General features: G+C 32.9%; 205 protein-coding genes, 1 rRNA gene, 1 other RNA gene and 3 pseudogenes (2 of these 210 only partly in view). 86 read left to right on the forward strand and 124 right to left on the reverse strand.

Annotation, left to right across the window (positions count from 1 at the left end; all coding sequences use genetic code 11):
* From AC3VI6_RS00025 to AC3VI6_RS00055, 7 genes and pseudogenes are all read right to left on the reverse strand, one after another.
* Positions 1-362 (reverse strand): 16S ribosomal RNA (locus tag AC3VI6_RS00025); it reaches 1,157 nt to the left of the window's first position.
* 760 nt (positions 363-1,122) lie between these two features.
* Positions 1,123-1,854, reverse strand: coding sequence for a DUF4294 domain-containing protein (locus tag AC3VI6_RS00030; protein WP_497704702.1), 732 nt, complete (start codon positions 1,852-1,854; stop codon positions 1,123-1,125).
* Between the two features lie 107 nt (positions 1,855-1,961).
* Positions 1,962-3,216: pseudogene (locus tag AC3VI6_RS00035) on the reverse strand (aminotransferase class I/II-fold pyridoxal phosphate-dependent enzyme).
* Between the two features lie 129 nt (positions 3,217-3,345).
* Positions 3,346-5,562, reverse strand: a complete 2,217-nt coding sequence (locus AC3VI6_RS00040; protein ID WP_497704703.1) for a xanthine dehydrogenase family protein molybdopterin-binding subunit — start codon at positions 5,560-5,562, stop codon at positions 3,346-3,348.
* 12 nt (positions 5,563-5,574) lie between these two features.
* Positions 5,575-6,036: a (2Fe-2S)-binding protein gene (locus AC3VI6_RS00045; RefSeq protein ID WP_497704704.1), complete on the reverse strand. Its 462-nt coding sequence runs from the start codon at positions 6,034-6,036 to the stop codon at positions 5,575-5,577.
* A gap of 103 nt (positions 6,037-6,139) precedes the next feature.
* Positions 6,140-7,090 carry a phosphoribosylaminoimidazolesuccinocarboxamide synthase gene (locus tag AC3VI6_RS00050; protein WP_497704705.1) on the reverse strand — a complete coding sequence of 317 codons (951 nt, stop codon included), beginning with the start codon at positions 7,088-7,090 and terminating at the stop codon, positions 6,140-6,142.
* A gap of 63 nt (positions 7,091-7,153) precedes the next feature.
* Positions 7,154-8,107 (reverse strand): PhoH family protein, encoded by a 954-nt coding sequence (locus AC3VI6_RS00055; protein ID WP_274634972.1) that lies wholly within the window; start codon positions 8,105-8,107, stop codon positions 7,154-7,156.
* Positions 8,108-8,226: 119 nt separating this feature from the next.
* Between AC3VI6_RS00055 and AC3VI6_RS00060 the strand changes: the two genes are divergently transcribed.
* From AC3VI6_RS00060 to gldG, 4 genes are read left to right on the forward strand one after another with little or no spacing between them, the layout of a single operon-like run.
* Entirely contained in the window at positions 8,227-9,087 is an 861-nt protein-coding gene (locus tag AC3VI6_RS00060) for an SAM hydrolase/SAM-dependent halogenase family protein (protein ID WP_497704706.1), read from the forward strand.
* 4 nt (positions 9,088-9,091) lie between these two features.
* On the forward strand, positions 9,092-9,388 hold the full coding sequence (locus tag AC3VI6_RS00065) for a putative quinol monooxygenase (RefSeq protein ID WP_299011617.1): 297 nt from the start codon (positions 9,092-9,094) through the stop codon (positions 9,386-9,388).
* 54 nt (positions 9,389-9,442) lie between these two features.
* Positions 9,443-10,162: a gliding motility-associated ABC transporter permease subunit GldF gene (gldF, locus tag AC3VI6_RS00070; RefSeq protein ID WP_497704707.1), complete on the forward strand. Its 720-nt coding sequence runs from the start codon at positions 9,443-9,445 to the stop codon at positions 10,160-10,162.
* Positions 10,155-11,795, forward strand: a complete 1,641-nt coding sequence (gene gldG / locus AC3VI6_RS00075) for a gliding motility-associated ABC transporter substrate-binding protein GldG (RefSeq protein WP_497704708.1) — start codon at positions 10,155-10,157, stop codon at positions 11,793-11,795. Before gldF ends, gldG begins: the two co-directional genes overlap by 8 nt.
* Before the next feature lie 40 nt (positions 11,796-11,835).
* Here gldG and AC3VI6_RS00080 read toward each other — a convergent pair whose 3' ends face one another.
* Positions 11,836-12,594 (reverse strand): NAD(P)-binding domain-containing protein, encoded by a 759-nt coding sequence (locus tag AC3VI6_RS00080; protein ID WP_497704709.1) that lies wholly within the window; start codon positions 12,592-12,594, stop codon positions 11,836-11,838.
* On the reverse strand, positions 12,581-13,246 hold the full coding sequence (locus tag AC3VI6_RS00085) for an MIP/aquaporin family protein (RefSeq protein WP_497704710.1): 666 nt from the start codon (positions 13,244-13,246) through the stop codon (positions 12,581-12,583). The genes AC3VI6_RS00080 and AC3VI6_RS00085 overlap by 14 nt, the downstream gene beginning before the upstream one ends.
* 112 nt (positions 13,247-13,358) lie before the next feature.
* On the opposite strand from AC3VI6_RS00085, the gene AC3VI6_RS00090 reads away from it, so the two are divergent.
* Complete coding sequence (locus tag AC3VI6_RS00090; protein ID WP_497704711.1) at positions 13,359-14,201, forward strand: DUF2911 domain-containing protein; 843 nt, start codon at positions 13,359-13,361, stop codon at positions 14,199-14,201.
* Between the two features lie 77 nt (positions 14,202-14,278).
* Here the strand turns inward: AC3VI6_RS00090 and AC3VI6_RS00095 are convergent, their stop codons facing one another.
* On the reverse strand, positions 14,279-15,241 hold the full coding sequence (locus AC3VI6_RS00095) for a succinylglutamate desuccinylase/aspartoacylase family protein (protein ID WP_497704712.1): 963 nt from the start codon (positions 15,239-15,241) through the stop codon (positions 14,279-14,281).
* An 11-nt stretch (positions 15,242-15,252) separates the two neighbouring features.
* Positions 15,253-16,686 carry an ATP-grasp domain-containing protein gene (locus AC3VI6_RS00100; protein ID WP_497704713.1) on the reverse strand — a complete coding sequence of 478 codons (1,434 nt, stop codon included), beginning with the start codon at positions 16,684-16,686 and terminating at the stop codon, positions 15,253-15,255.
* A 428-nt stretch (positions 16,687-17,114) separates the two neighbouring features.
* Between AC3VI6_RS00100 and AC3VI6_RS00105 the strand changes: the two genes are divergently transcribed.
* Both AC3VI6_RS00105 and AC3VI6_RS00110 read left to right on the forward strand, forming a co-directional pair.
* Positions 17,115-17,393: an integrase core domain-containing protein gene (locus AC3VI6_RS00105; RefSeq protein ID WP_497704714.1), complete on the forward strand. Its 279-nt coding sequence runs from the start codon at positions 17,115-17,117 to the stop codon at positions 17,391-17,393.
* Between the two features lie 337 nt (positions 17,394-17,730).
* Complete coding sequence (locus tag AC3VI6_RS00110; RefSeq protein WP_497704715.1) at positions 17,731-20,058, forward strand: type IA DNA topoisomerase; 2,328 nt, start codon at positions 17,731-17,733, stop codon at positions 20,056-20,058.
* Here the strand turns inward: AC3VI6_RS00110 and AC3VI6_RS00115 are convergent.
* The gene (locus AC3VI6_RS00115; protein ID WP_497704716.1) at positions 20,051-20,722 is read right to left on the reverse strand and encodes a TrmH family RNA methyltransferase; all 672 of its coding nucleotides are present in this window, start codon (positions 20,720-20,722) and stop codon (positions 20,051-20,053) included. The genes AC3VI6_RS00110 and AC3VI6_RS00115 overlap by 8 nt on opposite strands.
* A gap of 87 nt (positions 20,723-20,809) precedes the next feature.
* Here AC3VI6_RS00115 and AC3VI6_RS00120 point away from each other — a divergent pair, with 87 nt between their 5' ends.
* Positions 20,810-21,493, forward strand: coding sequence for an SIR2 family NAD-dependent protein deacylase (locus tag AC3VI6_RS00120; protein ID WP_497704717.1), 684 nt, complete (start codon positions 20,810-20,812; stop codon positions 21,491-21,493).
* 17 nt (positions 21,494-21,510) lie between these two features.
* On the opposite strand, the gene AC3VI6_RS00125 is transcribed toward AC3VI6_RS00120, so the two are convergent.
* The 10 genes and pseudogenes from AC3VI6_RS00125 to AC3VI6_RS00170 all read right to left on the reverse strand — a co-directional run bounded on the left by AC3VI6_RS00125 (position 21,511) and on the right by AC3VI6_RS00170 (position 35,128).
* Positions 21,511-21,984, reverse strand: a complete 474-nt coding sequence (locus tag AC3VI6_RS00125) for a DUF6495 family protein (RefSeq protein WP_497704718.1) — start codon at positions 21,982-21,984, stop codon at positions 21,511-21,513.
* 61 nt (positions 21,985-22,045) lie between these two features.
* Positions 22,046-22,756: a peptidoglycan DD-metalloendopeptidase family protein gene (locus AC3VI6_RS00130; RefSeq protein WP_497704719.1), complete on the reverse strand. Its 711-nt coding sequence runs from the start codon at positions 22,754-22,756 to the stop codon at positions 22,046-22,048.
* Between the two features lie 61 nt (positions 22,757-22,817).
* Positions 22,818-25,088 (reverse strand): annotated as a pseudogene (locus AC3VI6_RS00135) (aconitate hydratase).
* A 184-nt stretch (positions 25,089-25,272) separates the two neighbouring features.
* The gene (locus AC3VI6_RS00140; RefSeq protein WP_497704720.1) at positions 25,273-28,050 is read right to left on the reverse strand and encodes a bifunctional aconitate hydratase 2/2-methylisocitrate dehydratase; all 2,778 of its coding nucleotides are present in this window, start codon (positions 28,048-28,050) and stop codon (positions 25,273-25,275) included.
* Positions 28,051-28,418: 368 nt separating this feature from the next.
* Positions 28,419-28,729, reverse strand: an RNA gene (gene rnpB, locus AC3VI6_RS00145) — RNase P RNA component class A.
* Between the two features lie 175 nt (positions 28,730-28,904).
* Positions 28,905-30,029 carry a molecular chaperone DnaJ gene (gene dnaJ, locus AC3VI6_RS00150; protein ID WP_497704721.1) on the reverse strand — a complete coding sequence of 375 codons (1,125 nt, stop codon included), beginning with the start codon at positions 30,027-30,029 and terminating at the stop codon, positions 28,905-28,907.
* 90 nt (positions 30,030-30,119) lie between these two features.
* Complete coding sequence (locus tag AC3VI6_RS00155; RefSeq protein ID WP_497704722.1) at positions 30,120-30,680, reverse strand: nucleotide exchange factor GrpE; 561 nt, start codon at positions 30,678-30,680, stop codon at positions 30,120-30,122.
* 125 nt (positions 30,681-30,805) lie between these two features.
* Positions 30,806-32,119, reverse strand: coding sequence for a UDP-N-acetylglucosamine 1-carboxyvinyltransferase (gene murA, locus AC3VI6_RS00160; RefSeq protein WP_497704723.1), 1,314 nt, complete (start codon positions 32,117-32,119; stop codon positions 30,806-30,808).
* A complete protein-coding gene (locus AC3VI6_RS00165; protein WP_408035910.1) occupies positions 32,120-32,752 on the reverse strand; it encodes a DUF4290 domain-containing protein in 633 nt (210 codons plus the stop codon).
* Positions 32,753-32,800: 48 nt separating this feature from the next.
* Positions 32,801-35,128 (reverse strand): ATP-dependent helicase, encoded by a 2,328-nt coding sequence (locus AC3VI6_RS00170; RefSeq protein ID WP_497704724.1) that lies wholly within the window; start codon positions 35,126-35,128, stop codon positions 32,801-32,803.
* A 228-nt stretch (positions 35,129-35,356) separates the two neighbouring features.
* Here AC3VI6_RS00170 and AC3VI6_RS00175 point away from each other — a divergent pair, with 228 nt between their 5' ends.
* The 3 genes from AC3VI6_RS00175 to AC3VI6_RS00185 are packed head-to-tail and all read left to right on the forward strand — an operon-like array spanning position 35,357 to position 37,186.
* The gene (locus AC3VI6_RS00175) at positions 35,357-35,974 is read left to right on the forward strand and encodes a SatD family protein (protein WP_497704725.1); all 618 of its coding nucleotides are present in this window, start codon (positions 35,357-35,359) and stop codon (positions 35,972-35,974) included.
* Positions 35,971-36,684, forward strand: coding sequence for a DUF3307 domain-containing protein (locus AC3VI6_RS00180; RefSeq protein WP_497704726.1), 714 nt, complete (start codon positions 35,971-35,973; stop codon positions 36,682-36,684). The genes AC3VI6_RS00175 and AC3VI6_RS00180 overlap by 4 nt, the downstream gene beginning before the upstream one ends.
* Positions 36,674-37,186, forward strand: coding sequence for a DUF7935 family protein (locus tag AC3VI6_RS00185; RefSeq protein ID WP_497704727.1), 513 nt, complete (start codon positions 36,674-36,676; stop codon positions 37,184-37,186). Before AC3VI6_RS00180 ends, AC3VI6_RS00185 begins: the two co-directional genes overlap by 11 nt.
* Before the next feature lie 27 nt (positions 37,187-37,213).
* Here the strand turns inward: AC3VI6_RS00185 and AC3VI6_RS00190 are convergent, their stop codons facing one another.
* The 6 genes from AC3VI6_RS00190 to AC3VI6_RS00215 form a co-directional block, all read right to left on the reverse strand.
* Positions 37,214-37,444, reverse strand: a complete 231-nt coding sequence (locus AC3VI6_RS00190; RefSeq protein ID WP_497704728.1) for a hypothetical protein — start codon at positions 37,442-37,444, stop codon at positions 37,214-37,216.
* A 2-nt stretch (positions 37,445-37,446) separates the two neighbouring features.
* The gene (locus tag AC3VI6_RS00195; RefSeq protein ID WP_497704729.1) at positions 37,447-38,604 is read right to left on the reverse strand and encodes a peptidase MATCAP family protein; all 1,158 of its coding nucleotides are present in this window, start codon (positions 38,602-38,604) and stop codon (positions 37,447-37,449) included.
* Positions 38,605-38,629: 25 nt separating this feature from the next.
* A complete protein-coding gene (locus AC3VI6_RS00200) occupies positions 38,630-39,460 on the reverse strand; it encodes an N-formylglutamate amidohydrolase (protein ID WP_497706557.1) in 831 nt (276 codons plus the stop codon).
* Positions 39,461-39,467: 7 nt separating this feature from the next.
* Positions 39,468-40,307, reverse strand: coding sequence for a sulfurtransferase (locus AC3VI6_RS00205; protein WP_497704730.1), 840 nt, complete (start codon positions 40,305-40,307; stop codon positions 39,468-39,470).
* Complete coding sequence (gene gshB / locus AC3VI6_RS00210; protein ID WP_497704731.1) at positions 40,297-41,328, reverse strand: glutathione synthase; 1,032 nt, start codon at positions 41,326-41,328, stop codon at positions 40,297-40,299. The genes AC3VI6_RS00205 and gshB overlap by 11 nt, the downstream gene beginning before the upstream one ends.
* Positions 41,329-41,399: 71 nt before the next feature.
* Positions 41,400-42,725 carry a dicarboxylate/amino acid:cation symporter gene (locus AC3VI6_RS00215; RefSeq protein ID WP_497704732.1) on the reverse strand — a complete coding sequence of 442 codons (1,326 nt, stop codon included), beginning with the start codon at positions 42,723-42,725 and terminating at the stop codon, positions 41,400-41,402.
* A gap of 121 nt (positions 42,726-42,846) precedes the next feature.
* Between AC3VI6_RS00215 and AC3VI6_RS00220 the strand changes: the two genes are divergently transcribed.
* On the forward strand, positions 42,847-43,497 hold the full coding sequence (locus tag AC3VI6_RS00220) for a DUF937 domain-containing protein (RefSeq protein WP_435255049.1): 651 nt from the start codon (positions 42,847-42,849) through the stop codon (positions 43,495-43,497).
* An 83-nt stretch (positions 43,498-43,580) separates the two neighbouring features.
* On the forward strand, positions 43,581-43,892 hold the full coding sequence (locus tag AC3VI6_RS00225; protein ID WP_435255050.1) for a DUF6787 family protein: 312 nt from the start codon (positions 43,581-43,583) through the stop codon (positions 43,890-43,892).
* A 254-nt stretch (positions 43,893-44,146) separates the two neighbouring features.
* Here AC3VI6_RS00225 and AC3VI6_RS00230 read toward each other — a convergent pair whose 3' ends face one another.
* From AC3VI6_RS00230 to AC3VI6_RS00285, 12 genes are all read right to left on the reverse strand, one after another.
* The gene (locus AC3VI6_RS00230; RefSeq protein ID WP_497704733.1) at positions 44,147-45,013 is read right to left on the reverse strand and encodes a mechanosensitive ion channel family protein; all 867 of its coding nucleotides are present in this window, start codon (positions 45,011-45,013) and stop codon (positions 44,147-44,149) included.
* Complete coding sequence (locus tag AC3VI6_RS00235; RefSeq protein WP_497704734.1) at positions 45,013-47,724, reverse strand: DNA gyrase/topoisomerase IV subunit A; 2,712 nt, start codon at positions 47,722-47,724, stop codon at positions 45,013-45,015. The genes AC3VI6_RS00230 and AC3VI6_RS00235 overlap by 1 nt, the downstream gene beginning before the upstream one ends.
* 234 nt (positions 47,725-47,958) lie before the next feature.
* The gene (locus tag AC3VI6_RS00240; protein ID WP_497704735.1) at positions 47,959-48,162 is read right to left on the reverse strand and encodes a hypothetical protein; all 204 of its coding nucleotides are present in this window, start codon (positions 48,160-48,162) and stop codon (positions 47,959-47,961) included.
* Between the two features lie 168 nt (positions 48,163-48,330).
* A complete protein-coding gene (locus AC3VI6_RS00245; protein ID WP_497704736.1) occupies positions 48,331-48,528 on the reverse strand; it encodes a hypothetical protein in 198 nt (65 codons plus the stop codon).
* Between the two features lies 1 nt (position 48,529).
* A complete protein-coding gene (locus tag AC3VI6_RS00250; protein WP_497704737.1) occupies positions 48,530-50,386 on the reverse strand; it encodes a DNA topoisomerase IV subunit B in 1,857 nt (618 codons plus the stop codon).
* Between the two features lie 116 nt (positions 50,387-50,502).
* Complete coding sequence (gene guaB / locus AC3VI6_RS00255; protein WP_497704738.1) at positions 50,503-51,978, reverse strand: IMP dehydrogenase; 1,476 nt, start codon at positions 51,976-51,978, stop codon at positions 50,503-50,505.
* A gap of 77 nt (positions 51,979-52,055) precedes the next feature.
* Complete coding sequence (locus tag AC3VI6_RS00260; protein ID WP_274634145.1) at positions 52,056-52,550, reverse strand: Aq_1264-related membrane protein; 495 nt, start codon at positions 52,548-52,550, stop codon at positions 52,056-52,058.
* On the reverse strand, positions 52,551-53,087 hold the full coding sequence (locus AC3VI6_RS00265) for an FMN-binding protein (RefSeq protein ID WP_497704739.1): 537 nt from the start codon (positions 53,085-53,087) through the stop codon (positions 52,551-52,553).
* 97 nt (positions 53,088-53,184) lie between these two features.
* Complete coding sequence (locus tag AC3VI6_RS00270; protein WP_299011501.1) at positions 53,185-54,381, reverse strand: porin; 1,197 nt, start codon at positions 54,379-54,381, stop codon at positions 53,185-53,187.
* A gap of 143 nt (positions 54,382-54,524) precedes the next feature.
* The gene (locus tag AC3VI6_RS00275) at positions 54,525-56,078 is read right to left on the reverse strand and encodes a bifunctional metallophosphatase/5'-nucleotidase (protein WP_497704740.1); all 1,554 of its coding nucleotides are present in this window, start codon (positions 56,076-56,078) and stop codon (positions 54,525-54,527) included.
* A gap of 37 nt (positions 56,079-56,115) precedes the next feature.
* The gene (locus AC3VI6_RS00280) at positions 56,116-56,922 is read right to left on the reverse strand and encodes a hypothetical protein (RefSeq protein ID WP_435255059.1); all 807 of its coding nucleotides are present in this window, start codon (positions 56,920-56,922) and stop codon (positions 56,116-56,118) included.
* A 6-nt stretch (positions 56,923-56,928) separates the two neighbouring features.
* Positions 56,929-57,786, reverse strand: a complete 858-nt coding sequence (locus tag AC3VI6_RS00285) for a hydroxymethylglutaryl-CoA lyase (protein ID WP_028892520.1) — start codon at positions 57,784-57,786, stop codon at positions 56,929-56,931.
* A gap of 189 nt (positions 57,787-57,975) precedes the next feature.
* On the opposite strand from AC3VI6_RS00285, the gene AC3VI6_RS00290 reads away from it, so the two are divergent.
* The 4 genes from AC3VI6_RS00290 to AC3VI6_RS00305 are packed head-to-tail and all read left to right on the forward strand — an operon-like array spanning position 57,976 to position 60,881.
* Complete coding sequence (locus AC3VI6_RS00290; protein WP_497704741.1) at positions 57,976-58,551, forward strand: RNA polymerase sigma factor; 576 nt, start codon at positions 57,976-57,978, stop codon at positions 58,549-58,551.
* On the forward strand, positions 58,541-59,071 hold the full coding sequence (locus tag AC3VI6_RS00295) for a hypothetical protein (protein ID WP_497704742.1): 531 nt from the start codon (positions 58,541-58,543) through the stop codon (positions 59,069-59,071). Before AC3VI6_RS00290 ends, AC3VI6_RS00295 begins: the two co-directional genes overlap by 11 nt.
* Positions 59,058-60,131 carry a hypothetical protein gene (locus AC3VI6_RS00300; protein WP_497704743.1) on the forward strand — a complete coding sequence of 358 codons (1,074 nt, stop codon included), beginning with the start codon at positions 59,058-59,060 and terminating at the stop codon, positions 60,129-60,131. The genes AC3VI6_RS00295 and AC3VI6_RS00300 overlap by 14 nt, the downstream gene beginning before the upstream one ends.
* 21 nt (positions 60,132-60,152) lie before the next feature.
* The gene (locus tag AC3VI6_RS00305; protein WP_497704744.1) at positions 60,153-60,881 is read left to right on the forward strand and encodes a head GIN domain-containing protein; all 729 of its coding nucleotides are present in this window, start codon (positions 60,153-60,155) and stop codon (positions 60,879-60,881) included.
* 77 nt (positions 60,882-60,958) lie between these two features.
* Here the strand turns inward: AC3VI6_RS00305 and AC3VI6_RS00310 are convergent, their stop codons facing one another.
* Positions 60,959-63,598, reverse strand: coding sequence for a valine--tRNA ligase (locus AC3VI6_RS00310; RefSeq protein ID WP_497704745.1), 2,640 nt, complete (start codon positions 63,596-63,598; stop codon positions 60,959-60,961).
* A 187-nt stretch (positions 63,599-63,785) separates the two neighbouring features.
* Here AC3VI6_RS00310 and AC3VI6_RS00315 point away from each other — a divergent pair, with 187 nt between their 5' ends.
* Positions 63,786-64,190, forward strand: a complete 405-nt coding sequence (locus AC3VI6_RS00315) for a DUF1573 domain-containing protein (protein WP_435255065.1) — start codon at positions 63,786-63,788, stop codon at positions 64,188-64,190.
* 58 nt (positions 64,191-64,248) lie between these two features.
* Here the strand turns inward: AC3VI6_RS00315 and AC3VI6_RS00320 are convergent, their stop codons facing one another.
* The gene (locus tag AC3VI6_RS00320; RefSeq protein WP_497704746.1) at positions 64,249-65,589 is read right to left on the reverse strand and encodes a retropepsin-like aspartic protease; all 1,341 of its coding nucleotides are present in this window, start codon (positions 65,587-65,589) and stop codon (positions 64,249-64,251) included.
* Positions 65,590-65,746: 157 nt separating this feature from the next.
* Here AC3VI6_RS00320 and AC3VI6_RS00325 point away from each other — a divergent pair, with 157 nt between their 5' ends.
* From AC3VI6_RS00325 to lipA, 8 genes and pseudogenes are all read left to right on the forward strand, one after another.
* Positions 65,747-66,937, forward strand: a complete 1,191-nt coding sequence (locus AC3VI6_RS00325; RefSeq protein ID WP_497704747.1) for a pyridoxal phosphate-dependent aminotransferase — start codon at positions 65,747-65,749, stop codon at positions 66,935-66,937.
* Positions 66,938-67,948: a UDP-N-acetylmuramate dehydrogenase gene (gene murB, locus AC3VI6_RS00330; protein WP_497704748.1), complete on the forward strand. Its 1,011-nt coding sequence runs from the start codon at positions 66,938-66,940 to the stop codon at positions 67,946-67,948.
* Positions 67,949-68,141: 193 nt separating this feature from the next.
* Positions 68,142-68,345: a hypothetical protein gene (locus AC3VI6_RS00335; RefSeq protein ID WP_028892532.1), complete on the forward strand. Its 204-nt coding sequence runs from the start codon at positions 68,142-68,144 to the stop codon at positions 68,343-68,345.
* Positions 68,346-68,375: 30 nt separating this feature from the next.
* The gene (locus AC3VI6_RS00340; RefSeq protein ID WP_435255069.1) at positions 68,376-69,479 is read left to right on the forward strand and encodes a glycosyltransferase; all 1,104 of its coding nucleotides are present in this window, start codon (positions 68,376-68,378) and stop codon (positions 69,477-69,479) included.
* A complete protein-coding gene (locus AC3VI6_RS00345) occupies positions 69,470-70,033 on the forward strand; it encodes an RNA polymerase sigma factor (RefSeq protein WP_028892534.1) in 564 nt (187 codons plus the stop codon). The genes AC3VI6_RS00340 and AC3VI6_RS00345 overlap by 10 nt, the downstream gene beginning before the upstream one ends.
* 28 nt (positions 70,034-70,061) lie before the next feature.
* On the forward strand, positions 70,062-70,202 hold the full coding sequence (locus AC3VI6_RS00350) for a hypothetical protein (protein ID WP_408035974.1): 141 nt from the start codon (positions 70,062-70,064) through the stop codon (positions 70,200-70,202).
* Positions 70,203-70,217: 15 nt separating this feature from the next.
* Positions 70,218-71,436, forward strand: a pseudogene (locus AC3VI6_RS00355) (Nramp family divalent metal transporter).
* 39 nt (positions 71,437-71,475) lie between these two features.
* Entirely contained in the window at positions 71,476-72,345 is an 870-nt protein-coding gene (gene lipA / locus AC3VI6_RS00360) for a lipoyl synthase (protein WP_274634163.1), read from the forward strand.
* A gap of 233 nt (positions 72,346-72,578) precedes the next feature.
* Here lipA and AC3VI6_RS00365 read toward each other — a convergent pair whose 3' ends face one another.
* Positions 72,579-73,937 (reverse strand): pyridoxal-phosphate dependent enzyme, encoded by a 1,359-nt coding sequence (locus AC3VI6_RS00365; protein WP_497704749.1) that lies wholly within the window; start codon positions 73,935-73,937, stop codon positions 72,579-72,581.
* A gap of 23 nt (positions 73,938-73,960) precedes the next feature.
* Positions 73,961-75,196 carry an ABC transporter permease gene (locus tag AC3VI6_RS00370; protein ID WP_497704750.1) on the reverse strand — a complete coding sequence of 412 codons (1,236 nt, stop codon included), beginning with the start codon at positions 75,194-75,196 and terminating at the stop codon, positions 73,961-73,963.
* Between the two features lie 136 nt (positions 75,197-75,332).
* Between AC3VI6_RS00370 and AC3VI6_RS00375 the strand changes: the two genes are divergently transcribed.
* From AC3VI6_RS00375 to AC3VI6_RS00385, 3 genes are read left to right on the forward strand one after another with little or no spacing between them, the layout of a single operon-like run.
* Complete coding sequence (locus AC3VI6_RS00375; RefSeq protein ID WP_497704751.1) at positions 75,333-76,589, forward strand: exo-beta-N-acetylmuramidase NamZ family protein; 1,257 nt, start codon at positions 75,333-75,335, stop codon at positions 76,587-76,589.
* 36 nt (positions 76,590-76,625) lie between these two features.
* Positions 76,626-77,114, forward strand: coding sequence for a hypothetical protein (locus AC3VI6_RS00380; protein ID WP_497704752.1), 489 nt, complete (start codon positions 76,626-76,628; stop codon positions 77,112-77,114).
* 60 nt (positions 77,115-77,174) lie between these two features.
* A complete protein-coding gene (locus tag AC3VI6_RS00385; RefSeq protein WP_497704753.1) occupies positions 77,175-77,663 on the forward strand; it encodes a hypothetical protein in 489 nt (162 codons plus the stop codon).
* A 173-nt stretch (positions 77,664-77,836) separates the two neighbouring features.
* Here the strand turns inward: AC3VI6_RS00385 and capA are convergent, their stop codons facing one another.
* Both capA and AC3VI6_RS00395 read right to left on the reverse strand, forming a co-directional pair.
* Positions 77,837-78,832 carry a cysteate synthase gene (capA, locus tag AC3VI6_RS00390; protein ID WP_497704754.1) on the reverse strand — a complete coding sequence of 332 codons (996 nt, stop codon included), beginning with the start codon at positions 78,830-78,832 and terminating at the stop codon, positions 77,837-77,839.
* A 114-nt stretch (positions 78,833-78,946) separates the two neighbouring features.
* On the reverse strand, positions 78,947-81,043 hold the full coding sequence (locus AC3VI6_RS00395; RefSeq protein WP_497704755.1) for a S9 family peptidase: 2,097 nt from the start codon (positions 81,041-81,043) through the stop codon (positions 78,947-78,949).
* 139 nt (positions 81,044-81,182) lie between these two features.
* Here AC3VI6_RS00395 and AC3VI6_RS00400 point away from each other — a divergent pair, with 139 nt between their 5' ends.
* The 3 genes from AC3VI6_RS00400 to AC3VI6_RS00410 are packed head-to-tail and all read left to right on the forward strand — an operon-like array spanning position 81,183 to position 82,147.
* Positions 81,183-81,506 (forward strand): YbaB/EbfC family nucleoid-associated protein, encoded by a 324-nt coding sequence (locus AC3VI6_RS00400; RefSeq protein WP_120186985.1) that lies wholly within the window; start codon positions 81,183-81,185, stop codon positions 81,504-81,506.
* A 6-nt stretch (positions 81,507-81,512) separates the two neighbouring features.
* A complete protein-coding gene (locus AC3VI6_RS00405) occupies positions 81,513-81,806 on the forward strand; it encodes a DUF2752 domain-containing protein (RefSeq protein WP_497704756.1) in 294 nt (97 codons plus the stop codon).
* Between the two features lie 14 nt (positions 81,807-81,820).
* On the forward strand, positions 81,821-82,147 hold the full coding sequence (locus tag AC3VI6_RS00410; RefSeq protein WP_299011429.1) for a CCC motif membrane protein: 327 nt from the start codon (positions 81,821-81,823) through the stop codon (positions 82,145-82,147).
* 45 nt (positions 82,148-82,192) lie between these two features.
* Here AC3VI6_RS00410 and AC3VI6_RS00415 read toward each other — a convergent pair whose 3' ends face one another.
* The 6 genes from AC3VI6_RS00415 to AC3VI6_RS00440 form a co-directional block, all read right to left on the reverse strand.
* Positions 82,193-83,524, reverse strand: coding sequence for a DUF58 domain-containing protein (locus AC3VI6_RS00415; RefSeq protein WP_497706558.1), 1,332 nt, complete (start codon positions 83,522-83,524; stop codon positions 82,193-82,195).
* Between the two features lie 2 nt (positions 83,525-83,526).
* Positions 83,527-84,531, reverse strand: coding sequence for an AAA family ATPase (locus tag AC3VI6_RS00420; RefSeq protein WP_497704757.1), 1,005 nt, complete (start codon positions 84,529-84,531; stop codon positions 83,527-83,529).
* A gap of 1 nt (position 84,532) precedes the next feature.
* Positions 84,533-85,774 carry a DUF4350 domain-containing protein gene (locus AC3VI6_RS00425; protein ID WP_497704758.1) on the reverse strand — a complete coding sequence of 414 codons (1,242 nt, stop codon included), beginning with the start codon at positions 85,772-85,774 and terminating at the stop codon, positions 84,533-84,535.
* 1 nt (position 85,775) lies between these two features.
* Complete coding sequence (locus tag AC3VI6_RS00430; protein ID WP_497704759.1) at positions 85,776-86,438, reverse strand: DUF4129 domain-containing protein; 663 nt, start codon at positions 86,436-86,438, stop codon at positions 85,776-85,778.
* 76 nt (positions 86,439-86,514) lie between these two features.
* A complete protein-coding gene (locus tag AC3VI6_RS00435) occupies positions 86,515-87,366 on the reverse strand; it encodes a hypothetical protein (protein WP_497704760.1) in 852 nt (283 codons plus the stop codon).
* A complete protein-coding gene (locus tag AC3VI6_RS00440) occupies positions 87,359-88,324 on the reverse strand; it encodes a stage II sporulation protein M (RefSeq protein ID WP_497704761.1) in 966 nt (321 codons plus the stop codon). The genes AC3VI6_RS00435 and AC3VI6_RS00440 overlap by 8 nt, the downstream gene beginning before the upstream one ends.
* Before the next feature lie 118 nt (positions 88,325-88,442).
* Here AC3VI6_RS00440 and AC3VI6_RS00445 point away from each other — a divergent pair, with 118 nt between their 5' ends.
* Positions 88,443-89,159, forward strand: a complete 717-nt coding sequence (locus AC3VI6_RS00445; protein WP_497704762.1) for an RDD family protein — start codon at positions 88,443-88,445, stop codon at positions 89,157-89,159.
* Between the two features lie 160 nt (positions 89,160-89,319).
* Positions 89,320-92,301: a DEAD/DEAH box helicase gene (locus AC3VI6_RS00450; RefSeq protein ID WP_497704763.1), complete on the forward strand. Its 2,982-nt coding sequence runs from the start codon at positions 89,320-89,322 to the stop codon at positions 92,299-92,301.
* Between the two features lie 55 nt (positions 92,302-92,356).
* On the opposite strand, the gene rocD is transcribed toward AC3VI6_RS00450, so the two are convergent.
* Complete coding sequence (gene rocD / locus AC3VI6_RS00455) at positions 92,357-93,601, reverse strand: ornithine--oxo-acid transaminase (protein WP_497704764.1); 1,245 nt, start codon at positions 93,599-93,601, stop codon at positions 92,357-92,359.
* Positions 93,602-93,851: 250 nt separating this feature from the next.
* Here rocD and AC3VI6_RS00460 point away from each other — a divergent pair, with 250 nt between their 5' ends.
* The 11 genes from AC3VI6_RS00460 to AC3VI6_RS00510 all read left to right on the forward strand — a co-directional run bounded on the left by AC3VI6_RS00460 (position 93,852) and on the right by AC3VI6_RS00510 (position 102,269).
* Positions 93,852-94,328 carry a lipocalin family protein gene (locus tag AC3VI6_RS00460; protein WP_497704765.1) on the forward strand — a complete coding sequence of 159 codons (477 nt, stop codon included), beginning with the start codon at positions 93,852-93,854 and terminating at the stop codon, positions 94,326-94,328.
* A 15-nt stretch (positions 94,329-94,343) separates the two neighbouring features.
* Positions 94,344-95,039, forward strand: coding sequence for a YiaD family glycine zipper/OmpA-like lipoprotein (locus AC3VI6_RS00465; protein WP_435255085.1), 696 nt, complete (start codon positions 94,344-94,346; stop codon positions 95,037-95,039).
* A gap of 111 nt (positions 95,040-95,150) precedes the next feature.
* Complete coding sequence (rlmD, locus tag AC3VI6_RS00470) at positions 95,151-96,602, forward strand: 23S rRNA (uracil(1939)-C(5))-methyltransferase RlmD (RefSeq protein ID WP_497704766.1); 1,452 nt, start codon at positions 95,151-95,153, stop codon at positions 96,600-96,602.
* 6 nt (positions 96,603-96,608) lie between these two features.
* Positions 96,609-97,085, forward strand: coding sequence for a DUF6452 family protein (locus tag AC3VI6_RS00475; protein WP_435255087.1), 477 nt, complete (start codon positions 96,609-96,611; stop codon positions 97,083-97,085).
* Positions 97,066-97,791 carry a DUF6048 family protein gene (locus tag AC3VI6_RS00480; protein ID WP_497704767.1) on the forward strand — a complete coding sequence of 242 codons (726 nt, stop codon included), beginning with the start codon at positions 97,066-97,068 and terminating at the stop codon, positions 97,789-97,791. Before AC3VI6_RS00475 ends, AC3VI6_RS00480 begins: the two co-directional genes overlap by 20 nt.
* A gap of 60 nt (positions 97,792-97,851) precedes the next feature.
* A complete protein-coding gene (locus AC3VI6_RS00485; RefSeq protein ID WP_497704768.1) occupies positions 97,852-98,799 on the forward strand; it encodes an isopenicillin N synthase family dioxygenase in 948 nt (315 codons plus the stop codon).
* Positions 98,800-98,804: 5 nt separating this feature from the next.
* A complete protein-coding gene (locus AC3VI6_RS00490; RefSeq protein WP_274634323.1) occupies positions 98,805-99,128 on the forward strand; it encodes a translation initiation factor in 324 nt (107 codons plus the stop codon).
* Positions 99,129-99,277: 149 nt separating this feature from the next.
* Entirely contained in the window at positions 99,278-100,222 is a 945-nt protein-coding gene (locus AC3VI6_RS00495; protein ID WP_497704769.1) for a DUF1835 domain-containing protein, read from the forward strand.
* Complete coding sequence (locus AC3VI6_RS00500; protein ID WP_497704770.1) at positions 100,223-101,092, forward strand: nucleoside phosphorylase; 870 nt, start codon at positions 100,223-100,225, stop codon at positions 101,090-101,092.
* Entirely contained in the window at positions 101,093-101,953 is an 861-nt protein-coding gene (locus AC3VI6_RS00505; protein WP_497704771.1) for a substrate-binding domain-containing protein, read from the forward strand.
* Positions 101,954-102,098: 145 nt separating this feature from the next.
* Positions 102,099-102,269: a hypothetical protein gene (locus AC3VI6_RS00510; protein ID WP_299002999.1), complete on the forward strand. Its 171-nt coding sequence runs from the start codon at positions 102,099-102,101 to the stop codon at positions 102,267-102,269.
* Between the two features lie 57 nt (positions 102,270-102,326).
* Here the strand turns inward: AC3VI6_RS00510 and AC3VI6_RS00515 are convergent, their stop codons facing one another.
* A complete protein-coding gene (locus tag AC3VI6_RS00515; protein WP_497704772.1) occupies positions 102,327-102,968 on the reverse strand; it encodes a protein-L-isoaspartate(D-aspartate) O-methyltransferase in 642 nt (213 codons plus the stop codon).
* Between the two features lie 269 nt (positions 102,969-103,237).
* On the opposite strand from AC3VI6_RS00515, the gene AC3VI6_RS00520 reads away from it, so the two are divergent.
* On the forward strand, positions 103,238-104,197 hold the full coding sequence (locus tag AC3VI6_RS00520; protein ID WP_497704773.1) for a Gfo/Idh/MocA family protein: 960 nt from the start codon (positions 103,238-103,240) through the stop codon (positions 104,195-104,197).
* A 151-nt stretch (positions 104,198-104,348) separates the two neighbouring features.
* Positions 104,349-105,236, forward strand: a complete 888-nt coding sequence (locus AC3VI6_RS00525) for a 3-hydroxybutyryl-CoA dehydrogenase (protein WP_274634331.1) — start codon at positions 104,349-104,351, stop codon at positions 105,234-105,236.
* A 122-nt stretch (positions 105,237-105,358) separates the two neighbouring features.
* Here the strand turns inward: AC3VI6_RS00525 and AC3VI6_RS00530 are convergent, their stop codons facing one another.
* The 6 genes from AC3VI6_RS00530 to AC3VI6_RS00555 all read right to left on the reverse strand — a co-directional run bounded on the left by AC3VI6_RS00530 (position 105,359) and on the right by AC3VI6_RS00555 (position 110,950).
* Entirely contained in the window at positions 105,359-105,805 is a 447-nt protein-coding gene (locus AC3VI6_RS00530; RefSeq protein ID WP_497704774.1) for a YybH family protein, read from the reverse strand.
* Position 105,806: 1 nt separating this feature from the next.
* Positions 105,807-106,760: an AAA family ATPase gene (locus AC3VI6_RS00535; protein ID WP_497704775.1), complete on the reverse strand. Its 954-nt coding sequence runs from the start codon at positions 106,758-106,760 to the stop codon at positions 105,807-105,809.
* 100 nt (positions 106,761-106,860) lie between these two features.
* A complete protein-coding gene (locus AC3VI6_RS00540) occupies positions 106,861-108,234 on the reverse strand; it encodes a peptidylprolyl isomerase (RefSeq protein WP_497704776.1) in 1,374 nt (457 codons plus the stop codon).
* Positions 108,197-109,054: a hypothetical protein gene (locus AC3VI6_RS00545; protein ID WP_435255099.1), complete on the reverse strand. Its 858-nt coding sequence runs from the start codon at positions 109,052-109,054 to the stop codon at positions 108,197-108,199. The genes AC3VI6_RS00540 and AC3VI6_RS00545 overlap by 38 nt, the downstream gene beginning before the upstream one ends.
* A 6-nt stretch (positions 109,055-109,060) precedes the next feature.
* The gene (locus AC3VI6_RS00550; RefSeq protein WP_497704777.1) at positions 109,061-110,659 is read right to left on the reverse strand and encodes a peptidylprolyl isomerase; all 1,599 of its coding nucleotides are present in this window, start codon (positions 110,657-110,659) and stop codon (positions 109,061-109,063) included.
* A 9-nt stretch (positions 110,660-110,668) separates the two neighbouring features.
* A complete protein-coding gene (locus tag AC3VI6_RS00555) occupies positions 110,669-110,950 on the reverse strand; it encodes a DUF493 family protein (RefSeq protein WP_133534358.1) in 282 nt (93 codons plus the stop codon).
* Positions 110,951-111,066: 116 nt separating this feature from the next.
* On the opposite strand from AC3VI6_RS00555, the gene AC3VI6_RS00560 reads away from it, so the two are divergent.
* The 5 genes from AC3VI6_RS00560 to AC3VI6_RS00580 all read left to right on the forward strand — a co-directional run bounded on the left by AC3VI6_RS00560 (position 111,067) and on the right by AC3VI6_RS00580 (position 115,789).
* Positions 111,067-111,609: an AAA family ATPase gene (locus AC3VI6_RS00560; RefSeq protein WP_274634888.1), complete on the forward strand. Its 543-nt coding sequence runs from the start codon at positions 111,067-111,069 to the stop codon at positions 111,607-111,609.
* Positions 111,602-113,488, forward strand: a complete 1,887-nt coding sequence (locus tag AC3VI6_RS00565) for a RecQ family ATP-dependent DNA helicase (protein ID WP_497704778.1) — start codon at positions 111,602-111,604, stop codon at positions 113,486-113,488. The genes AC3VI6_RS00560 and AC3VI6_RS00565 overlap by 8 nt, the downstream gene beginning before the upstream one ends.
* The gene (fmt, locus tag AC3VI6_RS00570; RefSeq protein WP_497704779.1) at positions 113,489-114,433 is read left to right on the forward strand and encodes a methionyl-tRNA formyltransferase; all 945 of its coding nucleotides are present in this window, start codon (positions 113,489-113,491) and stop codon (positions 114,431-114,433) included.
* A gap of 191 nt (positions 114,434-114,624) precedes the next feature.
* The gene (locus tag AC3VI6_RS00575) at positions 114,625-114,897 is read left to right on the forward strand and encodes an HU family DNA-binding protein (RefSeq protein ID WP_028892582.1); all 273 of its coding nucleotides are present in this window, start codon (positions 114,625-114,627) and stop codon (positions 114,895-114,897) included.
* A gap of 121 nt (positions 114,898-115,018) precedes the next feature.
* Positions 115,019-115,789 carry a pentapeptide repeat-containing protein gene (locus AC3VI6_RS00580; RefSeq protein WP_497704780.1) on the forward strand — a complete coding sequence of 257 codons (771 nt, stop codon included), beginning with the start codon at positions 115,019-115,021 and terminating at the stop codon, positions 115,787-115,789.
* A gap of 63 nt (positions 115,790-115,852) precedes the next feature.
* On the opposite strand, the gene AC3VI6_RS00585 is transcribed toward AC3VI6_RS00580, so the two are convergent.
* Positions 115,853-117,034 (reverse strand): THUMP domain-containing class I SAM-dependent RNA methyltransferase, encoded by a 1,182-nt coding sequence (locus AC3VI6_RS00585; RefSeq protein WP_497704781.1) that lies wholly within the window; start codon positions 117,032-117,034, stop codon positions 115,853-115,855.
* A 112-nt stretch (positions 117,035-117,146) separates the two neighbouring features.
* On the opposite strand from AC3VI6_RS00585, the gene AC3VI6_RS00590 reads away from it, so the two are divergent.
* Positions 117,147-117,875, forward strand: a complete 729-nt coding sequence (locus AC3VI6_RS00590) for a class I SAM-dependent methyltransferase (protein ID WP_497704782.1) — start codon at positions 117,147-117,149, stop codon at positions 117,873-117,875.
* Complete coding sequence (locus AC3VI6_RS00595; protein ID WP_497704783.1) at positions 117,872-118,561, forward strand: ZIP family metal transporter; 690 nt, start codon at positions 117,872-117,874, stop codon at positions 118,559-118,561. Before AC3VI6_RS00590 ends, AC3VI6_RS00595 begins: the two co-directional genes overlap by 4 nt.
* On the opposite strand, the gene AC3VI6_RS00600 is transcribed toward AC3VI6_RS00595, so the two are convergent.
* From AC3VI6_RS00600 to AC3VI6_RS00615, 4 genes are all read right to left on the reverse strand, one after another.
* A complete protein-coding gene (locus tag AC3VI6_RS00600; RefSeq protein WP_497704784.1) occupies positions 118,529-118,897 on the reverse strand; it encodes a cupin domain-containing protein in 369 nt (122 codons plus the stop codon). The two genes, AC3VI6_RS00595 and AC3VI6_RS00600, sit on opposite strands and share 33 nt — an antisense overlap.
* A 6-nt stretch (positions 118,898-118,903) precedes the next feature.
* A complete protein-coding gene (locus AC3VI6_RS00605) occupies positions 118,904-119,446 on the reverse strand; it encodes a hypothetical protein (RefSeq protein ID WP_497704785.1) in 543 nt (180 codons plus the stop codon).
* 65 nt (positions 119,447-119,511) lie between these two features.
* Positions 119,512-120,072 carry a hypothetical protein gene (locus tag AC3VI6_RS00610; RefSeq protein WP_435255109.1) on the reverse strand — a complete coding sequence of 187 codons (561 nt, stop codon included), beginning with the start codon at positions 120,070-120,072 and terminating at the stop codon, positions 119,512-119,514.
* A gap of 41 nt (positions 120,073-120,113) precedes the next feature.
* The gene (locus tag AC3VI6_RS00615; RefSeq protein ID WP_497704786.1) at positions 120,114-121,634 is read right to left on the reverse strand and encodes a helicase HerA-like domain-containing protein; all 1,521 of its coding nucleotides are present in this window, start codon (positions 121,632-121,634) and stop codon (positions 120,114-120,116) included.
* Between the two features lie 87 nt (positions 121,635-121,721).
* Here AC3VI6_RS00615 and AC3VI6_RS00620 point away from each other — a divergent pair, with 87 nt between their 5' ends.
* Entirely contained in the window at positions 121,722-122,354 is a 633-nt protein-coding gene (locus AC3VI6_RS00620; RefSeq protein ID WP_497704787.1) for a 7-carboxy-7-deazaguanine synthase QueE, read from the forward strand.
* A 56-nt stretch (positions 122,355-122,410) separates the two neighbouring features.
* On the opposite strand, the gene AC3VI6_RS00625 is transcribed toward AC3VI6_RS00620, so the two are convergent.
* From AC3VI6_RS00625 to AC3VI6_RS00660, 8 genes are all read right to left on the reverse strand, one after another.
* Complete coding sequence (locus AC3VI6_RS00625; protein ID WP_497704788.1) at positions 122,411-123,016, reverse strand: hypothetical protein; 606 nt, start codon at positions 123,014-123,016, stop codon at positions 122,411-122,413.
* An 18-nt stretch (positions 123,017-123,034) separates the two neighbouring features.
* Positions 123,035-123,238: a hypothetical protein gene (locus AC3VI6_RS00630; RefSeq protein WP_274635185.1), complete on the reverse strand. Its 204-nt coding sequence runs from the start codon at positions 123,236-123,238 to the stop codon at positions 123,035-123,037.
* Between the two features lie 113 nt (positions 123,239-123,351).
* The gene (locus tag AC3VI6_RS00635; RefSeq protein ID WP_274635184.1) at positions 123,352-124,221 is read right to left on the reverse strand and encodes an OmpA family protein; all 870 of its coding nucleotides are present in this window, start codon (positions 124,219-124,221) and stop codon (positions 123,352-123,354) included.
* A gap of 136 nt (positions 124,222-124,357) precedes the next feature.
* The gene (locus AC3VI6_RS00640; protein WP_497704789.1) at positions 124,358-126,508 is read right to left on the reverse strand and encodes an OmpA family protein; all 2,151 of its coding nucleotides are present in this window, start codon (positions 126,506-126,508) and stop codon (positions 124,358-124,360) included.
* Between the two features lie 13 nt (positions 126,509-126,521).
* Positions 126,522-127,442, reverse strand: a complete 921-nt coding sequence (locus AC3VI6_RS00645) for a PorP/SprF family type IX secretion system membrane protein (RefSeq protein ID WP_497704790.1) — start codon at positions 127,440-127,442, stop codon at positions 126,522-126,524.
* Between the two features lie 49 nt (positions 127,443-127,491).
* On the reverse strand, positions 127,492-147,834 hold the full coding sequence (locus tag AC3VI6_RS00650; RefSeq protein ID WP_497704791.1) for an Ig-like domain-containing protein: 20,343 nt from the start codon (positions 147,832-147,834) through the stop codon (positions 127,492-127,494).
* Positions 147,835-148,214: 380 nt separating this feature from the next.
* Positions 148,215-149,348 carry a cysteine desulfurase family protein gene (locus AC3VI6_RS00655; RefSeq protein ID WP_497704792.1) on the reverse strand — a complete coding sequence of 378 codons (1,134 nt, stop codon included), beginning with the start codon at positions 149,346-149,348 and terminating at the stop codon, positions 148,215-148,217.
* Positions 149,349-149,524: 176 nt separating this feature from the next.
* Positions 149,525-150,067: a DUF8465 domain-containing protein gene (locus AC3VI6_RS00660; protein ID WP_497704793.1), complete on the reverse strand. Its 543-nt coding sequence runs from the start codon at positions 150,065-150,067 to the stop codon at positions 149,525-149,527.
* 85 nt (positions 150,068-150,152) lie between these two features.
* Between AC3VI6_RS00660 and AC3VI6_RS00665 the strand changes: the two genes are divergently transcribed.
* The gene (locus tag AC3VI6_RS00665; protein WP_497704794.1) at positions 150,153-150,800 is read left to right on the forward strand and encodes a low molecular weight phosphatase family protein; all 648 of its coding nucleotides are present in this window, start codon (positions 150,153-150,155) and stop codon (positions 150,798-150,800) included.
* On the opposite strand, the gene ppk2 (AC3VI6_RS00670) is transcribed toward AC3VI6_RS00665, so the two are convergent.
* A complete protein-coding gene (gene ppk2, locus AC3VI6_RS00670; protein WP_497704795.1) occupies positions 150,789-151,568 on the reverse strand; it encodes a polyphosphate kinase 2 in 780 nt (259 codons plus the stop codon). The two genes, AC3VI6_RS00665 and ppk2 (AC3VI6_RS00670), sit on opposite strands and share 12 nt — an antisense overlap.
* 2 nt (positions 151,569-151,570) lie before the next feature.
* Positions 151,571-152,428 carry a polyphosphate kinase 2 gene (gene ppk2 / locus AC3VI6_RS00675; RefSeq protein ID WP_497704796.1) on the reverse strand — a complete coding sequence of 286 codons (858 nt, stop codon included), beginning with the start codon at positions 152,426-152,428 and terminating at the stop codon, positions 151,571-151,573.
* A gap of 68 nt (positions 152,429-152,496) precedes the next feature.
* On the opposite strand from ppk2 (AC3VI6_RS00675), the gene AC3VI6_RS00680 reads away from it, so the two are divergent.
* From AC3VI6_RS00680 to AC3VI6_RS00725, 10 genes are all read left to right on the forward strand, one after another.
* Positions 152,497-153,441 (forward strand): lipid A deacylase LpxR family protein, encoded by a 945-nt coding sequence (locus AC3VI6_RS00680; RefSeq protein ID WP_497704797.1) that lies wholly within the window; start codon positions 152,497-152,499, stop codon positions 153,439-153,441.
* 85 nt (positions 153,442-153,526) lie between these two features.
* Positions 153,527-154,645 (forward strand): DNA polymerase III subunit beta, encoded by a 1,119-nt coding sequence (dnaN, locus tag AC3VI6_RS00685; protein ID WP_274635033.1) that lies wholly within the window; start codon positions 153,527-153,529, stop codon positions 154,643-154,645.
* Positions 154,646-154,777: 132 nt separating this feature from the next.
* A complete protein-coding gene (locus AC3VI6_RS00690; RefSeq protein ID WP_497704798.1) occupies positions 154,778-155,542 on the forward strand; it encodes a ParA family protein in 765 nt (254 codons plus the stop codon).
* A gap of 9 nt (positions 155,543-155,551) precedes the next feature.
* Positions 155,552-156,439, forward strand: a complete 888-nt coding sequence (locus AC3VI6_RS00695; protein WP_497704799.1) for a ParB/RepB/Spo0J family partition protein — start codon at positions 155,552-155,554, stop codon at positions 156,437-156,439.
* Positions 156,440-157,018, forward strand: a complete 579-nt coding sequence (locus AC3VI6_RS00700; protein WP_497704800.1) for a DUF5683 domain-containing protein — start codon at positions 156,440-156,442, stop codon at positions 157,016-157,018.
* 1 nt (position 157,019) lies between these two features.
* Complete coding sequence (gene dapB / locus AC3VI6_RS00705) at positions 157,020-157,721, forward strand: 4-hydroxy-tetrahydrodipicolinate reductase (protein ID WP_497704801.1); 702 nt, start codon at positions 157,020-157,022, stop codon at positions 157,719-157,721.
* 79 nt (positions 157,722-157,800) lie between these two features.
* Positions 157,801-159,384 carry a signal peptidase I gene (lepB, locus tag AC3VI6_RS00710; RefSeq protein WP_497704802.1) on the forward strand — a complete coding sequence of 528 codons (1,584 nt, stop codon included), beginning with the start codon at positions 157,801-157,803 and terminating at the stop codon, positions 159,382-159,384.
* A complete protein-coding gene (locus AC3VI6_RS00715; protein WP_497704803.1) occupies positions 159,384-160,004 on the forward strand; it encodes a WbqC family protein in 621 nt (206 codons plus the stop codon). Before lepB ends, AC3VI6_RS00715 begins: the two co-directional genes overlap by 1 nt.
* 21 nt (positions 160,005-160,025) lie before the next feature.
* Complete coding sequence (locus AC3VI6_RS00720) at positions 160,026-160,595, forward strand: Crp/Fnr family transcriptional regulator (RefSeq protein ID WP_497704804.1); 570 nt, start codon at positions 160,026-160,028, stop codon at positions 160,593-160,595.
* A gap of 177 nt (positions 160,596-160,772) precedes the next feature.
* Positions 160,773-161,360 carry a Crp/Fnr family transcriptional regulator gene (locus AC3VI6_RS00725; RefSeq protein WP_497704805.1) on the forward strand — a complete coding sequence of 196 codons (588 nt, stop codon included), beginning with the start codon at positions 160,773-160,775 and terminating at the stop codon, positions 161,358-161,360.
* A gap of 246 nt (positions 161,361-161,606) precedes the next feature.
* Here AC3VI6_RS00725 and AC3VI6_RS00730 read toward each other — a convergent pair whose 3' ends face one another.
* Genes AC3VI6_RS00730 through AC3VI6_RS00750 form a run of 5 tightly spaced genes read right to left on the reverse strand, consistent with a single transcriptional unit; the run spans position 161,607 to position 167,174 of the window.
* Entirely contained in the window at positions 161,607-163,112 is a 1,506-nt protein-coding gene (locus tag AC3VI6_RS00730) for a lipopolysaccharide biosynthesis protein (RefSeq protein ID WP_497704806.1), read from the reverse strand.
* A 4-nt stretch (positions 163,113-163,116) separates the two neighbouring features.
* Positions 163,117-164,199: a non-hydrolyzing UDP-N-acetylglucosamine 2-epimerase gene (gene wecB, locus AC3VI6_RS00735; RefSeq protein WP_497704807.1), complete on the reverse strand. Its 1,083-nt coding sequence runs from the start codon at positions 164,197-164,199 to the stop codon at positions 163,117-163,119.
* A complete protein-coding gene (locus tag AC3VI6_RS00740) occupies positions 164,196-165,476 on the reverse strand; it encodes a glycosyltransferase family 4 protein (RefSeq protein ID WP_497704808.1) in 1,281 nt (426 codons plus the stop codon). Before AC3VI6_RS00740 ends, wecB begins: the two co-directional genes overlap by 4 nt.
* 1 nt (position 165,477) lies before the next feature.
* A complete protein-coding gene (locus AC3VI6_RS00745) occupies positions 165,478-166,650 on the reverse strand; it encodes a glycosyltransferase family 4 protein (protein ID WP_497704809.1) in 1,173 nt (390 codons plus the stop codon).
* A complete protein-coding gene (locus AC3VI6_RS00750; RefSeq protein ID WP_497704810.1) occupies positions 166,647-167,174 on the reverse strand; it encodes a class I SAM-dependent methyltransferase in 528 nt (175 codons plus the stop codon). The genes AC3VI6_RS00745 and AC3VI6_RS00750 overlap by 4 nt, the downstream gene beginning before the upstream one ends.
* A gap of 307 nt (positions 167,175-167,481) precedes the next feature.
* Here AC3VI6_RS00750 and AC3VI6_RS00755 point away from each other — a divergent pair, with 307 nt between their 5' ends.
* Positions 167,482-169,170, forward strand: coding sequence for a helix-turn-helix domain-containing protein (locus AC3VI6_RS00755; RefSeq protein WP_497704811.1), 1,689 nt, complete (start codon positions 167,482-167,484; stop codon positions 169,168-169,170).
* A 6-nt stretch (positions 169,171-169,176) separates the two neighbouring features.
* Here the strand turns inward: AC3VI6_RS00755 and AC3VI6_RS00760 are convergent, their stop codons facing one another.
* Both AC3VI6_RS00760 and AC3VI6_RS00765 read right to left on the reverse strand, forming a co-directional pair.
* Positions 169,177-171,573 carry a YfhO family protein gene (locus AC3VI6_RS00760; RefSeq protein ID WP_497704812.1) on the reverse strand — a complete coding sequence of 799 codons (2,397 nt, stop codon included), beginning with the start codon at positions 171,571-171,573 and terminating at the stop codon, positions 169,177-169,179.
* A 1-nt stretch (position 171,574) separates the two neighbouring features.
* Positions 171,575-171,856, reverse strand: coding sequence for a DUF4834 family protein (locus AC3VI6_RS00765; RefSeq protein WP_497704813.1), 282 nt, complete (start codon positions 171,854-171,856; stop codon positions 171,575-171,577).
* Between the two features lie 140 nt (positions 171,857-171,996).
* Here AC3VI6_RS00765 and AC3VI6_RS00770 point away from each other — a divergent pair, with 140 nt between their 5' ends.
* The 7 genes from AC3VI6_RS00770 to AC3VI6_RS00800 all read left to right on the forward strand — a co-directional run bounded on the left by AC3VI6_RS00770 (position 171,997) and on the right by AC3VI6_RS00800 (position 179,532).
* A complete protein-coding gene (locus AC3VI6_RS00770) occupies positions 171,997-173,337 on the forward strand; it encodes a transporter (protein ID WP_497704814.1) in 1,341 nt (446 codons plus the stop codon).
* Positions 173,338-173,355: 18 nt separating this feature from the next.
* A complete protein-coding gene (locus AC3VI6_RS00775; RefSeq protein WP_497704815.1) occupies positions 173,356-174,474 on the forward strand; it encodes a GTP cyclohydrolase in 1,119 nt (372 codons plus the stop codon).
* Positions 174,474-175,184 carry a 16S rRNA (uracil(1498)-N(3))-methyltransferase gene (locus AC3VI6_RS00780; RefSeq protein ID WP_497704816.1) on the forward strand — a complete coding sequence of 237 codons (711 nt, stop codon included), beginning with the start codon at positions 174,474-174,476 and terminating at the stop codon, positions 175,182-175,184. Before AC3VI6_RS00775 ends, AC3VI6_RS00780 begins: the two co-directional genes overlap by 1 nt.
* 42 nt (positions 175,185-175,226) lie before the next feature.
* Complete coding sequence (locus tag AC3VI6_RS00785) at positions 175,227-176,405, forward strand: helix-turn-helix domain-containing protein (protein ID WP_497704817.1); 1,179 nt, start codon at positions 175,227-175,229, stop codon at positions 176,403-176,405.
* A 538-nt stretch (positions 176,406-176,943) separates the two neighbouring features.
* Positions 176,944-177,585 carry a DUF4159 domain-containing protein gene (locus AC3VI6_RS00790; RefSeq protein ID WP_497704818.1) on the forward strand — a complete coding sequence of 214 codons (642 nt, stop codon included), beginning with the start codon at positions 176,944-176,946 and terminating at the stop codon, positions 177,583-177,585.
* A complete protein-coding gene (locus AC3VI6_RS00795) occupies positions 177,569-178,480 on the forward strand; it encodes a bile acid:sodium symporter family protein (protein WP_497704819.1) in 912 nt (303 codons plus the stop codon). The genes AC3VI6_RS00790 and AC3VI6_RS00795 overlap by 17 nt, the downstream gene beginning before the upstream one ends.
* 2 nt (positions 178,481-178,482) lie before the next feature.
* Positions 178,483-179,532 (forward strand): lysophospholipid acyltransferase family protein, encoded by a 1,050-nt coding sequence (locus tag AC3VI6_RS00800; RefSeq protein ID WP_497704820.1) that lies wholly within the window; start codon positions 178,483-178,485, stop codon positions 179,530-179,532.
* Here the strand turns inward: AC3VI6_RS00800 and AC3VI6_RS00805 are convergent.
* From AC3VI6_RS00805 to AC3VI6_RS00820, 4 genes are all read right to left on the reverse strand, one after another.
* Positions 179,510-182,437, reverse strand: a complete 2,928-nt coding sequence (locus tag AC3VI6_RS00805) for a serine hydrolase domain-containing protein (RefSeq protein WP_497704821.1) — start codon at positions 182,435-182,437, stop codon at positions 179,510-179,512. The two genes, AC3VI6_RS00800 and AC3VI6_RS00805, sit on opposite strands and share 23 nt — an antisense overlap.
* Before the next feature lie 65 nt (positions 182,438-182,502).
* Positions 182,503-182,988 (reverse strand): ABC transporter ATPase, encoded by a 486-nt coding sequence (locus AC3VI6_RS00810; protein WP_497704822.1) that lies wholly within the window; start codon positions 182,986-182,988, stop codon positions 182,503-182,505.
* A 74-nt stretch (positions 182,989-183,062) separates the two neighbouring features.
* Positions 183,063-183,893 (reverse strand): exonuclease domain-containing protein, encoded by an 831-nt coding sequence (locus AC3VI6_RS00815; protein ID WP_497704823.1) that lies wholly within the window; start codon positions 183,891-183,893, stop codon positions 183,063-183,065.
* 70 nt (positions 183,894-183,963) lie between these two features.
* Positions 183,964-184,839 (reverse strand): PPK2 family polyphosphate kinase, encoded by an 876-nt coding sequence (locus AC3VI6_RS00820; RefSeq protein ID WP_497704824.1) that lies wholly within the window; start codon positions 184,837-184,839, stop codon positions 183,964-183,966.
* A gap of 124 nt (positions 184,840-184,963) precedes the next feature.
* On the opposite strand from AC3VI6_RS00820, the gene AC3VI6_RS00825 reads away from it, so the two are divergent.
* Positions 184,964-185,548, forward strand: coding sequence for a flavodoxin family protein (locus tag AC3VI6_RS00825; RefSeq protein ID WP_497704825.1), 585 nt, complete (start codon positions 184,964-184,966; stop codon positions 185,546-185,548).
* On the opposite strand, the gene AC3VI6_RS00830 is transcribed toward AC3VI6_RS00825, so the two are convergent.
* Genes AC3VI6_RS00830 through AC3VI6_RS00860 form a run of 7 tightly spaced genes read right to left on the reverse strand, consistent with a single transcriptional unit; the run spans position 185,468 to position 189,229 of the window.
* Positions 185,468-186,223: a LytR/AlgR family response regulator transcription factor gene (locus tag AC3VI6_RS00830; protein ID WP_497704826.1), complete on the reverse strand. Its 756-nt coding sequence runs from the start codon at positions 186,221-186,223 to the stop codon at positions 185,468-185,470. The two genes, AC3VI6_RS00825 and AC3VI6_RS00830, sit on opposite strands and share 81 nt — an antisense overlap.
* Before the next feature lie 17 nt (positions 186,224-186,240).
* On the reverse strand, positions 186,241-186,549 hold the full coding sequence (locus tag AC3VI6_RS00835) for a 2TM domain-containing protein (RefSeq protein WP_497704827.1): 309 nt from the start codon (positions 186,547-186,549) through the stop codon (positions 186,241-186,243).
* Positions 186,533-186,874, reverse strand: coding sequence for a 2TM domain-containing protein (locus AC3VI6_RS00840; RefSeq protein ID WP_274634423.1), 342 nt, complete (start codon positions 186,872-186,874; stop codon positions 186,533-186,535). Before AC3VI6_RS00840 ends, AC3VI6_RS00835 begins: the two co-directional genes overlap by 17 nt.
* A 1-nt stretch (position 186,875) precedes the next feature.
* The gene (locus tag AC3VI6_RS00845; RefSeq protein WP_274634424.1) at positions 186,876-187,163 is read right to left on the reverse strand and encodes a 2TM domain-containing protein; all 288 of its coding nucleotides are present in this window, start codon (positions 187,161-187,163) and stop codon (positions 186,876-186,878) included.
* Entirely contained in the window at positions 187,153-187,449 is a 297-nt protein-coding gene (locus AC3VI6_RS00850; RefSeq protein ID WP_497704828.1) for a 2TM domain-containing protein, read from the reverse strand. Before AC3VI6_RS00850 ends, AC3VI6_RS00845 begins: the two co-directional genes overlap by 11 nt.
* A 1-nt stretch (position 187,450) precedes the next feature.
* The gene (locus AC3VI6_RS00855; RefSeq protein ID WP_497704829.1) at positions 187,451-188,806 is read right to left on the reverse strand and encodes a 2TM domain-containing protein; all 1,356 of its coding nucleotides are present in this window, start codon (positions 188,804-188,806) and stop codon (positions 187,451-187,453) included.
* 6 nt (positions 188,807-188,812) lie between these two features.
* Positions 188,813-189,229, reverse strand: a complete 417-nt coding sequence (locus AC3VI6_RS00860) for a DUF2141 domain-containing protein (RefSeq protein WP_497704830.1) — start codon at positions 189,227-189,229, stop codon at positions 188,813-188,815.
* A 150-nt stretch (positions 189,230-189,379) separates the two neighbouring features.
* On the opposite strand from AC3VI6_RS00860, the gene AC3VI6_RS00865 reads away from it, so the two are divergent.
* Both AC3VI6_RS00865 and AC3VI6_RS00870 read left to right on the forward strand, forming a co-directional pair.
* Complete coding sequence (locus AC3VI6_RS00865; RefSeq protein WP_274634721.1) at positions 189,380-189,874, forward strand: RNA polymerase sigma factor; 495 nt, start codon at positions 189,380-189,382, stop codon at positions 189,872-189,874.
* Positions 189,875-189,878: 4 nt separating this feature from the next.
* The gene (locus AC3VI6_RS00870) at positions 189,879-190,487 is read left to right on the forward strand and encodes a DUF8845 family protein (protein WP_497704831.1); all 609 of its coding nucleotides are present in this window, start codon (positions 189,879-189,881) and stop codon (positions 190,485-190,487) included.
* Between the two features lie 35 nt (positions 190,488-190,522).
* On the opposite strand, the gene AC3VI6_RS00875 is transcribed toward AC3VI6_RS00870, so the two are convergent.
* Complete coding sequence (locus tag AC3VI6_RS00875; protein WP_497704832.1) at positions 190,523-191,542, reverse strand: threonine aldolase family protein; 1,020 nt, start codon at positions 191,540-191,542, stop codon at positions 190,523-190,525.
* A 36-nt stretch (positions 191,543-191,578) separates the two neighbouring features.
* Between AC3VI6_RS00875 and prfB the strand changes: the two genes are divergently transcribed.
* From prfB to AC3VI6_RS00890, 3 genes are all read left to right on the forward strand, one after another.
* Positions 191,579-192,673, forward strand: coding sequence for a peptide chain release factor 2 (gene prfB / locus AC3VI6_RS00880; protein WP_497704833.1), 1,095 nt, complete (start codon positions 191,579-191,581; stop codon positions 192,671-192,673).
* Positions 192,674-192,805: 132 nt separating this feature from the next.
* Positions 192,806-193,147, forward strand: a complete 342-nt coding sequence (gene arsC, locus AC3VI6_RS00885; protein ID WP_497704834.1) for an arsenate reductase (glutaredoxin) — start codon at positions 192,806-192,808, stop codon at positions 193,145-193,147.
* A 119-nt stretch (positions 193,148-193,266) separates the two neighbouring features.
* Positions 193,267-196,095, forward strand: a complete 2,829-nt coding sequence (locus AC3VI6_RS00890; protein WP_497704835.1) for a M16 family metallopeptidase — start codon at positions 193,267-193,269, stop codon at positions 196,093-196,095.
* Positions 196,096-196,144: 49 nt separating this feature from the next.
* Here AC3VI6_RS00890 and AC3VI6_RS00895 read toward each other — a convergent pair whose 3' ends face one another.
* From AC3VI6_RS00895 to AC3VI6_RS00995, 21 genes are all read right to left on the reverse strand, one after another.
* Positions 196,145-197,098 carry a glycosyltransferase family 2 protein gene (locus AC3VI6_RS00895; RefSeq protein WP_497704836.1) on the reverse strand — a complete coding sequence of 318 codons (954 nt, stop codon included), beginning with the start codon at positions 197,096-197,098 and terminating at the stop codon, positions 196,145-196,147.
* Positions 197,098-197,877 (reverse strand): DUF3050 domain-containing protein, encoded by a 780-nt coding sequence (locus AC3VI6_RS00900; RefSeq protein WP_497704837.1) that lies wholly within the window; start codon positions 197,875-197,877, stop codon positions 197,098-197,100. Before AC3VI6_RS00900 ends, AC3VI6_RS00895 begins: the two co-directional genes overlap by 1 nt.
* A gap of 95 nt (positions 197,878-197,972) precedes the next feature.
* Complete coding sequence (locus AC3VI6_RS00905; protein ID WP_497704838.1) at positions 197,973-198,785, reverse strand: enoyl-ACP reductase FabI; 813 nt, start codon at positions 198,783-198,785, stop codon at positions 197,973-197,975.
* 50 nt (positions 198,786-198,835) lie between these two features.
* Positions 198,836-200,488: a DNA repair protein RecN gene (recN, locus tag AC3VI6_RS00910; RefSeq protein ID WP_497704839.1), complete on the reverse strand. Its 1,653-nt coding sequence runs from the start codon at positions 200,486-200,488 to the stop codon at positions 198,836-198,838.
* Positions 200,489-200,590: 102 nt separating this feature from the next.
* Positions 200,591-201,481 carry a type IX secretion system protein PorD gene (porD, locus tag AC3VI6_RS00915; RefSeq protein ID WP_497704840.1) on the reverse strand — a complete coding sequence of 297 codons (891 nt, stop codon included), beginning with the start codon at positions 201,479-201,481 and terminating at the stop codon, positions 200,591-200,593.
* On the reverse strand, positions 201,474-202,685 hold the full coding sequence (coaBC, locus tag AC3VI6_RS00920; protein ID WP_497704841.1) for a bifunctional phosphopantothenoylcysteine decarboxylase/phosphopantothenate--cysteine ligase CoaBC: 1,212 nt from the start codon (positions 202,683-202,685) through the stop codon (positions 201,474-201,476). The genes porD and coaBC overlap by 8 nt, the downstream gene beginning before the upstream one ends.
* Position 202,686: 1 nt before the next feature.
* Positions 202,687-203,007 (reverse strand): DNA-directed RNA polymerase subunit omega, encoded by a 321-nt coding sequence (locus tag AC3VI6_RS00925; protein ID WP_497704842.1) that lies wholly within the window; start codon positions 203,005-203,007, stop codon positions 202,687-202,689.
* A gap of 3 nt (positions 203,008-203,010) precedes the next feature.
* On the reverse strand, positions 203,011-203,823 hold the full coding sequence (locus tag AC3VI6_RS00930; RefSeq protein ID WP_274634734.1) for an outer membrane protein assembly factor BamD: 813 nt from the start codon (positions 203,821-203,823) through the stop codon (positions 203,011-203,013).
* Between the two features lie 132 nt (positions 203,824-203,955).
* Positions 203,956-204,471 (reverse strand): ferritin, encoded by a 516-nt coding sequence (locus AC3VI6_RS00935; RefSeq protein ID WP_274634735.1) that lies wholly within the window; start codon positions 204,469-204,471, stop codon positions 203,956-203,958.
* A 106-nt stretch (positions 204,472-204,577) separates the two neighbouring features.
* Positions 204,578-205,453 (reverse strand): 4-hydroxy-tetrahydrodipicolinate synthase, encoded by an 876-nt coding sequence (gene dapA / locus AC3VI6_RS00940; protein WP_497704843.1) that lies wholly within the window; start codon positions 205,451-205,453, stop codon positions 204,578-204,580.
* A complete protein-coding gene (locus AC3VI6_RS00945) occupies positions 205,453-205,965 on the reverse strand; it encodes a DUF6913 domain-containing protein (RefSeq protein ID WP_435255165.1) in 513 nt (170 codons plus the stop codon). Before AC3VI6_RS00945 ends, dapA begins: the two co-directional genes overlap by 1 nt.
* A 116-nt stretch (positions 205,966-206,081) precedes the next feature.
* Complete coding sequence (locus tag AC3VI6_RS00950; protein WP_497704844.1) at positions 206,082-207,068, reverse strand: esterase-like activity of phytase family protein; 987 nt, start codon at positions 207,066-207,068, stop codon at positions 206,082-206,084.
* Positions 207,069-207,194: 126 nt separating this feature from the next.
* Positions 207,195-207,653 (reverse strand): GyrI-like domain-containing protein, encoded by a 459-nt coding sequence (locus AC3VI6_RS00955; protein ID WP_497704845.1) that lies wholly within the window; start codon positions 207,651-207,653, stop codon positions 207,195-207,197.
* A gap of 48 nt (positions 207,654-207,701) precedes the next feature.
* Positions 207,702-208,409: a helix-turn-helix transcriptional regulator gene (locus tag AC3VI6_RS00960; protein WP_497704846.1), complete on the reverse strand. Its 708-nt coding sequence runs from the start codon at positions 208,407-208,409 to the stop codon at positions 207,702-207,704.
* A 7-nt stretch (positions 208,410-208,416) separates the two neighbouring features.
* Positions 208,417-209,073, reverse strand: coding sequence for a lysoplasmalogenase (locus AC3VI6_RS00965; RefSeq protein ID WP_497704847.1), 657 nt, complete (start codon positions 209,071-209,073; stop codon positions 208,417-208,419).
* A gap of 25 nt (positions 209,074-209,098) precedes the next feature.
* The gene (locus AC3VI6_RS00970) at positions 209,099-209,632 is read right to left on the reverse strand and encodes a hypothetical protein (protein ID WP_497704848.1); all 534 of its coding nucleotides are present in this window, start codon (positions 209,630-209,632) and stop codon (positions 209,099-209,101) included.
* Positions 209,633-209,699: 67 nt separating this feature from the next.
* Positions 209,700-211,697 carry an NAD-dependent DNA ligase LigA gene (gene ligA / locus AC3VI6_RS00975; RefSeq protein WP_497704849.1) on the reverse strand — a complete coding sequence of 666 codons (1,998 nt, stop codon included), beginning with the start codon at positions 211,695-211,697 and terminating at the stop codon, positions 209,700-209,702.
* Between the two features lie 4 nt (positions 211,698-211,701).
* The gene (locus AC3VI6_RS00980) at positions 211,702-212,265 is read right to left on the reverse strand and encodes a DinB family protein (protein WP_497704850.1); all 564 of its coding nucleotides are present in this window, start codon (positions 212,263-212,265) and stop codon (positions 211,702-211,704) included.
* Positions 212,266-212,389: 124 nt separating this feature from the next.
* On the reverse strand, positions 212,390-212,761 hold the full coding sequence (locus AC3VI6_RS00985) for a lipocalin family protein (RefSeq protein WP_497704851.1): 372 nt from the start codon (positions 212,759-212,761) through the stop codon (positions 212,390-212,392).
* A 96-nt stretch (positions 212,762-212,857) separates the two neighbouring features.
* On the reverse strand, positions 212,858-214,300 hold the full coding sequence (locus AC3VI6_RS00990) for a glyceraldehyde-3-phosphate dehydrogenase (protein WP_497704852.1): 1,443 nt from the start codon (positions 214,298-214,300) through the stop codon (positions 212,858-212,860).
* 135 nt (positions 214,301-214,435) lie between these two features.
* Positions 214,436-215,824, reverse strand: coding sequence for a S1C family serine protease (locus AC3VI6_RS00995; RefSeq protein WP_497704853.1), 1,389 nt, complete (start codon positions 215,822-215,824; stop codon positions 214,436-214,438).
* A 137-nt stretch (positions 215,825-215,961) separates the two neighbouring features.
* Here AC3VI6_RS00995 and dapF point away from each other — a divergent pair, with 137 nt between their 5' ends.
* From dapF to AC3VI6_RS01015, 4 genes are all read left to right on the forward strand, one after another.
* Positions 215,962-216,738 (forward strand): diaminopimelate epimerase, encoded by a 777-nt coding sequence (gene dapF / locus AC3VI6_RS01000; protein ID WP_497704854.1) that lies wholly within the window; start codon positions 215,962-215,964, stop codon positions 216,736-216,738.
* Positions 216,738-217,262 (forward strand): GNAT family N-acetyltransferase, encoded by a 525-nt coding sequence (locus AC3VI6_RS01005; protein ID WP_497704855.1) that lies wholly within the window; start codon positions 216,738-216,740, stop codon positions 217,260-217,262. The genes dapF and AC3VI6_RS01005 overlap by 1 nt, the downstream gene beginning before the upstream one ends.
* Positions 217,255-218,283, forward strand: a complete 1,029-nt coding sequence (gene mltG, locus AC3VI6_RS01010; RefSeq protein WP_497704856.1) for an endolytic transglycosylase MltG — start codon at positions 217,255-217,257, stop codon at positions 218,281-218,283. Before AC3VI6_RS01005 ends, mltG begins: the two co-directional genes overlap by 8 nt.
* Before the next feature lie 318 nt (positions 218,284-218,601).
* Positions 218,602-219,069, forward strand: coding sequence for a peptidoglycan-binding protein LysM (locus tag AC3VI6_RS01015; protein ID WP_497704857.1), 468 nt, complete (start codon positions 218,602-218,604; stop codon positions 219,067-219,069).
* Positions 219,070-219,134: 65 nt separating this feature from the next.
* Here AC3VI6_RS01015 and AC3VI6_RS01020 read toward each other — a convergent pair whose 3' ends face one another.
* The 9 genes from AC3VI6_RS01020 to hemA form a co-directional block, all read right to left on the reverse strand.
* Entirely contained in the window at positions 219,135-220,445 is a 1,311-nt protein-coding gene (locus AC3VI6_RS01020; protein WP_497704858.1) for a dihydrolipoamide acetyltransferase family protein, read from the reverse strand.
* Between the two features lie 183 nt (positions 220,446-220,628).
* On the reverse strand, positions 220,629-221,531 hold the full coding sequence (gene hemF / locus AC3VI6_RS01025; protein WP_497704859.1) for an oxygen-dependent coproporphyrinogen oxidase: 903 nt from the start codon (positions 221,529-221,531) through the stop codon (positions 220,629-220,631).
* Between the two features lie 29 nt (positions 221,532-221,560).
* The gene (locus AC3VI6_RS01030) at positions 221,561-222,307 is read right to left on the reverse strand and encodes an EI24 domain-containing protein (RefSeq protein WP_497704860.1); all 747 of its coding nucleotides are present in this window, start codon (positions 222,305-222,307) and stop codon (positions 221,561-221,563) included.
* A 71-nt stretch (positions 222,308-222,378) separates the two neighbouring features.
* Entirely contained in the window at positions 222,379-222,981 is a 603-nt protein-coding gene (locus AC3VI6_RS01035; RefSeq protein WP_497704861.1) for a TlpA family protein disulfide reductase, read from the reverse strand.
* A gap of 20 nt (positions 222,982-223,001) precedes the next feature.
* Positions 223,002-224,033, reverse strand: coding sequence for a uroporphyrinogen decarboxylase (gene hemE / locus AC3VI6_RS01040; RefSeq protein WP_274633988.1), 1,032 nt, complete (start codon positions 224,031-224,033; stop codon positions 223,002-223,004).
* Positions 224,034-224,103: 70 nt separating this feature from the next.
* Positions 224,104-225,396 carry a glutamate-1-semialdehyde 2,1-aminomutase gene (hemL, locus tag AC3VI6_RS01045; protein ID WP_497706559.1) on the reverse strand — a complete coding sequence of 431 codons (1,293 nt, stop codon included), beginning with the start codon at positions 225,394-225,396 and terminating at the stop codon, positions 224,104-224,106.
* Positions 225,397-225,475: 79 nt separating this feature from the next.
* Positions 225,476-226,441: a porphobilinogen synthase gene (hemB, locus tag AC3VI6_RS01050; RefSeq protein WP_435255180.1), complete on the reverse strand. Its 966-nt coding sequence runs from the start codon at positions 226,439-226,441 to the stop codon at positions 225,476-225,478.
* Positions 226,442-226,444: 3 nt separating this feature from the next.
* Positions 226,445-228,031 carry a hydroxymethylbilane synthase gene (hemC, locus tag AC3VI6_RS01055; protein ID WP_497704862.1) on the reverse strand — a complete coding sequence of 529 codons (1,587 nt, stop codon included), beginning with the start codon at positions 228,029-228,031 and terminating at the stop codon, positions 226,445-226,447.
* On the reverse strand, positions 228,015-229,286 hold the full coding sequence (gene hemA, locus AC3VI6_RS01060; RefSeq protein ID WP_497706560.1) for a glutamyl-tRNA reductase: 1,272 nt from the start codon (positions 229,284-229,286) through the stop codon (positions 228,015-228,017). Before hemA ends, hemC begins: the two co-directional genes overlap by 17 nt.
* A 211-nt stretch (positions 229,287-229,497) precedes the next feature.
* Between hemA and AC3VI6_RS01065 the strand changes: the two genes are divergently transcribed.
* On the forward strand, positions 229,498-230,382 hold the full coding sequence (locus tag AC3VI6_RS01065; RefSeq protein ID WP_299008391.1) for a helix-turn-helix transcriptional regulator: 885 nt from the start codon (positions 229,498-229,500) through the stop codon (positions 230,380-230,382).
* 16 nt (positions 230,383-230,398) lie between these two features.
* Positions 230,399-230,686, forward strand: partial view of a TrmH family RNA methyltransferase gene (locus AC3VI6_RS01070; RefSeq protein ID WP_497704863.1) — the 5' portion only. 228 nt of this gene lie beyond the right edge of the window; only the first 288 of its 516 coding nucleotides appear in the window; the start codon lies at positions 230,399-230,401; its stop codon lies off the right edge, out of view.

Here is a 230,686-nt window from a genome sequence, read left to right on the forward strand (position 1 = left end):
CTCACTGCTGCCTCCCGTAGGAGTCTGGTCCGTGTCTCAGTACCAGTGTGGGGGATAATCCTCTCAGACCCCCTACCTATCGTTGCCATGGTAAGCCGTTACCTTACCATCTAGCTAATAGGACGCATAGTCATCTTGTACCGATAAATCTTTAATTTAAAAATGATGCCATCTCTAAACATTATGGAGTATTAATCTTCATTTCTAAAGGCTATCCTCCTGTACAAGGCAGATTCTATACGCGTTACGCACCCGTTCGCCGGTCGCCGACATCTAGCAAGCTAGATTCGCTGCCCCTCGACTTGCATGTGTTAAGCCTGCCGCTAGCGTTCATCCTGAGCCAGGATCAAACTCTTCATTGTATAATCTTTAATATTATAAATGTTAAGTTCCAAAAGAATTTTAACTTCGTAGAAGTTATGGTTATTCTACTCTTTGTTTTACGCTGTCAATTTCAATATTTTCAATGAACTTGTGGAGAGTCGCCAATGACAAGTTGTTACTTATCTTACCACTCATCCTCTTGTAGAAATACTAGACTCGAACTAGTAACTTAATCGTCTTCCAAAATTTCTGTGATCGTGTCGCTTTGTAAAAGCGGATGCAAAACTACAAACTGTTTTTAATTTGACAAAACTTTTTTTGAATTTTTTTTTCGTTTGCTTTGCTACACTATTTTAATGAACTGTTTCCCTAAAAATCGGACTGCAAAGATACTCACTTTATTTTTTAATAAACAAGAAAAAATTAAACTATTTTTTAACCTTTTCTTTAAATATCTTAAACCTATTTCTATGAACTTTACTAACTTCTAAAAACTTGCGTTTTTACCTTAGCGGGTGCAAATATAGATACCTTTTTCCATTTAACAACCTCTTTTCTCCCCTTTTTTTATAACTTATTTTTAATGCATTATTATATAATAAGTTACGTTCGGAAGTTTTTTATATTCTACCTTTCAATCACATCTCCTCTAAACACATTTTAAAAAAAAATCACTATTACTTTACTCGCCTAAATGATAGTTTTAGCAATATTTAAAATGTTGTTTTAATGTATTGATTTAAGGGTTGACAATAAATTTTGGAACAGAGAACTTAAAAAACTAAAGAATAACATCTCTTACCTCCTCTTTTTCTTCCGTTCTCGCTTCTTTCGCATCTTAGAAAACATCTCCTTATACTCCGATACGTCAACATAACCCCTACTTTTGGATACAATTACTAAATAGTTCTTTCTTAATTTTGGATCTTGATACTCTAACTTTTCATCAATATAGGCTCGTTGGAGAATATCTTCAACCAAATAATCTTCATTTTCTGTTTCTGGTTGGTATTCGGACTTCAATGACAACTTAAACATATTTGCTGTGGTATTGTACCAAAAGGCTTTCCATCCACTTCGGATTTCCTTTACATTATCAAAAGCTGTTTTTCCAGTTTGACGATGTATTAACTTCAATAATATTCTTCCTTCTGTTCTTGTTAGTTTTTTTAATGGTGCTGTTAATTCTTCTTCTAAATATTTTTGAACACGTTTTACATATTCTCTTTTTTTTCTTTTAGAATTTATTCTTTCCAAGCGAACATTAACACTATCTACTCTTTTCGCTGCTAAAATCGCATAAGGATATGCTTTGAATACTTTTTTTCGCAACCAATAATAATATAAGATATCGTTTTCCTCTTTAAACTTATGTTTTGGTAAGACGGTTACTTCATTTAACCTTATCATTAAACTGTCTCCTTCTTTAATAAGAATGTACTCATCGTTAAAGTTTGGCAGCGAATCTTTTATTTGTGCCTGTATTGCTACTGCAAATAATATTGTATATAGATAAAGGAGTTTTTTCATTTAATTTTTATGTACAAAAAGGATTCCAAATGTATCATTTCTGTTTTAAAACAAAAAAACTCATGAAATATTTCATGAGTTTTTTTGTTTTATTATTCAATTTTGGATTATTCAGCCATTATTGTTTCAGCTACTTTCTTATACGTTCCGTTTTCTAATTTTTCACGGATAGCTGTAAATGCTTCGATTGTTTCTGTAACATCATCCATTGTGTGACGTGCTGTAGGAATTAGTCTTAAAATAATCAATCCCTTTGGAATTACTGGATACACAACGATTGAACAGAAAACTCCATGGTTTTCTCTTAAATCATTTACCATTGCCATAGCTTCTGGGATATCTCCTTTTAAATATACAGGAGTTATACATGTTTGTGTAGTTCCTAAATCAAAACCTGCGTTACGTAAACCTGACTGTAAGGCATTGGTAACTTCCCACAACTTATCTTTCAATTCTGGTTGTGTACGGATTAAATCTAAACGTTTTAACGCTCCTTTTACCATTGGCATTGGTAAAGACTTCGCAAACATTTGAGATCTCATATTATACTGTAAGTACTGTACTACATCTTTATCTCCAGCAAAAAATGCTCCGATACCTGCCATAGATTTAGCAAAAGTAGCGAAATATACATCTATCCCATCTTGAACTCCTTGCTCGAACCCTGTTCCTCTTCCTCCTTCACCTAAAGTCCCAAATCCGTGTGCATCATCTACTAATAAACGGAAATTGTATTTTTCTTTTAAGGCTACAATTTCTTTCAATCTACCTTGTTCACCACGCATACCAAAAACTCCTTCAGAAACTAATAAAATTCCTCCACCTGTTTTTTCTGCCATTTTGGTAGCACGTTGTAAGTTTTTCTCACAACTTTCAATATCGTTATGACGGTAAACAAAACGTTTACCTGCATGTAAACGAACACCATCAATAATACATGCGTGTGTATCTACATCATATACAATAATATCGTCTTTAGAAACTAAAGCATCTATTGCTGATACCATACCTTGGTATCCAAAGTTTACTAAATAAGCAGCTTCCTTTCCAACAAATTCTGCACATTCATTTTCTAATTGCTCATGGTATTTTGTATGACCTGACATCATACGAGCCCCCATCGGGTATGCTAAACCATCTGCTGCTGCAGATTCTCCATCAGCTTTTAATACTTCTGGATGATTTGCTAATCCTAAATAATCATTGATGCTCCAAGTAATTACTTTTTTTCCATTGAAAGACATACGGTTAGAGATTGGCCCTTCTAATTTAGGAAACACATAATATCCTTCTGCTTTATCTGCCCATTTTCCTAAAGGTCACTTTATCTCCCTTAATTCTTTCAAATAAATCTTTAACCATTATTATTTTTGATTTTTATAGGTTGCGAAAATAGTGCTTTTTTAACAGATTTTCAAAAATTGTCTGCAGCATAATTAATATATAATGAAGAAAGGTGCCTAATTAAGCACCTTTTCTTCTTTTTTGTTTTTAACCTAAAACGTTTGATTTTAATTCTTCTATAAATGGTTGTCTATATAATCTCTTTCCTAAGGCTTTATGAATTGCATTCGCTACAGCACCACCTGCTGGCGGTAAACCTGGTTCACCTAAACCTGTTGGTGCTATTTCGTTTTCAACAAAATATACTTCAACTTTTGGAGTCTCATTCATTCGTATTAATCTATAACTATCAAAGTTTCTACTAGAAGGCTTTCCGTATTCAAAAGTTAAATTTCCATACATTGCATGTCCTATACCATCGATGACTCCACCAGCTACTTGATTGATCGCACCAGTAGGATTTACAACAATACCACAATCTACCGCTGCTATTACTTTTGTTACCACAGGGGTTCCATCTTTTACCTCTACCTCTGCTACTTCTGCTACATGTGAATTGTGACTATAATATGCAGAAAAACCTTGAAAAACTCCTTCTTTAGCTTTTCCCCAACTGCCTTTTTCCGCAGCCAATCGAATCGCATCTTGCATTCTCTTCCCTGAATATTCTATTCTTTTATCTTCAGTATCTTTTACATTTTCTAATAAGTCTAAACGTAACTGAACTGGATCTTGATTTAACTCAGTTGCTAATTCATCAAAAAATGATTGTTCAGCATATCCTAGGAAATTGGTATATGGTGCTCTCCAGGCACCTGTAGTAATATTACTCCTATAATTAGCTGTTGAAACTTTATAATTTGGAATACATCCTGCAGGGAAAAAATGTGGAATTAAATCATACATATTATCATTAATTGCTGCTTCTTTTAAATGATATCCTGTTATTTTCCCGTCTTTTATTGATGCTGCTATTCTATATTTAATTGCTGGTCGGTAAATACCACTTGTTATATCTTCTTCTCTTGTCGAAACCATTTTTATTGGTTTCTTAACTTTATCAGATATTTCGAGTGCTTCATATACAAAATCTCCATACAATCTTCTTCCAAAACCACCTCCCATTCTAGTCATTTCTACATGGACTTGTTCTAAATCTCTACCTAACATTTCTGATGCCACTTGAGCTGCGTACTCTGGAGTTTGCACAGGCCCTACCAAATGGATTTTATCAGGAGTTATATTCGCAAAGAAATTCATAGGTTCCATACAATTATGTGGTAAGAAAGGCGAATGATATGTACGTTCTATAACTTTATCAGCTTCTGAAAATGCCTTATTTACATCTCCTTCTTCTCTTCTTATATCAAATTTATTTCCATCTAGTAAACTTAGAAGTTTTTCATCATGAAGTTTTGTATCTTCAAGTTGAGATCCTGGTTTCCAATTAGCTTTAATCGCTTTTGCTCCTTTGATTGCTGCCCAAGTATTTTCTGCAAGCACAACTACCTTGTCTGATTTTGACAATTTGAAAGTCCAGTTATTTTTACCAGATTCAATAAAGTTTCTTGCTTTTTCTCCAATAGTAACAACATCGATAACTCCTGAAACTTTTTTAGCTTCAGACGCATCGAACGACTCTAGTTCTTCACCAAAAGAAGGAGGTCTTACAACCGCAGCATATACCATACCTTCTTCTTTGTAATCTAATCCAAATAATGGTTTACCTGTTACTATTTTTTCTAAGTCTACGTTTGTAGCGTTTTTACCTATAATGGTAAATTCTGAAGGATTTTTTAATGTTACATTTTCTGGAATTTCTATGACTGCAGCTTCTTTTACTACTTCTCCATATCCTAACTTATCTCCATTCGCATTGGTAATTACACCTTTTGATGCCGAACAAGTAGCTGCATCAACACCCCATTTTACGGCTGCTGCATTAATCAACATTTGCTTTGTTGTAGCTCCTGTTTGTCTCAAAGCCGTCCATCCATGACGAATAGACTGACTTCCTCCTGCCAATTGACGAGTATAATTTTTAGTATCTAATGGGGCTTGTACTACATGTACTTTATCCCATTCTACATCTAATTCTTCAGCAATAATCATCGGCATTGAAGTTTTTACCCCTTGCCCTATTTCTGGATTGGGAGAGTAAATAGTTACATAACCTTCATCAGAAATTCTAATAAACGCATTAAAGTCATTGAAGTTTAAATTTTCAACGTCAACAGATGGTTTTACATTAGGCTTACATGCTGTGAATAAATTAAATCCGATCATGATTCCTCCACTTGCTAGCGCAGAGGCTCTTAAAAAATTTCTTCTACTAAACGTTGCTTTGTTTTCTAGTGTACTCATGATTGAAAAATTTTAAGACATTTTTTCGGCAGCTAAAGCAACTGCTTTTTCTATTCTATTATAAGCTGCGCAACGACAAATATTTCCTTGCATTGCTTCTCTAATTTCTTCATTGGAAGGATTTGGGTTTTCTTTTAAAAAGGAAGCTGCTGTCATTATTTGTCCTGCTTGACAATAACCACATTGTGGAACGTCTACTTCTTTCCATGCTTCTTGAAGTGGATGATCTCCTTCCGTCGATAATCCTTCTATCGTAGTAATTTCTTCGTCTCCTAACATTGAAACTTGCAATTGGCAACTTCTCATTGCTGTTCCGTCTACATGAACAGTACAAGCTCCACATTGTGCTATTCCACAACCGAATTTAGTTCCTACCATATCGAGTTCATCACGTAAAACCCATAACAATGGTGTATCTGCATCTGCAATAAAGGATACCGATTTTCCGTTAATTTTTAATGTATAATTTGGCATTTTAAAGGTAGTTTTTAGAATTCGTAAAAGTTACGAAAAAAATAAATGCCACTTAGTTAATGAAGTTGTTTTAAACAAAAAAAGAGGCTTTCGCCTCTCTTCTTTATCTATTTTGTAAAAATGTAGTTACATTTTTTTCTATTCTTTCCAATACATTTTCTGTATTTGCTTTTATAAAGGGTTCTCCTGTAATTTGCTCGTACAATTCAATATATCTGTTAGAGATTTCATTGATTTTCTCATCAGACATTTCTGGGATTTGCTGCCCTTCTTTTCCTTGGAAACCGTTTTCAATTAACCATTGACGTACAAACTCTTTTGATAATTGCTTTTGCTTCTCTCCTTTTTCTTGACGCTCAGCATATCCATCTGCATAAAAATAACGAGAAGAATCTGGAGTATGGATTTCATCAATCAATACAATTTTACCATCCTTCGTTTTTCCAAACTCGTATTTGGTATCTACTAAAATCAATCCTCTTTTAGCAGCCAATTCGGTTCCTCTTTGAAATAACTTTCTTGTGTAGTCTTCTAAAACTAAATAATCTTCTTCTGAAACAATTCCTTTAGCTAAAATATCTTCACGAGAGATATCTTCATCATGCTCTCCATTGTCAGCTTTTGTTGAAGGTGTAATGATTGGCTGAGGGAACTTATCATTCTCTTTCATTCCTTCTGGCATTGCAACACCACAAAGTGTTCTTTTTCCTGCTGTGTATTCACGAGCTGCGTGACCCGACAAATATCCACGGATAACCATTTCTACTTTAAAAGGCTCACATAAATCACCTACTGCTACATTTTCATCAGGATTTGCTATTAACCAATTCGGAACAACATCTGCAGTGTCATTCATCATTTTGGTAGCAATTTGATTTAAAATTTGCCCTTTAAAAGGAATTTGACGTGGTAAAATCACATCAAATGCAGAAAGACGGTCTGAAGCAATCATAACCAATAAATCATTATTGATATTGTAAACTTCTCTTACTTTTCCTTTGTAAACTGTCTTTTGCCCTGGAAACTGAAAGTTAGTTTCGTTAATTGTATTCATTTTCTTGTTGTTGTGTTGTTGCCCGCAAATGTAAACTAATCGCAAAATACTGACAACTAAAAACTACTCGGTTTCTATACTTTTATAAGCTGTAATAATCTTTTTAACCAATCGGTGACGGATTACATCTTTATCATCTAAATACACCTGCGCTATTCCATCAATATCTTTTAGAGCTAACAACGATTCTTTTAGTCCTGATACTTGTCTGCGAGGTAAATCGATCTGACCAGGGTCACCTGTAATGATAAACTTAGCGTGCATTCCCATACGTGTTAAAAACATTTTCATTTGCGAATGCGTTGTATTTTGAGCTTCATCTAAAATTACGAAAGCATTATCTAATGTTCGTCCTCTCATAAAAGCTAGTGGTGCAATTTGAATTGTTCCGTTTTCAAGATATGCCTGTAGTTTTTCATGCGGAATCATATCTCTTAACGCATCGTACAAAGGTTGCATATACGGATCTAACTTTTCTTTTAAATCTCCTGGAAGAAACCCTAAGTTTTCACCCGATTCTACTGCGGGTCTTGTTAAAATAATACGTCTAACTTCTTTTTCTTTTAATGCTTTTACCGCTAATGCTACCGCTGTATATGTTTTTCCTGTTCCTGCTGGACCAACTGCAAATAACATATCATTTTTTTGCATTAACTCCACCATTTTGTGTTGATTAGCTGTTTGAGCTTTGATTAGCTTTCCGCTAACACCGTGTACTAAAACATCTTTTGAGTTTCCTGATCTGCGAATTTCTTCTTCTTTACCAGTTGATGTTAAAATACGTTCAATACTATTTTCATCAAGTTTATTATATCTATTGAAGTATTTGATAAGCATTTCTAAGCGCTTTTCAAACTCGTCTAATAATTCTGCTTCACCAAAAATCTTTAATTTGTTTCCTCTTGCTACAATTTTTACTTTAGGAAAGAAGGTTTTTAACTGAGTAATTGTGCTATTTTGAGCTCCAAAGAAATCATTTGGATTGATTTCTGTTAATTCAATTATGCGTTCGTTCAAATGACAAAAGTTTTAAGATTATTCACTCTAAAAATAATGATTATTTTTGTCGAAATGCGTAGTTTTGTTTAAAAATTCAGCATAATTTTTCACAAACTAATTAACAAACACCTAACTTAATGTCTCTTATCACATTAACTACTGATTTTGGAACTAAAGACCACTTTGTAGGGGCTGTAAAAGGGGCTATATACTCAGAATTACCTGATGCTAAGATCGTAGATATAACGCATCAAATCTCTCCTTTTAACATTACAGAAACGGCTTATATTTTAAAAAACGCCTACAAGAGTTTTCCTGATAAAACCATTCATGTAATTGGAGTTGATTCTGAATTAAGTATTCAAAATAAACACATTGCTTTAGAACTGGACAATCATTATTTTATTTGTCCTGATAACGGATTAATTTCTATGATTGCTTCAGAAATTAAACCTACTAAAATTTTTGAAATCAATATTCATAATCGTGTAGAAAGTAGTTTTCCTGTATTAGATGTGTTTGTACAAGTTGCTAGTCATATTGCTCGTGGCGGTAGTTTAAGTGTTATTGGTAGAGAAATTGATTCTTATAAACAGATTATTGAAATTCAGCCAAAAGTAAACGAACAAAAAACTAGTATTGCTGGCGGTGTTATTTACATTGATAACTACGGAAATGTAATTACTAATATTAGCCAAAAATTATTTAACACAGTTGGGAAAGGGCGTGATTTTAAAGTTACAGCCAGACGTTATGCCTTTACCAAAATTTTTAGTAGATATAATGAAATTGTCGATTATTCGATTGAAAACAATGGTCAGCATGACGGAGAAAAATTGGCTATTTTTAACTCTGCAGGTTTTTTAGAAATTGCCATCTATCGAAGTAATTTAGAAACTGTTGGAGGTGCTTCTACCTTACTTGGGTTAGAGTATCGTGATACTATTACTGTTGAATTTGAAAACCCAGTTACACCAGAATTTACACCTATAAATTAACGATATGTTTGTACGAATAGTAAAAATGAGCTTTCAACCAGAAAAGATTGAAGAATTTTTAAACAACTTCAATACTAAAAAAGAATTTATACGAAATTCACCGGGTTGTCGTTTATTAGAACTGTACAGAGATAAGACTAATCCAAACATTTTTTTTACTTACAGCTATTGGGATGCTGAACAAGATTTAGAAAATTATAGAAATTCTGATTTGTTTAAAGGTGTTTGGGCACAAACCAAAGTATTATTTAATGACAAACCCCTGGCTTGGAGTGTTGATAAAGTTGAATCGCTACCTTAGTCAATACCTATCTGAAAATAACTAAATATTATAAACAACTAAAATAGTTATACATTGTTACCACTACTAAAGAAAGAATTTAACTCATTTTTTGCCTCTCCCATTGCCTATTTGGTTATTGGGGTATTTTTACTTGTAAATGGCTTATTTTTATGGGTATTTAAAGACAATTTCAACATTTTAAATGCGGGGTTTGTCGATTTAAATAGCTTTTTTTATTTAGCTCCATGGTTGTTCTTATTCCTGATTCCTGCCATAACAATGAAAAGTTTTGCTGATGAATTTAATAGTGGAACTATTGAAATTCTAAAAACGAAACCGCTTACCGATTGGCAAATTGTACTGGGTAAGTTTTTCGCTTCTCTTTTGTTAGTTGTCATCGCCATATTACCAACATTAACCTATACGTATACTTTGTATCAATTAGGAAGTCCTGTTGGAAATTTAGATGTAGGTAGTACTATAGGTTCGTATTTAGGTTTATTATTTTTAGCAGCAACCTATACAGCTGTTGGATTGTTTACCTCTACCCTATCAAAAAATCAAATTGTGGCATTTATTTTAAGTGTATTTATCACTTTTGCTTTATTCTATGGTTTTGATGCTGTAGGTTCTTCTTTAGGAAATTCAGGATATACCTTACAACAATTTGGTATTAACGAACACTTTAAAAGTATTAGTCGTGGTGTAGTAGATACTCGTGATTTAATCTATTTCATCAGTGTTACCGTTTTCTTTTTATTCATCACTAAACAACAGTTAAAAAATGAATAAGAAATTACAACATATTGCATTAGCCCTTATCGGACTGTTAATTGTCAATTACATCGCTAATTCAGTTTACAAACGTTTCGATTTAACACAGGACAAACGTTATACCTTATCTGAAGTAAGTGAGAATCTTATTGATAAAATTGACGCTCCACTAACTATACATGTATATTTAGAAGGGGAATTTCCTGCGGAATTTAAGCGTTTGCAAATTGAAACTCGTCAGTTTTTAGAAGAGTTACAAGCTAAAAACACCAATATTCGTTTCCGTTTTATCAATCCTGATAATATTCGTGAACGTTTGGTAAAAAGAGGAATGATGCCTAGTCAGTTAACTGTAGAAGAAGATGGAAAGTTATCTGAAGCTATTATTTTTCCTTGGGCTGAAGTTTCTTATGGTAAAAAAACTGAATTGGTTTCGTTATTACCTAATACCATTGCAAAAACACAAGAAGCTCAATTACAAAACGCTGTTGAAAAGTTAGAATATTCATTTGCTAATGCTTTACATAACATTACCCAAAAAGAAAGACAAAAAATAGCTGTTTTAGCAGGTAATGGTGAGTTACAAGATATTTATCAATACAGTTTACTAAGTGAAGTTGGTAAAAAATACCGTTTAGCTAAGTTTACATTAGATAGTGTTGCTAGTAATCCGCAAAAGACATTAAAAGACTTAAGAGCATACGATTTAGCAATTATTGCAAAACCAACTGAACGATTTACCGAAGAAGAAAAATTCACAGTAGATCAGTTTATTACCAACGGAGGAAAAAGTCTGTGGATGATTGATAACAATTACGCTGATACCGATAGTTTATATAATGAAGGTAAAATGTTGGCTTTCCCTCGTGACTTAAACCTAACTGATTTATTATTTGGCTACCAAGTTCGTGTAAACAATAAATTGATTCAGGATTTATATGCTGCTAAAATTCCGCTAGCTACAGGAAATGTTGGAAACCAAACCCAATTTCAACATTTAAACTGGTTTTATCATCCATTGGTAAATGGAAATCCGTATCACCCAATCACCAAAAATGTATTACCTGTTCGTTTCCGATTTACAACACAAATAGATACCTTAAAAGGAAACTTAAAAAAGACTCCTTTATTAGTTACCTCGGTACTTACCAAGAAAGTTGGAACTCCTAACTTTGTAGAGCTACAAAGCATAGCTAAAGAACCACAAGAAAACGAATTTGCTGCTGGTCCGCAATTGTTAGCTGTATTATTAGAAGGAAACATTCCTTCTGCTTATAAAAACCGAATAAAGCCTTTTAACACTCCTGATTTTAAAGCTGAAAGTGGTGCCAATAAAATGATTGTAATTGCTGATGGTGATATAGGAAGTAACCAAATTTTAAAAGGAAAACCACACGATTTATCGTTAGATAAATGGACAGGAGAACAATTTGGAAACAAAGAGTTTTTAATTAATGCGATTGATTATTTATTGGACGATTCTGGATTAATTCAGCTTCGTAATAAAACTATTCAAATTAACTTGTTAGATAAACAACGTGCTTTTGCTGAAAAAAGTTACTGGCAGTTTATCAATATTGGTATTCCGTTAGTGTTGTTAGCGCTGTTTGGTTTCGGATTTAATTATTGGAGAAAAAAGAAGTATCAGTAATTGGCTATTGGCTATTGGCTATTGGCTATTGGCTAAAATGTTAAATACTCAATAAATCACTGTGTATAAACTGATAGTTCAATACTTTTTGAAGTTTTTCGCTACTGATTATTTTACACTCTAATGATTTTGAATCATCAAATTCAGGAATTGGTTTTCCAAGTGACTTTCTTGCATTAATATAAAAATCCTCTCTTGTTGGATGATGGTTTGCGCAAGCATTAAACACTTCTCCAAAAACATTTTGCGCTATAATTTGTTGTATGATTGCAATGCAATCCTCACGATGAATCATATTTACATACCCTTTTGGATGCGGAATTTTTCTATCAACAAACCAATTTCCTGGTTGTCTGTTCCCTCCAAACAACCCTGCAAAACGAAGTATCGTTGTTTGAAAATTTTCATTATTTCTAAACAAATTTTCTATTTCAACTAGAGGAGAATGTACAGTATCATCTTCCTCTGTCAATTCTTTATTTAAGCTTGGATATACTGAGGTTGAACTGATAAAAATAACATTGGTTACATTACTCTTTTCAATTTTAGAAATCACTCTTTTAAAGTCATCAATATTTTTAGATGTAATTGCTATTAGCAATACATCAGTATCTAAAAATTCCGTAATCTCAGTATCTTCAGAAATATTTACAAAAAAAGGGTGAATATGAACGGCTTTTAATTCGTCTAACTTCGCTACTGATGTTGTTGAACCTTTAACGGTATATCCATTCTTAATTAATTGTATTCCTAGTTCCTTTCCTAACCACCCACAACCTAATATGCTAACACTTTTCATCACAACAATTATCGTCTTTTACTAATTTACAAGAAACCACCGCTAACAAAGCACCCAAAATTGGAGCCAGTATATATAACCACAAATGCTCTAAGTGACCAGAAACCAATGCTGGTGCAATAGAACGAGCAGGATTCATAGACGCTTTTGTCATAGGACCAGCAAACATAGCCTCTAACAAAACCACTCCTCCAATGGCAATGCCTGCCATCACTCCTACTTCTTTACTTCCTGTTGACACATTAACAATGGTCAACATTAAAAAGAACGTCAAAAGTAACTCTAATATAAAAGCGCGCCACGGGTCTATAGACGGAATGGTTGCACCATAAAACTCACTTGTAGGAAACAACACCCAAAGCATTACACTTGCAAATAAAGCTCCTAATATTTGAGCTATAATATATTTAGGAACTTCTTTCCAAGAGAACTTTTTTGCATAGGCAAAAGCAACAGTTACTGCAGGGTTAAAATGTGCTCCTGAAGTTTCTCCAAAAGCATAAATCATCGCCATAACTATCAAACCCCACGTAATTGCCACTCCTGTATGCGTTAAATCTGCTCCGTTAGTAACCTCATTAACAGTCATCGCTCCTGTTCCGCAGAAAATAAGGGCAAAAGTTCCTATAAATTCAGAAATATATTTTTTCATGATTGTAAATATCAATTAAAACAAACCTACCGTATTTTAAGTTTTTGTTAACATTAATCCGAAGAATTCCTTGTAATTTTAACAAAACTAAATTTAAAACAAACCAATCATTATGAAAAAAATACTTTTGAGTTTGTTTGTTGTTGCCTTATCAACAAACATTACTGCCCAATTAAAAACACCAGCTCCGAGTCCTGCTTCTAAAATAGAGCAAAAAGTAGGTTTAACCGATGTTACTGTTGAATATTCAAGACCAAGCATGAAAGGAAGAGCCATTTTTGGTAATTTAGTTCCTTACGGTAAATTATGGAGAACAGGTGCTAACCAAAACACCAAAGTTACTTTTAGCGACGACGTTACTATCGACGGAAAAACATTGAAAAAAGGAACTTATGCTGTATACACGAAGCCTGGAAAAGATGCTTGGGAAGTATTATTTTACTCAGATGCTAATAATTGGGGAACTCCTCAAAAATGGGACGATGTAAAAGTAGCTGTGTCTACTTCTGCTAAGGTTGAGGCTATGCCAATGAAAATTGAAACGTTTACAGTGTCTATTGACGATTTAACAAACGATTCTGCTGTGTTAGGTATCTCATGGGAAAATGTTTACGTTGGTGTAAAATTCAATACTCCAACAGACAAAGCTGTTGAAGAAAGTATTGCACAAGTAATGGGTGGTCCTTCTGCTAACGATTATTTTTCTTCTGCTGTTTACTATTTACAAGAAGGAAAAGACATTAACAAAGCCAAAGAATGGATTAACAAAGCGGTAGACATGACTAAAGATCAACCTCGTTTTTGGTACTTACGTCAACAATCGTTAATCCTTGCTAAAGCTGGAGATAAAAAAGGAGCTATTAAAGCTGCTAAAGCTTCGTTAGCTGGTGCTGAAAAAGCTGGAAATGCTGATTACGTGAAAATGAACAAAGAGTTTATTGCTGAAATGAAGTAATTTTCAAGTATATAGTTTCATTAAATAAAAAAGACTGCTTCACCATTATTTATATGCTGAAGCAGTCTTTTTTACTTTTATCTCATAATTCCTAAGTGAATAATACGGCCTCCTGATTGATTTACAGGGTTAACACTTTTACCCACCACAATTCCTTTTTCTGGTGCGTAATATTTCTTAATTGTATTACCAAAAACATCTCTTAGAGTGGCAATATGATCTCCTTCTTCTACAATATCTCTCAAATCAACATGTACAGTTAGTAAACCTCCTTCTTGAGTGTACAACCAATACGATTTATTACAAACTACAGTATTCCTCTTTGAAGTTTCATATTCATCATCGGTAATTCCTAGATGAGTCAATACATTATGTACCCCTGCTAGCCCACTCTTTATAATTTTCTTTTGAAAACTATGCGGATTACCAACTTCAATCGTTATGGAAGGAATCCCTAATTCTTCAGCAGCTCCACGTAAAGTTCCGTCTGAAGGTGGTGTATGCACTATGATTTCTGCATCTTGTAATAAGGCTAATTTTTTAGTAACTTCATTGTTCATATCACTTCTGATATAAAACGAATTTACCCTACCAAAACTAGCAGTGTGAAGGTCTAACAAATAATCAAACTTTTTTACTACTAAATTCAAAAAACGATTGGCATATACTTCACTTGTATTTCCATCATGCTTCCCTGGCATAATTCTGTTAATATCTACTCCATCGCTAAAAACACGTGTTCCTCTAACAAAAGAAGGCACATTTACAATAGGAATTCCTACAATCGTTCCTTTTAAATTGTTTGTATCTAAATCTTTAAACAATCGCTGTATAACTGATATTCCATTTAATTCATTTCCATGAACCGCAGCTGTAAGCCCCAATACAATACCGTCTTCTTTTCCTCTTGCAACCATAATAGGAATACAAGTAGCAATTCCTATTGCATTTGAAGTTACTTTTAACCAGTAATTCTTAATAGAATTTTGTGGTGTTTGATTTACATCAAACTCTGTAATATAGTCAATTTGGTGTCCCATAAGTTTTGTAATTAGTACAACTCATTTAATAACGTACTGTCATTATTTAAAGATGTAAATAATTTCTTTTTAAACTTTTTATTAGCGTTGATTAAGCTAATGCACATTTTATCAATCGCAATAGTAGAAAGCACTGTTTGGATAAATGTTTCTATTAAATCATCAATTCCCAAACCTAATTTGTTATAATCTCTTCTATCCATAATTAACAAACGATTAGTATCAGATGTCCATTGATTTTCTCCTAATTTAACCGATAAATTAGTACCTAACATTTGCCAAGAATCCTTACTATCCTCTAAATCATTTACCAAAGGCAACAAGGCTCTTCTCGAATACATACACAAAGGTTTAATACCGTCTTTGGTGCTACTAATCATCATTCGAATATCAGATACATAGGTTTCTCCTTTAGCATTTGGCATCGTACCAACATGATAGTATTTCCCTTTAGTACTAACCGAACTCCAATTGTAATTACCAATTAAACTCTGAACAATAAAACGTTCGTATTCGATATCCTGCTTCATAAACTCCTCTAACTCCTCCTCGTTTACAATGGTATATACTCCTTGACCTGCATTACTATATGGAATTTTAATAACTGCTTGTCCGCCCATTTTCTTTACCCACAGTGGAATTTCATTCTTACTCACGTCCCAAATCGTATCAGGTATGTTAATTTTCATTCCGTGTTCTTCTAACTCCGTGTTATAAATATCATAGGCTTTAGCTGCAACCATTTTATTTCTTCCTCCTGCTAAACACGTAATAATCGGATTTAAAATCTTTGTTTTGCTATTTACAGGAAAACGATTCCATGGTTTTTGAGTTACATATCTAAAAATTCCTCGTAACGGAATCCATTCTTCGTCTTGTTTCAAATAAAAAATTTCATCCTCTATTTTAACATGTGTATTCTCTTCATTTGAAAAAAATGGAACCAAGAACACTTCTTCTTTAAAAACATCTGCAATTACAGCAGCGTATCCTGAAGTTTCCATGTAATTCTTATCGTAAAACACTGCTAACCTACCGTCTTTAACAAGCTTACGTTTTTTATCCAAAATAGGTTTGAATGTACGCTCTATAAGCAAACGATACGCTCCATCTTCTTTATTATCATCTAACAAAGGCATTGATTTTTGCCCTGACGGACATGAATTATTTTCAATAATAACCATGTTTTTGTCTCCATCTGCCGAAGTAGAATTGATTAAATCGGCACCACCCCACAAAAAATACTTACACTCATACGACAAAATTTCTCGTAACTTTTCTGCATTTACTTTAGGGTGTAAATGGCAATACCTAGCTATAATTCGTTCTTTATCTAAGTTTAAAAAGAAATTTACCATCGGGTGAATCGTGGCATTCAACGCTTTAGGATACCAGTGATTTTCGTTATTAAATGTGTTGGGTTGTATAAGCTCTACTGCTTTCATTTTTGGTTTGTCTATTTTATTTTTTGCTTACGTATACTTTCCTTGATAAATTAAAAATAGAAAAAAATACAACTAGAATATGCTTATCTATGTTAATTTATTTACCTCCTATTTGTTACTATATTTATAAAAACATGTATTTTAGAGGCTCTTAAAAATTGCAAATGAAAAAAGGCTATGAATTTCTCAACCCTAATTTCATATTTCTTTTAAGAACATAAAAAAGTAGTAGTATCCCTATCTTTTTTAGGGATAAAAAAACTTTTATTTTTTATATAACGAGTTGGCAAACATTTAGAACAAGATTAATGTAAAAATATTACTCTCAATTTTAACTCTATTAGGAATAAACACAGGAGGAAAAGCTCAAACAATGGAAAAGTTAGGTGTTGGCTTAGAAAAAACTATAGAATTGACCTCTAAAAAATTTGAAAGAAAAAACCACGCAAATTTTAAAGAGAAAAAACATCAAAATTAGTATGACAGAAGAAAATCATTGCTACGAAAATGCTATTGCGGAACGTGCAAACGGCATCCTAAAAGACGAATTCTATCTCGACCAGACCTTTGATAGCGTACAATACGCAAAAAGAGCAACAAAAAGTGCTATTAATCTATACGACCAAATTAGATTACAAGTATCTTTAGATTATAAAACACCAAATATGGTATATTTAAAACAGCGTAAATCAATTTTTAAACTGTAGCCATATTTCAGGACTAGACATAATTCAGTTTACTGGTTTTGTACTACTTAAAATTAATTTATAAGTTACAATCTTTATTAACATTACAAATCTATTATATAAACAAACTATTTATTAACTCTTAAAGTTTAATTAGTGCTCCTAAATGTTCAAAATATTTTGTTTATAATTCAAAACTTCTTTCTACTATCAACTTATAACATTCACAAATAATTTAGTAATTTCGGCCTTCTAAATTGTATTGTAAATACCCTTATTAATAATTACACATGTATAATGCTTTAAACTAATTTACAAGCATTTACACAATTATAATTGTCCACATGGACTCTGTTTTATGAAAGTTTGTATCGCCGAGAAACCTAGTGTAGCCCGTGAGATTGCTAATATCTTAGGAGCCAATACCAAACGAGATGGATATTTCGAAGGGAATGGCTATGCGGTTACCTATACTTTCGGTCATTTATGTACACTTTTAGAACCTAAAGACTACAAACCGCACTGGAAAAGCTGGGATTTAAACAACCTTCCTATGCTACCTGAGCGCTTCGATACTAAGGTTACCAACGATAGTGGTATTCAAAAACAGTTTAAAATTGTAAAATCTCTATTTGAAAAAGCTGATGTAGTGATTAACTGTGGGGATGCTGGACAAGAAGGAGAACTCATTCAGCGTTGGGTAATTAATCAAGCTAATTATAAAGGTAAAATTCAACGTTTATGGATTTCTTCTCTTACTGAAGAAGCCATTAAAGAAGGTTTTGACAACTTAAAAAACAACGACGATTACAATAACTTATACTACGCAGGATATTCTCGTGCAATTGGTGATTGGTTATTGGGTCTAAACGCTACACGCTTGTATACAGTAAAATTTGGAGGTTACAAACAAGTGCTATCAATTGGTAGAGTGCAAACTCCTACCCTAGCCATGTTGGTTGATCGCTATAAAGAAATTCAAAATTTTAAACCAGAACCTTATTGGGAACTACAAACCTTGTATCGCGATACACTTTTTAGTTGTGAAGAAGGTCGTTTTTTGAAAAAGGAAGAAGGACAAGCCTTTGCTGATAAAGTAAAAGAAAGTGATTTTGAAATCACTTCAGTTACTAAAAAGAAAGGAAAAGAATACGCTCCTAAATTATTCGATTTAACGGGTTTGCAAGTATATTGTAATAATAAGTTCGGATTTTCTGCGGACGAAACCTTAAAAATTGTTCAGAAACTCTATGAAATGAAAGTAGTTACCTACCCTAGGGTTGACACTACTTTTTTACCGAATGATATTTATCCAAAAGTTCCGAATATTTTAAAAGGGTTAAAGCAATACGCAACCTTAACACAACCTCTTTTAGGGAAAAAAATACGCAAATCGAGTAAAGTTTTTAATGACAAAAAAGTAACCGATCACCATGCGATTATTCCTACGGGAATAGAAATCAACTTGCAATACAATCAGCAGCAAGTGTATGACATTATTGTTCGTCGATTTATTGCCGTTTTTTATCCTGATAGTGATATTTCGAATACTGCTGTAATAGGTGAAGCTGATAAAGTTTCATTCAAAACCACAGGAAAAGAAATTTTGACCAAAGGTTGGCGTGAAGTATTTGAATACGGAAAAGAGCCTAAAAAAGATACCGAAAAAGACGTCTTACCAACTTTTACCAAAGGAGAAAAAGGTTCACATGAACCTTCTTTTTTAGAAAAAGAAACCAAACCTCCTCGTAATTATACCGAAGCTAGTTTGTTACGTGCTATGGAAACTGCAGGTAAACAGGTTGATGATGACGAAATGCGCGAACTAATGAAAGAGAATGGTATCGGTCGTCCATCTACACGTGCAAGTATTATTGAAACCTTATTCAGACGAAAATATATTGAGCGTCAAAAAAAATTAATCATTCCTACCAAAACAGGTATCGACTTAATTGATTTGATTGATAACGAACTCTTAAAATCTGCAGAATTAACTGGATTGTGGGAAAAACGTTTGAAAGAAATTGAACGTGGTGAATACAGTGCTGCGCATTTTATTAATGAAATGAAAAAAATGGTAGATCGTTTGGTATACGAAGTACGATCTAATACTAAATCTGTACGATTATCTGCCGAAAAAAGCACGGTTTCAAACACAACTAAAACCAAGAAAAAATCAACTTCTAAAAAGAAAGAAGTTGTTGGTAAAAGTTGTCCGAAGTGTAACAACGGACAATTATTAAAAGGTAGCACTGCATATGGTTGTTCTTCTTATAAAAACGGATGTGATTTTAAACTTCCATTTGATTTTATGGATAAAAAAATATCTGAAAGTCAATTAATCCGATTACTTGATAAGGGTTGTACTACCAATTTAAAAGGTTTCAAGCAAGGTTCAGAAAAAGTAGAAGGTCTAGTTCGTTTTGATGATGGTTTCAATTTAAAGTTTGAGCCCAAAAAAACAAGTTCAAATGTCAATTCTAGTGATAAGGATAAATCAATTTCAGATACCTTAACCTGCCCTAAATGTAACAAAGGAACCGTTTTAAAAGGGAAATCTGCCTACGGGTGCTCTGAATACAAAAATGGTTGTGATTTTGTATTTACGTTTGAAAACATCAAAAAAATTGCCAATGGAAAACCATTGACAAAAGAATTAGTCTATAATATTTTAACTTCTAAGTAAGCCCTTTATAATAGTGTTCTATTAATTTCTCTGGATTTTTAACCGTGTTTTTAATCCATTCAAAATACAACTCTTGTTTCTCTACATCCGATAATTTCCAATCAATTGGTAACTTCTTCATACGAGTAGTTACATCTTGTAAAATAATTGCTGCTGCTACCGAAATGTTCAAACTTTCAGTAAAACCTACCATAGGAATTTTTAAAAAACCGTCGGCTTCTTTTTTTATGTAATCAGAAATCCCTTCTTTTTCAGTTCCAAAAACAAAGGCTGATTTTTTAGTTACATCAAAATCGGACAAAACACAAGAATCAGTGTGCGGTGTAGTTCCTATAATCTGGTATCCTTTTTTTCTTAAATCATCTAAACAATCCTTAGTATTATCTCCATCCTCTTTATAACGGTTGATATTTAACCATTTCTGACTTCCTTTAGCAACGTGCTTTGACACTTTATTGGTAAAACTATTTTCAATAGCATATACATCCTGTACACCAAAAATATCGCAACTTCTTACCACTGCACTGGCATTATGCGGTTGGTAAATATCTTCTAAAACCACCGTAAAATGACGTGTTCGCTCGCTTAATACCTTTTCAAACGTTTCCTTCCTATTCTCAGTAATATATCCTTCCAAATAGGTTAATAATCCTTCATCAATCATACAACAAACATAGTAATTTTTCCTATTTTTAATCGCAAAGCGATAGCTAAGTATTTATTTTCTTAAACTTGCAACGAAATCTATATTATGAAAAAACGTTTGGTAGTATTAACAGGTGCTGGTATAAGTGCTGAAAGTGGTTTAAAAACTTTTAGAGATGCTGATGGTTTATGGGAAGGACATGATATTTATGAAGTAGCTTCTCCTCAAGGATTTCATGCAAACCCTGAATTAGTTTTAGATTTTTACAACCAACGTAGAAGACAACTTTTAGAAGTAACACCTAACAAAGCACATTTGAATTTAGCTGATTTAGAAAGCACTTTTGATGTTGATATCATTACTCAAAATGTAGATGATTTACACGAACGCGCTGGTAGTTCTAATGTATTGCACTTGCATGGTGAATTATTAAAAGTGCGCAGTACAAAAAATGAAAACTTGGTGTATCCTTGGAAAAAGGACATTCTTTTAGGTGATTTGTGTGAAGAAAATGCGCAGTTACGACCACATATTGTTTGGTTCGGTGAAGATGTTCCGCTACTAGAAAAAGCAGTTGAAATTACTTTACAAGCAGATATTTTGGTAATTATTGGTACCTCTATGCAAGTATATCCTGCTGCTAGTTTAGTAGATTATGTAACATCTAACACCCCTATTTACTTTATTGACCCCAACCCTGCTGTAAACAAAAACGCCTTTAATAATTTAACGATTATTAAAGACGTTGCCAGTACTGGTACTGATATATTACTCAATATGCTTCGATAAGCTCAGCATGATATTGACTAGGAATTAGAAGTTAATCGATCGAAATATTCGTATAATTCTCCTTTAGAAATAGTACTTCCTTTTTCAATCAAATCAAACAACTCTACATTACGTTCTTCTTGATACGGCTTTGATCCTCTTAAAAATTCTATGGCTTCATCTTGTGGATTATTTAATAACCACTCAAATCCTTCTTGTTCAAGTACGTTTACTTCTTTATCAATCGTTATTACAATACGATGAATTTCTTTTTCATCACACTTAAATAAGTTCACCACTTTTGGAGAAAAATGCTCTAGATAATTCGTTTTGGTCAATACATCGTCCCAAACGACATCGCTAAACACATTCATTTCATCTTCAGCAACATGAGGTTTCTCTTCTTTTAGCTCATCCCATTCTTTTTTATCGATGTTTTGTGAAGCTAAAAAACGTGCAAACTCTTCATGTAATCCTTCAAACTGCTCTTTTGTAAGTTGTCTATATTTCAAAAATTCAAATTTTAATAATTAACTAACCCTATTTTTTATTCATTCTCTTTAATTAGGGTCATTATCTTGTTTTACTTAATCCCTCAATGAGGGTTTCATTCGGCAATTTTAATAATAAATTAGGATTAGGGCAATTTTGCTTGTAAAAATCCAAGGTCTTTTTTGAAGATACTCCTGGGTAATCGCCATAATAATCTTCAATATCTATAATTAATTGAAAGTGTAAATGAGGCGCATAATCTCCATTGACAGAACTATCTCCTAAAGTTCCTATCCTTTCTCCCTGAATCACCTTGGTTCCAACTTCTAAGTTTTTTATGGACTCTAATGATAAATGACCATATAATGAGTAAAACTCATTTCCTTCAATTGAATGTTTAAGAATAATTGTTGGACCGTAATCTCCATAGTTTGTATTGTTTTTAAAACTATGGATTTCTCCATCTAGCACAGCTAATACTTCAGTACCTGCATCACACCACAAATCAATTCCTAAGTGAATATTTCGTTGGTTTTCTTCGTACAATTTATTGAAATGTTCACTTCTACTATAAATATCTCTTACTTCCAAATATCCCCCAAAAGCAACTGTTTTTTTATGTTTTGAAAAATAATTTTCCAAATAAGCCTCCCATTCTTTTGATGAAGAAACATCAAAGCTTAATTCTTTGTTTGATGCCGCTATTGAAATTGGAATATACTCATCAAAAGATATGTTGGTATCTATTACGTTCAATGGAATTTCAGAAATTTTACTTAAAAAGTCTGTCATAATTAAATATTAAAAAAGTGCAGTAATTACTGCACTTTTTATAAATAAACTAGTTTATATATTAAGCGTTCTGTTTCTTAATTAAATTTAGAGCAGAACCTTCTTTATACCATTCTATTTGTCCTTCGTTATAGGTATGATTAGCGATAATTCTATTTTTCGAACCATCAGCATGAACCACTTCAATAGTTAATGGTATGTTTGGAGCAAATTCATTCAAATCTAAGAAGTTAAACGTATCATCTTCTTGAATTAAATCGTAATCTGCTTCATTAGCAAATGTTAGCCCTAACATCCCTTGTTTTTTCAAGTTTGTTTCGTGAATACGCGCAAATGATTTTACCAAGACTGCGGCTACTCCTAAATGACGAGGCTCCATAGCTGCATGCTCGCGTGAAGACCCCTCTCCATAATTATGATCTCCCACAACAATTGTTTTGATTCCTTTTGCTTTATAATCACGCTGTACTTTAGGCACTGCATCGTACTCTCCTGTTAATTGATTTTTCACAAAGTTTGTTTTCATATTGAAAGCATTCACTGCTCCAATTAACATGTTGTTAGAAATATTATCTAAATGTCCGCGGTAACGTAACCAACTAACCTGCCATAGATATATGGTCAGTTGTACATTTTCCGAATGCTTTGATTAACAATTTAGCATCTTTAATCTCATTTCCAATTGGCTCAAATGGTGTTAACAATTCTAAACGCTCTGAATTTGGGTCTACCACTACTTCTATATGGCTTCCATCTGCTTCAGGTTCCAAATAACCATTATCATCAACTTCAAATCCTTTTGGAGGTAATTCCCAACCTGTTGGTTCATCTAACATTACCTCTTCTCCATTTTCATTGATTAGAGTATCTGTTAATGGATTAAAATCTAATCGCCCTGCAATAGCAATAGCAGCTGTTAATTCTGGTGAAGCTACAAAAGCATGTGTGTTTGGATTTCCATCGGCACGCTTTGCAAAATTTCTATTAAATGAGTGTACAATAGAGTTTTTTGGTGCGTTCTTCGGATCTTCATAACGTCCCCACTGACCAATACACGGTCCACATGCATTGGTAAATATTTTAGCATCTAAGTTTTCAAAAACTTGTAAAATACCATCTCTTTCAGCAGTAAAACGTACTTGTTCAGATCCTGGATTGATACCAAACTCAGCTTTCGTCTTCAACCCTTTATCGATTGCTTGCTGCGCAATAGAAGCTGCACGTGATAAATCTTCATAAGAAGAGTTTGTACAAGAACCTATAAGCCCCCATTCTACTTGCAATGGCCAATCATTTGCTTGCGCCTTTTCTGTCATTTCTTTTCCTACTGGGGTAGATAAATCTGGCGTGAAAGCTGCCCGTTTAATAAAGGTCCTAATTCTGATAAATTAATTTCTATTACTTGATCAAAATATTGCTCAGGATTTGCGTATACTTCAGGGTCTGCCGTTAAATATTCTTTAATCTCATTTGCTGCATCAGCTACATCATTTCTATCCGTAGCACGTAAATAACGTTCCATAGATTCATCGTAACCAAAAGTAGAGGTTGTAGCTCCAATTTCTGCTCCCATGTTACAAATAGTTCCTTTACCTGTACATGACATTGCCGTAGCTCCTGAACCAAAATATTCTACAATAGCACCTGTTCCTCCTTTTACGGTTAGAATTTCAGCTACTTTTAAAATTACATCTTTAGGTGCTGTCCAACCAGATAATTTTCCTGTTAATTTTACACCAATTAACTTAGGAAACTTTAATTCCCAAGGCATTCCTGCCATTACATCTACTGCATCAGCTCCACCTACTCCAATGGCCACCATTCCTAATCCTCCTGCATTCACCGTGTGAGAATCTGTACCAATCATCATTCCTCCCGGAAAAGCGTAATTTTCTAATACTACTTGGTGAATAATACCTGCACCTGGTTTCCAGAAACCAATTCCATATTTATTAGAAACCGATTCTAAGAAATTAAAGACTTCATTTGAATTATTTAATGCTGTTTGTAAATCTGTTGAAGCACCTACTTTTGCTTGAATTAAGTGATCGCAATGTACCGTTGTTGGTACTGCTACTTTACTTTTCCCTGCTTGCATAAACTGAAGCAGCGCCATTTGTGCTGTTGCATCTTGACAAGCTATACGGTCTGGAGCAAAATCAACATAATCCTTTCCTCTTTCGAAAGCTTTCGTTGGTGTTCCATCCCAAAGATGTGTATATAAAATTTTCTCTGCTAATGTTAAAGGTTTACCTGTAATTTTACGGGCAGCATCTACTCGCTCAACTACTTTATTGTATACCTCCTTTATCATATTAATATCAAAAGCCATATATGTAATTTTTTTGTTGCTGTACGAATTTACCAAAAAAAACAGTATAAAAGATGGAAGTAGCTATATAATTATAATAAGTTTACATAAGTTTTTTCTATAGTAGAGTTTAATCCAGAAATTAATTAATAACAACAAAGCCCGAGTTAAAACTCGGGCTTCTATTTATAAATAATGTTTGTGATTACATTACTAATTGCTTTTGAGATGGTTTAAATTTCGTTAATACGATTCCATCAACAGCTTTTTCGTATTCTTCCATGGTAGGAGTTCTTCCTAAAATAGTTGATAATACTACTACTGGAGTAGATGATAATAACGATTCTCCTTTTTTCTCACCAGAATCTTTTACAACTCTTCCTTGGAATAAACGTGTTGAAGTTGCCATTACCGTATCTCCTGGTTCTGCTTTTTCTTGGTTACCCATACATAAGTTACAACCTGGACGCTCTAAATATAACATGTTTTCATACTTCGTACGTGCTAATCCTTTAGGAGCATTATCGTCAAACTCAAATCCTGAATATTTTTGTAATACTTCCCAATCTCCTTCTGCTTTTAACTCATCTACAATGTTATAGGTTGGTGGCGCAACTACTAATGGAGCATTGAACTCTACTTTACCTTGTTGCGCTTCAATGTTCTTTAACATTTGAGCTAAGATTTTCATATCTCCTTTATGAACCATACAAGATCCTACAAATCCTAAGTCTACTTTTTTAGTTCCTCCGTAGAATGATAATGGGCGAATAGTATCGTGCGTATAACGTTTAGAAACGTCTTCGTTATTTACATCTGGATCAGCAATCATTGGCTCAGCGATTTCATCTAAATCAATCACAACTTCTGCATAATAGTTAGCATCCGCATCTGGTTTTAACGCTGGTTTGATACCTGTTTTAACCTCTTGAATTCTAGTATTCGCTTTATCAACTAAACCTTGTAATACTTGCTTTTCATTATCCATTCCTTTATCAATCATGATTTGGATACGGTCTCTGGCAATTTCTAGTGATTCAATTAATGTTTCATCTTCAGAAATACAGATAGAAGCTTTTGCTTTCATTTCCGCAGTCCAGTCAGTAAATGTAAAAGCTTGATCAGCTGTTAAGGTACCTATATGTACTTCAATAACTCTTCCTTGGAAAACGTTCTCTCCTCCAAATTGCTTTAACATTTGTTGTTGTGTAGCGTGCACTACATCACGGAAATCCATGAAACTTCTCATATCTCCCTTAAACGTCACTTTTACCGATTGTGGAATTGGCATTGTAGCTTCTCCAGTCGCTAAGGCTAAAGCAACTGTTCCTGAATCGGCACCAAAGGCAACACCTTTAGACATACGTGTATGAGAGTCACCTCCAATAATGATATCCCAATCACTTACTGTAATATCATTCAATACTTTATGAATTACATCCGTCATTGCGTGATATTGTCCTTTAGGATCACGACCAGTAATTAAACCGAAGTCGTTCATAAACTTCATTAATCTAGGAATGTTCGCTTTTGACTTATCATCCCAAACTGAAGCAGTATGACATCCTGATTGGTATCCTCCATCAACGATTGGAGAAATTACCGTAGCAGCCATCATTTCTAATTCTTGAGAAGTCATTAACCCTGTAGTATCTTGAGACCCTACAATGTTAACTTCTACACGAACATCAGAACCTGCATGTAATGTTTTTCCTGGAGTAGTTCCTACAGCATTTTTGTTGAAGATTTTTTCAACCGCTGTTAATCCTTGTCCTTCAACAGAAATTTCTTTAGACGCTGCATATACTTGTGGAGCTTCAATTCCTAAAACTTTGGCAGCAAATGTTTGTAATTTTTTACCAAAAACCACTGCATAAGAACCACCAGCTTTGATGAACTCCATTTTTTGTGGAGTTAAAGCATCAGAAATATCTTTTAATTCTTTATCGCCGTTATATAATTTCTTAGTTTTTGTGTTAATAGTTAACACAGTTCCTGTATCAACAGAATAAGTTTGTTCTAAAACTGGCTCTCCATCAGCATCTAATACTGTATTTCCTTCAGCATCTTTTTGTTTTACCCAGTTTTTAAGATCAATACCAATACCTCCAGTTACCCCAACAGTCGTTAAGAAAATTGGAGAAATTCCGTTAGTACCAGCAATTACTGGTGCTATATTTATGAATGGTACATAAGGGCTAGAAGAAATTCCTGTCCAAAGAGCAACGTTATTTACTCCTGACATTCTTGAAGATCCTACTCCCATCGTTCCTTTTTCAGCGATTAACATCACTCGTTTATCTGGATGTTGCTCTTTTAATGCTAACAATTCTTGTTGCATTTCTTTGTTGTGCTCAAAAATAGATTGTCCGTGTAACTCACGATCAGATCTAGAGTGTGCATCTGCACCTGGTGATAATAAATCTGTAGAAATATCACCTACACCAGCAACAAATGTTACTATTTGAATTTCTTCATCTACCTCAGGTAATTTTGTAAAAAATTCTGCTTGCGCATAACTCTCTATAATTTCTTTAGCTATTGCACTTCCAGCTTTCATAGCCTCTTCTAAACGCTCAGTATCTGCCTCATATAAAAACACTTGAGTTTTTAACACTTTAGCAGCTTCTTTAGCTATTGCTTCATCATTCCCTAAAGCTAAGTCTAATAAAGCCTTAATTGAAGGTCCACCTTTCATGTGAGATAACTGTTCAAAAGCAAAAGCTGGAGTAATTTCTTCTACTACAGATTCTCCTAAGATAATCTCTTTTAAGAAATCAGCTTTTACACCAGCAGCACTTGTTGTACCTGGTAAAACATTATAAATGAAGAAATTAAGAGACTCTTTACGGTGCTCGTTATTTTCATCTTTAATTTGTGAGATGATTTCAGTTAACAATTCACTTCCATCAATTGGCTTAGGGTGTAGACCTTGCCCTTTTCTTACTTCAATCTCCTTTAGGTAATCTGAGTATGTGTTCATAAAAGGTTTATTATTTAATATTTGAAAGAAACTCTAAAAACTAGGCTTTATTGAAGTTGATATACAACTATAAAAACTACTCTTATTATTTCTTGATTTATTTGTATCTAAACTGTTATATGTAAGCACATATATCAAGTTTACATACGAGTATATCTTGTTATTTTTTGCCTAGCAAAAGTACTATTTTAACCTCAATTTTAAAAATAAACAACAAAACAGCAGAAACAATGAATTTATTCAATTTGAAACAGCTGTTTTTAAAAATATACTAAAAAAACACTTAAAAATAGGCTTATTAATTATCAATTTGACAATTGAGATATTTTAAAGATAATACTGAAAAGACTATAATGATTCTAAATAGGAAAAAAAGCAGACCCATAAGCTGGATTCTGTCCCTCAAAAAATGAGGCTCTTATCATTTATCTAGTTCCGAAATTACTCTCGGAATCAATCTGCCTACCCCTTAGAATCGCGCGAGTAACGCTCAAGCTCTAATGTACATGGCATTGCACCGCATAGAGTTTACCTGGTTTCACTACAGCATTACCTGTACATACTTTCTGTTGCACTTGTCCTCGGTTCACACCGGACGGATGTTATCCGCTATGCTACTCTATGGTGTCCAGACTTTCCTACTTACATGTACTGCAAGTCGATAAGATAGGTCTGCTTAATATGTTTTTAGTTCACAACTTTATTCATAAAAAAAACCCACTCAAAAAATTGAGTGGGAAAATTGCTATGAAAAAGAAAAAGTGTCTAGAACGTCTCCTAGACACTGCAAATATATAAACGTTTTTTGTTTTAAAAAAATTTTAAATCAAAAAAAATCAAATTTTATATTTTTTTTAAGAAAACATGTCCTTAACCTTTTCGAAGAACGACTTGTCTGACTTTTGAGGGTTTGGACTAAAGTTCTCATCTTCTTGCATTTCCTCAAAAAACTTACGTTGATTCTTTGTTAATTCTTGTGGTGTCCACACATTTATATGAATTAAGAAATCTCCATGCCCGTAACGTTCAATACTCGGTAATCCTTTACCTTTTAATCGTAAAATCTTACCTGATTGCGTTCCTGCATCAACTTTAATCTTAACTTTTCCTGTAACTGTATCTATTTCTTTAGAAGTTCCTAAAACAGCTTCTGAGAAGTTTATGTATAAATCATAATGTATATTACTTCCTTCTCTCTTTAAAGTATCGTGTGGTACTTCTTCAATCAACACTAATAAGTCACCAGGAATTGAGTTCTTACCAGGAGCTTCGTTTCCTTTTCCTCCTACTTTTAATTGAACTCCTTCAGTAACTCCTTCAGGAATGTTAATAGAAACGGTTTCTTCTTTTACAATCATACCTTGAGCATCTGCTCCACTAGGTTTCTTGTCTAACATTTCTCCTGCTCCATGACAAGTACCACAAGTAGTCGCTGTTTGCATTCTACCTAAAATGGTATTGGTAACTCGCATTTGTTGTCCTGTACCATTACAGGTTGAACAAGTTTTATACGTTACTCCTTCAGCTTGAACTTTTCTACGAACTTTTACCTTCTTCTCTACTCCTTTGGCAATTTCTTCTAAGGTAAGTTTTACACGAATACGTAAGTTACTACCTTTAACTCGTGCTTGACGGTGACCACCGCCACCAAAACCTCCGAAACCACCACCGAAAGCTCCTCCAAAAATATCTCCAAATTGGCTGAAAATGTCATCCATATTCATTCCACCACCACCGAAGCCTCCATGACCTCCTTCAAAAGCAGCATGACCATACTGATCGTAACGAGCTTTCTTGTTCTCATCACTTAATATTTCATACGCTTCAGCAGCTAATTTGAATTTTTCTTCAGCATCTTTATCATCCGGATTTTTATCTGGATGATACTTAATAGCCATCTTTCGATATGCTTTTTTTATTTCAGCTTGCGATGCCGATTTTGATATTCCTAATATTTCGTAATAATCTTGTTTTGCCATTCTATTAGTTATTAGTCTTTAGTTATTAGTCTTTAGTTTTTTTACTAATAACTTAAATTAAACTATTATCAAACTGCTTATGATAACCGTTTACGCTTGCCCCATTACTACTTTAGGGTGACGAATAATTTTATCTCCTAGTTTGTATCCTTTCTCTACACAATCGATAATTTTTCCTTTTAAATCTTCTGTTGGAGCAGGTATTTGTGTAATTGCATCATGAATTTCAGCATCGAAATCATCTCCTGGCTTTACCTCTATCTCTACTAATCCTTTTTGTGTTAAAGTGCTTTTAAACTTGTTATTGATAAGCTCCATTCCTTTTAATAACTCAGAATCTTCAGACTTTTTAATTTCTGCCAAACCTCTATCAAAATCATCCATAATTGGCAGTAAAGCTGTCATTAATTCTTGACTTGCAGTTTTAAAAAGCTCGACACGTTCTTTAGAAGTACGTTTTTTATAGTTTTCAAACTCTGCAAACAAACGTAAGTATTTGTCTTTTTCTGCTTGAATTAACTCTTCAGCAGTAGGCACTTCTTTTGACTCAACCTCCTTATTTTCTTGAGTTTCTTCTTGATCTCCCCCTAATTCTCCACTTTTTACAGCGTCATTAATTTCGTCTTCTTTTGTATATTGATCTTTACTCATTGTAAATAGTTTCTTTTATTTTCTCTCTTTTGATTAACAAGAATGTTGCCAATAAAAAAATCGTGTCAACTTGACACGATTTTTAATCTATAATTTTACCTAATCCGCTAATTTACTAATTAGTGTTAATTTTCTATTCTTTCAATTTTTGCTCCGATAGATTTTAAACGAGCTTCAATATCTTCATAGCCTCTATCAATTTGTTCAATATTATCGATGATACTCGTTCCTTTAGCAGAAAGTGCTGCTATTAATAGTGAAATACCTGCACGAATATCTGGTGAAGTCATTTTTGTAGCCTTTAATTGCGATTTGAAATCGTGACCAATTACCGTAGCTCTATGTGGATCACATAAAATTACTTTTGCCCCCATATCAATTAATTTATCGACAAAGAACAAACGGCTTTCAAACATTTTTTGATGGATTAATACCGTTCCTTTTGCTTGAGTAGCTACTACTAAAACTATACTTAATAAATCTGGTGTAAACCCTGGCCAAGGTGCATCGGCAACGGTTAATACAGACCCGTCAATATAACTTTGAATTTCGTAACTATCTTGCTCAGGAATAAAAATATCATCTCCTCTTTTCTCTAGTTGAATTCCCAACTTTCTAAATACATTAGGAATTTGCCCTAAATCGTCCCAACTAACATCTTTAATAGTTAATTCAGACCGTGTCATAGCTGCCATACCTATCCAACTACCAATTTCAATCATGTCTGGTAAAATGGTATGCTCACAACCTCCTAAAGACTCAACTCCTTCAATCGTTAACAAGTTAGAACCTACACCTGAGATTTTTGCTCCCATTGAATTCAACATTTTGGATAATTGTTGAATATAAGGTTCACATGCAGCGTTATAAATCGTTGTGGTTCCCTTAGCCAAAACCGCAGCCATAATAATATTTGCAGTACCTGTTACAGAAGCTTCATCTAACAACATTTCTGCTCCTACCAATCCAGTTTCTGTTTCTACTCCGTAGAAATATTCTTCACGGTTATAACGGAATTTTGCTCCTAAATTGATGAAACCTTCGAAGTGTGTATCTAAACGACGACGACCAATTTTATCTCCTCCTGGGCGTGGAATATATCCTTTTCCAAAACGAGCTAATAACGGACCAACAATCATAATTGAACCTCTTAATGAGCTCCCATCTCTTTTAAAGTCTGCTGATTCTAGATATTTTAAATTGATATCATCTGCTTGAAAACTATACGAATTCTTAGAGAGTTTTTCAATCTTAACTCCCAATTCTCCTAAGATGAAAATCAACTTATTGACATCAATAATATCAGGAATGTTGTTTATTATTACTTTTTCTGAAGTTAATAACACCGCACAAATTACTTGTAATGCTTCGTTTTTTGCTCCTTGTGGTGTTATTGTTCCTTTTAATTTGTGACCTCCTTCAATTTTAAATGATGCCATTTATTTTTTTCTGTATTTAGTGTTTGCTTTTCCTTTTGATTTGTGCTGACCTTGCGTACTGCGTTTTCTTAACAAGCTTTTACTATCTGTTAAATCTTCTTCTATACTTCGAATGTCTATTTTTCCGTCTGATAATTCATACAAATGATCAAAAATTACATTATCATCAACCGTATCTTTATTCCAGTTTAGATAACATTTTTTCATATGATTTGCAATCGTAAAAACCAACGCTTCTTTCATATCACCATCTTCCCATGTTAAAGCAACATCAATCATTGTTTGAATGTTCGTTCCATAAAAACGATATTTTGAAGCTGATTTAGGGTATGCCATTCTTTCTGGAGCCTCTTGTAACTCTTCTTTAGAAGGAGTTTCATAAGGAGAATCTACATCTAATTTAAAATTAGACATGATATGTAACTGATCCCAAAGCTTATGCTTAAAATCAGGAACATCACGTAAATGTGGTTGTAAATTACCCATCACGTCTATAATCGCCTTAGCCATTGTATTACGCTCTTCTCTATCTTCTAGAGCAACACAATGATTTACGAGTTTTTGTATATGCCTTCCGTATTCAGGAATAATTAATTTCGATCTTTCTGAATTGTATTCTAAATCAAACGTCATTTCTCTATGTTTTTATCCATGCAAAATAGGTAATTATTTACGAATTAGCTATCCGACTACCTTCAATTTTGCAAATTGTAACAATAATTTCTTTTTACCTACAGTACTAAACTCTATTTCAGCTTTTTTATTGGGTCCTTTTCCTTCTAAAGCTATTACTCTTCCTGTTCCAAAGCGGTTGTGCTCTACCAAATTCCCTACAGTAATTTCTCCATCAAATAAATTCATTGTTGGATTCATTTCTGAAACCTTTTTCATTTTACTTTTTGGAGGAATCGTCATCGGTTTTTCTTTCTTCTCTAAAAACTCTTTTCTTTTCTTCTGAATAGGTTTTTGGAAACGAATTTGCTTCGGAGTATCATCAAACAAACTTGCATCAATAAACCTATTTGCTGATGGTTCAGGAACTTTAGGAGTTAAATACTCTAAATATTGTTCATCTATTTCTTCTAAGAATCTACTTGGTTCACCGTCCGTTAATTTACCCCAACGATAACGTGTTTGCGCATAGGTCAAATACGCTCCTTTTTCAGCTCTTGTTAAGGCTACATAAAATAAACGACGTTCTTCTTCTAGCTCACTACGGGTATTCATACTCATTGCCGAAGGGAATAAACTTTCTTCCAATCCTACAATGTATACATACGGAAATTCTAGACCTTTTGATAAGTGAATTGTCATTAACGAAACACGAGGTTCTTCATCTTGTTTATCAGAATCAAAATCGGTTGCCAATGCTACGTCTTCTAAAAATGATGTTAGCGAAGCATCTTCTCCTGTTTCTATTTTGTCGGTAATAAAGTCTTTTATTCCGTTTAATAATTCCTGAACGTTTTCAACCTTATTAACCCCTTCTGGAGTTCCGTCTTTCTGTAAATCTTTGACTAATTGTGTTTGTTTTACCACTAAATCTGCAATTTCAAATGCATTTTTAGTTTGCGCTTCTATTTGAAAACGCTGAATCATATTGACAAAGTTTTGCAACTTTGTTTTAGTTCCGGAATTAATACTTATATCAATCGTGCTGATATTCTTTAAAATATCAAACATCGATTTTTTATAATGATTTGCAGCAATTGTCAACTTATCTATCGTTGTAGCACCAATACCTCTTGCTGGATAATTGATAATACGCTTTAACGCTTCCTCATCATTCGGATTGATTAAAATTCGTAAATACGATAATAAATCTTTAATCTCTTTACGTTGATAGAAAGAGATTCCTCCGTAAATTTTATACTTGATATCTTTTTTACGCAATGCATCTTCTATCGCTCTCGATTGCGCATTGGTACGGTATAAAATAGCAAATTGATCGCTTGTTAACTGATGATTCATTTGGTTTTCCCAAATAGATTGAGCTACAAAACGTCCTTCTTCTCCATCAGAAATGGTACGCATTACCTTCACTCTATCTCCTGCATCGTTTGCCGTCCAAATTTCTTTATCTAACTTCGTTTTGTTCTTATCAATAACACTATTTGCTGCACGAACGATATTACTTGTAGAGCGGTAATTTTGCTCTAATTTGAATGTTTTCATGTCTGGATAATCCTTCTGGAAATTCAAAATATTTTGAATATTAGCTCCACGGAATCCATAAATACTTTGCGAATCATCTCCCACCACACAAATGTTCTGGAAACGATCTGCCAACGCACGTACAATTAAATATTGCGAATGGTTGGTATCTTGGTACTCATCTACCAAAATATAGCGAAAACGATCTTGATATTTTGCCAACACATCCGGAAAACGTGCTAATAATTCATTAGTACGTAGTAACAAATCATCAAAATCCATTGCTCCTGACTTAAAACATCTATCTACATATTCTTTATAAATATCTCCAGTTCTAGGTCTGCTTGCTTCTAAATCTGCTTGTTGTAAATCAGAATTATTAAAATACGCTCTTACCGTAATTAAACTGTTTTTAAAAGAAGATATTCTACTTAGAATTTGCTTTGGCTTGTATCTATCTTTATCCAAATTCATCTCCTTGATAATCGCAGTTATCAATCGAACTGAATCTTGTGTATCGTAAATTGTAAAGTTGGATGGATATCCTAATCGGTCAGCTTCCGAACGTAAAATACGTGCAAAAACCGAGTGAAACGTTCCCATCCATAAGTTTTTAGCTTCACTATAACCTACCACTTTACCAATACGGTCTTTCATTTCACGGGCAGCTTTGTTGGTAAAGGTAAGTGACAAAATGTTGAATGCATCTACTCCTTGCTCCATTAAATAAGCAATTCTGTAGGTTAATACACGTGTTTTACCCGATCCTGCTCCGGCAATAATAATCATTGGACCGTCTTTTTGTAAAACGGCAGCTCTCTGTGGCTCGTTAAGTTGCTCTAAATAAGTACTCAATGAAAAATAAATTGAAAGATTTTAAAAATGGAAAATTAACCATTCTTTTAGGTTTATTAAAGATTCTGAACCATTTTTTATTCACGAATTTTATTCTCAAAAAATTCGACACATTTACCGAATATTTTAAAATTCGTCTTTATAACCGAATAAACTCAAATTCGTTTTTAAACCCGAATTATTTTGTTTTATGATTATAAAAATCTATTTTTACTAAAATTTAGCGGTATGACAAGTGTAATAACAGGAGATATCATAAACTCTAGAGATGTGTTGACTGAAACATGGCTTCCAATTTTAAAGCAAAGCTTTAACAAAATTGGAAAAACTTCTAAAACATGGGAAATTTTTCGTGGTGATAGTTTTCAAATTGAAATTAAACATATTGCTAACGCTTTACTTTTTGCAATTGAATTAAAAGCTGCTATTAAAAAAATAAAAGATTTAGATATTCGTTTAGCTATTGGAATTGGCTCTAAAAATTTTGAGGCATCAAAAATTACAGAAGCTAATGGCGAAGCTTTTGTTAATTCAGGATATGCTTTTGATCATTTATTAAAAAAACAAAATTTAGCGCTAAAAACACCTTGGAAAGACATTAATGAAGAGTTTGAAGTTTCTTTAAGTTTAAGCTTGCTAATTATGGACAATTGGACTGTAAATTCAGCTGAGTTTGTAAACATGTATTTAGAGAATCCTAATAGCACTCAAAAAGTTATTGCTAAAAAATTAGCTATTTCAGAAAGTAGTGCTAGCGAACGAAGAAAACGTGCTGGTTTTGATGAAATCATGAAACTAGAAAAACGTTACAGAACTCTTATAAATAAGAAACTAACCAACTTATGATATTGTTTTTAAAACTTTTAGTTGCTCATTTATTGGGCGATTTTGTTTTTCAACCTAAAAACTGGGTAAAAGACAAAGAAAAGAAGAAAATTAAATCACCCAAACTGTACGCTCACATAGGAGTTCATGCGGTTTTGCTATTAATCTTATTACAGTTTAATTTACATTATTGGGGTATTTTCTTGTTGGTTATCATTTCTCATTTTATAGTTGACTTAGGCAAACTTTATCTTCAGAAAAAGAAAAACAAACGCTTATTTTTCTTTTTAGACCAAGCTTTTCATCTCCTTTTTTTAGGAATCGCCACTTATATTTTTCAACCTTTTGATATTACATTTTCAACAATAGTAAATGAACACAATTTACTTTTAGCTTGCTGCTTGCTTTTTGTTACGTTTACCTCTTCAATCATTATAAACACGTTAATTTCACGTTGGAATCCTGAGAAAAATAATAAATCAGAAGAACAATCGTTAGCTAATGCAGGAAAATATATTGGCTTTTTAGAACGTTTATTGGTTTTTGTGTTTATAGCAATTAATCAATGGGCAGGAGTTGGATTTTTACTCGCAGCAAAATCAATATTCAGGTTTGGAGATTTAACCGCATCAAAAGATAGAAAATTAACAGAGTATGTGCTTATCGGAACTTTATTAAGTTTTGGATTGGCAATTTTAACAGGACTCGTATATTCGCATTATGGAAGATAAAATTATAGAAGGATTAGCCTATGCCTTACCCGCTTTAGTAACTGGAGGTGTAGCTTATCTTATTTTAGGTCGTTTTATAGAACAAGACAATAAAGAAAAAACCTTCAACGCTTTGGTTGAAAAAAAGCGTGAAAGTTTACCTGTAAAACTACAAGCATACGAACGTATGTTATTGTTTTGTGAACGTATTAATCCATCAAAATTATTATTAAGGGTAAACCCTATCGGAGATGATCCTGACAACTATTTACAACTTTTAATAGGAAATATTGAGCAAGAATTTGAACATAACTTGGTTCAACAATTATATATTTCTGAAGATAGTTGGAAAGCAGTTTTAGCTGCTAAACTGGCGATTATTGCAAAGCTTCGATCTACAGCAGATAACGTAAGTACTGCAAAAGATTTGCGTGAAAATGTACTAATTGACTATTCCCGAGAAGAAAGTCCTGCAAATACAGCCGTTTCATTCCTTAAACAAGAGGTAAAAAAACTGATATAGTAAAAGCCTCCTAACGGAGGCTATTTTTTATGAATCTTCTCTTGTAAAAAAGTAATATATTACATACAGCCAACTTAACATTCCATGTATAATTGCTAATAATATCGATTTATTTCTATCCCAAGAAATTACCACTGCAATTACACTTCCTAAACCAATTCCGTTTTTAACTATCGTTTTATTCACTTCGGAATCATGCGCAAAAATATCTAGTGTTAAAAACAATAGGGTTATTAGTAGTATATTTTTCTTAATCATATTTATTTTAAATTATTTAGAATAAAATCAATTTTGGGATTGGTATTTGAATTCGCTACATAAGAATCCGTAATATATTTTGCATGCTCTGCATAGCCTCTATTAATCAAGTATTCAATATCATTAACATATTCTAATGAAACTTTTCCTGTTAACAATACACTTAAATCTTTACCCGAATGGAAATAATCATAGATTTTTTTCAATCCTGTTAAGTATAGATAATCTTTTGTAAATCCGCCTCCTCTATGAATACGTGTCGTGATATAAAACGCTTGCTCTCTTTCTAAGTCATAGTTATTATGTAATAACCTGAAGGTTTTAGAAAATGAAGATCCTTTTACCAAACTATTTACAGCAATTACACGATACGCCAATTCTTTTAAACGCTTAATAGTTAAATTACCCGACATATATTCACTAAAAACAGCTAATCCTTCTTGTGTCTCAACATTATTAGGAAAACCATGAGAAAATATTTTTAACGGATGCAACACACCATTCATCGTCGTCACCATATGTACTCCGATTTCATGATTAGTTAAAATACCCATTTCATTTTTTGAAAACGTATGATTACTGTTTAACACTAAGGTTTGCGTACTATTTAATACCATAGCAATCGCACCCATAGTATCAGACTCTTTTATATTGAACGAAAAATCATACCTACTTCCGTATTCTCTAAATAATTTTTCCGCTTCTTCTATAGAGTATTTTGGTTGAAATATTTCTTCGGAAGTATCTTCAGCATCAAAATGAAGAATGAATTTAGCATTCTCTACATCTTGTTCCGTAGGCTTACCGAAGGAACGCAAACTATTATAATAGAATTTTTTCCCTTCGCCTACAGTTTCAATACACTGTACAATTCCCGAGTAGTAATAAATAATCTCTTCATATAGATTACGAATTTTTTCATCCTCTATCAACTCCAACGGAAGTGTAAAAAACTCTCGATGTAATTTAAACTTGTCAAAATCTCTTTTTGGATATTCAAAAACAGGATCGGTTAAGTATTTCGACTCAAAAAAACGTTGCTTTTCTTCCTCTATATTAACAGGGTTTACGTAACGTAATAACTCTATTTTTTTAACGAGTTTGTCTATTCTTTTGTCTATATCAGCAATCGCTTCTGCAGTAGCATTAATTTCTTTCATTCTAATTTATTAAGCGGTTGCAAATTTACTTTTTATGCGTTTCATAAAATGATTGTGCATGCAATTTCAACTCCTTTTTTAAGTAATTTCCTACTGCACTAACTACTTCTGGATACGTAATTTGTGCTAACTCATCACAATATACTTTCGCTATTTCTGTTGCCAATACTAAAGTATTATTGAAGTTTTGCGTGATATACTTTAAGAAATATCCATTTCCTTGAAAAGTATCATTGATTTTAGACGTTGATTTGATATTATTTGGTAGTGGCATTTTTTCTAAAACACTTCTCCAAGCTTCAATTTCATTACCAAAACGATTGTTATCAACATTTGCTGTACCTAAATTCCAAGTTGGTACTTCTCTCTCCCAACGTTGCCAATTATACGAGTGCATATCATATACGATACAAGTACTAAACTTCTCCTCAATTTTTGAAATCAATGCATAAACAACCTTATAAAAATCAGCATGTTTAGCTAAACTTTTAGCTTTCATTTCTTCGGAAAGTGGCTCGTGCCACAACTGTTTACCCCAAGCGTCAGTATAAATTGCTGTTTCTGGAGCGCGATTTAAATCATACTCAAAACGAGAGTCCATCCCAGCAATAACAATTGGATGCGATTGCACCATCGTTTTGGTTTCAGGATCTTCTTCATACCAACGTTCGTATTCGGTATGTATACAATTATCCCACAATTCTTGTCTAAATTGATGCCCGTCGTGAACAGCTCCGCATACATACGGAACATACTCATCAATTTTTATGGTAAATGAATAATCGCTAGAAACGGCTTCAAAAATTTCTTCATTTTGAATCTTCTCTATAATTGCTGCTATTGAAAGCTTTTCCATCATACTACTATTTTTCAACAGGTAACTCTAACCTACTTGCCCACTCCGTCCAAGAACCATCGTACACGCTATACTTTGTATATCCTGACGTTTCTGCTCCTAAAGCTAAAACACAAGCTGTAATTCCTGAACCACAAGAAAAGGTCATGTGTTCATTTTTAGGGTTTATTTCAGAAAATAACTGTTGAAGTTCTTCTGTCGACTTCATTTTTCCATCAGACTGTAATTTCCCGTGAGGCAAACTTTTCGAATTTGGAATATGTCCTCCTCGCATATCAGCTCTTGGTTCTGGTTCAGTAGCATAAAAACGCCCTTGTGAACGCGCATCAACAATCAAATCTTTATTGTTTGAAGCTTCTAAAACCTGTTCCGTTACTCGTAACAACTCTTTTTGAAACTTTGCTGTAAAATCTCCTTCTGCTACTTCTTTTTTTGCTGGAAGTTCTACAGAATAACCTGCTGCTTCCCATGCAGGCAATCCTCCATTTAAAACAGTAATATTTGTAAATCCGAAAGCTTTAAACAGCCACCAAACTCTAGGTGATGAATACACACCTAAATCATCATAAACTACAATACAGCTATCGTTGTTTATGCCTATTTTTTGAGCTTCTTTTTCAAAGTGATTTTCCGAAGGAATTGTATTCGGATACTCTCCTTCAGCATCTAAAAAAACGTTCTTTAAATCAAAGAAAACAGCATTTTTGATTTGCTGTTTTTCTTTTATAACATCTTTTGTTGCTCCTACTTTAGGAATTGTAGCATCTAAAATAATTAGATTTTCTGCCTCTAAATTCTCTTGTAACCATTCAACTGAAACAAGAGGTGTCGTTACTTTAAGCATCATCTACTTTACGTTTTAAATCAGTCATTCTTCTGAATGCTGCATTTTTTTCTAAAATTTTACTTTCTAAAAAGTCAATTACCTTTTCTTGAATCTTAACTTTTGATACTTTATTAATGTACACAATTCCTCCTGGACTCATTACATTAACCTCTACCAATTTACCTCCAATAACATCAATTCCCACAAAATACAATCCGTCTTTTACTAACTTCGGACCTATTTTATCGCAAAGCAACTTCTCAGCTTTGGTTAATTTGTGCTTTTCTACTCTACCTCCAGCAGTAATGTTTGAACGATGATCTTTATCTCCAGGAATACGTCTCATTGCTCCAATAGGTAATCCGTTTAACAATAAAATACGCACATCACCTTGATCAGCTCCTTCAATATAATCTTGAAGAATCACATAATCGGAAGACCCATCACTTTTATTAATGTAAAAATCTAACAGAGAATTAACATTCCCCATTGCCGACTTTTCTATCAAAATTACACCAGAACCCCCGTACCCGTTCAACGGTTTTAGAATCATTTTATCTGACTCAGATTCTTCAATGATATTAATTAAATAATCTTTGTTTTTAGAAACATGTGTTACAGGAATTATCTCATTGTTTGGGTCTTCAAAAACAGCAGTATACAACTTGTTATTTGCTTCACGCATTCCTTGAACCGAGTTGATGATAAAAACATCATCCTTTACTGAATCTAAAAAATTCAACATTAGCGGATCTAACGGTGGATTTGCTCTCATGAAAATAGCATCAAATCCTGCTAAAGGTAGCATTTCCTCTCTTGTTGTTGCTTTTTTATAATACGACTTTATGCTAGCTGGTACTTTATCCATTCTTCCAACAATGGTACAAAACGCATTGGTTACACTATTTCGTATTGTTAAATTAGATGGTGTACAAATTGCTACTCCATGCCCTCGTTTTGCACACTCATGTATCAACGTTAACGTTGAATCTTTCTCAGGATTGATTTCTTCCCAAGGATACATTAAAAAACAAATATTCATTTAACCTGATTTGTTTATTCTTTCTTCTTTAATTACTATTATTCAATATATCTATAAGCAATGCTTCGCATTTACTTTACTTCATCATAATGATCATCCCAATTTTTAGGATGTGGTTTCCCTAATTTTCCTACAGATTTTGCCACCAAAGTAGATACTGTAGCATCTCCTGTAACATTAATTACTGTTCTACACATATCTAAAGGTCTATCTACAGCAAAAATTAACGCTAAACCAATTGCTAATTTATCTGCTGGAAAACCTACAGACTCTAATACAATAACTAGCATTACCATACCCGCTCCTGGTACTGCTGCAGAACCTATAGAAGCCAATAAAGCCGTTAGTATAATGGTTAATTGATCCCCAAAAGTTAAATCAAAGCTCAGTGCTTGAGCAATAAATACTGCAGCTACTGCTTGATATAAACTCGTTCCATCCATGTTAATAGTAGCTCCTACGGGTAATACAAAACTCGACACTTCTTTATCTACTCCCACATGTTCTTCAACACGCTCCATTGTTACTGGTAACGTTGCTGCACTTGAACTTGTAGAAAAAGCTAACAATTGCGCTGGACTAATTTGTTGTAAAAACCAAAATGGGTTCTTTTTTACAAATACACTTATTAAAATCATATAGAAAACAACAAGTAATAATAATCCTCCTACCACAGTTAATGCGTATTTTAATAATGCTAATAATAAATCTGGATCATTTGAAGAAACTACTACGTTAGCCAATAATGCAAACACTGCATAAGGAGCAGTTAACATAATTAAATCGACCATTTTTAGCACAACTTCATTTAAAGAATCGAAAAACTTCTTTAGTGGTTTAGATTTCTTCTCTCCAATTAACAACATTGATATTCCTAAGAAAATGGTAAAGAAAATTACTTGTAACATCGCTTTGTTGTTACTCATTGCCTGCATTGCATTATCAGGAACCATATCTACCACAAACTGTAAAGGCCCGCTTGCTTTTTGCTTGCTTGCTTCTGCTATTTTTGATTGTACTCCTCCGCTATTCGCATAAGTTTCTGTTAGTTTTGCTATGGTTTCTTCAGAAATTCCATTTCCAGGTTGTACAGCATTAACTAAAACTAGTCCTACAGTAATTGCTATTACCGTAGTACCTATATATATTAATATAGTGCGTAAACCTATATTTTTGAATTTAGAAATATCTTTTAAATCTGATATCCCTTTTACTAAAGACGCTATAATTAATGGAACTGCTATTAATTTTAATAATTTCACAAAAATAGTTCCTAAAGGCTTTATCCAGTCAGCTACAAATGACGCTCCTCCTTCAACGAAAGTCATCGCTAAGCCAAATAAAATTCCTAAAATCATTCCTATTAAAATTTGCCAGTGTAGTGCAAGTTTCCTCATGTAATCTGTTCGTTTTTTTGAGGCTGTAAGGTAAAAAGAAATATTTAAAAAAAAGTGACCTCAATTTTGTAACTTGTGTCTCTATAAATAAGAACTTAGTACTAACCTTATAAAATTAAAAATGGCAGGAATTTTAGACTTATTAAACAGCGACTTAGGAAAAACAATTGTTTCTGGTGTAGCAGGATCTACTGGTCAAGATACTGATAAAACAAACAGTGTATTAACAATGGCTTTGCCTGTTTTAATGAAAGCTATGCAACGTAATGCTTCTTCTTCTGAAGGTGCAGAAGGATTAATGAGCGCATTAAACAAGCATGATGGAGGAATTTTAGATAATCTTGGTGATTTATTTAACGGCGGTGTAAATTCAGACGTTTTACAGGATGGAAGTAAAATTTTAGGACATGTTTTAGGAAACAAACAACAAGGTGTTGAACAAGTAATTGGTCAAAAAGCAGGTATTGATGCTAACGCAGTAGCAGACATCTTAAAAACTGCGGCTCCGATCTTATTAGGCCTATTAGGAAAACAAAAACGCGAAACCAATGTAAATAACGCTGGTGACTTGGGAGGTTTGTTAGGTGGTTTGCTTGGAGGAAACTCTAACGAAAGAGAACAAAGCTTCTTAGAACAAATTTTAGATGCCGATGGTGACGGTAGTATTGTTGATGATGTAGCAGGAATGGTATTAGGAAATGCTAGCAGTAGTCAACAAAAATCAGGTGGTTTATTAGGCGGATTATTAGGTGGTGTTTTTGGAAAAAAATAAACTTTCTCTTTTAATGATGAATCAAAGGGCAAACATTTGTTTGCCCTTTTTCTTTTAATTACTTTTGCCACGATTATTACTGTATGGAAAAATTAAAACAACGTTGGGGAGTAGACAATAACTGGTCTTTGGCTGCAATTTTTATTGTATTTGCTATTAACGGTTCTTTTGCTGCTTGGGTAGCTAAACCTATTACTGGCTTACTTGGTTTATCACCAGAAACCATGTCTCCTTGGTTGTATTATCCTTTAAGAATTTTACTTATTTTTCCTATTTATCAAACTACTTTGCCTTTAGTAGGTTGGGTTTTTGGTCAATTTAATTTTTTCTGGGACTTTGAAAAGAAGTTTTTAAGTCGACTTGGATTAGGATTTCTTTTCAAGAAAAACAACTAAAAAAAACCTAATAATCAGTATTTTACCTTTATTTTTGTTTTTGTAATTTCTTACCCTCGTGCGTCGATTAGATTTGTAATAACTCATGTATTAGTTCCCTTTTCTTTAATAGAATCACTAACAAAACCTAATTTCGTATGAAAACTTTACAAAAAGCAATACTAGACAAAGGTATTTATGGTTTAATTTCTGAAATCCCAAAACTTCTGATAAAAAGCTTTTTATAACTTTTGAAATCTATTAACAAAGTAAACTTAGTCTACTTTGTTAATTATTTCATTTATATTGATTGGAATAGGCAAATCTACTCCTTCTTTTAAGAAACGCTTATGTACTGCTTCTTTTAGGTTACATTTTGTTTTAAATTCCTGAAAAGGCTCGTTTAACCATACGTAAGCACGTACATGTATGTGGTCTGAATGTATATCAATAACACGAACATCTACTTGATTTACATCTGCCATTACTTGCTCGGGCGTTCGATAATCTATTACCGTAGGCAATTTTACGGCTTCTTCTTGTATAATCTTTCGCGCTAAATCTATATCTGCTTTTAAGCCTAATTTAAAGTTATTAAAACTTAGAATATGAGAATCTTCTATCGTATGATTTAAAATAGAATCGGTACTAATTACAGAGTTTGGTATGATTAACCGTTTATTCTCAAAATTATTAATTACTGTATGACGTAGCGTAATATCTTCAACAATTCCAACACGAGTTTCATCTAACTTAATATAATCGCCTACTCGAAACGGACGGAAAATAACAATAAACGCTCCCGCTATTAAATTAGAGAGCGCTGCTTGTGCAGCAAAACCTATAATCGCCGCAATAATACCTGCTCCAGAAAAAATTAACGTTGCCTTGCTTCTAAAAGCAGGCACTGTCATAATAATATATATGACAGTTAAAAGCCCTATTACAAAGGTTACCGAATTACGTAAAAACTGAATACTAGTTCTACCAAAACGGTCTTCCTTTTTGAATTTAATTAATCGCCAAATAATTGCTCTAACCAACCTGGATATTAGCCAAGAAGTTAGAAAAACAACTATAATGTAACCTAAAACACCAAAAAAAGTATCTAAATTAAAACGATATGGTATTAATTCACTCATTAAAATAATGCGGTTTGACTTTCGTCGTCTTTACTTTTTTTCTTTTTTTGAAGCGCTCGTTCTAAAGCTTTTTTGGCCTTATCTTCTTTCGACTCTTCAAATTCTTTTTTAATCTCAGGAACATCTACATCTAGTACTAAAGACTCTTCAACTACTTCTTCCTCTTCGTTTACCTCAATATCTTCTACTTTCTCTTCTTCTGGTTCTTCATACGGAAGAGGTTCTAAGAGATTAACCGTTTTAATTTTTTCAGCAGTTAACTGATTTCCTAAAGCTTTAATCCCTTTAACCGCTATAAATTCTTCAAAATTCACCTCGACATTCTCTAAGCTACGCTTTGAGAAAATTACTTCAGCTACTGGTCGGTAATCCGTTGAAATGATTTGCAACTTTGATTTTTCATGATCTGAAATAAAAATTTCTTCTTTATCAAGAGCTTCTATTAAAAAACGTTTTACGAAATAACGTTCTTTATTTCCATCAAAATAAATTGCTGAAATCGGTTTGTTTGGTTTCCACTTTTCTAAAACAATCATATCATCTTCGAAATGCATTGCCAAATCTGGAGTTACCGCTTTTATTTTTCCTGATTGTGTTGCTATTAAAATTTTATCTTCTGCTTTAAATTCTCCTAATAACTCCCCTCTTCCATCTACATTTAAACGTTGAACTGTATCATCAAACCAAATTTTACGTGGTTTTAAAGTAGATACACCTGCTTCTTTAAATTCTACCTTTTTAATCGCGTATTTAGTTACTTGGTTACCACGAACACTACGACCTTTTATCGCTAAATCAGCAAAATCAATATCCCATTTCAGTTTTTTAATACTTCCAACAGCACGCAGTAAAATAGTTACTACTTCCGCTTCTCCATTAGGGTTTGCTGAGAAGTACAATACTTTCGATTTAGAATCGTCATTTGCTAAATTGTACTCTTTATCACGTGTAACCGAAGTTACATTGAAACGCTTCATAAAGGAAGCTCCCTTCGCTCCATCTCTATAAATCATATTATAAACAGTACGCTTGTCTTTCTTTTTGAAAATTGCAACGTGTATAATTCCTTTTCCTACGAAAGTCTTCGAATCAACCTTAGTTACAATCATCGACCCGTCTTCTCTAAACACAATCACATCATCAATATCAGCACAGTCGGTAACATATTCGTCTTTTTTCAACGATGTTCCAATAAATCCTTCCTCTCTGTTTACATATAACTTTGAGTTACGCATTACTACCTTAGTAGCTACGATGTCATCAAAAATTCGGATTTCAGTTTTACGTTCTTTTCCTTTACCGTATTTAGTTTTTAATTCTTTAAAGTAATCAATCGCAAAATCGATAAGGTTTGCCAAGTAATTCTTTACCTCTGCTATTTTTTCTTCTAAACTTTCAATAAATTGCTTCGCCTTGTCAATATCAAACTTAGAAATCTTTTTAATTCGGATTTCTGTTAAACGCACGATATCTTCTTCAGTTACTTCACGTTTTAAATGTTGGATGTGTGGCTGCAACCCTTTATCAATAGCTTCAATTACACCTTCCCAAGTTTCAACTTCTTCAATATCACGATAAATTCTATTTTCAATAAATATACGCTCTAACGAAGCAAAGTGCCATTGCTCTTCTAACTCATGTAACTGAATTTCTAACTCTCGTTTGAGTAATTCAACTGTAAAGTCTGTCGACTTTCTTAAAATCTCACTTACTCCTATAAAGATAGGTTTGTTGTCTTCAATAATACAACACAGTGGCGATATTGAGTTTTCACAACTGGTAAAAGCATATAATGCATCAATAGTTTTATCTGGAGATACATTAGGTGGAAGATGTACTAAGATTTCTACCTCAGCTGCAGTATTATCTTCTATCTTTTTAATCTTAATTTTCCCTTTCTCATTCGCTTTTAAGATGCTATCAATTAACGAAGAGGTAGTAGTTCCGAATGGAATTTCGGTAATTACCAGTGTTTTTTTATCTAGCGCTGATATTTTAGCACGTACTCTGATTTTTCCTCCTCTTTTTCCGTCTTTATAATCAGTTACATCAACAATACCTCCTGTTAAAAAATCAGGAACAATGGTAAAACTCCTTCCTTTTAAATATTTAACAGAAGCATCTATTAACTCGTTAAAGTTATGTGGAAGAATTTTAGTCGACAATCCAACTGCAATACCTTCTGCTCCCTGTGCTAATAACAATGGAAACTTTACAGGTAAGTTTACAGGCTCTTTTTTACGACCATCGTATGATGCTTGCCATTCGGTAGTTTTGGCGTTGAAAACAACATCTAAAGCGAACTTCGACAAACGTGCTTCGATATAACGGGAAGCTGCAGCACGGTCACCTGTAAGGATATTACCCCAGTTACCTTGCATATCTATCAGCAATTCTTTTTGCCCCATTTGTACCATGGCATCGGCAATAGAAGCATCTCCATGCGGGTGATACTGCATGGTATGACCAACAATGTTCGCTACTTTATTGTAACGACCATCGTCTAAATCTTTCATCGAATGCATAATACGACGTTGTACGGGTTTAAAACCGTCTTCTATCGAAGGTACAGCACGTTCTAAAATTACATACGAAGCATAATCTAAAAACCATTCTTTGTACATACCGGTTACCTTGGTAATGGTTTCGGTACTTTCAATAGGTTGATCTAATTCTTCGTCGTGTTCGTAATTGTTGTTTTCTTCACTCATATATGAATGTTTAAACGTTTATTCGTTTAAGAGTTCTTTTGTTTCTTCTTAATTAGTAAAAAAAATAGCTATAAAAACTAAGGCTGCAACTATCATATTGATATAAGACGCCCTATTTGCCTCCCAATTTAAATTATCAAAATCAACATTAAATACGTTGACAAAAAAAATTGAAAATGCTATTAATAAATATATTCTAGCTCTTCTATTTCTATCCATTATTTTTTCTTGTTCTTAATTACAAGCTAATTTATTTATCTGATGCTTTTTTGTAAACTGCATCACAAAGATGAATAAAACAGCAGAAATGATTCCTAAGAACGGAGATAAGTTATTATTGAAACTTAAGTTACTGTAATCAATTTGTGTAAACCATCCAATTAAGATGACTCCAAAAAGGATCGACATAGCATCAAAAATTTTTCCTACGCTTTTCATTTAGTTTTATTTTTTCAATTTTAAAATAATAAAAACAGACAATCCTATAATTCCTATATATGATGCAAAATTACCCTCAGCAGTTAAATCTTTAAAATCAATAGAAAAGAGTAATAAAAAAATGATAAAACCAACTAGATAAACTATATTTCTATTTAAGCTCTTCATTTAACTATTCTCCTCTTCATTTTTAGACGATTTGATTGATAGCATCATTGATAGTGAAACTAACGCCATTGATAACGCACCTAAATATAGATTTAAATTAACCTCTAAATTAGTTAACTTACCTAAATCGATTTCTAAAACATTCACAACCAATAGTATTAATGCCGCAATTAAAATTACTATTCTTAACTTTTTCATATTAATTTTCTTCTACTAAGTCTAACTCTACTTTTAGGTTATTGATGATAAACTTTTGTCTGTCTGGAGTGTTTTTCCCCATATAAAACTCTAACATTTGTTCTATCGACATTTCTTTATCTAACATTACAGGATCTAAACGAATATCGTCACCTATAAAATGAACAAATTCGTTAGGAGAAATCTCCCCTAATCCTTTAAATCGAGTTATTTCTGGTTTTCCTCTTAGCTTATCAATTGCAGCTTGCTTTTCTTCTTCTGAATAACAATAAATTGTTTCCTTTTTATTTCGAACTCTAAATAGCGGAGTATCTAAAATATATAAATGCCCTTCTTTAATAACCTCTGGGAAGAACTGTAAAAAAAAGGTTATTAATAACAAGCGAATGTGCATACCATCTACATCGGCATCGGTAGCAATTACAATATTGTTGTATCGCAAATCTTCTAGTCCGTCTTCAATATTTAAAGCAGCTTGCAACAAGTTAAACTCCTCATTTTCATACACAATTTTTTTAGACAATCCGTACGAATTTAAAGGTTTCCCTTTTAAACTGAATACTGCTTGCGTATTTACATTTCGCGATTTGGTAATCGATCCACTTGCCGAATCTCCCTCGGTAATAAATAAGGTTGTATCTAGATACCCATCTTTTTTAGTATCTCCAAAATGAATACGACAATCACGTAGCTTTTTGTTATGTAAACTCGCTTTTTTAGCACGTTCACGAGCCAATTTTCGAATCCCTGATAATTCTTTACGCTCTTTTTCAGCCTGTAATATCTTTTTCTGAAGCTTATCGGCTATCTCGGTATTCTTATGTAAATAGTTATCTAATTGTGTTTTTACAAAATCATTGATATAGGTACGAACGGTTGGTAAATCACCTCCCATTTCAGTAGATCCTAATTTAGTTTTCGTCTGACTTTCAAAAACAGGTTCCATCACTTTAACAGAAATGGCTGCAATGATAGATTTACGAACATCTGATGCATCAAAATTCTTTCCGAAGAACTCACGTACTGTTTTTACTACTGCTTCTCTAAAAGCATTTAAGTGTGTACCACCTTGTGTAGTATTTTGACCATTAACAAACGAATGATACTCTTCTGAATATTGCGTTTTACTGTGTGTCATAGCAACTTCAATATCATCACCACGTAAATGAATTATCGGATACAACATATCATCTTGATTGTTGTTATCTTCTAATAAATCTTTTAATCCGTTTTCTGAATAAAACTTTTCGCCATTAAAAACTATGGTTAGTCCTGGATTTAGGTATACATAGTTTTTCAGTAGTTTTATAATATACTCTGGACGATACTTGTAGTTCTTAAAAATGGTTTCGTCTGCAATAAAGGTTACTTTGGTACCTCTTCGACGCGATGTTTCTTCAAGAAATTCTTCATTCGTTAAATTTCCTTTTTCAAACTCTGCTGCGGCTGATTTACCATCACGAGTAGACTCAACTCTGAAGTAAGTAGATAAGGCATTTACTGCTTTGGTACCTACTCCGTTTAATCCTACCGATTTTTTAAAGGCACGTGAATCGTACTTACCTCCGGTATTCATTTTCGATACTACATCGACAACTTTTCCTAACGGAATACCACGACCGTAATCGCGTACGATTACTTTATCGCCTTGTACCGAAACTTCAATCGTTTTTCCTGTACCCATAACAAACTCATCAATAGAGTTATCGAGCACTTCTTTAACCAAAATATAAATACCATCGTCGGGTGAAGAACCGTCTCCTAATTTACCAATATACATCCCAGGACGCATACGGATATGTTCTTTCCAATCGAGCGAGCGAATATTATCTTCGGTATATTTTGTTTCTTGAGTCATAAAATTAAAGGAAATTGAAGTCTCTGCTAAAATAGTGTTTACAACGTAAAAACAAAAAACTCTGTTAATTTAATTATTAACAGAGCTTGAGTTTTATTACGATTATTTTTCCAGAATTATCTTCTACTGTAATTTGGCGCTTCTTTAGTAATTGCTACATCGTGTGGGTGACTTTCGTTGATACCGCTTGCAGTAATACGAACAAATCTTCCTGTTTCTTTTAACGTATTAATATCTTTTGCTCCACAGTATCCCATTCCTGCACGTAAACCTCCAACAAATTGATGAATACTTTCTTGTAACTCACCTTTGTATGGTACGCGTCCTACAATTCCTTCTGGAACTAATTTTTTAATATCATCTTCTACATCTTGGAAATAACGGTCTTTTGAACCTTGCTTCATTGCTTCAACAGATCCCATTCCACGATATGATTTGAATTTTCTTCCGTCGTAAATAATAGTTTCTCCTGGAGATTCTTTAGTTCCTGCTAATAATGATCCTAACATTACACTATCAGCTCCTGCTGCGATTGCTTTAGGGATATCACCTGTATAACGAATACCTCCATCTGCAATTACAGGAACTCCACTTCCTTTAATAGCTTCTGCAACTTCTAACACTGCTGAAAACTGAGGAAAACCAACACCTGCTACTACACGAGTAGTACAGATAGATCCTGGTCCAATTCCTACTTTTACTGCATCTGCTCCTGCTTCAACTAAATATTTAGCGGCTTCTGGTGTTGCAATGTTACCTACAACAACATCTAATGTTGGGAATTTAGCCTTTACTTCTTTTAATACTGAAACCACTCCTTTGGTATGTCCGTGAGCAGTATCAATAATTACAGCATCAACACCTGCTTTTACCAACGCTTCTGCTCTATCAACAGCATCGTGAGTTACTCCTAATGCAGCAGCTACACGTAAACGTCCGTAAGAATCTTTATTAGCAATTGGTTTTTGTGTTAATTTGGTAATATCTCTAAAGGTAATTAACCCTACTAATTTATCATCATTATTAACAACTGGTAATTTTTCAATTTTATTTTCTTGTAAAATTACTTCTGCATCTTTTAACGAAGTTCCTTCAGCAACAGTTACTAAATTTTCCGAAGTCATTACCTCTACGATAGGACGCTCGTTATTTTTTTCGAAACGTAAATCACGGTTAGTTACGATTCCTACTAACTTTCCTCCTTCATCAACAATAGGAATTCCTCCAATTTTATGCTCACGCATTGCTTGCTTAGCATCTAACACAATTGAAGTTAATGATAAGGTAATCGGATCGATAATCATACCGCTCTCTGCACGTTTAACCTTACGAACTTCAAGAGCTTGCTGCTCAATTGTCATGTTCTTATGCAACACTCCTATTCCTCCTTCTCTTGCTATAGCAATTGCCATAGCAGATTCGGTTACAGTATCCATTGCTGCAGACACTATAGGAACATTGATTGTTATGTTTCTTGTAAATTTTGTTTGGATTGAAACTTCTCTTGGAAGTACTTCTGAGTAGGCAGGAACTAATAAAACGTCGTCGTACGTTAATCCTTCACCTAATATTTTATTTTGATGAGCTTGCATATGCAATCAATTTAGTGTGTTGTTAATTAATTGCATGCAAATATACTACAAAATATATAATATCGGTTAATTTAACGTTAGTCTTTTTTTGGTACTAAAATCGACTTTACAATAAAGAATGAAGAGAGTATGTAAGTAGCTGTCATAAAAAAGCCAGAAACCATTACTATGTATTTCATCCACGTAATACCTGTCCACATTAAATAGATACCACCAAAAGTACAAACTACCGAAACAAAAGGCTCAATCATTAAAAATAATTTAAGTTTCATTCCAATACTTGTTGTAGATAAAATGATTGCCAATAAAAAGAAAATTACTGAAATTGATAATATATGGTTGTGCACCAATGTTTTTATTTCTCCTTCAGATTTTTTAAACATCATTTTGGTAGCTTCTTCATCGTCTTCGTTTCCTAAATAACGCTCTTGAATTCCTTTAGAACTCGCATTGGTGGTATCATTTACAAATGAAAGTCCACCAAAATAGCCTATACTTAACGTGGCTACAAAAACAATTATTAAAAATTTTATTTCTCTAGGAAACTGATGAATAACTCCGTGTACTTGCATTTATAATACCTTATTTTGATGAAGAACTGCTAGATTTTGAAGAAATGTATTTACCGAAATAGTCATTGAAGAAGCTGAAATTGTTGCTCCTGAAATTGCCATTATATCTTTTTCATATTGTAAGGCGTCTCTAGAAGTTTTTCCGTTAAATTGTTTTAACCAACGTTTACTTCCTATTTCTCCGCCATAATCTTCGCGGTAAATCAATATTTTAGTTTTTACTATGATTAAGTTTTTATCTAACAAAATTAAATAATCAAACTCATCTGTTTTACTCGGGGCTTTATCTACATAAGCATACCCTATTAGTTCGTTCTTTATATGAATTTTAAAAAGCTTATCCTCTTCAATTTTTCGAACTAACAAATCATTTATCTCTTTTGAAATCTTTATTTCCTCTAGATTAAAAGCCTCTACTTCAAAAGTATTATTTATTTCTTTTGTTACTTTTTTTTGTACATTTTTAGGAATGACAAACGACAGCAAGCTAAAAGAAGCAACAAATAATAAAAAAGGAAAAAATAGTTGTTTTCTCATGTTACAAAAATATTGGAATTAGTCTAAATAAAAAACAAAAAACGAACCAAATTAACATAATTTGATTCGTTTTTTATTTGATATGTTTCTAGTTAGGTTAGAACCAAACTCCGAAACCTAAGTTTAATTGCTTAATTGTTTGGCTACCTGATACAGCATCATTTTTAAGCTGGTAATCTGCTTTAAATGCAGCTCCTGGTGCTACTTTATAAGTTAAACCAAACGTCCACTCATCACGATCGTAAGCTAAGTTTTTAACAGTTCCTTCAGCTACAGAGGCGTGTGTGTTATAATCTTCGTAACGTGCAAAAGCATGTAATTGTTGCTTTTTATCTTGCGGTAATAAGTTATATGCTGCTTCTAAATACCAACCTTGTAATGCGCTTCCTAAATCTGGACGAACAATTTCTCCATCTCCATTAGTGTACTCATAAAAGTCATTGTATTCTTTAGCGTCTGATATACTAGCATGGATAAACTGACCGCGTGCTGTAAAACGTTGGTACGCATAACGAGCATCTAAACCAACCATAGCAATTCCTACATCAGCTCCTTCTAAATCTTCTACATCGTTTTCAGATTGTGTTCTTCCAAAGTATCCTGATAAACCTAAACGTAAACCTGGTAATCCGTAATAATCTACTTTACCAGAAACATTGATATTGTTCATCATAGATTCTGCTCCTTTTTGACGTCCACTACGGAATCCGTCTTTTCCTCCTAAAAACTTACCGTCGTTTTCAGATTTGAATCCGTTAAACATATAAGCTTGGTAACGTAAAGAAGCTGCATCCCATTTACCTGAAACCCCTAAACCTAATTCTCTCCATGTAGATGGAACGATAGATTTATCCATACTTGGTCTTTCTACTCCGTTAAAGGTAGTTGGTTCGTGGTATTCGTTAACAATACCCATTGGTACTAACATTAAACCTGCGCGTAAGTTTACATTATCAGCAATAGTATATTGTAAGAAAGCTTGCTCTACATATACTTCTTTTACGTGTTCGAATTCAATTTCTGTTACGAATTGAGTTCTTTCATTAAACTTGTATCCGAAAAGCATTACTAATCTATGAACATCTAGTTTAGCGTTTTCACCAGTAGCTCTGTTTAAATGTGCTTCTGCATACCCCCCAACTGTAAGTCCTTGTTGACTTAAGTTTGAAGATAAAAGACGTTGCGCAGCATTCTGCTGAGTTTGCGGGTTAGTTGGAATACTATCTGTTGGAGCCGTTTGCGCTGTTGCAAATAATGATACTCCTGCTAATAAACCGAAAAATACTTTTTTCATTTTTATTTAGATTAATTTTAAACTAATTTTGTTTTACGACCGCAAAATTAGTAGAGATAATCAATCTAACAAATTTTATTAAGATTTATTTTAAATAAAATTTAACAGTTTTTAGTATTCACTTAACATACAATAAATTAAGCCTACTCTACTTTAAAAAGATTAACAACAGCTTTACGTATGTCGTATGCTATTTCTTCTTTTTTAGGTGTATAAATACTTATAACTCCTTCGCTTTTGTCTGAAAGCATAGGTATGTCAAGTCCTCTTAACAAATAGTCTGAAAAGGCAACTGTATAGACTTTATCTTCTTCAAGTTTACCATTTTTAAGTATCCATTCTTCATTTTCTTTCTTAGCATTGAATCGTTGTAAATAAGCTCCTGTTCCTGAAGCTGCTTCTCCAAAGTCTAATACTTCTTTCAATAAACTTCCTTTAATTTCTACTTTTAAAACCTCGCCTCCATAAGGCAAAACTCTAAAAATATCCACAGCGTTTACATCTCCTGCTAATACATCGTCTATTCTAACAGAACCTCCATTTACTAATGCACAGTCAACTTCATTATTGTAAGCTAAACTCATAGACTCTGCTATAATCTTTCCCATATTGGTTTGAACACTTCTAATAGTACTTTCTCTTGCATCTAGTGGTTCTTTAGCAGTATATAAAACTTCATAAGGATTAGAAACTACTTCTTGAATTTTACTTTGCAAAACAACCTGCCATTTATCAACTACATCTTGTACTTTTTTATTTGAAGCTATCGAGTCATTAATCTCTTTTAACTCTGACTTAAATTGAGTTTTCTTAGTTGCCGGATCATATTCAAACCTATGAATATAAGCCGTTTTAGCATTTGCATCGGCTTTCGCAATTACTACCTCTCCTACTTTATCGTAGCTGTTTGTGTGTTCATGTCCTCCCATTATTAAAGGTACATTAGGTAATAATTTTGCAATCTCTTTGTCTTGCGTTAACGAAGCATGGGTTAAACCAATAACTATATCTACATCGTCTTTAATTTCATTATATGCACGTTTTATTTCTTCGTACATATCGCCATAGTGTACATAACTCTTAGGGTTAGAAGGAATACAAACACTTATAAAACCTACTTTTAACTTTGTACCATCTGGATTTACAAATTCTTTTATGTAAGAATCTTTTAAACTTTGCTTTTCTCCATCAATAGTTTTATAAAAATACGAATGTTCACCATTTATATTATGTAAAACGTTAGCCGAAATCCATTCAAAATTACTTTCGTTCAATCTAACTTGTAAATGTGTGTAACTTAAATCGAATTCATGATTACCAAAAGCAACCACATCAAAATTCATTGCATTCATTACTTCTACCATTTGCTTACCTCTAACACGTTCACCATTATGACTCATGGTTCCTATTAAAGAAGGCGATAAAAAGTCTCCTGCCAACACTAACATTGTTTGCTCGTTTTCTTTAAGTAAATCTTGATGTACAGTTTCTACCCTAGCCATTCCACCATATTTACCTCCTTGTATTGGAGCTATTTCATATACATCGTTTAATTGAAGAATTGTAAAGTACGTTTTATCAGCATCTTTTGTAAACTGATATTTCTTTGTAGAAGTGTTAGCTGTTTTTTTATTTGTGTTACAACTAACTATAAATAAGGTGATAAAAAGTGCTAAAAAAATTCTAATCTGTTTCATTTGATTTTACTTTAAAAAGAAACCAAATTTACAAATTCTAATGAAGATATTGACGTGTGTTTTGTCGAATCATTCTTCTATATTCCACCAATTCTGGAAATTCGTAAAAGAAGTTGATTTTCTTATGTGCGATCGTTCTAGGTTTTTTAATCTTTGGCCTTAATACAAAAGCCGTCCAGCTTTCTACAATATCTTCTTCTGGACTTTCTGCAGCATAATCTGTTAAAAATTCTGTGCGATTGTTTAAATACAAGTCATATAATTTTTCAACACAGTTCGCTTCGGTATAACAATATTTACGCTGAATAACATCCCAACGATTTAACAATGCTCCTTTCCAAAACAAATTAACAAACCTATTTATGTAACTATTTTTATATGCTTCTCCTTCGAGAGTTAAATACAACTCACCTTCGTCTTGTAGCTTTTTATCGGTAGGACGTATTTGTGTTCTATTTAAAGTAAGTAAATGTCCGAATTCATGAACTAACGTGTAAACAGACTCATGAAGTCTTTTTTTATCTTTGGAATAAAAATTTACATCATTGACATCTATTTCTAGTTGCCATTTGTCATTTTTTGAACTCAAAGCCACCAAAGCTCCTGTTTTTTCATCAAGCCCATCCGTCATTAAAACAATTCGCTTGATGTATTTTTTTGTTAACTCTTGAGGAAAAATTCTATTAAATTCATTCCAATAATAAATTGCCAGTTGATCGTTTTTAGATCTATTTCGTATTATCTCTCCATTTTTCACACTCCATGTACCTATTCTTTCACTATCTGTAGCTTGAGAAAAGGCTGAAAAAAAGAAAAAAAGAAAAATAATATGTATTAATTTCATAATCTTTTAAAAAACTTCAAGTGCTTTATTATAGGCACTTTCAAAACTCATTGGTTTTATATTGGTTTCAACTTTATTTGCGGTAAAATACGACAGTAATTTTTCTGTAGGCATATTACCTGTCAATTCATCTTTTGCCATTGGGCAGCCTCCATAACCTTTTATCGCCCCATCAAAACGTCTACAACCTGCTTTAAAAGCGCTATCTACTTTTTCGTGCCATTTTGTTGGAGTTGTATGAAGATGTGCTCCAAATTCTATTTGAGGATAACTAGGTATTAAGTTTGAAAATAAATAATCTATATCTTCAGGTGTTGAACTTCCAATGGTATCTGACAAAGATAATATCTTAACACCTAAGTTAGAAAGTTTCTCTGTCCACTCACCTACAATCTCCACGTTCCAAGGGTCACCATAAGGATTCCCAAACCCCATCGATAAATACGCTACTACTTCTTTATTTGTTCTATTAGCTATCGTTAAAACTTCTTTTAACGTATCAATAGATTGTTCTATTGTTTTATGTGTATTACGCATTTGAAAGTTTTCAGAAATTGAGAAAGGGTATCCTAAATAATCAATTTCTTCAAACTGTGATGCATCATTTGCACCACGTACGTTAGCTATAATAGCTAAAAGTTTACTTGTAGTAGATGATAAATCTAATTTTGACAAAACCTCTGCAGTATCTCTCATTTGAGGTATTGCTTTTGGTGATACAAAACTTCCAAAATCTATCGTATCAAACCCCACCTTTAACAGTGAGTTGATGTATTTTGCCTTGGCCTCTGTAGGAATAAAATGACTTTTGATTCCTTGCATTGCATCTCTTGGGCACTCAATAATTTTAACACTGTTAACCATTGTGTCAAATATACATATTTTGATTCATTTTTTTACTTAGCATTACTTACGCAACTTCAATAAAAAAACATACCACCAACCATTTAACTATCAATAAAATACACATAAAAAAAGCTAGAATCTTAAAAAAATCTATTTTTATTGAAACAAATTGTCACAATTTAAAAGTTGAATTGTCTCTAGTATAGAATGATTTCATTGGAGTCGCAGAAAACACATATCAACCAACTAATCGAACGCTGTAAGAAAAACGATAGCACTGCACAAATACAGGTGTATCAAAGCTATTATAAAGCTATGTATAACACATCGTATCGTATTTTAAAAGACGAATTCGAGGCTGAAGATTTAATTCAAGAAGCATTTTTAACTGCTTTTACAAAATTAAATTCTTTTAAGGGAGAAGTTACTTTTGGTGCTTGGTTAAAGCGAATCGTTATTAATAAAAGTTTAACCCAACTAAAAAAGGTAACTCGATATGATGAAGTTAAAATGGATGTGATTCCTAATTATGAAATCGAAGAAGTTGAAATAGATTATAGCTCACTTGAAGTACAAAGAGTATTAAGTTGTTTGCAAAGTTTGAAAGATAATTACAGAATTGTATTGACTTTGAACTTAATTGAAGGCTATGATTATGAAGAAATAGCTCAGATATTGAATTATACTAATGAAAATGTGCGCACAACAATATCAAGAGCTAAAAAGAAATTAAAACAAGTATTGGTTAACGATACTAATAAAACACAAGGATATGGAGGATAAATTACATCAATTTTTTAAAGAAAATGATTTCGATGTTTTTGAACCTCATCAAGGACATTTAGAACGTTTTCAGCGTAAACTAAAAAACCCGAAGAGAAATAAAAAACCTTCAATTTTCTGGATGAGTATAGCAGCATCAATTGTATTAATGTTAGGTTTTTATCTTGGTAATTACCAACAACAAAAAACGTATACTCTAGCCGATGTATCACCTAAAATGGCTGAGGCTCAAAACTTTTTTGTTACAACTATAAATCAAGAGTTACGAGAAGTTGAACAATATAGAAATTTAGATACCGAAACAGTTATTGAAGACTCTTTAAATGAAATTGAAGAATTAGAAGACCAATATAACTCTCTTGAAAAAGAGCTTTCTAAAAAAGAAAACAAACGTCAAATCATCCGAGAAATGATACAAAATTATCAACAACGATTAGATGTGTTAGAAAGGCTTCTTTTACAGTTAGAGCAATTACAAAACCCAGCAAAATTAGAATTATTAGACGATGAAATTATATAAACTACTTTTCTTATTCTTACTTATTCCTACCGTTCTTATCGCTAACGATAGAAAACACGAAAAAAGTAAGAACATTAGCAAAACGTTTAACGTTAACAAAAACGCTACCCTATACATTAACAACAAGTATGGAAATGTAAACGTAACTACATGGAATGAAAATCGTATCGAAATCAAAGTTAAAATAACTGTAAAAGGTGATGATCTTTCAAGTGTTGAACGTAAACTAAAAGACATTAACATTCAGTTTGAAGCTACTTCCAATTTAGTAGAAGCTAGAACAATTATAGAAAAAAGTAAATCTTCTTGGTCTTGGTGGGGAAGCAATAACACCAATTATAAAATTAATTATTCTGTAAGAATGCCTATTACTAACAATGCTGACTTACACAATAAGTATGGAGACATTTATTTATTAGATGAACTTGAAGGAAAATCGAATATTAACTGTGATTATGGTAAAATTCAAATCGACCAACTGTTAAACAGTAACAATAATATTAGCTTAGATTATTGCGGTACTTCTGAAATCAATTACATGAAATCAGGAAATCTTAATGTTGATTATTCAAAATTAAATATTAGAAAATCTAACAACTTAAAAGTAAGTGCAGATTATTCAACTATAAAAATTGGTAAGGCTACTGATGTTACATTTAATAGCGATTATGGAAGTATTTCTGCAGAAGAGATTTCTAACCTAACTGGAAATTCTGATTATGCTAGTGTTAAAGTAGGTACACTTAAAAAGAACTTGAAAATTAATAGCGATTATGGCGGAATTAGAGTTCAAAACATTGCTAAAGGATTTGATAACATTACTATTGACGGAAACTATGCTAGTATCAAATTAGGAACCAACAGCAATAATAACTTTAATTTCAACATCGACTTATCTTATGCTAGTTTTGGCTATCCTGATAACAATGTAGAGCTATACAAAAGCATCAAAAAAACATCTAAAAAATACTATGAAGGTACTTTTGGTAAAGGAAATTCGAATTCAAAGATCACCATTAAATCTAACTATGGTGGTGTTTCTTTAAAACTAAATGATTAACCAACTTAAAATTATATCATTATGAAAAAATTAGCAATTATCTTACTTACCCTTACTTTCAGCTTACAATCTCAAGCACAAAGTTGGTGGAATACTAAAAAAGTAAGAGGAAACGGAAAAGTTACTACAGAAACACGAAATGTCGGTTCTTTTGACAAAGTAAGTCTAGGAGGTTCATTCGATGTTTATTTAGTTGATGGTGTTGAAGGTGAATTAACAATTGAAGGAGAAGAAAATGTTTTAAAATATGTTGAAACTGAAGTTAAAAATGGAAAACTTCACCTTGGTTTTAAAGACAACACCAATATTCGCATGACTAAGAAATTAACAATTACAGTTCCTTTTGAAAACCTTGAATCTGTTTCTTTGGGTGGTTCAGGAAATATAATTACCAAAAAGCGTATTAAAGCTGATGAAGTAGATTTCGCCCTTGGAGGTTCTGGAAATATTGTAGCCAATGTAGATGCCAACACTGTTAAGACGTCAATTGGAGGCTCTGGAAATATTAAATTAAAAGGGAAAACTGACTATTTAAAATGTTCAATTGGAGGTTCAGGAGATGTGAAAGCGTACGAATTAGACACTAATTCTTTAAAAGCTAGTATTGCAGGATCAGGTGATGTGCTAGTTTCAGTTAAAAATAAAATTAAAGCAACTGTCGTTGGATCTGGAAATATTTACTACAAAGGAAATCCAACCCTAATAGATAGTAACTCTTTAGGTTCTGGAGACGCGGTTGACAAAAACTAAACTCAGTATAAACTAACTACAATAAAAAATCCGCTGTTTGTAAACAGCGGATTTTTTTATTATTCTAAATTGTTAATCTATTGTAACGAAGCTAAACTCGCTTTAATCGTTTCAATTTTAGCTAAGGTATCCGATTCTTTTTTACGTTCTAATGTAATTACCTGCTCAGGTGCATTACTTACAAAACGTTCGTTAGATAATTTCTTTTGAATTCCTGTTAAGAAACCTTCTGCTCGTTTTAATTCTGCATTTAGTTTTTTAATTTCAGCTTCTACATCAATTGTATCTAATGAAATTGGAACAAAATATTCATTTGACTTCACACGGAATGAAGCAGCTCCTTCAACTTTATCTGATACATAAGTAATTTGAGAAGCATTGGTTAACTTTTGAATTACCGCATCAAAATCTTTAGTATAGCTTTCGTTATTTACAACAGCTAATTCAACAGCGTCTTTAAACGAAATATTTTTATCTTTTCTAATCGTTCTAATTCCTGAAACCACATCGGTCATAAATTCAAAATTGGTAATCAATTCATCATTCACTTCTCCAATTGCAGGATATTTAGCAATAATTAGCGCATCTTCTGGAGTTCTTTCTGTGATGTGTTGCCAGATTTCCTCTGTTAAGAAAGGCATAAAAGGGTGTAATACTTTTAAGTTGTTTTCTAATACCTCTATTACAGCTTTGTATGTTTTAGCATCTATCGGTTGTTGGTACCCTGGTTTTACAATTTCTAATAACCAAGACGAAAAATCATCAGTAATTAATTTGTAAATAGCCATCAATGCATCTGATAAACGATACTTACTAAAGTGATCTTCAATTTCTAATACTACTTTATTAAACTTAGCCTCATACCAAGCTAATCCTATTTTAGCTGTTTCTGGTTGAGCTAAGTTTTCATCAACTTCCCACCCTTTGATTAAGCGGAAGGTGTTCCATATTTTATTTGCAAACCCTTTTCCTTGTTGACATAAATCTTCGTCAAATAATAAATCGTTTCCTGCAGCAGAGCTTAATAACAACCCGACACGTACCCCATCAGCTCCAAAATCTTCAATTAACTTTAAAGCATCAGGTGAGTTCCCTAAGGATTTACTCATTTTTCTACGTTGCTTATCACGTACTAAACCTGTTAAATATACATTTTCAAACGGACGCGCATCTTTATACTCATATCCTGCAATAATCATACGAGCTACCCAAAAGAATAAAATATCTGGACCCGTTACTAAATCATTAGTTGGGTAGTAATACTTGATTTCTTCATTCTCAGGATTGCGAATTCCGTCAAAAACACTCATTGGCCATAACCAAGAAGAAAACCAGGTATCTAACGCGTCAGGATCTTGTTTTAAATCAGACACTGATAACGAAGAGTTTCCTGTTTTTTCTTGAGCTAATTTAACTGCATCCTCAATATTCTCAGCAACTACGAAATCCTCTTTCCCGTCTCCAAAGTAAAAAGCAGGAATTTGCTGACCCCACCATAACTGACGTGAAATATTCCAGTCACGGATGTTTTCCATCCAGTGACGGTATGTATTTTCAAATTTTCTTGGAAACAGCTTCACCTCTCTATCTTCACCTAAAACAGCTTCGATAGCTGGCTTTACTAACTCTTCCATTTTTAAGAACCATTGATCTGATAATCTTGGTTCTATTACAGCTTTCGTTCTTTCTGAAGTTCCTACTTTATTTATATGAACTTCAGTTTTAACTAAGTAACCCTTCTCTTCTAGTTCTTTTGTAATTTCTTTACGAACTACAAAACGGTCTTTTCCTTCGTAATGCAATCCGAAAGAATTTAAGCTAGCATCTTCATTAAAAATATCAATTACTTCTAAATTGTGCTTATCTCCTAAAACCTTATCATTTTCATCATGTGCAGGCGTTACTTTTAAACAACCTGTACCAAATTCTACATCTACATATTCATCTTCAATAATTGGAATTTCTCTATTACAAAGAGGAACAATAGCTTTCTTTCCTTTTAAATGCGTAAAGCGCTCATCATTAGGATTGATACAAATAGCTGTATCTCCTAAAATAGTTTCAGGACGCGTAGTTGCAATAGTTACTTTTTCATCAGAACCAACAATATCATATTGTAAATAATATAAATTTCCTTGACGCTCTTCATAAATAACTTCTTCATCAGAAAGTGTAGTTTTTGCCTCAGGATCCCAATTTACCATACGGTATCCGCGGTAAATTAATCCTTTGTTATATAAATCTACAAATACTTTAATTACTGATTCTGACAATGCAGGATCCATCGTAAATGCAGTACGTTCCCAATCACAAGAAGCTCCTAACTTTTTTAATTGATCAAGGATAATTCCTCCATACTCATGTTTCCATTCCCAAGCATGCTCTAGGAACTCTTCACGAGTTAAATCGTTTTTATCTATTCCTTGCTCTTTTAACTTCGCTACTACTTTAGCCTCAGTCGCAATCGAAGCATGATCAGTACCTGGAACCCAACATGCATTTTTTCCTTGTAAACGAGCTCTACGAATTAATACATCTTGAATGGTATTATTTAACATATGCCCCATGTGCAACACTCCTGTGACGTTTGGTGGAGGTATTACTATTGTGTATGGTTCTCTTTCATCTACTTCAGAATGAAAATAGTTGTGTTTCATCCAGTAATCGTACCACTTACCTTCTACTTCTTTAGAATTGTATTTTGATGGAATATTCATATGTATTAAAATATCTTGTTTTGCTTATTTGCTAATAAAATTAGCTTTTGGCATTATTTTTGAAAATTGATAAGCAAAAATACAACTATCTATGAGGTACAGAAAATTAGAAGTTGTTTTTTTAAGAACTTAAATAAATAATACTAAATTTGTACTGGTTTATACCTCTAAAATTAATTTTAACATTATGAAAACAATTTTATCATTTGTCGCTGTTTTCTTTATTACGTTAACAGTAAGCGCTCAAGAATTTAAATTTGAAACTGAAACAATCGACTACGGAAAAATAGCTCTTGGGTCTGAAGGAAAACGTGTATTTGAGTTCACTAACGTAGGAGATGCTCCTTTAATTATAAAAGATATTATTTCTACTTGTGGGTGTACAGTACCTCAAAAGCCTGAAAAACCAATCATGCCAGGAGAAAAAGGAGAAATTGAAGTTTCTTACGACACCAAAAGACCAGGAGGTTTTTCTAAAGCCATTACCATTATTTCTAACGCTAAGAAAAGTAGAAAAATGATTAAGATAAAAGGATTTATCGCAAAAGATGCAACACCTTCGAAAGAAAAAAGTACTGTGAGTGATAGCTAAAAACTACACTTTATAAAATATAAAAATCTCAACTTTAACAAGTTGAGATTTTTATATTTTATATACGCTGTTCTAATTTAAATTCAAACTTTAGCTTCACTCCTGCTCTTTCAACTTCTATTCTAATTTTTCTCCCAGGTTTGGTATGAAACATTTCAATAATTCCATTTAGTTGATATTCGTGTGCTGCTTTACCGTTAATCTTTTTTATAACATCGTCTACTTTAAGTCCTGCTTTGTCTGCAGGAGAATTTTCTACAATTTTATCTATTTTATACTTTGGCTTAAACTGATAAAAATAGCTACTAACAAACGATATTACATTGTTTTTCTGAGTTTGATTGGTTGGATTATAACTATCCGTAAATTTAACAGGTTTTTGTTCTTTTATTAATTCTTGTCCGTCATAAGCAATATGCAAACCACTCATATTATAGTAAAAACCTGCTTTTAAAGAAGCATTTTTCTTTAAAATAATTCTCTCGTTAGGGTAATCAATCCAAACTTTAAATCGTTTTAAAATAGCACCTCCAATACTTCCGTTTCGTTCTTTAAATTGCCGAGCGTTAAATGTTGAAGAGGAATCTAAAAAAGACGCTGTCGGCTCTTCAATTTCAAATTTACCTATTGTTATTTTTTGTATTCTACTTCTATTTCCATAAATCGTTCCGCTAAAACCTTCACCAATAATATCTTTAAAAAATTTTTCAGGAGTTTGTAACTCTTCTTTCGTTCCTTCAAACAACCAAATTGCATCGCTTCCACCTGTATCAATCAACAACTTTACAGGTATCATCGTGCTTGAATTAGAATTTAACTGCACATGAGTATCTATATAAGGTTTGTTTCGGTAAAATTGTAAAGGGAAACTTTCACAACTTCTACAAATTGACTTTTTGTAAGTTTTCGGGTTGTAAAAATCAATTCTTTTATTGTTATAATTTATTTTTACAATAACATCTTTCAATAAATCATAACCTATTATACCATGAATTGTAGTTCCCATTTTGGCAGAAATATCAAAAGCATCTTTTAAAATAACGTATAATTCTTCATTTGAACTTTTAATATTTTTAATTCTGAACGTATTATTTTTAGACCTTAAAGCTTCTACAGGTTCACCAACACCTAAACCACGAATAAATACTCTTTCTATTTCATTTAACCCAACACTGTCTTTTGACGTGAGATTGAATAAAATTGTTTTTCTCACCCCTGTGTCTAAAATAAACGACAATTGATGTCCGTTAATTTCTAAGGGAATAACAATAAGGTTGTTTATTAATTGAAAATTAACCGATTGTTTATCTGTATTACTTCCAAAAAATTTAAAATTTTGCTGTGCAAAAATAGACACACTAAAAAATAGTGCTAACGTATGTAGTAGTAGTTTAGTCAAGAGAACTTGTTTTAAGGTTCTGTACTTAAAGATACAATCTTCTACTCATTTTTTTTGGTTTTTATGATTTTTTTAACCCACTTTTTCCTTAAGAACACTCTTATTTTATCAAATATATTTCGCAAATTTGCCACTCAAACGACTAATTTAATTAAAAATGCCATCAATTTCTAGTAAAGGAAATGCAATGCCTCAATCACCAATACGTAAATTGGTTCCTTTTGCAGAGGCTGCTAAAAAGAACGGAACAAAAGTTTATCACTTAAACATTGGGCAACCAGACATCAAAACTCCACAAGTTGCTTTAGATGCGGTAAAAAACAATACAATTGAAGTATTATCGTACGCTAGATCTGAAGGTTCAGAAGAATACAGAACAAAATTAGCTAATTACTATGCTAACAATGATATTCATGTAGCAGCTAATAACATTATTGCGACTACAGGTGGTTCAGAAGCTTTATTATTTACCATTGGTAGTATTACAGATCCAGGAGATGAAATCATTATTCCTGAGCCTTTTTATGCTAATTATAATGGATTCTCTACTGCTTCAGGTGTAAAAGTTGTTCCTGTAATTTCTAAAATTGAAGATAACTTTGCGTTACCTGCAATTGAAGATTTTGAGAAATTAATTACTCCTAAAACCAAAGCAATCTTAATCTGTAACCCAGGTAATCCTACAGGTTATTTATACAGTCAAGAAGAAATTGAAAAATTAAAACAAATTGTATTAAAACACGATTTATTTTTAATTGCTGATGAAGTGTACCGTGAGTTTACTTATGACGGAGAAAAACACAATTCGGTAATGTCTTTAGAAGGATTAGAGCAAAACGCTATTATGATCGATTCTGTTTCGAAGCGTTATAGTATGTGTGGTGCTAGAATTGGTTGTATCGTTTCTAAAAACGAAGAATTCATTAATACTGCTCTTAAATTTGCGCAAGCACGTTTAAGTCCACCAACGTATGCTTTAATTGCTAGTGAAGCTGCTTTAGAAACTCCTCAAAGTTATTTTGATGAAGTAATTGAAGAATACGAAGATCGTAGAAATACCTTAATTACAGAATTACAAAAAATAGACGGAGTAAAAGTTGCGAATCCTAAAGGAGCATTTTACTGTGTTGCTGAATTACCAGTAAAAGATAGCGACGATTTTGCTCAGTGGATTTTAGAAAGCTTCAACGATAACAACGAAACGGTAATGGTTGCTCCTGCAAGTGGATTCTATTCTACCGAAGGTGAAGGAAAAAACCAGGTGCGTATTGCCTATGTGTTAAACAAAGCCGATTTAAAACGTTCGGTTGAAATATTAAAAATTGCTTTAGAAAAATACAATAGCTAATTGAATATTCAAGAAAACATACCTTTAAAAGAGTACAACACGTTTGGTATTAATGTTAATGCCAAACGTTTTGTTTCTGTCACCTCTGTATATCAGCTACAACAACTTTTAAAAGAAGAAAAAGACATTTTTTTAATTTCTGGTGGTAGTAACATGTTACTTACCAAAGATATTGACACCTTAGTTGTACATATTGATATCAAAGGAATTTCTATCGATAGAGAAAATCATAACAACATTCACCTAACCGTAAATGCTGGCGAAAACTGGCATGAGTTTGTCTTATGGTGTGTTTCTCAAGGTTATGGCGGTTTAGAAAACTTATCATTAATTCCTGGTAATGTAGGAACTTGCCCTATTCAAAATATTGGGGCTTACGGTGTTGAAGTAAAAGATACCATATCAAAAGTTGAAGCTATTGAAATTGAAACAGGAAAACTAGTTTCTTTTTCTGCGGAAGAGTGCCAGTTTGGATACCGTAATTCTATCTTTAAAAACGAAGCGAAAGGAAAGTATGTATTGACTTCTGTTAGTTTTCAACTGACAAAAAACAACCACAAACTCAATACTTCTTACGGAGCAATCGAAGCTGAATTAGCTTCAAAAGATATTACAAATCCAACTATTAAAGATATTTCTGACGCTGTTATTGCTATTCGTCAATCAAAATTACCAGATCCGAAGGAAATTGGTAATAGCGGTAGTTTCTTTAAAAATCCTATAATTTCAAAAGAACATTTTGAAAAACTTAAAACAGCATTTCCAAATATTCCTAGTTATGTAGTTTCTGATACTGAAATTAAGGTTCCTGCGGGTTGGCTAATTGAACAAAGCGGATTTAAAGGAAAACGTTTTGGTGACTATGGTGTTCACGAAAAACAGGCTTTGGTATTGGTTAATTATGGTGGAGCAACAGGAAAAGAGATTTACGAGTTAGCACAAAACATTCAAAATACCATTAAAGACAAATTTGATATTAACCTTGAAATAGAAGTGAATATTATTCAATAAGGAAATATTAGAAATACTCCTCCTCTGTTTTAATTTCACTTGTATAAATCTCTTTTAAATTCATACAGGAGAAACAGGAAGTTCGTATCTTTGCAATACAAAACAATACATCATGAAACCTGTAGGTTTAAAATAAGTATTTTAAACATATAAGGTTACATCTGACCATTGAGAAACAATTAAAAACGAACAGATGAAATTAATTTTTGTTACCATAGGATTATTAGCGTTAGCATTTGCTGGAATTGCCATTAAAATTTGGGCAAAAAAAGACGGAGAGTTTGCTGGTACTTGTGCTAGTCAAAATCCAATGTTAAACGAAAGTGGTGAAGCTTGCGGATTTTGTGGTAAAACCCCAGACCAGTTCGATACTTGTAGCGAGCCTCAACACAACTAACAGTCTTACTCAACTAACCTTTTTATTTTTATGGTATTTACTATACTGTTCTACACTTTTGTGGTAGCTACGGCTATACAAGTAGTGTATTATTTGTTCTTCTGTTCTTTTGCTTTTGAGAAAAGTGAAGAAAAAAACAAAGATGTAAATATCCCTATTTCAGTAATTGTATATACAAAAAACAATGGTGATGTTTTAACTGAATACATTCAACATTTGGTTAAACAGAAATACCACAATTTTGAAATTGTTCTTGTTAACAACGCTTCTACAGATAATACCTTAGATATCTTAGAAAAACTACAAAAAAAGCACGCTAACTTAAAAATTGTAGATGTAAAAAATACGGAGGCTTTTTGGGGAAACAAAAAGTATGCACTTACTCTTGGTGTGAAAGCTGCTACACACGAACACCTATTGTTTACCGAAATAAGTAGTAAAATTTTATCTGAAGACTGGATTAGTGAAATGTCGAGTAATTTTTCACAAGAAAAATCAATAGTTATTGGGCATCAAAAGTTAAAACGTAAAAAGAATTCGTTCAGTAATCTATTTATACGATTTCATCATTTATTAAACAGCATTCAAGCTTTTACTTTTACCAAATTTGGAAATCCGTACAAAGCTACAAACCATAATCTAGCTTACACAAAAAGTGAGTTTTTTAGAGTTAACGGATACATCAATCACGTAAATCTTTTTATTGGTGAAGCCGATTTATTCATAAAAGATGCTGCTACCAAAACCAATACAACCTACACTACTAATGTAAACAGTTTTGTTAGCGCTAGAAAAAAAATAACTTTTAAAGAATGGATTTCTCTTCAGAAAAAAGAAACCATCCTAAATTCATTATACAAAACCAAACATCAATTTTTACTCCGTTTATTCAAAATTTCTAAAGTAGTATTCTACATTTTAGCTATTTACATCGCGGTAATTAATTGGGTAATTGCCTTGCCAGTTGTAATAGGATATTTCATTTTACAATATGTAGCTTTAGGAAAAGCGGCTTCAAAACTTCAAGAAAAAAACGTAATTCTATTACTGCCTTTCTTAGATATTTGTTTCGTATTAGTACAAATTAGTATATTTATATCAAATCAAATTTCGAAACCAAAACATTGGAAATAAATCAAGAGAAAGTACTTCACAATATTCAGCAAGCAAAAAAAGGAAATCAAATAGCTTTTAATTATTTGTTAGACACTTTTTGGGGAAACGTATACGCTTTTCAATTAAAACAAACTCAGAATGATAATGATGCTGAAGATATTACCATTCAAACTTTTTCTAAAGCTTTTGATAGAATTGAAACTTTTGATGAAGATTATCAATTTAAAACTTGGCTGATTACCATTTCCAAAAATGTATATATCGATTTTCTTCGGAAAAAAAAGTCTTCTATTTACACACAAACTACCGAAGAACAAGAAAAAGAGGTGTATGCTGTTGTTGATGACGCGCCCTCACCAGAAGATAAAATTATTACGGAACAAAACTTAGCCAAGCTTCTAAAAGATATCAAAAAACTGAAGCCAAAATATCAAGAAGTTATCAATCTTCGTTATTTTCAGGAATTGAGTTATAAAGAAATTTCTGAGCAAATTAACGAACCTATTAACAATGTTAAAGTTAAATTATTGCGTGCAAAAAAATTATTAGCTGAAATAATAAAGAAATCATAAATTGCAAGAACATTAAAATCAAAAACTTATGATTTTACAGTTTCATGCAAACGCAAAAAACGTATACAAAAAAGAATTATATAAAGAGCTTCGATTAAAAAGAGGAAGAAAAGAGCATGTAAGCGCTATTTTAAAAAAACTAAGAAATAGTGATTATCTAAACTTTTAAACCTTCTCTTTTCTTATGAAAAAATCCCTCTTAAGTTTATTAGGCCCTGGATTATTATTTGCTGGAGCTGCCATTGGTGTTTCGCACTTAGTACAATCTACCAGAGCTGGTGCCGATTTTGGCTTTGGTTTACTTTGGGCACTTCTCCTAGTTCATATTTTTAAATATCCTTTTTTTCAATTGGCCACGCTATGCCGCTGCAACCGGAGAAACGCTGTTAGATGGTTACAAAAAACTAGGCAAAGGCGTTTTAATAAGTTACTATATTTTAAATTTTGCTACCATGTTTACCATTCAAGCTGCAGTAACGATTGTTACTGCTAGTTTGGCTGCTAATCTCTTTGATTTTTCACACGATTTGGTTGCATGGTCATTAGCTATTATGCTAGTTAGTATTCTTTTTTTAGGAGTTGGTAAGTATACTTTTTTAGACAATTTAATGAAGTATATCATAGCCATTTTAACTGTAAGCACCATTGTTGCTGTAACTATAGCCTTATTTAAAACTGAAAAAGGATTCAGCTTTCAACAAATTATTCCTAGCGGAACAGCACAAGTAACTTTTTTAATTGCCTTTTTAGGGTGGATGCCTGCTCCGTTAGATATTTCAATTTGGCATTCATTATGGTCGGTTGAAAAAGATAAAATTACTTTTGAAAAGATTAAACCTAAACAAGCTATTTTTGATTTTAATATAGGATATATAGGAGCCTTATTTTTAGGGGTTTGTTTTGTGATGTTAGGCGCTTTAGTAATGTATCAATCAGGAGAGTCTTTCTCTAGCAAAGGAGCTACTTTTGCTTCACTACTTATTAATTTATACACTGAAAACCTTGGTGAATTCTCAGGAATATTTATAGCTGCTGCTGCATTTACAACTATGCTTAGCACCACTATTACCACCTTAGATGCTTCACCAAGAGCGATGGAAAAATCGTCTTCATTACTTTTTTCAAAAAGAATAAAACTAAACTACTGGTTTTGGATCATACTTTTAACAATTGGCACGTATATAATCCTTCGCTATTTTTTAAGTGATATGGTTTTTCTTGTAAGAATCGCCACTGTTTTATCGTTTTTAACAGCACCTTTTTACGCAATTTTAAACTACATTTTAATAACAGGAAAGCATACACCTGAAAAGCACCGACCAGAAATAGGCTTGCGTATTTTAAGCTTAGTTGGCATTGCTTTTCTTATTGGGTTTAGTATTTGGTTTTTGCTTAGTTTATAAATCTTTTCTTTGTAAATTTGCAGTTCAATTTTTTATGGAATGGCAAACGAATCTATAGTAGCACCAGAAAGAACAAAAAAACCAAAATGGTTACGTGTAAAATTACCTGTTGGTAAAAAATATACCGAACTAAGAGGTTTAGTTGATAAATATAAACTGAATACAATTTGTACCAGTGGAAGCTGCCCTAACATGGGTGAATGCTGGGGAGAAGGTACTGCTACCTTTATGATTTTAGGAAATACTTGTACGCGTTCTTGTGGATTTTGTGGTGTAAAAACAGGAAGACCAGATACTGTTGAATGGGATGAACCAGAAAAAGTTGCGCGCTCTATCAAGTTAATGGATATTAAGCATGCTGTAATTACTTCTGTTGATCGTGATGATTTGAAAGATGGAGGTTCTATTATTTGGGCTGAGACTGTACAGGCAATCCGTAGAGCAAACCCAAATACTACTTTAGAAACTTTGATTCCTGACTTTCAAGGAAATGAAAAATTAATAGACCGTATTATTGAAGTAGCTCCTGAAGTAGTTTCTCACAACATGGAAACGGTACGTCGTTTAACACGTGAAGTTCGTATTCAAGCAAAATACGACCGTAGTTTAGGTGTTTTAAAATACTTAAAAGATAACGGTATGCGTACTAAATCTGGAATTATGCTTGGTTTAGGAGAAACTGAAGAAGAAGTAATTCAAACTATGAAAGATTTACGTGGTGTTGGGCTAGATGTTATTACTATCGGTCAATATTTACAACCTAGTAAAAAACACTTACCTGTTAAGGAATTCATAACACCAGAACAATTTAAGAAATACGAAACTTTAGGTTTAGAAATGGGCTTTATGTACGTAGAAAGCGGGGCTCTAGTACGTTCTTCGTACAAAGCACACAAGCACGCAAGCTAATTTTTACTTTAAATAATCCTTAACTTTTTAACGTTTCAATGTTAAAAAAATGTCAAATATTTAAAAAACGCACTACCGTGCGTTTTTTCTTTTTAATTTTGGCACAGATATTGGAAACAATATTTATGTAAACAAGTAACATTGTTTTCATTGTGTAAATTATTTGAATTAGTTGATTAACAAAAAAGCCCACTTAATTGAGTGGGCTTTTTGATTTTATAATACTTTACAACTTATATTGCTCTGATAATGTCGTATTTAGTGACAATGTGATACTTCCCATTTTCTAAATCAACCAATACAGCTTGACTATCTTTGTCTATTAATTTAGACACATCTTCTATTGAAGCCGATTTTTTAACTATAGGATATGCTTTCCCCATAACCTCTTTAATAGGCTTGTCGGCTACATTTTTATCTTCTAAATAACTATGTAACAAAGCAGATTCATCAACAGAACCTACAAATCCGCTTGCATCTCTTACAGGAATTTGAGATATTTTAAAACTACGCATTCTCTCAATTGCGTGTGCAACCAATTCTTCTGTTTGAACAGTTACTAACGGTTTCTCAATATGATCTTTAATTAAATCTTCTGCAGTCGTGATTTCTTCTTCTAAGAAACCTCTATCACGCATCCAATCGTCATTAAACATCTTACCAACATAACGACTTCCATGATCGTGAAACAACACAACTACTACATCATCTGGTTTAAACTCGTCTTTTAACTGTAACAATCCTTTTATGGCTGAACCTGCTGAATTTCCAACAAAAATACCTTCTTCTTTCGCTATCTTACGTGTATAAACAGCCGCATCTTTGTCGGTTACTTTTGTAAACCCATCAATTAAAGAAAAATCAACGTTCTTAGGTAAAATATCTTCTCCAATTCCTTCAGTAATGTAAGGATAGATTTCATTTTCATCAAAAATACCTGTTTCGTGATATTTTTTGAATACTGATCCGTATGTATCTACTCCCCAGATTTTAATATTTGGATTCTTTTCTTTTAAAAACTTAGCAGTACCTGAAACTGTTCCTCCTGTTCCTACTCCAACAACAAAATGTGTGATTTTACCATCAGTTTGCTCCCAAATTTCTGGTCCTGTTTGCTCGTAATGCGCTTGCGCATTCGATGGATTGTCATATTGATTTACGTACCAAGAATTAGGAGTTTCTTCTCCTAAACGCTTAGAAACCGAATAGTATGAACGAGGATCATCTGGTTCTACATTCGTAGGACAAACAACTACCTCTGCTCCTACTGCACGTAGAATATCCATTTTCTCTTTAGATTGCTTATCTGAGATTACAAAAATACATTTGTACCCTTTTACAATAGCTGCTAATGCTAATCCCATCCCTGTATTTCCTGAAGTACCTTCAATAATAGTACCTCCTGGCTTTAAACGACCATCTGCTTCGGCATCTTCAATCATTTTTAATGCCATACGGTCTTTTACAGAGTTTCCTGGATTAAACGTTTCTACTTTAGCTAACACCAAAGCATCAACTTCTTTTGTTACAGAGTTTAATTGAACTAAAGGTGTGTTACCAATAGTTTCTAATATATTTTTTGCGTACTTCATAATCTTGTAATTGTTATGCAAAACTAAGCAAATCGAATGGATTTTGAAGGGCGGATTTTGGTTATGATATACGAAGGTACAATCAACATTAAAAAGCATAATGCTAGCGTACCTATATTTAACAATAAAATTGCTAAGAAATTAATATCTACAGGCATTGTTGATACATAATAAGTTTCAGGATCTAGACTTATTAGCTTCGTATATTTCTGAATTAAAAGAAGACTCAATCCGATAAGATTTCCCCAGAACAATCCTTTTAAAATTAAATACGAAGCATTGTATAAAAATATTTTTCTTATACTCCAATTTACACTTCCTAAGGCTTTTAAAATCCCAACCATTTGTACACGTTCTAAGATAAGAACCAACAAGGCTGTTACCATGTTTATTCCTGCAACTAACACCATAATTCCGATAATAAACCATACGTTGTTATCTAATAACTTTAACCATTCAAAAATTGCAGGATAATGATCAACAATAGTAATACTGTTTAAGGTTGCTCCTATACTTGAATATACTTCGTCTCCTTTTTGTCTTAACTCATCATAATCATCAATCAGCACCTCAAAACCTCCTACTTGATTTTCCTCCCAACGAATAATCTGTTGCACTTCTCTTAAATCACCCAACACCATGATTTTATCAAACTGCTCAAAACCTGTATTGTAAATTCCAACAATTACGGGTTTTCTTCTTTTGAATTTTACTTGGCTATTTTCCGCACCAAACCATGTTTGAATCGTGTCGTTTAGTTTAAAGTTTAATCGATTAGCGATTGATTCTGAAATTAAAATTTCTCTATTTCTTTCTTGATTGAAGTTAGGCAAGCGACCTTCAACCAAACATTCTTTGAAAAAAGTAAAATCATAATCGGCTGAAACTCCTTTCAATATTATTCCTTCAAAATCGGATGGAGTTCTTATGATTCCTCCCACATTGGCAAAAGGTTGCACTTTTTTTATTCCATCAATATTTTTAAACTCTGGATAAAACTCTTGATTAATATCAATCGGAACAGTAGAAACATCCGAATTGTTATTATCATAATTTACAATTTGAATATGACCTTTAAATCCGGTCATTTTATCGCGTACCTTATTCTGAAAACCTGAGGTTATTGATACCGCAATCAGCATAATTGCCACTCCTAGTGCTATAGCAATGGTTGCAATGGTAATGATAGGTGATGAAATACTGCTTTTATACTGTTTTCCAGCAATGATTCGTTTTGCTATAAATAGTTCGAAATTCAAATGTTTTCTTTTTTACAAAACCAAAAGTAACTAATTCTTACGGAAAGAAAGAGAAGAATACCTAGGTTTTAATTCTTTAACTTTTATTATTCTTAAAAAACAGAAATCTGTACCTTTATCTTTTAATTTTTTATAGATGAAGTTTTCTTTTAATTCCGTTTTTTTCCTTTTTTTAGTATTCAGTTTTCAACTTACTTCTTGTGCGCAACCGCAAAAAAAATCACCCATTAAAGAAGTCGCAAAACAAGAAGAACCAAAAACTATTAAAACGGGTGCTGACAGAACCACAGCCTACCTTCCTCTTTTAAAAAATAAAAATATTGCCATTGTAGCCAATCAAACCTCGGTTTTACAAGTGTTACAAAGAGCAGAAGTTGCTCCAAATATCATGGGGTCTAAAATGGTACAACATCACTTAGTAGATTATTTACATAATTACGAAGGAATTAACGTGCAAAAAGTATTTGCTCCTGAGCACGGTTTTAGAGGAAAAGCTGATGCTGGTGAAGCCATAGCTGATGGAAAAGATATAAAAACAGGAATTCCGATTATTTCTTTATACGGAAAAAACAAAAAACCTTCACTCGAACAATTAAACGGAATTGATGTTGTTGTTTTTGATATTCAAGATGTGGGTGCTCGTTTTTATACCTATATTTCTACCTTACATTATGTGATGGAAGCTTGTGCCGAGGCAAATATTCCTGTGATTTTATTGGATAGACCAAATCCGAACGGACATTATATTGACGGACCTATGTTAGAGCCTGAACATACAAGTTTTGTGGGGATGCACCCTGTTCCTGTAGTTTACGGAATGACAATTGGTGAATACGGACAAATGATTAACGGCGAAAAATGGTTAGCTAATGGAGTGAAATGTGATTTAACAGTGATTACTTTAGAAAATTACACACATCAATCACAGTATAGTTTACCGATAAAACCATCGCCTAATTTACCGAACGATGTTTCAATAAACTTATACCCTAGTTTATGTTTTTTTGAAGGAACCAATGTATCTGCTGGAAGAGGAACTGAAAAACAATTTCAAATTTACGGTTCGCCATATTTAGAAAAAACTGGTTTTAGTTTTACTCCGCAATCGAATGAGGGAGCCAAACACCCAAAATATAAAGGAGAAGTGTGTTTTGGAGAAGATTTAAGCACTCACAACCGTTTAGCTAACTTAGACCTTAGCTGGTTGAAAAAAGCGTGCGAGCAGTCTCCTAAAAAAGACTTTTTTAATACTTTTTTTACCAAACTAGCAGGTACTACCAAACTACAAGAACAAATTGAACAAGGGCTTTCTGAAGAAGAAATTAAAGCAAGTTGGCAACAAGGTTTAAATGACTTTAAAAAAGTACGTGAGCAGTATTTGTTGTATGAATAGTTCTATTTAATTCTTCAACTTTATAGCCTATCTAAAATGACTTACCCATTTATTCCTAAATCAAATAAAAAAATAACTCCAGGAGACTATTGGATTACAAAACTATCGAATGAATCTTTTGCTGTTGGAATTGTAATTGATATACCTCCTGCTGATTTAAAATTAACAAAAGAAATTATCATTGGCCTTTTAGACTGGAATGAAAATTCAACACCTAAAATTGAAGATTTGAGGAATTTAAAAATTTTAGATCAGGGACATGCACATATCAAAACAATAACAGAAAATTCAAATGGGATTTTAGGAAACCTTAATTTAGAAAAGGTAAATATTGAGCCTAAAATTTTGATTGACTCTTATGGTGCTAATAATACAGAATGGAATTTAATGAAAGGTTATAAAATAATCAAGTCTTTTAAGGAATCTGATACAGAGAAATATAAAATGGCTAGTTTTTGGGGCTACGATTATTTAAATCAAATAGCCGAAAATATCTTTGTACAGAAAAATAAAGACTGGCTATAATCTATTAAAACGTAATCTTATTCTTATATTATGCTTTGTGTAAAATACAATTTATAAGCCATGAGTTTTGAGTTTATCCTAAATACTGATGAAAATATCGAATTAGAGGTTCTACCTAAAAAAGGAATGATGTTACACTCAAATGATCTTTTTAAAATTATTTTTGGATTATTATTTCTGATAATATCATTTGGAATTGGATTTACTAAACATATAGGTTTTCTGATTTTAGGAGCCATAGGTTTAGGTTATATGGTAAAAGCTATTTATACCAGATATAACAATACTAATGGAGTCAAATACTTAATAAGTAATAAAAGAATTATGTTTCTAAAAAATGGGAATCTTATAAAACAGAAGAACTTTAAAGATATTAAAGAAGTTATATATGAAAATAATGGAAATGATACTGGATATATTATATTAGGAAAAATAGGACCATTACTTGCTGGAAGAGGAATTAGTTTTAGCGAGGATAGATATGTTCTAGATAATTTGACTAATTACAAAGAAGTATCTGACTTATTAAAAAAGTTAATTGAAAAATAAAACACAACAACTATACCTCTTTCCTTTATTATTTAATTAAATTAGTAATTCTCACGTCTATCAATCTATAATTTCTCCTCACACATCGATTGTCTATAGTTAATTCCCCAGTTTGCTAAATTGTCAATTAAAGGAAACCCTTCCTAAGGACTACTAGAGTAAATAAGTGCCTTCTATAAAAACCCCTGCTCTTTCATCCAGTTATTCGAATAAATTTTATTCATATAACGAGAACCATGATCTGGTAAAATTACTACCACTACACTATTTTCATCAAAAAAACCGTTATCTGCGTATTGTTGTGTAGCTTGTAAGGCTGCTCCTGAAGTATATCCAGCAAAAATTCCTTCAGCTTTTACTAATTCTCTCGCTTTTAAAGCTGCTTCTTTGTCTGATACTTTTTCGTATACATCTATTACATCAAAATCTGTAGAGGTAGGAATTAAGTTCTTACCTAATCCTTCAATTTTATAAGGGCTGATTTCATTGGCGTCAAACTCACCAGTTTCGTGGTATTTTTTAATCACAGACCCCATAGCATCAACTCCTAAAATTTGAATATCAGGATTCTGTTCTTTTAAATAGCGTGCTGTTCCAGAAATCGTACCTCCTGTTCCACTAGCAGCCACTACATGTGTTACTTTTCCTTCGGTTTGTTCCCAAATTTCTGGTCCCGTACTCTTATAATGTGCTTCAATATTTAATTCGTTAAAATACTGATTGATATAAATAGACCCTGGATTTTCTCTATGCAATCTTTTAGCTACTTCGTAATACGAACGAGGATCGTCAGGAGTAACATTTGCAGGACAAACATGTACTTCTGCTCCCATAGACTTTAACATGTCTATTTTGTCTTGAGAAGATTTATCACTTACTGCTAAAATACAGCGATATCCTTTTACAATACTAATCATCGCTAAGGAAAAACCTGTATTTCCAGAAGTCGTTTCAACAATAATATCTCCTTCTTTTACAATTCCTTTTTCTTCAGCTGTTTCTATGATATACAATGCAATTCGATCTTTAGCAGAGTGTCCTGGATTAAAAGCTTCAACTTTTGCATAGTACGTACCTGGTAAATCTTGGGTAATTCGATGCAGTTGAATCATGGGGGTTTGACCTACTAAATCTATTATTGAATTGGTAATACCTTGATGTCTTTTCATTATGTTTTATAAATAAGAAAAAGTGTCATTACGAAAAACGGACACGAAAAATCTGTTGAGATTGTTCGTTGCTTTCGCAATGACACTTACACTCAATAGAGCGCAAAAATATAATTATTTTTTTAACTTACCTTCTAACATTAAAAAGAACGTGTATTCTTCTGCAGTTTCTTTTAAAGCATCAAACCTTCCAGATGCTCCTCCGTGACCTGCTTCCATGTTTGTATGTAAGAATAATAAATTATTATCCGTTTTTAACTCACGTAGTTTAGCTACCCATTTTGCTGGCTCCCAGTATTGTACTTGACTATCATGTAAACCAGTAGTTACTAACATATTTGGATATGCCTTTGCTTCAACTTGATCGTATGGAGAATACGATTTGATATAATCGTAATATTCTTTATTGTTAGGATTCCCCCACTCATCATACTCACCTGTTGTTAATGGAATACTATCATCTAACATGGTAGAAATTACATCTACAAACGGTACTGCAGCAATTATTCCATTATATAACTCTGGATTCATGTTTATAACAGCTCCCATTAATAAACCTCCAGCAGAACCTCCCATAGCATACAAATGCTCTGGTGATGTATAACCATTATCTATTAAATATTTAGAACAATCGATAAAATCGGTAAAGGTGTTTTTCTTGTTCAACATTTTACCATCTTCGTACCATTCACGTCCTAAATACTGACTTCCTCTAATATGCGCTAATGCATATACAAATCCACGATCTAATAAACTTAAACGTGTTGTTGAGAATCCGTCATTAATTGTATATCCGTAAGAACCATATGCATATTGTAAAATTGGCGTGTTTTTATCAAGCTTGGTATCTTTATGGTGTACAATTGATAACGCTACTTTTTTACCATCACGAGCAGGTACCCAAATACGCTTGCTTACATAATTGTTCTTATCAAACTTTCCTCCTAAAACTTCTTGTTCTTTTTTAATTTCTTTTGATTTGTCTTTCATGTTGAAATCAATCACAGAACTTGGAGTTGTCATTGAATTATAAGAATAACGAATTACCTCTGTATCGAATTCAGGATTTCCATATACACCTGCTGAATACGTTTCTTCATCAAAAGGTAAGTAGTAATCTTCTGTTCCATCCCATCGTTTAATACGTATTTTATTCAATCCATCATTTCTTTCCTCTAAAACTAAATAATCTTTAAAAATTGAAAAATCTTCAAATAAAGTATCATCTCTATGAGGAATTACATCTACCCAGTTTTCTTTTCCTGGTTTATCTACAGGAGTTTTCATTAACTTAAAGTTAGTCGCTCCATCTTTATTTGTTTTGATGTAAAAATGATCTCCATAATGTGCTACGTCATATTCTAAATCTCGCTCACGAGGTTGAATAATACGTAATTCTCCATCAGGGTTATTAGCATCTAATACGTGGTACTCTGTAGAAACTGTACTATACGAACCTATTATGATATAATCCTTAGATTTTGACTTGGTGACAAAAGCTCCAAAGGTATCATCTTTTTCCTCATATACTAATTCATCTAAAGATGCGTCAGAACCCAACGTATGTTTGTAAATTTTTGAAGAACGTAAGGTTACAGGATCTTTTTTAGCATAAAACAACGTTTTATTATCGTTTGCCCATACAGAACCTCCAGTCGTGTTTTCGATGATATCTTTATAAATATCTCCTGTTTCAAGATTTTTTATTCTGATAAAATACTGACGACGGCTTACTGTATCTGTAGCAAAAGCTATCATTTTATTATCTGGAGATACATTCAATCCTCCTAACTGAAAATAATCATATCCTTTAGCTTCATCATTTACATTGAACATGATTTCTTCTTCAGCCTCTAAAGTTTCTTTTTTACGGCTATGAATTGGGTACTGTTGTCCTTTTTCGTAACGCGTAATATAAAAATACCCATCTTTTTTATACGGAACAGACTCGTCATCTTCTTTTATACGTGCCTTCATTTCTTGAAACAACTCTTCTTGAAACTCTTTCGTTTCTTTCGTCATTTCATTATAATAAGTATTCTCTGCGTTTAGGTAATCGTATACTTTTTGAGTTTGCTCATCTTTAACCTCAGCATTTTTTTGCTCATCGGTTAAACGCATCCAAAAATAATCATCAGTACGTACATCTCCATGTTTCTCTAACTTTGTCGGCTGTTTTTCAGCAACTGGAGCTTTGATATCTTTCTTCATTTCTTGCTTTTTACAAGACGCAAAAATAAGACTAAATGCCAAAGCTGGTAGCATTAATTTTTTCATTTTTAAAGTTGGTTTATATTTCTTGTGAAAATACTATTTTTGTTGTTAAGTAAATCATAAAAATAGAAGGATTATGTTCGGAGATATTTCTGGAATGATGGGTAAATTAAAAGAAGCCCAACAAAAAGTAGAAGAAACAAAAAAACGTTTAGACACTGTTTTAATTGATGAAAGCGTTGCTGATGGAAATGTAAAAGTTACCGTAACGGCAAATAGAGAAATAAAAGCTATTACTGTTGACGAATCTTTATTAGAAGATAAAGAAGAGCTAGAAGATTACTTAATTTTAGCTTTAAACAAAGCGTTAAAACGTGCTGGTGAAATTAACGAACAAGAATTAGCAATTGCTGCAAAAAGCGGTATGCCAAACATTCCTGGAATGGATATGTTTAAATAATAGGCTATGTTTTTACAATTAGAAGATTATATGCTACCCTGCTTAAACAAACAATTCTTTGGAATGGATTGTTTAGGTTGCGGCATACAACGTGCGTTAAGCTTAGTTTTTCACGGGGAATTTATAGCAGCTTTTAAAATGTACCCTGCTATATATACCTTACTAGCATTAGCTTTTGTTGTTGCTATTAACTTCTTCTATAAAGTAAAATACGCTCAAAAAATAATCAGTATATTGGCTATCGTAAACATAGCTATTATTGTGACTAGCTATGTAGTAAAAATGAATCAAATAATTTAAATTTTAGAAAAACTATGGAAAAACAAAAACTACCAAATTCAACCACTTCATTAGTATTAGGTATTTGCTCTATTTTAACTTGTTGTTGTTACGGAGTTATTGGATTACCTCTTGGTATTATTGCTGTTATTTTAGGTAATAAAGCTATTAAATTAAATAATGAAAATCCTGATTTATATGAAGGAGTAAAAAATGCTAGTACTGGTAAAACATTGGGTATAGTTGGTATTGTATTAAACGTAATTTTTATCGCTTATATCATTTGGGTTATTTCTATGATAGGAATGGATGCTTTAGGTAGCCCTGAATTATTACAAGAAAGATTACAAGAGCTACAATAGTAGCGAATTCTATAATAATAAAAAAGCGACCAAATGGTCGCTTTTTTATATCATTCCTTTTGCTTTAAACTCAAGATACTTATTTATAACATTAACTGATAAATGCTGCGGCTTGGTTAAAATAGCATGTATTGCATTTTTCTCTAATTCTTTTATCATCAAACGTTTTTCGTAGGCATATTTCTCAGCAATCGTTTTGTGGTACACACTTTGTAAATCTTCTGCATTTTCTTTAATTAACGTATCCAACTCTGTGTTTTCAAAGAAAACAGTTACCAATAAATGCTTTTTAGCAATCGCCTTTAAGTAAGGTAATTGACGTTTTAAAGCTGAAATATGCTCAAAATTCGTATATAAAATCAGTAAGCTTCGCTGATTTATTTTCCTTTTAATATTAGCATACAATAATGCATAATTAGCATCTGAAAAGTCTGTAATTATATTATATAACTCTTCATTAATGACAGATAAATTTGTTTTCTTACTACTTGCTGCTACTATTTTCTCTACATTTTTAGAAAACGTTAGCATTCCTGCTTTGTCATTTTTTAATAAAGCAATATTTGAAAACGCTAAGGTTGAATTTATCGCATAGTCTAATAATTTCAATCCTTCAAAAGGCATTTTCATAACACGCCCTAAATCAATCATCGAATAAATGGGTTGCGATTTTTCATCTTGGTATTGATTCACCATCAAATCCCCTCTTTTTGCTGTGGCTTTCCAATTTATCGTACGTATATCATCTCCTGGAATATAATTTTTGATCTGCTCAAACTCCATAGTATGTCCAATACGTCTGATTTTCTTCATTCCAAACTCAGTTAAGTTATTGTGCATTGCCAAAAACTCGTACTTTTTCATTTGCACGTAAGACGGATATACTTTTACACTTTCTTCTGCAGAAAATGTGTAACGTTTAGAAAATACTTGTAAAATAGAGGATACAAACACATTTAGTCTTCCAAAGTTATACTCTCCTCTTTCAACAGGTCGAACAGTGTATGTATACGTTGATTTTTCTCCAGGCTTCAAAGACATTGCATGCTCAAAATCTCTTTTTTGAAATTGTGCTGGTAACTCATCAATCAACGAAATAAAAACTTGAAACGGATAATTATTTTCAAGTGTAATCGCTATTTCATTATCATCCGAATTTGATAGCTTTTCTGACACTATTCTTTTTGCTGAAAACCCGTTTTTAAATCGATATAAAATAATTAAATCGATACACATCGCTATAACAAACAACCATACTAACATCCATGCTAAAGAATACAGCATAGGAATCCAAAACGACACTAAAAACAATGCCGAAACCACGCTGATGTAAACAAAAAAGCGGTTGTGTATGTATAACGATTTAAAGAATTGAATCACTATCTTGGAACTTCAACAGATTGTACAATCATTTCAATTACTTTGTCAGGAGTCATACCTTCCATTTCGCGTTCTGGAGTTAACATGATTCTATGACGCAATACCGGATAAATACTCTTCTTCACGTCTTCAGGTATTACAAAATCTCGTCCGTTAATCGCTGCAAAAGCTTTAGAAGCCATCAATACCGCAATACTTGCTCTTGGCGAACCTCCTAAAAATAAATGCGCGTTGTTACGTGTATTAGAAATTAACTGGGCAATGTATTTAATAATCTTTTCTTCTACCAATACTTCAAAAACCTTGCTTCTATATTCTAACAATTCTGACTCGGTTAACACAGCTTCCACCTGAGTTTGAAGTAGCGCCCCTTTACGATCATTATGAGCAGTAATTATTTGTATTTCTTCGTCTAAACTTGGATATCCAACATTTATTTTGAATAGAAAACGGTCTAACTGCGCTTCTGGTAAAGCATAGGTTCCCTCCTGCTCTATTGGATTTTGTGTAGCCAATACCATAAATGGCGGGTTCATTGCGTAACGCTCACCATCCATCGTAATTTGTTTTTCTTCCATCACCTCAAACAATGCCGCTTGTGTTTTTGCAGGCGCTCTGTTGATTTCATCAATCAATACAATATTGGAGAAAATTGGCCCTTTTTTAAATTCAAAATCAGAAGTTTTCATATTCAACACTGAAGTTCCTAACACATCCGAAGGCATTAAGTCTGGTGTAAACTGAATTCGGCTAAAATCCGTAGCAATTGTTTTAGCTAATAATTTTGCAGTTACTGTTTTAGCTACCCCTGGAACTCCTTCAATTAACACATGACCATCAGCTAATAAAGAAACTAATAACAGCTCCATAAACTCCTCTTGCCCTACAATTACTTTTCCTAACTGCTCTTTTATCTTAACTACAGCTTCTTTTAATTTTGACAAGTCAACTCTGCTTGTAAACAACTCATTTGTTGTTTCTACTGAATTATTTTCTGTATCCATATTAACTATTTTTATATGCTTTAAAATCTTCAATAGCTTTGTTTAAGGCTATCAAATCATCTTCGGTTATGTTTGATTTTGATTGTATTTGTTTTATTTTCTGAAATAAATCTTTAATCTTTTCTTCAGAATTTCCACTTCTACTAGCTACATTTTTATAAAAACTCTCATCTATCTTTAGAGTTGATAGTCTGTATTTAACTCTTATATACTCTAAAAAATAGTTGATTTTATGCTCAGCTATGTTTTTATGATCTGACTTTTCATAATACATATTTGCTATAGTACGCGTAAAAGCCAACGTTTGATTTTTTAACGGTGTAATTACAGGAATTAATCGCTGATTTCGCTTTCCTTTAAAAATAATGAAAAACAATACGCCTACTAAAGCGATGTAATATGCCCATTTTAACGGTGGGGTTGATAAAATATAGTGCATCGGTGAAGTTATGCTACTTTTTCCCGTTTTATAATAAGCATCCCACAAAACAGTGTTTTCACCTCCATTTATAGTACTTGCATTAACTCCTTTTTTTTGAGGAGTACTTATATACGATAATACATTTGCTACATACTCGTAATTGTTGTTTAACAACATGTTGTAGTTGGTAAAAGCCTGTGGAAAAGTATGCAAATAGAAATTTCCTTTTCCGTGTTTTACTTTGATATAATTTGGCTTTTTACTAATGATAGAATCGTTTTCATTTCTGACTACTAACTCTCCTAAAATAGTAGTATTTAGGGTATCTACTTCGGAAAAATAGAATTTAGAAAAATCCCTATCAAAATGATATTCTGTTTCACCAAAAATTGAGTTACTCATTTTTTGATACGCTTTTTCTTCAAAAGCTGATGTTGTTAAAATACTCGTTTCTGTTTGTAACGTATCAATATGTACTCCGTTTGTAGCTATAAAAACATTGTTTCCTCTTTTTACAAACTTAAGCAGTTCAGAAAACTCATCTTTACCAAAATTCAAGGCATTATCAACAAAAAAATAAGTTCCGTTATTGGTTGAGTCTTTTAAAAATGTATACGGATTTTGATGAATGTCTTTTACTTTTTTCTTCGGAAATAAACTTGGCATTTCTTTATGTAATACATACGTACCATACGGAATCTTATGCTTAGCAGCATAACTTGGATACCAATTGATTTCTTTAGGCTTTACAGACTCGATGTAAATAATACCTAGCAGTATAAACACCAATAAACCAATGTATATTTTAAGTTTCTTATCCAAATTAGTAAATTTTAGCTAGGGTATTTTTAAACTTACTTTCTGCTTGCACGAATTTTTCTTTATCGATTAAAAACTCTCCGTACCATACATAATCATACAAATAGGTTAACTTTTTAAAATCACCGTGTAATTGTTGTTTAGATGCCAACTCCTTTATATAATCTTCATTTGTTTTTTCTTGTTGCCAAGAAATAAACTCTTTGTCTGATAAATTTTTCAGTAGTAATAAATAGTAATAACGCACTGCTAATTGATAGTTTCCTTCAGCAATAGCTTGTTCTATTAACTTTGGTAAATCTTTTTCTTTTATCAATTCTTCTTCTTCCGAAAGATGTACGATAGGTTTTACTCTTTTACCATCAATAATATTACTTGCATTTACTTTTAAAAAGAATTTAATAATGAAGAAAAGTACGAGTCCTGCAATTACGTAGGGTAAAATCTTTAAAACAACCCGTAAAAATCCTACTGCTGGTGTAATATCATCAAAAACGTACGAGAGTATTTTTATAACAGTTCGCTTTATCCAGTCCCATAATTTCTCTAGAATGGTAGGTTCTCTTTTTTCTACAACATATATAAACTCGTCTTTTTGTTTGTACTCTTCTATTTTTTGAGCATCAAACTTCTTTTGCTCAATAATAGTATCATCATACTGAATCACTGTTTTTTCCTCCTGAGAAAAAACAGCGTTTGAGCAAATAAAAAACGTTATGTAAAAAAGAAACTGTTTCAAAAGATTATTGTCCTAAGCTATCAATTCTTTCAATAGTTCCTGTTAAATTCTTTTTCTCGTTAACATCAAAATACAAAAACACGTTAGTGATTAATGTTATTGAGTAAAACATTAGCTGACCTGTTATTGAAACAACATTCAAAATTAAGTAAATAGGATCACTAAAAAACCCAAAAACTTCTGTTGGATCATCACTTCCCATGCTTAATCCCATTTTTGCAAATTGATAAATCATTGCTGGAATTTGGAATACATATCCTAGAACACTTACTAAAATAGACACTACGAAAACTACTCCAAAAACTTCCCAGAAATATCCACTAATAAAGTTAAAACATTTACCTACCGCTCCTGAAGCTGTTTCATTTTGAAACACCAAGATTGAAGCTCCTAAAGATAATGCTGGCCAAGTATAAAATACTGGTAATACACATAACATAGCACTTGCAAACAATATCAATCCTGCTAAAATACCAAAACCTGTAAATGACCAAAATTTTGCTTTTGTGTTGGCTACAACTTCTTCTTGATTCACTACTCCTTTATTATCTATATAAGATTTAATATAGTACATCCCCGCTAGGTTTATAAAAACAATAGCTATTAAATAAGCTATCATCATAATAAACACAGACCCTAGCATACCAATGGCAGCACTTGCGTCTTCAGTAATTATTGATGACATAGACATCATATAATAAATCATAGAAGCTACAGCTACAACTATTGGTATTGCAGCTACTTTTAAAATAGATAAAAAGAATTGCTTTCCTTCTAATCTGATAAATTTAAAAGCATCTGAAATAATACTTCCTAAATCTCTTTCTCTTTTAAACTCGATGTATTCTTTATTCATGTGTTAGTTGATTTTTATAAACTTTAATTGGATATATAACGTAGTAAAATATAATTAAGGCTAACGAAGTTCCTATGATTAGAATAGCTAACCAATCGGGCATTTCAGTATGACGAGTAACAAACCCTTCTAAAAAACCTGCTACAATAAAAAACGGAACGGTACTTACCATAATTTTCAATCCGTCTTTCATTCCTCTTTTAAACGACTCTAATCGTGAATAGGTTTTAGGAAATAATATACTATTCCCCAACACCAAACCTGCACAACCTGCAATTACAATTACTGATATTTCTATGGTTCCGTGAATCCAAATAGTTCTTGAAGATTCCCAAAACAAACCTTTTTCGTAAAAGAAATACAAAAACGATCCTAACATGATTCCGTTTTGCATCATTATATATAAAGTTCCTACCGAAAACAGTATTCCTAATACAAAGGCATACATAGCAACTCGTATATTATTCATAGTAATTCCTACAAACATATTAATTTCATTTGCATCTTTGTAAACAGCCATAGGATCTCCCTTTCCAATATTTTCTAAGGTCATATTCACATAACTATCTCCTAAAATAAGACGTACAAAATCGGTATCAGTCGCTGCTGAAAATGCTCCGCATATTGTAAAAAAAGCAAAAACGATAAAAGCAACAAACAGTTCTTTTTGATAACTATAAAACATCAAAGGAAACTCAGTTTTAAAAAAACTGGCAAATCTATTCTTACTTTCTTTTTTTGTTTTATAGATTTTTTGATGCGCAGCAGAAGCAATAGAATTCAGGTATACAACCGTATTTCCGTTAGGATAAAAGGTTTTGGCATAACTTAAATCATCTGTCAACTCCACATATAAATCTGATAACTTATCCGGAGAAATAATTGTTTTTTGATACAATGCATCTTCAAAAAGCTGCCACTTTTCTTTGTTTTTATTTACAAAAGCAGCTTCTCTCATCTACTCAAAAAATTAAAGTGTATTTGTTGAGAAGTTTCCTTAATCATAGAATATTTTTATCTTCGCTAAACTAAAAAAAGTTGTAGAAATATCAATAAAAAAATTGAAAAACTAATTCATGGATAAATTTCAAATAGAAACTGCTCAGAACATTGCTATTAGCCAAAATGTGGCACATGTTACCACTCGTATTGGTTCGTACTTAATTGATGCTTTATTTATTTTCGGATATTACATCATCATTGCCATTATTATAGTAATGTTAGATATTCCTTTTAGTATGGAATACCTGAGCTTGTACATGCTACTTGGATTACCTATATTTTTTTACAGCTTGATTTTTGAAATTTTAATGAACGGACAAACACCTGGAAAATATTTCAATCAAACAAGAGTGGTAAAGTTAGATGGTTCAAAACCTACTTTTGGAAGCTATTTAGTTCGTTGGTTGTTGCGAGTTGTAGATTTCACATTGGCAAGTGGTTCGGTTGCTGTATTAACCATTTTATTGAACGGAAAAGGGCAACGCTTAGGTGATATTGCTGCAGGAACTACTGTTATTTCTGAAAAGAAAAGAATTACTTTAAAAGACACCATTGCTAGTGATGTAGTAGACAATTACACTCCTACCTATTCGCAAGTAACTTTGTTAACTGATAACGATATTCACACTATCTCAAACGTATATAAAGACGCCATGAGAAAAAGAAATCATAAAGTGATTTTAAAACTGCATGCGAAAATTATCGAACTCACAGGAATTTCTTCTGAACAAAAACCAGCAGAATTTGTAAACACTGTGATTAAAGATTATCATTATTACGCGCGTCAATAATTTTTCAACATTTATTTTACTGAAAACAAACCTACTATCCTCTCCCTTAATTTTTTCGTTAATAAAAAGCCTATAGAAACTATTTTTCCGGACTTTGAATATCTTATTTTCGTACCCTTTCTTATTGAAAAAATTACAATTCTAGGGTACGAGAAAAAATATGAACAACGAGAAAAACTGGCTTCAATATTATAAAAACAGCTTATCAGATAGTGAAAACTTAGCGATTGATATTAGTAAAATCAAAAACTTATTTCGCCAAAAATCATCCGATTTAAGCAATGCTATTATCAACTCAAAACAAGCTAATGAAATATTAGATGCAGAAGAGCGAAGAATTAATCGTTTAAAAGGAATAACCAAAAAAGACAGTCCGAAATGGCATGTGGTTGAGGAAACCAAAATTCTTATTGCCCCTTTTCATTTAGAGTATCAAACAGATAATACAAAATTTAAACAACGTACCATTCATCCGTTTTGGATCAGTGCTATTGTAAATCGTTCTGGGCAATTATCAACTCCAAAAGATGCTTTTCCTTTAATTGTTCGCAATTACCTCACTCCTATTGCCGATGTAAAAAATGATTTCATTTTTTCTTCTATCGATACCGTTTTAGATGCAAAAGAATTGGCATCACCCGATTTTGAAAACGAAGAAGAAACTGTTCCTTGGGATGAGTACTGGAACTACATTAATGACATTTTTACTTCCATAACACATAGCAACCTATACCGCTACCAAGTTGATAAGTACACCACGAAATATGAGTTGACTTATTTTGCGTTAAGCTCAAAAATTTCTACCGCAAAAAGTATTCTTTTTCTGTATGAAAACCTGTTGAAAAACACGGAAGAGCTTCCTGTTTTGTCAAAAATTATCAATCCGTATACAAGAGAACGTAAAATAGCCATTACTGATCATGATTTCTTAAATTATAACCATTTGCATTTAGGGCAGATGTCTAACGAGTTCCCTTTATCTGTCAGTCAACGTAAAACATTGTTGTCGTATTTAGTTGCTGAAGAAAATGCAGTTACTGCCGTAAACGGACCTCCGGGTACTGGTAAAACCACCCTTTTACAAAGTTTAGTCGCTACCGAATTTGTTAAGGCAGCCATTGAGGGAGAAGAAGCCCCTATCATTCTCGCTTGCTCTAACAACAATCAAGCAGTAACCAATATTATTGATAGTTTTATTAATTCTGAAAGTTCTATGGAAGGACTATCTGACCGTTGGATTCCAGATTTTAATGGATATGCAACCTATCTTCCATCCAACTCAAAGAGTGAGAAAAACTTAGCCGACATTAATTTTTTAAAAGGAAATTTATTCGGATATGAAGGTACCTTGTGTAATTTAGAAGATGAAAAATATGTTTCTGAAGCAGAGTATTACTTTCTTACCAATTATTGTCATTACTTCCATACAGAAACAAACTCGCTAGAAGATGTATGCTATCATTTACAGGAGGAAATCATAGCTATTCAGAATATTTTAGCGGATGGTATTGAGTTTTCAAGCAATTATATTAACTCAATAAGCAACATCAACAACATACTTGCACGCGAAGAAGATTACATTCAAAAAAACACGTTTGAAATCTCTAAACTACAAGAATGGAGAACCATTTTAAACGATTTAAAATCTGCTTCAAAAGATGCTGATTTCATCCAAAAAATGAAACGTTATTGCATCGCTGAATCACAGATTTCAACTTCTAACAATTCTTCTGAATATATTTTTAAAGTTGACAATACTGTACTTTCAGACAATAAAAAAGCGATTGCTTTTATCAAAGAAAGTATTGCTCATATGAATTTGTTACTTCAGTCTAATTTAAAACTGAAAAACTGGAAGTATGAAAATGACATTCAAGGGTTCCCTTTTGTTTCAGAAGAAGAAATGTGGGACAATGAATATGAGAAACTCAAATCAAATGATGCTTCACAACGCTTCTTTTACGATGAATTAGATATTCATTTACGTCATAAAGCTTTTTTGTTGGCAACTCACTATTGGGAGGCTAGATGGTTACTTGAGACCAAAGAAATGCTAGAATATGATACCGAAAAAGGAACTGGTGAAAATGCTATAAAAGCAAGATGGAAACGAAGAGCAATGCTAACTCCTTGTTTTGTGGCTACTTTTTATATGGCTCCTAGCCATTTTTTATACAGTCAGTTTCAAGGAGAAAATGAAAACGGAAAACCTATTTTCGAATACTTACCGCTGTACAACTTTTTAGATTTATTAATTATTGACGAAGCAGGTCAGGTAACTCCAGAAGTCAGTATTCCTGTGTTCTCTTTAGCTCAAAAAGCTTTTGTGATAGGCGATTTAAAACAAATTGAACCTATTTGGTCTATTCCTAAAAAAATTGACCAAGGAAATCTAACAAGCTTAAATATTATTGAAAATCAAAACGATGAATATCTAGAAGATTTAGGTTTTTTAGCTTCCAGTGGAAGTATCATGAGAATGGCACAAAACGCCTGCGAATTTGAAACTCCACTACCTAACAACAACGAACAAGGATTGGTTTTGCTAGAACACAGACGTTGTAATGATGAAATTATTAGCTTTTGTAACGAACTAGCGTATGACGGTATTTTAAAACCAATGAAAGGAAAAGCTAAAGAAGACCAAGCATTTCCATCAATGATGGCATATCATATAGAAGGGGTTAGCGAGCGTAAGTATAACAGTCGTTGCAATATTACCGAAGTAAAAGCCATCGTATCTTGGTTACAACAAAACAAAGAAACTATTCAGGAGGCCTATGATGTAACTTCTATTGAAAGTGTATTAGGAATCATTACTCCTTTTGCAAGTCAAAAAGGAGAACTATCCAAAGCATTAACGGATGCAGGCTATAAAGTAAACGACATTAAACTAGGTACCGTTCACGCTTTACAAGGAGCAGAACGAAACATCATTTTGTTCAGTTCTGTATATTCCAATGAAGATGAAGGCACGTTGTTTTTTGAAAAAGACAACAAACCTAACATGCTAAATGTGGCAGTTTCAAGAGCCAAAGAGAGTTTTATTCTTTTTGGAGACACTAGAATCTTTGACGAAACTAAAAATACACCCTCCGGAATCTTAAAAAAGCATTTAAATATTTATGAAATGGTAAATTAGGTATAAAAAAAGGAGCAATAAATTGCTCCTTTTTTTATCTATTCATTTTTTGAGTTTACTTTTTAAACTCAGAAATTGTGTTTTTAATTATTGAGATACAATCTCTTAATTGCTCTTCGTTCATTACTAATGGCGGTGCAAAACGGATAATGTTTCCATGTGTTGGTTTTGCTAACAATCCGTTATCACGTAATTTCATACAAATATCCCAAGCAGTTGAGCTATCTTCTGTATCGTTAATTACAACAGCATTTAACAATCCTTTACCACGAACTAAAGTTACTAAATCGTTTTCTTTAGCAAATTCAGCTAACTCTTCTCTAAAGATTTTACCTAAGCGTTCAGCATTCTCAGCTAATTTTTCATCTTTAACTACCTCTAAAGCTGCAATTGCTACTGCTGCTGCTACTGGATTTCCTCCAAAAGTAGAACCATGGTTACCAGGTCTGATAACATTCATAATGCTATCGTTTGCTAACACTGCTGATACTGGATACGCTCCTCCACTTAATGCTTTTCCTAAAATTAAAATATCTGGTTGTACATTTTCGTGGTTTACTGCTAATAATTTTCCTGTACGTGCTATTCCTGTTTGTACTTCATCAGCAATAAATAATACATTGTGCTTTTCACATAAAGCTTTAGCAGCTGCTAAATATCCTTCAGAAGACACATATACTCCAGCTTCCCCTTGAATAGGTTCAGCCATAAAACCAGCAATATTATCGTTATTTTCTAACGCTTCTTCTAAAGCTTGTAAGTTATCGTACTCAATTTTGATAAATCCGTCAGTAAACGGACCAAAGTTCTTACGAGCTACAGGATCGTTTGAAAAAGAAATAATTGTAGTTGTTCTTCCGTGGAAGTTATTTTTACATACAATTATTTGTGCCTCATTTTCATTGATTCCTTTTACTTCGTATGCCCATTTTCTACAGATCTTTAGAGCAGTTTCAACAGCTTCAGCACCAGTATTCATTGGTAACAACTTGTCAAATCCGAAGTATTCAGTTGCAAATTTTTCATATTTACCTAACATATCGTTATAAAATGCACGAGAAGTTAGGGTTAAAGTTTGCGCTTGATTTACCATTGCTCCTACAATCTTAGGATGACAATGTCCTTGATTTACTGCAGAGTAAGCTGATAAAAAATCGTAGTATTTTTTTCCTTCAACATCCCACACATACACTCCTTCTCCTTTACTTAATACTACAGGTAATGGGTGATAGTTATGCGCTCCGTATTTGTTTTCTAAGTCGATCGCTTGTTGCGAAGTTAATTGGTCTAAAACAGCCATTTTTCTTAATTTTTTTTTAAATTTATAAAATAACCATTCCTTATCTACCTTTATCCTTTCGAAAAAGAAGTTTCGAAAATTCAGCGTGGGAAAGAAATCATCCCTAACTACAAAATTATCAAATTTAAGTGACTTTATTCAGGTTTAGTGTGTCTAAAAAACTAAACAGTTTAACTTTTTTGTAATAAACAATAAAAAACAAAGTTAAATAGTTTTTTTATCTTTAAGGAAATTAACTAAATATCATTTTATGAAAAGAATCATTTTTTTATTACTGCTTTCTGCAGCTGTAATTGGATGTAAATCAACATCTGTAACCAACACAAAACTAGACAACAAAACCGAGCGAATGCTAAAAGGTAACTGGATGATTACTTCGGTTAACTTTCCAGGATCAGAATACTTAAAAATAAACTCGTTTAATTTAGAAGATTCTAGCTGTTTTATTGGTAGTAACTGGAGTTTTGTTTCAAACAATAACAAAGGAGAAATGAGCTTAAACAATCCTAGTACCGATTGTAAAGATTTTAACTCTCCAATTACTTGGTATGTAAATAAAGATGGAAACTTTGTATTAAAAATCATCAATAATCACAAAGCTAAAGACGTTAATGCCGGATACATTTTAGGCTTACGAAACGTTACTGAAACTAGTTTTGATTTAATTGACAAAGTTAACGTTGCAGGACAAGTAAAAGACATTACATATTCATTTCAAAGACAATAATTAATAAAAAGCATTATGAAAAAATCAATCATTTATAGTTTATCAATTTTATTCTTAGCAGGTAGTATTTTCACTTCTTGTAAATCAGTTCAAAATGCTAACAACACTCAAAAAGGAGCTGTTATTGGTACTACGGCTGGAGCTGTAATAGGTGCTGTGATAGGTAACAATGTAGGTAGCGGAAACAACTCTGAACTTGGTGCCATTTTAGGTGGTGTTGTTGGTGGAGTTGCTGGTGGTGTAATCGGTAACCAAATGGACAAACAAGCTCGTGAAATTGAAGAAGCTTTACCTGGTGCAGAAGTAGAAAGAGTTGGTGAAGGTATTAAACTTACACTAGGAGAAAATGCGGTGCGTTTCGATACTAACAAAGCTAGTTTAACTTCAACAGCTAAAGCGAATTTAGATAAATTAGTTCCTGTTTTTAAAGATTATCAAAATACAGATATTGTAATTTACGGATATACAGATAGCACTGGTGCTGTTGAGTACAACCAAACACTTTCTGAAAAAAGAGCTAATTCGGTGAAAAATTATTTAGCTAGCAAAGGATTAAACAACAGCCGTTTTGAAACGAAAGGTTTAGGTGTTAACGACCCTATCGCTACTAACGAAACTGCTGAAGGTAGAAGTAAAAACAGACGTGTTGAATTTGCCATCGTTGCTAACGAACAAATGATTCAAGAAGCTAAAAAAGAAGCAGGTCAATAATCAAAATCCACGCAAAAACAATCTAAAAAGGCTACTCTAAATGAGTAGTCTTTTTTTTATCATCAAACCATATCTTTTCCTAATTTTGCATACCATAAATTTTAGTAGAAAATGCCAAGAAGAGAGCGAAATAAGTTTGTAAAAAGAGGACAAATCATTGAGATTTTAATTGAAGATTATGCCTTCGGCGGAAAAGGAATTGGAAGAATACGTTCTGAGGAAGGTGTTTTCGTGGTTTTTGTGCCAAATACATTACCAGGACAATTGGTAAAAGCACGTGTAGAAAAATCTAAAAAGAAATATGCAGAATGTAAATTAATTGATGTTTTACAACACTCAAAAGATGAAGTTGAAGTTCCGTATCAAGACATCCCTGGAGCTCCATATATTCAATTACCTATCGAATTACAACATCAATACAAACAAGAAAGTACGTTGTCTTTATTCAAACGTATTGGTAAAGTTGAAAACATAGAAGATTTGTTTGATGAATTTATTTCTTCTCCTAATGTATTCCACTACCGAAATAAAATGGAATATGGATTCTCTGCCATTGGTTACGATCGTGAAAACAAAACCGACATTGATGAGTTTACCCTAGGATTCAAACGTCGTGGTGTTTGGTGGATGGGAGATAATTTAGAGAAAGACTCAGGGTTGTTTGACAAACAAGTAGAAGATAACATCAAAAACATTAGAGAATACTGTAAAAAAACTGGTTTAGCACCTTGGCACGGACCTAAAAAAGAAGGTTTTTTCAGGTATTTTGTAGTGAGAAAATCATACAAAACTAATGAATTATTATTCAATTTGGTTACCACTTCAAACGGTTTATCAAAATTTGATTTGCAAGATTTTGCTAACTATTTGGTTGAATTATTTGGAGAGAGAGTAGCTGGTTTATTGCATACTATCAACGATGAAACTGGCGATAGAACTATTGCAACTTCTGGAAGTATCACATTGGTATACGGAAAAGATAAAATTGTAGAAGAATTACTAGGCTTAAACTTTGAAATTAGCATGAAAAGCTTCTTTCAAACCAATCCTAAATCAGCCGAAAAACTATATGCCAAAGTAGTTGATTACGCGTTAGAAAACAAAGAAGCTGTAGACAACACAGTTGTAATGGATTTATTCTGTGGTACAGGAACCATCGGGCAAATTATCGCTTCAAAAGCAAATAACACTAAAATTGTTGGGGTAGATATTGTTGCTTCAGCAATTGAAGATGCTAAGAAAAATGCTGAACGAAATAACATTGAAGGATTACAATTTTATGCTGCTGATGTAGGAAAGTTCTTAAACGAACATCCACAATATAAAAACAAAATCAGAACCATTATTTTAGATCCAGCTCGTGCAGGAATTGCTCCTAAAACGCTTAAGAAAATCATAAACTTAAATGCAGATAGAATGGTTTATGTATCTTGTAACCCAGCAACGCAAGCTCGTGATACGGAAGAGTTAATGAATAACGGATATCAATTAAAAAAGATTAGTTTAGTAGATCAGTTTCCACATACATCACACATAGAAACGGTTGTTTTATTTGAAAAATAAAAATTAATGAAAAAATACATTGCTCTATTCTTACTTATAGCAGGTTTAACAGCTTGTGAAAAAGATGATTTTTGTACGCAAAATCCTGTGACTCCTAATTTAGTACTTCGCTTTTACGATATGGACAACACAAATGATTTAAAGAAATTTGAACGTCTTTCTATCATTGCCGAAGGAAAAACAGACAGCCTTTTCACAAACAACACCAATGACAGTATTGCTATCCCTTTAGATGCTACATCTCAAAAAACAGTTTATACCTTAAAAATGAATGATGTAGATGGTAATACTGCCAATAATCAAACCGCTACACTAACTATTGAGTACAATCCTGAAGATGATTTTGTATCTCGCTCGTGTGGTTTTAGAGTTATTTATAAAAATGCTACTTTAGATCATACAGGTTGGATAGACAGTTTATCTACCAAAGAAATTCCTTTAATCGACAATCAAGCTAGAGCTCATGTACAAGTATTTCATTAGTTTATGTTTCGCTTTTGTGTTTATAAACGGTTATTCGCAACAAAACACAACTGAAGAAAAATCCGAAGAAAAAAAAGATACCATTACTTATAAAACAGGATATGGTTTACGTCTTGGAATTGATGTTAGTAAACCCGCACTTGCTATTGTTGATAAAAGTTATAGTGGTTTTGAACTTGTAGGTGATTATCGCCTCTCAAAAAAATGGTATGTTGCTGCGGAAATAGGACATGAAGATGAAACTACTTTTGAAGATTTTTTATCGTCTTCTGCCAAAGGAAACTACATTAAAATTGGAGCTAATTACAACGCTTATGAAAATTGGCTTGATATGAACAACGAAATTTTCGTTGGTATGCGTTACGGTTTTGCTATGTTTGATCATTCACTAAATAGTTACAAACCTAATGTTTCTTCAGGAACAGAAAACCTTCCTCCTTACTTTCCTTCCAACCCTGTAGAAACTCCTATTAAAGAATCTGGTTTAACTGCTCATTGGACTGAATTACAACTAGGTATAAAAGCAGAAACTTTTAAAAATCTATTCATAGGTTTTAGTTTTTCGTATAAAATTATGTTAAGTGTAGACGATCAAAAAAACTTTAAAACCTTGTACACTCCTGGTTTTAACCGTGTTTTTGAAAGTAATACTGGTTTCGGATTCAACTATACAATTTCCTACTTAATCCCTTTTGTTAATAAATAAATTATCAGCATACGCTTGATTTCACTAACTTTACCGCCTGAATAATAAAACTTATTAACAATGAATAAAATTCCAAGCGTAAACTTAGCCGATTTTTTATCGGACGATGCTGAAAGAAAACAAAAATTCATCAATGAAATTGGTGACGCTTACGAGAATATAGGATTTGTAGCATTAAAAGGACACTTTTTAGACGATCAATTAGTAGATAACTTATATGCTGAAATCAAGAAGTTTTTTGATTTACCTACTGAAGTAAAAGAAAAATATGAAATTCCAGGTATTGGAGGTCAAAGAGGATATGTTTCTTTTGGTAAAGAAAGTGCAAAAGGAAAGAAAGAAGGAGATTTAAAAGAATTTTGGCACTTTGGTCAGTATGTTGATGCTGATTCAAAATACGCAAAAGAATATCCAGAAAATGTAGAGGTTGAAGAGTTGCCTGAATTTAACAAAGTAGGTAAAGAAGCTTACCAAATGTTAGAAAAAACAGCTAAATATGTTTTACGCTCATTAGCCTTACATTTAGGTTTAGAGGAAACTTACTTTGATAACTATATCAAAAACGGAAACAGTATTTTACGTCCAATCCACTACCCTCCTATTACTACAGAACCTAAAGGGGCTGTAAGGGCTGCTGCTCATGGTGATATCAACTTAATCACCTTATTAATGGGAGCTCAAGGAAAAGGATTACAAGTTCAAAACCATAAAGGAGAATGGATAGACGCTATAGCTGAACCAGATGAATTAATGATTAATGTTGGTGATATGTTATCACGTCACAGTAACAACAAATTAAAATCTACCATTCACCAAGTAACAAACCCTCCTAAAGAATTATGGGGAACTTCTCGTTACTCAATTCCATTTTTTATGCACCCAGTTTCAGACATGAAATTAGATGTTTTAGAAAATTGTATTGATGAAAACAACCCAAAACAGTTTGAAGATATTACTGCTGGTGAGTTTTTAGATGAACGTTTACGTGAATTAGGATTGAAAAAATAAATCTAATGGATTTACAAGATCAATTAAAAAACCTTTTTCCAGATCATCAATTTGAAGAAAAACCTATTGAAGAAAAACCTGATATCTGGCTTCAAGATGATCCTATTTTATGCAAATATGAAAAGCGAAAAGGGAAACCAGTTACAATTATAGACGGATATAACGGAGCTACCGAAGATTTCAAGAAATTAGCAAAAGAAATTAAAACCAAACTAAGTGTTGGTGGTAGTTTTAAAGATGACCAAATCATCATTCAAGGCGATTATAGAGATACTATAATGCAGCTATTAAAAGATAAAGGATTCAACGTAAAACGCGTTGGTGGATAAACAAAAAAATGTCAGGAATTTGATTCCTCGACATTTTTTTTATATTTACAACTTTTTGTAAAATGTTAAAAATCAACCAATAAATAATAACGTATAAAATAATGCGTTTATTTTATACAATAAAGAAATCAATTAATTCCCCAAAAATTATGAAACATTCTTTATTACACATAACTAATGGAGACCACACCACTCAAAGACTTCAAAAATTAACTATTGAAGGCGATATTATTACTTGGCGTGAAATGTTATGTGAAGGAAAAACTTCTGTCGATGTTGGAAGTGAAAACTTTTGGAAAATCCGCTTCGACTTTTTAAAAGATTCCTATAAAATTACTAAAAAGAAATTCATCGATTACACTTTAAAAGAATACAGAAATCTTTGTAATCAAAAACAACAAGATGAAATTGTTTTATGGTTTGAATATGATTTGTTTTGTCAAATAAACATGGTTGCTGTAATTAGTTGGTTAAAACGTTATCGTTCTGGCCACAAAATATCTCTAGTTACAAGCGGTAAAATTCAGGGAGAAGAAAAATTATTCGGCTTAGGAGAATTATCTGAAACACAATTACATCAGCATTTTGAAAACAGAATAGAGCTAACGAACGACGATATTGAATATGCTGATTATATATGGCAACTATATTGTTCTGACAGTCCACTTCCTCTTGAAAATGCTCATAAATTCAATCCAAAATCACCTTTTGTTTACTTAGAAAGTGCCATTAAAGCGCACTTACTTCGTTTTCCTTCAATTGAAAACGGATTAAATCACTTAGAAAACAACATATTAAAAATAGCTAACGAACATAATTTTGCAAATCAAAACGAATTAGTTGGCTATATGTTAACGCATCAAGAAAATTATGGATTTGGCGACAGTCAATATTTTCATAAGCTAGATGAATTAAAAAAACTATTTACTTCTTTTGACCCTGTTAAATTAAGCAAGACAGGAAAAAAGGTATTGCAAAACCAAACCAATTATTATGCTAAAATTCGTTCTGATTTTTCGTATCTTGGTGGCGCAAAAAAGTACAGCTATCTCTATGTAAACTCTACTGATAAGCTGTTAAAAATTACATCATAAATGAGTATACAACATTCTGAGCTCATCTTAAATCCAGATGGTAGTATCTATCATTTGAATTTAAGACCTGAACATATTGCTACCGATATCATTTTCGTTGGTGATCAATATCGTGTGGATAAGGTTACGAAACATTTTGACACTATAGAATTCAGTACCCAAAAAAGAGAATTTAAAACTACGACCGGTACCTATAAAGGAAAACGAATTTCTGTTATTTCTACAGGTATAGGACCTGATAATATTGATATTGTTTTAAACGAGTTAGACGCTCTTGTAAACATCGATTTAAATACACGTAAAGTAAAAGAAAACCATACCCAGTTAAACATTACAAGAATTGGAACTTCTGGTTCTTTACAGAGTGATATTCCTGTTGATAGTTTTTTATTAAGTTCTCATGGGTTAGATTTAAACGGACTACTTCAATCTTATCAAGTAGATGAAATTTCACACCCTGAACTTGAAGAAGCTTTTATAAAACATACGGGATGGAGTGAGAAAAAATCATATCCTTTAATTGTTTCTAACGGAAAACCTTTAGAAGACAAGTTATTATCTGATAAAGTTTATAAAGGAATTACAGCTACCGCTGGTGGTTTTTACGGTCCTCAAGGTCGCGTGTTACGTTTGCCTTTACAAGACGCTGAGTTAAACCACAAAATTGATAGTTTTAACTATAATAACAACCGAATCACCAATCTAGAAATGGAAACTTCTGCCATTTACGGATTAGCCAAATTATTAGGTCACAATGCAGCCTCGATGAATGCTATTATTGCTAATAGAGCTAATGGAACGTTTAGTGAAGATCCGTATAAAGTAGTGAATGATTTGATTATATATACCCTAGATAAATTAGTTGAATAAATGCTGAATTTAAAAATAGGTGGTGTACCAGAACACTTTAATTATCCATGGTACATTACGTTGAAAAATAAAGAATACACCAAAGAAGGAATCAACTTACGCTGGAAAGATTATCCTGGAGGCACGGGAGCTATGGCAAAAGCTTTACGCTCTGGTGAGGTTGACATTGCTTTGGTGCTTACTGAAGGAATTATTAAAGATATTATTAATGGTAATCCTTCAAAAATTACACAAACCTTTGTAAAAAGTCCACTTGTTTGGGGAATTCACGTAGCTGCGAACTCTAAATTTAAAACAATTGACGATTTAGAACACGCAACTGTAGCTATTAGTCGATTTGGCTCTGGTTCTCAACTTATGGCTATTGTAAATGCACATAATAATGGTTGGGATGTTAGTAAACTAAAATTTAAAGTAGTTGGTGATTTACAAGGAGGAATTGACGCTTTAACAAATGGTGACGCTGATTATTTTATGTGGGAGCATTTTACTACAAAGCCTTTAGTAGATAACGGTACTTTTAGACGTGTTGGCGACTGCCCTACACCTTGGCCTTGTTTTGTGATTGCTGTTCGTGATGAAATTTTAGAAAATCACTTCGAAGAAGTAAAAAAAGTACACGACATTATTAATAGTTGTACAAAAGACTTTAAAGATTTTGACAACATCGATGAAGTTCTTGCTAACAGATATGAACAACAGTTAGAAGATATCCAAGAATGGTTATCTATTACTGAATGGAACGATGGAAAACCTATTAATGAAGATTTAATTTCTACTATACAAAATAAAATGGTAGAGTTTAACGTTATTGAAAAGAAGGAAAATTCTGGTGACTTAATCAGAAATATGTATATTTGATTTTCAGAAAACAAAAAACAATCAAGCTACCCTGTTTAAAATAGTCATTATACATTCAATAAATTGACTATTTTCAATAGTAAAGCTTACATAAAGTACCTAGTTTAATTGAGGTACAACTATTAAAAACGATAAAAACAAACACATGAAAAAAGTAGTATTTATTGCAATTTGTACTGTTAGTTTATTAGGTTTTTCTTCTTGCGGAAGTACTAGTCCTTGTGGTTTAGCCAAAACTGATCAAACTCAACAAAAACAACATCAACAACAAGAGGTAGTGGTTGCCGATGCAACTGAAGTAGCGATTGCTGAATAAGTTGATGTTTCTTTATTCAAATTCAATAAATCCGCTTTTTTAGGCGGATTTTTTTGTTTAATTCTTCTCTTTCAGCATTGGTACAAACCTAAAATCGCCTAGCTCATGCTTTTCAAATTCTTTGGGTGATTTTCTTATAAACAAGGTCATTACTTGTTCTTTGTCTCCAACTGGAATTAATAAGCTACCCCCTACTTTAATTTGCGCCAATAACGGTTTAGGAACGTACGGAGCCCCAGCAGTTACAATAATTTTATCAAAAGGAGCTTCTTCTGGTAGCCCTTTATAACCGTCTCCAAAAATAAAACGCTTTGGCCTGTACCCTAATTTTGGTAAAAACATAGAAGTTTTCTTAAACAATTCGTGCTGACGCTCAATTGAATACACTTCTGCTCCCAACTCTAATAAAACTGCTGTTTGATATCCAGATCCTGTACCTATTTCCAATACTTTTTCACCAGGTTGTATCTCTAAAACTTCCGACTGAAAAGCTACCGTATAAGGTTGAGAAATCGTTTGTTCTGCAGCAATAGGAAAAGCTTTGTCTTGGTACGCATGTGCTTCAAAACTACTATCCATAAACAAATGTCTTGGTATTTTACGAACTGCTTCTAATACTTTAGTATCAGTAATTCCTTTTGCAGTTAAAACGTTTGCTAATTGATTTCTAAGTCCTTGGTGTTTGGTTGTGTCTTTCATTTATATTCCCTCCTAATACAAACAGTATTCTATATAAATATAGGATATTTATTTTATTGTAACTATAGCCAACTTTCATGTAAGAGTTTGGCTAATCATAAAATTTCGAGAGGCTAAAAGTAGTAATAAATATGTATAAAAGTGTATCTTTGTTAGCGTTGTTTAAAACGGTAAGGCTGTTTATTTAGGTAAACATTTATCAATCATTCGAATAAAGAAAGCTTTCTTCCTACAAACAACAATACTTTTCAATAACTAAACAGATAAGAATGTTAAAAGCTGGAGTTTTAGGCGCAGGTCATTTAGGAAAAATCCATTTGCGTTTGTTACAACAATCAGAAAAATACGAGTTAGTAGGGTTTTATGATCCTTTTACTGAAAATGCACAAAAAGTAGCCGATGAATTTGGTTATAAACTATTCAATTCTGTAGAAGAATTAATAGATGCTGTAGAAGTGGTAGACATTGTTACCCCTACACTTTCTCACTTTGATTGTGCTAAACAAGCCATTGAAAAAGGAAGACATATTTTTATTGAAAAACCAATTACCAATACCGTACTAGAAGCAGAAGCTATTAGAACCCTTGCAAGTCAACACCATGTTCGTGGACAAGTAGGACATGTAGAGCGTTTTAACCCTGCTTTTACTGCTGTAAAAGATATGATAGACACGCCAATGTTTATTGAAACACATCGTTTGGCAGAGTTTAACCCACGAGGAACGGATGTACCTGTTGTGTTAGATTTAATGATTCATGACATTGATATTATTTTATCGGTAGTAAACTCAAAAGTAAAAAGTATTCATGCTAGTGGTGTATCAGTAATTTCTGAAACTCCTGATATTGCCAATGCTCGTATTGAGTTTGAAAACGGATGTGTTGCGAATTTAACAGCAAGTAGAATTTCGATGAAAAACATGCGTAAGAGCCGTTTTTTCCAAAGAGATGCTTATATCTCGGTAGATTTCTTAGAGAAAAAGTCGGAAGTTGTTAGAATGAAAGATGTACCAGAAAAACCTGATGAGTTTGCTATGATTTTACAAAATGCTGAAGGAGTTAAAAAGCAAATTTATTACGATAATCCTGAAGTAATTGCTAACAATGCCATTTTAGATGAGTTAGAATCATTTGCTGATGCAATTCATAACGACACTACACCTATCGTTTCCTTACGTCAAGGTACTGAAGCTTTACGAGTAGCACATCAAATTATAGACTGTTTTTAACATAAAGTAACAAGAAACAACCGCGTTAGGGATTGCAGTGAAAATCCTTTTTTGTTTTTCGGTATGAATCGAAGAATAACAAAAAAGATTGTAGCGGAAAGCCCGCCCCAGAGGGGAACGCCCATAATAAATACCATAAAACACAACAAACATGAAAAATATCGCCGTAATTGGAGCAGGAACAATGGGGAACGGAATTGCGCATACGTTTGCTCAATTTGGATACAATGTTCAACTTATCGACATTTCGCAAGCTGCCTTAGATAGAGGTATAGCAACCATTACTAAAAACTTAGACAGAATGGTAGCGAAAGAAAAAATTACTGAAGACGATAAAAATAATACCTTAAACAATATTACTACCTTCACTTCTATTAAAGATGGTGTACAAAACACTAGTTTAGTTGTTGAGGCAGCTACTGAAAATGTAGATTTAAAATTAAAAATCTTTAAAGATTTAGATGAAGTTTGCGACGAAGAAACCATTTTAGCAACTAACACCTCATCAATTTCAATTACTCAGATTGCTGCGGCTACAAATCGCCCTGAAAAAGTAATTGGAATGCACTTTATGAATCCTGTGCCAATTATGAAACTGGTTGAAATTATTAGAGGATACAATACTTCTGATGAAGTAATGAATTTTACGGTTGATTTAACTAAGAAAATCAATAAAGTTCCTGTTGAAGTAAATGATTATCCTGGTTTTGTTGCCAACCGTATTTTAATGCCAATGATTAACGAAAGTATTGAAACTTTATACAATGGTGTTGCTGGTGTTGCTGAAATTGATACCGTAATGAAATTAGGAATGGCGCACCCAATGGGACCATTACAATTAGCCGATTTTATTGGGTTAGATGTTTGTTTATCTATCTTAAACGTAATGTACGACGGATTTAAAAACCCTAAGTATGCTCCATGTCCGTTATTAGTAAACATGGTAATGGCAGGTAAATTAGGTGTAAAATCTGGTGAAGGTTTTTATGACTATTCTGAAAGTAGAAAAGCAGAGAAAGTAGCGAAAATGTTTTCGTAAACTTTAGCTTATAACCATAAAAAAAGGGGAGTTTTCAATTGAGAACTCCCCTTTTTTTTATGGTTATTTATGTGATATTTCTCACATTCGTTCGAAATGACCTAATAATACATTACTTTAAATTAACACGAAGTATCCGCGATGATTTTCCATTCGCCTTGTATCTTCTTAAAGATAATCATAAAAACACCGTCAGCATCTCCTACAGGTCTTTTTAAGTGATACTTCCCCATAACTGAATAGGCTCCTTCAGTAATTTTAGAAATATCATTAATCTTAAAAGTTAACGTTCCCGAATGTTCTTTTGTTGGATACCATTTTTTATAGTTATCTAAAGTTTTTTGCCAACCAAAAGTAACTCCGTTTCTTCCATAGAATTTTAATGAATCACTTTTCCAGTATCCTTGCATAAAGCCTTCTAAATCGTGTTTGGACCAAGCTTCTTCCTGAGCTTTCATCACCGATAAAATCTCTTGCTTTTCAGTTTCTTCTGAAACGGTTTTGGCTACTTCTTGCTTACATGAAGTAAATAATACCACTAAAAAAACGATACTTAAAAACTTTTTCATTTTAAAATAGAGAATTTATAATTTCTTTGATAGTAATTCCTTCAGCCTCTGCTTTATAATTCTTTACTATTCTGTGTGATAAAATAGGAATTGCTACTGCTTGCACATCTTCAATATCTGGAGAATACTTTCCGTTAACCGCAGCATGTGCTTTCGCTGCTAAAATTAAATTTTGTGAAGCTCTTGAACCAGCTCCCCAATCAATATACTTTTTGATTAATTCTGTTGCTTTATCAGAATTAGGGCGTGTTTTACCTACCAATTTAACAGCATACTCTACTACATTATCAGCTACAGGAATTTTACGAATCAATTTTTGGACTTCAATAATTTCTTCTGAAGAAAAAATAGCATTTACTGTTTGTTCAGCTATTGACGTCGTATTTTTTACCACTTGCACCTCTTCTTCAAAACTTGGGTATTCTAAGTTGATTGAAAACATAAAACGGTCTAACTGTGCTTCTGGTAACGGGTATGTTCCTTCTTGTTCTATCGGGTTTTGTGTCGCTAACACAAAAAATGGCAAATCTAATTTATAGTGATGTCCCGCCACAGTTACCGACTTCTCTTGCATGGCTTCTAGTAAAGCTGCCTGTGTTTTTGGTGGTGTACGGTTAATTTCATCCGCTAGAATGATATTTGAGAAAATAGGCCCTTTTATAAATTTAAAATGACGTGTTTCATCTAGTATTTCACTTCCTAAAATATCAGAAGGCATTAAATCTGGCGTAAACTGAATTCTACTAAAATTTAATCCTAATGCGTTTGAAATTGTATTTACCAACAAGGTTTTTGCTAATCCAGGAACACCTATTAATAACGAGTGACCTCCACAAAAAATCGAAAGCAACGTATAATTTACAGCTTCTTGCTGTCCTATTATAACTTTTCCTATTTCATGCTGTAGTTGGCTGTATTTTTCTACCAGTGTGTTTACTGCTGTTACGTCAGACATAAATGAAAGTTTTTCTTTATTCAATAAAATTAATTACAAACTTTTATAAAATGAAATTCCCGCTTTCGCGGGAATGACAATATACTAAATTTATTACTTCTTATTTATTTTCTTTCTTCCAATCTTTCTTGAAAGTACAATCTTTATAATCGTTTCCTAACTTTAAATACGTTTCTTGTATTTTTTGCTTTGTCCATTTAGCTATTTCTTCTTCTTTCTTTTTAGCTAAAGCAAACTGTTGCATTCTTACATAATCTTGAACTAAATCAGCCGTATGGTTATCTGTTTTATCTTTCATTAAGATTACCCCGTACATTTTCTCTCCTTCACGCGTTTCATCATAATAAATATCTGATAAATCTCCTTTGTTTAACTCACTAATTCTTGGATATAATTCTGGAGGCATTCTTGTTAATTCAAAAGAAGGTTCTTGTGTGTATGGGTTTACAATTAAACCTCCACTATTTTTAGTTTCTTCATCTTCTGAATATTTTGCTACAGCTTCCTCAAATGTAATTTTACCTTCTTTTATCTCAGCTACTATTTTTTCAATTTCCTCTTTAGTTTCTTTTAATTTTTCATCAGAAATTTGAGGTTGCATTAAAATATGAGATACTTCTCTTTGATTACCTTTTACTTTATTTAATTGAAGAATATGGTATCCGAATGCTGATTTAATAGGCTCTGAAATTTGATTTACATCTAACGAAAAAGCAGTTTCTTTAAACTCTTTGATAAACGGACTATCTTTAGTTATCACATATTTTCCTCCGTTTTGAGCTACTGCTGGATCTTCTGAGTTAATAATCGCTTTTAATTTAAAACTTGCTCCCTCTTCAATCTCCTTTTTAATTTCTTTAAGCTTGTTTATAACACGATCTACTTCTTCTTGAGTTGGTTCAGCTTTTAAGATTAATTGATTTAATACTACTTCTGCAGGAATTTCAGGAAGTTCTCCTTTCTCTTCTAAACCTTTAAAATATACTCTGATTTCTTCTGGAGTAACATCAATATCCTCTGTTATCTTTTGTTGCTCTTTTTCTATTAGTAAGTTTTCTTTTTGAACTCTAGCTAATTCTTTCTTTAAATCTTGGATATCGTTAAAACCATATGCTTCAACTACTTTTTCTTCACTTCCGTATTCTTGCGTGAAAAAAGCAATACTTCGGTCTACTCTTCCATCTATTTCAGATTGAGACACTACTACACTATCAATTACAGCATGGTGTGCTAATAATTTTTGTTGCATTAACTCTTCAAGCATTTCACAGTCAGAAATCTTTACTTTTCCTTCACTTCGTAACTCTACTTCTTGCTTAAATTTATCAATATCAGAATCTAAAACAATGTTTTTACCTACCACAACGGCTACTCCGTCTATTTTTTCTTGTGCGTTTAACGTTGTTAAACCTGCTAAAAACAAGGCAAAAGCTATACTAGTATTCTTTAAAGTTTTTGTTTTGGATTGCATCATTTATTAGTGTTTTTTCAATATCTCGTATTAATTCTAATTTTCTTTTATGTAAAATAATTTGCTTAATTCTAGGGCTAACATAGCTTAAAGGAGCAGTTGCATTTTTAGGCAATATATTTTTTACAGCGACCAAATATACTCCTAAAGTATCTTCTTTTTGTATGAATTTTGATATTTTTAACAAGTTTTCCTTTGATTCGTTACGAAAAGGAGGTATTTTTTTCTTTAAATAATCAAAAGTTACCCAAGTTGAATCTTGTAAACGATATGATTTAAAGTTCAACAAGTGTCTTTCTAAATCTACTTTATCTTCTTCTTTTTCTGATTTAAACTGTGCTATGGTTTCCTTTTTATCTAAAAATTTTTTACCAAAGTTTATATACTCAAATTGCAGTAACTCTTCATTTGTTTTAAAGTTTTCTTTGTTCTCTTCATAGTATGAAGCTATTTCTTCTTCACCTACAACAGTGTCTAATTGCTGCTTTATTAATCGTTCTTTGTAGCCGTTTATATATAAACTTTTTTTGTAATCGTTTACTAAGCCTTCAATCTGCTCGCTATTTACTTCTGATATATTTTCTTCAGCTTTTATGTACAACAATTCTTGTTTAGCCCATGAATTGATAATCCCTTTAACAAGCACTAAACTATCTTTTTTAGAAAGATTTTTAGGTAATAACCCTTTAATATCATTCTTATATAAATGTTTGTTATAAACTGTGGCTATAGGTTTATCTTCTCTTGTTTTTTCTTTCTTTAAACTAACAAGATCACATGAAACTATACTTATTAACACTATTAGAAAAATATATTTCTTCACTTTATACTATTGGTTATACGTTTTCTTTAATTTTCTTAAAACCTTTTCTTTTACTTTGATAGTATTCTTTTCTCTTAAATCTTTAATCCACTCTTTTTCTAATTCATCTTGATAATCGCTCATCACCTGCCCTCTAATTTCATCAAGTTCTTTGCCATATTTGTTTTTATGAGTTGAGTAAAACTGATTCAATCCTACCTCATCAGTTGAAGCCTTGTTCCAAATTTTAGCTTCCATTAAATCAAACAATAGCAATCCTTCTTTATATTCTTGCAGAATGTTTTTATATTCAGAATTCTTATTCGCTAAGTCTTCTTTGAAATAGTTTATCACTTTGTTATTTACAAACTCTTTAAACAGCTTTTGGTCTACTTGCTGGTTTTTAGAGGCAGCAAACATAACTAAATCTTTTTGCAACCATTCTTTTCCGTTGATAGAAAGTACTCTCTTATCTAGCTTTCCATTCTTTTCTACTTTTATAGCTTCTTTAAGAATATTAAGTGCTTGAGGATATTCTTTTACTTTGTAGTTCTTTTTTATCTTTTCTATGCTTCCAATACTTAAAGCTTTTACCCTACTTGAGTTTTTTATTTTTGTTGTTAGCTCTTCTTTCATTTCTTCAAAAGAAGCTATAGGGTAATTCTTTAATAGCTTAACTATATGCCAACCGTATTTTGTTCTAAAAGGTTTACTATAATCTCCTATTTTTTCAAGTTTTAATACCTCATTCTCAAATTTCTCTACCATTTCTCCAGTTCCAAACCTTGGTAATTTTCCTCCATTATTTGCAGAGCCTAGATCATCTGAATATTCTTTTGCTAACTTTTCAAAAGAAGCTCCTGATTCTAAAAGCTGATAGATCTCTTCTATTTTAGACTTACCTTTTGCTGAATTCGTTACTAAAATATGGGCTACCTCAAATTCTCCTTTAGATAATCTGCTTCCTGTTACTTTTATGATGTGGAGTCCGAATTTGGTTTGAAAAGGCTCTGAAATTTCTCCAATTCTTGTTTTGTAAGCTACATTTTCAAAAGGATATATCATTTGAAAAGCAGAAAAGTACCCTAAATTTCCTCCATTAATTTTAGCAGACGGATCCTCAGACACTTCTCTTGCAACTTTAGCAAAATCTTCTCCTTGTTTTATTCTACTTCTGTATCTGTCAATTTTACTTTTTAAAAACGAGGTGTCAACAGCTATTCCATTACTCGGATATTTCACTAAAATATGGCTCGCCTTAATTTCTGTTTTGGTACGTTCATAGGCTTCCTTTACCAATTCATTAAGCGTCTCTTTATCGTATAAATATGGAATGATGAGTTGACTCTTATACATTTCCAACTCTTCTTGATAACTTTTTACAGTATCTAAGCGTAAATTATAAGCTTCTTTTACTTTCAATTTATAATTAATAAAAAGCTCTAAATAATCATCAAGACTATTATCTTTTCCGTCTTCTACTAAAGTTAAATTCTTTTCATACACTTGCTTAAACTCCGAAACTAATACAGGAATATCATTAATACGAAACAATTCCTGATCTCTTTGTGAAAAAGTTGAAAGAATCGTACATGAAACAGCTAGTATGAAAAGTAGATTTTTCATGCTATAAATTTACAAAGAAATAATTCCTTTTATAGCCTCTGCTTTTTTGTAATAAGAAATAACTTCGTCTGAACTTTTAACCGTTAAGTGTATTGAAACACTTACATACTTACCTGTTTTAGATTTTTTGGTATCAATAACCGCTCCACCTTCATTAAATAAATCTTGTACTTCTTGTACTTGATTTCCATCCGTAGGAACAATAAACTTGTATAAGTATTTAGCTGGAAAAGTTGTAGTATCTTCTAACTGTGATTTTAATTTTGCGTAAAAAGCCTCTCTATCTTGCATAACTCAATAATTACTGTTTTTATTAAAAATCATCAAAAAATATAGAATTCATGATAATGAAGCACAAAATTACACTATTTATTATATTTATAACTTGAAACTTTTATTTTTGCCCCATGCAACAAAAAATAGTTTTAATAGGTGGTCCTGGTACGGGTAAATCCTCTATTTTAAGAGAATTTATTAAGCGTGGATATAAATGTATGCCAGAGATTTCAAGAGAGGTTACCCTAAAAGCTCAAAAAGATGGAATAGATCAACTTTTTTTAGAGCAACCCTTACTATTTAGTCAACTTTTATTAGAAGGACGAGAACAACAATATATAGATGCACACCAAAGTGATGCTGAAATTATCTTTTTTGATAGAGGAATTCCTGATGTACATGCCTATATGAATTATTTGGGTTCTGACTTTCCTGATATTTTTATAGAAAAAAGCAATAAATACTTATACACCAAAGTATTTATGTGTGCCCCTTGGGAAGATATTTATAAATCTGACAACGAGCGTTATGAAACGTTTGAACAATCAGTAAAAATTGATACTTTTTTAAAAGAAGCTTACGAAGAAATAGGCTATAATATAATTGATGTTCCTTTTGGGACGGTACATGAGCGTTGCGATTTTATTTTACATACGTTAAAACACGATGTATGATACAGCGCTTCAAATACTAAAACACTACTGGAGGTTCAACTCATTTAGAGAACCTCAACAAAAAATAATTACAGAAGTTTTAGCAGGTAACAACGTAGTTGCGCTACTTCCTACTGGTGGTGGTAAATCTATTTGTTTTCAAGTACCTGCTTTAGCAAAAGAAGGTATTTGTATTGTCATTTCTCCTTTAATTGCTTTGATGCAAGATCAAGTTGCAAATCTTACTGAAAAAGGTATTAAAGCTACTTTAATTCCTTCTGGAAGTACCCAGGATGAAATCATTACACTTTTTGACAACATCCGATTTGGAAAAACTAAGTTTTTATACCTTTCGCCCGAACGATTACAATCTCGTTTTATTCAAGAGAAAATTAAGCAATTAGATGTTAATTTGATTGCTATTGATGAGGCACATTGTATTTCTGAATGGGGACATGATTTTCGTCCGTCGTATCAGAATATTACAATTTTAAAAGAATTACAACCTTCAGCTCCTATAATTGCGTTAACCGCTACTGCTACACAAAAAGTAATTTCAGATATTACTAGTTCACTTGAGTTGGAAAGCCCAACTGTATTCAAAAAATCTTTTTTTAGAGAAAATTTAGCCTATCAAATTTATAAGACAGAAGACAAACTTGGTAAGCTGAATCAAATTTTCACCAAAACAAAAGCTCCTGCAATTGTATATGTAAATACACGTAGCAAAACAAAAGAGATTAGTAGTTACCTAAATGCACAAGGTTTTAAAAGCTCTTTTTATCATGGTGGACTATCTCCTATAGAAAAAAAACTTGCTTTTGATAATTGGATGACAGAAAAAACTCCCATAATCGTTGCTACAAATGCTTTTGGGATGGGAATTGACAAACCCAATGTTAGAGTCGTTGTACACATCAATTTACCTTCTTCAATCGAGAATTATATACAAGAGGCTGGTCGTGGTGGACGTGATGGTAATAAATCTTTTTCTATAGTTTTAACTAACAATAGCGATATTACGCTAAGCAGCGAACTCCTAAAAAAATCATTACCTACTATTGATGAAATAAAGATTATTCATCAAAAATTATATCAACATTTTCAAATTGCCAAGGGAGAATTAATCGAATCTGCTTTTGACTTCAACTTTTTGGATTTTTGTAGCAAATACGGTTTCATACCCAATAAAACTTTTAATGCGCTTCAAATACTCGTTAATAATGGAATTATAGAACTCAATCATAATTTTCAACAAAAGTCTACCGTTCAGTTTTTAGCAACAAGTAAACAAGTTATATCACATACAAATCAAAACACCCAGATTAAAAGTTTTATTCAACAAATGTTACGTATGTATGGTGGTATTTTTGAAAACCCTGTAAAAATTGATGAATTCTATATTGCTAAAAAACTAGGTTCTACTTCTTGGAGTGTCATTACTATGTTAGAAAAATTAGCCCAAGAAGAACTGATTACATATGCAAAATCAACCAACAATGCTGAGCTTTTCTTTTTACAACCCAGAGAAGATGACAAAACCATTAACCGAATTTCGGTAAACATTCAGCAATACATTAAACAAAAAGAACAAAAAAACAACGATTTACTTCAGTTTATTCAAAACGATACAGTTTGCAGGAGTATACAACTCCTCTCCTACTTTAATGAACAGAATACTCAAAACTGTGGAATTTGTGATGTTTGTTTACAGAAGAAAACAAGAACTAATGTAAATCAGCAAGATGTATTATCGCTATTTAAAGATGGAAAAAGCTATACAGTTATTGAAATCTGCTCGCTTCTAAATGAAAAAGAAGCGAACATTTTAATACTTTTGCGTGAGCTACTTGCTGAAGAAAAAATACACACGAATAACAATAAATATTATTTGATATAAATGAGAGATTTACGCATTGTTTTTATGGGAACCCCAGATTTTGCTGCTACTATTTTACAACACTTAGTAGAGAATAATTATAATGTTGTGGGAGTTATTACCGCGGCAGACAAACCTGCAGGAAGAGGTCGTAAACTAAATCAATCTGCAGTAAAAAAATATGCGTTATCTCAAAACTTACCTATTCTTCAACCAACAAACTTAAAAAGTGAAGAGTTTCAAGAAGAATTAAAAAAATGGGACGCCAACTTACAAATAGTAGTTGCTTTTAGAATGTTACCAAAATCGGTTTGGGCAATGCCAGAATATGGTACGTTTAATTTACACGCTTCTTTATTACCAGAATATCGTGGAGCAGCACCTATTAACTGGGCAATTATTAATGGCGAAACCAAAACAGGCGTTACTACGTTCTTTATTGATGATAAAATTGATACCGGTGAAATCATCTTACAAAGTGAAGTTGATATTAAAGAAAATGAAGTTGTAGGTGAATTACATGACAAACTAATGTATTTAGGAGCCAACTTAGTTGCTGAGACAGTTGATTTAATCTCAAAAGGAGACGTAGCAACTACAAAACAACCAGAACTGGAAGAAAAATCGGCTCCTAAGCTATTTCCAGACAACTGCAAAATTGATTGGTCTAAATCACTACATAATATTTACAATCATATTCGTGGATTAAACCCATACCCTGCTGCTTGGACAACCATTATAAACGGCGAAGAGGAAGTTTCAGCTAAAATTTATGGGATTTCAAAAGAAAACACTTCACACTCTTTAGAAAACGGAACTATTATCACCTCAAAAAAAGAGTTAAAAGTAGCGGTTACAGATGGTTACTTAAATATTCATCAACTTAAAATTTCAGGCAAAAAATTAATGGATGCTCAGAGTTTATTAAATGGTTACCAATTTGAAAAAGGAGCTAAAATGCTGTAGCCCTTTGTTTATAAGGTTTTAGCGTTTTTAACAAAAAAACAGTCAGGGTTATTAACAATTAGAAGTAACTTATTAACAAAAGAGTATTTTTTTTAGGCCAAATCTTGCACAATCCCGCATTCCGTCTATATTTGTTGAGCTATTGAAGCAAAAAAAAAAATATTAATTAATTTTTAAAATCTATTAAAATTATGAACAAATCAGATTTAATCGATGCGATGGCTGCTGATGCAGGAATTTCAAAAGCTGCTGCTAAAGCTGCATTAGATTCTTTAACTGCTAACGTAACTAATACTTTAAAGAAAGGTGATAAAGTTGCTTTAGTTGGATGGGGAACTTGGTCTGTTTCTAAGAGAGCTGCTAGAACTGGTAGAAACCCTCAAACTGGAAAAGAAATCAAAATTGCTGCTAAAAACGTAGTTAAATTTAAAGCAGGTGCTGGTTTAAGTGATTCTGTAAACTAACATCCTCCCTCAAGACATATCACAACAGCATTTAGGCAACTAAATGCTGTTTTTTTTATCTTTAGTGTCACAAAAAACATACAGCCATTGTCTTTAAAATAGAACTTAAAACAATTATACAATGAAAAATATAGCCACTCTTATCGTACTGCTATTTTGTTTCTCAACTACTTTTGCTCAAAAAACCATAAATGCATCTGATATTATAAAAGATGTTAAAAACGGTAAAGCTATAACCATTTCAAATGCTTCAATTAAAGGGACACTAGATTTTACTTTTATGGAAGCAGCACTTCCTAAACTTCCTACCAGAAAAAGTTGGTGGAACAATGGTGGATCTAACACTATTGAAAAACAAATTACCAATAAAGTTTCATTTATAAACTGTGTTTTTGAAGATGATGTGTTAGCCTATATTCCTGATGAAAAAAGCGGATATACTTTTGTTGCTAATTTTGAAGACTTCGTAATTTTTAAGGATTGTACCTTTGAACAAAAAGCTATGTTTAAATATTCTGACTTTGAGAAAAACACAGACTTTTCTGGCTCTAAGTTTAAAGGATACTCAACTTTTAAATATGCTAAGTTTAATAGAGACATTTCTTTTAAGAACACCTTATTTGAAGAACCTTCTACTTTTAAGTATGCAAACTTTAAGCGTTTTGTAAGTTTTGAAAACTCAGTATTTAACGAAAGTGCTATTTTTAAATACTCTGATTTTAAAGACGGGGTATCATTTAGAAATGTAAAGTTTGAAGAAGACTTAAACATAAAATACACCAAAGTATCAGGCGAGTTTGATATAACAGGTATGGAAGTAGCCTTTGATATTGACTCAAAGTACACTAAAATAAACGGTAAAAGTTTTAATAAATACTTACTGAAAAAATAATCTTAGAAAACTTTCTCTTAAACTATAAATAAAAAAACTCCGCCTTTCAGCGGAGTTTTATTTTTATTCTTCCTCATCGTTAAATGAAGAATTCTTTTTTTCTTTCTTACTACCTTCATATAGCTCATACTTTACAAAACGACAATCTAAATCGGCATTTTTCAACGGAATTCTTTTCGATGTTCGTAATCCTACAAACTTTAATGCTTGAATATCCGACGTAATTAACCAAGCTGTTGAATTAGGGTAATTGTTCTTTAGCGTATCTCCTATTTTTCTGTAAAACTCTTCTTCATCAATATTTAAACGCTCTCCATAAGGCGGATTGAACAAAATTGTAGTTTTACCAAATACTTCTTTTTTGGAATTGAAAAAGTTTACGTGATGTACTCCTATAAACTCATCCAAATTAGCATTGATAATATTTTGCTGCGCTTTTCTAACTGCCGATGGCGCTTTATCGAAGCCCATAATTTTAAAGTGTGAGCTTCGTATTTTCTTCAATAATGAATCTTGAATAATGAAGTATAAATCTTCATCATAATCGTTCCAGTTTTCAAAAGCAAAATGTTTACGATTAATGTTTGCTGGAATTTGATTCGCAATCATCGCAGCTTCTATCAAAATAGTACCAGAACCACACATCGGATCGATAAAGTTTTCTTCTCCTTTATATCCTGAAAGTAAAATTAACCCTGCTGCTAGTACCTCATTAATCGGTGCAATATTCGTAGCGCTACGATATCCACGCTTGTGTAACGATTCTCCCGAAGAATCTAACGAAATAGTCAGCCATTCTTTATGAATATGAATATGAATCTTAACATCAGGATATTTTAAATCTACATTCGGACGCTTTTTATACTTATGCATAAAATAATCAGCAATAGCATCCTTCGATTTCAAACTGATATAATGTGAATTAGACGTGAAATTATTCGAATTTACTACCGCTCCGATAGCAAATGTTCCGTCAACATCTAAAAAACGTTCCCATTTTACACGCTGAATCGCTTCGTATAAATCTTCTTCATCATAAATTTTACTGCGTTTAATTGGTTTTAAGATACGAATAGCAGTACGCAACGCAATGTTGGCTTTATACATAAAGCCCTTATCACCTCTAAAAGCAACACTTCTTATCCCTTCTTTCACTTCCATTGCTCCTAACTGACGTAATTCGTCTGCTAAAACCCCTTCTAAACCTGCCATGGTAACGGCGGTCATTTTAAAATCTTTTTCCATGTAACTGTAAAATTTCACTGCAAAAGTACAGCTAATTTTGGGTTGTTATCAATCTTTTCTACTTTGAATACAAAAAACGTAAGTTTTATGTATTTTTGCAGACCTTAGAGTTATGAATTCAACAACAGATTGGTTTACTTCTTGGTTTAACACACCATACTATCATATTTTATACAAGCATAGAAACGATGCCGACGCTCAGTTTTTTATGCGAAACATTACTTCTTTTTTACAATTACCAAAATCGAGTAAGATTGCTGATTTACCATGCGGAAAAGGGCGTCATGCAGTTTATTTAAACTCATTAGGTTACGATGTCGTAGGTGGTGATTTGAGCGAAAAGAGTATTGAACACGCCAAACAATTTGAAAATGATACGCTTCATTTTGAGGTTTGGGATATGCGAAAACCTATAGAAAATAAATACGACGCCGTATTTAATCTATTTACTAGTTTTGGTTATTTTGAAGATGACAATGAAGACATTGCTGTTTTAAGAAGTATTAAAAACGGATTAAAAGAAGACGGTGTTTTTGTTTTAGACTTTTTAAATGTTGAAAAAGTAAAAAACACACTGGTAAAAGAAGAAACAAAGACTATTGATGATATTGAATTCAATATTAAAAAAGAAATCAAAGACGGATTCATCTTAAAACACATTTCTTTTACTGCGGAAGAAAAATCACATTTGTATACCGAACGCGTAAAGTTTTTAACCTTAGAAAAATTGCAATCGTACTTTGATAAAGTGAATTTGCAAGTAATACATATTTTTGGCGACTATAGCCTGAATAAATTCAATTCACAATCTTCTGATCGTTTAATTATCGTTGCTAAATGAGTTACTTCTTATTAATTTCAGCTGTTTTAGTAGGTGTTTTATTAGTTTTTATGATAAAACCAAGCAATAACTTCGTTCGTTTGTTATTAGCTTTTAGTGGTGCTTACCTTCTTTCTGTTACTATTTTACATTTATTACCAGAAGTATACCATCATACTGATGATACTAAATTAGTAGGTATTTTAATTCTTGTAGGAATCATTGTACAATCGATATTAGAATCATTTTCTAAAGGTGCTGAACACGGACATATTCATTTACATTCAAATTCTTCTGAATTCCCTTGGATGCTGTTTCTAAGTTTATGTATTCATGCGTTTTCTGAAGGACTACCAATTCATCATGCTGATGATAATTTATTGTGGGCAATCATTGTACATAAAATTCCAATTGCTATTGTATTAACCACTTTTTTATTACACGCTAACTATTCGAAAAAAATAATCTTTTTCTTTTTAACGGTATTTGCGTTAATGAGTCCACTAGGAATTTTAGTGGCTGATAAAATACCTGTAATAATGGAGTATAACACTGAAATTACTGCGTTAATTATCGGAGTGTTTTTACATATTTCAACTATTATCCTTTTTGAAAGTACTGAAAACCACAAATTCAACTACAAAAAGTTTGCAGCTATTATTTTAGGAGTGTTGTTAACTATCTTCACGATGCACCAACCCCATTGAGAAAGCTGGTAAACAAACGGCTAAATACTCACAAGGTTCTGTGAAAGGATTAGAATATTGAATACGTGTATTTTTTTCAATTTTAATAGACTGTCCTGCTTCTAGCACAACAATTTCTCCATCGATATTGAATTGTTTTTTTCCTTTAATAATATACGTGAATTCTTCAAATTCTGGTGTTTGAAAAGGCTCACTCCAACCTGGAGGCGCTATCATGTGTGCAATACTCACATTTGAATTTCCATCGGTAGCATTTCCAAAATGTTCTTCGATTAATTTTCCGTCGGTAGTTGGCACTACAAAGGGACTTTTTTGAATTGTATATTTTTTATTCATTTTGTTTTATTTTGACTCCTTAGCTTCTAAAATTGGTCTAAGATTTCTTTTAGCACTTATAAGCTGTTCGGACATGTTTTTAAAAGGAGTAACAACAAAAGTAAAACTGTCGTCTGCACTAAATCGCCAATAATTTCCTTTTAATGCTCCATCTTCTGTTTCAACATTCCAATCAGGAATATTAATTAAAGAGAACTCTTTTGCTTCTTTATTAAAATCTAAAGCAAAATCTCTTAATACATTTTCAGAAGGATACTTCAGTATAATTTTTGCGTTTAAATTACCCTCTTCAGTAGTATGAAAAGTACATGACTTTGACGGATAACTCTTAATTTCTTTTCTCCAATTTCTAGCTATAATTTTCTCTAGCTCTGAATTAACTTGTACGCTGTCTTGTTCTTTCTTTATAAGTGTAAACAACCCTTCTTGAACAATTATTACCTCTTTTTCTTTTGAATTTACTGTTACTGTTGTTTTCTCTGCTCCTATTCTACTGTCTTCTCCAAAAAAAACACCCAATACAAAAAATACTATTTTTATTACTTCCATCTTTTAAAATTTACATAGCTATTATTAATTAAAAAGCCGAAACAGTTGTTTCGGCTTCGTATATTTTAGTTAAACCAAATGGTAAACGATTTAATTTTTGCTAAATCAGGAATTTGTTCTTTGGTTACTTTTTGAGTACTAAACTCTTTTAATCCTAAGTCTTCTTTATCAATTGTAATTGTCGCGTTTAAATCATCTATAAATAGCGTTGCTGATGAAAAAGATGATTCTACTTTATTTACTTTCGTATTTGCATCAATGTCTTGGAAAGTAGATTTAATATTTACTCCAGATTTTGTCTTAAAACGCTCATCAAAAATTTCGATACTCTTAATTGTTGAAGTAGAGTCTAACTGCTCTTTAGGAGTAATAGTTAACAAATGCTTTCCTCCTTTTTCGTACACTAAATATTTGTCATCTTCTTGAAAAAGATTATCTCCTTTAGCTCCTTCACTTAAAACTTTTACTATTGAATCTTGCTTGAAAATACCTTCAATTTCTTGCACCGTTGTTTTTGTAGTTAATTCCCCTACTTTTCCTTTAGCAATATCAAACTTACTATTACCGCATTGTACAAATACTACTGCCATTACAGCAATTACTAAAGGTTTCATTAATGTTCTCATTGTTCTTCTTTTATATTTAAAACGTCTATTTTTCCTATTTGTTATTTTAGTACTTTTTTTAAAATTCCGAAAGCAGCTCTTATAAATGTAGCACTGGTTAATACCTTTACTACTGGATTCATACGCGTGCTAGTTCGGGTTGAAGAAGTTCTCCTTCTCGTCTTCTCCTCCTCTTCTCTTTTTGCTACTGCTTCCTCTTCTTTATTTATCTTTTCAATTTTCTTGTTTAGCATTTCATAAGCACTTTCTCTATCTAGAGTATCATTGTACTTAGGAATTAATCTAGAGTTGTCTAATACTTGCTTAATTTCCTTTTCTGTTAACACATCCATCCTACTCATCGGAGCGCGTAACATCGTTCTTGCTAACGGAGTTGGAATTCCTTTTTCATTCAATACCGAAACCAATGCTTCCCCAATACCTAACTGCGTTAACACTTCTTTAGTATCATAGTATTCTGAATCTGGATAGTTTTCAGCAGCCAATTTAATTGCTTTCCTATCTTTTGCCGTAAATGCACGTAGAGCATGTTGAATTTTCATTCCTAATTGTGCTAACACATCTTCTGGAACATCCTTCGGATTTTGCGTTACAAAGTACAATCCAATTCCTTTTGAACGAATTAACTTTACAATACTTTCTATCTGGCTTAAAAGTGCTTTTGAGGCTTCATCAAACACTAAATGAGCTTCGTCTATGAAAATAACTAGTTCAGGTCGACCACTATCTCCTTGCTCAGGAAAAGTTTCGTATACCTCTGCTAACAACTGTAACATAAAGGTTGAAAACAACTTTGGTCGATCTTGAATATCGGTTAAACGTAACACAGAAATAACACCTCGTCCGTTTTCATCAATACGAGTTAAATCATCAACATCAAACGATTTTTCTCCAAAGAATAAGTCACCTCCTTGTTGCTCTATCTCTACTATTTTTCTAAGAATTGCTCCTGTACTTGCCGTAGAAATTCGTCCGTATTCTCCTTGAATTTCCTCTTTTCCTTCATTGGTTATATATTGAAGGATTTTCTTGAAATCTTTTAAATCTAACAACGGTAACTGATGGTCGTCACAGTATTTAAAAATGATGGCTACAATACCAGATTGTGTTTCAGTTAAATCTAAAATTCGAGACAATAAAACAGGTCCGAACTCAGAAACTGTAGCGCGTAAACGTACACCATCTTGTTCAGAAATAGATAAAATTTCTATTGGAAATTTTGTTGGTGTAAATGGTATCCCGATTTTTTCATGACGTTCATCAATCTTTGCATGCCCCGGACTCGGTTGTGCTAATCCACTCAAATCTCCTTTCACATCCATCAACAATACAGGAATCCCTTTTTCTGACATGTTTTCTGCCAATACTTGTAAGGTTTTTGTCTTTCCTGTTCCTGTTGCACCAGCTATTAATCCGTGACGATTTAACGTTTTTAAGGGAATATTTACCAAGGCATTGGTTACGGTTTCTTCACCTAGCATTCCTGCCCCTAACGTAATAAACTCTCCTTTAGTGGTATATCCTTCGTTGATGTACTTGAAAAACTCTTCGGTTTTACTCATTCTTTTTTGAACTTTTTTGTGATAAAAACACGTAAAAGTAACAAAAATCATTCATTAAATTTTAATGTTGCCTATCTTTGCACCCTTATGTTGAAAAAAGAAGTACAAGAGTTAATTAATACGGGAGAAATGCTTCCGTTAATGGAAGAATTTTATACAATTCAGGGAGAAGGTGCGCATACAGGTACTGCTGCATATTTTATTCGTATTGGTGGTTGCGATGTTGGTTGCCACTGGTGTGATGTGAAAGAAAGTTGGGATGCTAATTTACATCCGCCTACAAAAACAGATGTCATTGTTGAAAATGCTAAAAAATATGCCGAAACTGTAGTAATTACAGGTGGAGAACCTTTAATGTGGAGTTTAGATCATATTACCCAACAATTACAAAAAGAAGGTATTAAAACACATATTGAAACCTCTGGAGCTTATAATTTTTCTGGAGTTTGGGATTGGTTTTGTTTATCTCCTAAAAAAACGAAATTACCATTAGAGCGTGCTTACCAAGAGGCTGATGAATTGAAAATGATTATTCATAACAAAAATGATTTTCAGTTTGCAGAAGAACAAGCTGCTAAAGTTGGTGAAAAGTGTAAGTTATTTTTACAACCCGAATGGAGTAAAAAAGAAAAAATGACTCCACAAATTATTGATTATATAATGGAAAATCCGAAATGGAAAATATCCTTACAAACACATAAGTATTTAAATATACCATAAACAAAAAAGCAACCTACTAAGGTTGCTTTTTTTGTTTGCAATACTCCTAAGAGCGATTATTTATCCTCTTTAGGAAAAAGTATTTTACTTAAAGCTTCTTTATCTTTTTTCACTTTTTCCTTTTGCTCTTCAATTTTTTTACTCAACTCACTAAGTCTTTCATTGGTTTTACGAATTACCTCTTCTTTAACCTTAACTTCTTCTTCGGTTATTTCTTTCTTCTCTCTAGATTCTTTAATTCTATCGTTCGCATTTTTTACTCTTTCTCTTCCTCTTCTTAAAATATCTTCACTTTCACGAATATTTCGCTCTTGCTCTTCTATTTTTTCTTTAGCTTCGTTTGATCTCATTTGACCAAACTCTCTTCCGCTCATTCCATTTTTATCACGACCGTAAGCATTCCCTTTTCCTTTGTACTCTTTTTGGGTTTTTTGGTCAAGCTCTTCTCTTTTATTTTTCTTCTCTTTTTTTTCTTGAGCTTTATTGTTTTTCTTTTCTTTAACTTCTTGCTCTAATTCTTCTTTTGCTTCATTAGCTTTATCCTTTCCTTTTTGCTTAACCTCTGTGCTCTTGTCTTTTCCTTGACCTTGTGCTACTACTTGTTGTGTACCTATGAATGCAAAAAACATTACAATAGATACTATAATTTTTATGTTTTTCATTGTAATCATATTTTTAGTTTATATACTATCTAACTCTTGTAACTGCTCTTCTACCTTCTCTGCTGCTTCGTTTAGCTTATCCATACCTTCTTCAAGATTCTTTTCTATAGAATCTATTTTTTGAATAGCGGTTTCAACTTTCTTTTCGTCTTCTTTTTTCTTTTTGTCTGTACATGAAATCATAAAAAGGATTCCAAATGTTAAAATCAGTAGTTTTTTCATAATTTAATTAATAGATTGGGTTAATATATTGTAAGACACTTTAATTTTATAAAGTCACTTTAAATAAGCAAAAAACCAGCATAGTGCTGGTTTTTTGCTTGTATACAATGTAATTAAGGTTTGATAGTTTCTTCTTTAGCCATTAAACCAAAGAACTTATCTAAATTAGGTAAGATTACAATTCTTGTTCTCCTATTTCTTGCTCTATTTTTAGCTGAGTTATTCTCTACTAAAGGAACTGCACTACCTCTACCAGAAGCAATTAATCTACTTGGATCAACTCCATATTTTTTCTCTAAAAGACGAACAATAGATGTTGCTCTTTTTACACTTAAATCCCAGTTATCTTGTAATACACCTGAGTTATATGATCTAGCATCTGTATGTCCTTCAATCATAACATCCATACTAGGTTCAGAATTGATTATGTCAGCCAATTTTTTTATTAGTTTGTGAGCATTATTCTTAACTCTATAACTAGCTGTATTGAATAACATTTTATCTGATACAGAAATCATCACAACTGTTTGATCAATGTCAATATTTACATCTTCATCATTTTCTAATTCTGAAGAGTTAATTGACTTTTTAAGGTTATAAGCTACTGCAACATTCATCGAGTCTTTTAATGTTTTTGCATTAGCTAGTTCTGCTGGATCGACATTTTTAAGTGTCTCTCTCATTTTTTCTTTCATAGTGTTAGAAATTACAGCTGTATTACCAACCATATCTAACTTTACATTATTTTCTTCTTGCAGCGACTCGTTTACATTTTTTAACGAGTTAATTTTTTGGTTGTAGTTATCAACTCTTTGCTCAATCTTAGCAAACTTTGCTTCTAATTCCTCTTTTTCTAGAGTTGTTTTTTGCAAGTTACCTCTAGTATCATTGTACTTTTGCTCTAACTCTACATACTTCTTTTTTGATACACACGACGTCATCGTCAAAGCTAATAACGCTAGGGGGATAAATAGTTTTTTCATAATAAATAATAATGATATAATAAGTTAATGTACACCTATAACTTAATTTTCACTAGAATATTATACCATAAATAAAAAAAGCCCCTTTTTTAAGGGACTTTCTTCGTTTATTAATCTTACTTTTTAAAATCTTTAATTATCTCTTATAATTCACTTTACCTTCTTTTTGTGTTGCTTCACAATTTTCGTCTTTTTCTTTGTAACATTTTCTACTTTCAGGTCTTGAATTATTTGGCCTTTTAAAATTTTTTCTCAAGTATTCTAAGAAATTACTCTTTCTTGTAGATATTCTTCTCCTTGTTTTTCTTTCCTCTATTTTCTGTCTCTTTTCGATATCTTCTCCTCCTTTGACTATGTAGAAGTAAGAACGTCTATTTAATTGATATTCTTCTTCGGTACATTTTTTTCCATCAACACAATCATTTAAAGGTTTGTCTTCTCCATAACCTATAGCACTTTCAATTCTGTCTTTAGCTATTCCTCTAGATAAGATATAATCTCTGGTTGATTTCGCTCTTTTGTCAGATAACATTCTGTTATATTCTCTAGGTCCTCTGCTATCAGTATGAGATTCAATTTTAATTACTAATTCAGGATGATTCGTCATAACAGTAACAATGTTTTCTAACTCGTATTCTGCATCTTCTCTAATAATTGACTTATCAAAATCAAAATAGATAGGATTAATCACAATTTGCTCACCAACAATTAACGGAGTTAACTCGATATTCGTTTTAATCACCTCGTTTCGTTTACCTAAGGTAGCTACCTTATTTTTTCCTGCTCGATGATCTAGCTTTGTTGCTGTAACTGTATAAGTGTTATTACAAGGAACTTCTTTAAAAACATATTTACCATTAACATCAGAAATCACCTCTGCTACAATTTCTTTATTTTTATCTATTAGTTTTACAACAGCAGCTTCAATAATCTCGTTAGTATTCTTTGCACGGATAACACCTTCTACTATTTGAGTACAAACAGGAGGATCTGTATAAATAAAGAAACTATAAATATCGTCATCTCCTTTTCCTTTATCTCTATTTGATGAAAAAAATCCTCTTTTACCATCTTCACTTATAAAAAATGAAAAATCGTCTTTCTTACTATTAAAAGGGTATCCTAAATTTTCTGGTGAAGATAAAGTACCATCTTCATTTATTTTTGATTGAAAAACATCTAAAAGACCTAAGCCTAAATGTCCGTTTGATGAAAAATACAGCACATTGTCACTTCCTACATAAGGAAAAACTTCTTTTTCTGATGTATTAATTGTACTTCCTAAATTAACAGGTGTTCCGTAATCGTCTTTTCCTTTAATTTCAACTTTATAAATATCTGAATCTCCATAACCACCAGGCATGTTAGAAACAAAGTACAATGTTTTTTCATCTGGACTTAATGCTGGATGCCCTGTAGAATATTCGTCATTGTTAAACGGTAATTCTTTAACATTTACCCAATATCCGTTTATATAGCTAGCCTTATATATTTTTAAGTTAGAAGTATTCTTTTTACTCTTTCTAGCTCTTTTACCGTCTGAATTATTTCTGGTAAAATAAATTGTTTTTCCATCTTTCGTAAATACTGGAGTAGATTCATGCAATTCAGAAGATATTGGCGCTTCTAATTTTTGGCTTTTTGCTAGTACCAGTACGGTATCTTGTTCTCTTCCTTCTAATGTTTGAATATCTTCTTCAGCCTTATAAATATTTAAAAATGGTTGGTTGTTCCACTTATAAATATTCTCTCTTTTATCTCCACTTGGAGCAGAAGATGAATAGTATGATTTTCCGTTTAATAAAAATCCTCCAAAATCTGAAAAAGGAGTGTTTATTGCCAAGTTTCTTATTCCTATCCTCTTTTCTTGCTTAGAATAATCTTGTAAATATCCTTCTCTGTTTAATTCTTCGTTTAAATTCCCCTTTTGATTTTCAGTAAGCTTTAAAAAAATAGAATCTGACTTTTCATACTTACCATTACTTCTTAAAACTTGTGCATATTTAAATAAATATTTATCGTCTATTTCGTTTTTATAATTTGCTACTAATTTTTTATACCATATTTCAGCTTCTTCAGTATCTGCGTTGTTGTAATATGAATCGGCTAAGCGGCTTAATACATGCTTAGAACTATCACCTTTTTTAAGAAGTAAATCTTTATATAATTTTGCTGATTGGACATAAGAAAATTCATCATAATATCGATCAGCTACTTTTCTACTTTGTGCAAAACTGCTTACTGCCAACATCAATAAAAATGATGCTAGTACTTTTTTAAAATTCATATTTTTCAATTTTTTAAAAGAATCTAGGGGATCTATATCTAATATCTTGTAATATCTCGTATTGTAACATTATTTCATGTGTTCCTGAATTTGTTACATTGTAATTTGACGTTGTTAAATCATATGAATATCCTATTAATAGCGATTCAGTTGCTTGGAAACCTAAAAGCGCACTTACAGAATCATCCCACCTCCAAGATGCTCCTATTCTGAACTTTTCATTAAATAATAAATTTGCTGAAATATCTAATGATAAAGGTGCTCCTGAAACTCCTTTTAATAAAGCTGCTGGTTTAAACTTTAAGTCTTCATTTATATCAAAAACATATCCTGCTATTAAGAAAAAGTGCATTCTTTCAACTGCTACTTCTCCTGGAGTTTCAGCATCGTAATGTTCCATTCTTAAAATATTTGGAACAGACAATCCGACATACCATTGTGGTTGATGATAATAAATACCTGCTCCTACTGTTGGCAAAAACTTATTTATATTATCTTGAAATACAACTTCATTATCCTTATACGTTCCTTTAGACCAATCGATGTTCAACAACCTTCCTCCTAAACGCAAACCAAAAGCTAAATTACCTTCTTCTCCTGTTTGGATGTTGTACGATACATTCGCATCTAAATATATCTCACTAGAAGGTCCTATTTGATCATTCATCAAATTCACTCCTAACCCTAAACCAGAATAGCCTAAAGGTGTATCATAAGATAAGTTTTGAGTATTTGGCGCTCCTTCAAAACCAACCCACTGCATTCTTCCTAAAGCAGTAATTACAGTATGACCTCTAGATCCTGCATAAGCTGGATTCACATTCATGGTATTGTACATGTATTGTGTGTACTGAGGATCTTGTTGCGCATGAATATCTGTAGTTATACAGATACTCATTACACATACTAGTAGTAAACTTATATATAATTTCATTTGATTAAAACTTTTATTCATCAGTTTATTTTGTTGTAACATATTCATGCTATCTATTTATATAAATCCAACCTTTTTTAACTTTACTTCCGTTTCCAAGGTCTAAGATATAGAAGTAAGTTCCAACTGGCAATTTATCATTTACATTTATGTTAACACGTCCTTCTGAGATTCCTCTAAAGACAACATTACTGTTATTATAACCTTGTGCTTTGTACACCGTATTACCCCATCTGTTGAATATTTCGATAGTGTTTCTTGGGAAATTTTCAATACAATCGATATGTAAATAACTGTTTGCTGCATCTCCGTTTGGACTCATCAAGTTATTTACCTTTACACAAGTATCCTCATTGATTGCATCTCCAAATCCTTCAAGACCATCTACAGGATCTGGTATTCCATCTCCATCAGAATCATCTCCATCTACTACTCCATTTCCTCCATCATTAGGGTCTGTAGGATTAGAGTTATAATCTGGATTATCAGCATCACCAAAACCATCTAAATCATCAACACTGTCTGCTATACCGTCATTATCAGAATCGTCATGAGGATTATCAACTTGACCATCTCCATCTGTATCTGGATTTCCTCCTTCAACAACATCATTCACTCCATCATTGTCACTATCTAAATCTTGATAGTCAGGAATAGTATCTCCATCCGAATCAATAGTTCCTTCATCTCCTCCATTACCTTCACCAAACCTGGTAGTATCACCGTCAACGCTATCAGAAATTCCATCTCCATCAGAATCTAAACCTCCAGTATCTTCTGTATTTATAACACCATCTCCGTTAGTGTCAAACTCTTCATTTCCTCCTTCAATTACATCATTGATTCCGTCATTATCACTATCTAAATCTTGATAATCTGGAACTCCATCGCCATCTGTATCTGGCTCTTCATTATTATCTACTGAAGCATCTGCTTGTCCGTCTCCGTTAGTATCTGAATATCCAGAGTCTTGAGCATCGATATAACCATCACCATTCGTATCTAAGTCTCCATTTCCTCCTTCTATTACATCATTAATACCATCATTATCAGAATCTAGGTCTAATGAATCTGGAATTCCATCACCATCAGTATCTACCGAACCATCTCCTTCGTCTACATCAGGAATGCCATCATTATCATCGTCTACATCTACAACATCTGATATGCCATCATTATCCGTGTCTTGTAAATAGTATTTACGAGTATTCGAAGCAGATCCTCTATTCCCATGATTATCAATTGAAATTACACTTGCTTCTACAGTCGTGTCTGCATCGGCTGCTAAGTCTGAACCTGGAACATCTATGCTGTAGTCTCCTGCAGCGTCTACTGTTCCTGTATAAGTGTTTCCATTGATCTCTAATGTTACCGTGTCGCCGGTATTGAAATCTCCGCCTACTGTTCCGGTTACTGCGATGGTTATTCCTGCTTCAGCTGCATTTAATACATTATCTGCTGTAATATAATCTATAGTTATTGTTAAAACTGGTGCAGTAGTATCAATTACTAATTCATCTGTAGTTACATCTGAACTGGTGTTTCCTCCTGCATCCGTAGCGGTTACTGATACATCATATGTTCCTTCTGCAATCTCGTTTCCGGCTGGAATGTTTAATGTCCATGTTCCATCGCCATTGTCTACTAAGTTGCCGTCTCCTTCGGTATATGTTTCTCCATTTACTGTTACCTCAATCGTATCTGAACTGTCTGCTGTTCCTGTGATTACTGGTGTAGTATCGTTAGTAACTTGACTGTTTACTGTTGGTACTGTTGGTGCAGTGGTATCAATTACTAATTCATCGGTCGTTGCATCTGAACTTGTATTTCCTGCTGCATCCGTAGCGGTTACTGATACATCATATGTTCCTTCTGCAATCTCGTTTCCGGCTGGTATGTTTAATGTCCATGTTCCATCGCCATTGTCTACTAAGTTGCCGTCTCCTTCTGTATATGTTTCTCCATTTACTGTTACCTCAATCGTATCTGAACTGTCTGCTGTTCCTGTGATTACTGGTGTAGTATCGTTAGTAACTTGACTGTTTACTGTTGGTACTGTTGGTGCAGTAGTATCAATTACTAATTCATCTGTAGTTACATCTGAACTGGTGTTTCCTCCTGCATCGGTTGCTTCTACACTTACATCATACGTTCCTTCTGCAATCTCGTTTCCGGCTGGTATGTTTAATGTCCATGTTCCATCGCCATTGTCTACTAAGTTGCCGTCTCCTTCTGTATATGTTTCTCCATTTACTGTTACCTCAATCGTATCTGAACTGTCTGCTGTTCCTGTGATTACTGGTGTAGTATCGTTAGTAACTTGACTGTTTACTGTTGGTACTGTTGGTGCAGTAGTATCAATTACTAATTCATCGGTCGTTGCATCTGAACTTGTATTTCCTGCTGCATCCGTAGCGGTTACTGATACATCATATGTTCCTTCTGCAATCTCGTTTCCGGCTGGTATGTTTAATGTCCATGTTCCATCGCCATTGTCTACTAAGTTGCCGTCTCCTTCTGTATATGTTTCTCCATTTACTGTTACCTCAATCGTATCTGAACTGTCTGCTGTTCCTGTGATTACTGGTGTAGTATCGTTAGTAACTTGACTGTTTACTGTTGGTACTGTTGGGGCAGTAGTATCAATTACTAATTCATCGGTCGTTGCATCTGAACTTGTATTTCCTGCTGCATCCGTAGCGGTTACTGATACATCATATGTTCCTTCTGCAATCTCGTTTCCGGCTGGTATGTTTAATGTCCATGTTCCATCGCCATTGTCTACTAAGTTGCCGTCTCCTTCGGTATATGTTTCTCCATTTACTGTTACCTCAATCGTATCTGAACTGTCTGCTGTTCCTGTGATTACTGGTGTAGTATCGTTAGTAACTTGACTGTTTACTGTTGGTACTGTTGGGGCAGTAGTATCAATTACTAATTCATCTGTAGTTGCATCTGAACTGGTGTTTCCTCCTGCATCGGTTGCTTCTACACTTACATCATACGTTCCTTCTGCAATCTCGTTTCCGGCTGGTATGTTTAATGTCCATGTTCCATCGCCATTGTCTACTAAGTTGCCGTCGCCTTCGGTATATGTTTCTCCATTTACTGTTACCTCAATCGTATCTGAACTGTCTGCTGTTCCTGTGATTACTGGTGTAGTATCGTTAGTAACTTGACTGTTTACTGTTGGTACTGTTGGGGCAGTAGTATCAATTACTAATTCATCGGTCGTTGCATCTGAACTTGTATTTCCTGCTGCATCCGTAGCGGTTACTGATACATCATATGTTCCTTCTGCAATCTCGTTTCCGGCTGGTATGTTTAATGTCCATGTTCCATCGCCATTGTCTACTAAGTTGCCGTCTCCTTCTGTATATGTTTCTCCATTTACTGTTACCTCAATCGTATCTGAACTGTCTGCTGTTCCTGTGATTACTGGTGTAGTATCGTTAGTAACTTGACTGTTTACTGTTGGTACTGTTGGGGCAGTAGTATCAATTACTAATTCATCGGTCGTTGCATCTGAACTTGTATTTCCTGCTGCATCGGTTGCTTCTACACTTACATCATACGTTCCTTCTGCAATCTCGTTTCCGGCTGGTATGTTTAATGTCCATGTTCCATCGCCATTGTCTACTAAGTTGCCGTCTCCTTCGGTATATGTTTCTCCATTTACTGTTACCTCAATCGTATCTGAACTGTCTGCTGTTCCTGTGATTACTGGTGTAGTATCGTTAGTAACTTGACTGTTTACTGTTGGTACTGTTGGTGCAGTAGTATCAATTACTAATTCATCTGTAGTTACATCTGAACTGGTGTTTCCTCCTGCATCCGTAGCGGTTACTGATACATCATACGTTCCTTCTGCAATCTCGTTTCCGGCTGGTATGTTTAATGTCCATGTTCCATCGCCATTGTCTACTAAGTTGCCGTCTCCTTCGGTATATGTTTCTCCATTTACTGTTACCTCAATCGTATCTGAACTGTCTGCTGTTCCTGTGATTACTGGTGTAGTATCGTTAGTAACTTGACTGTTTACTGTTGGTACTGTTGGTGCAGTAGTATCAATTACTAATTCATCTGTAGTTACATCTGAACTGGTGTTTCCTCCTGCATCCGTAGCGGTTACTGATACATCATATGTTCCTTCTGCAATCTCGTTTCCGGCTGGTATGTTTAATGTCCATGTTCCATCACCATTGTCTACTAAGTTGCCGTCTCCTTCGGTATATGTTTCTCCATTTACTGTTACCTCAATCGTATCTGAACTGTCTGCTGTTCCTGTGATTACTGGTGTAGTATCGTTAGTAACTTGACTGTTTACTGTTGGTACTGTTGGGGCAGTAGTATCAATTACTAATTCATCGGTCGTTGCATCTGAACTTGTATTTCCTGCTGCATCCGTAGCGGTTACTGATACATCATATGTTCCTTCTGCAATCTCGTTTCCGGCTGGAATGTTTAATGTCCATGTTCCATCGCCATTGTCTACTAAGTTGCCGTCTCCTTCGGTATATGTTTCTCCATTTACTGTTACCTCAATCGTATCTGAACTGTCTGCTGTTCCTGTGATTACTGGTGTAGTATCGTTAGTAACTTGACTGTTTACTGTTGGTACTGTTGGTGCAGTGGTATCAATTACTAATTCATCGGTCGTTGCATCTGAACTTGTATTTCCTGCTGCATCCGTAGCGGTTACTGATACATCATATGTTCCTTCTGCAATCTCGTTTCCGGCTGGTATGTTTAATGTCCATGTTCCATCGCCATTGTCTACTAAGTTGCCGTCTCCTTCTGTATATGTTTCTCCATTTACTGTTACCTCAATCGTATCTGAACTGTCTGCTGTTCCTGTGATTACTGGTGTAGTATCGTTAGTAACTTGACTGTTTACTGTTGGTACTGTTGGTGCAGTAGTATCAATTACTAATTCATCTGTAGTTGCATCTGAACTGGTGTTTCCTCCTGCATCGGTTGCTTCTACACTTACATCATACGTTCCTTCTGCAATCTCGTTTCCGGCTGGTATGTTTAATGTCCATGTTCCATCGCCATTGTCTACTAAGTTGCCGTCTCCTTCTGTATATGTTTCTCCATTTACTGTTACCTCAATCGTATCTGAACTGTCTGCTGTTCCTGTGATTACTGGTGTAGTATCGTTAGTAACTTGACTGTTTACTGTTGGTACTGTTGGTGCAGTGGTATCAATTACTAATTCATCGGTCGTTGCATCTGAACTTGTATTTCCTGCTGCATCCGTAGCGGTTACTGATACATCATATGTTCCTTCTGCAATCTCGTTTCCGGCTGGTATGTTTAATGTCCATGTTCCATCGCCATTGTCTACTAAGTTGCCGTCTCCTTCGGTATATGTTTCTCCATTTACTGTTACCTCAATCGTATCTGAACTGTCTGCTGTTCCTGTGATTACTGGTGTAGTATCGTTAGTAACTTGACTGTTTACTGTTGGTACTGTTGGTGCAGTAGTATCAATTACTAATTCATCTGTAGTTACATCTGAACTGGTGTTTCCTCCTGCATCGGTTGCTTCTACACTTACATCATACGTTCCTTCTGCAATCTCGTTTCCGGCTGGTATGTTTAATGTCCATGTTCCATCGCCATTGTCTACTAAGTTGCCGTCTCCTTCTGTATATGTTTCTCCATTTACTGTTACCTCAATCGTATCTGAACTGTCTGCTGTTCCTGTGATTACTGGTGTAGTATCGTTAGTAACTTGACTGTTTACTGTTGGTACTGTTGGTGCAGTAGTATCAATTACTAATTCATCGGTCGTTGCATCTGAACTTGTATTTCCTGCTGCATCCGTAGCGGTTACTGATACATCATATGTTCCTTCTGCAATCTCGTTTCCGGCTGGTATGTTTAATGTCCATGTTCCATCGCCATTGTCTACTAAGTTGCCGTCTCCTTCTGTATATGTTTCTCCATTTACTGTTACCTCAATCGTATCTGAACTGTCTGCTGTTCCTGTGATTACTGGTGTAGTATCGTTAGTAACTTGACTGTTTACTGTTGGTACTGTTGGGGCAGTAGTATCAATTACTAATTCATCGGTCGTTGCATCTGAACTTGTATTTCCTGCTGCATCCGTAGCGGTTACTGATACATCATATGTTCCTTCTGCAATCTCGTTTCCGGCTGGTATGTTTAATGTCCATGTTCCATCGCCATTGTCTACTAAGTTGCCGTCTCCTTCTGTATATGTTTCTCCATTTACTGTTACCTCAATCGTATCTGAACTGTCTGCTGTTCCTGTGATTACTGGTGTAGTATCGTTAGTAACTTGACTGTTTACTGTTGGTACTGTTGGTGCAGTAGTATCAATTACTAATTCATCTGTAGTTACATCTGAACTGGTGTTTCCTCCTGCATCCGTAGCGGTTACTGATACATCATATGTTCCTTCTGCAATCTCGTTTCCGGCTGGAATGTTTAATGTCCATGTTCCATCGCCATTGTCTACTAAGTTGCCGTCTCCTTCTGTATATGTTTCTCCATTTACTGTTACCTCAATCGTATCTGAACTGTCTGCTGTTCCTGTGATTACTGGTGTAGTATCGTTAGTAACTTGACTGTTTACTGTTGGTACTGTTGGTGCAGTAGTATCAATTACTAATTCATCGGTCGTTGCATCTGAACTTGTATTTCCTGCTGCATCGGTTGCTTCTACACTTACATTATACGTTCCTTCTGCAATCTCGTTTCCGGCTGGTATGTTTAATGTCCATGTTCCATCGCCATTGTCTACTAAGTTGCCGTCGCCTTCGGTATATGTTTCTCCATTTACTGTTACCTCAATCGTATCTGAACTGTCTGCTGTTCCTGTGATTACTGGTGTAGTATCGTTAGTAACTTGACTGTTTACTGTTGGTACTGTTGGGGCAGTAGTATCAATTACTAATTCATCGGTCGTTACATCTGAACTGGTGTTTCCTGCTGCATCGGTTGCTTCTACACTTACATCATACGTTCCTTCTGCAATCTCGTTTCCGGCTGGTATGTTTAATGTCCATGTTCCATCGCCATTGTCTACTAAGTTGCCGTCTCCTTCTGTATATGTTTCTCCATTTACTGTTACCTCAATCGTATCTGAACTGTCTGCTGTTCCTGTGATTACTGGTGTAGTATCGTTAGTAACTTGACTGTTTACTGTTGGTACTGTTGGGGCAGTAGTATCAATTACTAATTCATCGGTCGTTGCATCTGAACTGGTGTTTCCTCCTGCATCCGTAGCGGTTACTGATACATCATATGTTCCTTCTGCAATCTCGTTTCCGGCTGGTATGTTTAATGTCCATGTTCCATCGCCATTGTCTACTAAGTTGCCGTCTCCTTCTGTATATGTTTCTCCATTTACTGTTACCTCAATCGTATCTGAACTGTCTGCTGTTCCTGTGATTACTGGTGTAGTATCGTTAGTAACTTGACTGTTTACTGTTGGTACTGTTGGTGCAGTAGTATCAATTACTAATTCATCGGTCGTTGCATCTGAACTTGTATTTCCTGCTGCATCGGTTGCTTCTACACTTACATTATACGTTCCTTCTGCAATCTCGTTTCCGGCTGGTATGTTTAATGTCCATGTTCCATCGCCATTGTCTACTAAGTTGCCGTCTCCTTCTGTATATGTTTCTCCATTTACTGTTACCTCAATCGTATCTGAACTGTCTGCTGTTCCTGTGATTACTGGTGTAGTATCGTTAGTAACTTGACTGTTTACTGTTGGTACTGTTGGGGCAGTAGTATCAATTACTAATTCATCTGTAGTTACATCTGAACTGGTGTTTCCTCCTGCATCCGTAGCGGTTACTGATACATCATATGTTCCTTCTGCAATCTCGTTTCCGGCTGGAATGTTTAATGTCCATGTTCCATCGCCATTGTCTACTAAGTTGCCGTCTCCTTCGGTATATGTTTCTCCATTTACTGTTACCTCAATCGTATCTGAACTGTCTGCTGTTCCTGTGATTACTGGTGTAGTATCGTTAGTAACTTGACTGTTTACTGTTGGTACTGTTGGTGCAGTGGTATCAATTACTAATTCATCGGTCGTTGCATCTGAACTTGTATTTCCTGCTGCATCCGTAGCGGTTACTGATACATCATATGTTCCTTCTGCAATCTCGTTTCCGGCTGGTATGTTTAATGTCCATGTTCCATCGCCATTGTCTACTAAGTTGCCGTCTCCTTCTGTATATGTTTCTCCATTTACTGTTACCTCAATCGTATCTGAACTGTCTGCTGTTCCTGTGATTACTGGTGTAGTATCGTTAGTAACTTGACTGTTTACTGTTGGTACTGTTGGTGCAGTAGTATCAATTACTAATTCATCTGTAGTTACATCTGAACTGGTGTTTCCTCCTGCATCGGTTGCTTCTACACTTACATCATACGTTCCTTCTGCAATCTCGTTTCCGGCTGGTATGTTTAATGTCCATGTTCCATCGCCATTGTCTACTAAGTTGCCGTCTCCTTCTGTATATGTTTCTCCATTTACTGTTACCTCAATCGTATCTGAACTGTCTGCTGTTCCTGTGATTACTGGTGTAGTATCGTTAGTAACTTGACTGTTTACTGTTGGTACTGTTGGTGCAGTAGTATCAATTACTAATTCATCGGTCGTTGCATCTGAACTTGTATTTCCTGCTGCATCCGTAGCGGTTACTGATACATCATATGTTCCTTCTGCAATCTCGTTTCCGGCTGGTATGTTTAATGTCCATGTTCCATCGCCATTGTCTACTAAGTTGCCGTCTCCTTCGGTATATGTTTCTCCATTTACTGTTACCTCAATCGTATCTGAACTGTCTGCTGTTCCTGTGATTACTGGTGTAGTATCGTTAGTAACTTGACTGTTTACTGTTGGTACTGTTGGGGCAGTAGTATCAATTACTAATTCATCGGTCGTTGCATCTGAACTTGTATTTCCTGCTGCATCCGTAGCGGTTACTGATACATCATATGTTCCTTCTGCAATCTCGTTTCCGGCTGGTATGTTTAATGTCCATGTTCCATCGCCATTGTCTACTAAGTTGCCGTCTCCTTCGGTATATGTTTCTCCATTTACTGTTACCTCAATCGTATCTGAACTGTCTGCTGTTCCTGTGATTACTGGTGTAGTATCGTTAGTAACTTGACTGTTTACTGTTGGTACTGTTGGGGCAGTAGTATCAATTACTAATTCATCGGTCGTTACATCTGAACTGGTGTTTCCTGCTGCATCGGTTGCTTCTACACTTACATCATACGTTCCTTCTGCAATCTCGTTTCCGGCTGGTATGTTTAATGTCCATGTTCCATCGCCATTGTCTACTAAGTTGCCGTCTCCTTCTGTATATGTTTCTCCATTTACTGTTACCTCAATCGTATCTGAACTGTCTGCTGTTCCTGTGATTACTGGTGTAGTATCGTTAGTAACTTGACTGTTTACTGTTGGTACTGTTGGGGCAGTAGTATCAATTACTAATTCATCGGTCGTTGCATCTGAACTTGTATTTCCTGCTGCATCCGTAGCGGTTACTGATACATCATATGTTCCTTCTGCAATCTCGTTTCCGGCTGGTATGTTTAATGTCCATGTTCCATCGCCATTGTCTACTAAGTTGCCGTCGCCTTCTGTATATGTTTCTCCATTTACTGTTACCTCAATCGTATCTGAACTGTCTGCTGTTCCTGTGATTACTGGTGTAGTATCGTTAGTAACTTGACTGTTTACTGTTGGTACTGTTGGTGCAGTAGTATCAATTACTAATTCATCGGTCGTTGCATCTGAACTTGTATTTCCTGCTGCATCGGTTGCTTCTACACTTACATCATACGTTCCTTCTGCAATCTCGTTTCCGGCTGGTATGTTTAATGTCCATGTTCCATCGCCATTGTCTACTAAGTTGCCGTCTCCTTCTGTATATGTTTCTCCATTTACTGTTACCTCAATCGTATCTGAACTGTCTGCTGTTCCTGTGATTACTGGTGTAGTATCGTTAGTAACTTGACTGTTTACTGTTGGTACTGTTGGTGCAGTAGTATCAATTACTAATTCATCGGTCGTTGCATCTGAACTTGTATTTCCTGCTGCATCCGTAGCGGTTACTGATACATCATATGTTCCTTCTGCAATCTCGTTTCCGGCTGGTATGTTTAATGTCCATGTTCCATCGCCATTGTCTACTAAGTTGCCGTCTCCTTCTGTATATGTTTCTCCATTTACTGTTACCTCAATCGTATCTGAACTGTCTGCTGTTCCTGTGATTACTGGTGTAGTATCGTTAGTAACTTGACTGTTTACTGTTGGTACTGTTGGTGCAGTAGTATCAATTACTAATTCATCGGTCGTTGCATCTGAACTTGTATTTCCTGCTGCATCCGTAGCGGTTACTGATACATCATATGTTCCTTCTGCAATCTCGTTTCCGGCTGGTATGTTTAATGTCCATGTTCCATCGCCATTGTCTACTAAGTTGCCGTCTCCTTCTGTATATGTTTCTCCATTTACTGTTACCTCAATCGTATCTGAACTGTCTGCTGTTCCTGTGATTACTGGTGTAGTATCGTTAGTAACTTGACTGTTTACTGTTGGTACTGTTGGTGCAGTAGTATCAATTACTAATTCATCGGTCGTTGCATCTGAACTGGTGTTTCCTCCTGCATCGGTTGCTTCTACACTTACATCATACGTTCCTTCTGCAATCTCGTTTCCGGCTGGTATGTTTAATGTCCATGTTCCATCGCCATTGTCTACTAAGTTGCCGTCTCCTTCTGTATATGTTTCTCCATTTACTGTTACCTCAATCGTATCTGAACTGTCTGCTGTTCCTGTGATTACTGGTGTAGTATCGTTAGTAACTTGACTGTTTACTGTTGGTACTGTTGGGGCAGTAGTATCAATTACTAATTCATCGGTCGTTGCATCTGAACTGGTGTTTCCTCCTGCATCCGTAGCGGTTACTGATACATCATATGTTCCTTCTGCAATCTCGTTTCCGGCTGGTATGTTTAATGTCCATGTTCCATCGCCATTGTCTACTAAGTTGCCGTCTCCTTCTGTATATGTTTCTCCATTTACTGTTACCTCAATCGTATCTGAACTGTCTGCTGTTCCTGTGATTACTGGTGTAGTATCGTTAGTAACTTGACTGTTTACTGTTGGTACTGTTGGTGCAGTAGTATCAATTACTAATTCATCGGTCGTTGCATCTGAACTGGTGTTTCCTCCTGCATCGGTTGCTTCTACACTTACATCATACGTTCCTTCTGCAATCTCGTTTCCGGCTGGTATGTTTAATGTCCATGTTCCATCGCCATTGTCTACTAAGTTGCCGTCTCCTTCTGTATATGTTTCTCCATTTACTGTTACCTCAATCGTATCTGAACTGTCTGCTGTTCCTGTGATTACTGGTGTAGTATCGTTAGTAACTTGACTGTTTACTGTTGGTACTGTTGGTGCAGTAGTATCAATTACTAATTCATCGGTCGTTGCATCTGAACTTGTATTTCCTGCTGCATCCGTAGCGGTTACTGATACATCATATGTTCCTTCTGCAATCTCGTTTCCGGCTGGTATGTTTAATGTCCATGTTCCATCGCCATTGTCTACTAAGTTGCCGTCTCCTTCTGTATATGTTTCTCCATTTACTGTTACCTCAATCGTATCTGAACTGTCTGCTGTTCCTGTGATTACTGGTGTAGTATCGTTAGTAACTTGACTGTTTACTGTTGGTACTGTTGGTGCAGTAGTATCAATTACTAATTCATCGGTCGTTGCATCTGAACTTGTATTTCCTGCTGCATCCGTAGCGGTTACTGATACATCATATGTTCCTTCTGCAATCTCGTTTCCGGCTGGTATGTTTAATGTCCATGTTCCATCGCCATTGTCTACTAAGTTGCCGTCTCCTTCTGTATATGTTTCTCCATTTACTGTTACCTCAATCGTATCTGAACTGTCTGCTGTTCCTGTGATTACTGGTGTAGTATCGTTAGTAACTTGACTGTTTACTGTTGGTACTGTTGGTGCAGTAGTATCAATTACTAATTCATCGGTCGTTGCATCTGAACTGGTGTTTCCTCCTGCATCGGTTGCTTCTACACTTACATCATACGTTCCTTCTGCAATCTCGTTTCCGGCTGGTATATTTAATGTCCATGTTCCATCGCCATTGTCTACTAAGTTGCCGTCTCCTTCTGTATATGTTTCTCCATTTACTGTTACCTCAATCGTATCTGAACTGTCTGCTGTTCCTGTGATTACTGGTGTAGTATCGTTAGTAACTTGACTGTTTACTGTTGGTACTGTTGGTGCAGTAGTATCAATTACTAATTCATCGGTCGTTGCATCTGAACTGGTGTTTCCTCCTGCATCGGTTGCTTCTACACTTACATCATACGTTCCTTCTGCAATCTCGTTTCCGGCTGGTATGTTTAATGTCCATGTTCCATCGCCATTGTCTACTAAGTTGCCGTCTCCTTCTGTATATGTTTCTCCATTTACTGTTACCTCAATCGTATCTGAACTGTCTGCTGTTCCTGTGATTACTGGTGTAGTATCGTTAGTAACTTGACTGTTTACTGTTGGTACTGTTGGTGCAGTAGTATCAATTACTAATTCATCGGTCGTTGCATCTGAACTGGTGTTTCCTCCTGCATCGGTTGCTTCTACACTTACATCATACGTTCCTTCTGCAATCTCGTTTCCGGCTGGTATGTTTAATGTCCATGTTCCATCGCCATTGTCTACTAAGTTGCCGTCTCCTTCTGTATATGTTTCTCCATTTACTGTTACCTCAATCGTATCTGAACTGTCTGCTGTTCCTGTGATTACTGGTGTAGTATCGTTAGTAACTTGACTGTTTACTGTTGGTACTGTTGGGGCAGTAGTATCAATTACTAATTCATCGGTCGTTGCATCTGAACTTGTATTTCCTGCTGCATCCGTAGCGGTTACTGATACATCATATGTTCCTTCTGCAATCTCGTTTCCGGCTGGTATGTTTAATGTCCATGTTCCATCGCCATTGTCTACTAAGTTGCCGTCTCCTTCTGTATATGTTTCTCCATTTACTGTTACCTCAATCGTATCTGAACTGTCTGCTGTTCCTGTGATTACTGGTGTAGTATCGTTAGTAACTTGACTGTTTACTGTTGGTACTGTTGGGGCAGTAGTATCAATTACTAATTCATCGGTCGTTGCATCTGAACTTGTATTTCCTGCTGCATCCGTAGCGGTTACTGATACATCATATGTTCCTTCTGCAATCTCGTTTCCGGCTGGTATGTTTAATGTCCATGTTCCATCGCCATTGTCTACTAAGTTGCCGTCGCCTTCTGTATATGTTTCTCCATTTACTGTTACCTCAATCGTATCTGAACTGTCTGCTGTTCCTGTGATTACTGGTGTAGTATCGTTAGTAACTTGACTGTTTACTGTTGGTACTGTTGGGGCAGTAGTATCAATTACTAATTCATCGGTCGTTGCATCTGAACTGGTGTTTCCTCCTGCATCGGTTGCTTCTACACTTACATCATACGTTCCTTCTGCAATCTCGTTTCCGGCTGGAATGTTTAATGTCCATGTTCCATCGCCATTGTCTACTAAGTTGCCGTCGCCTTCTGTATATGTTTCTCCATTTACTGTTACCTCAATCGTATCTGAACTGTCTGCTGTTCCTGTGATTACTGGTGTAGTATCGTTAGTAACTTGACTGTTTACTGTTGGTACTGTTGGTGCAGTAGTATCAATTACTAATTCATCGGTCGTTGCATCTGAACTGGTGTTTCCTCCTGCATCGGTTGCTTCTACACTTACATCATACGTTCCTTCTGCAATCTCGTTTCCGGCTGGTATGTTTAATGTCCATGTTCCATCACCATTGTCTACTAAGTTGCCGTCGCCTTCGGTATATGTTTCTCCATTTACTGTTACCTCAATCGTATCTGAACTGTCTGCTGTTCCTGTGATTACTGGTGTAGTATCGTTAGTAACTTGACTGTTTACTGTTGGTACTGTTGGTGCAGTAGTATCAATTACTAATTCATCGGTCGTTGCATCTGAACTTGTATTTCCTGCTGCATCCGTAGCGGTTACTGATACATCATATGTTCCTTCTGCAATCTCGTTTCCGGCTGGTATGTTTAATGTCCATGTTCCATCGCCATTGTCTACTAAGTTGCCGTCTCCTTCTGTATATGTTTCTCCATTTACTGTTACCTCAATCGTATCTGAACTGTCTGCTGTTCCTGTGATTACTGGTGTAGTATCGTTAGTAACTTGACTGTTTACTGTTGGTACTGTTGGTGCAGTAGTATCAATTACTAATTCATCGGTCGTTGCATCTGAACTTGTATTTCCTGCTGCATCCGTAGCGGTTACTGATACATCATATGTTCCTTCTGCAATCTCGTTTCCGGCTGGTATGTTTAATGTCCATGTTCCATCACCATTGTCTACTAAGTTGCCGTCGCCTTCGGTATATGTTTCTCCATTTACTGTTACCTCAATCGTATCTGAACTGTCTGCTGTTCCTGTGATTACTGGTGTAGTATCGTTAGTAACTTGACTGTTTACTGTTGGTACTGTTGGTGCAGTAGTATCAATTACTAATTCATCGGTCGTTGCATCTGAACTTGTATTTCCTGCTGCATCCGTAGCGGTTACTGATACATCATATGTTCCTTCTGCAATCTCGTTTCCGGCTGGTATGTTTAATGTCCATGTTCCATCGCCATTGTCTACTAAGTTGCCGTCTCCTTCTGTATATGTTTCTCCATTTACTGTTACCTCAATCGTATCTGAACTGTCTGCTGTTCCTGTGATTACTGGTGTAGTATCGTTAGTAACTTGACTGTTTACTGTTGGTACTGTTGGTGCAGTAGTATCAATTACTAATTCATCGGTCGTTGCATCTGAACTTGTATTTCCTGCTGCATCCGTAGCGGTTACTGATACATCATATGTTCCTTCTGCAATCTCGTTTCCGGCTGGTATGTTTAATGTCCATGTTCCATCACCATTGTCTACTAAGTTGCCGTCTCCTTCTGTATATGTTTCTCCATTTACTGTTACCTCAATCGTATCTGAACTGTCTGCTGTTCCTGTGATTACTGGTGTAGTATCGTTAGTAACTTGACTGTTTACTGTTGGTACTGTTGGTGCAGTAGTATCAATTACTAATTCATCGGTCGTTGCATCTGAACTTGTATTTCCTGCTGCATCCGTAGCGGTTACTGATACATCATATGTTCCTTCTGCAATCTCGTTTCCGGCTGGTATGTTTAATGTCCATGTTCCATCGCCATTGTCTACTAAGTTGCCGTCTCCTTCTGTATATGTTTCTCCATTTACTGTTACCTCAATCGTATCTGAACTGTCTGCTGTTCCTGTGATTACTGGTGTAGTATCGTTAGTAACTTGACTGTTTACTGTTGGTACTGTTGGTGCAGTAGTATCAATTACTAATTCATCGGTCGTTGCATCTGAACTTGTATTTCCTGCTGCATCCGTAGCGGTTACTGATACATCATATGTTCCTTCTGCAATCTCGTTTCCGGCTGGTATGTTTAATGTCCATGTTCCATCACCATTGTCTACTAAGTTGCCGTCTCCTTCTGTATATGTTTCTCCATTTACTGTTACCTCAATCGTATCTGAACTGTCTGCTGTTCCTGTGATTACTGGTGTAGTATCGTTAGTAACTTGACTGTTTACTGTTGGTACTGTTGGTGCAGTAGTATCAATTACTAATTCATCGGTCGTTGCATCTGAACTTGTATTTCCTGCTGCATCCGTAGCGGTTACTGATACATCATATGTTCCTTCTGCAATCTCGTTTCCGGCTGGTATGTTTAATGTCCATGTTCCATCGCCATTGTCTACTAAGTTGCCGTCTCCTTCTGTATATGTTTCTCCATTTACTGTTACCTCAATCGTATCTGAACTGTCTGCTGTTCCTGTGATTACTGGTGTAGTATCGTTAGTAACTTGACTGTTTACTGTTGGTACTGTTGGTGCAGTAGTATCAATTACTAATTCATCGGTCGTTGCATCTGAACTTGTATTTCCTGCTGCATCCGTAGCGGTTACTGATACATCATATGTTCCTTCTGCAATCTCGTTTCCGGCTGGTATGTTTAATGTCCATGTTCCATCACCATTGTCTACTAAGTTGCCGTCTCCTTCTGTATATGTTTCTCCATTTACTGTTACCTCAATCGTATCTGAACTGTCTGCTGTTCCTGTGATTACTGGTGTAGTATCGTTAGTAACTTGACTGTTTACTGTTGGTACTGTTGGGGCTGTTATGTCAACTATGTAGACATGACTTGTAGTAGTAGAGCAAGATGTAGCCGATAGGAAGCTTCCATCTACAGTAGTATCACCGTCCGAAGCTAACTCTGAGCCTGGGACATTTATACTGTAGTTGCCACTAGCGTCTACTGTTCCGGTATAAGTGTTCCCGTTGATTACTAAAGTTACCGTGTCTCCTGTGTTAAAGTCACCGCCTACAGTTCCAGTTACTGGAATAGTGCTTCCTGCTTCTGAGGCATTCACAATGTTGTCTGCCGTAATATTACCTATAGTTAAGTTAACTACTCCTCCTACAGTAATGGTTGCTGTAGCAGAAGTCGCTTCTGCACAGGCACCACTTTGTACGACCGCACGGTATTGCGTGGTGGTGGTAAGGTTGGTAGCTGTTAAGGTCGTGGTAGTATTGGCGATATCGGTATCAGTCGCAAAGTTATCGGTAGAACTTTCCCAACGAATGATATTTCCTGTATATCCACTTAGTGTAAGTGTTGTAGAATTCGTTCCCGTACACACATTGGTACTTCCTGCAATGCTTCCACCGACAGAAGTAAGATCTATGGTAAGAGATACTTCATTTGAAGTTAAAGACTGACAGGTGTTAAGTGTACTTGTTACTATTAACCTGTATTTATTAGTGGAAACTGTTATTGGTGGATTTGTTAAGGTTAATGCAGGGGTAGTTGCATTGCTGTATATTCCTCCATTAGAAATATTATTCCAAGCTCCAGCACCTGCAATTTGTTCTTGCCATTGATATACTAACCCTGTTGTAGTACTTGTGCTACCACTGTAATCAGGCGTAGTAGATGGAGCACTCCCTGTATAAGTAGTTGTGCTTAAAGAGCTTGCTGCGGCTGTAAAAGTAACATTGCTCCCTAAACATATAGTGCTATCACTTGGTTGTGTGTCCATTTGTATTTGAGTAGCAACTATTTCATTACCTGTGGTTTCTTGTCCTTGATCATCTCCTATATCTGCTGCTCCAGAATCATTTACTAGGTTAGGAACTCCATTACTATCGATGCTTCCTTGAGCTGCTATATCTATTCTTCCATTTCCGTCTAACTGACCAGAAGAAACATTTTCACTTGCTTCAATAGCATCAGGACAACCATCATTATCACTATCTAAATCTAAATGATTCGGAATTCCATCATTGTCGGAATCTAACAGACAGCTTAATCTAGAGAATGGTAAGTTTCTTCTTGATATGGATGGGCCTTCATATTCTACAAATAAATTTTCTGCTCCTGTTCTTTCATAAAATAACACTTCGAGTTCATGGACTCCTGATTTAAGAGTTATTTGACCACTTCGTGTTTGACTTCCATGTGGTCCGTCATTGTCAACGACTTCTATACCATTTATAAACAGTTTAGACCCATCATCAGATGTTGTATAGAACGTATAAGCCCCATCTGTATCTATTCTTAACAACCCTTTGTATCTAACACTAAATGTTTCATCATCCCCTGGGGTATGTAGCGCCCACAGTTGATCTACATTAAAATTAGTACGTGTTCCTGTTGCTAAAGCCCCTGTAGTTGGTATATCGTCTACTGTATCTGATAATGGATAGGAATCATAAAACTCATAACTGATAGTTCCTGTACAATTATTTTCCTCCGTGTCTAAAATACCATCATTATCATCGTCTAAATCGCAACCATTAGGTACACCATCACCATCAGTGTCTATATTATCATCAAAACCATTACATTTATCAGAAACATTTGGAACCCCATCATCATCATCATCACACTGTCCTCCAGTTACACTTGCATTAGTTGAACTAACATCTGTTTGCCCAGTGCCTACAATTGTAGGTACTCCTGTCGTACTGTTTACTCCACTTGTTAACCTACCCTCTCCATTAATGTCAGATAATGTTAAGTTTGTATTATTTCCTTCTAAAGCATCAAAACAACCATCATTATCCGAATCTGTATCCAAATAATTTGGTGTACCGTCATTGTCGGAATCTAACAGACAGCTTAATCTAGAGAATGGTAAGTTTCTTCTTGATATGGATGGGCCTTCATACTCTACAGATAAACTTTCTTCTCCTGTTCTTTCATAAAATAACACTTCGAGTTCATGGACTCCTGATTTAAGAGTTATTTGACCATTTCGTGTTCGACTTGGATGTGATCCGTCGTTGTCAACGACTTCTATACCATTTATAAACAGTTTAGATCCATCATCAGATGTTGTATAGAACGTATAAGCCCCATCTGTATCTATTCTTAACAACCCTTTGTATCTAACACTAAATGTTTCATGATCACCTGGGGTATGTAGCGCCCACAGTTGATCTACATTAAAATTAGTACTTGTTCCTGTTGCTAAAGCCCCTGTAGTTGGTATATCGTCTACTGTATGTGATAATGGATAGGAATTATAAAACTCATAACTGATAGTTCCTGTACAATTATTTTCCTCCGTATCTAAAATACCATCATTATCATCGTCTAAATCGCAACCATTAGGTACACCATCACCATCAGTGTCTATATTATCATCAAAACCATCACATTTATCAGAAACATTTGGAACCCCATCATCATCATCATCACACTGTCCTCCAGTTACACTTGCATTAGTTGAACTAACATCTGTTTGCCCAGTGCCTACAATTGTAGGTACTCCTGTCGTACTGTTTACTCCACTTGTTAACCTACCCTCTCCATTAATGTCAGATAATGTTAAGTTTGTATTATTTCCTTCTAAAGCATCAGGGCATCCATCGTTATCTGAATCAGTATCTAAGTAATCTGGTGTTCCATCATTGTCGGAATCTAATTGCGTATTGCAAAACGTCATATTACCAATAGCTGTTCCTTGGTATTGAGTAGATCTTGGTGAAGTTGTTAAGTTTTTATAAACAATTTCAACTTTTGTTACCCAAGCCTCAATACCATTAATAACTACATCTCTGTCACTACTAGCTGCTGTTCCTATAAATGAATTTCCAGAAACGGTTTGATTATTTAAAGTATATTCAGAACTACTTAATGTATGCAAAGTACCATCTGCTTTGGTTACAATTAACTCCAACTCATCTATAAAGCTTGAATTACTAGAACCCCTATCAACATCATATATAGTAAAACCTAAATTATAAACAGGCTCTCCAAACTCAAAAACATGTCTTGAAGCTCCGTTATTCTGGGCCTTTTGATATAGCGTATATGATGAAGCTGTTGTATAAAAATCATTTACTCTATATTGCTGAGTAGAAAGCCCTCCTCCGTCTCTACTCAATTTAATTGGTGTGCCATCTATTACTAAGTTAGGATTCGTTACAACAGGATCTTCACCATCTGTATTACTACCCCCTCCTTCTACATATTCATTATCCCAATTTAACGTTGAGTTATTAGTCGTACAAACACCTAGCTCATTAATATCTAAAATACCATCATTATCATCATCTAAATCACAAATATCATTGACGCCATCTCCATCAGTATCAACTCCAGAAGTGTCTGTACAAGTGTTTGTAATAGTAAATGTAACATTATCTATATAAATTATTTCGTCATCATTCCAATTACCACTACCACTTATAAACCCCACAATCGAATTATTAAAAATATATTGTGAGGCTAAAACAATACTAAAGCTACTATTTACACTACTATTTATTGTTGTTATAACATCGTAACTTCCTGTTAAATTATTATACATCACAACACTTAAACTCTCATTCCCTCTACTCCTTGCATCATAATCAAAAGACAAGGTCACAACATCTGTATCACTCACCCCACTTAGGTTCAAACTTCTAGATAATTCAGCATAATCTAAATCTTGGAAACGTAATCTACCATCACTTAACACTTGTATTTTTCCTGAATTTTCAGGTTCTTCCCTAGGCCAATAAGGATCACTAGCTTCTTCCCAATCAGAATAAAAACTTTGTGTACCATCATTATTATTGTAACTAACTGTATTAAACCTATCAATATAGGTTTCTTGCGCAAAAGAACTTAAACACAAAAAGAAGGTTACTAAAAATAAAATTCTTTTAGATTTGAGAGGTAACATGTAATTTTCTTTCATTTTTCGTTTATTATAACAAACAATTATATATTTTTAAAACCTAAGCTGTTTGCTTAGGCAATCGTTTCAACACAATAGGTGGGCATAAAAAAATCACACACAAAAAAACTTAAGTTGCTGTTCTACAACTTTTTTTCTTGTGGGGGACTTCTATTTTAATAGCGTGCAAAAATAAACTTTTTTTACTCTCACTAAAATATTAGATGTAAAATTAACAGTTTAAGTCACATTATAGTTAAAAAAAATAAGTTTCATTTACCAAATCAATAAAAACTATACAAAACAATCTTTTAAAACTACTTTTAAAGAATTTAATCTTCTAACCTAAACACATATACAATTAAGTAAAAAAAATGCTTTAAAACAAATAAAACAGCCTATTATTTTTTTAACACTCTTTTTAACTGCATCAAAACATAGTTAACCTCTTCAATCGTATTTAACTTACTGAACGAAAATCGTACAGAAGCTTTATGAACTTCTTCTGCATTTAAAAAAGCACTTAACACGTGTGAACCTTTATTACTACCGCTTTGACAAGCACTTCCTCCTGATACTGCTACTCCTGATAAATCTAAATTAAACAGTAGCATTTTATCTTGAACAGGAAATCGTACATTTACAATAGTATAACTTGTTTCATCGGCTAGCTCTCCATTTATTTCAACATTTGGTACTAGTTCTTTTACTTTTTTTACAAAGTAATTTTTCAACCCTTTAATATAGGTTTCATCTACCAACAGGTTTTCAAAAGCAATTTGCAATGCTTTATCCATACCTATTATAGCGTGAACATTTTCAGTACTAGACCTCGCTCCTTTTTCTTGTTCTCCTCCAAAAAACATGGGTTGAATTGCTATTCCTTTTTTAACATAAGCAAAACCAACCCCTTTAGGACCGTGAAATTTATGTGCGCTTGCTGCGATAAAATCAACTGGAGTTTTTTGTAAATCTATCGGATAATGTCCGATAGCTTGTACTGTATCTGAATGAAAGTAAGCATCGTGTTCTTTACACATGTTTGCCACCTCTTCAATTGGTAAAATATTACCAATTTCATTATTCACATACATTAAACTCACTAAGGTTTTTTCGTTTGACTTTTTTAAAGCTTCCCCCAAACTATCCAGTACAACAGCTCCGTTTTCATTTACCCTAACATAATCTACAGTTATTTTATGTTTTTTTTCTAAAAACTGTACGGTATTTAAAACAGCATGGTGTTCTAACTTAGAGGTGATAATTCTTTTTACTCCTAAATGCAAAACTGCATTTTGTAAGATTAAATTATCTGCTTCTGTTCCGCCTGCGGTAAAAATGATTTCACCTGCAGATACATTAAAATGTTTTGCAATGTTTTTTCTCGCTGTTTCTACAGCTGCTTTTGCCTTTCTTCCGTATTGATGAGTTGAAGACGGATTTCCGAAATTAGCAAGCATCGATTCTTGCATTACACTTACTACCTCTGGCAACATAGGCGTGGTAGCCGCATTATCTAAATACACTGAATTCATACTACAAAAGTAAAGTTTTATATTAGATAGTTAGATTTTTGGATTGCTAGATTATTAGATGGTTAGATATTTGGAATTTTAGATTAAAAAAAACGAGATTACTAACACTCACCTTTTTAGTTTAACATCTAGAAACCCCTAAACAACTAAACCTATAAACAATTAAACTCACCTATTTAATTCTGATACACGTACACCTCAGTGGCTCCTTGTCCGTATTTTTGATAAGAGGCATCGTAATATTTCACCCGATAATTATTTAATAAATACTGAAGTTCTGTTTTTAACACACCATCACCCACACCATGTATCAACACTAGTTTTGATATTTTTTTTGAGATACAGTACTCTAGTTTTTGTTTTGCTATATCTAATTGAAGTGATAAAACATCATAATTATCCATTCCTTGTGTTGATTTCACAAGCTTTTCGGCATGCAAATCAATTTCCATCACGATTTCATTTCTATCTTTTACAAAAAGGGATTTTTTAGACGTTTTTTTAGATTGAGTTTTCGCCTTTAACATCGGGTTGTTAATATCTGAATACTTACTTAATTCATTTTGATCAACTTCAATCTTTACCAATTCATTTTTAAAAAAACGGTACTCCATTCCATCAGCATCTTTAACAAAAACTTCTTCATTAGTAATTTTTGTTACGAATCCTCTAATATCAGCATCAATTACAGCCACCTTATTACCGATTTCTAAACACATCCTTAACCTTTATTTAATTAGCTAAAAGGGCTTTAGCTTGTATTTTTGCACTAATTATAACACACTGCAAAAGAACTGCAAATAAATGATAAACACTAAAAATATCAATACAAAAGTTTTCTTTGAAGAGGCAAGAAAAGAAATGATGCTTACCGATGAGCGTAAAAATTTATTGCTTGCAATATCAGATGCTATCTTCGACGAATATCTTGACAGAGAAAAAATAAATTTAAACTTTATTTGTACTCACAACTCACGCAGAAGTCAGTTAGCGCAGGTGTGGAGTTTTTTTGCTATTGAATATTTTAACTTAAAAAATATATTCACTTACTCAGGAGGTACAGAAACCACTTCTTTTCATAGAAACACTGTAAAATGTTTACAAAAAACAGGTTTTATTTTTAAAGTGGTTGATTTTTCGCACCAAAACCCTAGATATTTAGTAACTTTTGAAGGAACTAAAAAATCTATTTTAGGTTTTTCTAAAGTTTTTGATCACCCTCAAAATAGCTATCCTTTTATAGCGATAACGACTTGCAACAGTACCGACAAAGACTGTCCGTTTATTCCTGATGCTCTTGAGCGTTTTCATTTACCTTACAAAGACCCAAAAACTTCTGACAATACAGACCTAACCGAAGAAACTTACTTGCAAACAAGTAAACAAATTGCTGGTGAGCTGTATTTTATTTTTGAAGAAGTTAAAGACAGACTTCCTAAGTTATACCTCTAAATTTTTATCGTAAGGAATACTTTTTAAAATGTGATTGATTACATTTATACGAGCTGCTGTTTTTCTGTTCGCACGAATAACTTTCCAAGGAGAAATTGCGGTATTCGTTTTAGAAAACATTGCTCTTTTATACTCAGTGTAATCATCCCACAACTCTTGTGCTTTTTCATCCACAGGAGTCATTTTCCATTGCTTAAGCGGATCGTTTTTAATATCATTAAATCGTTTTGCTTGCTCTTTTTTGGTAATAGACATGTAAATTTTCACCAAACGAATACCTGATTCTAAAATCATCCTTTCAAAATCATTTACTTGATTCATAAAGATTTGATATTCTTCTTGAGTACAAAATCCATTTACAGGTTCTACCACTGCTCTATTATACCAACTACGATCAAAAAATAATATTTCTCCTGCTTTTGGAAACTGCTCTACATAGCGTTGAAAATACCATTGTGTTTTTTGATCTTCGTTTGGCTTTGGTAAAGCTACAATTCGCATATGACGCGGATTAATACGTTCGGTAATTCTACGGATCGCCCCTCCTTTCCCTGCTGCATCACGACCTTCAAAAATTACTATAATTCGCTCATTTTCTTTAATAGACCACGCTTGTAAACGAATTAATTCTAGTTGTAATTTTTTCAGCTTCCGCTCATAATCAACATAACGAATTGACTTTTCTATATTAAAAGGTTTAGACAATAATGCTTTTAAACCTCTTGTACTGTTTAATTTATTTACGTCTCTTTGGGTTAATTTTCTCATTCTTAATCTAACTGCTTTACTGAACGATAATAGCGCATTACAACATTAGGATCTGGCGTTAAAATAGTTTGTGCTTCTTCTTTTCCATCATAATTAAACTGTGTTAATACATGACGCATACACTCTACCCTTGCTTCTTTTTTACTGTTTGTCTTAACCACAATCCACGGGCTATACGTTGTATGTGTTCTACTAAACATTTCATCTTTGTAAAATGTATAATCATCCCATAACTCTTGTCCTCTTTTATCTACTGGACTAAACTTCCAGCGTTTTAAAGGATTATCATTTCTGGAGTCAAATCGACGCAACTGTTCATCTTTCGATATAGATAACCAAAACTTAATTATCACTACTCCATCCTCATACAACATATGCTCAAACTCAGGTACTTGCACCAAAAAATTTTTATACTGATCATCAGTACAAAATCCCATTACAGGCTCAACAACAGCTCGGTTATACCAACTTCTATCAAAAAAAACAATCTCCCCAGGGTTTGGTAATTCTTTTATATATCGTTGAAAGTACCACTGGCCTTTTTCAACATCAGTCGGTTTATTTAAAGCTACTAAACGTGTAGAACGAGGATTTAAGTGCTCCATAAACCTACGGATACTTCCTCCTTTCCCTGCCGCATCTCTACCTTCAAAAATTACAGCTACTCTTTTATTCTTCTTCGCAATCCATTGCTGAAGTTTCACTAACTCTATTTGAAGTTTCTTTAACTCTTCTTCATAATCTAACTTCACTTGAACTTTTGCTATAGAAATTCCTTTTTTTCTAATCTTAGCTAAAAGTTCTTCGTTGGTTGAAACACTTTCAAAATCTTCAATAGTTAATACAGATTCTTTACTCATAAAGCTACTAATTATTCTTCTTAATAATTTAACCTAGGTTGTGCTAAAATAATACGATATTTACAGCTATGAAAAAAAATACAACACTTTTATTCATCTTATTTTCACTTACTATCTTCTCACAACGAAAATATGCTAAAGAGTTCAGTTTCCTAAACGACAACGACTTATATACCTCCACTTATTATGACAGATACTACACGAACGGTGTATTTTTAACGTATCGTTATCTTAGTGAAAAACAATTTCAAAATATTGAAAAAAAAAGCTACGAAATTCAGCTTGGACATCATATGTACACACCTTTTAAGGCCGTTGTTGAAACTGTAGAAGAACACGATCGACCTTTTGCTGGATATCTCTACGGAAGCTTTGGCATCAATTATTTCTTCAAAAAAGAATCAATATTAAAAACATCTCTACAGGTTGGTAGTATTGGCTCTTCTGCTTTTAGCGAAGAACTGCAAGATTTTATCCATGATATTTACGGATTTAAAAAAGCTACTGGTTGGAAATATCAAATAAAAGACGCTTTTGCTCTTAACTTAAAAGCTGAGTATATTAAAAAACTCACCAAAGACAATATCTTTGATCTTAACTGGAAGAATACCGCCAGAATTGGTACTGTTTACACCGATTTATCAACCGGTTTATACAGTCGTATTGGCTTTAAACCTTTAGAAAGCATTTTAAATTCTATTGCTTTTAACGGGAATTTAAACAACCAAAACACCCAATTTCATAACAATGCGGAAGTTTTTCTATACATCAATCCTATGATTCGTTATGCAGCGTATGACGCAACCATAGAAGGAAGTTTTTTAGCTGATGGTAGCCCTGTTACTTTTAACATTCAACCTTTTGTATTCACTACCGAATTTGGAATACGTTTTACCAGCAACCGTTTTAATTTTGGATATGCTATGAATTATCACACCAAAAAACTGAAAAGCGCTCGAGTTCCAAAAGGTAATTTTTACGGAACTATTCAATTAAATTATCAGTTTAACTAAGGTTAATATCTGGTTAAAAAAAATAATTTTTATAATCATATAATTAAAATATATTTGTAAGTCTAATAAATAGAAAAACTATTCAATGAAATTTATCGTATCTAGCTCACAGTTATTAAAACAGCTACAAGTTTTAGGAGGAGTTATAAACAGCAATAACACATTACCAATTTTAGATAATTTTTTATTTGAACTATCTGAAAACGAATTAAAAGTATCTGCATCTGATCTTGAAACAACCATGTCATCAGTTATTGATGTTGAAAGTACAGATACTGGAGCCATTGCTATTAATGCTCGTTTATTGTTGGATACTTTAAAAACATTTCCTGAACAACCGCTTACTTTTAAAGTAGAAAGCGATAGTACTATTGAAATTATTTCTGAGCAAGGTAAGTATGACATGGCTTATTTTAGTGGAGACGAATTCCCTAAAGCTGTGGAATTACCTTCACCAAGCAGCACTGAGATTCCATCACATATTTTAGCTACCGCTATTTCTAAAACTATTTTTGCTGCAGGAAACGATGATTTACGTCCTGTAATGAGCGGTGTATTTTTCCAGTTCAACTCTAAGGAATTAACATTTGTAGCTACAGATGCTCATAAATTAGTAAAATATACACGTACAGACATTACCGCTGAAAAATCAGCAGAATTCATTATGCCTAAAAAACCTTTAAATTTATTAAAAGGGATTTTAGGAGGTTCTGAAAATAATGTTACTATTGAATATAATGACACCAATGCTAAGTTCACTTTTGACAACGTAGTATTGATTTGTCGTTTAATTGACGGAAAATATCCTAATTACGAAGCAGTAATTCCAAAAGAGAACCCTAACAAATTAACAGTCGATAGAGCTTCTTTCTTAAACTCTGTTCGCCGTGTTTCTATTTTCTCTAGTAAAACAACACATCAGATTCGCTTAAAAATGGCGGGAACTGAGTTAAATATTTCTGCGGAAGATTTAGACTACTCAAACAAAGCTGACGAGCGTTTACACTGTGATTATCAAGGAGATGATATGCAAATCGGATTTAACTCTCGTTTTTTAAGCGAAATGTTAAACAACTTAAACTCTAACGATGTTTTAATTGAAATGAGCTTACCTAATAGAGCAGGAATTTTAACTCCAATTGACGGTACTGAAGAAGGAGAACAAGTTACTATGTTAGTGATGCCGGTAATGTTAAACGGATAGAAAAAACCAACTCACAATATTATAAAAGCCACAGTATCAACACCTGTGGCTTTTTTGTTTTTTATAACACCTTTCACTTTCAAAAACGATAAATAATTGTAAATTTACCTCTTTCAAACTTTATAAATAATAATGGGTAGAATTATTGCAATTGCAAATCAAAAAGGTGGCGTAGGTAAAACTACTACATCTGTAAACTTAGCTGCGGCTTTAGGTGTTTTAGAAAAAAAAGTATTATTAATTGATGCTGATCCCCAAGCAAATGCTACTTCTGGTTTAGGTATAGATGTTGAAAGTGTAGAAATTGGAACGTATCAAGTTTTAGAACATACAATTCCGGCAAAAGACACAATTTTAAAAACTGACTCTCCTAACGTCGATTTAATTCCTGCTCATATTGATTTAGTAGCTATTGAAATTGAATTAGTTGACAAGCAAGAGCGTGAATACATGCTTAAAAAAGCCTTGGAAGATATTAAAGATGATTACGATTATATTTTAATAGATTGTGCTCCTTCTTTAGGTTTAATTACCTTAAACTCACTTGTAGCGGCAGATTCTGTTGTAATTCCTATTCAATGTGAATATTTTGCTTTAGAAGGTTTAGGTAAGTTATTAAACACCATTAAAAGCGTTCAAAAAATTCACAATCCTGATTTAGAAATTGAAGGTTTATTATTAACTATGTTCGATTCTCGTTTACGTTTATCTAATCAAGTAGTTGATGAAGTTCGTAAACACTTCAGTTCTATGGTTTTTGAAACAATAGTACACCGAAATACCCGTTTAAGTGAAGCACCTAGTTACGGAGAAAGTATAATTTCATACGATGCAACCTCTAAAGGTGCCGTGAATTACTTAAATTTGGCGAACGAAATTTTAACTAAAAACGCATAATAAAGATACATGGCAAAAGCAACGAAAAAACAAGCTTTAGGTAGAGGTTTATCCGCTTTATTAAAAGAAACTGCAGAAGTAAATTCAGCATCAGATAAAAACGCAGATAAATTAGTTGGAAATATTATTGAAATCGACATTAACTCGATTGAAGTAAACCCATACCAACCTAGAACTTATTTTGATGAAGAAGCTTTGCGTGAATTAGCCAGTTCTATTAAAGAATTAGGGGTAATTCAACCTATTACTGTTCGTAAATTATCGAGCGATAAGTTCCAATTAGTTTCAGGAGAGCGTCGTTTTAGAGCCTCTAAACTTATTGGAAACAAAACAGTTCCTGCATACATTCGTTTAGCCAACGATCAGGAGATGTTAGAAATGGCATTGGTAGAAAATATCCAACGTAAAAACTTAGACCCTATTGAAGTTGCCCTTTCATATCAACGTTTAATTGATGAAATTCAATTAACACAAGAAGAATTGAGTACACGTGTTGGTAAAAAACGTTCAACAGTTACCAACTACTTACGTTTATTAAAGTTAGATCCGATTATTCAAACAGGTATGCGTGACGGATTTATCTCAATGGGTCATGGTCGTGCGTTAATTAATGTTGACAGCACTACAGATCAGTTAAACATTTACGAGAAAATTGTTCGTGACAAACTATCTGTTCGTCAAACTGAAGAATTGGTTAAAAACTTAAAAGCGGGTACTGTTGCCAAAGCCGCTAAAAAGAAAGTTTTACCTAATTATATTTCTGATAGTGTAAAAGATATCAGCGATTATTTCGGGCATAAAATTGATGTAACTGTTAACAATCGTGGTAAGGGAAAAATATCTATTCCTTTTCACTCAGAAGAAGATTTTAACCGTATTAAAAACTTATTAAAGTAATTGAAAATACGTGTAATCATATTCGCTTTTTTTAGTCTTTTTTTGTTTCAAAATACTTTTGCTCAAAAAGATTCTATTGCTGTAAGAGCTAAACAACTTCAGTTATCAAGCGACAAATACAATCCACTCTCTCCATCTAAAGCAGCATTTTATTCTGCTATTTTTCCAGGAGGTGGACAGATATACAATAAAAAATATTGGAAAGCTCCAATAGTTTGGGCTGCTATGGGTACAAGTGTCTATTTTTATTTAGACAATAGCGATCAATACGATCGATACAGAACAGCTTTTAAGCTAAGAAGTCAAGGATTATCTGATGAATTCAATGGTAAGGACGGAAATCCATTTATTTCAACACCTGGATTAGAATCTGCTCAAAAAACCTTACGCAAAAACAGAGATTTATCATTATTAACTGGGGTACTTTTATACGTTTTACAAATTGTAGAAGCCAGTGTAAATGCACATTTATTACAATTTGACACAGATGATAGCTTATCTGTAAACCCTGTAATAACTCCAGACCCTTTATTTATTGAAGCGCCAAAAGTTGGTTTAACACTAAAATATTCTTTTTAAAATGAAAATAGCCTTACTTGGTTATGGTAGAATGGGTAAAGAAATCGAAAAGATTGCTTTACAGAGAGGACACGAGATCGTTATTAAATCTACAGGAGAAAATACTTATGATATAAACGAAGCTGATGTAGCTATTGATTTTAGTGTACCTGCTTCTGCTTATAGTAACATCAGTAATTGTATTAACAATAACACCCCTGTAGTTTCTGGAACCACCGGTTGGTTAGATAAATACAATGAAATTGTTGATTTATGCAACGAAAAAGGTGGTGCTTTTATCTATGCTTCAAACTTTAGTTTAGGAGTAAATGTTTTTTTTGAGTTAAATAAGCAACTAGCTAAGATGATGAGTACGCTTGAGCAATACAATATTACTATCGAAGAAATTCATCACACACAAAAATTAGACGCTCCAAGTGGTACTGCTATTACTTTAGCTGAAGGAATTATTGAAAACACCAATAAAAAAGCTTGGGAGTTAGACGAAAAAACTTCCGAAGAAAATATTCCGATTACAGCTGTTAGAACTCCAGATGTACCAGGTACACATACTGTAACTTACAGTTCTGAAGTAGATACAATTGACATAAAACACACAGCACACAACCGACAAGGTTTTGCTTTAGGAGCCGTTATTGCCGCTGAGTGGCTACATAACAAAACAGGTGTTTACACCATGAGAGATGTGTTAAACTTAGGTTAATACCGTAACAATAAGCAGCTAAAAAGCACAAATAAGCTTAGAATTACATTCCTGAAAAGGAAAACAAAATATACAGATTATGACATTTACTGAATGGTTTTTATTCTTCTTATTTATACAAGTTGTTCATTTTTTAGGTACTTGGAAGCTATACACACGAGCTGGTAAAAAAGCTTGGGAGGCTGCTGTACCTGTATACAACGCCATAGTACTAATGCAAATTATTAATCGCCCTAAATGGTGGGTGGTTTTATTATTCGTTCCTATTGTAAACCTACTTATGTTTCCAATAGTATGGATTGAAACTTGCAGAAGCTTTGGCTTTAACAAAAAACCAGACACTATTTTAGCTGTTCTTACTTTAGGCTTATATATTTATTACATCAATTATTTTACAGATGCAAAATACATTGAAAATAGAAGTTTAAAACCAAGGTCTCCTTTAGGTGAATGGGTAAGCTCTATTGCTTTTGCTATTATAGCTGCAACTTTAGTACATACTTATTTTATGCAGCCATACACTATTCCTACTTCGTCGTTAGAAAAAACATTGTTAGTAGGTGATTATTTATTTGTTAGCAAGTTTCATTACGGTGCTCGTGTACCAATGACTACTGTTGCTGCACCAATGGCGCACGATACCATTCCTGTATTAGGCACAAAATCATTCTTATCTGACGATAAAAGCAAAGATGGTTTCTTAAATAAGTTATCATTACCATACATGCGCATACCTGGTTTTCAAAAAATTAAGCGTAACGATATTGTTGTTTTCAGCTGGCCTTCAGACTCACTAGCTACGATGTGGGGAGACAATTCTGGAAAATTCACTTATAAACCAATTGACAAACGTACAAACTATGTAAAACGTGCCGTAGGAATTCCTGGTGATAGCCTAGAAGTACGTGATGGATATGTTTTTATCAATGGAGAAAGAACTGTATTACCTGACAGAGCTAAACCGCAGTGGCATTTTATAGTTGACACCAACGGGGAAAAATTTAGTCAAGGTGCTCTTTCAAGATACAATATTAGAGAAGGAGGAACAACCAACGATGGCAAGTATTATCTAAATTTAACAGATGACGAAGCAGCTTTGGTTGCCAAAAACCCTATTGTTAAAAGCATTGAAAAATACTTAACGCCTAAAGGATTTTATGATGAATCTGTTTTTCCTCATGATCCAAGATATGCTTGGTCTTCTGATAATTTTGGTCCTATCTATATTCCTAAAAAAGGAGTTACCGTAGAGCTAAATGCTAAAACAATTCCGTTTTACGAGCAAATCATCCGAAGATACGAAAACAACAACCTTACTTTTATAGGTGACGATGTATATATCAACGGGAAAAAAGCTAATAACTATACTTTTAAACAAGATTATTACTGGATGATGGGTGACAACCGTCAACGTTCTTTAGATGCGAGAAACTGGGGTTATGTACCTTTTGACCATGTAGTAGGAAAACCTGTAATGATTTGGTTAAGTTGGGATGCTAATGCTCCTAATTTTGTTGCAAAACTAAACTCTATTCGTTGGGATAGAATGTTTACTACTGTTGGAGGTAGTGGCAAACCTGTATCGTATTTATGGTTAGTGCTACTATTAATTGGAGGTTACACTGTATATAGTTTTAGAAAAAGTAAAAAGAAGAAAGCGTAATGTCACTTTTTATCCCTACTTACTTCGCTCCTATTTCTCAGTATGCAGCGATATACCAAGCAGAATCGGTTACTTTTGAACTAGAAGACAATTATCAAAAGCAAACCTATCGTAATCGATGTTATATATATGGAGCTAATGGTAAATTGGCTTTGAATATTCCTGTAAAACACAAAGTTACAGAAGGTAGAAAAAAGACTAAAGACACTTTGGTAGAAAACAATTTTCCGTGGCAACAACAGCATTACAAATCGTTACAATCTGCATATCGTTCTTCTCCTTTTTTTGAATTTTTTGAAGAGGATTTATTAAAAATATTCAATAAAAAGTATACTTTTTTACAAGACTTAAACATCGATACCCATCTATTTGTAACAGATGCTTTACAAATAGAGCAAAACTTTACTAAAACATCAAGTTATGAGTTAACTCCAAACAGCACAGATTATAGAGATTTAGCCATTGCAAAAAAAGGTATCGAAATAGAAATGGATACCTACATTCAAATTTTTGATGACAAACACGGGTTTATTCCTGATTTATCCATTTTAGATTTAATCTTTATGGAAGGTCCAAATACGATTAGCTTTTTAGAAAAAATTGATGTAGATTTGAAATAATCTCAACATTTACATCTTTCTATGGAGTTATTTAAAGAATTTGCACTTAATTTCCATCCTCTATCTGAAGATGGTTTAGAAAGAATTTTCAACCTTTTAACAGTAAAAAAATTCCCTAAAAACTACGAGTTATTATCATTACATGAAACACCTGTAAACGCATACATTTTAAAATCTGGAGTTATACGCGCCTATAGTATTGAAAAAAATAAAGAGCATACTAAAACCATTTATACACCTATTATTACTTCTGGTAATTTGGGAGCTCTAATAAAAAAAGAACCTTCAACATTAATTTACGAGTGTTTAACCGATTGTGAAGTCTTAGAATGTAACTATAAAGATTTTTACAATTTATCGTTACAACACCACGAGATATCAATTTTTCATTACAAGATATTGCAAAATGTTTATATAAGGGAAGAGAGCAAAATTCTAGAACTACAAATGCTAGATGCCACTCAGAGATACAAAAAACTACAAGAAAAATATCCTGGTATAGATAATTTAATCAATCAATACCATATTGCTTCTTATTTGAATATTACTCCAGTACAGTTGAGTAGAATCAGAAAAAACTCCATTTATTAACATATGTTAATGCTCAAAATTTAAAACCGTCATACATTTGTAGTGTAATTAACAAGTTACAACCCCTTAAAATATAACAGACCTAATTCCCCTTAAAATTAGGTCTGTTTTTCGCATCCTTACTTTATTTTTTTAAGTATATTAGTTTTCTTATTATCAGCATATAACTTGTTAATTATGAATGATGATGTTAAGAATTTTCTTAATTCGTATATAAAATTACCTGATCACCTAATAACTACTTTTGAGTCATTAGTTACCTATACAGAGCTAGAACCTAATGAAATCTTTACAAAAGTGGGTGAACATCCTACTAATTTTTTTATCGTAAAAACAGGAATCATGCGTTCCTATTTATTAAATGATAATGGTATGGAAACAACTCGTGCTTTTTTTACTTCGGGGGATATTACTGGGGCTAATTCTGCAATGATGCAAGAAATACCATCTGAAATAAACTATCAAGCCTTAACTAAGGTAACAGGATATAAAGGTAATTTTCATCAATTGATAAAACTTACTTTAAAGTATTATGAATTTAGTTTGTTTTATATTAAAACATTAGAAAGTGCCTACGTAAAAGCAGAAGACATACTTTTAAAAATTTCTAGCCTTACTGCTACAGAAAGATATTTAGCCTTGAAAGAAAGAATTCCGAATATAGATGACTTGATTACACAAAGATATATTGCTTCTTTTTTAAACATTTCACCTGTGCAACTTAGTAGAATTAAGAAAAAACTTATTGTTAATAAACTTTCTTAACATTTGTTAACAATCGTATTGTTAATTTTTTCTATATTTGACCCAGAGACAAATTCCCCCTTATTATTTGTTTCATCCCCCCTTAATAAAAGGCTTACCTCTTGTGTGTGTAAGTCTTTTTTTCTTTTATAAATAATTTTGGTTTAGAAAGTATTTTAAAGAATTAAAACAATTTTTAATTCTTTAAACATAAATTTAAGATTGTTATAAATAACAATCTTAAATTCGAAATTCTTAAATCACAAACTACTTTATGTATCTTTTTACAAGACCGTTAATTTGTTCAGAAATAGACATTTTCACAACTACAAATCCGTAAACAGCTATAATAATGATACTCTTTAGCAATATGTTTACTATCGGGTGAATAGGGAAGTCTAAAATAGAAAATTCAGGCACTGAGAAGTTCCAAAAGTTAAATACAAAAAACATGATTAAAATAACAATAATCATTAAAAATGTTTTGTTTGTAAATGGCATCATGTTAAACTTCTCTTTAACAAACCACAGTTTAAACGTGTTAAATACTACAACTGTAATTAAAGTAGCCAAAGCCAATCCTTCAGTGCCCATACCTAAACCATTATAAAAATAATCGTTTAAAAAATATACAGATAACGCCATTCCTACTCCTACTGGTAACGTAATACGATAAAATTTAGAATTACTTATAATGGCTCCGTTGCTTCCTAAAGACATTAAAAATAACTTAGCTGATGATATTAATAATACCACCAAAGCACCACCTTCAGCATAATTTTTATTAGGCATCAGTTTAAACAACTCTTCTACATTACAGTTTACTAACACATAAAACAAACCACCTATCAACAAAAGATTAATAGAACTTTTCTTGTATAAATTTTCTGTCTCAACAGGATTATTTTCATTAAGTGCCTTAGAAGTTAAAGGCTGTAATATTTGTCCCATTGCCCTACTTGGTGCTTCAATAAAAGAACCTATAAAAACGGCAACGGTATAATAAGCGGCTTTTTCAAAGCCTTCTTTACCAGGAATCATTACTTTGTCAATATCTAAAATAATTGCTCCTGCACTTCCTGCTAAAATGATATAAAAAGTGTAGCGTAATACTTCTTTTATGTTGTTCGGTAATGAAAAAGAAAACGTTGGTGTGTACAAACGAAACGCATAAACCATCATTAAAAAAGTTCTTAAAACATATGCTAGCGACATATAAATAAGAAACTCTTCTTTGGTTATGAATTGAAAAAACACTGCAAATAGCATTACCATTACAGCAACCCTGTTATATAGTTCTTTTAAAACGTTTCCGAAGACAGATTGCATTTGCACTCTAGCCCATGAGTAAAACACTTCAAAATAAGCTGTACAAACCGCTATTATGTATATATAAATCGTATAGCTTTCAATAACTAGGTTTTCTTTTGAATTACTTTTAGCAACATAATGCATAATCCAATTATGAAAGTAATCCCAAAAATATCCTATGGGAATAGCGATTAAAAGCGGCAGAAATATTACAGAGCTTAAAAATTTATCTTGCTCTGATTTTGAAGTATAACTTGAAAAAAACTTGATAATCGTAAAATGAACACCAAAGGCAGTAATCGGCATGATTAAGTTAGACGCCGAAAACACGTAGGTTGCCAATCCATAGTATTCATCACCTAAGAAACGCGTGTATAAAACCACGGTATTAATACCTCCAATTAAAAACCCTAAATAGATTATTAACGTGTTCTTGAACGATTGTTTAAATACGATTCCCAAAGTATTATTGAATTAGTTTTTTTATTGATTGATATATTTTTTCTCCCACATTATTTCCGTAGAGTTCCTCTGCAAAACTTTTATTCAAAGTTAAAAACTGATTAAAATCGTTTACCAACGTTTCAGTATTTGTACCAGAGATAGTGGCATACCCGTTCTCTTCAAGCTCTTTCCACTCGGTTTCTTCACGAGCAATTACACAAAACTTTTTATTGAAGAATGCTTCCTTTTGTAACCCTCCACTATCAGTAATTACCATGCAACAGTTTTTCAACAATTCTAACATTGAAAAATAGCCCACAGGATCAATAAATGTGATGTTTGGTTGTAAATGATACTTCTCCAACATTTTTTTTGTTCTAGGATGTAAAGGAAGTATCACTTGTTTTGTTTTGTTAATTTCTTCTAAAGCTGAAAAAACATTCGTTAGTTTTTCTTGATCATCAGTATTCTCTTGACGATGAATTGTAGCCAATACGAATTCGTTTTTGACTAAATTTAAATCACTTATAATCGTAGATTTTTCTTCGGAAACCTTACTGTAAAACTCTACAGCATCTTTCATAATATCACCGTGTTTTTCTACTAGGATATCAAATCCGTCAAAACCTTCGTTTTTTAAATTTGATATAGCAATTTCTGTTGGGCAACTTAACAGATTTGCTATTCTATCTGTTAAAATTCGGTTTACCTCTTCTGGCATTTGCATATTAAAAGAACGTAAACCGGCTTCAATATGCACTACTTTAACCTGTAGCTTTTTAGCTGCCAAAGCTCCTGCTAATGTAGAGTTAGTATCGCCATATACAACCACAGCATCTGGTTTTTCTGTCAATAAAATCTCTTCTATTTTCTCTAACATTTGCCCAGTCATCGCTCCGTGATTCAATCCGTTGATGTTTAGGTTGTATTTCGGTTTCGGAATTTGCATTTCTTCAAAAAAAACAGCGCTCATATTAGCATCAAAATGCTGGCCTGTGTGCACTATTATTTCTTCAACTTCCTTATGTTTTTGAATCACTCTACTTAACACAGCTCCTTTTACAAACTGCGGACGAGCACCTAATATGGTTACTATTTTTTTCAAGAATTAACGACTTGTTTAAGTATGATAGACAATTGTTCAGTCAATTTTTTTCGATGGTATTGTGTTATATCTTTAGAAGCCACTTGCAGATTCCCTTTTTTATAATCTACATACAGCTGCATGATTTCTTTCTTCATTTTAGCTTTACCGTCAAAATCAACGATGGTTCCTGCATTGGTTTTAGTTAAAATTTCGGCTAAATCACCATCTTCAGGACCAACTGCTAAGATAGGACGTTTTGCTTGTAAATATTCAAAAATTTTGCCTGTTATAATTCCTTTTGCACTCGGAACTTTATTTACCGCCAACAACAAAATTTGCGATGATTTTTGATGCTTTTGCACTTCACTATGCGGCACATAAGCTATTTTAGTAACGTTTTTGAATTGATACTTAGCTAACTCCTCTTCTACCTCATTCGCTATGTTACCTATCAACTTTATTTCTAAATCTTCTGAAAATTCAGCATTTTCTTTAGATAATTCTGACAATGCCTCCCAAACTATTTTCGGATTCCTATCAGCATTCATCAAACCTATATGTGTAATTGAAAATTTCTCATCAAGCTTCACTTCCATCTCTTTTTGCTCTTCGGAATCATAGCCATTAGTGATAACGTGAATATTGTTTGAAAATTTTTCGTAATTCTTTTTCATGGTTTCACCCACTACTAAAGTTACATCAGCATTTATAAGCACCTCTTGCTCTAATTGATGATGTTTTGCTTTGGATTTTTGGGTTAATGGTAATTGATGAAAATAATCTATATCCGTCCAAGGATCACGGAAATCTGCAATCCATTTTACCCCCAATTCTCTTTTCAATTGTAATCCTATCAAATGTAAAGTATGTGGAGGACCTGTCGTAATAATTGCATCAATTTTATTTTCTTCTAAGTACTTTTTTAGTTTTTTCACAGAAGGTTTTATCCAAAACTTACGAGCATCAGGAATAAAATAATTCGCTCGAACATACTGCATAACTTTTCCAAAAAAACTCGGATTTGGATCTAAAAATCCTGCACTGGTTTTCGCTCCTTTTTTCTTAAAAACTGAAAATAAATTGTTAGGCTCCCATATTGGATTTTTAATCACTTCTATTCCTTCTGGAATATCTTTTTCTAAAGAAACATCTATAATTGGATAGTTTGCCCCATCTACTGTAAAAATTACAGGTTCGATATTAAAATCTCGTAAGTATTTCACAAATTTTAACCAACGCTGCACTCCCGATCCGCCTGCTGGAACCCAATAATATGTTATGATTAGTACTTTCAAATTATAAGCTATTGTACAAATTCACCAATCCTTTCGAAGTTTTATCCCATGTAAATTCATTTCGGATAAAAGCTTCTCCGTTTTCTCCTAATTCACTTCTCAACAACTCATCTTTGTATAACCTAAATACTTTATCGGTAAAATCCTCTGCATTTTTTGCTTCATGAACCAATCCAGCATTTACTTTTTCTACTATGTTTTTTTGAGCTGTTGCATCACTTACCAATAAAGGTTTTCTCAAACTCATGTATTGAAATAATTTATTAGCATGTGTTGTATCGTGATGTAAATTTCTGTGTAAAGGAGACAAACAAACATCACTTTGTTTTATGTATTTAGGAAATGTAGTTTCTTTCTGCCATCCTTCAAAACTCACTTGTTCTTCAACTTTTAATTCTTCAGATAACTTTTTTAATTCACTATTAACACTTCCTACAATTACTAATTGAATATTTTCTATTTCCTTTTTTAACGCTGGTAAACTTTTAATTGCTGTAGCTAAACCTCTTCTCTCTCCTGTATCTCCTATGTACAGTAGATTAAAAGTATCTCTTTCTGAGTTTTCTTCAAAACTGCTCTGTTCTTCAAAAAAAGATCTTCTAACTGTATTAGGAACAACAACAACTTTATCAGGATTTATTTTTGTCCTCTTGCATACTTCTTCTTTTGCTTCTTCAGTAACAACAATTACGTTATCAACTGTTTTTACAAATTTTTCTTCTTTTTGTTTCCACTTTTTTGGAGATATTAATACATTCTGCGGAAACTTTTTTAAATGAGGATAAAACTTCATTATTTGAGGTCTGTTCTCATGCAAATCTAACACTATAGGAAGTTTCTTTTTTTTACAAGCGTTCAAAACCGCTTCTGCAACAACCATATCGTGTATATGAACTGCTTCAATAGAAAATTTTTCAAGAAAATGAGTAATCTTTTTCTTCATTAGAATAGAATATAACGGAATAGTATACGCCAAAGCTGATAATTTATATTGTAAAGTATTTGACTTATACCTTTTAACTTGAATTCCATCTATTACTTCTTCTAAAGGCTGATTCGAGTACGTTAGACAAAATAAAAAAACCTCATGCCCTGATTTGATTAATTCAATAGCTTCGTTATGCACTCTTGGATCAGGAGGGAATGTTTTGTCTAAAATCATTCCTATTCTCATTTCAAACTCTTTTTTTCAGCAAAAACAGCGTAATATCTAGGCGTATATTTTCGTAAGATAGGTCTCACTCCCAATTTATTAATAGGACTTGTCCATTTTTGTGTATCTACAATATTCCAACCAGATTTTTCTAGTAACCAATCATATTGCCAATCTTCAAACTCGTGGTAATGCCTATCCCACATATCTGTTTTACTTCTATAAGCACTCGTAAACCACAACTTTAAAGGAACGGTGGTAATAATTTTTGTTGCTTCTACTTCTCTTAACACATTAAAAGGAGCTAACAAATGTTCAAAAATTTCAAAAGCCGTTACAGCATCTACTTTATATTCCTTTACCACTTGTGGCAACACATCTAAATCTTCTCCGTTGGTATTGTATACTGTATATCCGTTTTCTTCCATGATTTCAGAAAAAGGATTACGAACTCCCAAATCTAATATTGTTGCCGGAGCAGGAAGGTGTTTTTGTAAAAACTCAAGTGTATGATTGTATCTCTTTTTTGGTAATGTAGAATACATGAAATTTATTTTAAAACAAATGTATTATTATTTTACCATTCTGAGCAATAGAAGTAAAAATACGTTTTGATAGGTACTAAAAACATAAAAGCGAAGGGTAATTCCTTCGCTTCTAATTTTTTAATTTTCCATAGCAATCCGTACAGTTATTGTATGTACTTTTTACTACAGCAAACATATTGTTGTTTTAGATATAAAAAAAACACTATACACCCTATTTTATAAAAAGCATAACTAAAAAATCTTATATTTGGTTTTCTAACCTATGCTTTTTATAGAAAGTATATGTTTTATTGATTTGTATAAAATGACCAGACTTTTAATTGCTATATTTATTATTCTTTTTTTCAGCACAAACAGTGCTTCTCAAACAAAAAGTTTAGATTCATTTTTCCTTGATAAAATCAATTATTATAAAAACACTAATAGTGATAGTTTATTTTTTTACTGTGAAAAACTAGAAAAATCTAACAACATCTGTAAAAGTCTTGAGGGCTCTACTGGTAAGTCTTATGGTTTTTACCGAAAAAAAGACTACGATAAAGCTGAAAGTATATCCCTCAGAGTTATCGAACAAGTTGACTCTATATTAAATCACAAAAATCTAACTTGTCTTTTAGACAGAAAAATAGCCGCTTTAAATAGGCTTTTTTGGATTAAAAAAAATCAAGAAAAATATCAAGAGGCCTTTGCTATTCTTACACAAAAAGAAGATCTAATAGTAAATCACCCTATTAAAGATGATGTCAACTTTAGGAATATACTAGGCTTGACTCTTAGCAAAGCCGTTATAAAAAACAAGCTTGATATGCAGAGCAAAGCCAAAAGTATTTTGCTTCAGTCATTATCAGAGGCTAAAAATCCTATTTTGAAAAATGTTCAAAAAGAAGAATTTTTTCTTCACTGGAAGGCTAACTCATACAATTGTCTTGGCAACACTTATGTTTCGCTAAATAATCAGCACCCAAATAAAACTTTTCTAGACTCTGCAAATTACTATTACGACAAAGCTTATGAAGTAGCTAAGATGTTTAATCCTCCTCATAAAGACTCTGAAATTATTTACAGTTTTAGAAAAACCGAGGTGTTAATGAAGCAAAATAAATATCAAAAAGCTATTGACCTTATCAATAACTATAAAAATATTAATAACGGTTATAATTACCTTCATAGAGAATATTTTCAAAAAGCTATTTGTTTCCACAACTTAAACAGTTCTGACTCGGCTGTTTATTACTCAAATAAACTTTTAAAAAACCATAAAAAATGTGAAACAAGTAAATTAATCACTATTTACGATATTCTTTCAAAGGAGTATAACAACTTAAATAAATTAGACAGTGCTTTTAAGTACTCTACACTCACTTTAGAGCAATATAATTTGGCTAGAAATAACAAAGACAAAACTTTTAACTTATTCTACAACTACAACTTCAACAAAGCTCAACTACTTAATCAGGAAATCAAAGAAAAAGAAGCTAGCAAACAAAAAAAACTCACTATTTCATTTGCCACTTTATTAATGACTTTCTTTATTATTACTTTTTATCTATTAAAAAAAGAAAAAAAGAAAAAGAAAGAACTTATTTTAATGATAAATAACGACAAGCCCGTAGAGACTGAAAAAAAAGAGTACAATATTGACGAAGAACTAGAAAATAAGATTTTAAATGAGTTTAAAAATGCAACAAAAAACCTAGACTTTTTAAGACCTGATTTTTCTATTAACTATATTGCTGACAAACTAGAAACCAACAATACGTACGTTTCTTTTGTCTTTAACAAATACCATGACGAATCGTTTAAGCAATACTGTATTAAGCTTAAGATTAATTATGTTGTAGAAAAACTAAAGAACGACAAGACTTTTAGAAAATACTCTGTTCAAGCCATTGCCGATGAAATAGGCTACACCAATGCCTCTGCTTTTACAAGAGCTTTTAAAAAGCATGTAGGCGTAACTCCTTCTGCATTTTTAAAAACTCTTGACGATTAATTAAAGCTATTTTCTTTTGCCTGATACGACAAACCAACCAACAGGTACAAGGACTAACAACCCATAACAGAATAACGATAATAAACTTGCTGTTTTAATAACTGTTGGCTCGTATTTAAACATTACAGTGTGTTTTCCTACAGGAATCTCCATACCTCTTAACACGTAGTTTACTCTGTAATACGGAACGATTTCACCATCTATATATGCATTCCATCCATCTTTATAATATATTTCAGAAAATACTGCAAACTGTTCTGAACTTGTGTTTGTTTCGTATACCAGTTCTGTAAGGTCTTTCTTTATTAAATTGATAGTTGCTGTAGTATCTTTTTGATATGTGTCTACTCCGCTAAAATCAAACTCCTTAGTATTGATTACAGCTTCCGTTTTTGTTTTTAAACTATCTAAGGCAATGATTTCCTCGTTAGCTGAAGTTACCTTTTCTAATGAGTTTACAAACCATGCACTTCCATTTACTTCCGGATTCTCTTGAAATTGCTCCTCACTCACAATAAAATACTTGGTATTCAACATATTTAACACCTCCATATTGTTTCTTGCAATCTGATAATCGAACAATTCTTGGTAACGTTTCATTTTTGCTGCATGATACCCTCCTATTGAATTATGAAAATATGAAGTTCTACCATCCTGTAACGGACTCCCAGCAAAATTTGCAACACGATAATCACTTTTATCTTTTAATATTTCAGTATCTGCTTTAGTCTCGATAAATGGTTTTTCTACTCTTCTTGCAGAAGTAAAATCTTCCTTATTAACATAATTCATATCTATCGACACCAAATCGAATAAAACCAATCCTCCCAAAACAAGCAATACTGGTACCTGCTGTAACTTTCCTTTTAAATAAAACCACAACACTCCTCCACTTACTAAAACAAGTAGCAACGAACGTAAACTATCATTAAACAACATTGATTTTCTATCGGCTATTATAGCATCAATCAATTCTGGGAGTTGTTGGTAATTCGCATCACGCAATCCTTCAAAAGCAAATAAACTTGATCCGAACAATAGGAATACTAACGAGATTCCTCCAACAATATAAAAAGCTTTTTTTACAGCGTTTTCTTTTTCTTCGGAAGAATTCTCAGACGAGAAAAATTCTTTCAATGCTAAAATTCCTAACAAAGGAACACACAGTTCAGCTATTACTTGAATAGATGATACCGCTCTAAACTTGTTGTACAACGGAACATAGTCAATAAAAAAGTTTGTAACTACTGGAAAATTCTTTCCCCAACTCAATACTATTGAAAATACGGTGGCTGCTACCAACCAATATTTTAAACGTCCTTTTACTAAGAAAATTCCTAAGAAAAATAAGAAGAAAACAATTGCACCTATATACGCAGGAGCCTCGACAATTGGTTGTTTCCCCCAGTAAGTTAATGCTTGACTCGAATAATCTTTCGCTACACTTTTTCCTGCATTTTGTTCTAAAACTTGATAAAAATTGGAATCTTCTCCTAACTCTTCAACAGTTCCACCTCCTGTAAATCGAGGAATTAATAAGTTGAATGTTTCAGCAATTCCGTAACTGTATTCAGTAATGTATTCTTTATCTAACCCGGAAGACTTTTCTTTTGGACTTCCGTCAGGATTGATAGTTAATTCTGACTTTCCTCTCGTACTGTAATCAGCATATTCTTTCATCGCCATCAACCTAGTTGAATTCGCTCCGATACCGATTAACATCGCCGCTACTAAAATTGCTGATTGTTTAAAAAACACTGATAATGTTCTCGATTTAAAAGCTTCAATAAATTCAACAATAGCTAAAATCAACAAACAAAATCCTAAATAATACGTCATTTGTGGGTGATTAGAATATACTTCTAAAGCCATAGCTAAAGCTGTGAGCACAAACCCGAGTAAATATCGCTTTCTAAAAACATAAATAACCCCTGCAATAACCATTGGCATATACCCTATTGCATGTGCTTTTGCATTATGTCCTGCACCAAAAATAATAATCAAATAGGTAGAAAAACCAAAGGACAAGCTTCCTAAAACAGCAAGCTTCCAATCAACTTTTAAAGCAGTTAATAGTATGAAAAAACTTAAAAAATATAAAAAAAGATAATCAGCTGGTCGTGGTAAAAAACGAAAAGCCTTATCAATATATCGCACAAAATCATTCGGATAATAAGCACTTACCTGATAAGCTGGCATTCCACTAAAAGCATTATCTAACCAGTATGGTTCTTCTCCTTTTTCTGCTCTGTATTCATTAACACTTTTCGACATTCCTATAAACTGAGTAATGTCACTTTGTTTTATTTGTTTTCCGCTTAAAACTGGATTAAAATACAACACCGATGCTATTGCAAAGACAATAATTGCAATTGCAAACGGTAAAATTTTCTTTAAGTTCATGTTAGTCTATTTCTTCATAGTCAACGTATTCGCCAACCGAATTATTACTTTGTTTTGTAGTATTTGGCTTTTTATCAATAACAGTTTTTCCTACTTCAACATCAGATGCTCGTTGTTGATTTCTATACTGTTGTTCTGCTTTCTTTTGTACTTTATCTACCGCTTTTTTTATAAGGTAAGGTGCAAATAATCTCGCCAAAAACTTTATAGCGTAATAAACTAAAAGAATAATTAATATGGTCTTTAAAAAATTCACAGGTTCAGCTTCATTTATATATGTCATCTTTTTCTAAAAAATAAAAAAATCAATCAAAAATAACAATTTGAAGCAAAAGGAAGCGTTAAGACTTTACAAAACTTATATTATATAGGTAATTGTATTTTTACGTATGTTTGTAAAACCTGAAAATCTGGACTTATTATATGATTAAGAAACTCCTTTTGTTTTTTGTATTTTTCTCAGTATTAAATGCAAACGCGCAATATACCCCTGTTATAAATTCAAATAGACCAGGTTTTTCTGAGAGCCCTTACAGCGTTGGATCAGGTGTATATCAGTTTGAATCGAGTATTTTTTATAGAAAAATTAATGCTACACCTACTTTTAGCAATCCAGAAGCCTTAGGATTGAACTTATTTTTTAGAACCAGTTTTATTTCTGAAAAATTAGAAGTGAATTTAAATACTTCTTTACAAAGAGACAAAATAGCTTTTAAAAACATCTTTGAATCATCATACAACAAAACAGGTCTAAGTCAATTTACCTTGGGTGCTAAATACCTTATTTATGCTCCGAAGTATGATGATAAAAGTAAAGAAATAAGAAGCTGGAAAGCTCGTCATTCTTTTGACTGGAAACGTTGGATACCTCATATTGGTATTTCAGCGGGAGTAAACATTGGTAGTTTTTTAACTGACTACCACAAAAGAGATGGTTTTAGTCCGAAAGTAGGACTTTTATTACAAAATGAGTTTTCAGACAAGTTAAACGTAATTACCAACCTTCATTACGATTACATTGGAACAGACTTTTCACAGCTTTCTTACATCGTAACAGGAACATATAACTTTAATGATTACTGGTCTGGTTTTGCAGAAATACAAGGTATTTTTGAAGAATATGAAAAGAGAACCAATATAGGTGCTGGTGCAGCCTATTTATTTAGCGAAAACTTACAATTTAACGCCTCACTAAGAGCTAATATGCAACAAGACGAAATTGGTCTTTACACTTCTGTAGGTGTTTCTTATAGACTTAATAGACACCAAGATAAATTTGTTGAAATAGATGAGTTTGGAAATAAAATAGAAGAAGGTAAACAAGTTAAGTACGATGAAGATAGAAGTTTCTTTGGTAGGCTATTTAGTAAAACAGGAAAATTATTTTCAAAGAAACGAGAGCAAAAAGTTGATTTAGATATTTCTAAAACTGATGGCGATGCCTTAAATCAAAAACCAAGAAGAGAACGTCAAGGATCCTTAGTAGATGTTATTGCGAAAGAAGATAAAAAACTAAAGAAGAAAACTGCGAAAGAAGAAAAGAAAGCCGCTAAAAAGGCACAAAAAAAGGCTAAAAAAGAAGCAAAACGAAAAGAAAAAGAACGTTTAAAGCTTGAAAAGCAGATTAAAAAAGAGGAAGAAAAAGAAGCGAAGCAAAAAGAGAAAGAACGCTTGAAACTTGAAAAAGAAATTAAAAAGCTAGAAGAAGAGATCAAAAAAGAAGAACAAAAAGAGAAAGAAGATCAAGAGAAAGATGACAATTAAAAATCTTACATTTGACATATGATTCAAATTAAAGAAATAACAACTAAAAAGGGAATAAAACAATTTGTTAAATTTCCTTTTTCTCTTTATAAAAACAATAAATATTGGGTTCCGCCTATCATTAATGATGAAGTTGAAAGTTTTGACAAGGATAAAAACCCAGTTTTTGAGCATGCAAATGCTCGTTTTTTCTTAGCTTACAAAAACGATAAAATTGTTGGTAGAGTTGTAGCCATTATCAATACTTATGAAACTACTCAGCAAAACATAAAAAAAATGCGTTTTGGCTGGTTTGATGTAATTGATGATATAGAAGTAACTAAAGCTCTATTAGATAAAGTTGCTGAAATAGGTAAAGAAAATGGATTAGAATACATCGAAGGACCTGTTGGTTTTAACAACCTAGACAAAACTGGCGTTCTTGTTGAAGGATTTGATCATATAGGTACTATGATTACTTGGTACAATCATCCTTACTATGCTAAACACCTAGAACAACTAGGATTTACAAAAGAAAAAGAATACATAGAAAGCATCTTTTCTTTTAAAAATGTAGACATTAATAAATACGGAAAAGCGAGTACTATTATTAAAAAGAGGTATAATTTAACTCCTTTAAACTTTACTTCTACCGACAAAATAATGCCTTATGTTGATGAAATGTTTGAATTGTTTAGTAAAACATATTCAAAACTATCAACTTTCGTACCTATATCAAAAGCTCAAATAGAGTACTTTAAAAAGAAATATATCAGTTTTATCAACCCTGAATACATAAAATTTGTTGTTGATGAAAATCACAAACTTGTTGCTTTTGCCATTGTTATGCCTTCTTTTTCTAAAGCTTTACAAAAAGCGAATGGTAAACTATTTCCTTTTGGTCTTTTCCATTTATTAAATGCTAGAAAAAATTCAAAAGATGTTACGTTTTATTTAATTGGTGTAGATCCAGAATACCAAAACAAAGGAGTAACTGCTGTTATTTTTGAGCAGTTTCACTCTGCATTTTTAGCCAAAGGAATAGAAAACTGTATTAGAACTCCTGAATTAGAAGATAACCATGCTATTCATCAAATTTGGAAAGCTTTTGATCCTAAAATTCATAAACGTAGAAGAACCTATAAACTCGATTTATAATGCAATTATTTTACAATCCTGATTTAGGACCTACTTCAAAAGAAATTATTTTTGATAAAGACGAAAGTCGTCACATCATTAGAGTTTTACGCAAAAAGGAAGGAGACGTATTACACATCACCAACGGAAAAGGTTTTTTATTTTCTGCGGAAATTATATTAGGGAATGATAAAAAATGCATTGCCTCAGTCATAAAATCAGAAGAAAAACCACGTACTAGGGATTATTATTTACACGTAGCCATAGCTCCTACAAAAAACAACGACCGTTTTGAATGGTTTTTAGAAAAAGCTACTGAAATTGGCATTGATGAAATCACGCCAATTATCTGTGAAAACTCAGAAAGAAAAGTTGTAAAAACAGAACGATTTTTAAGAATTGTACAAGCTGCTATGAAACAGTCTTTGCAATTCACTTTGCCTAAACTAAACGAGCCTATAAAATTTTCTGAGTTTATCACTCAAAACTTTACTAGCGAAACGTTTATCGCACATTGTGAAGAAAATATTGAGAAAAAACTTTTAAAGAACATAGCCACACCAAACGCTTCTTATACAATCCTTATCGGTCCGGAAGGAGATTTTTCATCAAAAGAAATTCAACAATCTTTATCTAAAAATTTTGAACCTATTTCATTAGGAGAAAATAGATTACGAACAGAAACAGCAGGTTTAAACGTAGTTCAAAGCATTTCATACCTCCATCAATAATTCATTTTTTGTATATTTAACTTTTTGTTAAAAATATAGGCTGTGACAATAGAATATCTATTTAATCTCTTTTTATTAATAAGTGCCTTACATGGCTTTGCCTTTAGTATTGTATTATTCTCTTCTAAAAATGGTAGAGAAAAAAGTATGGTATACTTAAACTTATTAATCTTAGCTATTTCTATAAACAACCTTCAATCTTGGGCTTTAGAAAAAGGCTTACTTCAAAATAAATTTGCTTTAGAGTACATGCAATTTTCTTGGCATTTTTTAGCTATGCCTTTTTTATACATGTTTTTAGTTCATTATTTAGATTTACCTCAAAAATCTTTTAATGTTTTAAAATTCGCTGTTCCTGCATTTATCCTTATGGTAATTGCTCAAATAAGTTTTGTTGTGCACTACAGTGACTCTGCTTCACAAGAAAGATTAGACTATATTTATGAAAGATACTCTTCTCTTGAAGAGTTTTTTAGTATGCTTACCTCTTTGAGCTTTTTCATATATTCAATGTACATTTTGTATAAAAAGGAAAAATTATTCCCTAAAATATTATCTTTTGATAATCTTAAATGGCTCTACTCCTTCTTTATTCTTTCTTCAGTAGGTTATTTGCTTTGGATTCTTGCCCTTGTTGTGAAAATAAGTCTAAACTTTAGTGATTTCTTATTTTCTTATTATCCTTTAAGAGTATTCACTACTGTTTTAATCTACTGGTTAGGTTACCAAGGTTTTAAACAGATTAGAATTTTAAAAGAAAGAGAAAATATTAGAAAATCTCTTTTGATTGATTTAAACGGAAATTTTAGTGTAGACACCATAAAAGTAGACACTGAAAAAAGTCCTTCTCAAAGTCAAGCTGAACGACATAAAGAGCAATTTCAAGAAATTGATGATTTTATTAAATCAAAAAAGAAATATTTATCTACGAAATACACGCTTCAAGATTTAGCGAAAGATACCGAATTAAGTTCTAGTACACTTTCTTTAATTATTAATAACATTGCCAAAAAATCTTTTACTGATTACTTAAATGAAATGAGAATTGATTTGGCAAAAACATTACTACTTGATCCTGAATATTCAGATTACACCATAACCTCTATTGGTTTAGAATCTGGTTTTAACTCTAAATCTACCTTTTATACTGTTTTTAAAAAGCATACCGGAAACACTCCTGTAGAATTTAAAAAACTAGCATTAACTCCTATTAACGGGTAAAATTCTACTTTCTTTTTATAAAAAGAAAGTCCGAAAACACTGAAACTGGATGTTTTCGAACTCCTATTCTCCTTATATAAATTATATTTACGTAGTGAGATTAAGAAATTAGTAATTGAAAATTAGTTGAAGGGGTTTTCAATTTATAATTAAGATTTCTAAAAAATTATTGGGAACTACTCGTTCTCAATACGAAAAAGGGAGAGCTAAACTTTAAAAACACCAGTATTTAATATTGGTGTTTTTTATTTTTACTTACTTAAGCAACTTGAAAAAAGTTGATCTTTTACACTTTAAAACTATGCTTTTTATAAAAAGTAAGTCCTAAAACACCCAATCAGACGTTATTGTACTTCTTCTATTTAATCTTTTATATTTTCGCATCGTAAATTAATTGCTTTTTGAAAAAGTGGGGACTTTTCAAATTAAAAAGTATAATTTATGTTTAAGGGGAAAATAAAAACACTAACGACCTAGTTGTTAGTGTTTTTTTTATTACTGTTTTCTTATATTGCTTCAGCTAAGCAAAGCTTATTTTATGAAAAATATTATAACGTTTTATTTTCTTTTATTCTTCTCTAGTCTTTTCTCTCAACAAATTGCTATTTTAAAATATAATGGGGGTGGTGATTGGTATGCTAATCCAACTGCATTACCTAATTTAATCAACTTTACCAACCTTAATACTAAAACTTCAATCGAAAAAGATATTGAAACCGTTACATTGGCTGATGAACAGATTTTTAATTATCCTATAGTTTTTATTACTGGCCATGGTAATATCTATTTTACAAATGATGAAATTACAACGTTAAGAGACTATTTAATCTCAGGAGGATTCTTACACGTTTCAGATAATTATGGAATGGATTCATACATCAGAAGGGAATTAAAAAAAATATTCCCTGAACTGACACTTCAAGAAATTCCTAAAAATCATCCTATTTACAATCAAACATTCTCTTTTCCAAACGGATTACCTAAAATTCATGAACATGACAGGAAACCACCACAAGGTTTTGGTCTTTTTTATGAAGGAAGACTTATTGTATTTTACGATTATGAAAGTGATTTAAGCGATGGATGGGAAGACCAAGAAGTACATAACGACCCTAAAGAAATAAGAGAAAAAGCTCTTAAAATGGGAGCTAATATAATTGAATATGCTTTTAAACATTAACCCCTCACAAATAGACGACATAAAGATTAATTTTGACACAGAAGCTTTATGGATGCTTAATATAGCACTTGCTATAATTATGTTTGGTATAGCCTTAGATATAAAAATTGAGGATTTTAAAAGACTTATAAATAACCCTAAAATATTATTTGTAGGGTTGTTATCACAGTTTATTTTACTTCCACTCTTAACTTTTATATTAATCTATATTATTAAACCTTATCCTAGCTTTGCTTTAGGAATGATGATGATAGCCGCGTGTCCTGGTGGAAATGTATCTAATTTTTTTAGTAAAATGGCAAAAGGGAATACCGCATTATCTGTTAGCTTAACTGCTTTTGCAACTTTAATATGCTTGGTAATGACTCCTCTAAACTTACAACTATGGGGGAGTTTATATGAACCAACCAATATTATTTTAAAAAGTGTTTCTTTAAACCCTTTTGAGCTTTTTAAACTTGTCTTATTAATTTTAGGTATTCCAATAATTCTAGGAATGCTTGTGAAACACTACCATCATGAAATGGCGAAAAAAATTAATAAGCTATTACGACCTTTTTCTATTTTCTTCTTTATTATACTAATCATTATTGCTTTATATGACAATGCTAATATTTTTAAAAACTACATTCATTTAGTGTTGTTTTTAGTCATATTTCATAATATTTATGCTTTTGTAATAGGTTATGTTACTGCAAAATCTTTTAAGCTGAATAATAAAGATTGTAAAACAATTTCAATGGAAACGGGTATTCAAAACGGAGGCTTAGGGCTACTACTTATTTTTAGTTTTTTTGATGGTCTAGGCGGTATGGCTTTATTAGCCGCTTTTTGGGGTGTTTGGGATATTTTTTCAGGAATGATGTTAGCTACTTATTGGGGAAGAAAAAAATAAAAATGAAAACTTTAGTATATTACTTTTTTAAAGCATATGTTAAATCTGGCTTATTCTTTTACACAAAAAAAATAACAGTATTAGGAACTGAAAACATCCCTAAAAAAGGTGCTATTCTGTTTACCGCTAATCACCCTAACGGATTGATTGATCCACTTTTTATAGCCACACATATGAAAAGAAAAACACATTTTTTAGTACGTGCAGCTGTTTTTAATAATCCTCTTATCGCTAAGTTTTTTAATTTACTTGGAATGATGCCTGTTTATCGCATTAGAGACGGAATCCAACAACTATCTAAAAACGAAGAAATCTTTAACAAATGTCAAAACCTTTTAAAAGACAATAAAGCGCTACTTATATTTCCTGAAGGAACTCACAATAAAGCAAGAACTGTTAGACCTTTGAGTAAAGGATTTACAAGAATTCTTTTTAGAACTTTAGATGAGCATCCTGATACAGATATTCATATTATTCCTATAGGAATCACTTATCAAAACGTTTCTAGTTATCCTTCTAAAGTAGCTATACACTTTGGTTCACCTATTTTAGCCAATAGTTTTTATAATCAGCAAGACATTAACCAATCAGTTAAAACAATTAAAGAACTCGTTTCTGAACAATTAAAAGAATTAAGTGTACACATTCCTTTTGATAAAAACTACGAAGAAACCTTAACTTCTCTTAACAAAAACCAAACGGATTTTACGGATGTAAATACTGTAAATACTACTATAAAAAACAGACTTACTACAACTAAAAAAAAGCACAGTAAAAACTACACTTTTCCTTTATTTTATCTAATTATTTTAAATAGTATCATTCCTTTTACTATCTGGAAATTTTTAAGTAAAAAAATAGATGAAATTGAATTTATTGATACTTTTCGTTTTGGTGTAAATGCTATTCTTTTTCCTTTCTTTTATTGTATCCAAAGCTCGATAATAGGCTCTTTTTGGGGATGGAAATTTGCCTTAGCATACTTTTTCTCTTCGCTGTTTATCGTACTACTGTACACTAAACTAACACCTACTCCCCCGCCATCTGAATAGCGTCTTGAATATCTTGTTGAATTTTAGTTCGAATATTACTCTTAACCAAACCATAATTCCTCATTGTAGGGTACACTCTGTTAGATAAGAAAACATACACCACACCCGTTGCAGGATCTGCCCAAGTATACGTTCCTGTAAAACCACTATGCCCAAAACTAACATCTGAAACACAGCCACAGGTTGCTTTAACATTAGGATTTAACTGTGGTTTGTCAAAACCCAATCCTCTACGTACCTTTTTATTTTCGTAATAACGCTTATTAAATTTATGCACAGTCTCTGGCTCTAAGTATTTTTTTCCTCCATAAGAACCGTCTTGTAAAAACATTTGCATCACTTTTGCTACATCATTTGCATTAGCGAACAGTCCTGCATGTCCTCCTACTCCTCCTATCATGGCCGCTCCCATATCATGAACATAACCATGCACTAATTGATGTCTGAAATAGTTGTCTCTTTCTGTTGGAACAATCTCTTCTTTATCAAATTTATTTAATGGTAAATACGTCATTCTGTTTGCTCCTAACGATTGATAAAACTGTTCGTCTACCAATTTATCCAAAGGTTTTTTATACTTTCTTTCTAAAATTTCTTTGAAAATATAATACCCTAAATCACTGTATTTATATCCTGGCCTTTTTCGCTGTTCAGAATCTACTATTTGTTTATAGATAGAATCGGTATACTCCTTAGCTATATATAAGTTTTTAGCTACTTCTATACTGAATTTTGAAGTACGCTTCTTTCTGTAATACTTAGTTGAATTTTCTCCTGTTACACTATCTTTTGTTTGTAAATAAAACGGAATCCAAGAACGTAAGCGTCCGTAATGAGACAATACTTCTTTTAACAATAGCGTATCTTTATTCGACTTACTATAACTTGGTAAAACATCTCCTAAATTTGAAAACAAACTGATTTTTCTTTCTTCTTCAGCTTTCATTATCATTGGTAATGAAGCTAAAATCTTAGTAAGTGAAGCTAAATCATACAAGTCAGAATTTTTAACGGCTCTTTCTTTTGATAAGGTATGATATCCAAAGCTTTTATTGTAAATCACTTTACCGTTTTTAGCCACTAAAATCTGACCTCCTGGAGACATTTTTTCCTGTAAAATAGTATCTATTCTTTTATCTATAATTGATAATTTTTCTGAAGAAACTCCAGCTTCTTCAGGAATGGTATACTGTAACACATCTAAATCGTCTAATAAAAGTCCATGACCAACCTTAAACTCATTTTTTATAGATACTGGTAATTTTCCTTTCAATTCAAAAGCTCCGAAAAGCGCTTGCGCAGAAATCTCTTGAGATAATTTGCTGTTTTGATACGACAATACAAGACCTTCAATATTGGTAAAAGAAGGTACTTGAAGTAAACTATATGGACTTGCAAAAACATCTAAAACTACCTTATGATTTCTTGCAATTTCTTGTAACCAAGCTAAATCTTTAGTAGAAAACTTATAGCTTTTCCATGGATTTTTATCTGATTTATGAAAGCCTACAATTACCAAATTATACTTCTGTAATTTTTGTAATAAAACATTCAAGTTTGCATCTGAAACTTTATCAACCTTAGTATAATTCGTTAGCATTTCATAAAAATCAGAACCATTATCATTTCCTAATGATACATAAGCTATCTTTTTATCTTGAAGATTTTGAATAGGTAAAACACTCTCTTGATTTTTTAAAACCGTTATTGAGTTTTTTATCAATTTTCGATGCAATACCTCATCGTATGGAGAGTTTAAATCTTTTGAAATATTCTCAGTAGCAATCGGTTGATAATTATTTAATCCAACTAAATATTTTGCTTTTAAAATCTTTTTTACGGAGTGATTTAAACGTTCTTCAGTCAATTTACCTTCCGTTAACGCTTTTTTAATCAAACTTATTGATCCTGGAACGTCTTGTGGAATTAACAACATATCATTTCCTGCTAAAATTGCTGCTAAATCAATTTCTGCTGGTGTAGAATAATTCGCTGCCCCTTTCATGTTTAATCCATCAGTAATTATCAATCCTTGAAAACCTAATTTATCTTGCAATAAACCAGTTACCACATTCTTTGATAATGATGACGGCAATTTTGGATTTGTTTCAATGGCAGGAATACTTAAATGTGCTGTCATAACACTAGCAACTCCATTAGCAAATACTTCCTTAAAAGGATACAGCTCTATTGAGTCTAATCGTTTTTCGCTGAAATTAATTGTTGGTAATGTATGATGAGAATCTGCTTCGGTGTCACCATGTCCAGGAAAATGTTTTGCATTCGCCAAAACCCCAACTCCTTGCATTCCTTTGGTAAATGCGATGGATTTTTGCGCTACATTTTCTTTGTTTTCACCAAAAGAACGGTTTCCAATAATAGGATTATCTGGATTCGTGTTTACATCAACCACAGGTGCAAAATTCATATGAATTCCCACTCGCTTACAATGCTCTCCAATTCTTTTTCCTACCTCTTGTAACAATAATGTATCTTGTATTGCTCCTAAAGTCATATTCCAAGGAAAACGGTAGGTATTTTTCAAGCGCATATCTAAACCCCATTCACCATCAAAACCAACCATTAATGGCACTTTTGCTAATTCTTGGTATTTATTATTCAAAACTACCTGCTTATCTGGCGTACCTTGCATAAAAATAATATTTCCTACATGGTATTTTGTAACCATATTCGAAATAAAATCTTCGTGCTTTTTATCTTTATTTGAATAGGCTTGTATCATAAACAACTGCCCAATTTTTTCATCTATAGACATGTTTTTCATGATACTATCTACCCAAACACCTTGCGCGTTTGAATCTTTTGCCAACAGCGGATCTACTTGCTGTGCTTGAATTATTTGTGCAAAAATGAATGCTAATAATGTAAGCGCCTTTCTCTTCATATACCTTCCTTCTTTTAAAATTTCGGGGGTTAAAAAAATAATTCTTTCTTAAATAACTTCAATAGTTATACCAAAAATCGTGCGTGCCAACTTTGGTTTGCTGGCACTTCCCATTTGGCTTCAAAATCTTCTTTGGTATTTACCATGTTATTAAACACTACAGTTTCTGCTGTAATTTTTTGTGCTTTGGCAAAGTTTTGAAACTCTGGAAGTTTAACAATATTGATATTGCCTCCATCTTTAAAAGAAACATTCATTTTGTCCATTAAATCTAACTTCAACTCGTTTTCTAGCTCTTGTATAAAACGCACTGAAGCATCTATTGAACAACCTGATACATTGTTGAAGTTTTCATCAACAGCTAATACCAAAAATTGATTGTATTTTATGGTGAATGATCCTTTTAAATCATCTCCATGACGTGTCCAATTTTCAATAAAAACCAACGCTTTTGCTGTAATGTACTCTATTTCTTCGGCTGTAAACTCTCTATCTGACTGATATACCCAAACTCTTGAATTTTTAGGCAATTCTTTATATTCTGTATACATTTTTTATTTATTAATTTTACTGTATCTAAATTAAAAAAACAACTTAGATAATTACTAAAAATAAATGTTAAAGGTTACCTTAAATTAAACTTTTGTTGTAACGCCTGTAATTTTTCCTCATCCGTCATAGTTTCTTTCTTTGGTACAGACATTCGTTCTTTAATTTCTCGTAATACCTTTTTAGTGTATAATGGAAAATCAGCATTTTGAATCCATGCGTTATATCCTGGATTTTCTTTTAACACTTCTTCTACTGTTCTTCCTTTATACTTCCCAAAAGAAAAAATTTCTTGGTCATCATCGTTAAACAATACAAACCCTGCAAAATCTGCTCTTTTCCCATGAGTAGAAAACTCACTTAATGCTTCAACAGTGTTTTCTAAATCGTCATATCTATCAACTTGAGCTAATAAAATTTCATACGTAGCATTTGTGTCAGCTTCAGCAGAGTGTGCTCCTTCTAAATCTTTTCCGCAGTAAAACTGATACCCAGCGCTTAACGTACGTTGTTCTTTTTTATGGAAAATTGTTTGCACATCAACTGCCTTACGATTGTTCATGTCAAAATCAATACCTGCGCGTAATAATTCTTCTGCTAATAGAGGAATATCAAATCGGTTGGAATTGAATCCTGCTAAATCTGCATCAGATATCATTTCGTTAATCTTATCTGCTAGCTCTTTAAAGGTTGGTTCAGTCACCACTTTTTCATTTGTAATTCCATGTACTGCTGTTGCCTCTGCTGGAATTTCTATTTCAGGGTTTACTAACCAAGTTTTACTTTCTTTATTTCCGTTTGGAAATACTTTTAATATTGATATTTCTACAACTCTATCTTTAGCTATGTTGATTCCTGTAGTTTCTAAATCGAAAAATACAATGGGTTTGGTTAAGTTTAAATTCATTTTTAAATTAAGGGTTAAAAGGCAATGACTTTATTTACTTTAAATACTCTTTTATTGCCTTTTCTATATATTATTCGTTGTTTAATTGCTTTTTAAATTCGTCTATTTGATCTAAGACTTTTTTTGGTAACGTTGGTTCTTTAAAACCATATTTCTCTAACTCTTTTTCTAAAGTTTTTGCTACAATATAACGTGCTGTTGGTTTATCATCGGCAGGAACTACATACCAAGGGGCATAATCTGTTGATGTTCTTTGTAACATATCTTCATAACACTCTTGATATTTATCCCACAACTTTCGTTCCTCAAGATCACCTGCGGAAAATTTCCAGTTTTTTTCTGGAATGTTTAATCTACGTAATAGTCTGTTTTTTTGTTCTTCTTTAGATACATTTAGAAAGAACTTTAAAATAATGGTTCCGTTTTCTGCAATGTGTTTTTCAAATTGATTAATACGCTCCATTCTACCATGATAAAACGCATCATCTAAATCTTCTAAACTTTTTACGGTCGGAATATTTTCTGCAAATACATATTCAGGATGCACTCTGGTTACTAGCACATTTTCATAATGTGTACGATTAAAAACTCCTATTTTTCCTTTAGGTGGTAAGGCTATATAATGACGCCACAAAAAGTCATGTTTTAATTCTAATTCTGTTGGAACTTTAAAACTATGAACCACTACCCCACGCGCATTAACATCTTTAAAAACTTCACGTATTAAACTATCCTTTCCAGCAGTATCCATACCTTGTAAACAAAGCAAAACGCTATACTTACCTTCTGCATACATGGTATCTTGTAGTTCACTGATGTTTTTTCGTGCTTTTTTTAATTTCTTTTTAGCGTCTTCGTCTATCTCTTTTGTAGCATAGTCTTTTAAATCAGTTCCCTTTTTAAACTTGTATGCGCTTACATCCATCTTTTCTCTTAATTTTAGCATAAAAGTACAAAAATATAGACTTCTAGCATTGATTTTCTCTTGGTTATTATCAATTTTTACAATTAAGAACGTCGCTTTCGTCTTAATTATTTTTAGAGTTTTAACATCAAAATAAATCTACAAAATGAAAAAAACTGTAATAATACAAGCAAGCTCTAAAAGTAACGGAAATACAAACAGAGTTATTAACTACCTCAACAGCAACAACTCTTTTGATGTTATCGACTTAAAAACAAAAAATATTGGTGTTTTTGAGTATGACTTTAGCAATGCCAATGACGATTTTATTCCTGTTATGGAAGAAGTTATTAATAACTATGATACGATTGTTTTTGCAACCCCTGTTTACTGGTATACAATGAGTGCAACTTTAAAAATATTTTTTGATCGTTTGTCTGACCTGTTAAAATACAAAAAAGACTTAGGAAGGTTATTACGAGGTAAAAACATGGCGATGATTAGTAACTCAGGTCAAAACGACCTAAAAAAAGGATTTGAAATGCCTTTTATTGAAAGTGCTAATTATTTAGGAATGAATTACTTGGGAGTACTCACTCTTGGTTTACTGAAGACGGAGAAAACATTCATCCTGAAGCTGCCGATAAAATTGATTCTTTTAGAACTATACTTACTCAATAAAATGTTTAAAATCTTTTACTCGCTCTCTGCTTACAATTATTTCAGAATTATTATAGGACTCCAACTTTAATTGTAAGCGAGAGTTTGTATAAGATACAATATCTTTAATCGCATTTATTTGTACTACAAAAGTTCTATTTACTCTAAAAAACTGTTCAGGGTCTAACTGCTCTTGCCAGTATTCTAGTGAATTGTCAATTAAATAATTTCTATTAGAATTGGTATGAATATAAGTTGCTTTGTTTTCTGAATAAAAGCATTCTATATCTTCAATATTTATAATTTTTAAATGTTGCCCAACTTTTATTGTAAATCGCTTTTTGTACTTTCTGTCTACTGGGTTTATTAACAACTTACGAATGTCATTTATATTAACGTGTATGTTACTTTGTAAAGGCTGATATTCTTTAAACTTATCTACCGCCACTCTTAACTCGTCTTCATCTATTGGTTTTAGAAGATAATCAATAGAGTTTAACTTAAATGCTTTTAGTGCATACTCATCATAAGCCGTTGTAAAAATAATGGCTGATTTTATAGTGACTTCTTCAAAAATCTCAAATGATAATCCGTCGGAAAGTTGAATATCTAAGAAAATTAAATCTGGGTGTTCATTATTCTGAAACCAATTTATAGACTCTTCTACCGAGTGTAACATTTGCTGAACCTCTATATTCAGTTCTGCTAACATTCTATTTAATCTTCTTGCTGCTGGCTTTTCGTCTTCAATAATTATAACATTCATAGTTCTATTCTCAGTAATTATTGCTCCATATATTCTTTAATTTTTCGCTCTTCCCAGTTTTTTGAAAACAACTTGTCTTTTCCTAAAACACTAAATCCGTGTATAAATACTACGACTCCCCACCAAAAAAATAAATTATAGTTGTTTATGTCTAAGATAGCTTCTATAACTGATTCATCTCTATAAACAATATCTTTATATATTCTTCTTCCTATAAAAACTAAGTTTATTAGTATGTAAACCACTAAATGTTTATAAAACTTTTTGATTTCATTTACTCTTTTTTGAGCTCTTGTATATTGTTGTTCTCTATTTAAAGTTTCCATTTTCTTTCTTTTTTAGTTCATCTAGATACTCTTGTATTTTGCGTTGTTCCCAATCTTTATTAAAAAATATATTAGTTCCAAATACTCCTAACCAATGAAAAAAGACTCCAATCCCCCAAAAAAGCCAAGTAGCATACACCCCAAAGTTACCTATTGCTTTAATAAAAGTTAACTTGTCTTCATTCATAAAGCCCATAATAATTACAACTGAAATAAAAATATTCACAATTATATACGCTGCTAAATGCCAATAGAAACCTTTAATTTTTTCTACTCTTTTTTTAGCCAATAAATATTTATGTTCTTCTTTATAATCATTTTCCATACTAATTCTTTTTATTTAGGTATTCATTTATCTTTTTCTCCTCCCAATCTTTTCCAAGCCCTAAAATGTTAACACCAAAAACTAGCATCCAATGAATAAAAGTAACTAGTACTATTCCTATAACAGGAAACCAAAACCAGTGATAATAAGGTGAGAATTTTAAATTCACTAAAACAATAATAATCACTGAAATGACATTTACTAAAGTATGAGCATAGAACCCTTTTACTTGTTTTACTTTCTTTTTAGCCTCTAAATACTTTTTTTCTTCTCTATAATTACCTTCCATTGTTATTGTTTTCTAAAAATTCTTTAATCTTACGTTCTTCCCAATCTTTTCCTAAGCCTATTTTTTCTATTCCAAAAATGCCCAACCAATGAAAAAACAGCCCTAAAAACATTCCTATAGTTGGAAAATAAAACCAATGGTAACTAGGTACAAACTTTAAGTTTATAAAAATCAATACTGGTATAATTAACACAGTTACTATAAAATGAATGTATAACCCTTTTATTTTTTCTACCTTTTTCTTTGCTTTCGCATATTTATATTCTAATGTATAATCTCTTTCCATCTTATTTGTATTTTTCTTCTTCTTCCATTAATTCTTTAATCTTACGCTCTTCCCAGTTTTTTCCTAAAAATAAATTATAATTATTTACTTCTAAGTAGTGAAAAACCAATCCTATACCCCAACCTATCATCGGAAACCAAAACCATTGGAATCTTGAATACGTTTTTAGGTTTATAAATATTAAAAAAGGAATAACTATACAGTACGAAACTAAATTTTGATAAAACTCTTTTAATTTTTCTACCCTTTCTACTGCTTTTACATAATTACTATTTTCTAAGCTTTTTGTATCCATGATACTATCTTTTATATTAATTAACAGCGGTAAACACACTGTAAATGTTTTGTTATTATTAATTATTTGAACATTTCTATCGGTTATTAAACCGTAACGATCTGCTATATTTCTCAACCCTACTTTTGTGCTTTTTCCAATAGCTTCTTTCGGATTGATATTGTTTTGAATTTTTAGAAATCCGTCTTCTTCAAAAATGCGTATCTCTAACGGTTTTGAAGCCGAAACTACATTGTGTTTCACCGCATTTTCTAATAACAATTGAAGTGATAACGGAACTATCTTTAATTCAGAATTACTTACTTCTTCAGGTATTGTAAACTTTACTGCTTCCTCAAAACGCATTTGCAATAATTCCATATAGGTTTTAGCAAATTGTAATTCTTCTTGAATTGGTACTAGTTCTTTATTTCGTTGCTCCAGTACATAGCGATATACTTTTGATAGTTTTGTTGTAAACTTCTCTGCTTGTTTCGGATTTTCACTTATTAAAGAAGTCAACACATTTAAACTATTGAATAAAAAATGTGGATCTATCTGACTTTTTAAAGTTTCAAACTTTGCCGTTTCAGTTTTTGCTACTATTTCATGCTGAGTAGTTTCTTGTTTAATAGATTTTTTCCAGTTTACAATGAAACCTTTTGCATGAAAAAAAGCTGCAATTCCTAAAGAAAGAATAATGGCAAATAAGTGCATCCATAGAAATTGCCCTGTAAAAAAGTTTTCTATCTTATTTGAAAATATTACAAAATATTGAATGTAGTGTATTCCTAAAACTGCTACTATCGTATAAATTACCGTTGCTATAATTCCCCACCAAACTCGCTGATTGGTTTGCGTAACCCAATCCCACTTAGCACTTAAATAATCATTAATAATACCATTACCTAATCCAAGGATAAACGAATACATTCCTGAAAATAAAAACACTAACCCTGCTTCTTTTAAAGTAAATGCTTGATTTATTAGCGTAAAAACTATACCGAAAACAATCGTAAGTTTTAAGCAAATCCAAACATCACTTTTAAAACTCTTAAACATTAATTTTGATGAGGGTTTCATATGATTTTAAAATTTTATTTCGAAAGATACATCTTTATCCCTAACTAAAAACTTTGCTTCTTCATATCGTGGATGGCCAAAGCGAGATAAATTATTATTTGATGCTCCATAATCTTCTAAAGGCATTCCGCTAGGTTCAAAATCCATTTTGTTATTATTATTTACATCGTGAAAACAAATAATTGCATACTCACCAGCAGGTACATTTTCAAATACTACAGTACTTTTTCCTTCCTTTATCTTAGCTTCTTTTGCTTGTACTGGTTCTTTTCTAAAATTCTCTTGGGTATATAATGCATATTTAATACTCCCTGCTTCAGATGTTGCGTTAACAACTGTAGCTGTGATGTTCTGTTTTTGAGCAGAAATTGTTTCGACAGTAAACACTACTATTACGATTAAAATGTGTGTAAAAAATTTCATAATGTTGTTTTTATGGTTAATTCTTGTACAAATCTCTTCTAGAAATCAGCTTTTAAAAACAAAAACAAACTGAATTGTATTTTTTTTAGGATGAGTTGTAACAATTTGTATTTTTAGGCTACTTATAACATATCAACTTTATCAAACTTTGTGGAAAAAGAACTAGAAAATAAATTTTTAGACGATTTCGAAGCCAATCAAAACATTGTACATAAGGTATGTAGAATTTACACGACCGACCAAGATGCTCACAATGATTTGTTTCAAGAAATCACTATTCAACTATGGAAAAATTACAGCAAATTTAGAGGAGATGCAAAATTTAGTACATGGATGTATCGTGTAGCACTTAACACTGCAATTTCTTTATATCGTAAATCAACTAGAACTATACAAACACAAGACATTTCAGAATATTCATTTAAAATTAAAGCAGAGGATTATGACGACACAGAAGAGTTACAATTAAAAGCACTCTACAGTGCAATACGTAAATTAAATGATATTGATAAAGCGCTAATCTTTTTGTATTTGGAAGATAAATCTTACAGAGAAATTTCAGACACTTTAGGTATTAGTGAAGTAAACGCTCGAGTAAAAATGAACAGAGCAAAGGATAAATTAAAGAAAGTATTAAACCCATAAGTTAATGGATTTAGATAAATATAAAAAAGCTTGGGAAAATCAACCAGAAGAGACACGCAAAGTTTCTAAGGTCGATATATATAAGATGGCACACTCCAAGTCATCATCAATTGTAAAATGGATTTTTATTATTGGAATTTTAGAATTTGTTTTATTGAACTCTTTGTATTTTGTTGTTGATATGGAAGAGGCTTATAACGAATACAGACAACTTGGGTTATACAACTTCATGTTTTATTCACAATTTGTTCTTTATCCAATACTATTCTATTTTTTAATTAAGTTTTATTTAAATTATAAAAGTATATCTATAGTTGACTCAACAAAAACTTTAATGGATAAGATTATTAAAACAAGAAAAACTGTAAAGTACTATGTTTTATTTAATTTGTTATATGTTTTTATTTTTGGAGTTATTGTTTCTATTGCTACACTTAAAACTCATCCAGAATTCAATTCTAAACAAATTTTAATTTCTATGATTATTACCATAGTAGTCTTAATTATTATGGTAGTGATTTTATGGTGCTTTTATCAATTACTATATGGTATTCTATTACGTAAATTGAATAAAAACTACAAAGAGTTAGCTAAACTTGAAGAGTTAAACTAAAAAAAGAGAGGTTGTTTTACAACCTCTCTTTTTATTTAAAATGACTTTAACTCTTCTACTAATTTCTCATGCATCTCATCAGTATAATCTAAGTGGGTAACTATTCGTATTTTTCCTTCTCCCATAGAAATTAACAAAATGCCTTTATCAGCCATCTTTTTCATAAAATCATCTGATTTTATTGAATCATCCACATAAAAAATAACAATATTTGTTTCTATAGGTTCAACCTTCTTTACATACGAACAACTTTCTAGTACTTTACCTATTTCTTTTGCTTTTTGATGATCTTCTGCTAAACGTTCTACTTGATTATCTAACGCATAAATTCCTGCCGCTGCCAAAAAACCTGCTTGTCGCATTCCTCCTCCAAACAATTTACGTACACGTAACGCTTTTTCAATATGTGCTTTACTCCCTACCAATACTGAACCTACAGGAGCTCCTAAACCTTTTGATAAACAGATTGAAATTGTGTCAAACAACTCTCCATACTGCTTCGGAGTTTCATTTTTTGCTACCAACGCATTAAACAAACGTGCTCCATCCAAATGATACGCCAAATCATTTGCTTTTGCTACTCTTTGAATCTTTTGTAACTCTTCAAAATCCCAACAAGCTCCTCCTCCTTTATTGGTAGTGTTTTCAACACATACCAAACGGTTAAACGGAGTATGAATATCATTCCTACCTGTTACTACACTTTCTAATTGTTCCGCTGTAAACATTCCTCTATTTCCATCAATTAAACAAGATGTTACTCCTGCATTAAATGCTGCTCCTCCTCCTTCATAGTTATACACATGCGCCCATTTATCACAAAACATTCTATCACCTGGTTGTGTGTGAATCTTAATCGCTGTCTGATTCGCCATGGTTCCCGAAGGAAAAAATAACGCAGCTTCCATCCCAAACATATCCGCTACTTTTTCTTGTAACAAATTCACTGTTGGATCTGCTTTAAAAACATCATCTCCTACCTTAGCTCTCATCATTGCTTCCAACATCCCTTGAGTTGGCTTTGTTACAGTATCACTTATTAAGTTTATTTCCATTTCTAACTACGATTTATAAAATGTATTTTTGCATCTATGATTACACACGAACAGCTTAAAAATATCGCTGAACGAATTGGCAAGTTAAAAGGATATTTAGAGATTGACAAGAAGTTAATTGAAATTTCAAATGAAGAAGAAAAAACAGCAAATCCTGATTTTTGGAACAATCCGAAAGAGGCTGAAGCTATTATGAAATCTCTTCGTTTTAAGAAAAAATGGGTAGAAGATTACAATACTGTTACGGCTATGAACGACGATTTAACAGTTTTGTACGATTTTTATAAAGAAGGTGATGTTGAAGATAGTGAAGTTGGAGAGCAATATGAAAAAACAGCTGCTTTTTTAGAAGATATTGAATTTAAAAATATGCTCTCTGAAGAAGGAGATAGTTTGAGTGCCACTATACAAATTACAGCAGGTGCAGGTGGAACTGAGAGTTGTGATTGGGCAGAAATGTTAACACGCATGTACACCATGTGGGCAGAAAAACAAGGATATAAAATAAAGACCTTGAACTACCAAGAAGGTGATGTAGCTGGTATTAAAACAGTTACTTTAGAGTTTGAAGGAGATTATGCCTTTGGATGGTTAAAAGGTGAAAATGGTGTACACCGTTTGGTGCGTATTTCTCCTTTTGATAGCAATGCTAAACGTCATACTTCCTTTGCTTCTGTATATGTATATCCAGTTGCTGATGATTCTATCGAAATTGAAGTAAACCCTGCCGATATTGAAATTACCACAGCACGTTCTAGTGGCGCTGGTGGACAAAATGTAAACAAAGTTGAAACGAAAGTGCAACTAGTACACAAACCTACTGGAATTCAAATTCAGTGTTCTAATTCACGTTCGCAGCACGATAACAGAGCTACTGCGTTACAAATGTTGAAATCTCAACTATACGAAATTGAATTACAAAAGCGATTGGCTGCTCGAGATGAAATTGAGGCGAACAAAATGAAAAATGAATGGGGAAGTCAAATTCGAAACTATGTAATGCATCCATACAAATTAGTAAAAGATGTTCGTACTGCCCATGAAACAGGAAATGTAGATGCTGTTATGGACGGAAATATCAATCCATTTTTAAAAGCCTATTTAATGATGATGGGGCAAAAAGAGGATTAGCTGTTGGCTGTTGGCTGTTGGCTGTTGGCTGTTGGCTGTTGGCTGTTGGCTGTTGGCTGTTGGCAAAATTAAAAAACTTTATACCTTTCAACTTTATAAACTCTATAACTTTATATATAAACTAACAATAAAATGATAAAAATATACCATAATCCACGTTGTTCTAAATCACGTCAGGGTTTAGAAATCGTAGAAAACTCAACAAAGGAATTTGAAGTTGTAAAATACTTAGACAATACTCCTTCCGAAGAAGAATTAAAAGAAATCATCAGCTTATTAGATATTTCTCCTATTCAATTGGTTCGTAAAAATGAACAAATTTGGAAAGACAATTTCAAAGGAAAAGAATTATCAGATTCAGAAATTATCAAAGCAATGGTTGATAATCCAAAATTAATAGAACGTCCAATCGTTATTAACGGTAACAAAGCGGTGATTGGTCGTCCGCCTGAAACCATCAAAGAAATTATCTAACTATTTTAAAAGCTCTCAAAAATTTGGGAGCTTTTTTATTTTAACACAATTTAAATAACTAATTCTTTAGTTTATTAATAATTCCTTGTAAATTGCTCTCAAATTAAAATTCATTCACTATGAAAAAAGTAGTATTAGGGCTATCCCTGGCCTTCATTATTTCCACGGGGTATAGTCAAGCTTTAAAAGAAACACAACAAAAGCTAAACAAAAAAGAAAAAGTAACTGCTATGAACATTCCGACTGATCCTTCAGTTAAGATAGGAAAGCTATCAAACGGAATGACCTACTACATCAAACAAAATCCGAAACCAGCCAACAAAGTAGAATTACGATTAGTTGTAAATGCAGGTTCTATTTTAGAAGATGATGACCAGTTAGGACTTGCTCACTTTATGGAGCACATGAACTTTAATGGTACCAAAAACTTTAAAAAGAACGAATTGGTAGATTATTTACAGTCTATCGGAGTAAAGTTTGGAGCACACTTAAACGCCTATACAGGTTTTGATGAAACTGTATACATCTTGCCTATTCCAAGTGATGACCAAGAAAAACTAGAAAAAGGATTTCAAATTCTTGAAGATTGGGCGCATGGTGCTTTATTAGAAGGAAAAGACATTGACGAAGAGCGTGGTGTAGTTTTAGAAGAATACCGTTCTCGTAGAGGTGCTGACAGCCGTATGTTAGAAAAGTATTTACCAAAGGTAATGCATGGTTCTAAATATGCTGAAAGATTGCCTATCGGTACTAAAGAAAACATAGAAAACTTTAAACACGAAAGTATTCGTCGTTTTCACAAAGACTGGTATCGTCCAGATTTAATGGCTGTTGTAGCTGTTGGTGATGTAAGCGTTGACATTTTAGAAGAAAAAATCAAATCGCACTTTAGTAAAATACCAGCAGTTAAAAATCCTCGTAAAAGAGAAGTTGCTCCATTAAAAAATCACAAAGAAACTTTTATCGCGATTGAAGCTGATAAAGAAGCTCCTTTTGCTAGTGTACAGTTAATGTACAAAGATTATGATGAAGCAAAACCAGAAACAACTGTTGCTGATTACAGAAATTCAATTGTTCAATCGCTTTTTGCTGAAATGATTAATAATCGTTTAGACGAATTACGTAATAGCGAAAACCCTCCTTTTGTTTACGGATTTAGTTATCATGGTGGAACTTGGGCTCGTGGTAAAGAAGCTTACCAATCAAGAGCAAGTGTAAGTGCCGATGGTCAATTAAAAGGATTACAAGCTTTATTAGATGAAAGCGAGCGTGTTAAAAGATACGGTTTTCAACAAGGAGAATTAGATCGTGCAAAAATGAGCGTTAATGCTCGTATGGAAAAGGCTTTTAAAGACAAAGACAAAAGAGAATCTAGCAGAATTATTGGTCAATATGTTAACAATTTCTTAGAGCAAGAGCCAATTCCAGGTATCGAGTGGGAATACCAAGCACACCAAATGTTAGTACCTTCTGTAAAATTAGAAGAAGTAAATAGCTTAATTAAAAACTATTTACATGATGATAACCGTGTTGTAGTTATTACTGAACCTAAAAAAGTAGTAACTGAACAACAAGTATTAGATGCTTTAAACAACGTTAAAACTAAAGAGTTAAAACCTTACGAAGATAAAGCTGTAGCTGCTTCTTTAATTACAAAGCAACCAACCTCTGGTACTATTACTAAGGTTACTGAAAACAAAGATTTAGGCACTAAAACAATGGTTTTAAGCAACGGAGCTAAGGTTACTTATAAGAAAACTGACTTTAAAAATGATGAAATTTTATTTGAAGCGTTTAGTTTCGGTGGAACTTCGTTATACTCTGATGAAGAATTAAAAGCTACTGCTTTTGCAAATAGCGGACTTTCTGAAGCAGGAATTAATGGTTTCTCTAAAACAGATTTATCTAAAATGATGTCTGGTAAAATCGTTCGTGTTTCTCCTTATATCGGTGGAATAAGTGAAGGATTTAGAGGTTCTGCTACACCTAAAGATTTAGAAGAATTATTCCAAATGGTGCATTTATACTTCACTTCTTTAAACAAAGATGAAAAAGCTTTTAATTCGTATGTAAATAAGCAAAAAAGTTTCTTAGGAAATCTACTAGCTAGTCCTAATTTCTTCTTCCAAAAAGAAATGAGTGAGTTTGTTTACGGAAAAGATCCTCGTTATACAGGCTTCCCGTCTCCTGAAAAATATGAAAAAGCTGATTACAACTTAGCATATAAAAAGTATCAAGAGCGTTTTGCAGATGCTGGAGACTTTAACTTCTATTTTGCTGGAAATGTTGATGAAAAGAAACTTGCTGAATACGCAACTAAATATATTGCTGGTTTACCAGGGAAAAATTCAAACGAAAAATACAATGTTACTGATTTCAGACCTTTATCAGGTTCACACACTAAAATAGTAGAAAAAGGAAAAGATCCTAAAAGTAACGTTCGTATTACCTACCAAGGAGAAGCGAAATACAACAAAAAAGATGCTTTAGCCTTTAAAGTTTTAGGAGAAGTTGTAGGAATTAAGTTAATTGAAAAACTACGTGAGCAAGAAGGTGGTGTTTATTCTGCTGGTGCTCGTGGTAGTATAAACAAAATGCCTTACGGTTGGTATAACTTTACAATTGCATACCCTTGTGCACCTGAAAATGTTGAAAAATTAAAGAACATTTCTGTTGCTGAAGTTGCTTCTGTAGTTAAAAATGGACCTACAAAAGAAGATTTAATGAAAGCTCAAAAAGGAATGATTGCTGACTACAAAGAAGAGCTTAAAAAGAATCAATTTTGGTTAAGTACTATTAAAAATGTAGACTACCAAAACAACGATGTTTCAGACGTAGCTTCTTTTGAAAAGAGTGTAAATTCTTTAACGACAAAAGATATTCAAAAAGTAGCTAAGAAATATTTAACTAACGGATATATTTTAGGTGTTTTAAACCCCGAAAAATAATTTTAAAAAAAATTATAATTAACAAAAGCTCTCAAGAAATTGGGAGCTTTTATTTATTTAGAAACCTAGACTCTAAAAAACCTAATCCGTAGCCATAAAACTGAGTAAGAGTTGTAACAACACTCAATAAAGCTACTTGTAGATTTTTATTTTGAATTAGAGAATCTAAAAAAATACAAGTAAAGTAAATTCCGTAAAAAGCCAACAATTGCCAATATCCAAAGAAAACTGCGATGACCGCAATATCAATTCCTATAATAAACAAACTCGGAAACCAATAAGTTAATTTAGCTGTTTCAGGATACATTTTATTTAAAACAGGTCTAGCTGTACCAAAAGCAAATGTTTGTTTAAAAAACTGTTTAATGGTACTCCTACGTTTATGATATACAAAAGCTTTAGCTATTAGTTGCGTTTCAAAACCGTTTTCCCACAAACGAAAAGTTAAATCAATATCTTCTCCTGCTTTCATTTTAGAAAAACCATTTGTTTTTTCAAAAGCAACTTTTGACAAGCCTAGATTGAAGCTTCTGGGTTGAAATTTACCAACCGACTTCTTCTTACCTCGAATTCCTCCTGTAGTTAATACCGAAGTCATCGAATAATTAATTGCTTTTTGTAAAGCTGTAAAATTAGGATGCGCAGCATCAGGCCCTCCAAAAGCATCTGTATAACTTTCTTCTAATGCTTTTTTTACTTCGGAAAGATATTGTGGTGGAACAATAACATCGGAATCTAGAATGATAAAATAATTTCCTGATGCTCTTTCCATTCCATAATTGCGACTTGCTCCTGCTCCACTATTTTCCTTAAAAAAGTAGTTTAAATTAAGTTGTGAGGTGTATTTATTTACAACTTCTTCGGATGAATTTCCTGAACCATCTTCAACAATTAGTACCTCAAAATCGTCTTTCAACTCTTGTTTTGTCAAGCTTTCCAACAACTCATCAATTTCTTGAGGTCGATTGTAAACAGGTACTATTATTGAAAATTGTAAATTCATTACGCTAAAACTGCTTGATTAATTTGTTTAGCGATTCCATCCCAAAGTTGAATTCTTTTCTGTAGTGATTCTTTCGCGTAATATAACACATCATCCCACTTTTGCTGATCTTCACCACATAGTTCTTCTATCATTTGTAATGATAACGGTCCGTGTTCATCACCATCTAGCTCAATGTGTCTATTCAAATAATAGGTCAATTTACTATATGAACTTCCTTCTTTCTCTTCTGTATTTTTTACAATTTCTAAAAACATATCAGGAATCACATCTTCTCTACCAAAGGTAAAACATGATGCAATAATGTGTGCTTGTCCTGTTTTGATAACTTCAAAAGAAAAGTTTACAAAGTCTTTTACTTCATCAATTATAGAACAATCTTCTATGGCTAATTCAACAGTTTTTCCATCAATAATATCTGAAATAAAACTTGAAATTTTAGAGGTGTTTGCTTCTGCTTGACGCATAGCATCAATATACATTTCAAAATGACTCTTAGGTTCTCCTAATTCATTTTCATCAGTTTCTTCACCTAACACAATTTCATTGATAAAACGTGCTGTTTTTGTATTTACGGCAGGTAGCCAAGGTAAAGTTACACAGGTAAGCTCTCGTTGTAAAGCCTTTAACAACGACATAAAATCCCACACTGCAAATACATGTGATTCCATAAATAATTTTACATCATTTATATCATTTAACGAATTATATAACTCATGTTCTTTAAGCTGTTGTCTTAAGGATTTTAACTCCTTTTCTATGTGTAAAATATTGCTCATTTGTAACTATCAATAAAAAATGCAAATCTAACGATTTGCATTTAATTATATATTCTTTCGGAACCTTTCCGACTACGCTTAAGGCACAAGTTAATTTACTCTTCAGTAAACCTTTCCATTACCGCATCACTTACTCCCATATTAGAGAAACCTCCATCATGGAATAAGTTTTGTAAGGTTACTTTCTTTGTTAAATCAGAGAATAATGAGATGGTATAATCAGCACATTCTAAAGCTGTAGCATTTCCTAACGGAGACATTTTTTCAGCATACGAAATAAATCCGTCAAATCCTTTTACTCCTTGACCTGCTGTTGTTGGCGTTGGCGATTGAGAAATTGTGTTTACACGTACTTTATGATCTCTTCCAAAGAAATATCCAAAACTACGAGCAATACTTTCTAAATACGCTTTATTATCAGCCATATCGTTATAATCTGGGAATACACGTTGTGCTGCCATATACGTTAATGCAACAATACTACCCCACTCGTTCATGGCTTGTTTATTATATAAAACGTTCATTACTTTATGAAAAGATACTGATGAAACATCCCATCCTTTCGTTGTAAAATCGTATTTAGAATCTGTATAATGACGACCTTTACGTACATTAACTGACATACCGATAGAGTGTAAAACGAAATCGATTTTCCCTCCTAAAATTTCCATAGATTTTTCAACCAAGTTGTTTAAATCTTCCATAGAAGTCGCGTCAGCTGGAATAATTTCTGATCCTGTCTTCGCTGCTAAATCTTTGATACCTCCCATACGCATAGCGATTGGCGCGTTGGTTAATACAAACTCTGCTCCTTCTTCATGAGCACGTTCAGCAACTTTCCATGCAATAGAATTTTCATCTAATGCTCCAAAAATGATTCCTTTTTTTCCTTTTAATAAATTATACATATTTAAAATATTTTAGTCTATCGTTGTTTGTTCTGAAAGCAAATATACTCTTAATTTAATAATTCTTTTGCGTGAATTAAAGCACTTTCAGAAACGTCTTTTCCACTTAACATCTCAGCTATTTCTCTAATACGTTCGTCATCTGACAATAACTTTAAATTAGAGGTTGTTACTCCTTTTTCTTCTCCTTTAAATACTTTATAGTGTTGTACTCCTTTTGAAGCTATCTGTGGCAAATGTGTAATAGTTATTACCTGCATGTGAGCGCTCATATCTTGCATTATTTTTGCAATTTTATTAGATACTTCACCTGAAACTCCAGTATCAATCTCATCAAAAATAATGGTAGGTAATTGTATGTTTTCTGATAGTATTTTTTTGATGGACAGCATGATTCTTGACAATTCTCCACCAGATGCCACCTTCTTTAATTCACCAAAGTTTCCACCTTTATTGGCAGAGAACAAGAACTCTAAATTATCTTTTCCGTTAGATAAATAGTCTTCAGAAGGTTGCAATTCAATAGCAAAACGAGCATTTGGCATTCCTAATTCCGATAAAAGGTATTCTAATTCTTTTTTCAACTTTGGAATGACTTTATTTCGTGATGTAGTAATCATATTGGCTACTTCATCTAGTTTTTGAGCAACTTCTTTAATTTCTGCTTCCTTTTTTCCTATCAATCCTCCAGCGTCTTCAACTTGTGCTACTTTTTCCGCTAACGATTCATGGATTTCTTGTAACTCAGTTATCGTTGCTACAGAATGTTTCTTTTGAAGATTGTAGATTAACTGCAATCTATCATTCAACTCTTCTATTTCATTCGGATTGAACTCCACCTCTTCATTGGCGCTTTCTAGTTCTGCAACGACATCATCTAACTCAATCTTAACACTTGTTACACGGTTAGCTAATTCTTCATATTGTTTTGAATAGGAACTAATTTTTTGCAACTTGTTTTCTAAAGAATATAATAAGGTTTGGATTCCTATTTCTTCATTGATAGATACTCCTAACGCTTCAGATAGATTCAATTTTATTTCTTCAATATTGTTTAATTTATCTAGCTTTTCTTCTAAAACCTCTTGTTCACCTACTTGCAGCTTCGCTTCATCCAATTCATTAAATAAGTGTAAATTGTATTCGTATTGTTCTTTTGATTTTTCAGTTTCCTCTTGAAGAAGTTTTAGCTCCTTTTTTAATTTGTTATAGGCACGTAGCCCCCTTTTATAAGAGGCTATTTTAGCTTGATTCTTTGCTAAAGCATCAATAACAGAAAACTGAAAACTCTCGTCCGATAACTGTAAGGTTTGATGTTGCGAATGAATATCTATCAGTTTCGTTTTTAAAGCAGAAAGTACCGATAAGGTAACTGGTGAATCGTTTACAAAAGCACGCGATTTTCCTGAAGGCAAAATTTCTCTTCTAATGATAGTTTCCGACTCATAATCTACATCTAATTCTTCAAACAACTCTTGTAAAGCATAGCCTTCAACCGAAAATTGAGCTTCTATTACACACTTTTTTTCGGTGTTTTTTAACGATGATAAATCGGCACGATTACCCATTACCAACCCCAAAGCTCCTAATAAAATGGATTTTCCTGCTCCAGTTTCACCCGTAATGATAGATAGCCCAGAAGAAAAATCAATCGATAACTGATTGATTAGCGCGTAGTTTTGTATGGATAAATGTGTTAACAAATTTTATTCTTTAAAAGGAATAAAAGTAAGGATTTTGATTGAATTATATCGATCAAAAACTAAGGAAGTCTATTGATTTTTCAACAGTTTATAAACTTTTACTTACTTAATATTTTTCCACCTACTTTTATAGGTCGGAGCAATTCTATTTAAAACAGTAAGCATTTGTGATTGGTTTTTAGACGGAATTCCATCTGAAAAAACATTTACGATTTCATCTCCTTTTGCATCTAAAAAAACACGAATCATGTAGTTTCCTATAGCAATATTAAATAGTTTATCTAAATCTAAAACACTTTTTTCTATAGCTTCTTTTGCTGAATTTTTATTATCCGCAAGGTTATCAAACCCCTTACGGTGGTAGTTGTAATAAATACTACGTAGCGCACTAAACTTTGAAGACAATAAATTATCTATCAAAGCAAAACGATTTTGCTTACCAACTTCATTTTGCCACCCTGATTCTCCGCTAGATTGTGCTAACAACATAATACTTTCTGCTTGCTTTAAATAGCTTTCTCCTCCTTTTAAAGCAAAGGTATCCGCATCAACCCCTATGATCGTATACGCATAAAAAGCTATCATAGAAATTAAATTAGACTCGTAAACTGTTGGATTATAAATTAGCGGATCAAACTCGTTATAACGAAAGTTAAAATTCGTGTCGTTAATATTTAAAACTGGCGTTGCATAGGTAGAGTTATAAACTGGTCGTGTAGACTGTACTTGTAAAGTACCTGAAAAGTTACTTCCGTTTTGTTCGTTTATAATAATATTAAATGCACAGTTAATGCGCTCTTGCTGTTTAAAATTTCGGTTCGTCCATTGTTTATCATTGATAAACTCTGTTAACGCCTTTTGTAAGGTTTGATATACTTGTTTATTGCTGCTTTGTACTTTATCTGAATTGATAATTACCGTAGCATTTAATTCTTGTGAATGAGAAGAAAAAACAATTGAAAAAAGAAAAACTATAAAGGCTAATTTACGCATCTAATTTTTGTATTATTTCGTTAACGATATCTTTTGACACTTCTTTTTTTGACTTTAAATCAAATGATTTTTCGTTCAAATCAGCATCAATAATTGTAATTTTATTGGTGTCGGTTGCAAAACCAGCACCTTCATCACGTAACGAATTTAATACAATAAAATCTAAATTTTTGCGTGTAAGCTTACTTTTTGCGTTTTGTACCTCATCGTTCGTTTCTAAGGCGAACCCAACTAACAACTGATTTTTCTTAGCTTCTCCTAATGATTTTAGGATATCTTTAGTTGGTTCTAACTCAATACTTAACGCTGCTTCCTTCTTTTTTATTTTTTGAGTTGCCACATTTTTTGGTCTGTAATCGGCAACTGCAGCAGATAACACTGCTACATCTACATCAGCATAATATTGATGACAAGCGTCATACATATCTTGTGCTGACTTTACATCAATTCTATGAATAAATGAATGGTTTACTTGTTGATGTGATGGACCCGCAATTAAAAACACCTCAGCTCCTAGGTTAGCTGCTGTTTTTGCAATTTCAAACCCCATCTTACCAGAAGAATGATTTCCAATAAAACGAACAGGATCTATCGCTTCATAGGTTGGTCCTGCGGTAATCAATATTTTTTTCCCACGAAGTGGTAACTTAGACACTATATCTTTCTCAATAAAATCAACAATATCTTCAGGTTCGGCCATACGACCTTCACCTACCAATCCACTTGCTAATTCACCAGAAGTAGCAGGAATTAAGATATTATCAAAACTTTGTAAGCTTTCTAAACTAGTTTTTGTTGATGGATGTTGGTACATATCTAAATCCATCGCAGGAGCAAAATACACTGGGCATTTTGCCGATAAATAGGTTGCCAATAATAAATTATCGCAAGTACCATTTGTCATTTTAGACAAGGTATTGGCTGTTGCCGGAGCAATTAACATAATGTCTGCCCACAGACCTAAATCTACATGATTATTCCACAATTCATTTTCATCTTCTTTATCGTAAAAAGTAGAATGAACTGGATTTTTTGATAAGGTGGAAAGTGTAAGAGGTGTTATAAAATCTTTAGACGCAGGAGTCATAATTACTTTGACTTCTGCGCCCGATTTTATAAATAAGCGAACTAAGTTCGCTGTTTTGTATGCCGCTATACCGGCGGTAACACCAAGTAAAACTTTTTTACCGCTTAGTACAGACATATTATTTTGCCTCTGGAGTTCTATAATAAACTTTACCATTTAACCACTCTTCTACCGCAATAGCATGTGGCTTAGGTAAACGCTCATAAAATTTAGAAACTTCGATTTGCTCTTTGTTTTCAAAAACTTCTTCTAAACTATCGTTATAAGTAGCAAACTCATCTAACTTATCTACTAACTCCTTTTTTAAATCAGAATTAATTTGTGTAGCTCTCTTTGCTATAATAGAAATAGCTTCATAAATATTATGCGTTGGAGCCTCGATAGCTTCTTTATTATAAGTTATAGTACTTAACGGCGCTTTCGTTTCTTTATAATCCATTTTTTAACCTTTAACTAATTGTTCTTGTTCTTTGTTTAATGTTGCTAACATTTCGTTTGATTCTTCCATGAATTTTGATTCTGGGAAGTTTCTTTTAAGCTTATCGTACGCTTTTACTGCTTCTTTTATTCTTTCTGCTTTTCTACGTTGCGTACTCTTCATTGCAAAATCATGCGCTGCTTTTAAACGATAGTACAAAGCTTCTTCTTTATACTTGGTTCCTAAATAATCTTCTAATAAATTATCAAATGCAACGATAGCCGCCTTGTAATTTCTCGAATCATAATCTGCAGTTCTATAATATGTTTTTGCTATTTCGAAATATTTCTTTTCTAATTTAGAGCGTAACTCTGTGTAATATTTATTTGCCTCTTCTTGCTTGTCTGAATCTGGATAAGCATCTATAAACTTCTGAAAAGACTCTAACGCTTTGTTTGTATCTGTTGGATCTAAACTAAAACTAGGAGCTGCTTTATAATAACTTAATGCTGACAAAAAAGCTGCTTCTTCTTGCTTAGAACTCTTTGGGTAATTCCCTGTAAATCTATTAAAATAATAACCAGCTAAACTGTAGTTTTTCTCATTAAAATTAGATTGTGCTATCATAAATTGAATGCGCTCCATTTGAGGTTTTCCTCTGTATGAAGGTACAATTTTCTCAAACAATCGTAAGGCCTTTCCGTACTTTTGTGCTTCGTACATTTTCACAGCCATTTTGTATTGATCTTCTACAGTTCCTTTATTTAATACTTTTTGATACTCTCCACATGAAGTTAGTACTAAAAGCATCACAACAATATACGCTAGATTTTTCATTTTTTGCATCTGGCAAAATTAGTGATTAATTATGGATTATTAAAACGATTTTTTTACTCTAAAATAGAGTTTTACAAGAAACTACAAAATCTGTTATAATTTTTCAAAAAACTTACTAAATGTTTGTTAATCTTATTGCTGAGCTGCAGCTGATGTTTGTGCTACAATTTGCTTCACATCATTATCAAACAAATACAAACCTCCTTTATCGTCTCCAATTAAATTAATTTTATCTAAAATATTACGCGCTAAAGCCTCTTCTTCAATTTGTTCAGATACATACCATTGTAAGAAATTATGTGTAGCGTAGTCTTTTTCTTGTAAGGTAATATGCACTAAATCATTAATTGATTGCGACACCATTACTTCATGATCAAATAATGTTTGAAACATATCTTTAAAAGATCCAAATTTTGCTGGTGGTTCTTTTAATTCTGAAACATGTGCATGTCCTCCTCGTTCATTTACAAACTTTACTAACTTTAACATGTGCATACGCTCTTCATCAGAATGTGCATACATAAATTGCGCAACACCTTCAAAACCTTGAATTTCTGCCCAACATGCCATTGCTAAATATATTTGTGAAGACTCTGCTTCTACTCTTATCTGATCGTTTAATGCTTTCTCTATTACTTTTGATAACATATTTTCTGTTTTAATTGTAAACTGTAATCTTTATACAAAGATGCTAAAAAAAGACCACAATAACGAAATTGTAGTCTTTTGTATTTTTAAATTTTATTTAGAAAAATTACATCTTATCGATAAAATCTGAGATTTCAGTTTGTAATTCTTCTGAAGCTTTTACCAATGGCAAACGCACTTCATCTAAACAAATTCCTAATTTTTGTAATACTGCTTTGATTCCTGCTGGATTGTTTTCAGCAAAGATTAAGTTTACAATATCCATTAATTGATAATGTATTTCATACGCTTCTTTAGCTTTTCCTTCTAATCCTAATTGAATCATTTTTGAAAACTCTTTTGGTAATGCTTGTCCGATTACAGAAATAACTCCTGATCCTCCAGCTAAAGCTACACCTAAAGCTAAATCATCATCACCAGAAATTACTAAGAAGTTTTCTGGTTTATCTTTTAACAACTCATAATACTGTTGTTGATTATTTCCTGCCTCTTTAACAGCGACAATATTTTCGAAGTCTCTTGCCAATCGTAAGGTAGTGGCTGGCTCCATATTTTTTGCCGTTCTTCCAGGAACATTATATAAAATAATTGGTTTGGGACTTGCTAAAGAAATTGCTTTATAATGCTGATAAAAACCTTCTTGAGTTGGCTTGCTATAATATGGCGCTACCGATAAAATTCCATCGATTCCAGTTAAATCTAACGTTTGTAATTCTTCAACAACTGTTTGCGTGTTGTTTCCTCCAACTCCTAAAACTAAAGGTAAACGACCATTGTTTTCTTCTATTACAACCTTTATTATTTCTAATTTTTCTTCCTTAGTAATGGTTGCACTCTCTCCAGTAGTTCCATTTATTACTAAATAGTTTGTACCGTTTTCAATATTATAGTTTACTAGCTTTCTAAGCGCATCAAAATCTACACTTAAATCTTCGTTAAAAGGAGTTACCAAAGCCACTCCTGTTCCTACAAACTTTTGCATTATATTTTATTTAAAATCGTTAGATATTTTTTTAACTCTTGATTTAAAACTGCTTCATTAAAACCTTCGTCAGACACAACAATATCGTATAACCTGTCATCAATTTCAGCAAAACCAGCTTTTAAATCTGCTTGCGACAACAAAGTTATTACATTCGTTAATAAGTTGGAGGTTTTTGTATAGTTTATAAGTAAGTCGTAATCATTTTTAACGAAATCTTTCAAATTGTCGGATTTTAAACTCGCTTTAAATCCTAAATCTTTTTCAGTAAAAAACTGTGATGAAGGCTCATCTTTCTTAGAATATTCTCTAAATACCAATACCGCAATATCTTCTTTTTTAAACGGAAAGTTGTTTGCTAAATTTGCTAACACAACATTAACTAAAGCCTCATTATCTAACAAAACAGCTACTTTTTTAACCTGTGAACTCTTGTGTGATTTCTTGCCTTGTTTAGCTATTAACTTATCGTATTCTTTTTGAATAGATTTACTTTTTAATGTATTTATCATGTATGAAAATTAGGGGTAGCTAATTTATTTATTTCTCTTCAATTTCTATCAATAAAAACTGATTCAATTGTTTACCATACACTTGAAAGTTGTCATCTGAAGCTAGAATTAACGATTTATTTCCGTTTGCTAAGGTTGGAACCAAAAGTAATTGCTTCTATATTATCTATAATTCCGTCTGTTAGTTGATTTTCAACAGTGCTAAAATCTAGCAATAACTCTTTTTTTAATGGTGTATATTTTTCATTTTTCAATGATTCTATAGCTAGCGTATTTGTTGAAGCATCATCAATCGTAGCTTTAAAAATTCTAACTACATTTCCGTGACTTCCATAACCACTTTGATAAATTCTTTCAATGATAAAAAAATGATCTTTTTTATACTCTAAAATAGCCGTTACTCCATTTAAATTCACATTTCCTTTAGCAGGCTTATCAATCTTTTCTAATTGGTAAGCATACTGTTTAGTTGCTTCTTTTGTGTTCTTATCGTAATAAGTGATTCTAACAGGTGATTGAGTTTCATGAAATGTTGGTTCTTCTCCATCTGCTTCTAACGGAACCTCCATTGCTACCCAAAAACCTTTATCATCAATACTTTTTGATGAACCTTCAAAAACTCCATTATGTTTAGGCTTTGCTTCTGAAATAGCTTTGAAGTAATTTGGGACAACTACCTCATTTATAAAACTCCCTTTTGTATCTATATGGAAAATACTCGGATCTTTTTTATACTGAATTGAACCTTCACTTGTTAGATTAATTATTCCGTCTTGAATAAAAATAGATTCTAAATCTAACACATGGTTTTTAGTAAACTGACTAACAGTATCAACTACAATAACTTTTTCAAAACTTACCGATTGAATCGAATCATTTTTAACAACAATATCACCTATCAAAATCCTTGGATTTGCCGCGTCATCAACAACCATATAATATTGATTATTGTAATAGTCGATTCCTGAAATCCCTCCTATTACGGTATTATCAATCTGTAAAGAATCTTTTACTACGTATTCATTTAAAAACTTAAGTGATATTCTTTGTTGTTTACACGCCAGTAAACCAAAAACTGACAAGGCTATTGCTATTTTTTTCATACCTACAAAAGTATTGTTTTTAGTTTATGTAAGCATTAAAATTTATAGCGTCTAACCTAGTAGGTTTGACTAAACATAAAAGAATCTTATTTATACAAAAAGAGCGGTTTAAAACCGCCCTTAATCTTAATTTACTCCTATAAATATTTCTACCTCGGCATTTGTTGAATCTGAAGCCTTTGCTCCATAAATTTCATAATCGGAAGTATAAGCTCTATTTATTTCTTCATCCCAAATTTCCAACCATTTATTGTATACAATATTATTCGCTAAATCTCCTTTGGCTACATATTTTTTATATTTAGGAGCTTCTATTTTTTTTACCATCAATCCTTCGGAGATAGTACCAATTTCATTTACTTTACAACCAATAATTGTTGTGTATGGCTTGGTATAATCTGATTCATAATCGGTATACACAGCATATACTTCATTTGAAAGTTTATTGGGTATTTGTTCAGCTATATTTTCTGACATAAATCGCTGCCATAAAGCAGGTATATCTTTTGCTGCTTGTTGATTCTCGTTAGTAGTTCTTACCGAAATTCCAACAATGTAAAATGGTTCTTTTTGTTCTTTACTCATCTTTTGTTTTTTAATTTTCAACAAAAATAGAACTCCACTATGTCAACCCTATGTCAAGGGTGTGCCATATTTTTCTTGACAAATTTTAAAGTATTCTTCCAAAGTCATTTTATGAGCGGGAAAAGTATCGTTTAAAACCTTCATATTCTGAATACAATCTAACCTAAACACTCGGAATTCATGTCTCAATCGGCAATTGGCGATTAACAACCAATTTTCATTCGTACTGTATAAAGCAAAAGGTTCTATAATTCTTTCAGTAAAATTATTTTCAAGAGATAAATAAGCTAACTCTAGTAAATGAAAACTTGTAATTGCTGACTGAATTTGAATAAGATAATTACTCGATTGTTCTTTTTCAATATTTGCTCTAAAAGCAACTCTTTGAGATAACAAATCAGCTTTCCCTTTTTGTGAACACCTTAAAACTGCTTTGATTTTGGTAATAGCTTCGCTATAATTTTTTACTAGTGAAGCATCCTTATTTTTCAGAATTAACTGCTCTGCTGTTATCAGCGCATTAGCTTCTTCTTCTGAAAACATAATTGGTGGTAATTGGTATCCTTCTCGTAAGAAATATCCTTTTCCTTCTTCAGTAACTACTGGAATACCTGAACTCTCTAACGTTCTAATATCTCGATAAATTGTTCGCAAACTTACCTGAAACTTATCGGCTAATTCTCTAGCTGTTAGCAATCTTTTTGATTGCAGTAAAGTTACAATTTGAGTTAACCTCGTTAACCTCGGTTTTTCCATTAGAACGTTACTTTTCTTTAGCTATTATTGCCTTAACAATTAAGTATTGAGAAACGATATACAATACTATAATGGCAATATTAAATAAGTGTTTTGGTGTATAAAAGTTGTTTAACGCAATTAAACTATCAGATGCTATAAACAAAATAGCTCCCAGTAATAACCAAGAACTCGAAGTTGTTTTTTGCTGACGATAATGTAACAATGCCGCAGTACCAAAAGTTGAAATTGTAATTCCGTATACGATTACTGGCAATAACATATCTCCTAAATTATCATAAATTAAACCTAGTAACCCTACAAACAACAACACAAAAGGAATTGCTGAAGTTATCATTTTTGCTGTTAAATCTTTAAATAACAGATCAGTGGTTATTTTAATATAAACAAGATGAGCAACTAAAAAAGACCCTAAACCAAACACAAACAATTTCTCTTTATCTAACAGAAAAACATCTCCCCAAAAAGAGAAAAACAACGCTGATAACAGCCAAAAACTTGGCTTTTTAACCGATACCAAATACACTACCGCTAGTGAGGTCATTAGTAACGGTTTAAAAATCATTTCGATGGTTTTGGTTTGTGTTATTACTGCATATACGTCAGCAATAGCAACCAATAAAAAAACGATGGAAGCTATGGTTATTTTAGTTTGTTTAGTCATTATCATTGTTTTTGTATTCGTTTCCTTACATATTATTATAGAGGTTTAGAGTATCGACAAGTTTTCTAAAATCTATAAAACTCCCTAAATTTTCAATAAGTCTAAAATCGAAATTTCTATTTCTAAATACTCTTTTACTCTTATTCAATTGTTTCAAGCTTTTTAAGAAATTAAAGTATATCGTATCTGAATCATCACCTTTTTGGATATACAAAACATACACATCCTCTCTGAACCCAAATTGCTTTTTCCTAACCCCTCTTCTAAACCGTTCTTTTATTATTTTCGAATATCTAGAGCATTCAAAAAACCAATCTCCTCTTATCTGACTACCTTCTACATAAAATTTCAACCAGCCGGTTATTTCATTATAATCATAGTCATATGACTGCATGTAAAACATATCATTTACTAATTCTTCATACTTTTCATCATCATTTAAAAGACGTCTATTACTTGCTGCTAAACTTCTTACAAAAGTTTTTAAGTTTTCATTCTCTTTTTGGAATTTTTCTTCACTACATCTATATATTGGTAAATCCAAAAAATACTTTTTCATTTTTCAATTTTTATAAAAAATTCAACAAGATTTAATTAAAAAATTAAAACCTATTACATCTTAACAACTAACTAATCATATCTATAAAATCTTGCTCAGAAATAATTGGAATTCCTAAACTTTCAGCTTTTGTAAGTTTACTCGGTCCCATATTATCACCTGCTACAATATAGGTAGTTTTTTTAGAAATTGAGCTCGACACTTTTCCTCCATTATCTTCAATTGCTTTTTTAAGTTCTGTTCTACTCATTTGATGAAAAACTCCTGAAACCACAAATACCTTACCTGATAACTTATCAGTTTGCCCTTCTAAACTTTCTGCTGAAACTTCTAGTTGAACTCCATGTGATTTTAATCGGTTTACCAATTCAATATTTCCTAAATCATTCGAAAAATCGATAATGCTTTGTGCAATTCTATCGCCAATTTCATCCACAGCAACCAATGTTTCAAAATCTGCGTGCATCAAATTATCTATCGACTTAAAGTGTTTTGCTAATTTTTTAGCTACGGTTTCACCTACAAAACGGATTCCTAAAGCAAATAACACCTTTTCAAACGGAATTTCTTTTGATTTTTCAATTCCGTCAATCATATTTTGTGCTGATTTTTCTGCCATTCGTTCTAACGGAATAACTTGCTCTACTGTTAAATCATATAAATCTGCATAATTTTTTATCAATCCTTCTTTACGCAATAAATCAACCGTTTCTCCTCCTAAACCATCAATATCCATAGCTTTCCTACTGATAAAATGCTTGATTCTTCCTGTAATTTGTGGTGCACAACCAAATTCATTCGGACAATAATGTTTTGCATCTCCTTCAGTTCTGACTAATTCAGTATGACATTCAGGGCAATGCGTTGCGTATTGCGTAGGAACAGAATCTTCTGGACGTTTTGTTAAATCAACACCTACAATTTTCGGAATAATTTCTCCTCCTTTTTCAACAAAAACAGTATCTCCTACTCGTACATCTAATTTTTCAATTTGATCAGCGTTATGTAGTGAAGCTCTTTTTACAATTGTTCCTGCTAACTGCACAAGTTCTAAATTTGCTACAGGTGTAATTGCCCCCGTACGACCTACTTGGTACGTGATTTCATTTAACACTGTCGAAACCTGTTCCGCTTTAAACTTATAGGCTATTGCCCAACGAGGTGCTTTTGAAGTATATCCTAGTTCGTCTTGTTGCTGAAATGAATTTACTTTTACCACTACTCCATCCGTTTCATAAGGTAAGCTGTGGCGTTTTACATCCCATTCATTTACAAAGTCTAACACTTCTTCTATCGACTTTGCTAAAACAATGGTGTCTGGAACTTTAAATCCAACTTTTCTAGCTGCTTCTAAACTTTCAAAATGTGAAGCATACTTACGCTCTCTGGTTACCAACTGGTACAACAAACAATCTAACGGGCGCTTCGCTACTTCTGCACTATCTTGCAGTTTTAAACTTCCACTAGCAGTATTACGAGGATTTCTATACGGTTCTTCGTCGTTCGCAATACGTTCTTCATTCATTTTATTAAATCCATCTAACGGTAAAATGATTTCTCCTCGCATTTCAAAATCAGTTACAAAATCGCTATTCGGTAATAACGGTATAGATTTTATCGTGCGAATATTCGTAGTTACATTATCTCCTTGAAAACCATCTCCTCGTGTTACCGCTTGTACAAACTCACCGTTCTCATATGTAAGATTAATAGAGGCTCCATCATATTTTAACTCACACGTATATTCAATTTGATCAGTTCCTAAGATCTTTTGGACACGCTTTTCCCAATCCAACAAATCTTCCTTAGAATACGAATTATCTAACGAGTACATTCTATGTTTATGAGTAACTGTTTCAAAATTTTTAGTTATTTCTCCCCCTACTCGTTGTGTTGGTGAATTTGGATCAAAAAACTCTGGATTTTCGTCTTCTAACTGTTGAAGTTCTTTTAATTTGACATCAAATTCATAATCTGAAATAGTTGGTTTATCCAACACATAATAACTATGATTATGTTGATGTAGCTCTTCTCTTAACTGTTGTATCTTTTCTTGAACTGTCATTAAATTATTGTCTAACGGTACCTGTAAAATGATTGATTTTTGAGTTGATTGGATTTCCTGATGCACGTCTAAAAGAAGCTAATTGACCTGCATGCCATGTAGCATCGGCAATAGGTCCGTTAATAGCATTCCATAACGGATGTTCTTTTTCTCCAAAAATTATTTTGTGTTGCGATACATCTGTGCTTTTTCTAAAAATATCACTCGCTAACTTTAAATTTTCTAAGGTTGCTTTTCTCTTTTCAGCAAATGTCATTTCTGATTTTACTTCTTTATGCGGAACCTTTAACGCAGCATTTTTAATTACTATCGACAAGCTTAACACATGATCTATTGTTTCTCCTGCTGTTTTTGCTTCTCTACTTGGCTTGTATTCTAAATCTTCTTCAGTTAAACCATCTGTAGCCCAATAATAACGAAACCCTAATCCATCTATCATTCTACTCACAACAGTTCCTGCTGTAAACTCCTCTGCCTCTTTAGGTATTTCGTAATAAGGTAATTTGTTTTGTGAATTTGTTGTAATCGACATAAGCAACAATAAAATTGAAGAAAAAAAGATTTTCATTTTAGGATATTTTGACGCTAATTTAAGGAAAAGTTTTTAGGAGTTTGTCAGATTTTTCTTCATTATATTTAAAACAAAAAAGCCGAAGCAAATGCTTCGGCTATCTATATAAACGATTGATAATTTATCTTTTTAACACCATGGTGTAAACTGTTTCATCTTCTACCGCAGAGACTAAAAGTTCTTTGTCATTAAGTTTTTCGATTTTTAAGTTACTTTCAAAACTTTCATCGTCAAACTCAAGTTCATTTTTTTCTTCGTTTAACTTCCAAGTACCTTCTTTTCCTTGGTCGTTCATTACTACTTGATACTTTCCGTTAGTGTTAAACTCTAACCAGTTATTTCCATCAGAAAATTCCATTTTTTCACTTCCAATTTCCATAGATTGAACCTTCCACTTTCCTGAAAGCAAACTATTAATTTCTTGATTTTCTTGAGAGAAACATAGTGAAGTACTACCAAGTAAAAACACTAGTAATGCAATTACTTTTTTCATTTTTGGGGGATTTAGGGGTTATTTACGTTCCAAATTTAACAAAAAAACCGAAACAAACAAATGTTTCGGTTTTTATATCTATGTTATTTTTATCTATTAATAGTAAGTATAACGACGTACTTTAGCAATGTGCTTAGCTAAACGCATTACTTGGTGAGAGTATCCGTACTCGTTATCGTACCATACATAAATTACAATTGTATCACCATCTGCAATAGTTGCTTTACTATCGAAGATAGACGGAGCTGTTGTTCCTACAATATCAGAAGAAACTAATTCGTTGCTTAATGAGTATTGAATTTGCTCTACTAAATCTCCTTCTAACGCATATTTCTTCATAATAGCGTTTACAGATTCAACTGTAGCTGGAGAGTTTAATTGTAAGTTTAAGATTGCTAACGATCCGTTTGGTACTGGTACACGAATAGCACTTGACGTTAATTTACCTGCTAATGCTGGTAACGCTTTTGCTACTGCCTTACCTGCACCAGTTTCGGTAATTACCATGTTTAAAGCAGCTGCTCTACCTCTACGGTATTTCTTGTGCATGTTATCAACCAAGTTTTGGTCGTTTGTATATGCATGTATAGTTTCTAAGTGCCCTTTTTTAATTCCGAAATTATCCTCTAACACTTTTAATACTGGAGTAATAGCGTTCGTAGTACAAGAAGCTGCAGAGAAAATATCAATATTATCAGGATTGTTCTCTTCATGATTAACACCGTGAACGATGTTTGGCACACCACCTCCTGGAGCAGTTAATAATACTTTGCTAGCTCCTTTAGCTTTTAAGTGACGGCTTAGCGCTTCTTCGTCTCTAAAAGCACCTGTATTATCTATAATTAACGCATCATTAATTCCGTATTCAGTATAATCGATATCTTCTGGTTGATTTGCAGAGATCATGTATACGGTAGTTCCATTAATGATTAACGCATTGTTATCAGCATCTACCTGAACAGTACCTAAGAAATCTCCGTGAACTGAATCTACGCTTAATAATGAAGCTCTTTTTTCTAAAACTGTTTGGTCTATTTTACCACGAGTAACTACAGCTCTTAAACGTAATTGAGAACCTTTACCCATTTTGCTACTTAACTCGCGAGCTAATAAACGACCAATACGACCAAAACCATATAATACTACATCTTTTGGTTTGATATTTTCTGCCTCAGTAGCATCTTTTAATTGCTCTTTTACAAAAGCAATTTTGTCTGCTGAAGCATCGTCTTGTAAGTGAAATTCATAAGCTAATTTACCTATATCTAATTTTGATGGTGGCAAATCGATTGATTGAATAGCTTTCGCAATTTCTAAAGCATCTTCAATAGTTATTGGCTTAGCTACAAACTCTTTAGCATAGTTGATTAAGTTTAAAACCTCACTAGCTCTTTTATCTACTAACGGGTTTCTAAATAATACTAACTCGATAGATTTATCGTACCATAAATCGTTTACGATGTTAATAAACTCAACAGTAGCTCTTCGAACTTGCGCTTGATTTACTACTTCTTTTTCGTAATTTGTTATTGTTGACATAGTTGTGTGTTAACTAAAAATTAAAAAATTTGTGCAAAAATAGGTATTTCTTCTTGATTTTTGATTGGTTTTTCAAAAGAAAAAGCCCTGTTAAAGTGATTTTAACAAGGCTTTCTTTATAAAAATATTATTCTATTAATATCTAAATCTTTCTATTTGACCGGAAGGACTAATCATTTCTAGCAAAAGTCTATTACCACTACCGTAAGTTTTGTCTAACATACTTGCTGCTTCTTTTGCATCAGCAACCTTCTTTCCGTTAATTTTAGTCAAAATATACCCTTCTCCTACATCAAACTGCTTAAATGCTATATTCTCAGTTCTTTTAATCTTAGCTCCACTCTCTATCTTAAACTTCTTTTTATCATCGTTTGTAATATCTTCAAACTCGGTTTGTAAAACTTTACTTACAGGTAGTTTTATAAGCTTAGTTAACTTAACGACCTTAGTAAGTTCTTCTCCATCTCTATCGATTATTACATTTACGTATTCTCCTGGTCTTTTTGCTGTTAACTGACCTTTTAAGTCTGAAAACTTGGTAATTTTTACGTTGTTTACTTTCGTTATGATGTCTCCTTCTTTTAATCCCGCTTTTTTAGCACCTCCTTCATCGTATATATCTTTGATTTTAACCCCTTCAATATCGTTTGCTTCTGTATCAACACCAATTCCTAAAACAGCTTGTTGCACCATTCCGAACTCTAACAAATCATCTACAATTTTTTTAGCAATGTTTGATGGTACCGCAAACGAATATCCAATAAACGAACCTGTTCTTGATGAAATTGCCGTGTTTATTCCGATTAATTCACCACGTGTATTCACTAAAGCTCCACCACTGTTTCCTGGATTTACTGCTGCATCTGTTTGAATAAAGGAATCAATATTCGTATTTCCGTTTAAATCTCGTCCTGTTGCACTTACAATACCTGCTGTAACTGTAGATGTTAAATTATACGGATTTCCAACTGCCAGTACCCATTCTCCAACCTTCATGTTATCTGAATTTCCGAAAGGTAAATTTGGCAACTCAATATCAGCTTCTACTTTCAACAAAGCTATATCGTTTGCTTTATCTGCTCCAATTAACGTAGCTTTTAACTTTTTTTGATTGTTTAACGTAATTTCTATATCGTTTGCTCCTTCAATTACGTGATTATTGGTTACAATATATCCATCAGGAGAAATGATAACACCACTACCTGTACCAACTTGTTCATACCTTCTGGTTCCACTTCCTCTACCGTAAAACAATTCTGCTAACGGATTTTGCTGTGTTCGTATCGATGTATTCTTAACATGTACTACTGCGTGTACCGTTTTATCGGCTGCCTCGGTAAAATCAGTCGGGGTTGATGATGAGTTTATCACTGTTGGCGTATAACTTGCTTCAACAGTTTGCATTGTTGGTTCTACTACTTTCTCAACAACTACTTGCGGTTCTTCTATCAATGTTTTATATCCTGCAAGTGCTATTGCTCCTCCTAAGATTGCAATTCCTAAAGTTCCAAATATTTTCTTCATATGCTTACAAAATTTTATATTTCAAATATATCAATTTTAACATTTTAAGTAAATGTGTTTAACTTCTATTTAACGGACTTTAACCGCTATTTAACAGTCTGCCCTCCTTGATAAAATATGTATCTTTGTTTACTATTATGGATTTAGAATTTTACAAATATCAAGGAACAGGGAATGATTTTATCATGGTAGATAATCGTTCAAAAACCTTTCCAAAAAATAAAACTGACATTATTGCAAAATTGTGTAATAGAAATTTTGGAATTGGTGCTGATGGTTTAATCTTACTTGAAGAAGATACTGATACTGATTTTAAAATGGTATACTATAATTCTGACGGTAACGAAAGTACCATGTGTGGTAACGGCGGACGATGTATTGTTACTTTTGCTCATAAACTAGGGCTTTTTGAAACCAATACAACTTTCATTGCTATTGATGGATTGCATCATGCTTCCATTGCCAATAACATTGTATCTCTTCAAATGATAGATGTTGAGGATGTGAAAATATTTGACAATTACGTTTTTACTAACACAGGTTCTCCTCATCATGTACAATTAGTAAATGACCTCTCTGAATATGATGTTTTTTCAAACGGAAGAAAAATCAGAAATGAAATTTACGGTACTGAAGGAAGCAACGTGAATTTTGTAGAGCAAGTTAACTCTAATACTTTCAGAGTTCGCACCTACGAACGTGGTGTTGAAGACGAAACTTTAGCTTGCGGAACAGGTGTTACCGCTGTTGCTATTGCTATGCATGCTACTAAAAAAACTACTAACACTTCAATTACTCTACCTGTAGAAGGAGGAGAATTAAAAGTTTCTTTTGAAGAAAAAAACAGCACTTATACTAATGTATTTTTAACAGGACCTGCTACATTTGTATTTGATGGTAAAATAAACATTTAGTGCATACGTTAACAGGAACATATATCAACTTAAGAGCTTTAGAACCTGAAGATTTGGAGTTTTTATTTCAGATGGAAAACAACGAACTGTTTTGGGAAGTTAGCCATACGCAAGCTCCTTTTTCTAAATTTTTATTGAAACAATATTTAGAAAATTCACATTTAGATATATATGAAGCAAAGCAATTACGTTTAGTTATTGAAGAGAAAGCTACCAGTGAACCTGTTGGAATGATTGATTTGTTTGATTTTAACCCTCAACACAAAAGAGCTGGGGTTGGAATTTTAGTCCACCCTGATTCTCAACACAAAGGACTTGCTTCAGAAGCTTTAGAATTATTAATAAAGTATTGTTTTACGCATTTACAATTACATCAATTATATGCAAATATTACAGATGATAACCATAACAGTTTACATCTTTTTCAAAAACACAACTTTACACAAATTGGTATAAAAAAAGATTGGACATACCACAAAGGAACATATAAAAACGAACTACTATTTCAATTAATCAATGAATAAGAAAATTATTTTAGGAAGCATTGCTGTTATTTTTTTAATTGGCGGAATTATTGGCTTTAACTATTATCAAAAAATATTTGGAAAAGCAGTTACCAAAGATGGTGCTGTTTTTATTGGTTCAAACGCTTCTTTTATAGATGTTCAAAAACAACTTACCGAATTTGTAAAACATCCCGAAAATTTTGTTTGGGTTGCAGAAAAGAAAAAATTCACCCAACCTAAAGGCGGAAAATACTTGTTAAAAAAAGGTATGAGTATGAACGATGTGGTAAATCTTTTACGTAGCGGAAATCAAACTCCAATCACTTTATCGTTCAACAATCAAGATACTTTAGAAAAATTAGCAGGAAGAATTTCCGAACAAATTGAAGCTGATTCTACTGCTTTATTACAAGCAATGATTGATACTAACTTTTTATCAACTAATAAGTTTACAGAAAAATCAGCTTTAGGAATGTATATTCCGAATAGCTATGAGTTTTACTGGAATACTTCCGCAGAAAATTTCCGTGATAAAATGCTACGCGAATACAATCGTTTTTGGACTCCTGCTAGATTAGAAAAAGCTAAAAAACTAAATCTTTCAAAAGAAGAAGTTATCACATTAGCTTCTATTGTTCAAAAAGAAACAGCTCAAAAAATTGAGCGTCCTATTGTTGCTGGTTTATACTTGAATAGATTAAAAGACAACTGGCCTTTACAAGCTGATCCTACAGTTATTTATGCTATCAGAGAAATTAAAGGACAAGATTTTGTAGTAAAAAGAGTTTTGAATAAAGATTTAGTAATAGACTCTCCTTACAATACCTACAAGAACACAGGACTTCCTCCTACTTTAATTGCAATGCCTGATATTTCCTCTATTGATGCTGTTTTAAACAACCAAAAACACAACTATTATTATATGTGTGCAAGTGTAGATAAGATTGGTTTTCATGAATTTGCGAATTCTTTAGCACAGCACAACAGAAATGCTGCGAAATACCAACAATGGATAAATCAACGAGGAATAAGAAGATAAATTAACAAAAATTTATTTTTACTAATTTTAATAAAAGATTATCAAAAATATAAAAAAACCCTCTTTTTTTTATATTCTAACTAAACAAAACACCAGAAAACACCCTTATTCTTAACAGTTAAATAACGGTAATTTATTGATTTATAATCTGTTGTAAAAAATTACCGTATCTTTGCCTGGCTAAACAGAAAGTATATAATTATCAGACATTTAGTATTAGTCATTGTAACATTTGGATTCTTAACTAGTTTCACAGAGGTTACAACTAAACACGAAAAAGCTGTTACCACCCCAGTTCCAGCGAACAAAATCGAAAAAGTGAATGTTCCTTTTTTATCAAATGATTTTGTTGGATTTAAAGAAGCTCTAGCTTTTAAAGAATCTCAAGGGAGATACAGAGTTATTAATGAGCTTGGCTACTTAGGGAAATACCAATTTGGTAAAGAAACTTTAAAAAGATTCCGAATTTACAACACCGATTACTTCTTAAAAACTCCTGAATTACAAGAACGTGCATTTGTAGCTTACTGTAAGCTAAACAAATGGATTTTACGTAAGGATATTAAAAGAAGCGTTGGCAAAACCATTAACGGAATAAAGATAACTGAATCAGGTATTTTAGCAGCAGCCCATTTAAGTGGTGCTGGAAATGTAAAAAAGTTTTTACGATCAAACGGAGCTATTCAATTTAACGATGCTTTTGGAACATCAATAGAATCGTACTTGAAAAAGTTTGCTGATTATGATGTTTCTAATATCGAAGCAACTAAAAAGCCCGTTGTTTAACTAACTTAACTAAAAAATAAAAAAGCTCACTTTTCAGTGAGCTTTTTTGTTTTTCTATGCTTTTATTAAAAGTCTTGGTTGACATTCCAAGATTCTAAAATTTCTTTAAATGTTTTGATAAACATACCACCTAATGCTCCGTTCACTACTCTGTGATCGTAAGAATGCGATACAATCATTTTATGACGGATTCCGATGAAATCTCCTTCTGGAGTCTCAACAACCGAAGGCATTTTTCTAATAGCTCCTAAAGCTAAAATTGCCACTTGTGGTTGGTTGATGATTGGAGTTCCCATAATTGAACCAAAACTTCCCACGTTTGTTACCGTATAAGTTCCTCCTTGAATTTCGTCTGGCTTTAATTTATTAGCTCTCGATCTGTTTGCTAAATCATTTACTTGCTTAGTCATTCCCACTAAACTTAATTGATCTGCATTTTTAATTACAGGAACAATTAAATTTCCATCAGGTAAAGCAGCTGCCATTCCTAAGTTGATATTTCCTCTTTGGATGATTTTATCTCCATCAACAGAAATGTTGATTAATGGGTGCTTTTTAATCGTTTGCGCTACAGCTTGCATAAAGATTGGAGTAAAGGTTAACTTCTCTCCTTCTCTCTTAAAGTAAGCGTCTTTTACTTTGTTTCTCCAGTTTACAATATTGGTAACATCAATTTCTATGAAAGACTGAACATGTGCCGATGTTTGTATCGAATCAACCATGTGCTTGGCAATCAATTTACCCATACGGCTCATTTCAATTACTTGATCTTGTCCTCCTAAGGTAATTGGTGTTGATACTACTTTTTCAGCTGGGGCTGCTTTTACTGGAGCTACAGCAGGCTTTTCAGCTACTTTTGGTTGACTTCCTCTATTTTCTAAATATGATAAAATATCATTCTTAGTAACTCTTCCTTCTTTTCCTGTTCCTGAAATAGAATCTAATTCTTCAACAGAAATTCCTTCTGTTTGTGCAATACTTTTTACTAATGGTGAGTAAAAACGATCGCTAGAAGAAGTATCAATTGCTGTAGCAACAGTTTCTTTTGCTACTTCAACTGTTTTTTCTACTGCTTCAACAGCTGCTGGTTGTGCTTCTTCTTTCTTCGGAGCTTCTGTAACTGCTCCTTCTCCGCCTTCAGTTTCGATAATAGCAATTGTTTGCCCTACCTGCACAACAGCGTCTTTTTCAAATAAGATTTCAACTAAGGTTCCTTCAACTTCACTAGGCACTTCGCTATCTACTTTATCAGTAGCTACTTCAACAACGGTATCATCTATATCAATAGTTTCTCCAACTTCTTTTACCCAAGAAGTAATCGTTGCTTCTGCAACACTTTCGCCCATTTTAGGCAACTTCAATTCGTATCTAGCCATAGTATGTATATTTTTAACGCTTGCGAAGTTACTAAAAAGCAATGATTTTTCATCATTTTAACAATGAAAAAATCATTTTATATAATTTTTATTTTTGAATTATTTTCAAAAAAAAAGACTAAAAACAACATTTACCATTTTTAAATATTGATTTTCAGTCTTAAAATTATGCTTTTCGTAATGCTATACCCAATTTTTAGGTTTTGCTAACACCTCTAATAATTTCGCTTCTTCTGAACCTTCTTCTGGATGATGATTGTATTTCCATTGTACCGTAGGTGGCAAACTCATTAAAATACTTTCAATACGTCCGTTCGTTTTTAAGCCAAATAATGTTCCTCTATCGTGTACCAAATTAAACTCTACATAGCGACCACGACGAACTTCTTGCCAATCTTTATGCTCTTGGGTATACTGTATGTCTTTTCTTCTCTCTACAATAGGTACATACGAGTTTAAAAAGCTGTTTCCTACTTCGGTCACAAAACCATAACGATCCTGCATTGAAAATTCTTCTGTTTCTTTTAAATAGTCAAAGAACAAACCTCCTAAACCACGGGCTTCATTTCGATGTGCATTCCAAAAATAATTATCACAGGTTTCTTTATATTTTTTATAAAAACCGTCATTATGACGGTCGCAAGCTTCTTTACAAACCGAATGAAAATGCACTGCATCTTCTTCAAATAAATAATACGGAGTTAAATCTTGTCCACCTCCAAACCACTGAGTAACAATATTTCCTTCTCCATCATACATTTCAAAATAGCGCCAATTAGCATGCACTGTTGGTACAAACGGATTCTTAGGATGAATTACCAAACTCAATCCACAGGCAAAGAAATCTCCACTTTCCACTCCAAACTGCTTTCTTAATACCTCAGGTAATTCACCATGTACTGCTGAAATATTTACGCCTCCTTTTTCAAAAATGTCTCCATTTTCAATTACACGTGTTCTACCTCCACCACCTTCAGCACGATCCCATAAGTCTTCTTGAAACTTCACTTTACCATCTACTTCCTCTAATTTTGAAGTGATCGTGTCTTGTAATTGTTGGATATAGGCGTAAAATTGATCTTTCATTTGTTGATTCTATTGAAGTGCAAAAGTACTTATTCTGGTAATTTTTTAAGCTGTATTTTCTTAATAGTTTCAGTAGTTGCTGCAGTAACTGATAATGGTAATACAAGGATTACTCCGATTATAGGGATTAATAAAAAAAGCATGAATACTATTCCGTTTCCTATCGCTAATCCTTTATTCTCTTTTACAAAATTAATACTTTCTCGATACTTAAAATGACGTTCTAAAGTATAATCTATATTTCCAAAACCTGCATAATATGCTTGCATTAAGAACAATAATACGGTTGAAATAATACCTATAACAGGGATGAATCCTAATAATAAGATAGGAATGGTTAATAACAATTCTCTTGTTAAATTTCTTAGGTTTATTCGTATACCTCTAATTAATTGTTCTTGAAAAGAAGTTATTCTATGAGTATGATCTTCACCTCTAAGATAATCTTCTATTTTTTCTGAAACTGGACTCATAAAAGGAGCTGATAATGCCATTACGATATGCTTATACAATATCAATCCTATTACGACTATTATCAATCCACTTATAAAAGTGCTGATTACCTCAAAGGTTTGTTTACCAAATTCCCATTTCCAAAAATTAGCTACATAATGACCTATATTATCAGAAAAAGTATAAGCCATGAAACCTACAAATGTTGCTGTTAATAAGCTTATAAACATTGGTATGATAAAATATTTCCATAACTTTAATTTAGATATTAGTCCGAATGCTCCGAAGTATGCTTGAATTCCTTTTACAATATTTTGTATCATTTCTTTTTTTGTGTGAAAATAAAAAACCTCTTTCGATTAGGAAAGAGGTTTAAAAAATATTGTTATTTCAACTACTTTAAAATTGGTGCTAAAAAGTCTTCGAAATTCTTAGTATTAATTTCGTTTACTTCATCCCAACCAACTTCTTTTGTTGGCGTAGCAGCACCTCTTTTTACATTAACAAATTGCTTCTCTTTGTTAATTAAGTATACTGTAGGATAATCTAATCTATGAACAAACCCGCTGATGTCTAAATATCCTTTTTCAACTTTATCTATATCTCTGGCAGGTACTAATTTTACTCTTTTATCTAACTTCTCAGCCATTCTTTTAACCTTAGCTTCCTTATCCCAAAAAATCATAATAAACTCTAATTGGTTATTATATTTTTCAACCATAGCATTTAAGGCAGGTACATCTCCCCAACTAGGAGCTGACCAAGTAGCGTTTGCTATAAGTACGATTGGCTTGTTAATTTTGTCTGTACTTACCGTTTTGCTATCTATTGTAGTAAAGTTATAATTTAACAAATAAGAGCCTTTAATGCACTTATCAATCAAACCTTCGGTACTTTCTTCTACACAATTATTTACAGCAAAATTGTAATACGTTTTATTTTGAGCGAAACTAACAGTCGTTAAAAAACACATCAAAACAAAAAATAAGTTCTTCATTTTTAATTATTTAAAGGGGGTTATCTATCGGCCTTATACTCCTTAACCGCATCAATAAACGCCTTGGCATTCTCTAGCGGGATGTTCGGTAAAATTCCGTGCCCCAAGTTAACAATATATTTGTCTTTACCAAACTCATTAATCATTTGGTGTACCATCTTTTTTATTTCAGCTGGTGGAGACAACAATCTTGAAGGGTCAAAGTTACCTTGTAAGGTAATATTCCCTCCTGTTAAATAACGTGCATTTCTTGCTGAACATGTCCAATCTACTCCTAAGGCTGATGCATTTGATTGTGCCATTTCATGTAAGGCAAACCAACATCCTTTACCAAAAGCGATAACTGGAGCATCATCTTTTAATGCTTCTATTATTTGATTGATGTACTGCCATGAAAACTCTTGATAGTCGGTTGGAGATAACATTCCTCCCCAAGAATCAAAAACTTGTACAGCATTTACACCTGCTTTTACTTTTTCTTTTAAATACGCAATAGTGGTATCGGTTATCTTCTGAAGCAATTCGTGTGCCAAAACTGGTTGCGTAAAACAAAATTCTTTTGCTTTATCAAAATTTTTAGATCCTTGCCCTTGTACAACGTAACATAAAATCGTCCAAGGAGAACCAGCAAAACCAATTAATGGAATCTCATCATTTAGTTTTTCTTTGGTTGCTTTAATAGCATCCATTACATAACCTAACTCTTCATGAATATCAGGAATAATTACGTTATCCAACCCTTTTCTATCTCTAACTGGGTTTGGTAAATATGGTCCAAAATTTGGCTTCATTTCCACTTCAATATTCATTGCCTGTGGAATTACTAAAATGTCTGAAAACAAAATAGCAGCATCCATTCCATATCTACGGATAGGTTGTACTGTTATTTCAGAAGCTAATTCAGGAGTTTTACAACGTGTAAAGAAATCGTACTTTTCACGTAATTCCATAAATTCTGGTAAATATCTTCCTGCTTGACGCATCATCCATACTGGTGGACGATCGACAGTTTCTCCTTTTAACGCTCTTAAAAATAAATCGTTTTTTATCATAATTCATTGTTGAAAAGTTGAAAAGTTAAAGGTTTAAAAGTTTACTTTGCAACTTTATTACTTTTAACTTTTAACTAACTTTCCCTACTGCTTCCATCGACTTATCAATGGCATTTGCAATCTTTTGAATATCTTTTTCAGTTAATGCTGAAGACAAGAACCATGCTTCAAACTGGCTTGGAGGTAAAAACACACCATTTCTAGTCATTTCCCAAAAGAAAGTAGCATATTTCTTCGTATCTGAAGTTTGTGCTTCTTCAAAGTTAGTTACTTTTTTATTGGTAAAGAACGGATTAATCATCGAACCAAATCGGTTAACTGTGATTTCTACCCCATGCTTTTTAGCTGATTCCAATAAGAATACCTCAATAATTTGAGCAATCTCGTTAAACTTTTCGTACGGATTTTGTTTCTTTAATTCTGTTAAAGTTGAAATTCCTGCTGCCATGGCAATTGGATTTCCTGATAAAGTTCCTGCTTGGTACATTCCTCCTAATGGAGCTACTGTTTCCATAATTTCATTACGTGCTCCATAGGCTCCTACTGGAAAACCTCCTCCAATTACTTTTCCTAAACAAGTAATATCAGCTTCAACACCTAACACTTCTTGAGCTCCTCCAAACTTAGAACGGAAACCTGTCATTACCTCATCAATAATTAATAAAGCTCCTTTTGAGTTTACGTACTCTTTTAATTCTTTTAAGAAGTCATCTTGTGGAGTTACTACTCCCATGTTTCCTGCAATAGGTTCTAAAATAACTCCTGCAATATCATCGTGCGCTTCAAAATGTGCTTTTACACTTTCTAAATCGTTGTAATTTGCAATCAAGGTATTTTTTACAGCCCCTTCTGGTACTCCTTTACTACCTGGTAAACTCAACGTAGCTAAACCAGAACCTGCAGCTACTAATAAAGCATCTTGATGCCCGTGATAACAACCTGCAAACTTTATAATTTTATCTTTTCCTGTAAACGCTCTCGCTAAACGAATTCCGCTTAATACCGCCTCTGTACCAGAGTTTACAAAACGAACTTTGTCCATTCCAGGGAAAGCATCACAAACAATTTTTGCTAATTTAATTTCACCTTTTGTTGATGCTCCAAAAGAATACCCATTTTTCAAAGCTTTTCTAATAGCTTTTTCTACTTTTTTATGACGGTGTCCTAAAATCATTGGGCCATAAGACAATACTAAATCGATATACGAATTATCATCAACATCAATAATTTTACTTCCTTTCGCTTTTTTTATAAATAAAGGATTCCCTCCTACGGATGCAAATGCACGTACTGGTGAATTTACCGCTCCTACTAGGTTCACTAATCCTTTGTTATATAATTCTTGTGATTTTTTGAACATAATGTGTATTTGTGTATTTGTTTAATCGTGTAATAGAAACTTTTCGACTGCGCTCAAAGTAACAGTTTTACAATTAAACAGTTTAACTTTTCAATAATAATCTCGCTGCTTCTTTAGCAAAGTACGTAATGATAATATCTGCTCCTGCTCTTTTCATAGACAATAAGCTTTCCATCATTACTTTTTCACCGTCAATCCAACCTTTTTCAGCAGCTGCTTTTATCATTGAATACTCTCCGCTTACATTATAGCAAGCAATTGGTCTATCGAAATTATTTTTTAAATCTCTGATGATATCTAAATACGATAAAGCTGGTTTTACCATTAAAATATCTGCTCCTTCTTCGTCATCAAAAGTTGCTTCACGTAAACCTTCATCTCTATTAGAAGGATCCATTTGGTAGGTTCTTCTATCTCCAAACGATGGTGCTGAATCTACTGCTTCTCTGAAAGGCCCATAGAATCCTGAAGCGTATTTTACAGAATATCCCATGATTGGTAAGTTCGCAAAACCTGTATTGTCTAATGCTTCACGCATCATAGCTATAGCACCGTCCATCATTCCTGATGGGGCTACCATATCTGCTCCTGCTTTGGCATGCGATACTGTTTGCTTCGCTAAGTTTACTAGAGTTGCATCGTTATCTACATCATTATCGTGTATTACACCGCAGTGACCATGTGAGGTGTATTCACAAAAACACACATCGGTAATTACATATAAACTCGGATAATTCTTTTTAATGAATCGGATAGCTTGTTGCATGATTCCATTATCATTCCATGTTTCGGTACCTTCATCATCTTTTTTAGATGGAATTCCAAATAACAAAACTGCTGGAATTTTTAATGCTACAACCTCATCTAATTCTTTAGAAATGGTATCTAACGAATAACGATTGATTCCTGGCATTGAAGGAATTTCAGTTTCGATGCCTGTTCCTTCTTCAATAAATAATGGGTATATAAAATCATCAACCGATAGTTTGTTTTCTCTAACTAAACGACGGATGTTTTCTGTTTTTCTTAGTCTTCGAGTTCTAAACATAGTTTATTTTTTAACAAAGTGTAAGTTCACTAACTCTATAACACTTTCTACGGTTGGCATTTTCGCTACTTGCACTTCTTTAAAATGCTTTTTAGCTTCTTCCGCCGTACTTTCACCTATACAAAATGCAATTTTATCAGCAGCGTTTTCTTCCATATAACTTTCTACTGTTGATGGACTGTAGAATAATACTCCGTTTACCTTCTCATCAACCTTAGTTGGACTGTACATGGTTTTATAAGCTTCTACTTCATTTACTGTAACTCCGTTTGCTTTTAAAAGCATAGGAAGTGTATCTAAACGTAAATCGCTACAGAAATAAGTAACTTCTTGTCCTTTTAATTCTTTTGATAAGTATTCAGATAATTTTTTAGCATTATTTTCTGAATGAGCTACTTTACCAATACGTTGTTCGATTAACTTTTTAGTTCTTCGACCAACACAGTAAATATTTTTGAACTGTAATTCTTCTGAAGTAAAAGAGTTTAAAAGTGCTTCTACTCCGTTTTTACTGGTGATAATTACATTCTCTATTCCATTCTTAATTACCTTAGGAGCAATTCTATTAAAACGGATTTTAATAAAATCACTATCCTCAACATGCATAGTTGTTGGTAATAATTTCTTTTGTGCTTCTGATAATTTTTTGGTTGAATAAACTGAAAATTGCTTTTCAATCCCTTCATCTTCCATCATAATTAGCTTACCACCCTTATCTATCACATAATTTGCGCAATCTTTTGCTACAAATTTATGCTTACCTACTTTTACTTTTTTACTAACTTCAATCTTCTTCTTCCCATCTCTACTTAGTAAAATTCCTTTGAAGTTTATTTCATTTTCTTTTTCGTTGATAAAAGCCAAAGCTCCAATAGGTGCTGTACAACCTCCTTCTAAACGATTTAAAAACTCACGTTCTATACCCGTACAGATTTCGGTATCCTTATCATTTAACTCAGCACAAATTTCTTTAATTTCTTCGTTTTCATCTAAAGCAGTTATCATGATTGCTCCTTGAGCTGGAGCTGGAATCATCCATGTTAAGTTCACTGCTCCTTTTGGTCGTAATCCTACACGTTCTAATCCTGCTGCTGCAAAAACAGCTCCGTTCCAATTATTATCTTCTAACTTTTGTAAACGTGTATTGATGTTTCCTCGTAACCCTTCTACTGTATGCGTTGGATAACGATTTAACCACTGTGCTTTTCTACGTAAACTACCCGTTGCAATCACTCCATTTGGTTGCGACATGAATTCTTCATTATCTTTTAACAACAAAATATCGTTATAATTAGCACGCTTTAAAACCGCAGCTTGTATGATACCTTCTGGCAATATTGTAGGAACATCTTTCATAGAATGCACCGCAATGTCAATTTCATTATTTAACATAGCGATGTCTAAAATTCTCGTAAAAATTCCTGTGATTCCTAACTCATAAAGGGGTTTATCTAAAATTAAATCACCCGCTGATTTAACGGGTATTATTTTAGTTTCATGTCCTAATTCTTCTAAAAGTTTTTGAACTTTTGTTGCTTGCCACATAGCCAATTGGCTATCACGTGTACCTATTCTAATTGTCTTCTGCATGGATCGCTTGTAAATTTGCACCAAACACTTTAGCCATTACTTCAATACTTGTATTTACCGAAGTTTCTTCGTCTTTTAAGTGTTTTACAAATTGTGTAGTTATTTTTTGAATAAATCTTGATGTTAATATTTCTGCTTGTTCTTCATCAAAATTTTTAATTTTCTTTTTATGGAAAGCTATTTCGTCTTGTTGAATCGTTTGTAATGATTCTTTTAACGCTGTAATAGCTGGTGTAAATCTTCTGTGATTTAACCACTCTTGAAACTCCTGATTATGAGTATCGATAATTGCTTCAGCAACTGGAACTTCTTGTTGGCGAATTGCTAAAGTTTCATCAGTAACTTTAGATAAGTCATCAACATTTACAATAGTTACATTTTCTAACTCAGCTACTTCTTTGGAAACATTCGCAGGCATCGATAAATCTAAAATCAACAATTCTTTATCTGCAGGAATGTATTCTTTCGTGATTGTTGGAAAACTAGCTCCTGTAGAGACAATTAACACATCTGTATTATGTACCTCAGCTGTTAAATCAGCGTACTTAGCATCTCTAATTAACGGATGTTCTTTTACAAACTCAGAAACCTTCTCTTCTGTTCTATTAATTAAACTTACCGATTTGTTTTGCGTGTATTCTGCTAAATTTTTACAGGTGTGTTTTCCCATTTTACCTAATCCGAAAACTAAAATATTTTTCGAATTGTAATCTGGTAAATTATTGATAATGTACTGTACCGCAGCATACGATACTGAAGTGGTACCTGAACTTAATTTTGTTTCATTTTTAACACGCTTGCTCGCTTGCATAACGTGATTTAACAAACGCTCAAAATACGCATTGGTAGTTCCTAACTTTTTTGCTTGTTTAAAAGCTTGACGTAACTGACCTACAATTTCATAGTCTCCTAAAATTTGACTATCTAAACCAGTTCCCATTCTAAATAAATGGTTAATAGCTTCGTTGTTTTTGTATACGTTAGATACGTCTGCAAATTCTTCAACAGTTCCGTTTGAATATTTACACAACATACTAATTAGCTGAAAAGGATGTTCGGCAAAACCACAGATTTCTGTTCTGTTACAGGTTGACAGCACAAAAATACCGTCTACACCGTTTTGCTTCGCTTCTTTTAAAAGTGCTTTCTGATTTTCTTTAGAAATGCTAAACTTCCCCCTAATTGCAGCATCAGCTTTTTTATAACTAACGCCTATGTTGTATAAGTTGCCTTGTTGTTTGTTTTCTACTGTCATTGAGTCTTCTTCAAAAAAGTCGGTCAAAAATATAAATATTGAATAAAAAAAAGTATCGCTAAAAGAACTTTTAATGTCGCTATTTGCTTTTTCACCTAAAAACACACCAAAAACCTATTCAAAAGTGTATTTTTGCAGTAAATTAGGCTTGTAGAGATATATTATTTTAGAATCATTCTAAATAACAAGCTTTAAAAAAAACATAGAATCTATGTCAAAAAATATCGCAGAAAGTACATTTAGAGAAGTTTCGCTAGAAAAGGGTTTTTTTGTGCTAAAATTTCAAAACAACTCTGATGAGACTGAGTTTTACAAAAGAGATATCGACAACTCCTACATACAACTACACTACTGTGTTAAAGGTAATTGTAAGTTTCATTTTAACAACAACAGCTATACTTTTAACGTATTAGATAAGCATTCTATTTTCTTATACAACCCCCAACAAAACCTTCCTATTAACTTAGAAATTTTACCAAAAACCTCACTAGTTTCTGTGTTGATTTCTATTGAAAAGTTCCACACGTTTTTTTCTAAAGAAGCGAGCTACATTCCTTTTTTAAGTGAAAACAATAAGAACAAAAAGTATTATGACAACGCTGAAATAAATCCGAATGTATTATTTGTGCTTCAGCAAATATTAACAGCTCAAAACCAAAGTTCTATGCGAGACCTTTATATTAAAGGAAAAACATACGAACTACTGAGTTTACATTTTGATAGCGGAGAAAATACCAGCGAAGAGTATTGCCCTTTCCTAATTGATGACAGAGAAGTTTTAAAAATTAGAAAAGCAAAAGACATTATTATCTCTAGAATGAGTGAACCACCAAGTTTACAAGACCTAGCTAATGAAGTAGGATTAAATCTTAAAAAATTAAAAGAAGGTTTCAAACAAATTTATGGAGATACGGTATATAGCTTCTTGTTTGATTACAAAATGGATCATGCTCGTAAACTTTTAGAAAGTAATCAATACAATGTAAATGAGGTTGGATTACATGTTGGTTACAGTACTTCTAGTCACTTTATTGCTGCATTTAAAAAGAAGTTTGGCACTACACCTAAACAATATGTAATGAGTTTACAACAATAAAAGAAAACAGAAAAAGATGAAACAACTAACTCATTACGACATAGAAAACAACCAACAAAGTTTTCCTATAACTATTGTTTGTGACGCTATCCGAACTCCTGAAAACATTGGAATGTGTTTTCACATTTCAGAAAGTTTTGGGGTATCTAAAATCTATTTACACGAAAGTTCTCCTTCTATAGAGAACAGAATTGTTAAGAAAACTGCTCGAAATACGATTCAACAAATATCACATAATACGTATAACGATTTTGAACAACTTATCCATCAATTAAAAGAAGAAGGAAACACGATTATTGGAATT

Source organism: Tenacibaculum sp. TB-56 (genome assembly GCF_059716275.2).

Bases quoted from the DNA above. Each gene is read 5' to 3' on its own strand.
- AC3VI6_RS00515 (WP_497704772.1), bottom strand. From the start codon at position 102,968: ATGAAAGACACAACCAAACACCAAGGACTTAGAAATCAATTAGCAAAC.
- AC3VI6_RS00640 (WP_497704789.1), bottom strand. From the start codon at position 126,508: ATGAATTTTAAAAAAGTACTAGCATCATTTTTATTGATGTTGGCAGTA.
- AC3VI6_RS00830 (WP_497704826.1), bottom strand. From the start codon at position 186,223: ATGAATGTTATAATTATTGAAGACGAAAAGCCAGCAGCAAGAAGATTA.
- AC3VI6_RS00240 (WP_497704735.1), bottom strand. From the start codon at position 48,162: ATGAAAAGCGTAGGAAAAATTTTTGATGCTATGTCGATCCTTTTTGGA.
- lipA (WP_274634163.1), top strand. From the start codon at position 71,476: ATGGCAAACGAATCTATAGTAGCACCAGAAAGAACAAAAAAACCAAAA.
- lepB (WP_497704802.1), top strand. From the start codon at position 157,801: ATGACATTTACTGAATGGTTTTTATTCTTCTTATTTATACAAGTTGTT.
- AC3VI6_RS00165 (WP_408035910.1), bottom strand. From the start codon at position 32,752: ATGACGTTTGATTTAGAATACAATTCAGAAAGATCGAAATTAATTATT.
- AC3VI6_RS00475 (WP_435255087.1), top strand. From the start codon at position 96,609: ATGAAAAAATACATTGCTCTATTCTTACTTATAGCAGGTTTAACAGCT.
- AC3VI6_RS00420 (WP_497704757.1), bottom strand. From the start codon at position 84,531: ATGGATACAGAAAATAATTCAGTAGAAACAACAAATGAGTTGTTTACA.
- AC3VI6_RS01020 (WP_497704858.1), bottom strand. From the start codon at position 220,445: ATGGCTAGATACGAATTGAAGTTGCCTAAAATGGGCGAAAGTGTTGCA.
- AC3VI6_RS00060 (WP_497704706.1), top strand. From the start codon at position 8,227: ATGTCTCTTATCACATTAACTACTGATTTTGGAACTAAAGACCACTTT.
- hemF (WP_497704859.1), bottom strand. From the start codon at position 221,531: ATGAAAGATCAATTTTACGCCTATATCCAACAATTACAAGACACGATC.
- AC3VI6_RS00855 (WP_497704829.1), bottom strand. From the start codon at position 188,806: ATGAAACCCTCATCAAAATTAATGTTTAAGAGTTTTAAAAGTGATGTT.
- AC3VI6_RS00215 (WP_497704732.1), bottom strand. From the start codon at position 42,725: ATGAGGAAACTTGCACTACACTGGCAAATTTTAATAGGAATGATTTTA.
- AC3VI6_RS00245 (WP_497704736.1), bottom strand. From the start codon at position 48,528: ATGAAAAAGTTAAGAATAGTAATTTTAATTGCGGCATTAATACTATTG.
- AC3VI6_RS00235 (WP_497704734.1), bottom strand. From the start codon at position 47,724: ATGAGTGAAGAAAACAACAATTACGAACACGACGAAGAATTAGATCAA.
- AC3VI6_RS00825 (WP_497704825.1), top strand. From the start codon at position 184,964: ATGAAAAAAACTGTAATAATACAAGCAAGCTCTAAAAGTAACGGAAAT.
- guaB (WP_497704738.1), bottom strand. From the start codon at position 51,978: ATGCAAGCTCATCAAAATAAAATATTAGGTGAAGGATTAACGTACGAC.
- AC3VI6_RS00795 (WP_497704819.1), top strand. From the start codon at position 177,569: ATGCTTTTAAACATTAACCCCTCACAAATAGACGACATAAAGATTAAT.
- AC3VI6_RS00595 (WP_497704783.1), top strand. From the start codon at position 117,872: ATGAGTTACTTCTTATTAATTTCAGCTGTTTTAGTAGGTGTTTTATTA.
- AC3VI6_RS00220 (WP_435255049.1), top strand. From the start codon at position 42,847: ATGGCAGGAATTTTAGACTTATTAAACAGCGACTTAGGAAAAACAATT.
- AC3VI6_RS00590 (WP_497704782.1), top strand. From the start codon at position 117,147: ATGAATTCAACAACAGATTGGTTTACTTCTTGGTTTAACACACCATAC.
- AC3VI6_RS00985 (WP_497704851.1), bottom strand. From the start codon at position 212,761: ATGAAAAAAGTAATTGCATTACTAGTGTTTTTACTTGGTAGTACTTCA.
- AC3VI6_RS00760 (WP_497704812.1), bottom strand. From the start codon at position 171,573: ATGAACTTAAAGAAAATTTTACCGTTTGCAATTGCAATTATTGTCTTT.
- dapA (WP_497704843.1), bottom strand. From the start codon at position 205,453: ATGCAAAAGTTTGTAGGAACAGGAGTGGCTTTGGTAACTCCTTTTAAC.
- porD (WP_497704840.1), bottom strand. From the start codon at position 201,481: ATGCGTAAATTAGCCTTTATAGTTTTTCTTTTTTCAATTGTTTTTTCT.
- AC3VI6_RS00770 (WP_497704814.1), top strand. From the start codon at position 171,997: ATGATTAAGAAACTCCTTTTGTTTTTTGTATTTTTCTCAGTATTAAAT.
- AC3VI6_RS00875 (WP_497704832.1), bottom strand. From the start codon at position 191,542: ATGGAAATAAACTTAATAAGTGATACTGTAACAAAGCCAACTCAAGGG.
- AC3VI6_RS00100 (WP_497704713.1), bottom strand. From the start codon at position 16,686: ATGAAAGCAGTAGAGCTTATACAACCCAACACATTTAATAACGAAAAT.
- AC3VI6_RS00225 (WP_435255050.1), top strand. From the start codon at position 43,581: ATGGAAAAATTAAAACAACGTTGGGGAGTAGACAATAACTGGTCTTTG.
- AC3VI6_RS00535 (WP_497704775.1), bottom strand. From the start codon at position 106,760: ATGTCTGACGTAACAGCAGTAAACACACTGGTAGAAAAATACAGCCAA.
- AC3VI6_RS00250 (WP_497704737.1), bottom strand. From the start codon at position 50,386: ATGACTCAAGAAACAAAATATACCGAAGATAATATTCGCTCGCTCGAT.
- AC3VI6_RS00540 (WP_497704776.1), bottom strand. From the start codon at position 108,234: ATGATGCAATCCAAAACAAAAACTTTAAAGAATACTAGTATAGCTTTT.
- AC3VI6_RS00925 (WP_497704842.1), bottom strand. From the start codon at position 203,007: ATGGATTATAAAGAAACGAAAGCGCCGTTAAGTACTATAACTTATAAT.
- AC3VI6_RS00270 (WP_299011501.1), bottom strand. From the start codon at position 54,381: ATGAAAAAAGTATTTTTCGGTTTATTAGCAGGAGTATCATTATTTGCA.
- AC3VI6_RS00765 (WP_497704813.1), bottom strand. From the start codon at position 171,856: ATGACATATATAAATGAAGCTGAACCTGTGAATTTTTTAAAGACCATA.
- hemB (WP_435255180.1), bottom strand. From the start codon at position 226,441: ATGTTTAGAACTCGAAGACTAAGAAAAACAGAAAACATCCGTCGTTTA.
- AC3VI6_RS00600 (WP_497704784.1), bottom strand. From the start codon at position 118,897: ATGAATAAAAAATATACAATTCAAAAAAGTCCCTTTGTAGTGCCAACT.
- AC3VI6_RS00650 (WP_497704791.1), bottom strand. From the start codon at position 147,834: ATGAAAGAAAATTACATGTTACCTCTCAAATCTAAAAGAATTTTATTT.
- AC3VI6_RS00040 (WP_497704703.1), bottom strand. From the start codon at position 5,562: ATGAGTACACTAGAAAACAAAGCAACGTTTAGTAGAAGAAATTTTTTA.
- AC3VI6_RS00305 (WP_497704744.1), top strand. From the start codon at position 60,153: ATGAAAAAATTAGCAATTATCTTACTTACCCTTACTTTCAGCTTACAA.
- AC3VI6_RS00625 (WP_497704788.1), bottom strand. From the start codon at position 123,016: ATGAAAAACATAAAAATTATAGTATCTATTGTAATGTTTTTTGCATTC.
- AC3VI6_RS00900 (WP_497704837.1), bottom strand. From the start codon at position 197,877: ATGAGCAATATTTTACACATAGAAAAGGAGTTAAAATCCTTAAGACAA.
- AC3VI6_RS00140 (WP_497704720.1), bottom strand. From the start codon at position 28,050: ATGAACACATACTCAGATTACCTAAAGGAGATTGAAGTAAGAAAAGGG.
- AC3VI6_RS00745 (WP_497704809.1), bottom strand. From the start codon at position 166,650: ATGAGAATAGGAATGATTTTAGACAAAACATTCCCTCCTGATCCAAGA.
- AC3VI6_RS00890 (WP_497704835.1), top strand. From the start codon at position 193,267: ATGAAAAAAGTAGTATTAGGGCTATCCCTGGCCTTCATTATTTCCACG.
- AC3VI6_RS00980 (WP_497704850.1), bottom strand. From the start codon at position 212,265: ATGAAAATCTTTTTTTCTTCAATTTTATTGTTGCTTATGTCGATTACA.
- gshB (WP_497704731.1), bottom strand. From the start codon at position 41,328: ATGAATATTTGTTTTTTAATGTATCCTTGGGAAGAAATCAATCCTGAG.
- AC3VI6_RS00365 (WP_497704749.1), bottom strand. From the start codon at position 73,937: ATGAAGTACGCAAAAAATATATTAGAAACTATTGGTAACACACCTTTA.
- AC3VI6_RS00505 (WP_497704771.1), top strand. From the start codon at position 101,093: ATGCTGAATTTAAAAATAGGTGGTGTACCAGAACACTTTAATTATCCA.
- murA (WP_497704723.1), bottom strand. From the start codon at position 32,119: ATGGCATCATTTAAAATTGAAGGAGGTCACAAATTAAAAGGAACAATA.
- AC3VI6_RS00995 (WP_497704853.1), bottom strand. From the start codon at position 215,824: ATGAAGAAAATATTTGGAACTTTAGGAATTGCAATCTTAGGAGGAGCA.
- AC3VI6_RS00445 (WP_497704762.1), top strand. From the start codon at position 88,443: ATGGATAAATTTCAAATAGAAACTGCTCAGAACATTGCTATTAGCCAA.
- AC3VI6_RS00435 (WP_497704760.1), bottom strand. From the start codon at position 87,366: ATGAATAAAGAATACATCGAGTTTAAAAGAGAAAGAGATTTAGGAAGT.
- AC3VI6_RS00610 (WP_435255109.1), bottom strand. From the start codon at position 120,072: ATGAGAACATTAATGAAACCTTTAGTAATTGCTGTAATGGCAGTAGTA.
- dapF (WP_497704854.1), top strand. From the start codon at position 215,962: ATGGATTTAGAATTTTACAAATATCAAGGAACAGGGAATGATTTTATC.
- AC3VI6_RS00450 (WP_497704763.1), top strand. From the start codon at position 89,320: ATGAACAACGAGAAAAACTGGCTTCAATATTATAAAAACAGCTTATCA.
- AC3VI6_RS00585 (WP_497704781.1), bottom strand. From the start codon at position 117,034: ATGGAAAAAGATTTTAAAATGACCGCCGTTACCATGGCAGGTTTAGAA.
- arsC (WP_497704834.1), top strand. From the start codon at position 192,806: ATGATAAAAATATACCATAATCCACGTTGTTCTAAATCACGTCAGGGT.
- AC3VI6_RS00065 (WP_299011617.1), top strand. From the start codon at position 9,092: ATGTTTGTACGAATAGTAAAAATGAGCTTTCAACCAGAAAAGATTGAA.
- AC3VI6_RS00815 (WP_497704823.1), bottom strand. From the start codon at position 183,893: ATGAATTTAAACTTAACCAAACCCATTGTATTTTTCGATTTAGAAACT.
- capA (WP_497704754.1), bottom strand. From the start codon at position 78,832: ATGAAAAGACATCAAGGTATTACCAATTCAATAATAGATTTAGTAGGT.
- AC3VI6_RS00130 (WP_497704719.1), bottom strand. From the start codon at position 22,756: ATGACAGACTTTTTAAGTAAAATTTCTGAAATTCCATTGAACGTAATA.
- AC3VI6_RS00525 (WP_274634331.1), top strand. From the start codon at position 104,349: ATGAAAAATATCGCCGTAATTGGAGCAGGAACAATGGGGAACGGAATT.
- AC3VI6_RS00690 (WP_497704798.1), top strand. From the start codon at position 154,778: ATGGGTAGAATTATTGCAATTGCAAATCAAAAAGGTGGCGTAGGTAAA.
- AC3VI6_RS00230 (WP_497704733.1), bottom strand. From the start codon at position 45,013: ATGAGTGAATTAATACCATATCGTTTTAATTTAGATACTTTTTTTGGT.
- AC3VI6_RS00285 (WP_028892520.1), bottom strand. From the start codon at position 57,786: ATGGTTAACAGTGTTAAAATTATTGAGTGCCCAAGAGATGCAATGCAA.
- AC3VI6_RS00905 (WP_497704838.1), bottom strand. From the start codon at position 198,785: ATGTATAATTTATTAAAAGGAAAAAAAGGAATCATTTTTGGAGCATTA.
- ppk2 (WP_497704795.1), bottom strand. From the start codon at position 151,568: ATGAGAAAATTAACCCAAAGAGACGTAAATAAATTAAACAGTACAAGA.
- AC3VI6_RS00870 (WP_497704831.1), top strand. From the start codon at position 189,879: ATGGATTTAGATAAATATAAAAAAGCTTGGGAAAATCAACCAGAAGAG.
- AC3VI6_RS00645 (WP_497704790.1), bottom strand. From the start codon at position 127,442: ATGAAATTATATATAAGTTTACTACTAGTATGTGTAATGAGTATCTGT.
- AC3VI6_RS00350 (WP_408035974.1), top strand. From the start codon at position 70,062: ATGATTTTACAGTTTCATGCAAACGCAAAAAACGTATACAAAAAAGAA.
- AC3VI6_RS00485 (WP_497704768.1), top strand. From the start codon at position 97,852: ATGAATAAAATTCCAAGCGTAAACTTAGCCGATTTTTTATCGGACGAT.
- AC3VI6_RS00660 (WP_497704793.1), bottom strand. From the start codon at position 150,067: ATGTGTTTAGAAATCGGTAATAAGGTGGCTGTAATTGATGCTGATATT.
- AC3VI6_RS00045 (WP_497704704.1), bottom strand. From the start codon at position 6,036: ATGCCAAATTATACATTAAAAATTAACGGAAAATCGGTATCCTTTATT.
- mltG (WP_497704856.1), top strand. From the start codon at position 217,255: ATGAATAAGAAAATTATTTTAGGAAGCATTGCTGTTATTTTTTTAATT.
- AC3VI6_RS00960 (WP_497704846.1), bottom strand. From the start codon at position 208,409: ATGGAAAAACCGAGGTTAACGAGGTTAACTCAAATTGTAACTTTACTG.
- AC3VI6_RS00725 (WP_497704805.1), top strand. From the start codon at position 160,773: ATGAATGATGATGTTAAGAATTTTCTTAATTCGTATATAAAATTACCT.
- AC3VI6_RS00460 (WP_497704765.1), top strand. From the start codon at position 93,852: ATGAAAAGAATCATTTTTTTATTACTGCTTTCTGCAGCTGTAATTGGA.
- gldG (WP_497704708.1), top strand. From the start codon at position 10,155: ATGAATAAGAAATTACAACATATTGCATTAGCCCTTATCGGACTGTTA.
- AC3VI6_RS00205 (WP_497704730.1), bottom strand. From the start codon at position 40,307: ATGATGCTTAAAGTAACGACACCTCTTGTTTCAGTTGAATGGTTACAA.
- coaBC (WP_497704841.1), bottom strand. From the start codon at position 202,685: ATGTCTGTACTAAGCGGTAAAAAAGTTTTACTTGGTGTTACCGCCGGT.
- AC3VI6_RS00620 (WP_497704787.1), top strand. From the start codon at position 121,722: ATGTTGAAAAAAGAAGTACAAGAGTTAATTAATACGGGAGAAATGCTT.
- AC3VI6_RS00085 (WP_497704710.1), bottom strand. From the start codon at position 13,246: ATGAAAAAATATATTTCTGAATTTATAGGAACTTTTGCCCTTATTTTC.
- AC3VI6_RS00340 (WP_435255069.1), top strand. From the start codon at position 68,376: ATGGTATTTACTATACTGTTCTACACTTTTGTGGTAGCTACGGCTATA.
- AC3VI6_RS00380 (WP_497704752.1), top strand. From the start codon at position 76,626: ATGACTTACCCATTTATTCCTAAATCAAATAAAAAAATAACTCCAGGA.
- AC3VI6_RS00950 (WP_497704844.1), bottom strand. From the start codon at position 207,068: ATGAAAAAAATAGCAATAGCCTTGTCAGTTTTTGGTTTACTGGCGTGT.
- AC3VI6_RS00845 (WP_274634424.1), bottom strand. From the start codon at position 187,163: ATGGAAGGTAATTATAGAGAAGAAAAAAAGTATTTAGAGGCTAAAAAG.
- AC3VI6_RS00840 (WP_274634423.1), bottom strand. From the start codon at position 186,874: ATGGAAAATGATTATAAAGAAGAACATAAATATTTATTGGCTAAAAAA.
- AC3VI6_RS00490 (WP_274634323.1), top strand. From the start codon at position 98,805: ATGGATTTACAAGATCAATTAAAAAACCTTTTTCCAGATCATCAATTT.
- AC3VI6_RS00465 (WP_435255085.1), top strand. From the start codon at position 94,344: ATGAAAAAATCAATCATTTATAGTTTATCAATTTTATTCTTAGCAGGT.
- AC3VI6_RS01035 (WP_497704861.1), bottom strand. From the start codon at position 222,981: ATGAAGAACTTATTTTTTGTTTTGATGTGTTTTTTAACGACTGTTAGT.
- hemC (WP_497704862.1), bottom strand. From the start codon at position 228,031: ATGCAGAAGACAATTAGAATAGGTACACGTGATAGCCAATTGGCTATG.
- AC3VI6_RS00275 (WP_497704740.1), bottom strand. From the start codon at position 56,078: ATGAAACAGATTAGAATTTTTTTAGCACTTTTTATCACCTTATTTATA.
- hemA (WP_497706560.1), bottom strand. From the start codon at position 229,286: ATGACAGTAGAAAACAAACAACAAGGCAACTTATACAACATAGGCGTT.
- AC3VI6_RS00750 (WP_497704810.1), bottom strand. From the start codon at position 167,174: ATGTATTCTACATTACCAAAAAAGAGATACAATCATACACTTGAGTTT.
- dnaN (WP_274635033.1), top strand. From the start codon at position 153,527: ATGAAATTTATCGTATCTAGCTCACAGTTATTAAAACAGCTACAAGTT.
- dnaJ (WP_497704721.1), bottom strand. From the start codon at position 30,029: ATGGCAAAACAAGATTATTACGAAATATTAGGAATATCAAAATCGGCA.
- AC3VI6_RS00580 (WP_497704780.1), top strand. From the start codon at position 115,019: ATGAAAAATATAGCCACTCTTATCGTACTGCTATTTTGTTTCTCAACT.
- AC3VI6_RS00990 (WP_497704852.1), bottom strand. From the start codon at position 214,300: ATGTCAACAATAACAAATTACGAAAAAGAAGTAGTAAATCAAGCGCAA.
- hemE (WP_274633988.1), bottom strand. From the start codon at position 224,033: ATGATAAAAAACGATTTATTTTTAAGAGCGTTAAAAGGAGAAACTGTC.
- AC3VI6_RS00615 (WP_497704786.1), bottom strand. From the start codon at position 121,634: ATGAGTAAAACCGAAGAGTTTTTCAAGTACATCAACGAAGGATATACC.
- AC3VI6_RS00935 (WP_274634735.1), bottom strand. From the start codon at position 204,471: ATGTTATCAAAAGTAATAGAGAAAGCATTAAACGATCAGATAAGAGTA.
- AC3VI6_RS00195 (WP_497704729.1), bottom strand. From the start codon at position 38,604: ATGAAAGAAATTAATGCTACTGCAGAAGCGATTGCTGATATAGACAAA.
- AC3VI6_RS00550 (WP_497704777.1), bottom strand. From the start codon at position 110,659: ATGAAAAATCTACTTTTCATACTAGCTGTTTCATGTACGATTCTTTCA.
- AC3VI6_RS00835 (WP_497704827.1), bottom strand. From the start codon at position 186,549: ATGGAAACTTTAAATAGAGAACAACAATATACAAGAGCTCAAAAAAGA.
- AC3VI6_RS00185 (WP_497704727.1), top strand. From the start codon at position 36,674: ATGGAAGATAAAATTATAGAAGGATTAGCCTATGCCTTACCCGCTTTA.
- AC3VI6_RS00325 (WP_497704747.1), top strand. From the start codon at position 65,747: ATGCCATCAATTTCTAGTAAAGGAAATGCAATGCCTCAATCACCAATA.
- AC3VI6_RS00755 (WP_497704811.1), top strand. From the start codon at position 167,482: ATGACCAGACTTTTAATTGCTATATTTATTATTCTTTTTTTCAGCACA.
- AC3VI6_RS00555 (WP_133534358.1), bottom strand. From the start codon at position 110,950: ATGCAAGATAGAGAGGCTTTTTACGCAAAATTAAAATCACAGTTAGAA.
- AC3VI6_RS00655 (WP_497704792.1), bottom strand. From the start codon at position 149,348: ATGAATTCAGTGTATTTAGATAATGCGGCTACCACGCCTATGTTGCCA.
- AC3VI6_RS00095 (WP_497704712.1), bottom strand. From the start codon at position 15,241: ATGGGACACCAAATTGACTATATTACAGAGTTTGATGTAAATCAAACA.
- rlmD (WP_497704766.1), top strand. From the start codon at position 95,151: ATGCCAAGAAGAGAGCGAAATAAGTTTGTAAAAAGAGGACAAATCATT.
- AC3VI6_RS00200 (WP_497706557.1), bottom strand. From the start codon at position 39,460: ATGGAAAAGCTTTCAATAGCAGCAATTATAGAGAAGATTCAAAATGAA.
- AC3VI6_RS00090 (WP_497704711.1), top strand. From the start codon at position 13,359: ATGAAAAAAATACTTTTGAGTTTGTTTGTTGTTGCCTTATCAACAAAC.
- AC3VI6_RS00680 (WP_497704797.1), top strand. From the start codon at position 152,497: ATGAAAAAAAATACAACACTTTTATTCATCTTATTTTCACTTACTATC.
- AC3VI6_RS00565 (WP_497704778.1), top strand. From the start codon at position 111,602: ATGTATGATACAGCGCTTCAAATACTAAAACACTACTGGAGGTTCAAC.
- AC3VI6_RS00810 (WP_497704822.1), bottom strand. From the start codon at position 182,988: ATGTATACAGAATATAAAGAATTGCCTAAAAATTCAAGAGTTTGGGTA.
- AC3VI6_RS00310 (WP_497704745.1), bottom strand. From the start codon at position 63,598: ATGAATATTCCATCAAAATACAATTCTAAAGAAGTAGAAGGTAAGTGG.
- AC3VI6_RS00110 (WP_497704715.1), top strand. From the start codon at position 17,731: ATGAAAGTTTGTATCGCCGAGAAACCTAGTGTAGCCCGTGAGATTGCT.
- AC3VI6_RS00080 (WP_497704709.1), bottom strand. From the start codon at position 12,594: ATGAAAAGTGTTAGCATATTAGGTTGTGGGTGGTTAGGAAAGGAACTA.
- AC3VI6_RS00300 (WP_497704743.1), top strand. From the start codon at position 59,058: ATGAAATTATATAAACTACTTTTCTTATTCTTACTTATTCCTACCGTT.
- ligA (WP_497704849.1), bottom strand. From the start codon at position 211,697: ATGACAGTTCAAGAAAAGATACAACAGTTAAGAGAAGAGCTACATCAA.
- AC3VI6_RS00665 (WP_497704794.1), top strand. From the start codon at position 150,153: ATGATAAACACTAAAAATATCAATACAAAAGTTTTCTTTGAAGAGGCA.
- AC3VI6_RS00970 (WP_497704848.1), bottom strand. From the start codon at position 209,632: ATGAAAAAGTATTTTTTGGATTTACCAATATATAGATGTAGTGAAGAA.
- AC3VI6_RS00560 (WP_274634888.1), top strand. From the start codon at position 111,067: ATGCAACAAAAAATAGTTTTAATAGGTGGTCCTGGTACGGGTAAATCC.
- AC3VI6_RS00895 (WP_497704836.1), bottom strand. From the start codon at position 197,098: ATGAATTTACAATTTTCAATAATAGTACCTGTTTACAATCGACCTCAA.
- AC3VI6_RS00280 (WP_435255059.1), bottom strand. From the start codon at position 56,922: ATGAAATTAATACATATTATTTTTCTTTTTTTCTTTTTTTCAGCCTTT.
- ppk2 (WP_497704796.1), bottom strand. From the start codon at position 152,428: ATGAGTAAAGAATCTGTATTAACTATTGAAGATTTTGAAAGTGTTTCA.
- AC3VI6_RS00120 (WP_497704717.1), top strand. From the start codon at position 20,810: ATGAAAAAACGTTTGGTAGTATTAACAGGTGCTGGTATAAGTGCTGAA.
- AC3VI6_RS00260 (WP_274634145.1), bottom strand. From the start codon at position 52,550: ATGCAAGTACACGGAGTTATTCATCAGTTTCCTAGAGAAATAAAATTT.
- AC3VI6_RS00530 (WP_497704774.1), bottom strand. From the start codon at position 105,805: ATGAAAAAGTTTTTAAGTATCGTTTTTTTAGTGGTATTATTTACTTCA.
- AC3VI6_RS00635 (WP_274635184.1), bottom strand. From the start codon at position 124,221: ATGAAAAAACTATTTATCCCCCTAGCGTTATTAGCTTTGACGATGACG.
- AC3VI6_RS00695 (WP_497704799.1), top strand. From the start codon at position 155,552: ATGGCAAAAGCAACGAAAAAACAAGCTTTAGGTAGAGGTTTATCCGCT.
- AC3VI6_RS00295 (WP_497704742.1), top strand. From the start codon at position 58,541: ATGGAGGATAAATTACATCAATTTTTTAAAGAAAATGATTTCGATGTT.
- AC3VI6_RS01065 (WP_299008391.1), top strand. From the start codon at position 229,498: ATGTCAAAAAATATCGCAGAAAGTACATTTAGAGAAGTTTCGCTAGAA.
- prfB (WP_497704833.1), top strand. From the start codon at position 191,579: ATGATTACACACGAACAGCTTAAAAATATCGCTGAACGAATTGGCAAG.
- dapB (WP_497704801.1), top strand. From the start codon at position 157,020: ATGAAAATAGCCTTACTTGGTTATGGTAGAATGGGTAAAGAAATCGAA.
- AC3VI6_RS00375 (WP_497704751.1), top strand. From the start codon at position 75,333: ATGAAGTTTTCTTTTAATTCCGTTTTTTTCCTTTTTTTAGTATTCAGT.
- AC3VI6_RS00850 (WP_497704828.1), bottom strand. From the start codon at position 187,449: ATGGAAAGAGATTATACATTAGAATATAAATATGCGAAAGCAAAGAAA.
- AC3VI6_RS00290 (WP_497704741.1), top strand. From the start codon at position 57,976: ATGATTTCATTGGAGTCGCAGAAAACACATATCAACCAACTAATCGAA.
- AC3VI6_RS00520 (WP_497704773.1), top strand. From the start codon at position 103,238: ATGTTAAAAGCTGGAGTTTTAGGCGCAGGTCATTTAGGAAAAATCCAT.
- AC3VI6_RS00720 (WP_497704804.1), top strand. From the start codon at position 160,026: ATGGAGTTATTTAAAGAATTTGCACTTAATTTCCATCCTCTATCTGAA.
- AC3VI6_RS00190 (WP_497704728.1), bottom strand. From the start codon at position 37,444: ATGATTAAGAAAAATATACTACTAATAACCCTATTGTTTTTAACACTA.
- AC3VI6_RS00335 (WP_028892532.1), top strand. From the start codon at position 68,142: ATGAAATTAATTTTTGTTACCATAGGATTATTAGCGTTAGCATTTGCT.
- AC3VI6_RS00030 (WP_497704702.1), bottom strand. From the start codon at position 1,854: ATGAAAAAACTCCTTTATCTATATACAATATTATTTGCAGTAGCAATA.
- AC3VI6_RS00315 (WP_435255065.1), top strand. From the start codon at position 63,786: ATGAAAACAATTTTATCATTTGTCGCTGTTTTCTTTATTACGTTAACA.
- AC3VI6_RS01030 (WP_497704860.1), bottom strand. From the start codon at position 222,307: ATGATACAAAATATTGTAAAAGGAATTCAAGCATACTTCGGAGCATTC.
- AC3VI6_RS00800 (WP_497704820.1), top strand. From the start codon at position 178,483: ATGAAAACTTTAGTATATTACTTTTTTAAAGCATATGTTAAATCTGGC.
- AC3VI6_RS00410 (WP_299011429.1), top strand. From the start codon at position 81,821: ATGGAAAAACAAAAACTACCAAATTCAACCACTTCATTAGTATTAGGT.
- AC3VI6_RS00510 (WP_299002999.1), top strand. From the start codon at position 102,099: ATGAAAAAAGTAGTATTTATTGCAATTTGTACTGTTAGTTTATTAGGT.
- AC3VI6_RS00805 (WP_497704821.1), bottom strand. From the start codon at position 182,437: ATGAAGAGAAAGGCGCTTACATTATTAGCATTCATTTTTGCACAAATA.
- AC3VI6_RS00820 (WP_497704824.1), bottom strand. From the start codon at position 184,839: ATGCTAAAATTAAGAGAAAAGATGGATGTAAGCGCATACAAGTTTAAA.
- AC3VI6_RS00965 (WP_497704847.1), bottom strand. From the start codon at position 209,073: ATGACTAAACAAACTAAAATAACCATAGCTTCCATCGTTTTTTTATTG.
- AC3VI6_RS00115 (WP_497704716.1), bottom strand. From the start codon at position 20,722: ATGATTGATGAAGGATTATTAACCTATTTGGAAGGATATATTACTGAG.
- AC3VI6_RS00175 (WP_497704725.1), top strand. From the start codon at position 35,357: ATGACAAGTGTAATAACAGGAGATATCATAAACTCTAGAGATGTGTTG.
- AC3VI6_RS00630 (WP_274635185.1), bottom strand. From the start codon at position 123,238: ATGAAAAAACTACTGATTTTAACATTTGGAATCCTTTTTATGATTTCA.
- rocD (WP_497704764.1), bottom strand. From the start codon at position 93,601: ATGGCTGTTTTAGACCAATTAACTTCGCAACAAGCGATCGACTTAGAA.
- AC3VI6_RS00050 (WP_497704705.1), bottom strand. From the start codon at position 7,090: ATGAATACAATTAACGAAACTAACTTTCAGTTTCCAGGGCAAAAGACA.
- AC3VI6_RS00180 (WP_497704726.1), top strand. From the start codon at position 35,971: ATGATATTGTTTTTAAAACTTTTAGTTGCTCATTTATTGGGCGATTTT.
- AC3VI6_RS00945 (WP_435255165.1), bottom strand. From the start codon at position 205,965: ATGATAAATACATTAAAAAGTAAATCTATTCAAAAAGAATACGATAAG.
- AC3VI6_RS00400 (WP_120186985.1), top strand. From the start codon at position 81,183: ATGTTCGGAGATATTTCTGGAATGATGGGTAAATTAAAAGAAGCCCAA.
- AC3VI6_RS00155 (WP_497704722.1), bottom strand. From the start codon at position 30,680: ATGAGTAAAGATCAATATACAAAAGAAGACGAAATTAATGACGCTGTA.
- AC3VI6_RS00385 (WP_497704753.1), top strand. From the start codon at position 77,175: ATGAGTTTTGAGTTTATCCTAAATACTGATGAAAATATCGAATTAGAG.
- AC3VI6_RS00500 (WP_497704770.1), top strand. From the start codon at position 100,223: ATGAGTATACAACATTCTGAGCTCATCTTAAATCCAGATGGTAGTATC.
- AC3VI6_RS00495 (WP_497704769.1), top strand. From the start codon at position 99,278: ATGAAACATTCTTTATTACACATAACTAATGGAGACCACACCACTCAA.
- AC3VI6_RS00715 (WP_497704803.1), top strand. From the start codon at position 159,384: ATGTCACTTTTTATCCCTACTTACTTCGCTCCTATTTCTCAGTATGCA.
- AC3VI6_RS00395 (WP_497704755.1), bottom strand. From the start codon at position 81,043: ATGAAGAAAGATATCAAAGCTCCAGTTGCTGAAAAACAGCCGACAAAG.
- fmt (WP_497704779.1), top strand. From the start codon at position 113,489: ATGAGAGATTTACGCATTGTTTTTATGGGAACCCCAGATTTTGCTGCT.
- AC3VI6_RS00775 (WP_497704815.1), top strand. From the start codon at position 173,356: ATGATTCAAATTAAAGAAATAACAACTAAAAAGGGAATAAAACAATTT.
- AC3VI6_RS00405 (WP_497704756.1), top strand. From the start codon at position 81,513: ATGTTTTTACAATTAGAAGATTATATGCTACCCTGCTTAAACAAACAA.
- AC3VI6_RS00860 (WP_497704830.1), bottom strand. From the start codon at position 189,229: ATGAAATTTTTTACACACATTTTAATCGTAATAGTAGTGTTTACTGTC.
- AC3VI6_RS00930 (WP_274634734.1), bottom strand. From the start codon at position 203,823: ATGAAAAATCTAGCGTATATTGTTGTGATGCTTTTAGTACTAACTTCA.
- AC3VI6_RS00605 (WP_497704785.1), bottom strand. From the start codon at position 119,446: ATGGAAGTAATAAAAATAGTATTTTTTGTATTGGGTGTTTTTTTTGGA.
- AC3VI6_RS00575 (WP_028892582.1), top strand. From the start codon at position 114,625: ATGAACAAATCAGATTTAATCGATGCGATGGCTGCTGATGCAGGAATT.
- AC3VI6_RS00440 (WP_497704761.1), bottom strand. From the start codon at position 88,324: ATGAGAGAAGCTGCTTTTGTAAATAAAAACAAAGAAAAGTGGCAGCTT.
- AC3VI6_RS00955 (WP_497704845.1), bottom strand. From the start codon at position 207,653: ATGAGTAAAGAACAAAAAGAACCATTTTACATTGTTGGAATTTCGGTA.
- AC3VI6_RS00780 (WP_497704816.1), top strand. From the start codon at position 174,474: ATGCAATTATTTTACAATCCTGATTTAGGACCTACTTCAAAAGAAATT.
- AC3VI6_RS00265 (WP_497704739.1), bottom strand. From the start codon at position 53,087: ATGAGAAAACAACTATTTTTTCCTTTTTTATTATTTGTTGCTTCTTTT.
- AC3VI6_RS00480 (WP_497704767.1), top strand. From the start codon at position 97,066: ATGTACAAGTATTTCATTAGTTTATGTTTCGCTTTTGTGTTTATAAAC.
- AC3VI6_RS00790 (WP_497704818.1), top strand. From the start codon at position 176,944: ATGAAAAATATTATAACGTTTTATTTTCTTTTATTCTTCTCTAGTCTT.